The 230,686-nt window shown below is 54.3% G+C and carries 202 protein-coding genes, 1 tRNA gene, 4 pseudogenes and 1 riboswitch (1 of these 208 cut by a window edge); of the genes and pseudogenes, 99 read left to right on the top strand and 108 right to left on the bottom strand.

Going from position 1 to position 230,686, the window contains the following annotated elements; all coding sequences use genetic code 11:
• Positions 1 to 473, top strand: the 3' portion of a protein-coding gene (gene napH, locus ACIDEJ_RS03785) for a quinol dehydrogenase ferredoxin subunit NapH (RefSeq protein ID WP_411986764.1). The gene continues 406 nt to the left of window position 1, outside the view; 473 of the gene's 879 nt are visible here — the last part of the coding sequence; its start codon lies beyond the left edge, outside the window; it ends in the stop codon at positions 471 to 473.
• Positions 470 to 898 carry a nitrate reductase cytochrome c-type subunit gene (locus tag ACIDEJ_RS03780; RefSeq protein ID WP_411986763.1) on the top strand — a complete coding sequence of 143 codons (429 nt, stop codon included), beginning with the start codon at positions 470 to 472 and terminating at the stop codon, positions 896 to 898. The genes napH and ACIDEJ_RS03780 overlap by 4 nt, the downstream gene beginning before the upstream one ends.
• A 131-nt stretch (positions 899 to 1,029) precedes the next feature.
• Here the strand turns inward: ACIDEJ_RS03780 and ACIDEJ_RS03775 are convergent, their stop codons facing one another.
• Positions 1,030 to 1,671 (bottom strand): methyltransferase domain-containing protein, encoded by a 642-nt coding sequence (locus ACIDEJ_RS03775; RefSeq protein ID WP_411986762.1) that lies wholly within the window; start codon positions 1,669 to 1,671, stop codon positions 1,030 to 1,032.
• 503 nt (positions 1,672 to 2,174) lie between these two features.
• Here ACIDEJ_RS03775 and ACIDEJ_RS03770 point away from each other — a divergent pair.
• Positions 2,175 to 3,056, top strand: coding sequence for a LysR family transcriptional regulator (locus tag ACIDEJ_RS03770; RefSeq protein ID WP_411986761.1), 882 nt, complete (start codon positions 2,175 to 2,177; stop codon positions 3,054 to 3,056).
• 11 nt (positions 3,057 to 3,067) lie between these two features.
• Here the strand turns inward: ACIDEJ_RS03770 and ACIDEJ_RS03765 are convergent, their stop codons facing one another.
• Positions 3,068 to 3,913: a universal stress protein gene (locus tag ACIDEJ_RS03765; protein ID WP_411986760.1), complete on the bottom strand. Its 846-nt coding sequence runs from the start codon at positions 3,911 to 3,913 to the stop codon at positions 3,068 to 3,070.
• Positions 3,914 to 4,021: 108 nt separating this feature from the next.
• Here ACIDEJ_RS03765 and ACIDEJ_RS03760 point away from each other — a divergent pair, with 108 nt between their 5' ends.
• Positions 4,022 to 5,239, top strand: a complete 1,218-nt coding sequence (locus ACIDEJ_RS03760) for a cation:proton antiporter (protein ID WP_411986759.1) — start codon at positions 4,022 to 4,024, stop codon at positions 5,237 to 5,239.
• Positions 5,240 to 5,272: 33 nt separating this feature from the next.
• On the opposite strand, the gene ACIDEJ_RS03755 is transcribed toward ACIDEJ_RS03760, so the two are convergent.
• Positions 5,273 to 7,480, bottom strand: coding sequence for a S9 family peptidase (locus ACIDEJ_RS03755; RefSeq protein WP_411986758.1), 2,208 nt, complete (start codon positions 7,478 to 7,480; stop codon positions 5,273 to 5,275).
• 196 nt (positions 7,481 to 7,676) lie between these two features.
• On the opposite strand from ACIDEJ_RS03755, the gene ACIDEJ_RS03750 reads away from it, so the two are divergent.
• Together ACIDEJ_RS03750 and ppa are read left to right on the top strand one after the other, a co-directional pair.
• Positions 7,677 to 8,666, top strand: coding sequence for a class 1 fructose-bisphosphatase (locus ACIDEJ_RS03750; protein WP_411986757.1), 990 nt, complete (start codon positions 7,677 to 7,679; stop codon positions 8,664 to 8,666).
• 126 nt (positions 8,667 to 8,792) lie between these two features.
• On the top strand, positions 8,793 to 9,326 hold the full coding sequence (ppa, locus tag ACIDEJ_RS03745; protein ID WP_411986756.1) for an inorganic diphosphatase: 534 nt from the start codon (positions 8,793 to 8,795) through the stop codon (positions 9,324 to 9,326).
• Positions 9,327 to 11,485: 2,159 nt separating this feature from the next.
• Here the strand turns inward: ppa and ACIDEJ_RS03740 are convergent.
• Together ACIDEJ_RS03740 and ACIDEJ_RS03735 are read right to left on the bottom strand one after the other, a co-directional pair.
• Complete coding sequence (locus ACIDEJ_RS03740; RefSeq protein WP_411986755.1) at positions 11,486 to 12,178, bottom strand: LrgB family protein; 693 nt, start codon at positions 12,176 to 12,178, stop codon at positions 11,486 to 11,488.
• Complete coding sequence (locus ACIDEJ_RS03735; protein ID WP_411986754.1) at positions 12,175 to 12,648, bottom strand: CidA/LrgA family protein; 474 nt, start codon at positions 12,646 to 12,648, stop codon at positions 12,175 to 12,177. The genes ACIDEJ_RS03740 and ACIDEJ_RS03735 overlap by 4 nt, the downstream gene beginning before the upstream one ends.
• Before the next feature lie 100 nt (positions 12,649 to 12,748).
• Here ACIDEJ_RS03735 and ACIDEJ_RS03730 point away from each other — a divergent pair, with 100 nt between their 5' ends.
• The 3 genes from ACIDEJ_RS03730 to ACIDEJ_RS03720 all read left to right on the top strand — a co-directional run bounded on the left by ACIDEJ_RS03730 (position 12,749) and on the right by ACIDEJ_RS03720 (position 15,600).
• On the top strand, positions 12,749 to 13,645 hold the full coding sequence (locus ACIDEJ_RS03730) for a LysR family transcriptional regulator (protein WP_411986753.1): 897 nt from the start codon (positions 12,749 to 12,751) through the stop codon (positions 13,643 to 13,645).
• Positions 13,642 to 14,526 carry a DUF72 domain-containing protein gene (locus ACIDEJ_RS03725; RefSeq protein ID WP_411986752.1) on the top strand — a complete coding sequence of 295 codons (885 nt, stop codon included), beginning with the start codon at positions 13,642 to 13,644 and terminating at the stop codon, positions 14,524 to 14,526. The genes ACIDEJ_RS03730 and ACIDEJ_RS03725 overlap by 4 nt, the downstream gene beginning before the upstream one ends.
• Positions 14,527 to 14,697: 171 nt before the next feature.
• Positions 14,698 to 15,600, top strand: coding sequence for a sensor domain-containing diguanylate cyclase (locus tag ACIDEJ_RS03720; RefSeq protein WP_411986751.1), 903 nt, complete (start codon positions 14,698 to 14,700; stop codon positions 15,598 to 15,600).
• 54 nt (positions 15,601 to 15,654) lie between these two features.
• On the opposite strand, the gene lysS is transcribed toward ACIDEJ_RS03720, so the two are convergent.
• The 6 genes from lysS to ACIDEJ_RS03690 all read right to left on the bottom strand — a co-directional run bounded on the left by lysS (position 15,655) and on the right by ACIDEJ_RS03690 (position 23,800).
• Positions 15,655 to 17,154 (bottom strand): lysine--tRNA ligase, encoded by a 1,500-nt coding sequence (lysS, locus tag ACIDEJ_RS03715; protein WP_411986750.1) that lies wholly within the window; start codon positions 17,152 to 17,154, stop codon positions 15,655 to 15,657.
• 17 nt (positions 17,155 to 17,171) lie between these two features.
• A protein-coding gene (gene prfB / locus ACIDEJ_RS03710; protein ID WP_411986749.1) for a peptide chain release factor 2 occupies positions 17,172 to 18,270 on the bottom strand; the annotation gives its coding sequence in 2 pieces (ribosomal slippage) (positions 17,172 to 18,194 and positions 18,196 to 18,270; 1,098 coding nt in all).
• A 186-nt stretch (positions 18,271 to 18,456) separates the two neighbouring features.
• Positions 18,457 to 20,112 carry a methyl-accepting chemotaxis protein gene (locus ACIDEJ_RS03705; protein ID WP_411986748.1) on the bottom strand — a complete coding sequence of 552 codons (1,656 nt, stop codon included), beginning with the start codon at positions 20,110 to 20,112 and terminating at the stop codon, positions 18,457 to 18,459.
• A gap of 88 nt (positions 20,113 to 20,200) precedes the next feature.
• Positions 20,201 to 21,340 (bottom strand): chromate efflux transporter, encoded by a 1,140-nt coding sequence (chrA, locus tag ACIDEJ_RS03700; protein WP_411986747.1) that lies wholly within the window; start codon positions 21,338 to 21,340, stop codon positions 20,201 to 20,203.
• A gap of 79 nt (positions 21,341 to 21,419) precedes the next feature.
• Positions 21,420 to 22,568 (bottom strand): 23S rRNA (uracil(747)-C(5))-methyltransferase RlmC, encoded by a 1,149-nt coding sequence (rlmC, locus tag ACIDEJ_RS03695; protein WP_411986746.1) that lies wholly within the window; start codon positions 22,566 to 22,568, stop codon positions 21,420 to 21,422.
• Positions 22,569 to 22,630: 62 nt separating this feature from the next.
• On the bottom strand, positions 22,631 to 23,800 hold the full coding sequence (locus tag ACIDEJ_RS03690) for a glycerol-3-phosphate dehydrogenase/oxidase (RefSeq protein WP_411986745.1): 1,170 nt from the start codon (positions 23,798 to 23,800) through the stop codon (positions 22,631 to 22,633).
• Between the two features lie 325 nt (positions 23,801 to 24,125).
• Between ACIDEJ_RS03690 and ACIDEJ_RS03685 the strand changes: the two genes are divergently transcribed.
• Positions 24,126 to 24,554, top strand: a complete 429-nt coding sequence (locus ACIDEJ_RS03685) for an OmpA family protein (RefSeq protein ID WP_411986744.1) — start codon at positions 24,126 to 24,128, stop codon at positions 24,552 to 24,554.
• 240 nt (positions 24,555 to 24,794) lie between these two features.
• Entirely contained in the window at positions 24,795 to 26,198 is a 1,404-nt protein-coding gene (locus tag ACIDEJ_RS03680) for a cytochrome C biosynthesis protein (RefSeq protein WP_411986743.1), read from the top strand.
• 61 nt (positions 26,199 to 26,259) lie between these two features.
• Here ACIDEJ_RS03680 and ahpF read toward each other — a convergent pair whose 3' ends face one another.
• From ahpF to ACIDEJ_RS03655, 5 genes are all read right to left on the bottom strand, one after another.
• The gene (gene ahpF, locus ACIDEJ_RS03675; RefSeq protein ID WP_411986742.1) at positions 26,260 to 27,822 is read right to left on the bottom strand and encodes an alkyl hydroperoxide reductase subunit F; all 1,563 of its coding nucleotides are present in this window, start codon (positions 27,820 to 27,822) and stop codon (positions 26,260 to 26,262) included.
• A gap of 92 nt (positions 27,823 to 27,914) precedes the next feature.
• The gene (gene ahpC / locus ACIDEJ_RS03670) at positions 27,915 to 28,481 is read right to left on the bottom strand and encodes an alkyl hydroperoxide reductase subunit C (RefSeq protein WP_411986741.1); all 567 of its coding nucleotides are present in this window, start codon (positions 28,479 to 28,481) and stop codon (positions 27,915 to 27,917) included.
• Positions 28,482 to 28,613: 132 nt separating this feature from the next.
• Positions 28,614 to 29,363, bottom strand: coding sequence for a fused MFS/spermidine synthase (locus ACIDEJ_RS03665; protein ID WP_411986740.1), 750 nt, complete (start codon positions 29,361 to 29,363; stop codon positions 28,614 to 28,616).
• Positions 29,364 to 29,389: 26 nt separating this feature from the next.
• Entirely contained in the window at positions 29,390 to 30,385 is a 996-nt protein-coding gene (locus ACIDEJ_RS03660; protein WP_411986739.1) for a 2-hydroxyacid dehydrogenase, read from the bottom strand.
• Positions 30,386 to 30,548: 163 nt separating this feature from the next.
• Entirely contained in the window at positions 30,549 to 32,339 is a 1,791-nt protein-coding gene (locus ACIDEJ_RS03655) for a flavocytochrome c (RefSeq protein ID WP_411986738.1), read from the bottom strand.
• Between the two features lie 692 nt (positions 32,340 to 33,031).
• Here ACIDEJ_RS03655 and ACIDEJ_RS03650 point away from each other — a divergent pair.
• The 3 genes from ACIDEJ_RS03650 (at position 33,032) to asnC (ending at position 34,656) form a co-directional block, all read left to right on the top strand.
• Positions 33,032 to 33,325, top strand: coding sequence for a hypothetical protein (locus ACIDEJ_RS03650; RefSeq protein WP_411986737.1), 294 nt, complete (start codon positions 33,032 to 33,034; stop codon positions 33,323 to 33,325).
• A gap of 80 nt (positions 33,326 to 33,405) precedes the next feature.
• Positions 33,406 to 34,080 carry a bifunctional tRNA pseudouridine(32) synthase/23S rRNA pseudouridine(746) synthase RluA gene (rluA, locus tag ACIDEJ_RS03645; protein WP_411986736.1) on the top strand — a complete coding sequence of 225 codons (675 nt, stop codon included), beginning with the start codon at positions 33,406 to 33,408 and terminating at the stop codon, positions 34,078 to 34,080.
• A gap of 114 nt (positions 34,081 to 34,194) precedes the next feature.
• Positions 34,195 to 34,656 carry a transcriptional regulator AsnC gene (gene asnC, locus ACIDEJ_RS03640; RefSeq protein ID WP_411986735.1) on the top strand — a complete coding sequence of 154 codons (462 nt, stop codon included), beginning with the start codon at positions 34,195 to 34,197 and terminating at the stop codon, positions 34,654 to 34,656.
• A gap of 65 nt (positions 34,657 to 34,721) precedes the next feature.
• Here the strand turns inward: asnC and lysC are convergent, their stop codons facing one another.
• Positions 34,722 to 36,077: a lysine-sensitive aspartokinase 3 gene (gene lysC, locus ACIDEJ_RS03635; RefSeq protein WP_411986734.1), complete on the bottom strand. Its 1,356-nt coding sequence runs from the start codon at positions 36,075 to 36,077 to the stop codon at positions 34,722 to 34,724.
• A gap of 128 nt (positions 36,078 to 36,205) precedes the next feature.
• Positions 36,206 to 36,380, bottom strand: a riboswitch (Lysine riboswitch).
• Between the two features lie 112 nt (positions 36,381 to 36,492).
• The gene (locus ACIDEJ_RS03630) at positions 36,493 to 36,921 is read right to left on the bottom strand and encodes a DUF3293 domain-containing protein (RefSeq protein ID WP_411986733.1); all 429 of its coding nucleotides are present in this window, start codon (positions 36,919 to 36,921) and stop codon (positions 36,493 to 36,495) included.
• Positions 36,922 to 37,454: 533 nt separating this feature from the next.
• On the opposite strand from ACIDEJ_RS03630, the gene arcA reads away from it, so the two are divergent.
• Positions 37,455 to 38,171: a two-component system response regulator ArcA gene (gene arcA, locus ACIDEJ_RS03625; protein ID WP_411986732.1), complete on the top strand. Its 717-nt coding sequence runs from the start codon at positions 37,455 to 37,457 to the stop codon at positions 38,169 to 38,171.
• 71 nt (positions 38,172 to 38,242) lie between these two features.
• Here arcA and folA read toward each other — a convergent pair whose 3' ends face one another.
• The 6 genes from folA to rplU all read right to left on the bottom strand — a co-directional run bounded on the left by folA (position 38,243) and on the right by rplU (position 41,892).
• Positions 38,243 to 38,734, bottom strand: a complete 492-nt coding sequence (folA, locus tag ACIDEJ_RS03620) for a type 3 dihydrofolate reductase (RefSeq protein ID WP_411986731.1) — start codon at positions 38,732 to 38,734, stop codon at positions 38,243 to 38,245.
• A 30-nt stretch (positions 38,735 to 38,764) separates the two neighbouring features.
• Entirely contained in the window at positions 38,765 to 39,238 is a 474-nt protein-coding gene (locus ACIDEJ_RS03615; protein ID WP_411986730.1) for a threonine/serine exporter family protein, read from the bottom strand.
• On the bottom strand, positions 39,235 to 39,996 hold the full coding sequence (locus tag ACIDEJ_RS03610; protein ID WP_411986729.1) for a threonine/serine exporter family protein: 762 nt from the start codon (positions 39,994 to 39,996) through the stop codon (positions 39,235 to 39,237). The genes ACIDEJ_RS03615 and ACIDEJ_RS03610 overlap by 4 nt, the downstream gene beginning before the upstream one ends.
• A gap of 28 nt (positions 39,997 to 40,024) precedes the next feature.
• Entirely contained in the window at positions 40,025 to 41,191 is a 1,167-nt protein-coding gene (gene cgtA, locus ACIDEJ_RS03605) for an Obg family GTPase CgtA (RefSeq protein ID WP_411986728.1), read from the bottom strand.
• A 119-nt stretch (positions 41,192 to 41,310) separates the two neighbouring features.
• Entirely contained in the window at positions 41,311 to 41,565 is a 255-nt protein-coding gene (gene rpmA / locus ACIDEJ_RS03600; protein ID WP_212595592.1) for a 50S ribosomal protein L27, read from the bottom strand.
• Between the two features lie 15 nt (positions 41,566 to 41,580).
• Positions 41,581 to 41,892 (bottom strand): 50S ribosomal protein L21, encoded by a 312-nt coding sequence (gene rplU / locus ACIDEJ_RS03595; RefSeq protein WP_411986727.1) that lies wholly within the window; start codon positions 41,890 to 41,892, stop codon positions 41,581 to 41,583.
• Positions 41,893 to 42,152: 260 nt separating this feature from the next.
• Here rplU and ispB point away from each other — a divergent pair, with 260 nt between their 5' ends.
• Positions 42,153 to 43,124, top strand: coding sequence for an octaprenyl diphosphate synthase (gene ispB / locus ACIDEJ_RS03590; RefSeq protein WP_411986726.1), 972 nt, complete (start codon positions 42,153 to 42,155; stop codon positions 43,122 to 43,124).
• A gap of 81 nt (positions 43,125 to 43,205) precedes the next feature.
• Here the strand turns inward: ispB and mdh are convergent, their stop codons facing one another.
• Complete coding sequence (gene mdh, locus ACIDEJ_RS03585) at positions 43,206 to 44,141, bottom strand: malate dehydrogenase (RefSeq protein ID WP_411986725.1); 936 nt, start codon at positions 44,139 to 44,141, stop codon at positions 43,206 to 43,208.
• Between the two features lie 276 nt (positions 44,142 to 44,417).
• On the opposite strand from mdh, the gene argR reads away from it, so the two are divergent.
• On the top strand, positions 44,418 to 44,888 hold the full coding sequence (argR, locus tag ACIDEJ_RS03580) for a transcriptional regulator ArgR (protein ID WP_411986724.1): 471 nt from the start codon (positions 44,418 to 44,420) through the stop codon (positions 44,886 to 44,888).
• Between the two features lie 115 nt (positions 44,889 to 45,003).
• Here the strand turns inward: argR and ACIDEJ_RS03575 are convergent, their stop codons facing one another.
• Together ACIDEJ_RS03575 and ggt (ACIDEJ_RS03570) are read right to left on the bottom strand one after the other, a co-directional pair.
• Positions 45,004 to 45,939: a Dyp-type peroxidase gene (locus ACIDEJ_RS03575; protein WP_411986723.1), complete on the bottom strand. Its 936-nt coding sequence runs from the start codon at positions 45,937 to 45,939 to the stop codon at positions 45,004 to 45,006.
• A gap of 96 nt (positions 45,940 to 46,035) precedes the next feature.
• Positions 46,036 to 47,688: a gamma-glutamyltransferase gene (ggt, locus tag ACIDEJ_RS03570; protein WP_411986862.1), complete on the bottom strand. Its 1,653-nt coding sequence runs from the start codon at positions 47,686 to 47,688 to the stop codon at positions 46,036 to 46,038.
• A 314-nt stretch (positions 47,689 to 48,002) separates the two neighbouring features.
• Between ggt (ACIDEJ_RS03570) and ACIDEJ_RS03565 the strand changes: the two genes are divergently transcribed.
• Entirely contained in the window at positions 48,003 to 48,428 is a 426-nt protein-coding gene (locus tag ACIDEJ_RS03565; protein WP_411986722.1) for a hypothetical protein, read from the top strand.
• A gap of 19 nt (positions 48,429 to 48,447) precedes the next feature.
• Here ACIDEJ_RS03565 and ACIDEJ_RS03560 read toward each other — a convergent pair whose 3' ends face one another.
• Both ACIDEJ_RS03560 and ACIDEJ_RS03555 read right to left on the bottom strand, forming a co-directional pair.
• The gene (locus ACIDEJ_RS03560) at positions 48,448 to 49,197 is read right to left on the bottom strand and encodes a ferredoxin--NADP reductase (protein WP_411986721.1); all 750 of its coding nucleotides are present in this window, start codon (positions 49,195 to 49,197) and stop codon (positions 48,448 to 48,450) included.
• A 90-nt stretch (positions 49,198 to 49,287) separates the two neighbouring features.
• Positions 49,288 to 49,884 carry a DUF5610 domain-containing protein gene (locus tag ACIDEJ_RS03555; protein ID WP_411986720.1) on the bottom strand — a complete coding sequence of 199 codons (597 nt, stop codon included), beginning with the start codon at positions 49,882 to 49,884 and terminating at the stop codon, positions 49,288 to 49,290.
• A 232-nt stretch (positions 49,885 to 50,116) separates the two neighbouring features.
• On the opposite strand from ACIDEJ_RS03555, the gene ACIDEJ_RS03550 reads away from it, so the two are divergent.
• A complete protein-coding gene (locus ACIDEJ_RS03550; RefSeq protein ID WP_411986719.1) occupies positions 50,117 to 50,335 on the top strand; it encodes a hypothetical protein in 219 nt (72 codons plus the stop codon).
• Positions 50,336 to 50,366: 31 nt separating this feature from the next.
• Here ACIDEJ_RS03550 and ACIDEJ_RS03545 read toward each other — a convergent pair whose 3' ends face one another.
• On the bottom strand, positions 50,367 to 50,639 hold the full coding sequence (locus ACIDEJ_RS03545) for a hypothetical protein (RefSeq protein ID WP_411986718.1): 273 nt from the start codon (positions 50,637 to 50,639) through the stop codon (positions 50,367 to 50,369).
• A 308-nt stretch (positions 50,640 to 50,947) separates the two neighbouring features.
• Here ACIDEJ_RS03545 and ACIDEJ_RS03540 point away from each other — a divergent pair, with 308 nt between their 5' ends.
• A complete protein-coding gene (locus ACIDEJ_RS03540) occupies positions 50,948 to 51,118 on the top strand; it encodes a hypothetical protein (RefSeq protein ID WP_411986717.1) in 171 nt (56 codons plus the stop codon).
• A 59-nt stretch (positions 51,119 to 51,177) separates the two neighbouring features.
• Here the strand turns inward: ACIDEJ_RS03540 and aroG are convergent, their stop codons facing one another.
• The 3 genes from aroG to ACIDEJ_RS03525 all read right to left on the bottom strand — a co-directional run bounded on the left by aroG (position 51,178) and on the right by ACIDEJ_RS03525 (position 54,004).
• The gene (aroG, locus tag ACIDEJ_RS03535; protein WP_411986716.1) at positions 51,178 to 52,245 is read right to left on the bottom strand and encodes a 3-deoxy-7-phosphoheptulonate synthase AroG; all 1,068 of its coding nucleotides are present in this window, start codon (positions 52,243 to 52,245) and stop codon (positions 51,178 to 51,180) included.
• A 161-nt stretch (positions 52,246 to 52,406) separates the two neighbouring features.
• Entirely contained in the window at positions 52,407 to 53,654 is a 1,248-nt protein-coding gene (locus ACIDEJ_RS03530) for an ammonium transporter (protein WP_411986715.1), read from the bottom strand.
• Between the two features lie 11 nt (positions 53,655 to 53,665).
• On the bottom strand, positions 53,666 to 54,004 hold the full coding sequence (locus ACIDEJ_RS03525) for a P-II family nitrogen regulator (protein WP_411986714.1): 339 nt from the start codon (positions 54,002 to 54,004) through the stop codon (positions 53,666 to 53,668).
• A gap of 257 nt (positions 54,005 to 54,261) precedes the next feature.
• Here ACIDEJ_RS03525 and ACIDEJ_RS03520 point away from each other — a divergent pair, with 257 nt between their 5' ends.
• Entirely contained in the window at positions 54,262 to 54,804 is a 543-nt protein-coding gene (locus tag ACIDEJ_RS03520) for a hydrolase (protein ID WP_411986713.1), read from the top strand.
• 79 nt (positions 54,805 to 54,883) lie between these two features.
• On the opposite strand, the gene ACIDEJ_RS03515 is transcribed toward ACIDEJ_RS03520, so the two are convergent.
• Entirely contained in the window at positions 54,884 to 59,440 is a 4,557-nt protein-coding gene (locus tag ACIDEJ_RS03515; RefSeq protein WP_411986712.1) for an ATP-binding protein, read from the bottom strand.
• A 125-nt stretch (positions 59,441 to 59,565) separates the two neighbouring features.
• Here ACIDEJ_RS03515 and ACIDEJ_RS03510 point away from each other — a divergent pair, with 125 nt between their 5' ends.
• The 11 genes from ACIDEJ_RS03510 (at position 59,566) to ACIDEJ_RS03460 (ending at position 70,973) form a co-directional block, all read left to right on the top strand.
• The gene (locus tag ACIDEJ_RS03510; RefSeq protein ID WP_411986711.1) at positions 59,566 to 60,477 is read left to right on the top strand and encodes a LysR family transcriptional regulator; all 912 of its coding nucleotides are present in this window, start codon (positions 59,566 to 59,568) and stop codon (positions 60,475 to 60,477) included.
• A gap of 308 nt (positions 60,478 to 60,785) precedes the next feature.
• A complete protein-coding gene (locus tag ACIDEJ_RS03505; RefSeq protein WP_411986710.1) occupies positions 60,786 to 61,934 on the top strand; it encodes a pyroglutamyl-peptidase I in 1,149 nt (382 codons plus the stop codon).
• A gap of 114 nt (positions 61,935 to 62,048) precedes the next feature.
• Positions 62,049 to 62,600 carry a SprT family zinc-dependent metalloprotease gene (locus tag ACIDEJ_RS03500; RefSeq protein ID WP_411986709.1) on the top strand — a complete coding sequence of 184 codons (552 nt, stop codon included), beginning with the start codon at positions 62,049 to 62,051 and terminating at the stop codon, positions 62,598 to 62,600.
• Positions 62,601 to 62,725: 125 nt separating this feature from the next.
• Positions 62,726 to 63,445 (top strand): endonuclease, encoded by a 720-nt coding sequence (locus ACIDEJ_RS03495; RefSeq protein ID WP_411986861.1) that lies wholly within the window; start codon positions 62,726 to 62,728, stop codon positions 63,443 to 63,445.
• 18 nt (positions 63,446 to 63,463) lie between these two features.
• Positions 63,464 to 64,195 (top strand): 16S rRNA (uracil(1498)-N(3))-methyltransferase, encoded by a 732-nt coding sequence (gene rsmE, locus ACIDEJ_RS03490; protein ID WP_411986708.1) that lies wholly within the window; start codon positions 63,464 to 63,466, stop codon positions 64,193 to 64,195.
• Positions 64,196 to 64,217: 22 nt separating this feature from the next.
• Positions 64,218 to 65,168: a glutathione synthase gene (gene gshB, locus ACIDEJ_RS03485; RefSeq protein ID WP_411986707.1), complete on the top strand. Its 951-nt coding sequence runs from the start codon at positions 64,218 to 64,220 to the stop codon at positions 65,166 to 65,168.
• Between the two features lie 12 nt (positions 65,169 to 65,180).
• The gene (locus ACIDEJ_RS03480; protein WP_411986706.1) at positions 65,181 to 66,494 is read left to right on the top strand and encodes an alkaline phosphatase; all 1,314 of its coding nucleotides are present in this window, start codon (positions 65,181 to 65,183) and stop codon (positions 66,492 to 66,494) included.
• A gap of 169 nt (positions 66,495 to 66,663) precedes the next feature.
• Entirely contained in the window at positions 66,664 to 67,686 is a 1,023-nt protein-coding gene (locus ACIDEJ_RS03475; protein ID WP_411986705.1) for a methyltransferase, read from the top strand.
• A gap of 140 nt (positions 67,687 to 67,826) precedes the next feature.
• Entirely contained in the window at positions 67,827 to 69,497 is a 1,671-nt protein-coding gene (locus ACIDEJ_RS03470) for a DUF342 domain-containing protein (protein ID WP_411986704.1), read from the top strand.
• The gene (locus tag ACIDEJ_RS03465; protein ID WP_411986703.1) at positions 69,475 to 69,825 is read left to right on the top strand and encodes a DUF4144 family protein; all 351 of its coding nucleotides are present in this window, start codon (positions 69,475 to 69,477) and stop codon (positions 69,823 to 69,825) included. Before ACIDEJ_RS03470 ends, ACIDEJ_RS03465 begins: the two co-directional genes overlap by 23 nt.
• 50 nt (positions 69,826 to 69,875) lie before the next feature.
• Entirely contained in the window at positions 69,876 to 70,973 is a 1,098-nt protein-coding gene (locus ACIDEJ_RS03460) for a site-2 protease family protein (protein ID WP_411986702.1), read from the top strand.
• Between the two features lie 18 nt (positions 70,974 to 70,991).
• Here ACIDEJ_RS03460 and ACIDEJ_RS03455 read toward each other — a convergent pair whose 3' ends face one another.
• Complete coding sequence (locus ACIDEJ_RS03455; protein WP_411986701.1) at positions 70,992 to 71,342, bottom strand: hypothetical protein; 351 nt, start codon at positions 71,340 to 71,342, stop codon at positions 70,992 to 70,994.
• Between the two features lie 241 nt (positions 71,343 to 71,583).
• Between ACIDEJ_RS03455 and ACIDEJ_RS03450 the strand changes: the two genes are divergently transcribed.
• Positions 71,584 to 72,525, top strand: a complete 942-nt coding sequence (locus tag ACIDEJ_RS03450) for a GGDEF domain-containing protein (protein ID WP_411986700.1) — start codon at positions 71,584 to 71,586, stop codon at positions 72,523 to 72,525.
• Between the two features lie 158 nt (positions 72,526 to 72,683).
• The gene (locus ACIDEJ_RS03445; protein ID WP_411986699.1) at positions 72,684 to 73,094 is read left to right on the top strand and encodes an META domain-containing protein; all 411 of its coding nucleotides are present in this window, start codon (positions 72,684 to 72,686) and stop codon (positions 73,092 to 73,094) included.
• A 21-nt stretch (positions 73,095 to 73,115) separates the two neighbouring features.
• Here the strand turns inward: ACIDEJ_RS03445 and ACIDEJ_RS03440 are convergent, their stop codons facing one another.
• The gene (locus ACIDEJ_RS03440; protein ID WP_411986698.1) at positions 73,116 to 74,435 is read right to left on the bottom strand and encodes a dicarboxylate/amino acid:cation symporter; all 1,320 of its coding nucleotides are present in this window, start codon (positions 74,433 to 74,435) and stop codon (positions 73,116 to 73,118) included.
• 237 nt (positions 74,436 to 74,672) lie between these two features.
• Between ACIDEJ_RS03440 and ACIDEJ_RS03435 the strand changes: the two genes are divergently transcribed.
• The 7 genes and pseudogenes from ACIDEJ_RS03435 to ACIDEJ_RS03405 all read left to right on the top strand — a co-directional run bounded on the left by ACIDEJ_RS03435 (position 74,673) and on the right by ACIDEJ_RS03405 (position 79,263).
• The gene (locus ACIDEJ_RS03435) at positions 74,673 to 75,125 is read left to right on the top strand and encodes a GNAT family N-acetyltransferase (RefSeq protein ID WP_411986697.1); all 453 of its coding nucleotides are present in this window, start codon (positions 74,673 to 74,675) and stop codon (positions 75,123 to 75,125) included.
• Between the two features lie 3 nt (positions 75,126 to 75,128).
• Entirely contained in the window at positions 75,129 to 75,662 is a 534-nt protein-coding gene (gene yjjX, locus ACIDEJ_RS03430) for an inosine/xanthosine triphosphatase (protein ID WP_411986696.1), read from the top strand.
• A gap of 43 nt (positions 75,663 to 75,705) precedes the next feature.
• Positions 75,706 to 76,176 (top strand): annotated as a pseudogene (locus ACIDEJ_RS03425) (GNAT family N-acetyltransferase); the annotation flags it as partial.
• Positions 76,177 to 76,275: 99 nt separating this feature from the next.
• The gene (locus ACIDEJ_RS03420; RefSeq protein ID WP_411986695.1) at positions 76,276 to 77,322 is read left to right on the top strand and encodes an NADP(H)-dependent aldo-keto reductase; all 1,047 of its coding nucleotides are present in this window, start codon (positions 76,276 to 76,278) and stop codon (positions 77,320 to 77,322) included.
• Between the two features lie 71 nt (positions 77,323 to 77,393).
• Complete coding sequence (locus tag ACIDEJ_RS03415) at positions 77,394 to 78,611, top strand: aminotransferase class V-fold PLP-dependent enzyme (protein ID WP_411986694.1); 1,218 nt, start codon at positions 77,394 to 77,396, stop codon at positions 78,609 to 78,611.
• Positions 78,612 to 78,615: 4 nt separating this feature from the next.
• The gene (locus ACIDEJ_RS03410; protein WP_411986693.1) at positions 78,616 to 79,062 is read left to right on the top strand and encodes a SufE family protein; all 447 of its coding nucleotides are present in this window, start codon (positions 78,616 to 78,618) and stop codon (positions 79,060 to 79,062) included.
• Between the two features lie 124 nt (positions 79,063 to 79,186).
• Positions 79,187 to 79,263, top strand: a tRNA-Pro gene (locus ACIDEJ_RS03405).
• 59 nt (positions 79,264 to 79,322) lie between these two features.
• Here the strand turns inward: ACIDEJ_RS03405 and ACIDEJ_RS03400 are convergent.
• Both ACIDEJ_RS03400 and ACIDEJ_RS03395 read right to left on the bottom strand, forming a co-directional pair.
• A complete protein-coding gene (locus ACIDEJ_RS03400) occupies positions 79,323 to 79,934 on the bottom strand; it encodes a HupE/UreJ family protein (protein WP_411986692.1) in 612 nt (203 codons plus the stop codon).
• Between the two features lie 115 nt (positions 79,935 to 80,049).
• Positions 80,050 to 81,975 carry a peptidase U32 family protein gene (locus ACIDEJ_RS03395; RefSeq protein ID WP_411986691.1) on the bottom strand — a complete coding sequence of 642 codons (1,926 nt, stop codon included), beginning with the start codon at positions 81,973 to 81,975 and terminating at the stop codon, positions 80,050 to 80,052.
• 49 nt (positions 81,976 to 82,024) lie between these two features.
• On the opposite strand from ACIDEJ_RS03395, the gene ACIDEJ_RS03390 reads away from it, so the two are divergent.
• Positions 82,025 to 82,279, top strand: coding sequence for a hypothetical protein (locus ACIDEJ_RS03390; protein ID WP_411986690.1), 255 nt, complete (start codon positions 82,025 to 82,027; stop codon positions 82,277 to 82,279).
• 92 nt (positions 82,280 to 82,371) lie between these two features.
• Positions 82,372 to 83,931, top strand: coding sequence for an MFS transporter (locus ACIDEJ_RS03385; protein ID WP_411986689.1), 1,560 nt, complete (start codon positions 82,372 to 82,374; stop codon positions 83,929 to 83,931).
• Between the two features lie 74 nt (positions 83,932 to 84,005).
• Here ACIDEJ_RS03385 and folM read toward each other — a convergent pair whose 3' ends face one another.
• Complete coding sequence (folM, locus tag ACIDEJ_RS03380) at positions 84,006 to 84,719, bottom strand: dihydromonapterin reductase (protein WP_411986688.1); 714 nt, start codon at positions 84,717 to 84,719, stop codon at positions 84,006 to 84,008.
• Between the two features lie 49 nt (positions 84,720 to 84,768).
• Complete coding sequence (gene ung, locus ACIDEJ_RS03375; RefSeq protein ID WP_411986687.1) at positions 84,769 to 85,428, bottom strand: uracil-DNA glycosylase; 660 nt, start codon at positions 85,426 to 85,428, stop codon at positions 84,769 to 84,771.
• 222 nt (positions 85,429 to 85,650) lie between these two features.
• Here ung and ACIDEJ_RS03370 point away from each other — a divergent pair, with 222 nt between their 5' ends.
• Positions 85,651 to 85,986, top strand: coding sequence for a DUF3144 domain-containing protein (locus tag ACIDEJ_RS03370; protein ID WP_411986860.1), 336 nt, complete (start codon positions 85,651 to 85,653; stop codon positions 85,984 to 85,986).
• A gap of 89 nt (positions 85,987 to 86,075) precedes the next feature.
• Here the strand turns inward: ACIDEJ_RS03370 and ACIDEJ_RS03365 are convergent, their stop codons facing one another.
• From ACIDEJ_RS03365 to hemG, 3 genes are all read right to left on the bottom strand, one after another.
• Complete coding sequence (locus ACIDEJ_RS03365; RefSeq protein ID WP_411986686.1) at positions 86,076 to 86,690, bottom strand: LysE family translocator; 615 nt, start codon at positions 86,688 to 86,690, stop codon at positions 86,076 to 86,078.
• Positions 86,691 to 87,604: 914 nt separating this feature from the next.
• Complete coding sequence (locus ACIDEJ_RS03360) at positions 87,605 to 88,120, bottom strand: cytochrome b/b6 domain-containing protein (RefSeq protein WP_411986685.1); 516 nt, start codon at positions 88,118 to 88,120, stop codon at positions 87,605 to 87,607.
• Positions 88,121 to 88,129: 9 nt separating this feature from the next.
• Positions 88,130 to 88,651 (bottom strand): menaquinone-dependent protoporphyrinogen IX dehydrogenase, encoded by a 522-nt coding sequence (gene hemG, locus ACIDEJ_RS03355; protein WP_411986684.1) that lies wholly within the window; start codon positions 88,649 to 88,651, stop codon positions 88,130 to 88,132.
• 234 nt (positions 88,652 to 88,885) lie between these two features.
• On the opposite strand from hemG, the gene ACIDEJ_RS03350 reads away from it, so the two are divergent.
• The 5 genes from ACIDEJ_RS03350 (at position 88,886) to pntB (ending at position 95,899) form a co-directional block, all read left to right on the top strand.
• A complete protein-coding gene (locus tag ACIDEJ_RS03350; RefSeq protein WP_411986683.1) occupies positions 88,886 to 89,746 on the top strand; it encodes a TIGR03899 family protein in 861 nt (286 codons plus the stop codon).
• 134 nt (positions 89,747 to 89,880) lie between these two features.
• Positions 89,881 to 90,822: a phospholipase A gene (locus tag ACIDEJ_RS03345; protein WP_411986859.1), complete on the top strand. Its 942-nt coding sequence runs from the start codon at positions 89,881 to 89,883 to the stop codon at positions 90,820 to 90,822.
• A 36-nt stretch (positions 90,823 to 90,858) separates the two neighbouring features.
• A complete protein-coding gene (locus tag ACIDEJ_RS03340; protein WP_411986682.1) occupies positions 90,859 to 92,256 on the top strand; it encodes a S41 family peptidase in 1,398 nt (465 codons plus the stop codon).
• 616 nt (positions 92,257 to 92,872) lie between these two features.
• Positions 92,873 to 94,402: a Re/Si-specific NAD(P)(+) transhydrogenase subunit alpha gene (locus ACIDEJ_RS03335; RefSeq protein WP_411986681.1), complete on the top strand. Its 1,530-nt coding sequence runs from the start codon at positions 92,873 to 92,875 to the stop codon at positions 94,400 to 94,402.
• A 12-nt stretch (positions 94,403 to 94,414) separates the two neighbouring features.
• On the top strand, positions 94,415 to 95,899 hold the full coding sequence (gene pntB / locus ACIDEJ_RS03330) for a Re/Si-specific NAD(P)(+) transhydrogenase subunit beta (protein WP_411986680.1): 1,485 nt from the start codon (positions 94,415 to 94,417) through the stop codon (positions 95,897 to 95,899).
• Between the two features lie 68 nt (positions 95,900 to 95,967).
• Here pntB and ACIDEJ_RS03325 read toward each other — a convergent pair whose 3' ends face one another.
• The 5 genes from ACIDEJ_RS03325 to hldE all read right to left on the bottom strand — a co-directional run bounded on the left by ACIDEJ_RS03325 (position 95,968) and on the right by hldE (position 99,952).
• Positions 95,968 to 96,558 carry a CBS domain-containing protein gene (locus ACIDEJ_RS03325; RefSeq protein WP_411986679.1) on the bottom strand — a complete coding sequence of 197 codons (591 nt, stop codon included), beginning with the start codon at positions 96,556 to 96,558 and terminating at the stop codon, positions 95,968 to 95,970.
• A gap of 46 nt (positions 96,559 to 96,604) precedes the next feature.
• The gene (locus tag ACIDEJ_RS03320; RefSeq protein WP_411986678.1) at positions 96,605 to 96,937 is read right to left on the bottom strand and encodes a hypothetical protein; all 333 of its coding nucleotides are present in this window, start codon (positions 96,935 to 96,937) and stop codon (positions 96,605 to 96,607) included.
• Positions 96,938 to 97,074: 137 nt separating this feature from the next.
• Positions 97,075 to 97,554 (bottom strand): TetR family transcriptional regulator, encoded by a 480-nt coding sequence (locus tag ACIDEJ_RS03315; protein ID WP_411986677.1) that lies wholly within the window; start codon positions 97,552 to 97,554, stop codon positions 97,075 to 97,077.
• Between the two features lie 98 nt (positions 97,555 to 97,652).
• Positions 97,653 to 98,522: a hypothetical protein gene (locus ACIDEJ_RS03310; RefSeq protein ID WP_411986676.1), complete on the bottom strand. Its 870-nt coding sequence runs from the start codon at positions 98,520 to 98,522 to the stop codon at positions 97,653 to 97,655.
• Entirely contained in the window at positions 98,522 to 99,952 is a 1,431-nt protein-coding gene (gene hldE / locus ACIDEJ_RS03305) for a bifunctional D-glycero-beta-D-manno-heptose-7-phosphate kinase/D-glycero-beta-D-manno-heptose 1-phosphate adenylyltransferase HldE (RefSeq protein ID WP_411986675.1), read from the bottom strand. The genes ACIDEJ_RS03310 and hldE overlap by 1 nt, the downstream gene beginning before the upstream one ends.
• Before the next feature lie 104 nt (positions 99,953 to 100,056).
• On the opposite strand from hldE, the gene ACIDEJ_RS03300 reads away from it, so the two are divergent.
• Complete coding sequence (locus ACIDEJ_RS03300) at positions 100,057 to 100,983, top strand: LpxL/LpxP family Kdo(2)-lipid IV(A) lauroyl/palmitoleoyl acyltransferase (RefSeq protein WP_411986674.1); 927 nt, start codon at positions 100,057 to 100,059, stop codon at positions 100,981 to 100,983.
• A gap of 38 nt (positions 100,984 to 101,021) precedes the next feature.
• On the opposite strand, the gene ACIDEJ_RS03295 is transcribed toward ACIDEJ_RS03300, so the two are convergent.
• Complete coding sequence (locus tag ACIDEJ_RS03295) at positions 101,022 to 102,749, bottom strand: potassium/proton antiporter (protein WP_411986673.1); 1,728 nt, start codon at positions 102,747 to 102,749, stop codon at positions 101,022 to 101,024.
• 322 nt (positions 102,750 to 103,071) lie between these two features.
• Here ACIDEJ_RS03295 and ACIDEJ_RS03290 point away from each other — a divergent pair, with 322 nt between their 5' ends.
• Together ACIDEJ_RS03290 and ACIDEJ_RS03285 are read left to right on the top strand one after the other, a co-directional pair.
• Entirely contained in the window at positions 103,072 to 104,115 is a 1,044-nt protein-coding gene (locus tag ACIDEJ_RS03290) for a DUF2268 domain-containing putative Zn-dependent protease (RefSeq protein WP_411986672.1), read from the top strand.
• A gap of 242 nt (positions 104,116 to 104,357) precedes the next feature.
• Positions 104,358 to 105,272 (top strand): L,D-transpeptidase family protein, encoded by a 915-nt coding sequence (locus ACIDEJ_RS03285; protein ID WP_411986671.1) that lies wholly within the window; start codon positions 104,358 to 104,360, stop codon positions 105,270 to 105,272.
• Positions 105,273 to 105,365: 93 nt separating this feature from the next.
• On the opposite strand, the gene ACIDEJ_RS03280 is transcribed toward ACIDEJ_RS03285, so the two are convergent.
• Complete coding sequence (locus ACIDEJ_RS03280; RefSeq protein ID WP_411986670.1) at positions 105,366 to 106,184, bottom strand: N-acetyl-ornithine deacetylase; 819 nt, start codon at positions 106,182 to 106,184, stop codon at positions 105,366 to 105,368.
• A gap of 34 nt (positions 106,185 to 106,218) precedes the next feature.
• The gene (gene glnE, locus ACIDEJ_RS03275) at positions 106,219 to 109,092 is read right to left on the bottom strand and encodes a bifunctional [glutamate--ammonia ligase]-adenylyl-L-tyrosine phosphorylase/[glutamate--ammonia-ligase] adenylyltransferase (RefSeq protein ID WP_411986669.1); all 2,874 of its coding nucleotides are present in this window, start codon (positions 109,090 to 109,092) and stop codon (positions 106,219 to 106,221) included.
• Between the two features lie 222 nt (positions 109,093 to 109,314).
• Here glnE and ACIDEJ_RS03270 point away from each other — a divergent pair, with 222 nt between their 5' ends.
• The 8 genes from ACIDEJ_RS03270 to ACIDEJ_RS03235 all read left to right on the top strand — a co-directional run bounded on the left by ACIDEJ_RS03270 (position 109,315) and on the right by ACIDEJ_RS03235 (position 115,953).
• Positions 109,315 to 110,262 carry a hypothetical protein gene (locus tag ACIDEJ_RS03270; RefSeq protein ID WP_411986668.1) on the top strand — a complete coding sequence of 316 codons (948 nt, stop codon included), beginning with the start codon at positions 109,315 to 109,317 and terminating at the stop codon, positions 110,260 to 110,262.
• A gap of 23 nt (positions 110,263 to 110,285) precedes the next feature.
• Positions 110,286 to 111,185, top strand: a complete 900-nt coding sequence (locus ACIDEJ_RS03265; protein ID WP_411986667.1) for a DUF350 domain-containing protein — start codon at positions 110,286 to 110,288, stop codon at positions 111,183 to 111,185.
• Complete coding sequence (locus ACIDEJ_RS03260) at positions 111,182 to 112,903, top strand: polyamine aminopropyltransferase (RefSeq protein WP_411986858.1); 1,722 nt, start codon at positions 111,182 to 111,184, stop codon at positions 112,901 to 112,903. Before ACIDEJ_RS03265 ends, ACIDEJ_RS03260 begins: the two co-directional genes overlap by 4 nt.
• Positions 112,904 to 112,978: 75 nt before the next feature.
• Positions 112,979 to 113,392, top strand: coding sequence for a YjfI family protein (locus ACIDEJ_RS03255; protein ID WP_411986666.1), 414 nt, complete (start codon positions 112,979 to 112,981; stop codon positions 113,390 to 113,392).
• A gap of 11 nt (positions 113,393 to 113,403) precedes the next feature.
• Positions 113,404 to 114,096 (top strand): PspA/IM30 family protein, encoded by a 693-nt coding sequence (locus tag ACIDEJ_RS03250; protein WP_411986665.1) that lies wholly within the window; start codon positions 113,404 to 113,406, stop codon positions 114,094 to 114,096.
• 3 nt (positions 114,097 to 114,099) lie between these two features.
• Complete coding sequence (locus tag ACIDEJ_RS03245; RefSeq protein WP_411986664.1) at positions 114,100 to 114,750, top strand: hypothetical protein; 651 nt, start codon at positions 114,100 to 114,102, stop codon at positions 114,748 to 114,750.
• 6 nt (positions 114,751 to 114,756) lie between these two features.
• Positions 114,757 to 115,086: a hypothetical protein gene (locus ACIDEJ_RS03240; protein ID WP_411986663.1), complete on the top strand. Its 330-nt coding sequence runs from the start codon at positions 114,757 to 114,759 to the stop codon at positions 115,084 to 115,086.
• A 72-nt stretch (positions 115,087 to 115,158) separates the two neighbouring features.
• Positions 115,159 to 115,953, top strand: coding sequence for an ion transporter (locus ACIDEJ_RS03235; RefSeq protein WP_411986662.1), 795 nt, complete (start codon positions 115,159 to 115,161; stop codon positions 115,951 to 115,953).
• A gap of 39 nt (positions 115,954 to 115,992) precedes the next feature.
• Here the strand turns inward: ACIDEJ_RS03235 and ACIDEJ_RS03230 are convergent, their stop codons facing one another.
• A complete protein-coding gene (locus tag ACIDEJ_RS03230; RefSeq protein WP_411986661.1) occupies positions 115,993 to 117,507 on the bottom strand; it encodes a CYTH domain-containing protein in 1,515 nt (504 codons plus the stop codon).
• Positions 117,508 to 117,737: 230 nt separating this feature from the next.
• Here ACIDEJ_RS03230 and ACIDEJ_RS03225 point away from each other — a divergent pair, with 230 nt between their 5' ends.
• From ACIDEJ_RS03225 to putA, 4 genes are all read left to right on the top strand, one after another.
• Positions 117,738 to 118,418 carry a TIGR00153 family protein gene (locus ACIDEJ_RS03225; protein WP_411986660.1) on the top strand — a complete coding sequence of 227 codons (681 nt, stop codon included), beginning with the start codon at positions 117,738 to 117,740 and terminating at the stop codon, positions 118,416 to 118,418.
• A 27-nt stretch (positions 118,419 to 118,445) separates the two neighbouring features.
• Positions 118,446 to 119,714: an inorganic phosphate transporter gene (locus ACIDEJ_RS03220; RefSeq protein WP_411986659.1), complete on the top strand. Its 1,269-nt coding sequence runs from the start codon at positions 118,446 to 118,448 to the stop codon at positions 119,712 to 119,714.
• 149 nt (positions 119,715 to 119,863) lie between these two features.
• Positions 119,864 to 120,427 (top strand): TIGR04211 family SH3 domain-containing protein, encoded by a 564-nt coding sequence (locus ACIDEJ_RS03215; protein WP_411986658.1) that lies wholly within the window; start codon positions 119,864 to 119,866, stop codon positions 120,425 to 120,427.
• Between the two features lie 254 nt (positions 120,428 to 120,681).
• Complete coding sequence (gene putA, locus ACIDEJ_RS03210; protein WP_411986657.1) at positions 120,682 to 123,855, top strand: bifunctional proline dehydrogenase/L-glutamate gamma-semialdehyde dehydrogenase PutA; 3,174 nt, start codon at positions 120,682 to 120,684, stop codon at positions 123,853 to 123,855.
• Between the two features lie 47 nt (positions 123,856 to 123,902).
• Here the strand turns inward: putA and ACIDEJ_RS03205 are convergent, their stop codons facing one another.
• The 5 genes from ACIDEJ_RS03205 to ACIDEJ_RS03185 all read right to left on the bottom strand — a co-directional run bounded on the left by ACIDEJ_RS03205 (position 123,903) and on the right by ACIDEJ_RS03185 (position 130,933).
• Positions 123,903 to 125,153, bottom strand: coding sequence for a dicarboxylate/amino acid:cation symporter (locus tag ACIDEJ_RS03205; protein WP_411986656.1), 1,251 nt, complete (start codon positions 125,151 to 125,153; stop codon positions 123,903 to 123,905).
• A 211-nt stretch (positions 125,154 to 125,364) separates the two neighbouring features.
• Positions 125,365 to 125,859, bottom strand: a complete 495-nt coding sequence (locus ACIDEJ_RS03200) for a NifB/NifX family molybdenum-iron cluster-binding protein (RefSeq protein WP_411986655.1) — start codon at positions 125,857 to 125,859, stop codon at positions 125,365 to 125,367.
• Positions 125,860 to 126,120: 261 nt separating this feature from the next.
• Positions 126,121 to 127,845, bottom strand: a complete 1,725-nt coding sequence (gene cydC / locus ACIDEJ_RS03195) for a heme ABC transporter ATP-binding protein/permease CydC (protein WP_411986654.1) — start codon at positions 127,843 to 127,845, stop codon at positions 126,121 to 126,123.
• On the bottom strand, positions 127,842 to 129,641 hold the full coding sequence (gene cydD, locus ACIDEJ_RS03190) for a heme ABC transporter permease/ATP-binding protein CydD (protein WP_411986653.1): 1,800 nt from the start codon (positions 129,639 to 129,641) through the stop codon (positions 127,842 to 127,844). Before cydD ends, cydC begins: the two co-directional genes overlap by 4 nt.
• A 236-nt stretch (positions 129,642 to 129,877) precedes the next feature.
• Positions 129,878 to 130,933 carry a DUF3626 domain-containing protein gene (locus tag ACIDEJ_RS03185; protein WP_411986652.1) on the bottom strand — a complete coding sequence of 352 codons (1,056 nt, stop codon included), beginning with the start codon at positions 130,931 to 130,933 and terminating at the stop codon, positions 129,878 to 129,880.
• A 205-nt stretch (positions 130,934 to 131,138) separates the two neighbouring features.
• On the opposite strand from ACIDEJ_RS03185, the gene ACIDEJ_RS03180 reads away from it, so the two are divergent.
• On the top strand, positions 131,139 to 132,620 hold the full coding sequence (locus ACIDEJ_RS03180; RefSeq protein WP_411986651.1) for a DEAD/DEAH box helicase: 1,482 nt from the start codon (positions 131,139 to 131,141) through the stop codon (positions 132,618 to 132,620).
• 141 nt (positions 132,621 to 132,761) lie between these two features.
• On the opposite strand, the gene ACIDEJ_RS03175 is transcribed toward ACIDEJ_RS03180, so the two are convergent.
• The 4 genes from ACIDEJ_RS03175 to ACIDEJ_RS03160 form a co-directional block, all read right to left on the bottom strand.
• Entirely contained in the window at positions 132,762 to 133,643 is an 882-nt protein-coding gene (locus tag ACIDEJ_RS03175; RefSeq protein WP_411986650.1) for a VIT1/CCC1 transporter family protein, read from the bottom strand.
• Positions 133,644 to 133,803: 160 nt separating this feature from the next.
• A complete protein-coding gene (ggt, locus tag ACIDEJ_RS03170) occupies positions 133,804 to 135,588 on the bottom strand; it encodes a gamma-glutamyltransferase (RefSeq protein ID WP_411986649.1) in 1,785 nt (594 codons plus the stop codon).
• Between the two features lie 213 nt (positions 135,589 to 135,801).
• Entirely contained in the window at positions 135,802 to 136,518 is a 717-nt protein-coding gene (locus tag ACIDEJ_RS03165; RefSeq protein WP_411986648.1) for a DUF3581 domain-containing protein, read from the bottom strand.
• Between the two features lie 103 nt (positions 136,519 to 136,621).
• Positions 136,622 to 138,382: an ABC transporter transmembrane domain-containing protein gene (locus tag ACIDEJ_RS03160; protein ID WP_411986857.1), complete on the bottom strand. Its 1,761-nt coding sequence runs from the start codon at positions 138,380 to 138,382 to the stop codon at positions 136,622 to 136,624.
• Between the two features lie 191 nt (positions 138,383 to 138,573).
• Between ACIDEJ_RS03160 and ACIDEJ_RS03155 the strand changes: the two genes are divergently transcribed.
• A complete protein-coding gene (locus tag ACIDEJ_RS03155; protein WP_411986647.1) occupies positions 138,574 to 138,915 on the top strand; it encodes a DUF2956 family protein in 342 nt (113 codons plus the stop codon).
• A 30-nt stretch (positions 138,916 to 138,945) separates the two neighbouring features.
• On the opposite strand, the gene ACIDEJ_RS03150 is transcribed toward ACIDEJ_RS03155, so the two are convergent.
• Positions 138,946 to 140,988 (bottom strand): winged helix-turn-helix domain-containing protein, encoded by a 2,043-nt coding sequence (locus tag ACIDEJ_RS03150; RefSeq protein ID WP_411986646.1) that lies wholly within the window; start codon positions 140,986 to 140,988, stop codon positions 138,946 to 138,948.
• 389 nt (positions 140,989 to 141,377) lie between these two features.
• Between ACIDEJ_RS03150 and ACIDEJ_RS03145 the strand changes: the two genes are divergently transcribed.
• Together ACIDEJ_RS03145 and ACIDEJ_RS03140 are read left to right on the top strand one after the other, a co-directional pair.
• Entirely contained in the window at positions 141,378 to 144,398 is a 3,021-nt protein-coding gene (locus ACIDEJ_RS03145; protein ID WP_411986645.1) for a TonB-dependent receptor domain-containing protein, read from the top strand.
• A gap of 118 nt (positions 144,399 to 144,516) precedes the next feature.
• The gene (locus ACIDEJ_RS03140; RefSeq protein WP_411986644.1) at positions 144,517 to 145,614 is read left to right on the top strand and encodes a metallophosphoesterase; all 1,098 of its coding nucleotides are present in this window, start codon (positions 144,517 to 144,519) and stop codon (positions 145,612 to 145,614) included.
• Positions 145,615 to 145,805: 191 nt separating this feature from the next.
• On the opposite strand, the gene ACIDEJ_RS03135 is transcribed toward ACIDEJ_RS03140, so the two are convergent.
• The 3 genes from ACIDEJ_RS03135 to ACIDEJ_RS03125 form a co-directional block, all read right to left on the bottom strand.
• Complete coding sequence (locus ACIDEJ_RS03135; protein WP_411986643.1) at positions 145,806 to 146,126, bottom strand: winged helix-turn-helix domain-containing protein; 321 nt, start codon at positions 146,124 to 146,126, stop codon at positions 145,806 to 145,808.
• A gap of 254 nt (positions 146,127 to 146,380) precedes the next feature.
• Positions 146,381 to 146,812 (bottom strand): universal stress protein, encoded by a 432-nt coding sequence (locus ACIDEJ_RS03130; RefSeq protein WP_411986642.1) that lies wholly within the window; start codon positions 146,810 to 146,812, stop codon positions 146,381 to 146,383.
• Positions 146,813 to 146,902: 90 nt separating this feature from the next.
• Complete coding sequence (locus ACIDEJ_RS03125) at positions 146,903 to 147,286, bottom strand: SpoIIAA family protein (RefSeq protein WP_411986641.1); 384 nt, start codon at positions 147,284 to 147,286, stop codon at positions 146,903 to 146,905.
• Between the two features lie 160 nt (positions 147,287 to 147,446).
• On the opposite strand from ACIDEJ_RS03125, the gene ACIDEJ_RS03120 reads away from it, so the two are divergent.
• Both ACIDEJ_RS03120 and ACIDEJ_RS03115 read left to right on the top strand, forming a co-directional pair.
• Positions 147,447 to 148,889 (top strand): coniferyl aldehyde dehydrogenase, encoded by a 1,443-nt coding sequence (locus ACIDEJ_RS03120; RefSeq protein ID WP_411986640.1) that lies wholly within the window; start codon positions 147,447 to 147,449, stop codon positions 148,887 to 148,889.
• Positions 148,890 to 149,063: 174 nt separating this feature from the next.
• Positions 149,064 to 149,279, top strand: coding sequence for a hypothetical protein (locus tag ACIDEJ_RS03115; protein WP_411986639.1), 216 nt, complete (start codon positions 149,064 to 149,066; stop codon positions 149,277 to 149,279).
• A gap of 23 nt (positions 149,280 to 149,302) precedes the next feature.
• On the opposite strand, the gene ACIDEJ_RS03110 is transcribed toward ACIDEJ_RS03115, so the two are convergent.
• The 7 genes from ACIDEJ_RS03110 to ACIDEJ_RS03080 form a co-directional block, all read right to left on the bottom strand.
• A complete protein-coding gene (locus tag ACIDEJ_RS03110; RefSeq protein ID WP_411986856.1) occupies positions 149,303 to 150,145 on the bottom strand; it encodes a cobalamin-binding protein in 843 nt (280 codons plus the stop codon).
• Positions 150,146 to 150,319: 174 nt separating this feature from the next.
• Positions 150,320 to 152,242, bottom strand: a complete 1,923-nt coding sequence (locus tag ACIDEJ_RS03105) for a methyl-accepting chemotaxis protein (protein WP_411986638.1) — start codon at positions 152,240 to 152,242, stop codon at positions 150,320 to 150,322.
• Between the two features lie 305 nt (positions 152,243 to 152,547).
• The gene (gene cobO, locus ACIDEJ_RS03100; protein ID WP_411986637.1) at positions 152,548 to 153,153 is read right to left on the bottom strand and encodes a cob(I)yrinic acid a,c-diamide adenosyltransferase; all 606 of its coding nucleotides are present in this window, start codon (positions 153,151 to 153,153) and stop codon (positions 152,548 to 152,550) included.
• A gap of 345 nt (positions 153,154 to 153,498) precedes the next feature.
• Positions 153,499 to 154,554, bottom strand: coding sequence for a nicotinate-nucleotide--dimethylbenzimidazole phosphoribosyltransferase (cobT, locus tag ACIDEJ_RS03095; RefSeq protein WP_411986636.1), 1,056 nt, complete (start codon positions 154,552 to 154,554; stop codon positions 153,499 to 153,501).
• A 22-nt stretch (positions 154,555 to 154,576) separates the two neighbouring features.
• Positions 154,577 to 155,632, bottom strand: coding sequence for a FecCD family ABC transporter permease (locus tag ACIDEJ_RS03090; RefSeq protein ID WP_411986635.1), 1,056 nt, complete (start codon positions 155,630 to 155,632; stop codon positions 154,577 to 154,579).
• Entirely contained in the window at positions 155,616 to 156,434 is an 819-nt protein-coding gene (locus ACIDEJ_RS03085) for an ABC transporter ATP-binding protein (RefSeq protein ID WP_411986634.1), read from the bottom strand. Before ACIDEJ_RS03085 ends, ACIDEJ_RS03090 begins: the two co-directional genes overlap by 17 nt.
• Before the next feature lie 89 nt (positions 156,435 to 156,523).
• Positions 156,524 to 157,186 carry a histidine phosphatase family protein gene (locus ACIDEJ_RS03080; RefSeq protein ID WP_411986633.1) on the bottom strand — a complete coding sequence of 221 codons (663 nt, stop codon included), beginning with the start codon at positions 157,184 to 157,186 and terminating at the stop codon, positions 156,524 to 156,526.
• A 243-nt stretch (positions 157,187 to 157,429) separates the two neighbouring features.
• Here ACIDEJ_RS03080 and metH point away from each other — a divergent pair, with 243 nt between their 5' ends.
• On the top strand, positions 157,430 to 161,143 hold the full coding sequence (gene metH / locus ACIDEJ_RS03075; RefSeq protein ID WP_411986632.1) for a methionine synthase: 3,714 nt from the start codon (positions 157,430 to 157,432) through the stop codon (positions 161,141 to 161,143).
• Positions 161,144 to 161,245: 102 nt separating this feature from the next.
• Entirely contained in the window at positions 161,246 to 161,512 is a 267-nt protein-coding gene (locus tag ACIDEJ_RS03070) for a DUF2999 family protein (RefSeq protein ID WP_411986631.1), read from the top strand.
• Between the two features lie 132 nt (positions 161,513 to 161,644).
• Here the strand turns inward: ACIDEJ_RS03070 and ACIDEJ_RS03065 are convergent, their stop codons facing one another.
• Together ACIDEJ_RS03065 and ACIDEJ_RS03060 are read right to left on the bottom strand one after the other, a co-directional pair.
• Positions 161,645 to 161,998 (bottom strand): diacylglycerol kinase, encoded by a 354-nt coding sequence (locus tag ACIDEJ_RS03065; protein WP_411986630.1) that lies wholly within the window; start codon positions 161,996 to 161,998, stop codon positions 161,645 to 161,647.
• 29 nt (positions 161,999 to 162,027) lie between these two features.
• On the bottom strand, positions 162,028 to 162,573 hold the full coding sequence (locus ACIDEJ_RS03060) for a phosphatase PAP2 family protein (RefSeq protein ID WP_411986629.1): 546 nt from the start codon (positions 162,571 to 162,573) through the stop codon (positions 162,028 to 162,030).
• A gap of 192 nt (positions 162,574 to 162,765) precedes the next feature.
• Here ACIDEJ_RS03060 and ACIDEJ_RS03055 point away from each other — a divergent pair, with 192 nt between their 5' ends.
• Both ACIDEJ_RS03055 and ACIDEJ_RS03050 read left to right on the top strand, forming a co-directional pair.
• Positions 162,766 to 162,978 carry a hypothetical protein gene (locus tag ACIDEJ_RS03055; RefSeq protein WP_411986628.1) on the top strand — a complete coding sequence of 71 codons (213 nt, stop codon included), beginning with the start codon at positions 162,766 to 162,768 and terminating at the stop codon, positions 162,976 to 162,978.
• Positions 162,979 to 163,015: 37 nt separating this feature from the next.
• Positions 163,016 to 165,046 (top strand): S9 family peptidase, encoded by a 2,031-nt coding sequence (locus ACIDEJ_RS03050; protein ID WP_411986627.1) that lies wholly within the window; start codon positions 163,016 to 163,018, stop codon positions 165,044 to 165,046.
• A gap of 46 nt (positions 165,047 to 165,092) precedes the next feature.
• Here ACIDEJ_RS03050 and ACIDEJ_RS03045 read toward each other — a convergent pair whose 3' ends face one another.
• Positions 165,093 to 165,707, bottom strand: a complete 615-nt coding sequence (locus ACIDEJ_RS03045; RefSeq protein WP_411986626.1) for a TetR/AcrR family transcriptional regulator — start codon at positions 165,705 to 165,707, stop codon at positions 165,093 to 165,095.
• Positions 165,708 to 165,793: 86 nt separating this feature from the next.
• Here ACIDEJ_RS03045 and ACIDEJ_RS03040 point away from each other — a divergent pair, with 86 nt between their 5' ends.
• Together ACIDEJ_RS03040 and ACIDEJ_RS03035 are read left to right on the top strand one after the other, a co-directional pair.
• Positions 165,794 to 166,408, top strand: a complete 615-nt coding sequence (locus ACIDEJ_RS03040; protein WP_411986625.1) for a glutathione S-transferase family protein — start codon at positions 165,794 to 165,796, stop codon at positions 166,406 to 166,408.
• Positions 166,409 to 166,422: 14 nt separating this feature from the next.
• Complete coding sequence (locus tag ACIDEJ_RS03035) at positions 166,423 to 167,091, top strand: glutathione S-transferase family protein (protein ID WP_411986624.1); 669 nt, start codon at positions 166,423 to 166,425, stop codon at positions 167,089 to 167,091.
• 36 nt (positions 167,092 to 167,127) lie between these two features.
• Here the strand turns inward: ACIDEJ_RS03035 and ACIDEJ_RS03030 are convergent, their stop codons facing one another.
• The 5 genes from ACIDEJ_RS03030 to ACIDEJ_RS03010 form a co-directional block, all read right to left on the bottom strand.
• On the bottom strand, positions 167,128 to 167,562 hold the full coding sequence (locus ACIDEJ_RS03030) for a MarR family winged helix-turn-helix transcriptional regulator (RefSeq protein ID WP_411986623.1): 435 nt from the start codon (positions 167,560 to 167,562) through the stop codon (positions 167,128 to 167,130).
• A 267-nt stretch (positions 167,563 to 167,829) separates the two neighbouring features.
• The gene (locus tag ACIDEJ_RS03025) at positions 167,830 to 168,429 is read right to left on the bottom strand and encodes a disulfide bond formation protein B (RefSeq protein ID WP_411986622.1); all 600 of its coding nucleotides are present in this window, start codon (positions 168,427 to 168,429) and stop codon (positions 167,830 to 167,832) included.
• Positions 168,430 to 168,439: 10 nt separating this feature from the next.
• Entirely contained in the window at positions 168,440 to 169,048 is a 609-nt protein-coding gene (locus ACIDEJ_RS03020; RefSeq protein WP_411986621.1) for a thioredoxin domain-containing protein, read from the bottom strand.
• Positions 169,049 to 169,108: 60 nt separating this feature from the next.
• A complete protein-coding gene (locus tag ACIDEJ_RS03015) occupies positions 169,109 to 169,885 on the bottom strand; it encodes a hypothetical protein (protein ID WP_411986620.1) in 777 nt (258 codons plus the stop codon).
• 53 nt (positions 169,886 to 169,938) lie between these two features.
• The gene (locus ACIDEJ_RS03010; protein WP_411986619.1) at positions 169,939 to 171,663 is read right to left on the bottom strand and encodes an aryl-sulfate sulfotransferase; all 1,725 of its coding nucleotides are present in this window, start codon (positions 171,661 to 171,663) and stop codon (positions 169,939 to 169,941) included.
• Positions 171,664 to 172,176: 513 nt separating this feature from the next.
• Here ACIDEJ_RS03010 and ACIDEJ_RS03005 point away from each other — a divergent pair.
• Positions 172,177 to 172,836, top strand: a complete 660-nt coding sequence (locus ACIDEJ_RS03005; protein ID WP_411986618.1) for a hypothetical protein — start codon at positions 172,177 to 172,179, stop codon at positions 172,834 to 172,836.
• Positions 172,837 to 173,084: 248 nt separating this feature from the next.
• Here ACIDEJ_RS03005 and ssb read toward each other — a convergent pair whose 3' ends face one another.
• Positions 173,085 to 173,765: a single-stranded DNA-binding protein gene (gene ssb, locus ACIDEJ_RS03000; RefSeq protein ID WP_411986617.1), complete on the bottom strand. Its 681-nt coding sequence runs from the start codon at positions 173,763 to 173,765 to the stop codon at positions 173,085 to 173,087.
• A 37-nt stretch (positions 173,766 to 173,802) separates the two neighbouring features.
• A complete protein-coding gene (locus tag ACIDEJ_RS02995) occupies positions 173,803 to 175,170 on the bottom strand; it encodes an MFS transporter (protein ID WP_411986616.1) in 1,368 nt (455 codons plus the stop codon).
• Between the two features lie 378 nt (positions 175,171 to 175,548).
• On the opposite strand from ACIDEJ_RS02995, the gene uvrA reads away from it, so the two are divergent.
• Positions 175,549 to 178,371, top strand: coding sequence for an excinuclease ABC subunit UvrA (gene uvrA, locus ACIDEJ_RS02990; RefSeq protein WP_411986615.1), 2,823 nt, complete (start codon positions 175,549 to 175,551; stop codon positions 178,369 to 178,371).
• Positions 178,372 to 178,843: 472 nt separating this feature from the next.
• Here the strand turns inward: uvrA and ACIDEJ_RS02985 are convergent, their stop codons facing one another.
• Positions 178,844 to 179,881 (bottom strand): hypothetical protein, encoded by a 1,038-nt coding sequence (locus ACIDEJ_RS02985; RefSeq protein WP_411986614.1) that lies wholly within the window; start codon positions 179,879 to 179,881, stop codon positions 178,844 to 178,846.
• 355 nt (positions 179,882 to 180,236) lie between these two features.
• Between ACIDEJ_RS02985 and ACIDEJ_RS02980 the strand changes: the two are divergent.
• Positions 180,237 to 180,485, top strand: a pseudogene (locus ACIDEJ_RS02980) (IS481 family transposase); the annotation flags it as partial.
• Between the two features lie 9 nt (positions 180,486 to 180,494).
• On the opposite strand, the gene ACIDEJ_RS02975 reads toward ACIDEJ_RS02980, so the two are convergent.
• The 9 genes from ACIDEJ_RS02975 to ACIDEJ_RS02935 form a co-directional block, all read right to left on the bottom strand.
• Positions 180,495 to 181,775 (bottom strand): winged helix-turn-helix domain-containing protein, encoded by a 1,281-nt coding sequence (locus ACIDEJ_RS02975; RefSeq protein ID WP_411986613.1) that lies wholly within the window; start codon positions 181,773 to 181,775, stop codon positions 180,495 to 180,497.
• Positions 181,776 to 181,922: 147 nt separating this feature from the next.
• Positions 181,923 to 182,705, bottom strand: a complete 783-nt coding sequence (locus ACIDEJ_RS02970) for an ABC transporter permease (RefSeq protein ID WP_411986612.1) — start codon at positions 182,703 to 182,705, stop codon at positions 181,923 to 181,925.
• Positions 182,702 to 183,598, bottom strand: a complete 897-nt coding sequence (locus ACIDEJ_RS02965) for an ABC transporter ATP-binding protein (protein WP_411986611.1) — start codon at positions 183,596 to 183,598, stop codon at positions 182,702 to 182,704. Before ACIDEJ_RS02965 ends, ACIDEJ_RS02970 begins: the two co-directional genes overlap by 4 nt.
• The gene (gene nosD / locus ACIDEJ_RS02960) at positions 183,585 to 184,946 is read right to left on the bottom strand and encodes a nitrous oxide reductase family maturation protein NosD (protein ID WP_411986610.1); all 1,362 of its coding nucleotides are present in this window, start codon (positions 184,944 to 184,946) and stop codon (positions 183,585 to 183,587) included. The genes ACIDEJ_RS02965 and nosD overlap by 14 nt, the downstream gene beginning before the upstream one ends.
• A 13-nt stretch (positions 184,947 to 184,959) precedes the next feature.
• Complete coding sequence (locus ACIDEJ_RS02955; protein WP_411986609.1) at positions 184,960 to 185,439, bottom strand: nitrous oxide reductase accessory protein NosL; 480 nt, start codon at positions 185,437 to 185,439, stop codon at positions 184,960 to 184,962.
• Positions 185,440 to 185,445: 6 nt separating this feature from the next.
• Positions 185,446 to 186,120, bottom strand: a complete 675-nt coding sequence (locus ACIDEJ_RS02950) for a tetratricopeptide repeat protein (RefSeq protein WP_411986608.1) — start codon at positions 186,118 to 186,120, stop codon at positions 185,446 to 185,448.
• A 12-nt stretch (positions 186,121 to 186,132) separates the two neighbouring features.
• The gene (locus ACIDEJ_RS02945; RefSeq protein WP_411986607.1) at positions 186,133 to 186,867 is read right to left on the bottom strand and encodes an FKBP-type peptidyl-prolyl cis-trans isomerase; all 735 of its coding nucleotides are present in this window, start codon (positions 186,865 to 186,867) and stop codon (positions 186,133 to 186,135) included.
• Between the two features lie 65 nt (positions 186,868 to 186,932).
• A complete protein-coding gene (locus ACIDEJ_RS02940; RefSeq protein ID WP_411986606.1) occupies positions 186,933 to 187,355 on the bottom strand; it encodes a rhodanese-like domain-containing protein in 423 nt (140 codons plus the stop codon).
• A 56-nt stretch (positions 187,356 to 187,411) separates the two neighbouring features.
• Positions 187,412 to 189,439: a multiheme c-type cytochrome gene (locus ACIDEJ_RS02935; RefSeq protein ID WP_411986605.1), complete on the bottom strand. Its 2,028-nt coding sequence runs from the start codon at positions 189,437 to 189,439 to the stop codon at positions 187,412 to 187,414.
• 407 nt (positions 189,440 to 189,846) lie between these two features.
• Here ACIDEJ_RS02935 and ACIDEJ_RS02930 point away from each other — a divergent pair, with 407 nt between their 5' ends.
• From ACIDEJ_RS02930 to ACIDEJ_RS02910, 5 genes are all read left to right on the top strand, one after another.
• Complete coding sequence (locus tag ACIDEJ_RS02930; RefSeq protein WP_411986604.1) at positions 189,847 to 191,736, top strand: heme lyase CcmF/NrfE family subunit; 1,890 nt, start codon at positions 189,847 to 189,849, stop codon at positions 191,734 to 191,736.
• Positions 191,729 to 192,115 carry a cytochrome c-type biogenesis protein gene (locus ACIDEJ_RS02925; RefSeq protein WP_411986603.1) on the top strand — a complete coding sequence of 129 codons (387 nt, stop codon included), beginning with the start codon at positions 191,729 to 191,731 and terminating at the stop codon, positions 192,113 to 192,115. The genes ACIDEJ_RS02930 and ACIDEJ_RS02925 overlap by 8 nt, the downstream gene beginning before the upstream one ends.
• Positions 192,112 to 192,705: a TlpA family protein disulfide reductase gene (locus ACIDEJ_RS02920; protein WP_411986602.1), complete on the top strand. Its 594-nt coding sequence runs from the start codon at positions 192,112 to 192,114 to the stop codon at positions 192,703 to 192,705. Before ACIDEJ_RS02925 ends, ACIDEJ_RS02920 begins: the two co-directional genes overlap by 4 nt.
• A gap of 286 nt (positions 192,706 to 192,991) precedes the next feature.
• Positions 192,992 to 194,821 (top strand): DEAD/DEAH box helicase, encoded by a 1,830-nt coding sequence (locus ACIDEJ_RS02915; protein WP_411986601.1) that lies wholly within the window; start codon positions 192,992 to 192,994, stop codon positions 194,819 to 194,821.
• A 360-nt stretch (positions 194,822 to 195,181) separates the two neighbouring features.
• Entirely contained in the window at positions 195,182 to 197,074 is a 1,893-nt protein-coding gene (locus ACIDEJ_RS02910; RefSeq protein WP_459382709.1) for a methyl-accepting chemotaxis protein, read from the top strand.
• Between the two features lie 73 nt (positions 197,075 to 197,147).
• Here ACIDEJ_RS02910 and metF read toward each other — a convergent pair whose 3' ends face one another.
• From metF to metB, 4 genes are all read right to left on the bottom strand, one after another.
• Positions 197,148 to 198,044, bottom strand: coding sequence for a methylenetetrahydrofolate reductase (gene metF, locus ACIDEJ_RS02905; protein WP_411986600.1), 897 nt, complete (start codon positions 198,042 to 198,044; stop codon positions 197,148 to 197,150).
• 349 nt (positions 198,045 to 198,393) lie between these two features.
• A complete protein-coding gene (locus tag ACIDEJ_RS02900; RefSeq protein ID WP_411986599.1) occupies positions 198,394 to 200,334 on the bottom strand; it encodes a multiheme c-type cytochrome in 1,941 nt (646 codons plus the stop codon).
• A 490-nt stretch (positions 200,335 to 200,824) separates the two neighbouring features.
• On the bottom strand, positions 200,825 to 203,218 hold the full coding sequence (locus ACIDEJ_RS02895) for a bifunctional aspartate kinase/homoserine dehydrogenase II (RefSeq protein ID WP_411986598.1): 2,394 nt from the start codon (positions 203,216 to 203,218) through the stop codon (positions 200,825 to 200,827).
• 18 nt (positions 203,219 to 203,236) lie between these two features.
• Positions 203,237 to 204,397 carry a cystathionine gamma-synthase gene (gene metB, locus ACIDEJ_RS02890; RefSeq protein WP_411986597.1) on the bottom strand — a complete coding sequence of 387 codons (1,161 nt, stop codon included), beginning with the start codon at positions 204,395 to 204,397 and terminating at the stop codon, positions 203,237 to 203,239.
• Positions 204,398 to 204,614: 217 nt separating this feature from the next.
• Here metB and metJ point away from each other — a divergent pair, with 217 nt between their 5' ends.
• Together metJ and ACIDEJ_RS02880 are read left to right on the top strand one after the other, a co-directional pair.
• On the top strand, positions 204,615 to 204,929 hold the full coding sequence (gene metJ, locus ACIDEJ_RS02885; RefSeq protein ID WP_411986596.1) for a met regulon transcriptional regulator MetJ: 315 nt from the start codon (positions 204,615 to 204,617) through the stop codon (positions 204,927 to 204,929).
• 75 nt (positions 204,930 to 205,004) lie between these two features.
• Positions 205,005 to 205,742, top strand: a complete 738-nt coding sequence (locus tag ACIDEJ_RS02880) for a TSUP family transporter (protein ID WP_411986595.1) — start codon at positions 205,005 to 205,007, stop codon at positions 205,740 to 205,742.
• Positions 205,743 to 205,767: 25 nt separating this feature from the next.
• Here ACIDEJ_RS02880 and ACIDEJ_RS02875 read toward each other — a convergent pair whose 3' ends face one another.
• From ACIDEJ_RS02875 to phsA, 4 genes are all read right to left on the bottom strand, one after another.
• Positions 205,768 to 206,976, bottom strand: coding sequence for a conjugal transfer protein TraF (locus tag ACIDEJ_RS02875; RefSeq protein ID WP_411986594.1), 1,209 nt, complete (start codon positions 206,974 to 206,976; stop codon positions 205,768 to 205,770).
• Positions 206,977 to 207,108: 132 nt separating this feature from the next.
• Complete coding sequence (nrfD, locus tag ACIDEJ_RS02870; protein WP_411986593.1) at positions 207,109 to 208,047, bottom strand: NrfD/PsrC family molybdoenzyme membrane anchor subunit; 939 nt, start codon at positions 208,045 to 208,047, stop codon at positions 207,109 to 207,111.
• Positions 208,044 to 208,616 (bottom strand): 4Fe-4S dicluster domain-containing protein, encoded by a 573-nt coding sequence (locus ACIDEJ_RS02865; RefSeq protein WP_411986592.1) that lies wholly within the window; start codon positions 208,614 to 208,616, stop codon positions 208,044 to 208,046. The genes nrfD and ACIDEJ_RS02865 overlap by 4 nt, the downstream gene beginning before the upstream one ends.
• 13 nt (positions 208,617 to 208,629) lie before the next feature.
• A complete protein-coding gene (gene phsA, locus ACIDEJ_RS02860; RefSeq protein ID WP_411986591.1) occupies positions 208,630 to 210,909 on the bottom strand; it encodes a thiosulfate reductase PhsA in 2,280 nt (759 codons plus the stop codon).
• A gap of 575 nt (positions 210,910 to 211,484) precedes the next feature.
• Between phsA and ACIDEJ_RS02855 the strand changes: the two genes are divergently transcribed.
• From ACIDEJ_RS02855 to ACIDEJ_RS02840, 4 genes are all read left to right on the top strand, one after another.
• Entirely contained in the window at positions 211,485 to 211,811 is a 327-nt protein-coding gene (locus tag ACIDEJ_RS02855) for a c-type cytochrome (RefSeq protein ID WP_411986590.1), read from the top strand.
• A gap of 107 nt (positions 211,812 to 211,918) precedes the next feature.
• The gene (locus ACIDEJ_RS02850) at positions 211,919 to 213,646 is read left to right on the top strand and encodes a DUF3373 domain-containing protein (protein ID WP_411986589.1); all 1,728 of its coding nucleotides are present in this window, start codon (positions 211,919 to 211,921) and stop codon (positions 213,644 to 213,646) included.
• Positions 213,647 to 213,685: 39 nt separating this feature from the next.
• Positions 213,686 to 215,062, top strand: coding sequence for a tetrathionate reductase family octaheme c-type cytochrome (locus ACIDEJ_RS02845; protein WP_411986588.1), 1,377 nt, complete (start codon positions 213,686 to 213,688; stop codon positions 215,060 to 215,062).
• Between the two features lie 234 nt (positions 215,063 to 215,296).
• On the top strand, positions 215,297 to 216,454 hold the full coding sequence (locus ACIDEJ_RS02840; RefSeq protein ID WP_411986587.1) for a putative sulfate/molybdate transporter: 1,158 nt from the start codon (positions 215,297 to 215,299) through the stop codon (positions 216,452 to 216,454).
• 32 nt (positions 216,455 to 216,486) lie between these two features.
• Here ACIDEJ_RS02840 and ACIDEJ_RS02835 read toward each other — a convergent pair whose 3' ends face one another.
• On the bottom strand, positions 216,487 to 218,268 hold the full coding sequence (locus ACIDEJ_RS02835) for a sensor histidine kinase (RefSeq protein WP_411986854.1): 1,782 nt from the start codon (positions 218,266 to 218,268) through the stop codon (positions 216,487 to 216,489).
• A 227-nt stretch (positions 218,269 to 218,495) separates the two neighbouring features.
• Between ACIDEJ_RS02835 and ACIDEJ_RS02830 the strand changes: the two genes are divergently transcribed.
• A complete protein-coding gene (locus ACIDEJ_RS02830) occupies positions 218,496 to 219,083 on the top strand; it encodes a response regulator transcription factor (RefSeq protein ID WP_411986586.1) in 588 nt (195 codons plus the stop codon).
• A gap of 11 nt (positions 219,084 to 219,094) precedes the next feature.
• Here the strand turns inward: ACIDEJ_RS02830 and ACIDEJ_RS02825 are convergent, their stop codons facing one another.
• Positions 219,095 to 220,042: a pseudouridine synthase gene (locus ACIDEJ_RS02825; RefSeq protein WP_411986585.1), complete on the bottom strand. Its 948-nt coding sequence runs from the start codon at positions 220,040 to 220,042 to the stop codon at positions 219,095 to 219,097.
• A gap of 140 nt (positions 220,043 to 220,182) precedes the next feature.
• Between ACIDEJ_RS02825 and ACIDEJ_RS02820 the strand changes: the two genes are divergently transcribed.
• Positions 220,183 to 220,656, top strand: coding sequence for a YhcH/YjgK/YiaL family protein (locus tag ACIDEJ_RS02820; RefSeq protein ID WP_411986584.1), 474 nt, complete (start codon positions 220,183 to 220,185; stop codon positions 220,654 to 220,656).
• Between the two features lie 45 nt (positions 220,657 to 220,701).
• Here ACIDEJ_RS02820 and ACIDEJ_RS02815 read toward each other — a convergent pair whose 3' ends face one another.
• On the bottom strand, positions 220,702 to 221,328 hold the full coding sequence (locus ACIDEJ_RS02815) for an MliC family protein (RefSeq protein WP_411986583.1): 627 nt from the start codon (positions 221,326 to 221,328) through the stop codon (positions 220,702 to 220,704).
• 241 nt (positions 221,329 to 221,569) lie between these two features.
• Here ACIDEJ_RS02815 and ACIDEJ_RS02810 point away from each other — a divergent pair, with 241 nt between their 5' ends.
• Positions 221,570 to 223,987 (top strand): TonB-dependent receptor plug domain-containing protein, encoded by a 2,418-nt coding sequence (locus ACIDEJ_RS02810; protein WP_411986582.1) that lies wholly within the window; start codon positions 221,570 to 221,572, stop codon positions 223,985 to 223,987.
• Positions 223,988 to 224,049: 62 nt separating this feature from the next.
• On the opposite strand, the gene pnuC is transcribed toward ACIDEJ_RS02810, so the two are convergent.
• Positions 224,050 to 224,781 (bottom strand): nicotinamide riboside transporter PnuC, encoded by a 732-nt coding sequence (gene pnuC / locus ACIDEJ_RS02805; protein ID WP_411986581.1) that lies wholly within the window; start codon positions 224,779 to 224,781, stop codon positions 224,050 to 224,052.
• Between pnuC and ACIDEJ_RS02800 the strand changes: the two genes are divergently transcribed.
• Positions 224,781 to 225,035, top strand: a complete 255-nt coding sequence (locus ACIDEJ_RS02800) for a hypothetical protein (RefSeq protein WP_411986580.1) — start codon at positions 224,781 to 224,783, stop codon at positions 225,033 to 225,035. The two genes, pnuC and ACIDEJ_RS02800, sit on opposite strands and share 1 nt — an antisense overlap.
• Positions 225,036 to 225,049: 14 nt before the next feature.
• Here the strand turns inward: ACIDEJ_RS02800 and ACIDEJ_RS02795 are convergent, their stop codons facing one another.
• Positions 225,050 to 225,220 carry a DUF3012 domain-containing protein gene (locus ACIDEJ_RS02795; protein ID WP_411986579.1) on the bottom strand — a complete coding sequence of 57 codons (171 nt, stop codon included), beginning with the start codon at positions 225,218 to 225,220 and terminating at the stop codon, positions 225,050 to 225,052.
• 90 nt (positions 225,221 to 225,310) lie between these two features.
• Positions 225,311 to 225,679, bottom strand: coding sequence for a SpoIIAA family protein (locus ACIDEJ_RS02790; RefSeq protein WP_411986578.1), 369 nt, complete (start codon positions 225,677 to 225,679; stop codon positions 225,311 to 225,313).
• Between the two features lie 121 nt (positions 225,680 to 225,800).
• Between ACIDEJ_RS02790 and arfB the strand changes: the two genes are divergently transcribed.
• Both arfB and aroQ read left to right on the top strand, forming a co-directional pair.
• Positions 225,801 to 226,217 carry an alternative ribosome rescue aminoacyl-tRNA hydrolase ArfB gene (gene arfB / locus ACIDEJ_RS02785; RefSeq protein WP_411986577.1) on the top strand — a complete coding sequence of 139 codons (417 nt, stop codon included), beginning with the start codon at positions 225,801 to 225,803 and terminating at the stop codon, positions 226,215 to 226,217.
• 80 nt (positions 226,218 to 226,297) lie between these two features.
• On the top strand, positions 226,298 to 226,741 hold the full coding sequence (gene aroQ / locus ACIDEJ_RS02780; protein WP_411986576.1) for a type II 3-dehydroquinate dehydratase: 444 nt from the start codon (positions 226,298 to 226,300) through the stop codon (positions 226,739 to 226,741).
• A 19-nt stretch (positions 226,742 to 226,760) separates the two neighbouring features.
• Here aroQ and ACIDEJ_RS02775 read toward each other — a convergent pair whose 3' ends face one another.
• Positions 226,761 to 227,267 (bottom strand): hypothetical protein, encoded by a 507-nt coding sequence (locus tag ACIDEJ_RS02775; RefSeq protein WP_411986575.1) that lies wholly within the window; start codon positions 227,265 to 227,267, stop codon positions 226,761 to 226,763.
• A gap of 172 nt (positions 227,268 to 227,439) precedes the next feature.
• Here ACIDEJ_RS02775 and ubiD point away from each other — a divergent pair, with 172 nt between their 5' ends.
• Together ubiD and fre are read left to right on the top strand one after the other, a co-directional pair.
• A complete protein-coding gene (ubiD, locus tag ACIDEJ_RS02770) occupies positions 227,440 to 228,921 on the top strand; it encodes a 4-hydroxy-3-polyprenylbenzoate decarboxylase (RefSeq protein WP_411986574.1) in 1,482 nt (493 codons plus the stop codon).
• A gap of 42 nt (positions 228,922 to 228,963) precedes the next feature.
• Positions 228,964 to 229,662 (top strand): NAD(P)H-flavin reductase, encoded by a 699-nt coding sequence (fre, locus tag ACIDEJ_RS02765; RefSeq protein WP_411986573.1) that lies wholly within the window; start codon positions 228,964 to 228,966, stop codon positions 229,660 to 229,662.
• 202 nt (positions 229,663 to 229,864) lie between these two features.
• Here the strand turns inward: fre and ACIDEJ_RS02760 are convergent.
• Positions 229,865 to 230,020 (bottom strand): annotated as a pseudogene (locus ACIDEJ_RS02760) (type I restriction enzyme endonuclease domain-containing protein); the annotation flags it as partial.
• 302 nt (positions 230,021 to 230,322) lie between these two features.
• Between ACIDEJ_RS02760 and ACIDEJ_RS02755 the strand changes: the two are divergent.
• Positions 230,323 to 230,686: pseudogene (locus tag ACIDEJ_RS02755) on the top strand (transposase); the annotation flags it as partial.

The following is a 230,686-nucleotide window of genomic DNA, read 5'->3' as shown; positions in this document are numbered from 1 at the left end:
GCTACGTGATGCTGGTACTGGTACTACTGCTGCCAATATTGAGCGGCATGCTGGTGTGGGAGTGGCTGAATCCGGTACCGCTGCTTTACCGGGCATTGCTGTTTGGCAATCTGGGTGGACTTGGCATCCTGCTGGCAATTTTCATGGCGGATTTACTGCTGGCAGAGCGCCTGTGGTGCGCCCATGTATGCCCCACGGGCGCACTTTACGCACTGCTGGGCAAACTGGCACCCATCAAGGTGGTCGCCGTTAACGCCGAGGCCTGCAATAACTGCATGGACTGTTTCAGTGTTTGCCCTGAGCGCCAGTTGTTAAAGCCTGCCCTCAAGGGCAAACAACCGGTCATCAGCAGTGGTGATTGCACCCTCTGTGGCCGTTGTATCGACGTCTGCACCCCTGAAGTCTTTCAATATAAAAACCGATATTCAAAAGCGTTCCAACGCGTTGCCCACAAGGCGGAGAAAACACAATGAAAACAAAATTATCCTGGATACTCTTTATCATGCTCTGCGGTTGCAGCGGCCCACACACCGCCCATACGGCCCAACCGGTCAATGTCACCTCCCTTGGTGGCAACACGCCGGTGACACAGGCAGCACCGCTGGACAGTGAGGCCCAATACCCCAAGCGGGGCGCAGCCATTGCCCGCAATTATGCCGAGCAGCCACCGCTTATTCCCCACAAGGCGGACTATCCCATCAGCTTGCAGCGTAACAGCTGCATGAACTGTCACGGCTGGGACAAGGCCAAACGCATGAAGGCCACACCGGTTGCGGCCTCCCATGTACTGGATGACAAAGGCACCCTCAAGGGGCAAAACTACTTTTGCACCCAGTGCCATGTGCCCCAAGCACAAAACAAGCCACCACGGGTGGAAAACAGTTTTACATCGCAGTAAGCCACTGCCGGCCAAAACGACGAGAAAACGACAGGAAGCGCGCGGCCATGGCAGCTCCGCTCATGGGGGGCACGCCATGGCCTCGAGGGTATTGCATCCGTTGTTATCGGTTTCAACGACCAACTCAACAGCTAATTTTTTTGCAGGATAACCACCCGCCGCTCGTCATGATAACAAAGCGTCAGGCCGTAGTGCCGGCATATCCAGCGAAAGCTGTCGAGATGGAAAAAACTGCAATGGGTGGGATCCCGGGTGTAGTGCCAGTCATAAAACTGCGCCTCACTTTGCCAGCGGTCAGTCATCACCCCCAAAATGCCGCCGGGGGGCAACAGTGAGCACAAACGCCCCAACTCGGTTGCCGGCTGATGAAAATGCTCAAAACACTCGCTCGCCAAAATGAAGTCATAACTGGGCTGCAAGGCAATGGGGAAAAAGGCCGGATCGTAATCATCACAACGGATGCCATGCCGGGCCAACAGCGCCGACATGGTGGGGCCGGGGCCGCAACCAAAATCCAGCCCTGCCATGGCCGGTGTCAGCAGAGGGAGCACCGGCTTCAGTAACCGCGTTAAAAATGCCACATAACCCGCATCGTCAATGCTGTTCTCATGGGTGGCGTAATAGGCCCGCTCCTCTGCCAGTGAGAGGCGATCGCCGCCATGCAAAAAGATCAGCTGGCAGCCGCTGCAACGCAGGTAACGGCGCGCAACCCTGGCAGGCACCGCCATTTTTGGTTGCTGATCACCGCAAAGGGGGCAAGTGTGTGCTGACAATGCAGCCTCCTGTTGTATCCAAAGCCTGGGCTGATTGCCCGCATCCGGAGCTTCAGCGCTGAAAAACCGCCACACTTTACCATCAGCCACCGGGTATTATCCATGCAGCGCTGCACACTCAATCAGCACCAGACGCCATAAGGATTATGCACCATGAGGCGTTAAAACGCGGGAAGGTGACAGCGGCAACCCCTTGGCAACAGGCAAAAAAAATCGCCCGCAAATGCGGACGATTCTAGGCTTTTACAACTTAATGGATTAAGCTGTTTTAACTTTTCTGTGGAAATGGAATACGCCTTTCCACGAACCCTGCTGGTTCACTTTGGCAGGTTTTGCCTTAGGTGCAGGGACTGCGGCTGTAGCCGCTTCGTAAAGGGCGCTTACCCAACCACTCTGTGCGGATTTCATGGCAAATTCCTCTGTTCTTTATCTGTGTACAACTTTAGTATTAGTGTTGCTATAGGTAAAATGAATTAATTCCATAGGTAGGATTCCTTAAAAGAATGAATATTCCAATCAAGACCTTGCATTGCTTTTTACGGCTGGTTGAGATAGGCAACTTTACTCGGGCGGCCGAGCAGCTCTATCTGACCCAACCCACATTAAGCAAAATGATCCAGCGCCTGGAAGAAACGCTGGATCAGCAACTGTTAATCCGTAGCAATCAAAAGGTGGAACTCACCCAGGCCGGACAGATTTTTCATGCCAGCGCCAGCCAGATCATGGGGCAGTGGCACCGCATGGAACAGGAACTGGCCAATCTGTCCGGGTTGAAATCCGGTCATCTGCGCTTGGGGGTGTGTCCGATGATGAGCACCCTCACCATCGACCTGCTCACCAAATTCCGCCAGACCTATCCCGGGGTGGAAATCAACATGCAGGAATACGGCGGGTACGGTTGTGAACAGGCCTTGCTGGCAGACACCCTGGACATTGCCTTCACCGCGTTGCCGGTGACCAATTCAGAGCAGCTCTCAGCGCTGCCGCTGCAGGGCTACCCGCTGAAAGCCTGCTTGCCGGTCAGCCATCCGCTGGCAGCCAAGGCAAAAATCAGCTGGCAGGATCTGGCGCCCTATCCGTTCATTCTCTATAACGAGGATTTTTCCCTGGCCAAACAGTTTGCCCGGCTTACCAAAGAAGCCGGGGTGACACTGAATATCGCCTTTCGCAGCGGTCAATGGGATTTTCTGGGGGCGATGGTGGAAGAAGGCATGGGACTGGCCATTTTGCCAGAGCCCATCTGCAATAAACTCCACAGCAACCGCTTGGTGTTTTTGCCCATGGAAAACGAGCTGTTCTGGCAGTTGGGGCTTATCTGGCGCAATAACCTGCCGTTAACCCCCGCCGCCGAGGCATTGCTGACGCTCAGTCGCCAACGCACCTGACACGCGCTTGCCTATTTGGTGGTCGGGATCACCAGCACGTTGCTACGGCTGCGCTGCAGGATGTTTTCTGCAGTGTTGCCCAGCATCCAGCCCATCAGCCCTTGGCGCTGCCGCGCCCCCATCACCAGATAGTCACTCTTGAGCCGGCAAGCCAGCTGATACAGACACAGATCCGGATCGCCGCAAACAATGTGCACCTGCTCTTTGGGTAAGCCGATTTGCGCCAGTATCAGCTGATGGCGCTGGTAGGCGTCCTTCACCAGTTGCTGCAAGTTGAGCACTTCCAGATCGCGAATAATGCGCGGTACCCGCAAGATGTAGGCAAGGTGCAGTGTACCCTCGCTGGCATCAGCCAACATGCGGGCATGTTGCAGCACCTGCTGGTTAAGTTGCTGCTTGTGTTTGTCATCCGTGTCCAAATCCAGTGCCATCAACACGCTGGAGCCATGCTGCAACGGATTTTGCGTCAGCAGCATCACCGGCACTTTGGTAGTGCGCAGCAGTTGCCAGTCAGTGGGTAACATATGCTCACTGGAATGGATACCCTTGACTATCAGCTCAAATCCTTCATTGGCGGCGTACTGGCTGGCATGTTCTGCCAGATATTTGCTCCACACCACATGCAGTGGCACGTCACCGGCCTGCAACTGATTGAGTCTTGCGGTTAATTCCTGCTGCTTTTTCTGCTGCAGCTGCTGCTTGGCCTCTTCGTAAATGATGGGATCACCAGAAAAATATTCATAGCAGTAGGCAAAAATCTCCGGGTCTTTGCCCAGTTGCTTGGCCAATTGCAATCCCTTGGTAATGACATCGGTGTTCGCAGATTCATGCGGTTCAACAATAAACAGTTTTCCCATGTGATTTCTCCCGTTTTTCACTGGTTTTTAGGCAGAAACTGGACTCTACTCAATAGAGGGGCAAACGGTGGCGCCCTTTATTTAAGTGTATCAAAGCGGGGAAGAAACGTGCCGATAGATGACTTGCTAATTGCGCTGTTTTTGATCCTGTTACTGTCCCGGTTACTGGGGGAAGGTTGCCAGCGGCTCGGCTGGCCTGCGGTGGTGGGGGAAATCGCCGCAGGCGTCTTGCTGGGGCCGTCAATACTGGGGTGGCTTGCCCCCAATCAGCTGCTGGCCAATATTGCCGAGCTGGGGATCATTTTGCTGTTATTCAGCATCGGCACCGAAACCTCTATCAAACGGCTGTACCATGCAGGCAGCCAGGTGCTGCTGGTGGCCCTTATCGGGATTGCCCTGCCGCTGCTGCTGACAGGTTTTGCCGCTTATTACGGCCTGCAGTTGTCACCCTTTGCCGCCATTTTTTACGGCTGCGCCCTCACCGCCACCAGCATTGGCGTTTCCCTGAGCGTGCTCACCCATGCCGGGCAACAACAGCAACATACCAGCCAGATCATCCTCGGTGCCGCCGTGGTGGATGACATCGCCGGCGTGGTATTGCTCAGCGTGCTGTTCAACTTTGCCAGTAACGGCCATATTGCCCCGGGACAACTGCTGCAACTGATTGCCACCCTGCTGGCCTTTTTGCTGCTGGCGCCGCCCTTGGGGCGGATGATGGTTTACCTGCTGCGTTTTGCCAGCGGCCACGCCCGCAATACCGGGTATGAAGCGGTGGTGATGCTGGCGCTCATCTGCCTGTTCGCCTGGCAGGCCCACCATGCCGGCGCCCCGGCCTTGCTGGGCGGGTTTTCTGCCGGGCTGGCGTTATCCCGACAGTTTGTCTGGCCCTGGCAGCGTTATTTGCAAAATCCCTACCCCTTTACCAATAAACTGGAACACGCCATGAAACCGCTGACCGAAGTGTTCGCGCCGATTTTCTTCGTGTATGTGGGGATTAGCGTGGATTTAAGCCAGCTGCAACTTGATGGTGGCAACCTTTTGCTGATTGGCGCCATGATAGTGCTGGCACTGGCAGGAAAACTGCTGGCGGGGCTGCCGGTAAAAGGCCCATGGCGCGACAAATGGCGGGTAGGCTGCGCAATGATCCCCCGGGGCGAAGTGGGGCTGGTGTTTGCCCAAATCGGCCAGCAGTTGCACATCATTCCGCCGGAGGTGTTCACCGAGCTGGTACTGGTGATTATCATCACCACCCTGCTGGGGCCCATGCTGCTGAAATGGCTGCTGCCCAAGCCCCAGCCATCGTCCAAACCATCATCCAAGCCATAGCAGCGCTTGTTACCCGCACCGCTCAGTGCCCGCTTATTGCCGCTGGAAATGCCGCTGCAAAAAATCCGTCAGCGAGCGATACAAGTGGGTTTTTACCGCATTACCGCGCATGGAGTGCTTGGCACCGGGATAGTTGACCATCTCGAACAGCTTGCCCTCATCCTGCAACGCCTTGTACACCCGGGTGCTGTTTTCAAACAGCACATTGTCATCGGCCATGCCGTGATACATCAATAACCCTTGCTGATAACCGCCAAGATAAGGCAGCACACTGCTCTGTTGATACCCTTGGGGATTTTCGGCCGGATGTGCCAGATAACGCTCGGTGTAATGGGTGTCGTACAAGGCCCAGTCGGTGACCGGCGCGCCACTGATGGCCAAGGCAAAATCTTCCGGCGCCTTGAACTTGCACATCAAGGCCATGTAACCACCGTAGCTGTGGCCGTAAATGGCAATCTTGCTGCCATCCACCCAGGGCAGGCTACGCAAAAACGCCACGCCGCGCTGCTGATCGGCTACCTCCGCCACGCCCAGTTGCCGGTAAATGGCCTGCTCAAAACGGGTGCCCCGATGGCCGGAGCCGCGATTATCCAACTGAAATACTGCAAACCCCTGTTGCAACAGGTACTGGGTGAAATAATCCTGACTGCTCCAGCTGTTGACCACGAGTTGGGCATGGGGGCCGCCATACACCCGCACCAGCACCGGATAACGCTTGGCAGGATTGAAATTGGCCGGCTTGAACAGGCGGTAATGCAGGGTCTGGCCGTCATCGGCGCCAAGGGTGCCAAACTCGGGCAACTGCCACAAACCCGCATAAGGGTACAATGGATGCCCCGGTTTTACGGCGTTTTCCTCCACCCAGCGCAAACGTTTGCCACTGGCATCGTGCAAACTCACTTGGGGCGGCTGAGACAGGGAGTTGAAGTAATCCAGATACACCGGCGCATTATCGGCAAAGGTGGCATCATGCATCCCCGGCCGCTGGGACAAACGGCTAAGCCCGCTGCCATCGAGACGCACTTTATACAGGTGCTTTTCAATATCGCTGTCTTTGCGACCGGCAAAATACACCCAGCCTTGGGACTCATCCACATGGCGGATGCTGTCAACGGCCCAGTTGCCTTGGGTCAGCTGTGCCAGCTGTTTGCCATTGGCATCAAAGCGGTAGATATGGTTAAAGCCGCTGCGCTCAGAGCTCCATAAAAAACCGCCCTGTTTCAGGAAGTGCAAATCGTCATTGAGGTTAATCCAGGCGTTACTGCGCTCTGTGAGCAGCAATGCCGGCGCCCCCTTTGTATGGGTGTCAGCCATGCGCAGTGCCAGTTGCTGCTGGTTGCGGCTCTGCCACTGAAACGCCAAATGACGGCTATCGGGCAACCAGTTCACCCGTGGCAGGTAAAAATCACGGTCATCGCCAAGATCAATCCAGCGCAGCTGCTTGTTGTTGATGTTGATAACCCCCAGCTGAATGAGCACGTTATCACTGCCCGCCGCCGGATAACGCTGCTGAATGAGCTTGATGCCGTCGGCATAAATCTCGTTGCGGGTGACTTCAGTAACCGGCGATTCATCAATGCGGGTAAAGGCAATGGCCGACTCATCCGGCGCCCACCAGTAACCGGTCATGCGCCCCATCTCTTCCTGGGCCACAAATTCTGCCATGGCGTTTTTAATCACACCGCCACCGTCAGTGGTTAACTGGGTCAGTTGATTGTCCGCCAACCCCAGCAGCCATAAGTTCTGCCCGGCCACAAAGGTCACGTAATGGCCTTTGGGCGACAATTTGGCATCGGTGGCAAAGCCGTCACCTGTGGGCAACAACCGCGCCTTGCCGTCTGCCAGCGTGTAGTAATAGAGTTTTCCGGCAGAGGGGATAAGCAGCGCCTTGCCATCATCCGCCCAAACATACTCCATGATGCCCTGCCCAAAAATCCGCTGGCGTTCGCGACGGGCTTTTTCTTCATCAGACAACGCCCCTTGGGATAATTTTGAGGCGTCCAGCAACAGGCTCACCTCACCGCTGGCCACATCCATCTGCCAGAGATCGTAAAAATGCAGATCATCCTTGCGCCCCACCAAAAAGGTGGCCAGGCGGCCATCGGGCGACAGGGTTAACTGGCGCGGACTGCTGCCGGCCAAATCCGGCGAGGCATGCAGCCGTTCAACAATAAGTGGTTCGGTGCCACCGGTGAGGGTTTGGGCAGCAGCCGTGCTGCCAAATGCCATTGAAAGTGTCATAAATGCAGTGTAAATCCAGTATCGGGACATGTAAGTGGTTCCATAGCGGCCAAACGGCAACGGAAAATCCGGTGCTCCATTCTGCCCTATTTTGCCCCCCTTGAACAAACAGCCACCACAAGCGCTGAAAGCCGCACTTTTTTGCGTTATGATTAGCCCCCAGGAACGGCTCCCGAATTCACATTAAGGAAACAGCATGCAAACCCTGGCTCAAACTCTAGCCAACCAAGCTATTCCGGCATCGCTGGTGCAACTGCTCCAGACCCTCGCCACCACTTCAGTTGCCATCAGCAACGCAGTACGCCGAGGCGCACTGGCGGGTGTATTAGGCAGCACGGATCATGAAAACATACAGGGTGAAACCCAGAAGAAACTGGATATCATCACCAACGACATGCTCAAGGACGCCCTGCGCGCCGATGGCAATGTACGGGCGCTGGCCTCGGAAGAGGAAGATCTGCCGGTGATCCTGGGCGATAACGGCGATTATCTGGTCTGCTTTGATCCGCTGGACGGCTCATCCAATATCGACATCAACTCACTGGTAGGCACCATTTTTTCCGTATTGCCCGCCCCACAAGGTGATGTGAGCGAGCAAAGCTTCCTGCAAAGCGGCCGCCAGCAACTTGCGGCAGGTTACGTGCTCTATGGCCCCGCCACCATGCTGGCCCTGACCACCGGCCACGGCGTGCAGCTGTTCACCCTTGACCCGCAAAGCGGCGAATACCTGCTTACCAACCCGGCGGTCAGCATCCCCAAAGACACCGCTGAATTTGCCATTAACATGTCTAACCAGCAGTTCTGGGAAGCCCCAATGCAAACCTACATCAGCGATTTGCTGCTGGGCAAAATCGGTCCTCGGGAAAAAGCCTTCAACATGCGCTGGATTGCCGCCATGGTGGGCGACGTGCACCGGGTATTGTCCCGCGGCGGGATTTTCACCTATCCCACCGACAACAAGAATCCGCAAAAGCCCTATAAACTGCGCCTGATGTACGAAGCCAACCCCATGTCGTTTCTGGTGGAACAGGCCGGCGGCAAGTCCAGTACCGGTTACCAGGCCATTCTGGATATCGAACCGCAGGCCATTCACCAGCGGGTGGCGGTAATCCTCGGCTCCGCCAATGAAGTGGATGCCTGCCTGGAATACCACGCGCTGGATTACAGCAGCGAACCTGCGCTTTAATCCACCTGCATAGCGGCGGTTTGCCAGCGTTGGCAAGCCGCCAAATCGCGTTATAATAGCCGCCACTTAACGCTAATTCATGCCGGCTATGCCGCCAAGATTCCACTTACCGTGAAGGATAAACAAATGAGCTTACTTGCTGTGCCTGCGGGCATCTCTCTGCCAGACGATATCTACGTTGTGATTGAAATTCCACAAAACCACGACCCCATCAAATATGAAGTGGACAAAGACACCGGCGCCCTGTTTGTGGATCGCATGATGACCGCGCCCATGTTTTACCCTTGCAACTATGGCTACGTAAACCAAACCCTGAGCCTGGATGGCGACCCGGTAGACGTGCTGGTACCAACCCAGTACCCACTGCAGCCTGGTAGCGTGATCCGCTGCCGCCCTGTTGGCGTACTGAAAATGACCGACGAATCCGGCGAAGATGCCAAAATCGTGGCCGTACCACACGACAAGGTTTCCAAAGAATACAAACACATCAATGATGTGAACGATCTGCCAGCACTGCTGAAAGCACAGATCAAACAGTTCTTTGAACACTACAAGGATCTGGAAGAAGGCAAATGGGTAAAAGTGGACGGCTGGGAAGATGCCGCCTCTGCCCGCGCTGAAATCCTCTCCAGCGCAGAACGTTATAACGAAGGTAAGTAATTGCCTTTCGTTGCTCGTTCGATGGAAAAGCCCGCAAACGCGGGCTTTTTTGTTTTTGTAGCCTGACGGCAACGGGAGTTGCTGGTAAGCTCTCGCTTCATTTCACTAGCGCCGCTGATTAGCATGAGTTCTATCTGCTGCGCGCCGATGCTGCTGTTTTTACTACAGCTATAAATCGCCTGCAGCGGGCTTATGCACACGCATCCTTGTGGCACGATGCAAGTACATCCGTGTAATCTCGACGCCAGCATCCATGCTGGCGACGGCCACAAGTCCGCATGTGCTGGGAATTCTCGGAGTAATCCTGTAGATTAAGGTGCTGAGGCTGGATTAAACAACACAAATGTAATTCAGCATGTAAAGGCCAATCCTAAATTTATAAGGAATTGATTTAGAACTGCGTATGGCATTTGAAATTAAAGGGTTAAACGTGAGTCCTGAAGACCTAGAGCAATTAGGTACCAAAGAAAAATTTTGGTTTAACTTTAAAGGTGGCAACGTTCGATGGCTGTTTAAATACTCAAGGGAAAACACCGGGGAGCATTGGTCATAAAAAGTTGCGGAGGAACTATGCAAAGCTTTAGGTATTCCGCATGTTAAATACGAAATGGCTCACATGAACGGCAGATATGGAATTGTATCTCCTAATGTTATCCCAGATAAACACCGAATGATTATGGGAAATGAGGTACTACATACTGATAGCCCATCAACCTACCCAGAACCAGTTCGAGATACGCAGCAGTTTGTCAGAGTTAAAGAACACCAGAATTCAGATAATAAGTGCACCACTCAACAAATCAGCCAGTCCTGCGAGAGTGTGAAAAATTAACTCCTATTAAGCCAATATTCATACTTTTCAATTTCCAAAGGAATGCATTATGGTAGTTGCAATTAACATATTTCTTTTGTTCTTGACGTTACTGCTAATTGTTTCAAACCAGAGATTTAAGGAGCGAGAAGTTAAATTTATAATATTTGCATTTTCAGTCCCACTGACGGTTTCGATTGTTTATGATACCTTGGGAGAGAATGTAAGTTTGATTGTTATGACTTTGATTTTTATAACTCTGTTTTTTTATAGGTGTAAATCTAAGTGAAGGTGCGATTAAATTGCTAATCTAAGTTAATTATAGCGTGTTCTGCAGACTGGTTGAGTAAGCAGTCGATGTAAAACTGTATTTATAGGGTTGAGAAGAGTTTAAATGTCACTCATTGTTAACTACTCAATCTTTGATGTTTGCGCTAATACAAGAATATGCATTTACTGTTTAAATTCTTTACTAAATAAAACACACGATACAACATCTAATATTTTTAGCTTAAACCCACAGAATTGTCGGGCTTCACCAATTCCCCTTAGCGTAGCGCAGGTGCGTTGGGCAGGCATCAAGCAATCGAGTCAAGGACGACGAGAAGCGATGGTGAGGAATGGATTCCGAATCAGAGCGATTTTCGCAGATGACAAACCAGAAGCACCGTAGCGTTTTGCGCCGTGGGGCGTCGTCGGGGTTCCAAGGGGCGAGGGACGAGCATCGCCCCTTGGTCGCAGTGTGAGCGCGACAGCTCACGACTTTCGCAACCTCAGGTTGCAATCACGCAGTGATAAATCTTAGCTGCGCCAGCTACATAGATGCAGACCAATCTTATCAAGCACGAACTGTGCAACGTTCCAACACCAAACGAATTGGCGACACCCATTCCCCTTGGCGCTGCGCAGGTGCGTTGGGCAGCCATTGAGCAATCGAGGCATGAAGGCCGACGAAGCCGCACCGAGGAATGGATACCGAGTTGGCAGCGATTTGCGAAAATGGCTGCCCATAAGCCCGTAGCGTTTTGCGTCGTGGGACGGTAGGGGGATTGATAAGGGGGCGAAGCCGTCTAGCCCCCTTATCTCGTCGTATGAGCACGAAAGCTCACGACGTTGCCTAGATCGCCAACTTACCATCGCGCAGCGATAAAACGAGATCAATAGCTGAATTACGCCGAATTTCAGGCAAAAAAAAAGCCGGTGGGGGGAACCACCGGCATAAACGCAACATGAAGACCTGAGAGACTCAGGATAGGTTTGCCTGATTGGGGGATCAGGCGACGATTACCAAACCCAAAGGGCGGTAATCAAACTGTGGGTGATAGCCAACGGGCAATCACTGCAATACTTACGAAAAAATCCAGGCAAATACCGGGGCGCCCACCACCATGGTAATACCGGCAAATATCATGGTCAGACTGGCCACAACGCCTTCTTGCTGACCGATTTCAGTGGCTTTGGCGGTACCTGAACCGTGGGCAGAAGCCCCCAATGCCACCCCTTTACCCAACGCGGTATGAATATGGGCCAGACGAAACAGCGGCTCACCAATCACCATACCGATAATCCCTGTGAGCATGACCAGCATGGCGGTCAGCTCGGGCACGCCACCAAAAGCGTCAGTGGCCTGCAGTGCAAACGGTGTGGAAACGGAACGCACCAATACACTGTGGCTCAACTCGGCTGGCAGCGGTACAAACTGCACCAGCAGCCAGGTGGACGTCAGGCCGAACATCACCCCGGCCAGCACCCCAAAACTGATGGTAATGGGGTATTTGCGGATCAACTGCCGCTCACGATAAATGGGCAAGGCGAAAGCAATGGTGGCGGGTGCCAGCAATGTCACCAGCCAGTGTGTGTATTCAAAATAAGTGGGTAACGGGATGGACAGCAACACCACCATTACGATAACCACCACCGGCGCCATGATGCTGGGCAACAACCACCAGGTTTTATGACGACGATACAGAGCCTTGGCCGAGTAATAACTGGCAACGGTAATTGCCAGACTTAACAATGCCAATAATGTTGATTGGCTCATAACTTTATGTGACCTCTCGCTTTTTGCCGAGCCATCTGCCGTTTAAGGTTTAATTTGCGCTCGAAACGGAATACCCTATCCACCACAATACCGGTACTGAGCAGTACGCTGGCTGAACCCACCACGAGAGTGAACAGAATATTCAGGCCGTAGTGTTCCAACAAATTTTCGTACTTCAGCACTGAAATCATTGGCGGAATGAAGAACAACAACAGGTCACCAATGAACCATGCGGCGCCCAGTTGCAATGCTTTTTCCGGAATGATTTTTAAAGCCAGTGCCAGCAATACCACAAACAACCCGATAACACTGCCAGGAATGGGCGAGTGGATCATGGCCGCAATGGCATGCGCACCCCAGGCCAACAAGCAGATAAGACCTATCTGCAACAACGCTGCACTGTAGTGTTTACTCTGCGCCAGCAGTAAACGGCTGCGGTGACCGTGGGACGAACGAATAAAACTTTGCATTACACCACCAAAAAATCTCTTATTGGCAGTTATTGTAGGGTGACAATTTAGATAAAAAAAATGAATATTAATAATAGATAGGATTCCGAAAGGTTATCATATGGATCTGAAAGTCATTCGCTATTTCATTGAGATTGTGGATCACTGCGGTTTTGCCAAGGCCGCAGAAGCCATTCACATCACCCAGCCGGCACTCTCCAAGGCCATCAACCTGCTGGAAGAGGAACTGGAGCTCACCCTGCTGGAGCGGGGCAAACGCGGCTCCCAGTTAAAACCCACTGCCTCCGGCGAAGTGGTGTACCGCTACGGCATGCAGCTGTTAAAGGTCAAAATGGAGATGCACCGGGAGCTGGAAGCCCAGCGCAGCCTCAACGCCGGTGAGTTGCATCTGGGGCTGGCGCCGTTGGGAAGCGCCGAAATTTTCGCGCCGGTCATCGCCAAATATCGCAGTCTCTATCCCAAAATCAACATGCAGCTGTTTGTCCGGGGCGGCATTGAACAGGCCATTGCCCTGAAAAAACGCGATGTGGAGCTGGCCACCGGGATTATCTCGTTTGATGAGGAGTTTGAAGGTTTTTGCATTCGCCGCAATCATATGGAAGTGGTGTTACCCAAACAGCATCCGCTGGCAAGACACAAAGAGCTCTCATTAAAACAGCTGGAAAACGAACCCCAAATCCTGTTTGACGAAGAATACGCCTTGCATGAGCTGGTGTTTGGCGGATGTGTCAAAGCCGGTTTCATGCCCAAGGTTGCCACCAAAGTCAGCCACCCGGATTTTGGCATTACCCTGGTGGCCGCAGGCACCGGCGTGATGATCATCCCCGAGTTCATGGCCGAGCGCCATGCCGTGGCAGGCGTCAGCCGGGTCCCCCTAGCCACCTGCGATCTCATCTGGGAGCTATCACTGTTCTGGCGTAAAGGCCATCCCTTATCCTTTGCCGCCCAGGCCATGGTGGAGCTTATCCGGGAAAAACTGGCCGCCGAGCCACTATGAGTGCCACGCCACTGCGCCTTGGCATGGCCATGTGGTCTCACGCCCACTGGCAACAGGTTTACGGGGAACACTGTGCCCCCGCCCAGCGCCTGGCCCGGTACGCGCAGGTATTTGGCAGCGTTGAGGGCAACACCAGTTTTTACGCCACCCCGTCACCAGCCATCGCCACGGCTTGGGCCCAAGCCGTACCGGCCTCGTTTCGTTTCACCTTCAAGTTGCCACAAACCATTACCCACCAGCAACAGCTGCGCCACTGCCAGCAGGCGTTAACGGATTTCTTTAACGCCATGGCGCCGCTGACCGTAAATACCGGCCTTTGGCAAATTCAGTTGCCGGCGGCTTTCGGCCCGGATGCCCTGCCCCTGCTTGCGCGTTTTTTGCAACAACTGCCCAGCGGCCTTGCCTTTGGGGTGGAGGTGCGCCATCCACAGTTTTTTGCCAAGGGCGCCGCAGAGCAGCAACTCAACCGGTTACTGATGAGCCGGGGGATAAACCGCATCATCATGGACAGCCGGCCACTGTTTGCCGACCAAAGTGCAGATCCGCTCACCCTTGATGCGCAGCAAAAAAAGCCCAGGGTGCCGGTACATGCCATTGCCACCGGACCCCATCCCATGGTGCGTTTTATCGGCCAGCTGGATTTGGCTGCCAGTGAGCGGTTATTCACCCCCTGGCTTGCAAAGCTCAGCCAGTGGCTGGCCCAAGACCGCGAACCTTATCTTTTTGTACACACCCCGGACAACGCCCAGGCACCGCAACTGGCCGCCAGGCTTTGGCAGCGTTTATCTGCTTACCAACAATCGTTGCAGCAACCGCCCTTACCGCCCTTGAACTGGCCGGATACCGGCACCAACGCGCCACAGCTCACGCTGTTTGAGTGAAACCTCATAGCCCCCGCCAGGTTTTACCTCCCCCCAGTTTGATGCCGGATAAGGCCTGCCATGCCAATAAAATCCGCAAAACCTGCACTGGGTCATCCATTAACGTGTCGCACAAGGCAATCAACAGCTAAAGTAAACTAATACAGAGAGATAACATGGCAGGGAGACGCGATGTTTTCGTTGTTGCAGTTGCAAACCATTCTGGACACGTTGCCAGACCCGGCATTCATCATTACCCGCAGCGGTCAATACACCCATATTTTTGGGGGAACGGACAAGCGTTACTATAACCGGGGCTATAACCTTATCGGCTGCAACCTGAACGATGTACTGGCAGCCGAAAAAGCCAAATGGTTTGCCCAGCTGATAGCCACCGTACTCAGCACCGGGCAAATGACCATTGTGGAGTATCAGCTGCTTAAATCCGATGTCAAAGGGCTGGAAGACGGCCCGGAGGAGCCGCTGTGGTTTGAGGCCCGCATTCAGCCGCTGTCTTTTCCGGTAAACGGGGAAGATGCCGTACTGTGGGTTGCCAGCAACATCACCGTGCGCCACCAGCTGGAGCAACGGCTGCAACACCTGAGTGAAATTGACGAGCTATCCCACCTCTATAACCGCCGAAAATTGCGGGATCAACTAACCCGCCAATTCAACCTGTTCCATCGCCACCACACTCCCTGCAGCATTTTGGTGTTTGATTTGGACTACTTCAAACAGCTGAACGACAGCTGCGGCCACTTGATTGGCGACAAGGTGATAGAAGCCGTAGGGCGCGTATGCCTGCAAACCGTGCGCGATGAGGACGTGCCCGCCCGCTATGGCGGCGATGAGTTTGCCATTTTAATGCCCCAGACCAATCGCCAGCAGGCCTGGAGTGTGGCTGACAGGTTGCGGCGCAAAATACAGCGGGTGTTGCTGGAGATGGACTTGCCGCAAAACTGCAGCAGCATCAGCGGCGGGATCAGTGAATTTCTGCCCGAGGACGGCAAAATAGAAGCCTTGCTGGAAAGGGCTGACCGGGGGCTGTACATGGCCAAGAATCTCGGTCGCAACCGCATTTGCAGCAAGTATTGACCCTGTAGCTGCAAAAAAGCCGGCAAACGCCGGCTTTTTCATGCTGCGCTACAATCAGGCTTCCGGACGCATGGCCGGGAACAGGATCACGTCGCGAATGGTGTGGCTGTTGGTGAACAGCATCACCAGGCGGTCAATCCCAATGCCCTGACCGGCGGTTGGTGGCAAACCGTGTTCCAGTGCGCGAATGTAATCGCCGTCGTAGAACATGGCTTCATCATCGCCGGCATCTTTGGCGGCAACCTGAGCCTTGAAGCGGCTGTCCTGATCTTCAGCGTCATTCAATTCGCTAAAGCCGTTGGCCACTTCACGGCCGCCGATAAAGAACTCAAAACGGTCGGTGATAAACTCGTTATCATCGCTACGGCGCGCCAGCGGTGAAATGTCCGCAGGATAGCCGGTGATGAAGGTGGGCTGCATCAGTTGCGGCTCGGCGGTTTCACCAAAAATCTCTTCCAGCAGCTGACCACAGGTCCAGAAAGACTCGATTTCCACGCCAACGTCTTTGGCCAACTGACGCATGAAGTCCAAATCTTTCACGTTTTCGTAAGTCATCGCCTGGATGGTGGCGTTTTGCGGATTGTAGTGCTGGATGGCTTCAAGCATGCTCATGCGGGCATAAGGACCGCCAAAGTCGATGGTGTGTTCGCCATAGGCCACTTTGGTATCCCCCAGCAACTGGCGGGCGATGGAAGACAGCATCTCTTCGGTGAAGTCCATCAGGTCGCGGTAATCCGCATAGGCCATATAGAATTCCATCATGGTGAATTCCGGATTATGGCGAGGTGACAGCCCTTCGTTACGGAAGTTGCGGTTAACTTCAAACACCCGCTCAAAGCCGCCTACCACCAGACGTTTCAGGTACAGCTCTGGCGCAATGCGCAGGTACATGTCGATGTCCAGCGCATTGTGGTGGGTGATGAATGGACGGGCAGAGGCGCCGCCAGGAATGGCGTGCATCATGGGTGTTTCCACTTCCATGAACTCTTTGCTTTCCATGAAGCTGCGGATGGCACCCACCACTTTGGAGCGCATCTTGAAGGTGTTGCGGGATTCTTCGTTGACAATCAAATCCACGTAACGCTGGCGGTAACGGGTTTCCTGATCGGTCAGCCCGTGGAATTTTTCAGGCAGTGGCCGCAGGGCTTTGGTCAGCAGCTGGTACTCTTCCATATTGACGAACAAATCGCCTTTATTGGAACGGTGCAGCTGGCCCTTAACGCCGATGATGTCACCGATATCCAGCCCCTGATAACGGGTTTTCAAATCTGCCTGCACGGCTTTATCGGCATAGACCTGAACTCGACCGGACACATCCTGCAGCACCATGAACGGACCACGTTTAGCCATAACCCGGCCGGCAACAGCGGTGTGGAAATCCAGCGCTTCCAAATCTTCCTTGCTCTTGTCGCCAAACTGCGCTTCCAGCTCGGCCGCCTTGTGGCTGCGACGGAAGGTGTTAGGGTGACCATTGGCAGGCCCGGTTTCGCGATAGTGCTCCAGTTTGGCACGACGCTCTGCAATCAGCTTGTTTTCATCCAGTTGTTCAGTCATTTCAGTTTCTTCTCTACTTACAGCCCGGATTTAAGGCTGGCTTCAATAAATCTGTCCAAATCTCCGTCCAGCACCGCTTGGGTGTTGCGGGTTTCCACGCCGGTACGCAAATCCTTGATGCGGGAATCGTCCAATACGTAGGAGCGAATCTGGCTGCCCCAGCCAATATCGGATTTCAATTCTTCCGCTGCCTGCTTTTCGGCATTGTGTTTTTTCAGTTCCAGCTCGTACAACTTGGCCTTCAGCTGTTTCATGGCCGTTTCCTTGTTCTTGTGCTGGGAACGGTCATTCTGACACTGGGTCACGGTGTTGGTGGGAACGTGGGTAATACGTACGGCAGATTCGGTACGGTTTACGTGTTGACCACCGGCACCGGAGGCGCGGTACACGTCAATGCGCAAATCTGCCGGATTGATGTCAATCTCAATGGAGTCATCAATTTCCGGATAAACGAACACGGAGCAAAACGAGGTATGACGACGGCCACCGGAGTCGAACGGTGACTTGCGAACCAAACGGTGCACGCCGGTTTCGGTACGCAACCAGCCATAGGCATATTCGCCGCTGAATTTGATGGTGGCACTCTTGATGCCGGCCACTTCGCCATCTGACACTTCAATCAGTTCCGGACTGAAATTGTGCTCTTCGCCCCAGCGCAGGTACATGCGCAGTACCATGTTGGCCCAATCCTGCGCTTCGGTGCCACCGGAGCCAGACTGAATGTCCAGGTAACAATCGGATTCATCGCTGTTGCCGGAAAACATGCGGCGGAACTCCAGTTCCTCCAGCTCTTTTTCCAGTTTGTCCAGCTCCTGCTCGGTTTCGTTGAAGGTGTCTTCATCTTCCTCTTCAACGGCCAGTGCCAGCAGTTCGGATACGTCTTCAAGCCCTTGGTCCATGTCGTCGATGGTTTGCACCACCTTTTCCAGGGACACCCGTTCTTTGCCTAATGCCTGGGCCCGTTCCGGGTCATTCCAGACGTCTGAGCTTTCCAGCTCGCGGACCACTTCTTCCAGACGCTCTTTACGGGCGTCATAGTCAAAGATACCCCCTAAGGAGTTCGGTGCGTTCCGTCAGCTCCTTGATTTTGTTTTTTACCGGATTTACTTCAAACATGTGGACTCTACTTTGCTTAAATTGGAACATTAACATGCTATGCAGCCGCGCATTTTAACCTAAGCGACCGCTGAAACCTATCATGACGGGCCAGATTGTCGAAAAAAATCCCAACAGTAAAGCCGCTGAATTGACGCCCAATAGCAAAACAGCGCCCGCAGGCGCTGTTGTCATCCATCATCGGGCTCAGAGACGAAACTGCCCCACCAGCCCATCCAGATGCTGGCCACTGCCGGAGACGGTTTCGCTCATTTGTGCCGCCTCTTCGCTGGCTCTCGTAAGCTCAGCCACAATCTCCTGAATTTTATAAATATTGTGGTTGATTTCCTCCGTAACGGAACTTTGCTCCGTCGCGGCGGTGGCAATCTGGGTGCTCATGTCGTTAATGGCGGTAACCGAGGTAGTGACGCCGCCCAGGCTTTCAGAAATCAGCCGGGACGATTCCACGCTGCGCTTGCAGTTTTGCTGGCTTTGCTCCATGGCGCCCACGGCCTGTTCCACCAACGCATGCAACTCACTGAGCATGTCGTTGATTTCCAGGGTGCTGGCCTGGGTACGGCTGGCCAGGTTACGCACTTCATCCGCCACCACGGCAAATCCCCGTCCCTGCTCACCGGCCCGGGCCGCTTCAATGGCGGCATTCAATGCCAGCAGGTTGGTTTGCTCGGCAATGCCGCCAATCACGGTCAGTACGCTATTAATCTTTTGCGACTGTTCGTTCAATGCATCAATATGCGCAGCGGCGCTGTTTATCTCGTTCATCAGGGCGGAAACTTCGGTCAGGGAGGTGTCCACGCAATCCTGGGCCTTGGCTACCTCGGCGGTGGCTTCACGGGTGGCATCGGCCACCTGATTGGTGTTGTTGGCCACTTCCTGGGCGGTGGAAGACATCTCAGTAATGGCGGTTACCACCTGATCGGTTTCCTGATTATGATTAAACAGCTGATCGGCAATGGATTTACTCTGCTCATGAATGCATTGGGCCGCATCGTTAAGCTCCCGGGTGCAACCGGCAACGTTTTGCATGATGTGCTGCAGTTTGTCCACAAAGAGGTTGAAGGCGTTGCCTAACTGGGCAATTTCATCATGACCGCTTATCTGCAGCCGTTTGGTGAGATCCCCTTCCCCTTTGGCAATGTCATTGAGGTTATGCAGCATGTTCAGGATGGGGGTCATCATCCGGCCGGAGATCCAGAATACAATAATGGCACTCACCAGCATGATCACCACGATGGCACCGATAATCAGCCAGATTTTATTGAGGATCATCTCCTTGGCATTGCTGTGATATGCCGCCACCGCCTCTTCAATGTCATCCACATAGGCACCGGTCCCGATAATCCAGTCACTGCCTGGTACGGCAGCGGCATAACCGAGTTTTTCCACCAGCCCCTCACTGCCGGGTTTTTGGTAATAAAAGCTGAGGAAGCCATCCCCGTTGCGCACGGACTGCAATAACCCCTGCACGATTTTAATGCCTTTGGGATCAGTCATGCCGATTTGTTCAGTGCCTTCCAGTTCGGGTAACAAGCCATGGAAGATATTGCGTCCCTGACCGTCATAAATATAGAAATAGCCGGCATTGCCAAAGCGGACGTTACGCAATGCCTTGCCGACGTCGCCATGATGCTGGCGCTGGTAATTGACAATTTCGCTGGCCACCTGGGTGACATGCACCAGTTCCTGGCGGCGTTCATCAATCAGCTGCTGACGAACTTCCTGCACGTTTTCCTGCAACAGATCCGATTCGGTAATATAGGAAAAAATCCCAACAGCAGTGCCACAAAACAGTAAAGGTACCAGCGCCAACAGTAGTATCTTATTGCGTACACCCAACTTCATCTCAGCAGATCCCCAGTCATGGTTGAAGATTGCCAGTATAGCGCGTTGCCGCCCGGATAGTGCTAACTAAACGGCAAAAACGCCGATTTCATCCCACCAATAACACGGCTACCGGCACGGCAACAAACAGCAAAATCAACACCAGTAACGGCAGCTTCCAGATGCGCAGCAGCAATACCCCCAGCAGCACCATGGCCATCTGCCACGGCTGCTGCACGGCACTGACAAATACCGGCTGATACAGGGCACTGAGCAGCAGCCCCACCACGGCCCCGTTCACCCCGGCAACAGCGGCGCCGATGGCCGGGCGCTGCACCAGTGACTGCCAGTTGCCGTTAAACACCAGCACCAGTAAGAACCCCGGCATGAAAATGGCGAGCGTGGCCACCAATGCGCCCCAAAGTGGCGATGACTGCCATAACTCGGCACCGAGAAATGCCGCCAGACTGAACATGGGGCCAGGCACGGCCTGCGCCAGGGCATAGCCGCTCAGGAACACATCGTATTCCATGCCCTCTGCCACCCGGCTTTGCAATAGCGGCAGCACCACATGACCACCACCGAACACCAAGGCACCTGTCTGGTAAAAATCGGCGAAGATGCGCCACAAGCCACTGCCACCCAATGGCACCAGCAATAGCAGGCAAAACAGCAGCAACGGCCACCAGCGCAGGCTAACGGCAGCAGGCGCGGCATCATTGGCAGGCAGGCGGCAGTAATAACGCCCCGCCACCGCAGCCAAGGATAGCAGCAGCAACTGCATGAAAGGATAAGGGAACAGCAACAAAATGACGGCGGTAACCAACGCGATGGTCACCGTAAGGCGCTGCTGACAATACTGGCGCGCCATGCCCAGCACCGCATCTGCCACCACCACCACCGCCAGTAACTTCAGTCCGTCAATGACGGCAAGCATCAGGGGAGCGGAGCCATACGCCAGCCCGAACCGCGCCAGCACATACATCAGGATGAAGGACGGCAGGGTAAACCCGGCAAATGCGGCCACGGCACCCGCCAAACCGGCCCGATGATAGCCAAGGGAAAACCCCACCTGACTGGAACCCGGCCCCGGCAGAAACTGGCAAAGCGCCACAATGGCGGCATATTGGGATTCATCGAGCCATTTTTGCTCCTGCACAAACACCCGCCGGAAATAACCGATATGGGCCGCCGGGCCGCCAAAACTCACCAGTCCCAAGAGTAAAAAGCGGGTGAAAATCTGCCACATGTGATAATGCTCCTGCCGATAAATTCATCTATAGAGGATTATCACAACTGTTGTTGCACAAATATGACACCCGACGAGATTATGCCGTGCGCCGCAGCAGTGCCAACACCTCGAAATGATCGGTATGGGGGAACATGTCAAACAGCTGTACTTGCTGCAGCCGGTAACCATCAATACTGGCCAAATCCTCGGCCAGGGTCTTGGGATTGCAGCTGGAGTACAACAGATAATCCGGCGCGAATGCACTCAACTGCTGACATAACGCCTTGCCAAGGCCCCGCCGCGGCGGGTTGACAATGATCACATCCGGCACATCCTCTGCCGCCTTGCCGGCAGCAAAATCCGTTGAGTCCAGCGCCTGAAAGTTCACCTGCGTCAGCCCCAGCTCCTTGGCCGACAGCCGGGCACAGGCAATGGCCTCGGCTTCAATTTCAATGCCAGTCAAGCGGGTGCTTGCCGTGGCGCAATGCAAGCCAAAACCGCCAACGCCACAAAACAGATCCCAAACCGAGCCGGGGGCGATGGGTGCCAGCCACGCGCTGGCAGTCTGGTAAAGGGCGGCGGCCACTTGCGGATTGGTCTGGAAAAAACTCTTGGGGCGGATATAAAGCGGCACATCGTTAAACACTTCCCGCAGCCGCGGCGCGCCCGCCAGCCAGATTTCCTGCTCGCCTTCAAGCCTGGCCATATGCACCGGCTGCAAGTTGGCCGTCACGATTTTTATCTTGGGAAACTGTTGTAACAACTGCGGCAACTGCTTTTCAATCCGCGCAATGGCGGTGGTGGAGCGCAGCACGAAACGCAGCATGAATTCGCCGCTCACCTGGGCCCGGGTCAATAAAATGTACTTTAACTCGCCCTTGGCTTTGTCCACCCGATAAGGCGGCACCCCAGCCTGCTGCACAAAGTGGGTTAACTGTTGCAGCAATTGCTGCATGTCTGCCGGATATAATGGGCAATCACACAGGTTTACCGGCATGCCATCAGCCCCGGGAATGCCCAGTACCGGCTGATGGGCACTGCCCAAAACCACCATTTTTGCCTTGTTACGAAAAGCACTGGCAGCACCCTGCACCGGCGCCAGCCATTGCGCAGGGGAAAAAGGCGCCAGCAATTGCTGCAAATACGCCTGTTTGGCTGCCAGCTGCGTGGCCAAAGGTTGCTGGATATGGCGACAGGACAAACAGCGCCCTGCAGAAAAATGATGACAATTCACGGCAGTTCCCAAAACTGGTTAACGTTTTTCCACGACGGAAAGCGGCCACACTGTAGCGGCTTTAACGCTAAAAATCATCCCAATGGTAACGTATCCACATCCGCAATCACTTGCCGCGGCCCCAATAACGGCGCAATACGCTCGAGCACCTGTTTGGCGGTATGGCGAAAGGTGGTGAGTTTGCCGCCATAAAGCGACCACAACCTTGGGTGGGAAGGCTGGCACAGGAGCTGAACCTCCCGATTACGGGCAAACATGCTGTTGTTATCGGCCGGTAACACCCGCATGCCGCTGAAGCTGGCAAGGATTTTATCCTGCAAGGTTGCCATGTTTCCCGCCAGCGGGAAGTAATGCCGGTAAATGCCCAGCAGATACAGCACCTCGGCCAGCGTGATAAGCGGCTGGGGGGAGTCGCAATGGGTTTCGGTGGTGCCCAGCAAGGTTTTGCCCTGCCAAGGCATGACAAACACCACGCGCTCATCAAAACAGGACTCCAGATACAAAATCCCCGGCGGCGCTGGAATATCCAACAACAAGTGGCTGCCTTGTACCCACTCGATTGCCGGTTGCATCAGCGGCGGCTCAACCTTGGCCAGCAGTTGATTGACCCAGGCACCGGTGGCGTTGACCAGCACTTTGGCACTGACCTCGCAGCAACGGTGTTGTTGCTGATAATGCACCCGGCACCCCTTGGCATGATGGACCACTGCCGTGCACTGTGCCTGCAGCACGACTTCCGCACCCAGAGCCCGGGCACTGTCCACCACCGCTTCGGTCAAGCGTTTGTCATCGGCTTGGGCATCCCAGTATTGGAACATGTGAGTCATGCCCGCCAGCCGCAATCCGGGAAATTGTGCCCATTGGCTGCTGGGAATGGCATGAAAACGCCCCAGCGGATCGCCCCGGCTTAACAAGCCATAAAGGCTGAGCCCGGCGCGGATAACCAAGGCGCTGCGGCGGCTGTGCTGATAAAGGGGAATGTAAAACTTCACCGGCCGCACCAATGACGGCGCCAATGCCAGCAGCTCCCGCCTGGCCTGCAGCGCCTCGGACACCAGGCCAAGCTGGGAGGTTTCCAGATAACGCAAACCGCCATGAATTAATTTGCTGGACTGGGAAGAGGTGCCCGATGCCACCGCCCCTTGCTCCAGTAGCAACACCGAATACCCCATGGCCGCAGCCCGCTGGGCAATGCCGGCGCCGTTAATGCCCGCCCCTACAATCAGCACATCAACCATCTTCATGGTTTTTCCGTCCTCCTGCCAGCTGCCGCAACGGGCATGGTCGCCAACGTTACGGAAACTGGCACTAATGATTAACGCCGCCCGTACCTGCACAGAGCATAGCCCCTGATGCGCGGCTGCCAGGCGCGAAGGTCAATAAGTTGAGCGAATAGCTGCCACAACCTGCTGGAGGCTTGTAAGCAAGCTCCGCAAAAGTGATTTACAACACCATGTTTTTTAACATTATTTATCCACCAACATTACATGATAGATTGCTTTTAATACAAGGGAGGAGTAATTTTCACCTACAGGTGAACACCAGGAAGTATTCACAAGGGAGAACGTGATGCGTGGTTTGGCGCGTAGTGCAGTAGTAAGCTGCTTGCTGTCAGTTTTGTCAGCGCCGGCAATGGCCATATGTACGGATGAACAAAAATTGGGCGAGGTGCTTTATGCCAATAACAGCTCCTACTTTTCCAGCGAGGATGCCCGTCATCTGGATGAAATCAAGCAACTGGCCATGGATAAAAAGGATGGTTATTTGCTGTTGGAATTCAACGTGTTTGCCATTACAGACAATGAAAAGCTGCGCCACTACAACCTGTGGCTGGCCAAGCGCCGCATTGAAAGGGTCAAGCACTACCTGAACACCGAACCGCTCCCCGTGCCCATTATCACCCGCATTCGTACCGCCAGCAGCCAGGAGCGCCGGGACGTGGACATTCTGTGGTGTGAATCCTCAGCCATCAGCGGCAATTCTGCCAACCACTATTAGTGGCCGGCGCGACAACTTAACCGGTGTGGCCAATATCACCCTTGGCCACCCAACGAAAGTGCGCCAGCGCATACTTGCCCTGCAATCGTCTCAATTTAAAAACTTTTTCGATACCGGTAACAGATTTACCGCCGCAACATTAAGAATGCACATTAGCTGTTGTACATTGAATGTCGGCAAGTTTTACCCCTTCCCGGGGTAAAACCGATTCTTTCATTCCTTCACACGCGCAGGTTTACTATGTTCAGAACATTGATGCTCTGTCTGCTGCTGAGCTTCGGTCTGGTACTGAATCACGCAGCCGCCACGGAAACAGCGGTAAAATGGCATACGGTGGATAGCCAGGGACAGCTCAAAATCCCGCTGTATTTCATCTGGTCCAAAAGCTGCCCTCACTGCAAAGAGGCCCATCCGTTTATTGACTCCCTGCCCCAGAAATACCCCTGGATTGAGCTGCACGCTTATCGGCTGGGTGACGCCGAGACGCTGGCAGTCTGGCAAACACTGGCCGAGCAAACCAACACAGCCGCACGTTCCGTGCCCTATATGGCGGCCTGTGGCAAAGCGGTGATAGGCTATTCCAGCCGTGAAGTGACCGGTGAGTTCTTGCTTAACCAGCTCAAGCGCTGTTATCTGGCACAAGGCGGCAGCCTGGCACCGGAAGAGATGCCAAGGGAAGTAACAATGACCACCACGCCTGCTGCCAGCGACCAGGACTCCCCTTTTGCCACCTGCTCCAGCGACAGCGGCAACGGTGCCTGTGATGCATCCGAAGTGGTGATGTCTGACGTGCAACCGGTGGAATTGCCCCTTTTAGGCGTGGTCACGCCTGATACCATGTCCATGCCGCTCCTGACACTGGTGCTGGCGGGGGTGGATGCATTCAATCCCTGCGCCTTTTTCGTCTTGCTGTTTTTGCTGTCCATCATGGTCAATGCCAAAAGCCGTGGCCGCATGTTGCTGGTAGGGGGCATTTTCGTGTTCTTCTCCGGTTTTATCTATTTCTTGTTCATGAGCGCCTGGCTCAATGTGTTCCAGTTGCTGGGAGCCAGTGACGGCAGCATGATCATTCTGGTGGCCGGACTGCTGGCGTTGGTGGCCGGCGCCATCAACGTGAAGGAATACTTTTTTACCAAAGGGGAAGTCAGCCTGTCCATGTCGGCGGAAAACCGCACCAGCTTGCTAAAAAGGATGGGGAAACTGTCGGGCGCCTCCAGTTTGCCGGCCATGATTGTGGGTACCACGGTGCTGGCCATTCTTGCCAATGCTTATGAGCTTTTGTGCACCGCAGGCTTTCCGATGATTTATACCAGCGTGTTGTCCATGCACAACTTCCCGCCGGTAGAACGCTATATGTACCTGCTGTTTTATAACGTGGTGTATGTCATTCCGCTGCTGGCCATTGTGGTGGCGTTCAGCATGACCCTTGGCAAGCGAAAGCTGACGGAAAAAGAGGGCAAGACCCTGAAGCTGATGTCTGGCATCATGATGCTGGGGCTGGGCGGCACCTTGGCGGTTAACCCGACTGCGCTGCAAAACGTTACCGTGGCCATCGGCTTGATCCTGGGCGCCATTGTGGTGACCATCGTGATTACGCTGGTGCGAAAAATGCTGGCCCGCAGCCGCACCCAAAAATCTGCATAACACCAGATGCAGCCATAAAAAAACCGCCAAAATGGCGGTTTTTTTATGGGCATTGAGACCATCAGGCAGTTTGCGTCTCATTGGAGTGACGAATGAGATAATCAAAGGCACTCAAGGCTGCTGTGGCGCCGCTTCCCATGGAGATAATAATCTGCTTGTAAGGGGCGGTGGTGGCATCACCGGCAGCAAATACGCCAGGCATGGAGGTGGCGCCTTTGGCATCCACAATCACTTCGCCAAAACGGGTCAGCTCAATTTCACTCTCTTTGAGGAACGTGGTATTGGGCACCAGACCAATCTGCACAAACACCCCGGCCAACGCCAACTGATGCGCTTCGCCGCTGGCACGATCCTGATAATTAAGCGCCGTAACCTTAGTGCCATCACCCACTACTTCTGTCGTCTGGGCATTGGTGATGATGTCGATGTTTGGCAGTGACCGGGCCTTTTTCACCAAGACATCGTCAGCCCGCAACGTATCGGCAAATTCCAGTACGGTGACATGTTCCACAATGCCGGCCAAATCAATTGCCGCTTCAATCCCTGAGTTGCCACCGCCGATAACCGCCACTTTCTTGCCTTTGAAGAACGGGCCGTCACAATGAGGGCAATAAGCCACTCCCTTGGTGCGATATTCCGCTTCACCCGGTACGCCCAGCTCCCGCCAGCGGGCACCGGTGGCCAAGATAACGCTTTTACTGTGCAGGTTGGCACCACTCTCCAGCGCTACGGCAATCTCGTCATTACGGGTGACAGCCGCCACCCGCTGACCGCTAATGATGTCCACGCCATAAGCTTTGACATGTTGCTCCAGTGCCGCAGACAGTTTTGGCCCTTCGGTGTAAGGAACCGAAATAAAGTTTTCAATGCCTACGGTATCCATCACCTGGCCGCCAAAGCGCTCGGCAACCAGCCCGGTACGGATGCCCTTGCGGGCCGCATAAATGGCGGCTGCAGCGCCAGCGGGGCCACCGCCGACAATCAGCACATCATAGGTGGGCTTGTCATTGAGGGCCGCGGCGTTTTGCTCGGCTACGCTGCTGTCCACCTTGTTGACAATCTCTTCCAGCGTCATGCGTCCCTGGCCGAAAGCTTCGCCATTGAGGAATACCGCTGGTACTGCCATCACGCCACGTTCTGCCACTTCTTCCTGAAACAGGGCCCCATCAATCATCACATGGGTGATGTTGGGGTTAAGGCTGGCCATTAAATTCAGTGCCTGCACCACATCAGGGCAGTTATGGCATGACAGCGAAATATAGGTCTCAAAATGGTATTCGCCCGGCAGGTTACGAATTTGCTCCAGCAATTCGGGAGCGGCTTTAGAAGGATGTCCGCCTGCCTGTAACAGTGCCAATACCAGTGAGGTAAATTCATGCCCCATGGGCACACCGGCAAAGTTCACCCGGGGAGTTTCTCCCTTGGGGGCAACGGCCATGCTTGGCGTACGGGCATTATTGACTTGTTGATAAGTGATGTTGTCAGACATGGTGGCCAGTTCTTTGACCAATGCCTCGACTTCCTGGGATTTGTCACTATTGTCACTGGACACACTTAACTCAATCGGCTGCTTGATATACTGCAGATAGCTGTCCAGTTGTTTTTTCAGATTAGCGTCTAACATGTACGTGTCCTGTGAAAAAAGAAAACAAAGAGAGGAAAACGAAAAGTAATCGGCCCGCTGCCGCAGCAAACGGGCCGAAGGGGACGCTGATGTTAGATTTTACCAACCAGGTCTAAGGAAGGAGCCAGAGTGGCTTCGCCTTCACGCCATTTGGCTGGGCAAACTTCACCTGGGTGAGCGGCAACATACTGGGCGGCTTTCACCTTGCGCAGCAGGTCTTCCGCATCACGGCCAATGCCTTCAGCAGTGACTTCAATGGCCTGGATCACGCCTTCAGGGTCGATAAGGAAAGTGGCGCGGTCTGCCAGACCCTGGCCTTCACGCATCACACCAAAGTTGTTGCTGATGGTGCCGGTTTGATCGCCTACCATGAAGTAGTTGATTTTGCCGATGGTGTCGGAGCTGTCATGCCAGGCTTTGTGGGTAAAGTGAGTATCGGTAGATACTGAGTAGATTTCCACACCCAGTTTCTGGAACTGGTCGTAATGGTCAGCCAAATCACCCAGTTCGGTCGGGCATACAAAAGTGAAGTCAGCAGGATAGAAGAAAACAACAGACCATTTGCCCAGCAGGTTCTGTTCGCTAACTTCAACAAATTCGCCATTGTGGAATGCGTTAGCAGTAAAAGGCTTTACAGCGGTATTCAGTGCCTGAACCATAAAAAACTCCCATATTTTAGTTAGATACTAAGGACAACAACTGCTGTTGCCCTGTCGATGGGAGCTATAGTAGATAACTCGACGAGAATAATAAAACAGATAAAAGCTATCGTTATAATCGGTTTTTTAAAACTAGATGGATTCCCAGGGCGAAAAGCGTGTCAACGACAGTTGCAACTCAAACCCCAAGCGTTGGGACAAGGCCGCTGCCTGACGTTTCAGCTCCGCCTGCCCGGCCATCAATGGCTGAGCCGTGGCGAACACCACCCAGTTGCCACTGCCGGTAAGACAGGCATACACCGCCGGGAACAACTGCTGCAACCGGGCCAACAACTCGGGATCGCGGCTATGCTCCTTCCAGCAGTTGAGCACCAACACGCCATCCGCTTTAAGCTGTTGCCGGCATTGCTGTAAAAAGTCTGCCGACAGGGCGCCATCGGCAATCCCGTCGCAATCGAACAGATCGCAAAACAGCATGTCCACCCGTTTATGCTGGGCACTGCCAAGATATGCCAGGGCATCGGCTTCTATCACTGTCAGTTTTTTCGACAAGGGCAACCTGAAGTACTGCTTGCACAAGGCAATGACTGCCGGGCGCAACTCCACCACGGTGATGCGACTGGCCGCATCAAACTGGCGCAAGGCATGCACCAGCACGCCGCCCCCCAGCCCCAGCACCATGACACTGCGAGGACGGGTAAACAGCAGTGCCAGCAGCATTGCCCGAAGATAGGTATGTTTGGGAATGTGCGGTGTGGCCTTCAACAGCTTGCTCTGCTCATCATGGGCGCCAAAAGCCAAAATGCGCTGCTCGGCGTTTTCCAGCACGCTTATTTCGCCCCAAGCGTCGGCCACTGAGGTCAGGGTACGATAATCACTCATGGTTCATTACCTGTCAGCAGCAATCCTTAAAACAACTCATTGCCACAGGGGGTACCCGCCTGGCACAACCGGATATTGTTCAGGGTGGTTTCGGCAATGTTGTCCAAGGCCTCCCGGGTAAGAAACGCCTGATGACCGGTAAAAATCACGTTGTGGCAGGCAGATAAACGCCGGAACACGTCATCCAGAATGATTTCATTGGATTTGTCTTCAAAGAACAGCTCTTTTTCGTTTTCGTAAACATCCATTCCCAACGAGCCCAACTGTCCCCGTTTCAGGGCTTCCATGGCATCCAGCGCATTGATAAGGCCGCCGCGACTGGTATTGATGACCATCATGCCGGGCTTCATTTTGGCAAAGGTAGTGGCATTCAGCAGATGGTGGCTTTCCGGGGTAAGGGGGCAATGCAAACTGATAATGTCGCTCTGGCAAAAAATCGTGTCCAAATCCGTATAGTGTCCGCCAAGTTCGGCCACCTGCGGATTTTCATAAGGATCGTATGCCAGCACCTGACAGCCGAATCCCCGCAGGATGCGGATGGTGGCCACCCCGATTTTTCCGGTACCAATCACCCCGACGGTTTTGCCGTGCATATTGAATCCCACCAGTCCTTCGAGCGAGAAATTGGCATCACGGGTACGCTGGTAAGCTTTATGAATTTTTCGGTTCAGGGTCAGCATCAAGGCCACCGTGTGTTCGGCAACCGACTCCGGCGAATAGGCAGGCACGTTGACAACCGTCATGCCCAGCCGTTTGGCTGCCTCCAAATCCACGTTGTTAAATCCGGCGCAGCGCATGGCAATGATTTTGGTACCACTGGCGTGTAATGCACTCAGCGTATGCTCACACAGATCATCATTAACAAAAGCGCAGATCACCTCAAATCCCAAGGCGAGTTTCACGGTTTGCTGGCACAAACGATAATCGAAAAACTCAATGTGGGCATCCAACCCCAGCTGCTTTTGTTTGTCAGAAAAATGCTTGATGTCATAACGCTTGGCACTAAAAAAACCGATTTTCATCCGTTCGCTCCGCTAATGGCTGCAGACTGCAGTATAGGGAAAATCTCCCCGGCTGTCCGAGCCTCATCACCTTTGGTAACAAAAGAAAAAGCGGACGAATTATCGTCCGCTTTTATCAATGGCGGTAAGTACCGCCAATCATTGCTAATGCAAGTTGTTAAGCTTATTTGGCTTTAACAAACTCGGCAGCAGATTTACCTGCGATGCGACCGAAGGTCACGATATCAGAGATAGCGTTACCACCCAGACGGTTGGCACCGTGAACACCACCAGTGGCTTCACCGGCAGCAAACAGGCCTTTAATGGTAGAACCTTTCTTGTTCATCACTTCTGCTTTGGTATCAATCTTCAGACCGCCCATGCTGTGGTGAACAGCTGGCTTAACTTCGATTGCATAGTAAGGCGCGCTTACCAGGTCGCGAGGCAGGTTAGGACGGGCAAATTCAGTGTCTTTACCAGTCTTCACAAAGCCGTTGTAGCTAGCGATGGTTTTTTCCAAGGCAGGCACTGGCATGTTCATTTTTTCAGCCAGTTCTTTAACGGTTTTGCCTTCGGTCACAATACCCAAGTGGATGTAGTTTTCGATTTTCTTCAAGCTCTTACGTACTGAGTCATCGAATACCAGGAAGGCACTTGCGCCAGTCTGTTTCAAAATGGCGGCAGATGCTTTGTCACGAGTAGTGATTTCGTTAACGAAACGCTTACCTTCGCGGTTTACCAGGATGGCACCGTTACCACGTACGGCTTCAGTTACCATCACGCCACCCACTGGAGACCAAGTTGGGTGAGCCTGGATGTATTTCAGGTCGCGAGTGTCAGCGCCGGCAGCCAGGGCTACGTCCAGACCGTCACCGGTAGCACCAGGATGGTTGGTAGCAGCAAAGCCTTTCAGTGCAGGATCGTATTTGGCAACACGATCGTTGTTTTTACCGAAACCACCAGTCGCCATGATCACAGCTTTTGACTTGATCACGTAGTAGCCAGTGTATTTACCTTCAACCAGTACGCCAGTCACGTTACCGGCAGCGTCTTCCAGAATGCGTACTACGCGGCTGTTCAGGCGGATGTCAGCACCACTTTTCACAGCGGCGTTATACAGTACCTGTGCTACGTGAGCACCCACACCGGCACCACCAGTAGGACGGTGAGAACGGTTAACACTTGCGCCACCCATACGGCCGATGTCGCTCATGTCAGCGCCCATGGAGGTCAGCCAGTCGATGGAATCAGAAGAGTTCTGTGCCAGTTCTTTCACCAGGGCTGGGTCGTTGATGTTACGGCCGCCTTTCATGGTGTCATCAATCATGGTTGACACTTTGTCTTTGATGCCAAGCTTAGCCTGGAACTGAGTTTCAGCGGCGTTCATGCCACCGGCAGCCAGTTTGGTGTTACCACCAGCAACGGGTTCTTTTTCCAGCAGGATTACTTTGGCGCCATTGTTGTGTGCAGACACAGCGGCAGCCAAACCAGCACCACCTGAACCTACGATAACAACATCAGTTGTGTCACGAGGACCGGCAGCAATCGCTTTTTCCTGGGCATCTTTGTTTACGTCGATAGGAACAAATTTACGTTCCCATTTGCCAGCAAATGGCAGGTCAAAATCGAAGCTGTGGCAAGCGTCACAGTAAGCAACTGATTTTTCATGACCTTTGTGGCAAGAGGTACATGCAATTTCACCAATCAGATGCGATTTGTGTGGAGAAACTTTCAGTTTCTTTTCGGCATCCTGCGCAGCCATATCGTCCATGGTGCCATGACAGCTGGTGCACTGCTGGTTTTCATGGGTAAGGTTGTCATCTGTTGGGCCTTTTTTGGAGACGTGGCAAGTTGAGCAGTCTCCCATCTCCTGATGGAAATCTGCCAGAACCTCCGGTGCTGCATACGCCGAGCCGGCGATAAAACCAGATAACGCCAGCGCCAAGCTGGTTCGTTTCAGTGTTGCCGAGAACATAAAATGTTCCTCCCAAATAATCACTAACGCAGTAATAATAGTCACGCCAAATAGGATTTGTTATTTATTGAACGATATATCTCCATTTGGCATATCTCCCAAAAGAACGTGCAACAGGCAGTGCCCTCAATTCACAGACGTTATCGCCCCGATAAATTGAACAATGAGTAGACAGGTTTACTTTCCTACGCAATAACTTACCTGCACATTCCCTGAAAAAAGATAGCACTAAGTTAACAACTTAATATTTAACTCAATCACAAAAAGTTCAGCAGGATGGTTTTGTAAGTTTTATAACTAAGATTCGAAAAAATGGAACTGGTACAAAAGGAAGGGTAAAAAACGATAACTGAAGTGGCGCCGGGCTTTATGTTACTGCGACAAAATCCTCATAAGCAGCTTTGATTGACGCTTTCCAGCATTTTGCAAAAAAAATCGGAGTTGTCATTCGTTTTTTCCATTTTTTCCTATCGACTTATCAATTTTCGTTAATTTTTTTGCAAAAAATGAATTTCCCCTGAAACCGCGCCATTCGGGTGATTGATTTCGCTGCTGCTGATATTTGCCAAACGATGGCCATTGCATTACTTTGGATGCGGCTCGCCATGCTGATGGTCAGTGACGGTCAATGTCCAATGGAGGCCGTTTTACAGCAACCAGGATTAACGACCGGTTTCATAAAGGATGACATCATGCTTTTCCCCTATCCAGAGCAGTACCGCTTAGCCCTTCCGCCCATTACCACTGCCGTAATGGTGGGTTGGTCGCTGTTGGGCCGCGCTCTTTTTGGTGACGGCAATACGTTCATACTGGGAGTGTTGCTGGCACTGTTTCCGCTGGTCATTGGCCTGCATCTGTATCTTATCTGGGATGCCGGTGGTTTAAAGCGCCTGGATCAGGCCTTTTACGGGTTCATCCACAGCATATTGGCCTTTGTCGTGTGGACCTTCTGCATCATGCATCTGGCCGGTAACAGTTTTGCCTGAGGCCGCAGGTTTTTCTCCCTTACTTGCATCCCGTTATTGGCACGGGTACAGTTGCGCTCCGTTTGCCTGAGACCATTCCCATGAGCGATTTCATTTACCAACCACCACGCCTGCCCTGGCTGGATATCCTGTATCAGGATCGGGATATCATCGTCATCAACAAACCCTCCGGATTGCTCTCGGTGCCCGGCCGTGCCGCGGAACATCATGACAGCGCGTTCAGCCGGGTATTGCAACTGCACCCCCAGGCTCAAGTGGTGCACCGACTGGACATGGCCACCTCTGGCTTGCTGGTGCTGGCCTTGAGGCGTAACGCAGAGCGGGAGCTGAAACGCCAGTTTCAGGACAGGGAAACCCACAAGGTTTATTTGGCCCGGGTAGCGGGCCGCCTTGAGGGTGAAGGCACCGTGGATTTACCGCTTATTTGCGACTGGCCCAACCGCCCGCGGCAAAAAGTGGACTTTGACATCGGCAAACCCTCCGTCACCCACTATCAGGCAATTTCCTACGGACACCGGTCCACCTTGGTCAAGCTGACACCGGTCACCGGCCGATCCCATCAACTGCGGGTTCACATGATGTCACTGGGACATGCCATATTAGGCGACGGCTTTTATGCCGACCCCGAAGTCAAAGCCCTTGCCCCCCGCTTGCTGCTACACGCAGCCGAACTCAGTTTCACCCATCCCTACTCAGGTGAGCCCATGAGCTTTACCACCAAAGTCCCCTTTACAGAAGCGCAAGGCGACCAATAATGCCGGTATCATTTCCTTACAGTGCATTTGCCACAAAATTGTGCTGTTGACTGGTAAAGTGATAATAAAAAACGTAAATTTATGGCTGATAAAAAAAACTAAAGGCAAGTGATTGTGGATACATCATTTCAAAGAGATCAACTGGACAACCAGATACTCGAAGCGTTGATGGTGGACGCACGGACGCCATTCGCGGAACTGGCCAAACGCTTTAATGTAAGTGCCGGCACCATCCATGTCCGGGTGGAAAAGATGAAACAGGCCGGCATCATTACGGGTGCCCAAATTACCGTCAACCCAAAAGCGCTGGGCTATGACGTGTGCTGCTTTATCGGCATCAACCTGAAAAGTGCCGGCGATTATCCAGCAGCCATCTCCAAGCTCAACGAGCTGGAAGAAGTGGTGGAAGCCTACTACACCACAGGCAACTACAGCGTTTTTGTCAAAGTGATGTGTCAATCAATCGATGCACTGCAGCATGTGCTGATCAACCGCATTCAGTCCATTGACGAAATCCAGTCCACAGAAACCTTGATAAGCTTGCAAAACCCCATCGTTCGCGCCGTAAAACCCTAGGGCTGCGCATCTCAGCAACAGGCCCATTGCCGCCTGTTGCTGTCAGTTGCCCTTTGCGCAACCGGCTATGGCGCCTCGAACAATGCCCGGTGCAAGGTGGCCACCACATCGGCCGCTTCGGCTTCATGCACCAAGATGCAAAGATTGTGGGAACTGGCCCCTTGGCAAATCAAGCGCACATTATGGGGTGCCAACACACTGAACACCCGCTGGCAAATCCCCGGCGTGGAGGCAATCTGATTACCGATAACCGCCACCAGTGCCAGATTGTCTTCAACCCGAACTCGGCAATGCTGGGACAATTCCTGCAATAACGCCTCGGTTAACAGGCATTGACCACTGGATTGTGAACCGGTTTTATCTAGGGTTAACGCCACATTCACCTCCGAGGTGGTGATGAGATCCACCGATATTTTATGGCGTGCCAGGGTGGCAAAGGTTTCTGCCAAAAAACCCGGCGAATGCAGCATCTGCAAACTGTGCAGGTTCATCAAGGTCTGATCCCGCCGTAAGGCAACCGCCCGATACACCGGAGGGTTGTTCACTTGATGGCGGATCCAGGTGCCGCCTTTTTCCGACGCCTTGCTGGATCCCACAAACACTTGGATTTGCTGGCGCACGGCCGGCAAAATGGTGGCCGGATGCAATATCTTGGCACCAAAGGTCGCCATTTCGGCAGCTTCATTAAAACTGATTTCCGCAATGGGTCTGGCATTGGGGGCCAAACGGGGATCGGTGGTGTAAATACCCGCCACATCGGTCCAAATCTGCAGTGCCTCCGCTTCAAGGGCTTCTGCCAGCAAGGCGGCAGAATAATCGCTGCCACCACGTCCCAAGGTGGTGGTATGCCCATCGGCGTCAGCCCCGATGAAGCCTTGCGTCACCAATAATCGTGAAGCCAACCCGGGCAGCAACAGCTTTTGGCTAAACTCGCGGATCTGGCCGATTTGTGGCTCGGCTTTGCCAAAATGGCTATCCGTACGCAGCACCTGGCGCACGTCAAACGCTTCAGCAACCGCGCCTTTGGCCCGAAAAACCGCAGCAAACAAAATCGAGGCGCAGCGTTCTCCCAAAGACAGCAGTTCATCGGTCAGGGCCTTGTCGGCTTCATGCTGCAATTGCTGGCTCACCACATCAATGCGCGTTAACAGACTGTCAATGGCGGCTGCCACTTCATCGTTGTGGGGTAATCTGTCGACAATGGCATACTGAATGGCTGCAATCTGCTTGAGCAGGGCCAAACGCTGGGATTCAGGCAGCCCTGTTTGTGCCAGCGCCACGAGTAAATTGGTCACGCCACTGGACGCGCTGGTCACTACCAGTCGGGTAGAGGGATTGGCTAATACGATATCGGCGCAGCGCGCCATGGCCTCATAATCGGCAACGGATGTGCCACCAAATTTAGCAACAATTAAGGACATTACCTGACCTCCCGCATAACAGGAAACCACAGGTAAACTTGCATTGAATTCATGATCAGCTCCGAACAAATGTCGTTCGAAGAGCCTGGCGTTGATACAAAGGCACCCAAGGAAAGGGAACAATCATCCTCACCAGAAGCTCTCCACCAAAATACGGTGACAGTCATCAGGATTCAGCCTGAATAACCGATGACAGGATTGACCAAGCCTCCTCTCACCTCGGCGTTAATCTCCCTCATGAACCGTCACTGGAGATTGGCCTCCTCAAGTTCACTACCTAGTTAACGCTCCTCTTCTGTGCCGTCCGATGGATGACTCCACGGATGACGGTTGCCGACATTAGCAACAATATTGAGATTAAGTCAACGATATTTTAACCCGGGATGAAAAATCAGTCAGCACTACCACTGCCGGGCTACACGCCGTCAGGCAATTCAGGCACAATTCTCACCCGCTGACAAAACCGCCCCATTTCCCCCACATGCCGGCCTTTCAGACAGGGGATCAAATACACCACCCCACAATTGACATAATAAAAGGCGTTTTGCTGATATTTGGTTGCCAATTGCAATGCCTGGGGCCGGGAAGTAAATAACGCCCAGCTTTTTTCCATATGGCTGAGATCGGGCGCCGCCCCGACAATCATCCTGTAAGGCACCTGCAATTGAGCAATATCCTGTTGCAATGCCCGGTCCCGCAGCCGGTTCTGGCTTGGCGTTAACACTTCTCCCAGCGGGTTATGCGCCGTAATAATGGCAAAAGAAACCCCATCAGAAATGGGTTGGCTCAATAGAAAGCAGGTATCGAGGTAGTATTGCCACAACAAGTCAAATCCATCATCCATTAAACAGGAGCCTCTTGACGTGATTGATTAACACCTTGAACAAAGCCTAGCAAAACATACAATCTCTACCAAAACATGACGCTACCCCATTAACACTGCCGTAATTTCAGCCGTAACATGCCCCGATATAAAATCACCTGCGCTTTTTTAACATTTCATTTGTTAACAAATGCACAATAAGAGTACAATATTCAGGTATTTTCATTTCGGTCATAGTGTGCTGTTGATACTGCCTTATTATTCTCCAAAGTTGCAGCATCCAGATCCCAAGCACCCTAAGTGATCTTCTTGGATCTTGAAAAAATAAGCTGGATATCCATAGAAATCAGGAACTAAATCCATATTGGGATATCTCAGCTAATACAATTTGCACATGGGTAACCACCATTGCAAACTTAAACTAATCATGCAGTGCCGACGATGTAACGCGGTTTTACCCCGCACACAGGCATGACGCCTTCGGGAACCATAGAAAACAACCGGATATGAGCTCCGCTCATGGTTAGGACAATCTGATTTATTAGGTACATGATATGCAAAACCCGCACATTCTTATCGTTGAAGATGAAGCCGTTACCCGTAACACGCTGAGAAGTATTTTTGAAGCTGAAGGATATGTTGTTACAGAGGCCAATGATGGCGCCGAGATGCATCAAGCACTCCAGGAAAACAATATCAATCTGGTAGTTATGGATATCAACCTGCCAGGTAAAAACGGCCTGTTACTGGCTCGGGAATTGCGCGAAATCAACAATATCGGTCTTATCTTCTTGACCGGGCGCGATAATGAAGTGGATAAAATCCTCGGTTTGGAAATTGGCGCTGATGACTATATCACCAAGCCGTTCAATCCCCGGGAGCTGACCATTCGTGCCCGCAACCTGCTGACCCGGGTAACCACCAGTGGTAACGAGCCAGAAGACAAAGCCGCAGTGGAAAGCTATAAATTCAATGGCTGGAGCCTGGATATTAACAGCCGTTCGCTGGTAAGCCCGGAAAATGAATACTACAAACTGCCCCGCAGCGAGTTCCGTGCCATGCTGCATTTTGTGGAAAATCCCGGGAAAATTCTCACCCGTGCAGAGCTGTTAATGAAGATGACCGGCCGTGAGCTGAAACCTCATGATCGCACAGTGGATGTCACCATCCGCCGTATTCGCAAGCATTTTGAAAGTCACCAGAACACCCCTGAAATCATTGCCACCATTCATGGTGAGGGCTACCGTTTCTGCGGTCATCTGGAAGCTTAAGCACTATCATGCGCCTGTTTGGCCCAAGGCCACAGGCGCATGCATCTCAAGCAATATTGCCCAAGCGAGCGCTATTTTTCTGCAGTTCGCTTCTGATACGTCACAAAATGATACGCCAGCCCGTCAGCGCTGCGGTTGCTGTCTTCCGCGATTTTAAGCCAGCTGCCATCATCCCACTGGGGGAACCAGGTATCTCCCGCCACATCCAGCTCAATATGGGTTAAGTACAGCTTGTCTGCCAACGGCAATGCTTCTTGGTATAACTGCCCACCACCGATAATCATCAGTTCATCACATGTGTCGGCTTTGGCAACAGCATCGCTTAACGAGCTTGCCATGGTCACGCCGGCAAACTGCAACTGCGCTTCACGGGTGATCACGATATTTTGCCTGCCGGGTAACGGCCGCCCTATGGATTGGAATGTGCGCCGCCCCATCACTACCGGTTTGCCCATGGTCACTTGTTTGAAATGACGTAAATCCTCCGGCAAATGCCAGGGCATATTATTATCTTTGCCAATGACCCGATTATTTGCCATCGCGGCAATCAACGCGATTTGCATGACCTTCTCCGTAGCCGTCTGTAAGACAGATTAAATGATTGGGCGGGTACGATAATACACCAATGATGGCATTGCCAATCCCACGGACAGCGCCCCCAAAATAAAGACGGTTTTCACGCCGTTCAGCGCCACTTGGGCCAATACCTCAGGCTGAACTTCAGAATGGGCCGCCAACTCCACCAGTGCAATCACCGTATTGTAAGCATAGGAGCCCGGGATCATCGGAATGATGGCCGCAACCCCGTATAACAAAGGCGGTGCCAAATGGCGCTTGGCAAACACAATGGTCATCACCCCAATCAAGGCTGCCGCCATAAAGGTGGCCCACTCAATCGGTACTGACAGAAACTGCATCAGGATGGTACGAAAACAGTGACCTACCGCCCCGGCAAGTGCGCAATAGGGCAAAAAGCGCCGCGGCACATTAAACAGCATGGCAAAGCCAATTGCGGGGAAGGATGCAAAAAAGGCATCATCAATCAATTGCAACAATAGCGCCATCATTCCAGCAACCCCCCTATCTGCATGGCAATGGTAATGCCAATCACCGAGGCCACCGTCATCAACGTCGCCTGTCCCCAACGGGCAATGCCCACATTCATGTGGCCTTTGACCATATCGGAAATGGCATTAATCATGGGGAAGCCCGGCACCAGCATTAACACAGCAGCAGCTACTGCAAGCCTGGGGGTGGCGGTTAGCGGGTACATGAAGCCCACCTGCGCCAAAATGCTGGTGATAAATGCCGTCACTGCAAAATTCACCAACACGTTAAAATGTTTGGCCGCCATGGCCAGGCGCACGTACATGCCGATGGCAGAGGCAAAAAAGGTGATTAAACAGGCGGCTGCATCACCACCTGACAAGTGGCAAAAGCTGCCGCACGAGAGCGCAACAAAAGGAATGAGTACCCATTTGGGATAACTGCGGGGGCGGATATGCGCCAGGCGTTTGCGCACGTCATTAGGGCCATATAAGCCTTTTTCCGTTAACAAGCAGATGCGCTGCAACTCACAGACAACCGCCATATTAATGCCGTGCTGCCGAATGCGCCGAGTGGTGGTAACACAACGCCCATGTACCAGGCTGGTCAGTACCAGGGCGTTGGAGGAAATGGACAACTCCACACTGGCAAGCCCCAGTGCCTGTCCGAGGCGCTGACTCAACTCTTCCACCAAGTCGGATTCAGCGCCATAAGCCAACAATAGTTGAGCGGCCCGGACTACCTGCCGGGTGATATCGTTTTGGGTATCAGCGTACACAGGGATTCAGGCTCTCTCATATCAGCGATTAACGTTGGTATATAACCTCGACGTCGTAATCATCGTCATCAAAATCGTCGTCAAAGTCATCATCATAATCTTCATTGAGATCGTCAGCATCCTGTTGATGCTCACTCCCCCATTTGAAGTTTACCTCATCCTCTGAGTCCTCATCTGCCGCTTCCGGTGGCAACTGACTGATAAAGTCATACAGCTTCTCGGTCAGTTTGGCAGTGCCTTCGCGTGTATAGGCAGACATAGTATATACCTCACCTTCCCAGCCTATGTCTGCGACCACTTTGGCAACTTTTTCCTGAAGTTCCTCTTCCAGTAACAAATCCGCCTTGTTGAACACCAACCAACGGGGTTTGCCGGCCAGTTTGGGAGAGTATTTTTCCAGCTCTGCCACAATGGCCTTGGCAGACTCTGCAGGGTCAGAACCATCCACCGGCTCAATGTCCACAATATGCAGTAACACCCGGCAACGTTCCAGATGCTTCAGGAAGCGGATCCCCAACCCGGCACCATCTGCCGCGCCTTCAATCAGCCCGGGAATATCGGCAACCACAAAGCTTTGACCCGGCCGAGGGTTTACCACCCCAAGATTGGGGATCAATGTGGTAAACGGATAGTCGGCCACTTTTGGAGTCGCTCTGGAAACCGCACGAATGAAGGTGGATTTACCCGCATTGGGCAAGCCAAGCAAGCCCACGTCCGCCAGCAGTAACAGCTCCAGCCGTAAGCTGCGGACTTCCCCTTGGGTACCCATGGTACGCTGACGGGGCGCCCGGTTAACACTGCTTTTGAAGCGGGTATTCCCCAAGCCATGGAAACCGCCCTTGGCGACCAGCAGTTTCTGATCGTGCTGGGTCAAATCCCCCAGGACTTCATCGGTATCTTCATCTACGGCACGGGTACCCACGGGCACTCTCAGCACCAGATCCTTACCGCCATGCCCGGTACAATCCCGGCTCCGGCCATTTTCACCTCGCTCAGCGGCATGAAAACGTTCAAAACGGTAATCAATCAAGGTATTCAGGTTTTCATCAGCCAACAGATAAACGTTGCCGCCATCGCCGCCATCGCCACCGTCAGGGCCGCCATCAGGCAGATACTTCTCACGCCTGAAGCTGACGCAGCCATTTCCGCCATCGCCGGCCTCGACTCTAATCACTGCCTCATCAACAAACTTCATAAACTCTCCTGATACCGCCGAATGCTCGAATTATATCCGTTAACTTCAGCTGGCACCAAAAACAATATGCCAAAACAAAAGCCCCACCAATGGCGGGGCTTTGCAGTAAAGGTTGAAGATTACTCTTCGATGCTAACGAACTTGCGGTTGTTAGGACCTTTAACTTCAAATTTCACTTTGCCGTCAGCCAGTGCGAACAAAGTATGGTCACGACCGATACCTACGTTTACACCTGCGTGGAATTTGGTACCACGTTGACGAACAATGATGTTGCCTGCCAGTACAGACTCACCGCCGAAGCGCTTAACGCCAAGACGTTTACTTTCTGAATCGCGGCCGTTACGAGTAGAACCGCCAGCTTTTTTGTGTGCCATTAGTCAGACTCCTAATTAAGCGTTGATTGCTGTGATTTTAACTTCGGTGAACCACTGACGGTGGCCCATTTTCTTCTCGTGGTGTTTACGACGACGAAACTTCTGAATAGTGACCTTTTCGTCACGACCGTGGCTAACAACAGTGGCAACAACTTTACCACCAGCAACCAGCGGAGTACCCACTTTTACGTCTTCACCATTGGCAACCAGCAATACCTGGTCAAATTCAATGGTTTCGCCCGTAGCAACTTCAATTTTTTCCAAGCGTACAGTGTGACCTTCAGCAACTCGGTGTTGCTTACCACCACTTTGAAAAACAGCGTACATAGCTATTTTACTCCGAAATTCCTAACACGCCGACCGCAAATTGGTCCGGGTGCTACAAAAACTTTAATGACAATGGGCGCGGATTCTACGCGAAGAATGTGCTACTGGCAAGTGTAAAATAGCCAAGATCAAAAAAAGCTGGCGTTATCGCCCACAAACAATGCTTAACTACTGTCTTATACAATAATTTTAGGTAAACTCTTTAAAAATATAACACTTTGTCGGGGCGCATACGCGGTCCCGCTCAATCAGAGTCTACTATGGATTTAACCATTATCCGTCAGCTGGCTGATGCGGATATGCAAGCAGTCAATCAACTGATATACAAGCAGCTGGAATCCGATGTTGCGCTGATCAATCAACTGGGCTTTTACATCATCAATGGCGGCGGTAAAAGAATGCGCCCACTGTTATCAGTGCTGGCAGCCAGAGCCATTGGTTATGAAGGCGAAGCGCACCTGAAACTGGCCGCCATTGTGGAATTTATTCATACCGCATCATTGCTGCATGACGATGTGGTGGATGAATCCACCCTGCGCCGTGGGCGAGAAACCGCCAACTCACTGTTTGGCAACAGCGCCAGCGTGCTGGTGGGGGATTTCCTTTATACCCGCGCCTTCCAGATGATGACCGAGCTGGACTCCATGGTGGTGCTCAGGGTATTGGCCGACACCACCAATGTGCTGGCAGAAGGCGAAGTGTTGCAGTTGATGAACTGTAATGATCCCAGCACCACCGAAGATATTTACATGCGGGTCATCTACTGCAAAACCGCCAAACTCTTTGAGGCGGCCACCCGCCTGGCCGGTGTTTTGGCCCAAACATCAACGGAGATGGAGCAAGCCCTGGCAGATTACGGCCGCTATCTTGGCACCGCATTCCAGATTACGGACGATCTGCTGGACTATACCGCCGAAACGGAAGAATTGGGCAAAAATATCGGCGATGATCTGGCAGAGGGTAAACCCACCTTGCCGTTAATCTATGCCATGGCGCATGGCGATGAACATGCACGCCAAATCATCCGCAAGGCCATTGAAGAAGGTGATGGCTCTGAACATATCGAGATGATTGTGGAAACCCTGCACGCCTGCGGTGCGCTGGATTACACCCATCAACGGGCACTGGAAGAAGCGGACAAAGCGGTGAAAGCCATTGGCGTATTGCCTGACAGCGATTTCAAACAGGCATTAATCAGCCTTGCCAAAATTGCAGTTTCACGCAGTCATTAGTCAGCGGTTTTCACGTTTTGGATGTAAAAAAAGCGGCAATGGCCGCTTTTTTTACATCTCAATCTTCTGTTGCCGCGCAGGCTATTTTACAAAATCCACACCCAGCTGAATATCTGCCCGCAAGGTATCAAGCATGCTGTCGCGAGCCTGCACTTCAAAAGCGCTTAGCTCACCAACCGGCAATATCTGTTCAATGCCGTTTTTACCCAACACAATGGGCTGGGCAAACAGTGGGGCATCATCACTGCCGCCATCCACATAGGCGCACTCAATGACATTGGCTTCACCTTGCAGCCCTTTAATCAGCGACATGCAGAACCGGAAAGCCGCCTGACCCATGGACAAGGTAGCACTTCCTCCCCCGGCTTTGGCTTCAACCACTTCAGTACCGGCGTTTTGAATACGCTTGGTTAATTGGGCAATCTCTTCATCACTGAAGCTCACCCCTTTTACTTGCGATAGCAATGGCAAAATCGTTACGCCACTATGACCGCCGATAACATTAACATGCACATCCGCCACATTGAGCCCTTTAAGCTCGGCAATAAAGGTTTCAGAACGGATGACATCCAGCGTGGTGATACCAAACAGCCGTTTTTTATCGTACACCCCGGCGTTTTTCAGTACTTCGGCGGCAATGGCAACCGTGGTGTTTACCGGGTTGGTGATAATGCCGATTAAGGCGTTGGGGCATACCACAGCGACTTTTTCAATCAGGTTACGCACAATACCGGCGTTAATATTGAACAAATCCGCCCGATCCATGCCTGGTTTGCGGGCCACCCCCGCAGAAATCAGGACCACATCGGCCCCAACCAAAGCAGGAGACGGATCTTCCCCCGCAAAGCCTTTAACAGCCACGGCGGTGGGAATATGACTCAGATCTACAGCAACACCCGGGGTTACCGGGGCAATATCATACAGTGACAATTCAGAACCAGCGGGCAACTGAGTTTTCAACAACAGGGCGAGGGCCTGACCAATACCTCCGGCGGCGCCAAGTACAGCAACTTTCATAGTACTCTCCGTCATTCTCGGGATTTATGTGATATAGATCTTGTTTATTTTGACAAAAATCTAAGCTATTGCTCACCTCATAACAATTATCCATTAGTCACATAATGCCCGATTCCCATGTGTTGTTAACGACAAACATCACCCTCGCGATAGTGAAAATCAATGTTCCATTGATGCAGACTGCATTTTTATTCATCAAAAATGACTATTACTTGACACTCAGCGGCACTATATGCAGTATACGCCGATTAGGATGAATAGAGGCTCTGAACACATATGACCGTAACCAAGAACCAGGACGATCTGATAAGAACCTTCAAGGCGATTTTGAAAGAGGAACGCTTTGGCTCTCAGAGTGAAATCGTAAGTGCGCTGCAAAACGAAGGTTTTGCCAATATCAACCAGTCAAAAGTATCGCGGATGCTCAGCAAGTTCGGAGCGGTTCGCACCCGTAACGCCAAACAGGAAATGGTATATTGCCTGCCGGCTGAACTGGGAGTGCCAACCGCTGGCAGTCCGCTAAAAAATCTTGTGCTGGATGTGGATCACAACCAGGCCATGATTGTGGTGCGTACCAGCCCCGGTGCCGCCCAGTTGATAGCCCGTTTGCTGGACTCCATTGGCAAACCCGAAGGCATACTGGGCACTATTGCCGGCGATGACACGATTTTCATCTGCCCGTCTTGCATCAAGGCCATTGACGACACCGTGGAGACGGTCAAGTCCCTGTTTAATTATGCCGATTGAGATGGCCTGACACCGGCAACCTCACGCAGCCATTGACATCAAAACGCCCCACCAAGTCATTTCATAAAACTTGATGGGGCGTTTTCACATAAATAACCCGCAGGATAAAGCGGCGTTACTCGCTGAACTGTTCCAGAAAATCCAGCGAAGGCGCAAAGAAAGACGAGCCGGTGACCGCTTGGGTGAAGTGCATCAGATGATCATGATGCCCGTCGTTATCGCCGATAATCATGCTGCGCAGCATCTTTTCAAAATGGCTGGGGGTTTTACAGGTGGCGATAAACATCAGTCCCTGCTGTTTTACCGAGCCAAAAGGCAGGCTTTGCCGCAGGATTTCCATGGACTCGCCCTGCTCGTCTTTGAGGTTCACCCGCTTGATATGCGCGGTGAGAGGTTTGTCGGCAGATTCGTACTCAATATTGTCCTGCTTGGTACGGCCAAAAATGTCTTCCTGTTTTTTGGTAGGCAAGCGACGCCATTTACGCAGATTATGGATGTATTTCTGTACGTGGATATAACTGCCGCCACGAAAGAGTGGATCTTCATCGGCCACCAAAGCCACTTGCTGGCGATTGCGGCCCTTGGGATTTTCGGTGCCATCCACAAAGCCGGTCAGATCCCGGGCATCCATGAAGCGAAATCCGCGCTCTTCCTCTTCAAGCTCCGCCAGGCCTTCCAGCATGGTGTACACCTCGTTGGCCACCAGATGCAGAATATCCAGGCGATCGCAGCGCAAATGGAAAAACAGATCATATTCGATGGCGGGCGCGTCACGATCTTCACTTTCCATGGCCGGGAAAGGACGTAACTCACAAGGGCGGGCATCCGGATACAATGCATCCCAGTAGTTGGCGCCAATCGCCACGAAACCATTGAAGGCACTGTCTGCATATTGATCCGCCAGTTCGTAAATGTACTGGGCGATATTGGCCAGGCAAGGACGCATTTGAGCTTCCACGCCCTCGTTGGCGTTAAACATTAAATAAACAGCATGCAAGTTACTTTCAGCGCAGATACCCACTTGTTCCCGAGGCATATTCAATGTTTCCATCTATAGATCCTTTCTCAGCTTAAACCGTATTTGACACCATTATCCGTTACTTGGTCAGAAATTTACACTGAAACAAGGCACTTGGCACCCCAAGCGTTAATAACCTGCGACCTGTCCGTCTTTTCGGCTTTCTGACGCGCCACGATAAACACCGGTTTGCGGATTACGCCCGATGGCCTGATAACCGCCAAAGGCGCCCAAAGCATCCTGCAACACATGGCCTTTCTTGCTCAGCTCCCGACGGGTTTCCATGGGAAAGCCCGATTCCAGGCTCACGTATCCCCCGTCATGCATCTGCTCGCCGGTGGGCTGCGCTGAACCGCTATGCAAAATCCTCGGAGCATCTCCGGCTTCTTGCAGGTTCATGCCAAAATCAATGAGATTGATGAGGATTTGCGCATGCATTTGCGGCTGGGTCGCGCCGCCCATCACGCCAAAGCTCAGCCAGGGTTTGCCCGCTTTGGTGACAAAGGCCGGAATGATGGTATGAAACGGCCGCTTGCCCGGGGCATAGCTGTTGAAATGGCCGGGGGTAAGGTCAAATAACTGCCCACGGTCCTGCAGGACAAACCCCAAATCCGGCGGGGTCATCCCCGACCCCATACCCCGGTAGTTGCTCTGAATGAGCGATACCATGTTACCCTGGCTATCGGCGGTCGTCAGGTACACGGTATCGCCGTGTTGCAGATTGGGATTGCCCGGCGCCACACTTTTCGCCGCCTTGTTCGGGTCAATCAACTTGGCGCGCTGCTGGTTATAGGCTTCGCCAATCAGTTGCTGCACCGGGATTTGATTAAACGCCGGGTCGCCATAAAACTTGGCCCTGTCGGCAAACGCCAGCTTTTTGGCTTCAACAAACAGGTGCACATATTCGGCGCTGGTCTGGCCCATGGCCTGAAGGTTAAAAGGCTCCAGGGTTTTAAGAATTTGCAGTGCCGCAATCCCCTGCCCGTTAGGGGGCAATTCCCACACATCATAGCCCCGGTAGTTCACCGATACAGGCTCAACCCATTCACTGTGATGCGAGGCCAGGTCATCATAACCAAGGTAACCTCCCTGGGCTTTCATGTAATTGGCAATGCTGCGGGCAATGCTGCCTTTGTAAAATTCATCCCGTCCGCCCTTGGCAATTTTTTCATAGGTATTGGCAAGCGCCGGATTTTTGAAGATATCGCCGGTAGCGGGCATATGGCCTTGCGGCATGTAGGTTTCTTTAAACCCGGGATATTGGGCCAGGCGTTTACCGCTAAGCTGCATGTAATAGGCAATCAGTTCCGATACCGGGAACCCTTCACGGGCATAGCGAATGGCGGGGGCCAGGTTGGCTTTCATTGGCAGCGCCCCAAACTTGGCGTGCAACTGATACCAGCCATCCACCGCACCGGGTACCGAGACCGGTAAAGGGCCATAAGGCGGCAGGAATTTAAGCCCTTTGGCTTGCAATTGCGCCAGTGTCAACGATTTGGGGCTGCGGCCAGAGGCATTGAGTCCATACAGCTTTTGCTCTTTGGCACTCCAGACAATGGCAAACAAATCCCCCCCGATACCCGAGCCTGTTGGCTCCACCAATCCCAGCATGGCATTGGCTGCAATGGCGGCATCCACGGCGCTGCCACCCTGTTTAAGAATATCCAGCGCCACTTGCGTGGCTAGCGGTTGACTGGTGGCAGCCATGCCATGGGTGGCATAAACTTCGGAGCGGCTGGCAAATGCCTTCCCGGTAATGCGGTCAAAGGCCGCTACCGGCATTGATAACAATACCCCAAAGCCCCATAACGCCACTAACCGCAACCAAGCGCATTTTCGTGAATCTCTCCCGTTACCAAGCTGCATCTCATACTCCAACCCATCATTCCCAAGGGTGATTAACGTAACACAATGGTGATATTTTGTTCACAAGGTGCAATGTCTTGAAACAATTAATTCGACCAATCAAGGCGGCCGTTAGCGCCTGCCACGGGATGGCAAGAAGTCCCCTGCTGGGCAACGCAACAGCACCGGCTCACATTTCAGCTAGACTCAATCAACCTCACTTTTTTGCCTGACTGCTACAGGGTATTACCATGATGACTCCCCTTTTGCTGTTATTGCTTGGCTTGTTGCTTGTTTATGTTATGCGCCATCATCTAAAAGCCCGGCGGCACCAACCCCGTAACAAGTCTCCCGGCAAACAACCGGCATCCCCCAAAACGTCGTATCATGCGGTTAGCATCCAGTGCAGCGGCACACCCTGTGCCCAGGTCAGCGCCTTGGGCAATCAACGTTTTCTGTCCCATGAAGCCCCCCGACTGCCACTGGCCACTTGCGGGCGCAATGATTGCAGGTGCCATTACCAGCACCATGAAGACAGGCGCACCCATGGCAATGGACGGCGTCTGGAAATCGGCATCATGACAGAGCTTTATGGCAGCAATGGTGAGCGGGAGCGCCGCCAGCGCCATGGTGGCAGGCGGCATGGCGACTTGCATCCGCATGATTGGATAAAGTGACAGCAGGTTTTGGCGCTGATCAGGACCAATACTGCTCGGTGGTTATCTGCCCCGGTGCCCGCCGTAAATTTTTACGCAACCCGCGCTCACTGAGCAGTGCAATCGTGTGGCGGATCATCCCCGGATTACCGCAAAGCATCACTTGCGCATCGGCAGCGTTAATGGGAATACCGGCCCGCTGTTCAATCTCGCCAGACAAGAGACCGTCAGGGATGCGGCAATGCAACATTTCCTTATCCCAATCCTGGGTGGTGATGGGGATGAAGCAAAACTTGCTTTGCATCGCCGCCAGCGCCTGTAACTGAGGCAGATACGCCAAATCATCACGATGTTTAACGCTGTAAACCAGTACCACGTTTTCAAACCGCAGCCATGGCGCGTCGGTATGCAGCATTGCCAGAAAAGGGCCGACGGCCGTACCGGTAGCCAGCATCCATAAATGTCGGCCACGCACCTCACCACTGGGCAGTTCATCCAGGGTTAAAAATCCCGTGGCCGGAGCACTCACGTCAATACGGTCTCCAACCTGCAATTGGTGCAGTGCTGGTGACAAGTGCCCTTCCTGCACCTTAACCGCCAGGATTTCAAGGTAATCACCCCCCGGCGGGTTAATGATGGAATAAGCCCTCGCTATGCGTTTTTCCGCAAGCGGCATTGACAGCTTGACAAATTGCCCGGCCACATAAGGGCCGATATCCACGGCAATTTTCAGGCTGAACAGCCGTTCATTCCAGTCAATACGCTCAACAATATGCCCTTCACGCCACATGTGTCCTCCCTGCGTCAAAGCGCTCATGATGATTAAGCATACCCCTATGGATAACCAACAAAAACCCTTTGAAGATGGCGGGTATCATGGTTACTGCGCCGTTGGTGATGGCGCTTCATCCCCATTGCCCATGCTGCTGCGAAAGGCATCGAGTTGCTGCTGCACGTGCTGATAAGTCGCATCCACCCCGGCGGCGATGTCACCATTGAGCACCTGCAATTTATCAAGAATGTCCCGGGCCTCGGCAAAGCCCTTGTCAATGGCATCACCGATAATCGTCATGAAATGGGTTAACTGTTCCTGTGGGGTTTGCTGGGCATGTTGTTGCTGATAAGTGGCGTAAAAACGGGTGGCAAAATCAACAATGCGCTCGGCGGTAGCCTTTGGGGAATAATCCTCTTCCTGCTGCAATTTCAGGAAAGCCTCTTTCCCCATGGAGGACTCCAGCTCCTGGTTGATGGCATCAATGGCAGTACGAAACAACAATTGCATGGGCTTGTTGCCACTGCTGATGGATACCTGCTCCTGAGCGGACATAATGGCCTGATTCATCAATTGCCGACTGACATGGCGCACACTGTGGCCATTGTCAGTTGCTGCGGGCTGGTGCTGATGGGTGGCGCGGGAGGTAAGTGCATTATCCTGGGATGACGGGCTTATCTTGTGGCCGTTATTGTCAATGCTCATGAGATGCTCCTCGCTGATTAATAACGGTAATTATCGACCATTTTATCCACATTGCCCGCCAAGATGACACGTCCGGCATCATCGGCCATCTTCGCCATGCCAGTAATGCCACTAAATTAGCGATTGCGCAATCACAATTTATTGCCTAACTTAGATTGTGCGCTGGCTCACAAAAAATGTTACTATGTGCCGCGTTATCATACTGATGGTTTTACGCATGGGAGAGTTTAACGTGAAGACCACTTATGTCAGTCAAATTCCTGCTGCACCGGACTGCAGTAAAAATGCGGCATTAAGCTGTCGCAACTGTAGCCGACTGATAGAAATCGAAGGTGAAATGTTGTGCTATCGTGGTGGTAAAATCACGGAGCTTAAACCGGTTTCAGAACAAAACGGTTGCGTCAACATCTTGTGTGATGGCTGGCAGACCCGCAAGCCTGCCAACGAGTAACTCAATTCCCCACCCCTTCCCTTTATCTTTTTCAATACCCCGCAACTTGTGTTGACTCTGTATTTAAGCGTGTCTGCTTGAGCAGCGACCAATCAACATCCTGTTGCGGTTGGGGCTGGCGTTTTATGCACAAGGTCAACCCCCGGGTGGAGACAATCAGTCCGGCCCTTAATTCTGTATGCAGGTGCTGCAAGGCACAATCGCCAACGCCACGCTGTTGCAAGGTGGCGGCAAGGCTGCGCCAATCGGTTGTGACCTTGTTCTTGCTGCCTTCAAGGGTTACCAGCAGTGCAATATTTTCCATGGCATCAACTCCTGACAGATAATTAACGGCCATGGCAGTATGCCGTCCGCTGGCTGAATCGAAACTGAATTCACCACGGGTTCGTCCGCCTTATCTCAAGCGTGTCATATTGCGCTGTCATACTGGCCAGGGAAATAATGAAAAACGGTGCCATAACCGGCAGTTACATCGGTTAACAATGATTCCTCTTGAGGATGTTATCCCTGACACCATAATTTGTTACCCTGTACAACTTAGGATGCCAGATACCACCAGGATTGTGGGCCCTTTTATGATCAAACAGTTAAAGATTAAAGGACCTCAACGTTATGCAATCAAAGGTACAACACCCACCGCTGTCGTTAATTGAAACCTGGGTATGGATGATGGTGGAATCAGGCAATCCGCAGCTGCAGGAAAAAGGCCGGGAAAACCTGATTGCCGCATTTGGCAGCCTGGCACAGGCCAATGCCTATTTGCAGCAGGTGCTGCGCAAATAACGAAAAGACAAGGGGCAAGTCTGCCCCTTTGGATTTTGCACCGGCATCAATAACCGGCGTTACCGGTTATTGGCACTGCGCCGATCAAGCACGCCCTGATTGAGCATGGCGAGGAGTTTTTCAGTATCTTCCCAGCCAATGCAGGCATCGGTGATGCTTTGTCCATAACGCAATGGCTGACCGACTTTCAGCGCTTGCTGGCCTTCTACCAGATTACTTTCCACCATCAGGCCGAAAATGCTCTGCTCCCCTTGGCGCAGCTGCTCACAGACATCTTCTGCCACCGGCAATTGCCGCCGGTAATCCTTCTGGGAATTGGCATGGCTGATATCAATCATGATGTTTGCCGGCAAACCGGCTTTTTGCAGCTGTGCATTGGTGGCTGCCACTGCCTGCGCATTGTAATTGGGCGCCTTGCTGCCACCGCGCAAAATGATGTGGCAGTCTTCATTGCCCTTGGTGGAAACAATGGCAGAGTGCCCGAATTTGGTCACTGACATAAAATAGTGGGAAGCGCGCGCGGCACCAATGGCATCAATGGCAATCTTGATATTGCCGTCAGTGCCATTTTTAAAGCCTACCGGACAAGACAAACCGGAAGCCAATTCGCGATGCACCTGGGATTCTGTGGTTCTGGCGCCAATGGCGCCCCAGCACATCAAATCCGCCACGTACTGCGGGGTGATCATGTCAAGAAACTCGCCGGCGGTAGGCATGCCGCTGTCATTAAGCTCCAGCAGCAGTTTCCGAGCCTTGCGCAGGCCATCGTTGAGATTGAAGCTCTTATCCATGTAAGGATCGTTGATAAGCCCTTTCCAGCCCACCGTGGTGCGGGGTTTTTCAAAATAAACCCGCATCACCACTTCCAGTTGCTGCTGGTATTGCGTCCTTAACACCGACAAACGGCGGCCGTATTCCAGCGCAGCGTCGGGATCATGAATCGAACAGGGGCCAATAATCACCAGCAGCCGGTCATCCTTGTTCCGTAACATGTCATGAATGCTCTGACGGGCATTAAACACTGTGGTAGAAGCATTGTCCGTTGCCGGAAATCGTTCCAGAATCGCTATGGGAGGGAGTAACTGCTTAACTTCATTAATCCTGACATCATCATTCTGGTACGACATAATCTTTCTTTGGCTCCGGCACATGGCATTTTTGAGTGAGCTTCCAATCTAGCGTTTCTCCTGATGTGATGCAATTCACTTTCACCCCAAAGCCCATGGACAGACCTGCCCCATAAAAAAACAGGACCACAAGGGTCCTGTTTTTAAGCAATTGACAATTATCAGGCGTTTTTCACCGTGACAAACTCAGGGTAGGCATCCACCCCGCAATCCGCAGCGTCCACACCGTTGTACTCTTCCTCTTCGCTGACGCGAATACCCATGGTGGCTTTCAAAATGCTCCACACCACCAAAGAGGCAATAAAGACCCAACCGAAGATGCAAGCCGCACCCAGTGCCTGAGCGCCGAATGTGGCGTCCGGATTGGACAGCGGCACCATCATCACCCCGAACAGGCCACACACCCCATGCACGGACGTGGCACCTACCGGGTCATCAATCTTGATGCGGTCAAAGGCCACAATGGAGAACACCACCAGGGCACCGGCAATCAGACCGATAATGCCGGCCATGACCAAAGAGGGATTCAACGGATCAGCGGTAATCGCCACCAGGCCAGCCAATGCACCGTTAAGTACCATGGTCAAATCCGCCTTGCCCCAAACGATTTTACACACAATCAGGGCTGCCACTGCGCCAAATGCTGCCGCGGAGTTGGTATTCACGAACACTTTGGCAACCGCAGAGGCGTTTTCAGCATCAGATACCATCAACTGAGAGCCGCCGTTAAAGCCAAACCAGCCCATCCACAAAATGAACGTGCCCAAGGTGGCCAATGGCAGGTTACACCCAGGAATAGGCGTTACGGCACCATTGGCGCCATATTTGCCTTTACGGGCACCCAGCAGCAGCACCCCGGCCAGCGCGGCTGCCGCACCAGCCAAATGCACAATCCCGGAACCGGCAAAGTCAGAGAAACCGGCAGCCGACAGGAAACCGCCGCCCCAGGTCCAGTAACCTTCCATCGGATAGATAAAGGCGGTCATTACCACGCTGAAGAGCAAAAACGCCCACAATTTCATGCGTTCGGCTACTGCGCCAGACACAATGGACATGGCGGTTGCCACAAACACCACCTGGAAAAAGAAGTCGGATTCCAGTGAGTGGGTTGCATCGGCAGCCTGGGTGCCAATCAAGGCGCCAAAGCTTGGCAGGATGCCGCCTTCGGCATTATCCACATACATCATGTAATAACCCACCAGCAGGTAAGTCACACAGGAGATGGCATACAGCACCACGTTTTTGGTCAGGATTTCCGTGGTGTTTTTCGCCCGCACCAATCCGGCTTCGAGCATGGCAAACCCGGCGGCCATCCACATCACCAAGGCCCCGGACATTAAAAAGTAAAACGTATCCAGCGCGAAGCGAAGTTCTGACACTGAAGTTCCCAATTTGGTTAACTCTTCCATCATCATCCCCCTTAAAGCGCTTCGCTGTCGGTTTCACCGGTACGGATACGGATCACCTGTTCCAGCGCGGTAACAAAAATTTTGCCGTCGCCAATCTTGCCGGTACGGGCAGCATTGGTAATGGCTTCCAGCAGCAGATCCAAATTCTCCTCTTTGGTGGCAATCTCCAGTTTGACTTTCGGCAAAAAGTCCACCTGGTATTCCGCACCGCGGTAAAGTTCGGTATGCCCTTTCTGACGGCCAAACCCTTTCACCTCAGAAACCGTCATCCCTTCAATGCCAATGCCCGCAATCGCCTCACGGACATCATCAAGCTTAAACGGCTTGATGATTGCGCTGACTAATTTCATTCAGACCTCCCAAATTGCTTTTTTTGTATGTGATGTTGGCTTATACAATTCAAGCATCAGGCCAAAATGTTAATTTTTTGTTTTATAAAGACTTAGCAAAATTTCATGGCACCAAGGGGCAAGCAAATGCACCAAAATGGTTCAATTCACCGGTTAATGCACAACTTTGAAGCGGTAACAAAATCGACTTTCGCCTTATTGGTAAGCCTCGGATGACAAGGTAATTTGAGCAGTGATTGTTCACTAAGGAGGGAGTTATGCTGCAAAGCACAGAGGCTATTTTGGTGATTGTGGACGTGCAGGGAAAGCTGGCCCGCATCATGTCACAAACCACCCCGTTACATCACCGCCTGCAAATTCTGGCCAAGGCCATGCCGTTATTTGACATACCGGTTTTATGGCTGGAACAGCTGCCGGATAAATTGGGCCCCACCAGTGAAGAACTGGCAAGCGTGCTGCGGCCCATTACCCATCCCATTGCCAAACAGCATTTCAGTGGCTGGCAATGCGATGAGTTTCGTGAGCAGTTGCAACAAAGTGGCCGCACCCAAGTGCTGCTGGCGGGCATAGAAACCCATATCTGTGTGTACCAGACCTGTCGCGATCTGCTGGATCAGGGGCTGGATGTGCACGTGGTGGCAGATGCAGTGGACTCTCGCCAGGCAGAGGCCCGCAGTTTGGGCCTGCAAATGATGCAGCAACGCGGAGCCTGGTTAACCCACTCAGAAGCCTTGCTGTTTGAATTGCAGCACCAAGCCAGCGGCGAACGCTTCCGGCAATTGCTGTCGTTGATAAAATAACCGATAAGCCAGCCCAAAAATAAAGGAGCGTGCACACCAATCGCTGGCGGGCACGCTCCTTTAATCGGTCAATAACCTATCAGTCTTCCAGCGGTGACACCACAAACAGCAAATCGCCCTGGGAAATCTGCTGGCCGTTACCGTTGAGGATCCGCTCGATGCGATATTTCTTATCTTCCGGATACAGCTCGGCGCCTTTGCGGTTAAAGCCGGCCAGTGTCATCTGCGAGAACATCTTCATGGCTTCTGTCAGTGCCAAGGTTTGATCCACAGTGACAATATCGCCCTCTTTAACAAAGTCCGCTTCGCCCGGTGCCGGTGAGGTGTAGAAGATACCCGCCCCCTGCGCCAACACCTTGAGTTCGTTGGACTCACCCACCCGCAAGGATTCGGTATCCACGCCCTGGGTTTCGGCGGCCGCTTCCATCTCGGCAATCAGCGCCGGGATATCCAGCTCGGCCATCAGGCGCGGCAGGTAGTTGGTATCGTAAACGCCATCACGGAACGTGCGATCGTTCAAAATGCGTTTCAGCAGCGGAATGTTGGTTGCAATCCCCTTAATCACCACGCTGTCCAGGTAATCCAGCATCTTGTTGATGGTGTCTTCCCGGTCTTCGCCATGGACGATAATCTGCGCTATCAGGCTGTCGTAGTAAGGAGATACCTCCTTGTTTTCAGCAGCAATGGAGATGACTTCCACGTTATCGTGGGCCGGCATGACGCATTCGGTGATAAGCCCCGGATTTGGCACCAGCTGCAGTACACCGTTGTTGTCCAGTGCGGCTTTTTCCGCGGTCACCCGCACCTCAATGGCATAACCCAGCTCTTTTGGCTGCATCTGTTCGATAGAGCGGCCCGCCGCAATATCAAACTGGGTACTGACGATATCGATGCCGGAAGTCACTTCGGTGACCGGATGTTCCACCTGCAAACGGGTGTTCATCTCCATGAAGTACACTTCGTTGGCATCCAGGTTGTAGATGTACTCTACCGTACCCGCACCGGTGTAATCGGTGGCATTGCCGAGGGCTTCGGTGTATTTCATCACTTTCTGCTTCAGCTCGTCCGGCAACATGGTGGAGCCGGATTCTTCAATCACCTTCTGGTTATTGCGCTGTACGGAGCAGTCGCGAATGCCCAGCACCTTGGTGTTGCCAAAGCGGTCACGCAGCAACTGCACCTCAATATGGCGCAATGAAGTGACGTATTTTTCCAAGTACAGGTCGCCGTTACCAAAGGCCGCAGCGGCTTCGGTAGAGGTTTTCTGGAACAGGCCAATCATGTCTTCCGGACGGCGCACCACCTGAATGCCCTTGCCGCCACCACCTTGTACGGCTTTGAGCAATACGGGATAACCGATTTCATTGGCCACGTTCACCGCTTGTTCCGCATTGGTCAGAATGCCGTGGGAACCAGGCACTACCGGCACTTGCTGAGACTGTGAGGTCTTGATGGCATTGGACTTGTTACCCATGGTGGTCATGGAGTTAACGCTCGGGCCAACAAAGTTCACGCCGTTGTTCACGCACAGCGCCGCAAACTGCGGGCTTTCTGACAGGAAACCGATGCCGGGGTGCAGTGCGTCCACTTTTTCGTAGTCGGCCACCCGCAATACGGAGTAAGCGTTCAGGTAAGACTCATCGGAGGTATTGCCACCGAGGCACACCAGCTTGTCGTTGTCGTTAAGCATTTCCGCCGGTACGGCGGTCATGTCAGGATCCGATGCCACCAGCACCACGTTGATGTGGTTGTCATGGGCCTTGCGGATGAGTTTCACGGCCGTGCAGCCACGGGCATGGATCAATACCTTGTTGATGGGCTTCATCAACGCCCGAGGATCATCCTGCACGATTTCATCGGCGGTGGTTTCATGGGTAGTGGCCACCAGTGATGACAACGCGCCGGAAATCACATCTTCAATGCTTTCGGTAGGCATCGGCATCAAGGGGTCAATGCCTTGCAACTGTTCATCCAGGGTTTCGCTGAACGGATTCATCACCAAACCGTTCATGGCATTGGGCACCTTGGACAAATAGTTGGACAAGGTAGAGGTAGACGGCAGGTAAGCCGGCACCACCATCTGTCCGGCAAACGGCATGTTGGTGCCAGACATGTAATAGGTTTGCACCAGCGGATGGGTCACAAACGATGCCTGTGCGCCACCGGTACAGTCGCCGAAACCGAACATCAGCACCGGCAATTCGTTGTCGCGGATAAAGCGGGTCAGACGGTCATTCACTACCGCCATGGAGAACAGTGCCGCCGCCCCTTCTTTGGTTTGCATGCCACCGGAGCTGATAAAGCAGATGACCGGCATGCGGCGCTTGGCACACTTGATCAGCAGTGATGAGAATTTCTCGGCGCTGGCCATGTCAAAAGCCCCGGCCTGGAAGGTGATATTGGACACCGCCACCCCGACCCGGATTTTTTTACCGTTATGGTTAAAGTTGGCCATGCCGGTGATCAGCCCGCAAGGACGGATGCCCTTGTCCAGCGCATCTTCAATGGACAGGCGGAACCCTGGAAAATTCAGTGAATTGGCGGTCATCTTGTCCGCATCAAGCTCATCAAAGTTGCTGAAGAACTTGTTCACAATATTGTCCCAGGTCATCTTGCCGGCTTTTTTCTCTTCCCGCAGGACTCGCTGGATCAACAAATCCTGGTAGCCCATGGTCAGACGGTTCCAGAAGTCTTTGCGGCGGCCAATCCGTACCGGGTTAATGGCGCCGGTGTACTGGGTATTGTCGTCTTCGCTGTCGAAATACTCAGGCAACAGGCGTTCAAAAAAGTAGGTCAGGATAACGAACAGACTGTTGTTCAACTGCGGGAATCCCACACTCTTCCACTGTTCGGTTTTGGTCAGCAGTTCTGCACGGTTGGACTGAGACATGAAGTACTTCAGCCATTTGTAGAACTTGCTCTTGTCGTTGGCGGTATCCTGCGAGGAGATGGCCCGGTCAATGGACTTGTGCAGCAAGCCGTCCACTGAGCTACGAGACAGGCTCTTGTTCATCATGGCTTCTTTGGCAATCGAGGCCAGATTACCGACAACGTTGTCGTAAAGCTCGTTGAAGATCAGAATGTTGTAACACTGCCAGATAAAGTCTTCGCGCAGCTCTTCATTCACCACCACATCCAGCAACGTCAGTTGATCCAGCTCCGGCCAAGGAGTCTGGGTCACTTCTGCCGGCAGGGTTTCCAGATAGTGGATCAAGCCCTGGAAGTTATTGGCCGCGTTGCTCTTCCAACGGTGGAACAAACTCCAGCCGATGTTAAACAACAAAGCCTTGCGGGCTTTTTTGTAATTCTCTTTTGGCTCACCCAAAATCAGTCGGGTCAGCATGTTACGTTCTGTGGCCACATCATCGCGCTTGGCCATGAAGTTGTTCCACAGTTTTGCCAGCTCTTCGTCGTATACCAGTTTGTCGGGGTTGGACAGCCAGGTCTGGAACACTTTTTCCTGTTCTTTCTGGATACGGGCGCGCAAATCCCCTTCAGGTACGCTGACCTTGGACAGACGACCGTACTGTTCCATGGAGATGGAATGAATGCGGCTGCGGGCGGTCAGGTAACGCAGGTAACGGTAGGCACTGCCAAACAGGTTAAGGTGCATGGTCGGGCTGCTTGCCAGCGACATATGCACCGCATCTTCCAGCGCTTGCAGGTTTTGGGAAGGGTAAAGGAACCGGTTAAGGCTGCGCTTGTAATGCTCGCGCAAATCATCCGACTCTTTCACAAAGGCCACGGCTGCACGCTCTACCGCTTCTATGCCGCTGATAATGGCACGGCGCAGGTTGTGCTGGCGCTCATCCCGGTCATACGGGGTAAAGTCAATAATGCCGTCAATGCATCTGGCGCTGTACAGCTCTTCTGGCGACACCCCCACCGACTTGGCACATTCCTGCCAGGACAGATTGTATTTGCGGGCAATGCTCTGCAGCCCCTGGGGCTGAATGGTGTTAAAAATACCGTCACGGACGGACAGCAAAATGTTGGCCGCCGCCAGAGGAATCGCACCACCGGAATAACCGGCCCCAATCACAATCCCCACGGTGGGCACGTCCACGTTGGCACTTTCGGCAATCGCCCGGGAGATGGAGTGCGCCTGGTTGTGGCTGTTGGCCACCTCGCCCGCATCGGCCCCTGGGGTGTCGATGAAATACACAATGGGCATGGACAGCTCGGCAAAATGGCGAATGGCCTCGCAACACATCAGGTGGTGCTCAGGCAGCCAGGCACCGTTGGACGTGGTGCGCTCTTGGGCAATAAAGCCTACCCGGCGGCTGCGCCCGCCAAAATTCAGTTCAATTTCGGCGCTATAAAAAGGCCCATTGTGTTTTTCCACAATCATGCGGCCTTTCAAATCGGCAATAATGCGTTTGGCTCCCGGACGGTTTTTGTCCTGAGTCGGCTGAATGACTTTGGCCACATAGCCGTCCACATCCAGCTGGGCCAAAGATTTCAGGTTGCTCTGGATGTCGTCATCATCCAACAGTCCGTTGATTTCATTGGACAGACTGTGCTTGCTATGCTCGGGAAATAGAGAGAAGTCCTTGGCCAGATGTTCTGCATGCAGGAACAACGGATCTGGAGCCTGGGCTTGAGTCGAGTTTTCGGGCTGCTTATTGGTGGTCATCAAAAAGATCCTCTGCTAAGCCTCTAAATTATATGTACAGCCGACAAATATAACTTTGTTATCAACTGAATTACCATTAAACTGCCTTGGACGCTTTGTTCCATTTTTGAGACAGTCAGAAAAATATGCCAGATTTGAATGGGATGCTGCTATTTGCCGCAGTGGTCAGAGCAGAGGGCTTCTCTCAGGCGGCCCGTGATACCGGCCTGCCAAAATCCACCATCAGCCGTAAAATCGCCCAGCTGGAACAGCAACTTGGCGTGCGTTTGCTGCAACGAAATACCCGTTCAATCAGTCTGACGCAGGTTGGTGCGCTATTCTACCAGCATTGCCAGACAATCTGTAATGAAGTGGAAGCTGCGCAGGCAACCATTGAAAACACCCATAATGATGTCTCCGGTCTGTTACGGATTGCCGTTCCCGTATCGTTCAGCCAGGAAGTCATTGCCAACTTGTGCAGTGGCTTCATGCATTTATACCCGGCAGTGGAGCTGGACGTGCAGTTTACCGATGCCGAAGTGGGCCTGGTGGGTGAAGGCTATGACATCGCCATCAAATACGGCCCATTGCAGTCGTCAGATCTGGTGGCCAGATTGCTGTTTGAGCGCCAGCCCATACTGGTGGCCAGTCCCGGTTATCTCAAAGCCCACGGCACACCGGCAACCCCTAAGGAATTGGCGCAACACGACGGTATCCTGATGGGCACCCTACGCTCGGCCCCCATCTGGCCCCTTGGCAAGGGCAACCGAAAAACCATGGCCAGCTTCCGCCGAAAAGCCAGGGTCAACAGCGCCGCCATGGTCAAGCAACTGGCGCTGGATGATTTTGGCATTGCCATGGTGTCCCACGCGGTATGTAAAAATGAACTGGCCCGCGGCGCACTGGTGCCGTTACTGCAAGAATGGCCCATCGAGCCCTTTAAAGTGTACGGCGTGTATTCCAGCCGCCGGCAACTGGCCACCAACATCAGCGTGTTCCTGGACTTTTTCACCAAGCGCTTTAACAGCCAGGAATCACTGCAAGCGTTAATGGTATAGCCTACCAAGGCTACCCTTTATTGCCGCACTGACGGGCATTGCCCGCGCACTCACGGTGGGCCTTGACACGCCAATGCATTGGATGACCCACCAGCATGATTGCCCACACGAATGTTTTGATGTGCATTGGCATTCATAATAAGCTGATGCGGTATGTTAACGGGGGACGGTCACCGGCAAAAACCGTTGGCCATCGTGTGCCACGCCGCGCACTGGCCACAGGCAAGTGGCTCATTGTGGTTAAAGTCCGGTCGCTTTCTCCCGATGGAATGCTTATTATCCATACAATACTCTTCAAAGGAATTGCCATGTTAAAGCTCTGTTCCAGCACCGGCCTGCTGACCGCGTTATTGTTGTCGTTACCGGTGTTTGCCGGTGTTGAAGAGCAGCGCCTGCCCACCGCGCAGCAAGCCATGCCCCAAGTGGTCAATCGTTACAATGCCATCGTGACCGACCTGGCCAACAAATATGCACGGCAACGGGATGAACTGAACGTCACCCAGATGGTCGCCCATGAAGGACTGCGTTTATGGCAACAGGCGGTGCGGGATGTCAGCTCCGGCCACTATGATGATCGCTCCCTTTACTGGAGCCGTTTGCAGATGCAAACCGTGTTGCAGCAACAGCGCCCGGCGTTTGCCATCGCTCGCTGGCAACAGGACATCCTGCAAAAAGCCGTGGAAAAAACCTCCCGGGGTTTCAGCGATATCCATTACGGGGATGATGCCCAGATTAAAATCCTGCTCACCGGGTTTGACCCCTTCTTTTTGGACCGCCATATCGAACAGAGCAACCCTTCCGGTTTGGCAGCGCTGGCACTGGATGGTTATCGTTTTACCGCCAACGGCAAACAGGTGCAGATTGAAACCGTGATGATCCCGGTGCGTTTTGCCGATTTTGATGCCGGCATCATCGAGGCGCTGCTCACGCCGGTATACCGAGATCATCAGGTGGATATGGTGGTTACCGTCAGCATGGGACGCAGTGATTTTGATCTAGAACGCTTCCCGGGGCGTAACCGCTCGGCCAACGCCCCCGATAACCGCAACGTCATTACCGGTGCGGACAAACACCATCCACAAGCACCCAAGCTTGATGGCAAGCCCCTTAACGGCCCAGAATTTGTGGAATTTTCACTGCCGGTTCATGCCATTGCCCAAGTGGATGGGAAATGGAAAATTCATGACAACCGCAAGGTGACCACGCAGCAGCGCGGCAGCATCGCCCCGCAGCGCCTGGCCGAGTTGGCAAGCAGCACGTCAGTGGAGGGCTCAGGCGGAGGCTATCTTTCCAATGAGATTGCCTACCGTGCCATTTTGCTGCAACAGCAACTGGGTAGCCCCATTGCCACCGGGCACATTCATACGCCCCGGGTAAGCGGGTACGATGAAACCACAGAGCAGCAAATTCTCACCCAGCTTAAAGCCATGCTGGCCGCCGCTGCCAGCGGTTTATAATGGCGCAAGAGGGCTGAATGCAACTGTGCGGCAGCGGCTTTTGCCCTGCTGTCAGTTTGCCCGCAACCCGTCATAGCACCCAATCCATCATTTCCAACCAATAGCAGCAACCATATGCGGTTTTCATTGCACTCAACACCATTGACCCCGGCGCCTTCTCGCCAACGCCCGGCAAGCCCACTGACTCCGCTACAGCAACAATTGCTCGACACCGTGGAGCAGTGCTACCAACGGGCCGAGCAACAACTGCAACGCCGCTTTCCCCGGCCGACGGTAACCTTCAAACTCAGGGGGAAAGCCGCAGGCACGGCACACCTGCACCTTAATGCCTTGCGCTTTCAGCCGGTGCTCCTTGAGGAGAACCCTGACGCCTTCATGCAAGAAGTGGTGCCCCACGAAATCTGCCACCTGCTGTGTCATCAGCTTTATGGCAAAGTGCGCCCCCACGGACTGCAGTGGCAAGGACTGATGCAACAGATCTATCATTTGCCGGGGCATACCACCCACCGATTTGATGTTTCGTCAGTCACCCCCAAGGGCGTCCCTTACCATTGCGCCTGCGGTGAAGTGGAGCTCAGTATTCGCCGCCACAACAAGGTGCTACGGGGCCAAGCCCGTTACCGCTGTCGCCGCTGCGGCCAGTGGTTGCAATCCCCCGGAGAATAACCACAAGTTGCCAATGACAAACGCATCTTTTACTATCGGCGCACTATTACAAGCCAAGGCTCCCAAGCAGAGCCTGGCAGTCGTTTTTTTAAGGGATAAGATTGCATTTTTCACGCCTCGGGCAACTGCTGGCGGCCGCGGGAGTATTGCTGTTTTGCCAACAGGCACTGGCCGAGCGAGCCGATAATTTCCGTCAGGCAAAACGGCAGGCCATCAAGCTTTACGCCTCGTTAGCCACCAACAACACAACGTTTTACTGTGGCTGTGCCATAGATAGCAGCCACAAAAAATGGCAACCGGACTGGCATGCCTGCGGCTTCAAGCCCCGCAAACAGCCTGCGCGGGCCAGCCGTATCGAATGGGAACATATTGTACCGGCCTGGGAGTTCGGACATCAGCTGCAGTGCTGGCAACAGGGCGGCCGCAAGCAGTGCCAGCAAAGCAGCAGGCAATTTAACCTGATGGCCTCGGATCTGCACAATCTGGTGCCAGCTATCGGCGAGGTCAACGGCGATCGCTCCAATTACCGTTTCAGCCAGTGGAATGCCCCAAGCGGCCAGTATGGTGCCTGCGACATGGTGGTGGATTTCAAGGCCCGCAAGGTGCAACCGCCGGAACGTGCCAGAGGCGCCATCGCCCGCGCCTATCTGTACATGCACGATACCTATCACCTGCAACTGGCCCCGGCCCAGCAACGGCTGTTTGCCGCCTGGAACCGGCAGTATCCGGTGGATGAGAAGGAGTGTCGCCGTGATAACGCCATTGCCGGTGTACAGGGCAATCACAACATCTATGTACAATCGGTCTGTTTACGCCAGGATATTTCCGGCAAAATAGCGCAGTAACTTACCCAGGAACACAGCATGAGAGTCCCGAGAATTTACCACAATGGCCCAATTACACCGGCGCAGCCACTGGCGTTAACAGAAGATGCCGCCGCCCACATCGGCCGGGTACTGCGCATGGCCTGCGGCGAAGCCGTCAGCCTGTTCAATGGCGATGGCATGGATTATCCGGCCCGCATTCAGCAGACCGACAAAAAATCGGTCATCGTCGAAGTGCTGAGCTGCCAGGCCAATCCGGCAGAATCACCGCTGGACATCCACCTTGGACAGGTGATCTCCCGGGGCGATCGCATGGATTTCACCCTGCAAAAATCCGTGGAACTGGGCGTCAACACCATCACCCCATTGTTTTCAGAGCGTTGTGGCGTCAAACTGAGCGGCGAACGGCTGGAGAAGAAAATCCAGCAATGGCAAAAAATTGTCATTAGCGCCTGTGAGCAATGTGGCAGAAGCATCATTCCCCAGGTGCGCCCGGCCATGACGCTGGCTGACTGGTGTACAGAGCATGATGATGCCCTGAAACTGAATCTGCATCCCCGCGCCAGCCATGGTATTAACGGGCTGCAATTGTCCAATAATAAAATCCGGCTGCTGATTGGCCCCGAGGGCGGGTTGTCTGCCCAGGAAATAACCATGACGGAACAGCAGCATTTCACCGACGTATTACTGGGGCCACGGGTTCTGCGCACCGAAACCGCAGCAATGACCGCCATTACCGCCCTGCAATTGCGTTTTGGTGATTTGGGATAATTCCGGCGAAAAGGAAAGCAAAATGATCAAACTCGGTATTGTGATGGACCCCATTGAGGACATCAACATCAAAAAGGACACCAGTTTCGCCATGCTGCTGGCAGCACAGAAACGTGGTTATCAGCTGTATTACATGCAGATGCAAGATTTAGCACTGATTTGCGGCACGCCGGTGGCCAGCATGCGCACCATTGAAGTGCGCCAGGATGCCAACGACTGGTTTACCCTGGGCGAGCCCCAGGAGCTGCCCCTGAGTGAGCTGGATGTCATCCTCATGCGCAAGGACCCGCCGTTTGATACCGAGTACATATACGCCACCTATATGCTGGAGCGGGCGGAAGAAGCGGGCGTGTTGATTGTCAACAAGCCCCAGAGCCTGCGGGATGCCAACGAAAAACTGTTTACCGCCTGGTTCAGCGAGTTCACCCCCACCACGCTGGTAGCCCGGGATGCCGGGCGCATTCGCGAGTTTCACCGCCAGCATGGCGACATCATCCTCAAACCCCTGGATGGCATGGGCGGCACCTCCATATTCCGAGTAAAAAAAGATGATCCCAACCTTGGCGTCATCATTGAGACCCTGACCCATAACGGCCAGACCTTTGCCATGGCCCAGGCCTACATTCCGGAAATCACCCAAGGTGACAAACGGATTCTGGTGATTGATGGCGAGCCGGTGCCTTACTGTCTGGCGCGCATTCCGCGCAAAGGGGAAACCCGCGGCAACCTGGCCGCCGGTGGCTCGGGGCTGGCTCAGCCGTTATCCGACAGCGACTGGCAGATTGCCCGCGCCCTGGGGCCTGAGCTTAAAAAACGCGGACTGATTTTTGTGGGACTGGATGTCATCGGCAATAAACTGACCGAAATCAACGTCACCAGCCCTACCTGTGTACGTGAAATAGAAACGGCATTTGATGTGGATATCACCGGCATGTTAATGGATGCCATCGAACGTCGCATCAGTGATAAATAACAAGGATTTACAATGAAGTTCAAGCAATTGCCCGCATTGGCGTTAGCACTGTTATTACCCTTTGCGGCCATCGCCGAAGAGATGCTGGCACCGCCATCGCAAGCCCCTTCCCGGCCGAAAAACCTGGTCATCATGATTGGTGACGGCATGGGCCCGGCCTACACCACGGCTTATCGCTATTTCAAGGACAATCCGGATACCGAAGAGGTCGAGCAAACCGTGTTCGACCGCTTGCTGGTAGGCATGGCCAGCACCTATCCGGCCCGGGTCAGCGGTTATGTGACCGACTCTGCTGCCGCCGCCACTGCGCTGGCAACCGGCAACAAGAGCTATAACGGTGCCATTTCGGTGGATCTGCAGAAAAAACCGCTGGAAAGCATCATGCAAAAGGCGCAAAAACGCGGCCTTAGCACCGGTGTTGCGGTTACCTGTCAGGTGAACCACGCCACCCCCGCCGCGTTTCTGGCCCACAATGAAAGCCGCAAGAACTACGATCAGATTGCGGCCACTTACATCAACAGCAATGCAGACGTCATTCTTGGCGGTGGACAAAAATACTTCACCGCATCCATGCGAGCGGCCTTTTCTGACAAGGGGTATCAGGTACTGGATGATTTCAGCCTGTTAAAGGATGTGACCCAGCCCAAAGTGCTGGGGCTGTTTGCCGATGTGCAGCTGCCCTGGGCGGTGGATGAACCGGAAGCGCACCGGCTCAGCACCATGACCCGCAAGGCGCTGAAATTGCTGTCACAAAACACCCAGGGATTCGTGCTGATGGTGGAAGGCAGCCAGATAGACTGGGCCGGGCATGCCAATGACATTACCGCCGCCATGGGCGAGATGGACGAATTTGCCCATGCGCTGGAAGCGGTAGAGCAATTCGTGCGTAATCATCCGGACACCCTGATGGTGGTTACCGCTGATCACAATACCGGCGGCTTGTCTATCGGGCGCGACGGCAAGTACGCCTGGGAGCCTGCGGTCATCAAAGCCGTTAAGGCCAGCCCCGACACCCTGGCGAAAAACGCCCTTGCCAGCGACAACTGGCAGCAACCCTTGGGCGATGCCCTGGGCTTTGCCCTCAGTGACGAGCAGACAAGCCATTTTGAACAAGCCAGAATGCAGGGAAAAAAAGTGCTGGCCCAAGCCATCAAGCATGAAATCGACCTGCGTTCCAACACCGGCTGGACCACTGCCGGCCATACCGGCATGGACGTGCAGGTATTTGCCAGCGGCCCCGGGGCGGAACTGTTTATCGGCAATCAGGACAACACCGACATTGCCAACAAACTTATCAGCCTGTTGCCCAAAACCGCCAAAAAATAACGGCGCGTTACCGGCATAAGATGACTAAAAGAGCAGCCTGATGGCTGCTCTTTGCCTATGCTGCCAACGTGCATGTCGCAAATCCCCAGACACATAAAACGCCGCGCTCCCATCCGGCAAGCGCTTTGGCTATAATGACCGTCCTTTTACTGTCTTGGAATCTCTCCCGGTGCTGACCAATCCATCCCAGCTACTGCTGCGCAACAGCAATGCCATCAACGGCAAGGTGTTGTTGCTCAATCATGAAAACGATTTATGCGCCGTGCAGCTGCGGCCCCACTGTGATGGCGTAACCACCCTGGCACTGGACTTTAACCACTACCTGGCATTACAAGGCAGCCAATGCAGCAGCATTGAGGCCCACTTTGGCCACCAGTTGCCTCACCCGGCACAATTTGACACGGTCGTCATCTACTACCCCAAGGCCAAGGCGCTGATGGGATACCTGTTGATGCTGGCGGCCTGCTACCTGCGCCCCAATGGGCAACTGCTGGTGATTGGCGAAAACAAAGGCGGTATCCGCAGTTTTGACAAACAGGCAAGCGACTGGTTTGATGGCACCTGCAAACGGGACAACGCCCGCCACTGCCTGCTTTATACTGCCACCCGCAATCCGTCCGCCGCCCGCATCCAGCTGGATGCATTTATCAGCCGTTATCCGCTGGCCACCGCGTTGGGCACATTAACCATCTGCAGCATGGCGGGGGTATTCAGCGAAAAGCAGCTAGACCAAGGCACGGCACTGCTGCTGCAACATCTTCCCCAATTGCACGGGCGCGTACTGGATTTTGGCTGTGGTGCCGGGGTCATTGCCGCCGCGTTGTTGCAGCAACATCCCCAACTGCAACTGGAATGCGTGGATATCAATGCCATGGCGCTGCTGTCCTGCCAATACACACTGGCGGCCAACGGCTTTGATGCCAAGGTTTACCCATCCGACGGGCTGGCACAGGTGACTGGCCAATTTGATGCCATCATCTCCAATCCGCCCTTTCATGATGGTCTTGCCAGCACCACCGCCATTGCCACCCGGTTTGTGGCTGACAGCCGCCGGGCGCTGCAGGGCGACGGCTGCTGGCAAATTGTCGCCAACCGCCATTTGCCCTATGCCGACACCATAGTGCAGCATTTCGGCGAGCTGAACGTCATTGCCGAAAACGGCAAATACAAGGTGTACCGCAATCGAGGCTGAAACGGCAGCTTGCGACCTTGTTAACAATTTTTAATCATTATGCATTGTTTGTTACGGCTAAGGATTCGTGCGCAAGTCAAGTATTGGTATACTTGACTGGAATCACATAAAAATAAAATAACTTTATCCTGGGTAACACTATGCCAGCGCCAGAACTGCTCCATTTAAGCAGCGACAGCGAGTTCGCTGAACTAAGAATCATCCCCCAACACCACGGCCCCATCACAGAGGAAACCCTAAAACAACTTCTCAAATTGCCTGAATTCAGCATGATGATGCCGCTGGAAAAGGCCATTCACACCGCAGTAAAAGACGTTAACGACCTTTTGGGCAAAAGCGAAGGCGAGCATGAGCTGGTGTTTCGCGTGGCCGAGCGCCGTGACGGACAGGTGAGTGTTGAAGCCAGCAAAGACAAAATGCAAGCCAGCATGACCCTGAAAGCCCCTTGGGGCGGCAAAGCGGTAGCCCTGCAAGATGTACTGCAGCAACTCAAGCAAAAAAACATCTGCATGGGGCTTTCCAAACAAAAAATAGAGGCCCTGCTCCAGAGTGCGGGGAAACTCAATCCCGGTGAAGACATCAGCGGCTTGATTGCGGTGGGCAAACCCGCGGTTAACGGCACCCACGCCAAATTGGTGCGCAAGGTTCCCCTTGCCCGTGAGCGCCTGTTGCAGCCCCAGGAACGTGCCGACGGCACCGTGGACATGCGCAATCTGGGCTCAGTGGTCATGGTGCGCCCGCAGGAGTTGTTGATGGAGAAAATCCCCGCCACCAGCGGCTGCAAGGGCTACAATGTCAACGGCGACATCATTCCCGCCAAAGCCGGCAAGGATGTGGAGATGAAAGCCGGGGAAGGTACTGCAGTTGCCGCAGACAATCCCTTGCAACTCTTGGCAACCACACCGGGGCAACCGGTCGAGATCCGTAATGGCATGCAGGTGGATGACGTGCTGCACATCAAGGATGTGGATGTGGGCTACGGCAATGTGGACTTCAAGGGCAGCGTACTGATTAGCGGCGATGTATGTGAAGGCATGCAGGTACGCAGCTCCGGCGACATCACGGTGTTGGGTTTTGTGGAATCCGCCCAGCTTGAAGCCGACGGCGACATTACCGTCAGTAAAGGCGTGCTGGGCCGCCAGCTGGGGGGCAATGAGCTGTCAACCCGCCTTTGTGCCAAAGGGCAGATTTCAGCCCAGTTCGTACAGTATTCCCACCTGCAAAGCGTAGGCAATATCCTGATCACCAAACAGTTGCTGCACAGCCACAGCGTGACCGATGCCAAATTGATTGTCAGCGACAGCAGCGGCCGCCGCGGTGATCTGGTGGGCGGCTGGGTGAAAGCCGAGCAGGGAATACAGGCCGTGACCATCGGCGCCACCGCCGATACCAAAACCGAGTTGTACTGCGCCATGAAGCTTGATGAGCTCAAGCTCAAGCTCAAGGAGCTGGAAGCCAGCATGCGGCAACTGGTGGTGGCCAAGCTGGATATGGAAGCCCGCCTGCGCAGACTGCCACCCAAGGCAGAGTGGCAGCACGACAACGCCATGGTGGAGCAGGTGAAGTTCATGCTGGAGCAAAAGCACACCATCGAGGCAGAACTGGCGCAAGAAGAGATAGACACCGACCTGATGCGCCATAACACCGACAACTATTACCAGCACAATCACATGGAAATCAAACGCCGCATGTATGCCAATGTGGAAATTCACATTGGCGCTGCACAACACAAAACCCAACGGGAACACGGCCCGTGCATTGTGGCAAACCAGGGAGCTGAAGTGAGTTTTGACTACAGCAATCACGCTTAAGCCGTTGCCGCTTCCCTGCTGGCCCGCCCTGTTGCAACAACAGGGCGCAGATGAGCTATTGTATCTGGCCAGCCAGGAAGCGTGGCGGCAATTGCAGCAGGAATCCGGTCATCTGCTCAACCCCGGTGACCGGCTGCTGGACAGCGCGGCCTCGCAGTGGCGCATCACGCTTAAGCCGTTGCAATTAATTCCGGCTGGCCGTTATCAATTGGATGAATTGCAACCCCTTGTGCAACGCCATGCCTTGCTAGAGGGCAACTGCTGCCTGAGCAAATTGCAACTGCACAGCATCCACGACGCCATGGCATTGATGAAATCACTTGCCTGACCCTTCTGTTATTCCCGCGCAATAGGCATAATCCCCGTCAACAAGAACCAATGGAACGTCATGTGGAATTACTGAATATTGAATGTCTGGGCAAGCCTCTGAAACTCGAGGGTTCCCTGGCAGGCTGGCAACAGCTTTTCTGGGACGGACAACTGGTGTCACAAAAGGCTGCCAGCAGTGATGGTGAAGGATTGAAAGTCCATCAGTTCCAGCTGCAATCCGCCAATCAGCATTCCCCCATTGAAATACGCCTTGAAGTGGATGTGCGCTGGCAACCCTTTTTACTGGATTACTGCTTGCTGGCCGATGAGCAACTGCTGGCTCAGGGGCAGCGCACCGAAAACGACATGGCCCGGCAGGCGCCGCCGCCTCATGCCCAGGCATCCAAACCCGGGCCGCTGGGCTTGGTGTCACTGCTGTTCAAGTTGTTCAAAAGCGCCAAGGTCATCAAGGTGGTTCTTGCCGGCGCCAGCATTGCCGCATATTCCTGGCTGTTTTCCTTCCAGTTTGCCCTAGCATTGCTGGTATGCCTGATGTTTCACGAGTATGGCCACATTCGTGCCATGCAATATTTCGGCATGAAAACCAAGGGCATTTACCTGATCCCGTTTATGGGCGGGCTGGCCTTGTCGGATGATAAAATCAATACCCGCTGGCAGGATGTGGTGATCTCCCTGATGGGGCCGTTTTTCGGATTGCTGCTATCACTGCTGGCGCTGCTGATCTATCACCTGACGGACAATCCGTTTTTTGCGGCGCTATCCGGCTTCAACGCCCTGCTGAATTTGTTCAATCTGCTGCCGGTACTGCCCCTTGATGGCGGCCATGCTCTCAAAAGCATCAGTTTTTCCCAAAACCGCTTCATGGGGTTGGCCATCTGTGGCGCCGGGCTGGTTTTGGGGGTGGTTCTCAGCTACCAATTGGGACTGACATTATTGGGCTTCTTATTGGCCATTGGCGGGCTGGAAATTTTCATGGAGTGGAAACAGCGCCTTAACAGTCACCTGATCCCGCTGGATCGTTACGGTCAAATGGTGTCGGCGGGTTGGTACCTGTTGACGGTTGCCGCACTGGTCGGCGTCATCTGGCATCTGGCCGGCAGCGGTGATGCCATGTTGGGATTGCCCTTGCAAATTCTCAAAAGCTAGCGGAAGAGCAACGCCAATCTAATAGCAATGATCAAAATGGGCGCTTTCCATGCACATAAAGGCCAACTGTTGTGGCGGTAACGGGATCACCGCCACGGGTTGGCTGTCAGTCACCGGCGCATCCTGCGCCAGCAAGGCTAACTGGCTGTGGTAGTTGTTGGTACGGCCGCAATCAAATGTCACATCCAGCGCCTGCACCAAAAAGCGCCTCCCGGCCTTGCCTTCCACTTGCGCCTCCACCACTTGGTATTTCTGCTGCTGCAGCGCCAGCAATGACACCAGCCAGCGGGCCATGTCAAAGGCCGATAGGCGCAGGGTTTTGCTTGATGCCAGCAATGATGCTGGCGACGGTAATGGTTGACGGTTCATCCTCTTGACTCCCTTGCGTTAAACCTGTTGGCACAGGCATGGCTAATCCTGTCACAGCCCTCGGCCAACAGCGCGTTTTCACATAGTGACAACAGGGATTAACGCGAAAGATGGCTGACACGCACCCCATTGTTACCGACATGTTGACAATGTGCAAAACATCGCCTACTCAAATTTGCAAAATGTTAATAACAAACCCACACTTAATGCCAGTTGTTCTCCCACTGCAAAGGATAAGGTTATGTTGCCGGATTCGGTTAACCCTGGAATAAGCTTGCTGGAAAATGACAATCACGGCCTTAACCTTGTGCGCTGGATGCATCAGTGTGAACTGATGAAACACTACTACCAGGCAGATAAAGTCTTTGTGCTGCAAATCACCGATTGCGGTTATGAAGTCATTGTGAGTGCTGCCGATAACGATATGCAGTTTGCTCCCGGCAATACCTTTGCTGCAGAAACCAAGCTGTTGCAGCGCATGTCCTACAGCAGCCCTGAGGGCCTGAATCTCGACCTGACACTGGGCACCGCCGATGAATACCCCGATGAATTTCGCAGCGTGCTGTGCATTCTTTCCAGGCCGGTACACTGGCCGGACGGCTCGGTATTTGGCTGCCTATGCGTGCTCAATGCCCACGCCAACGAGCATCAGCATGTCAGCCCGCTGATGCTGGAGCCGTTTCAAATCCTGCTGCAACAGGATTTGACATTGATGTGCCAAAACCACCGCATTGAGGCACTCTCCATGCGGGATGCAAGAACCGGCATGCTGAACAACTATGGCTTTATCATGATGGCACCGCGCCAGCTCAATCTGGGGCGCCGTTTTGGTGCCCACTGCGGGGTGATTTTCTTTGAATTGACGCCAACAACCGATGTGGATGAAGAATCCCTGAACCGCTGCCATCAGGAATTTGCCAACCTGCTGCTCACCACGCTAAGAGCCGCTGATATTGCCGCCCATTATGATCCGCACAAATTTGTGTTGTTGGTATTTGTGGATTTGGAGCGGGATCTGGAGCATATCGTCAAACGGGTGCAGCGGCTATTCAGCCAGTCGCCCTTACCCATGTTGCTGGACTTCAGTTACCGGTTTTTCACCCCGGACTCCACCTCCAAACTGGTTGCCATGCTGGATGAAGCGCGCGGCGGACTGCGCTCAACGCAAGAGACGGATGCTTGACCCATGCAGCACTACGGGCCAACACCATGGACGAAAACCGCAGGCCTAGTCCTTGTTGCCCGGTGCTGGCGGATAGCCGCTGAAAAATCACGGCAGCGCTTTATTTAACGGATAAAAATTGCCAAACTGCTGCCTGTTTATCATCACGGGAGCATTCCATGCCCAAAAAATTATTGTTAATGCTGGCGTTTTGTTCGGTCAGTGCCTGCCAGTCCCTTACCACGCCCCCCATTACCGCCACCCAACTGCTGGGCGACTGGCACATACAGCAGATTAACGGACAGCCGGTGGTGGATTTCAGCCCGGCCCAACTCACCTTTGCCGAAAACGGCAAACTCAGCGGCAATAACAGCTGCAACAACTTTTTTGGCCGTTATCAGCTGCAAGCGCAGCAACTGCATCTCATGCCCGCAGGCAGCACCATGAAGGCCTGTGTGGATGTATTGATGGCCCAAGAGCAGCAAGTCATGCAACTGCTGCCACAGGTTGTTACCGCCGAACGCCAGGGCAACCAGCTGCGCTTGCAAGGCTCCCAAGGCGCCACCTTGTTACTGCTGCAGCGCCAATAAACCTGCCTCAAAGGCTGATGGTTACACGTCAGCCTTTTGCTCCGCTGCCGCATTTTGCTCGGCAATCAGCGCGCTTTGCTGCAAATCTGCATTGTAGTGCTCCAAATCCAGCTCGTTTTCCGATTTGGCAATGATGGTGGTGGCCACCAAATCCCCCGACACGTTCACCACGGTACGCGCCATGTCCAGAATACGGTCAATCCCGGCAATCAGTGCCACCCCTTCCAGCGGCAGCCCTACCGAGGTCAGCACCAGTGTCAGCATCACCAGCCCGGCGCCGGGCACCCCGGCGGTGCCGATGGAGGCCAGCGTGGCGGTAAGCACGATGGTAATGTAATCCACCCAGGTTAAGTCCACCCCGAAAGCCTGCGCCACAAACAGGGCGGTCACCCCTTGATACAGCGCCGTACCGTCCATGTTGATGGTGGTGCCAAGGGGCAACACAAAACTGGAGATTTTTTTGTTTACCCCCAGGTATTCGCTGGCGCATTTCATGCTGGCGGGCAAGGTGCCGGCAGAGCTTGACGTGGTAAACGCCACCGCCAGCGCGTTGCTGATCCCTTTGAAAAACTGTACGGGATTGAGCTTGGCAAACAGGCTGAGCACCACACTGTAAAAGCCCAGAATATGCAAGGCACACCCCAGATAAACGGCAATGATCACCTTAATGAGCGGCCACAACATCTGCATGCCGTATTTGCCGGATACCCAGGCCATCAGTCCGAACACCCCGTATGGTGCCAGTCTCATCACCATATCGGTCAGTTTGTACATGGCTTCCGCCAGGCTTTCAAACACCCGAATGGCCGGTTTGCCGTGCTCACCAATCAGTACCAGAGCCACCCCCAGCGCTACCGCAAACACAATCACCTGCAAAATCTGGCCATTGGCCAGCGCGGCAACCGGATTGGTGGGCACAATGTTGATAAGGGTTTCCATCACCGATGGAGCGGCTTTCGGCGCAGCGGCTTCCAGATTGGCTGCCAGCGGCAAACCTTCACCCGGAGCCATCAGGCTGCCCACCAACAAGCCCACTGAAATGGCAATGGAGGTGGTGGCCAGATAAAACGCGAAAGACTTGAAACCGATGCGGCCCATCTTGCTGGTGTCTTCCATGGAAGTCACCCCCACAATCAGGGAGCAGAACACCAGCGGCACAATCAGCATTTTAATGGTGTTCACAAACAGGGTGCCGATGGGCTTAAGGTACTCGGCCCGTTCGCCAAGACACAAGCCGGTGACAATACCCAGTGTCATCCCCACCAGGATTTGCAGCCACAAGGGCAAACGTTGCCACAGGCACCAGAGCCTGCGGAGCAATGAAGGCTTATCATGAGACATTTTTATGTTCTACCTTAGGGAAAGAGAAAATTTTCGGTGGCCAGACAGGGGCCAAGGAGCGCAGCCTAGCATAATGTGCCGGGATTTGGATGATCTGCATCAATCCGGACAACTTAAGCGGCGCCGCCTTCCTGCCATTGTTCGCATAACAAAACGCCCATTAAGCCAATTGCACCACTCCCGGCACACTGTTAGATTGTACAACCACTCCGTACCCAACTGTTAATGAGAGATGTTATGCATATTCGTAAAGGACGCAGCGAAGACATCAGTGCACTGGTCAGCTTCAATCAAGCCATGGCCGAGGAAACCGAAGGACTGCAACTGGATGGCACCACCCTCGAGCGCGGTGTCACCACCATGATCAACCAGCCCCAACGCGGGTTTTATCTGGTAGCAGAACAACAGGGGCAAATTGTGGCCTCGCTGATGGTTACCTTTGAGTGGAGCGACTGGCGTGCCGCCAACTACTACTGGATCCAGAGCGTGTATGTCACGCCGGCCTGCCGCCGTCAGGGCATTTACCGGAAGCTGTATCAAACCGTAAAAGAGATGGCCGCAGCTGAAGGTGGCGTGGCAAGTTTTCGTTTATACGTGGAACACGACAACTATCGCGCCCAAAAAACCTACCGTGCCCTGGGGATGGAACAAAGCCATTACCTGATGTTTGAAGAAGTGGTAACTGCCTGATTTATGAAATCATCCGTTCGCATTATCGTGGGTTCTTGCAACCCGGTCAAAATCAATGCCGCCACCGCAGCCGTTGCCACCTTGCATCCCCAGGCTGACATTCGCTGTGAAAAGTTCAATGCCCCATCCGGCGTGGCGGCCCAGCCCATGAGTGACGAGGCCACCCGCCAAGGCGCGCTTAACCGCATTGCCGCCTGTCGGCAACACGCCGATGCCGATTACTATCTGGCCATGGAGGGCGGCGTGGCCCTGCTGGCGGAACAGGCCTACACCTACGCCTGGGTGGCCATTGCCGACAATCAGCGCATTCATCTTAGCCGCAGCGCCCATCTGCCGTTGCCTCACAAGGTGTATCAGGCATTGCAACAAGGGCAGGAGCTTGGCGATGTGATGGATGCGCTGTTTCAAACCGTCAACATCAAGCAGGCCGGTGGCGCCATTGGGTTGTTGACCCAGGGCCATGCCAGCCGGGAAAGCACCTATACGGCCGCCTTGATAATGGCCGCCGCACCACTGCGTTTCCCCGAGCTTTACTGAATTGCCAGCAAAAGGATGCAAGCACATGCCAGCCCATATCAATATCCGGCCCCTGACCGCCAGGGACGATGCCACCATTGCCGCCATTATCCGCCAGGTTTCTGCCGAGTACGGACTCACCGCAGACAAAGGCTACAGCGTGGCAGATCCCACACTGGACAACTTGTCCGCCATCTACAGCCAACCGGGGCACGGTTACTGGTTGCTGGCGCTTGACGGCCACATCATTGGCGGTGCCGGTATTGGCAGCGTCAAGGGCAACCCCGGCATCTGCGAGCTGCAAAAAATGTATTTTCTGCCCAAGGGGCGCGGGCTTGGCCTTGGGCGGCAACTGCTGCAGCATTGTGTGTCCCGGGCAAAAGATCTCGGCTACCGGCAGATGTATCTGGAAACCACCCATCTGCTCCCCGAAGCCCTGCACCTTTACCACAAATTGGGTTTCTCGCCACTGGAGCGCCCGCTGGGTGACACCGGCCACGATGCCTGCGAAATTCCCATGCTGCGGGAAATCTGACCCCGACAGGAGACTAATTGGGGCACTTGCGCATAATTGACTGTCCTACATGCAAAAAAATTGCTAGCGTGCTAGTAAACAGGAACCAAGGAGCTGTCAATGGAATATCTGCGTATTCCCCATTCCAACCTGGAAGTGAGTAAACTGTGCCTGGGCAGCATGACCTGGGGCCAGCAAAACACCCAGGCCGAAGCCTTTGCCCAGATGGATCTGGCATTGGGCGAAGGGATTAATTTTATCGACACCGCCGAGATGTACCCGGTGCCTCCCAAAGCGGAAACCCAAGGCGAAAGTGAACGCATCATCGGCCAGTATCTCAAGGCCCGGGGCAACCGCGACAAGCTGGTGATTGCCACCAAAATCGCCGCCCCCGATGGATGCGGCCGCAGCAGCCACATCCGCCCAAACATGGCGCTGGACTGGGACAATATCCATGCAGCGGTGGATGCCTCCTTGCAACGCTTGGGCGTGGACACCATCGATTTGTACCAGATCCACTGGCCTCACCGTAACACCAACTTTTTTGGCGAGCTGTATTACCAGCAACAAAGCAAAGAATCACAAACCCCCATCCTCAAGACCCTGGAAGCGCTGGCAGAAGTGATCCGCCAAGGGAAGGTGCGCTACATCGGCGTGTCCAACGAAACCCCCTGGGGCTTGATGAAATATCTGCAGCTGGCAGAAAAACACAACATGCCCCGCATTGTTACCGTGCAAAATCCCTATAACCTGCTCAATCGCAGTTTTGATGTGGGCATGAGTGAAATCAGCCACAGGGAGCAACTGCCACTGCTGGCCTACTCCCCGCTGGCTTTTGGCACGCTTTGCGGCAAATACCTCAACAACCAGTGGCCAGAGGGTGCCCGACTCACCCTGTTCAAGCGTTTTGCCCGCTACAATCGCAGTGAGCTGGCCATCAAGGCCACCGAAGCCTATGTGTCCCTGGCGCGCAAACTGGGGCTGAGTCCGGCGCAGATGGCACTGGCATGGGTCAACTCCCGGCCATTTGTGGGCGCCAGCATCATCGGCGCCACCTCAACCCAACAGTTACAGGAAAATATCAACAGCCAGCAGCTGTGTTTGTCTGCTGAGGTACTGGCAGAGCTGGAGCAGCTCAGCGAACAATACCGTTTGCCCTGTCCTTAAACCGGTAACCGCTTGCAATGGGCGCATAAATCTTTGAAGATCTGTGCGCCTTTTGATTATGTGTAAAGACCATGAGCCGTTTTGCAATCCGCCAGCAGTTTCCGCTACTGCAACAGATGATGGGCGACTATCCTCTGTGTTATCTCGACAGCGCCGCCACCAGCCAAAAGCCTGAACGGGTGCTGCAGGCCATGGATGACTACTACCGCCGCTTCAATGCCAATGTCCATCGTGGCAGCTACCAGTTGTCCGCCGCGGCCACCGAGGCCTTTGAGGCCGTGCGCCAAAAACTGCAGCAGTTCATCCATGCCTCGTGCCCGCAGGAGATTATCTTCACCCGTGGCACCACCGAAGCGCTGAACCTGCTGGCCTATGGCCTGGAAGGCCAGATACAGCCGGGCGATCGCATTCTGGTGGACAGCAGTGCCCACCACGCCAATCTGTTGCCCTGGCAGCAGCTGGCCAAACGCCGCGGCGCCGAGCTGATTGCCATTCCGCTGACACCGGAACTGCGGCTGGATGAAACCGCACTGACAGCGCTGTTGCAACAGCCCACCAAACTGGTGGCATTAAGCCATGTTTCCAACGTGCTGGGCACGGTGAATGACATTGCCGCCCTGACGCCTGGCATCCGGGCAGCAGGTGCTATGTGTGTGGTGGATGGCGCTCAGGCCGCCGCGCACCTGCCACTGGACATGCAGCAACTGGGCTGCGACTTTTACGCCTTTTCCGGCCACAAGATGTACGGCCCCACGGGCGTGGGCGTATTGTGGGGCCGTTATGCGCTGCTTGATACCCTGGCACCCATGCTCACCGGCGGCGAAATGATCAAAAGCGTCAGCTTTGCCCACAGCGAATTTGGCGAGCTGCCCTATCGGCTGGAAGCCGGCACCCCGCCCATTGCCGAAGTGATAGGGCTGGGCGCCGCCGTGGATTTTCTCAACAGCCTTGAGCGTCATGATGTGTGCCGGCAGGAGCAACAACTGCTGCAACAACTGCAACAGCAACTGGCACAAATTCCCGGCATCACCCTGTATGGCGCCCATAAGGATAATCGGGGCGCCGTAGCCTTTAACCTGGCAGGGGAGCATCATCAGGATCTGGGCATTTTGCTGGACCAGCAAGGGGTGGCCATCCGCTGTGGCCATCATTGTGCCATGCCGTTGATGGCGCTGATGGGGATCAATGGTTGCTGTCGTGCCTCACTGGGCGTTTACAGTAACGAAATGGACATTCAGCGTTTCATCCAGGCACTGCAGGCAGCCATCGCCCTGATAAAAGGAGAGTGAAAACATGTCACACCCGGAAACCGCCCTGTTTCATAACCTGTTGCAACAGCAGCCCCGGTTACAACAAGCCGTGGAGGCCATTGCCGCCGCCCGCAGCTGGCAGGATAAATACCGCCTGCTGATGCAGGCCGGGAAACTGCTACCGCCATTGCCAGCAATGTGGCAGACCGAAGCGGCAAGAGTTCGTGGCTGCGAAAGTGCGGCATGGGTTTACCACCTGCAGTCACAACAGCAACACCTGTTTTTGGCCGATAGCGATGCCCGCATCGTCAAAGGGCTGATTGCCTTGCTGCTGTCCCAGATGAATAACGCCACTGCGGCCCGGATTGCCGAGTTCTCGGCCGAGGCATTTTTCCAGCAGTTAGGCCTTGCCGGACAGCTCAGTCCCTCCCGTACCAACGGCCTTTATGCCCTGGTGCAGGCCATGAAAACACTGAGTGATGAAAATTAATGCGGTTTTCCGTTCAAATTTACAGCAAACGATATCCGGGGCTATCACGCTTTGGTAAATTTTGTGGCATCATACGCAGCGTTGCAGAGCGGGAGACGCTGCTGCAGTACGAAAATGTTCGGAGCGGAGCGTAGCTCAGCCTGGTAGAGCACTGTCTTCGGGAGGCAGGGGTCGGAGGTTCGAATCCTCTCGCTCCGACCAGTTTCGCAATTTGTTGTCTTTCACGTCCCTTGTTTCACGTCTTTTTCAACCCGCGGTTTTCATCCCACAACCACCATTAACAGACCTGCCAGTAACATGCTGCCGCCAAGCCCGTAAGCAATGGGTTTATGGTGAGTTTTTACCAGTGTGGAACAGGTTGCTTCCCCCAGCAGGCTCATCAGCAATGCGGCCACTAGCCCGGGCAATAGCACCAGTACAACCTCATAAAAGGTGAACCCCTGCTGCCAGTCGGTGCTGCCGAGGTTGGCGTGACCATAAGCGTAGCCATGGGAAAGTGCCAGCATGCCCACCAGTGCGGCGGCCACATGAGCAGGCAAACGGATGTTGCCGGCAATCAGCATGCCTATCATGAATACCGACAACAAAATGCTGGCCTTGGCGATGATAAGCACCACCGATGAGGAGGTTATCAGCGCCCCCAATGCCAGCAGGAGTATATAGGTCAGCGGTAGCAGCCACAGCGCCCGCTGCCCCAGTTGTACCGACCAGATCCCCACCCCGGTTGTCACCAATAACCCCGCTGCCAGTGCCAGCGGCGGGAGTTTTAGCAACGGGGTGTAATATTCGCCGGAAAAGGCAATGGACAACAGAATAAACGCGACTATCCCTAGCAGTAATACAAAACTGCGCTCAAACATGACTTTTGACATGCTCTCCTCCCACAATCCGCTGTATCAGCACAAGCTTAAGCGGGAAAAGTAAACACATGTTTGACTTGCTTCAAAAAACCGCCGGAAATGTAACCGAACGGTAAACAGCCGCCAGCTACAGCTTGTTACTGCCCACCACCAGCATCTCGCATTTCGGGCAATCGAACACCAGCTTCAGGGTGTCATTACCCACTTCCAGCAACATGGGTTCGGCCTTGAGCTCCGGATGTTCTTTGGGACACATGTCAAAGCTGTAGCGCAAGCAATGCTTGGTGATCATCAGCGGAGTATCGTCCAGGCGCTGGTTCTGCTCGTATGACGGCTCAATCTTGATCACCCCGTGCTGCTCATAAAACGCCTTGGCGCTGGCATTGTTCACATTGCCAAGGTAGCTGAGGTATTTTTGCGGGAACACGGCATCAGGGTCGCGAGGCCAGGGCCGTGGCCGCTGATAGTTCTCCAAGCGCTGTTGCTCCAGCGCTGCAATGCCGTCGCGGCGCAAGCCGTTTAATGCTGCCGCGGGAATAAACCAGGGCTGCGCGGTGGCGATTTCCACCTGACGGGCCCGATAACGGGTTCCCCCCAGTTTTGCCAAACCGCTTTGCAGGTGCTGCAGCGCTTTTTGCGGATTATTGGCCACCTGCCGCGGTAAATCCGCGTTCACTTCCACCCGGTTGCCGTAATCGTCGCAGATGCTCAGGGCCACGCCGTCATCGCTGTCATGCAGCGTTAAGTCCACATCCAGTAACCGTGTGGCTGAATCCTTGCTGAGCAGGTTTTCAAACTCATGGTCAAGGTTGCGAAACAACTCCACCCCAACCCGCAGATCTCCGGGCACCGGCCCTGCCAGCCAAATCCGGGTGCCGTCGGTGCGATTGACCCGGATGCCGCTTAACTTGGCATCCGAGTGAATGGCCTTGGCAAAATCAACGGTGAAATAACACAGGCCATCACCGTTGTGCAATTCACCGGCCTCGCTGCCATCATGATTGATTTCCAGCCAGTCCTTGCCCATGCGGCTGACACGCCCGGCACTTTGCCCCAAGTATTTTGGAGTGCGAAAATCATTCAGCCCACCATGGCGCTGATTGACAAAATAATCGGTTTTTCCCCGGTTGAAACTTTTATCCGGATTGGGCGTAAAACTGTAATCACAACGGCCCTGGGAGGTGGGGTGCAGCGTCGGCTGCCGGGCCATGATGTTATCCAGTTGCTGACGGTAATGGGCGGTCACGTTTTTCACGTAGCTTAAGTCTTTCAGGCGCCCTTCTATCTTGAAAGAGCGCACCCCAGCGGCAATCAATGCCTGCAGGTTATCGGTCTGGTTATTGTCTTTGAGCGACAATAGGTGCTGATTTTCAGCCAGGGTTTCTCCGTCACGGGTTTTGAGATTGCAGGGCAAGCGGCACATTTGGGAACACTCGCCCCGGTTGGCGCTGCGTTTGCTGTAGGCGTGACTGAGATTGCACAGCCCGGAATAACTGACGCACAGCGCGCCATGGATGAAAAACTCCAGCCGAGTGTTGGTATGGGCGGCAATGGCCTCAATTTGCGCCAGGCTCAGCTCCCTTGCCAGCACCACCTGAGAAAATCCCACCTGTTCCAGAAACGCGACTTTTTCTGGCGTGCGGTTGTCCGTTTGGGTACTGGCATGCAGGGCAATGGGAGGCAAGTCCAGTTGCAAAATGCCCATGTCCTGCACAATCAGGGCGTCGGCACCCGCTTGGTACAATTCATTTATCAGCCTGTCGGCCTGTTGCAGTTCCTGATCGCTAAGAATGGTATTGAGCGCCACAAAGACCTGTGCACCATAGCCATGGGCGTAACGGCACAGACGTTCAATGTCCTGCACGCTGTTGCCGGCGGTGGCGCGTGCGCCAAATGCCGGGCCACCGATATAAACCGCATCTGCGCCGTGGCCAATGGCCGCAATGCCGTAATCGGCATTTTTGGCGGGGGCCAGCAATTCCAGCCCATTATCCCGCACTTCAGGCATGCATTTTGAGGACGCAGCATGTGACGGCGTGTATATCTGTACCATAATTTCGAACCAGCTAAACAATAGGTGACGGAGTATAACAAAGCCGCCAATGACTGCACAGGCGCAGTTCATCGCCAGCATCCTGCCGGATAACACCCTCGCCGATGCACCAAAACGCCGCACAGGCAGCCCAATCAGCCACAGCGGGTTCACACGGAAAAGCGCGGTATTCATGCCAGATAAACCCCAGCCGCACCACCTTGGCACATTTTTAAAAAGAGTTATTAAATATCCTTTAAAATCATCTTTTTATATTGTTTCATTTATATTTACATACAAAAAACACTGCGAGGATATCCCATAAACAGCAGAGATTTTTGCTATTTAGTTAAAAAAAGATAAGGTATCGTCGTTTATTGATCACCTAAATCCAACAAGCCGTCACAGAGGGAAATAATGCCGCCAAATAATACACATACAGGCAATGACCTACGCGAAATGAAGCAACTGAGCATGTGGGCTGCCATCTCCAGTTTAAGTTATGTTTTCTGGTTGGTGGGCGGCATGGAAATGGTGGAACGCATTGCCTATTACGGCGTTAAAGCCAGTGCCGGACTTTATGCCAAAGCGCCGGAGTCTGCCGGGGGATTGGGAATTAACCTCACCGACTACGGCATTATCATTTCCACTTGGGCACTGCTGCAAACCTTCGTGCCCGTATTCAGCGGCGGCATCTCGGACCGGGTGGGCTACAAAGAAACCATTTTCACCGCCACCATCATCAAAATCGGCGGCTATTTGTGCATGGCCTGGTTCCCCAATTTCTGGGGTTTTTTGCTGGGGGCCTCCCTACTGGCCATTGGTACCGGCATTTTCAAACCGGGGATCCAGGGAACATTGGCACTGGCCACCCGCCGAGACAACTCCTCCATGGCTTGGGGGATTTTCTACCAGATTGTGAATGTGGGCGGTTTTCTTGGACCACTGGTGGCGGTACACATGCGCCAGTTGTCCTGGGACAATGTGTTCTACGCCTGCGCCGCCATTATCTCCCTTAACTTTCTGTTTCTGCTCACCTACCGGGAGCCGGGCAAAGAGGCCCGCCTGGAGCGGCAGCGTAAAATCAAAAATGGCGAACTGACCCAGGAATTTCTCTGGAAAGATGCCTGGAATGAACTGAAAAAACCGGTGGTACTCTATTACATGCTGGTGTTTGCCGGCTTCTGGTTTTTGTTCAATGCATTATTTGACGTGCTGCCCATCCATATCGCCGAGTGGGTGGATACCAGCGTGATTGTGTCCACCCTGTTTGGCGATGAGGGCACCAGCAACGGGGTACTGCAGTTCTGGCTGGGACTGGACAACGCCGGGACCAAAGTGATGCCGGAAGGCATGCTGAACCTGAATGCCGGTCTTATCATGACCTGCTGTTTCCTCATTGCGGCCCTTACCGCCAAATACCGTATCACCACGGCCATGCTGGCTGGCTGCATTCTCAGCGTGGCGGCATTCGTACTCATTGGTGCCACCCATGCGGCCTGGTTCATTGTGCTGGCCATTGCCATGTTTTCGGTGGGCGAGATGATGATAAGCCCCAAGAAAAACGAGTTTATGGGCAATATCGCCCCGGAAGGTAAAACCGCCATGTACCTGGGGTTTGTGATGCTGCCCCAAGGCATAGGCTGGGGGCTTGAAGGCTATTTTGGCCCGAAACTGTACGAAAAATTCGCTTCAAAAGAGGTGTTTTCCAGACAGATGCTGGAGCAACAGGGCATGAGCCAAAGCGATGTGGCGGCCATTCCACAGGGCGAGGCCTTCCATCAGCTGGTCAGTTACACCGGACAAACGCCCGAGGCTTTGACCCAGCATCTGTACCAGCTGCATAACATCAGTTACGCCTGGTACATTATCGCGGCCATTGGCACCATTTCCGCCGTGGGCATTTACATTTACGGCAAATGGTTACTGCGCCTGCAACAACATCCAACAAGCGCACAATCGCCGGCGGCAGGCTAAAACCGCCAGCAATGGTCCTTAATGCAAAAGCCTCCATGTGACAGTGTCACATGGGGGCTTTTGGGTTTAAGGCGTTACTTTACATGCCTGCCGCCATCCAGATTCAGGCAACTGCCGGTCATGTAACGGCTATGGAGCAAATAACGCACCGCGGAAACAAACTCCATGTCACCGCCCGCTTTGGGCAACAAGGCCTTGGCCAGGGATTTTTGCCGGTAACCGGCATCATCCTGCTCATTGAACAGCATCATGGCCGGCGCAATGCTGTTGACCTTGATGGTAGGCGCCAGCTTGGCCGCAAAGGAGAGCGTGAGGTTTTCCAGCGCGGCTTTACTGGCGGCATAGGCAATGTGCTTGGCACTGCCCTTTTGTGCCACATAATCGGTCACATGGATAATATCCGCGCCACCGATTTCATCGCTATCCAGCAAATCTGCCAGCGCCAGGTTCAACTGATAAGGCACTTTTGCATGAATGCCCATCATCTGCCCGAAAATGACCTCAGGGGCCTGGCCGGCGCTTTCAGCCAGCCAATCAGACGCGTTATGGATAATGGCACGCAGCCCTTTGCATTCGCGCCGTAACCACTGGATGAAGGTTGCCAGCTCCGCAGCATCCAACAGGTCGATACGATAAAGCACGGCGCCATGCGCGCGCAGTTCATCCAGCTCAGGATAATGGGTACGGTAAGTGCCGATAATCGGCCAGCCATCGGCCAGCAGCGCCTTAGCGGTGGCCAGCCCCAAACGCCGCCCGACACCGGTAATCAAAATCGGTTTCATTGCCATTCACTCTTGCCCTGTGGGCCATTGATTGTTTCAGGATTTTGCGGCGGCTTCAAGGTTGCCAGTCAATGGGCGTCTCGCCCCGGGCTTGCAGTTGCTGGTTGATGGCCAGAAAATGCCCGCAACCGAAAAATCCCCGATAGGCCGATAAAGGTGAGGGATGAGGGCCGCTTAAAATCTGATGCTGGGGCGAGGTGATCAACTTGCCTTTTTTAATGGCGTGGCCGCCCCACAATACAAAAATGATGGGCTGGGACTGCTGGTTCAACCGCTGCAGCACATGGTCAGTGAAGGTCTCCCACCCCAATTTGGCATGGGAATTGGCGCGCCCCTGCTCGACGGTCATCACCGTATTGATCATCAAGACGCCCTGCCTGGCCCAGCGTTCCAGAAAACCGTTGGCAGGCATCTGAAAGCCCTCAATTTCATCGGCCAGTTCCTTGTAGATATTGCGCAAAGAGGGCGGCAACGCCACCCCGGGCTTTACGGAGAAACACAGCCCGTGCGCCTGTCCCGCGCCGTGATAAGGGTCCTGGCCCAGCAACACCACCCGCACCTTGGGCAAGGGAGTTAATTCAAATGCCCGAAACACGTCTTCTTCCGCCGGGAAAATCACTTTTCCCGCCTGCCTCTCTGAGGCCACAAACTCGGTAAGCTGTTGAAAATATGCCTGCTGTGCTTCTGCTGCGATAAACGCCTGCCAACTTTGCACGGTATTCCCCTCTTATGGACAAAAACCGCCCCAGCTTAAAAGCGGGGTTCCTGCCAGACAAGACAAATCCCCTGACATTGGGATTAACAGAACAAAAAGATGGCAACTGCAGACAAGGGGCAAAGTGGGTATACTGCCAAAACCCACTGCAAAAATGCTTGGCGCCGGTGCGGATTCGCGTACAATCTGTGCCGCCACAATATAAGTAAGAGCGAATATATCATGTCATCATCCAATCACAACGAAGCCACTATTTTTCAGCTTGCTGATCAATTTATCGCCCTCGCTAATGAGTTGACGCAACAACATGAAGATTTAGGAAAGGTGGGCACGGCCCTGCGCTTTGCCGCAGCACGCTTCAACGCCTTTGAAGCCGCGATAAAATCAGCGGATTTGCAAACAGAAAAAGCCAATGCACTGACGTGGTTTACTAACGAATACCGGGAAATGCTGGATGATAATCTGGAAGATCACATCAGCAATCCTCCGGCGGGTAAAATGGACGACAACGCCGAAGCAACAGGCGACAGCAGCGATGTGCAGCAATTTCGTCCCTGATGCGCAGCCCAGGTAACGAAGGGGCGCTGATGAGCGCCCTTGTCACATGTAACGCCCACCAATGGCTTACTCCCGCTTCAACATTTCCCCTACAGCGACCATACCACCCGCAGTGCCAGCAACAACAGCACCGTGCCGGTCAGCTTGTCTATCACCCCGGCATTATGACGTAATTTATCCAGCAATCGGGGCTGAGACAGCGTAAACGCAATCAGGGTGTACCACAGGCCGTCCACAACAATGGGCGTTACCACAATCAGCCAGGTGCCGCTTCCTTGATGAGTTTCCAGGACAAACTGACTAAAAAGCGCCATGAAGAACAACAGGATTTTAGGGTTCAGCAACGAGATGGCCAAGCCGTCCCGGGCTGCCAGTAAGGGAGTGGTTTGTTTTCCTGCCGCCAATTTTTGCTGCATGCCGCCTTTGGCAAACAAGGCGTTTAGCCCCAGCCATGCCAGATACAAGGCGCCGGCAAGGGCAATGGTGTTAAACAGCAATGGCGAATGCTTTAACAGTGCCGCCAACCCCAGCAAGGTAATGAGCGCATAAGCCCCAATGCCCAAGGAATGGGCCCACGCACAAGCAATGCCTTGTGCCCGGCCGCCACCTAGCGTATGACGCACCACCATTGCCAGACTGGGTCCTGGAGACATGGCGCCCAAGGCGCAAATTGCCAACAACCCAAGCCATGTGGTCCAACTCATACGCGCCACCTGTGATGTGTGTGATTACGCCGCACTTTTTACGGATGATTCAAGCAACAGCACTATACCAGTTAACCATGACCGGCGTTACACCTGACAAGCGCCCAATTGACATGCCAAAACATGGGACATGACGCACAGGCGACACATCCCAAGGGAATAAAAAAATGGCTACGGGGTCATGCACCGGCACAAACCCCGCGACAGCAGTTAAAAACGATCCTGTTAATCGTCCACGATAAAAGCTGTCATTAAAGCCATAGGGAGATTGAAAAATCACCATTCAGGGGACGTTTCAGGGAATGTAGGCAACACTGGCACCGCATGGGCACAGCCTGCATTGAACATCACATCGCCACAGCCTAAAACGACACAGGGCCGAGGCAGCAACAGCATGCAAGGAGGAAGTGAAATGATGAAAAGGGGCGATACTGGATGGCACCCAATGCCATGTCTGTCGCCGTTCATGTACATAACCTGCTGTCCCTGCGTGAAAGCTGTGCCTGGTGTGGCTGATGCCAGCGCTGTGGCATTGGCCACAAGACGTTTAGCCCGGCACGGGCATAAACTGATGCGAAACACATCCCTGATTTCGCCTACTTGCACGTACCGCCCGGTTATCCGCGAGCGCCGTGTCAGCGGCAACAACTCTACAACAAATTCTGAAGGGACGCACTCATTTTGAAAAAATAATTTAGATAAATATAATGTATGAGTGTTAAAAACTAGCTTTTAATAACCAAAAAGTAACAATAATGGGGATTATTGAATAAAAATTGGAATATACCGTAAAAACGTCATTACGGTGCTTCTTGCATAACTACCGGCATAACTACCGGCATAACTGAAAAGACCGGCAGCTGATGCTGACCGGCCTTCGGGATAATGCCTGCAATCACATCAATGGCAACGGCTCAATCGCGCATAAGATCCAGCAGGTGGCTCAAGGCACACACCACATGCAAAATAAGGAAAGCGACAAACACGTACACCAGGGACTGATGCCAATCCCGCCAGAACAGCGCCGCACGGCTGCCCTGCATCACAAACCACATGCAACCACTGAAGCAAAGCGCCAACAGCGATACCATGGTCAGCCCTTCAATCAGGCTGAACAGCCCCACGCCACCTGCGGCAGGAATGTTGCCTTTGAACAAGTTGCGGCAATCATGCCACAAAGGATGCCAATTGCCGGCCAGCACGGGAAAATGCTGGCGCCAGCCACCACCGGTGATATTGGTAATGAAAAATGTCAGGGCAACCACACTGCACAGCAAACCCAGCCAGACATGGCTCAGATTCCAGAATCCGGCATTAGCCGGAACGGTTCGCAGCATCATCAGCTGGCCGCTGCCTGCCAGCAAAAACACACACAGCACTATCAGCAACAGATGCTGTAGCCGCTGGTACAGTTCCAGTATTGCACCCATGACACGCTCCTATGCGGTTGCAAATTGATCGGTAAACGCCTCAACTTTTTTCCAGTCGGTGTATTCCACACAGGTATTCGGATCGGTGGGGCCTTTGGTGATCCACATAATGAAACGGATGATATTACGATCCATCGCACCATATCCCTGATAATTCAGATTGCCGCCGAACACTTGCAGCAGTTGGGGACGCCAGTCAGTTTTTGCCAAAAACGCCTGCATGTACGGATTGGTTTGCGGGGTGTTTTTGGCCGGTTTTCGGGCCACCAGACTCACGGAGAAAAAGCCGTTCACCTTGGCTTCCAGCTGCGCCTGATGCTGCCGAATAAAATCGTAAACCGCCGGATTATGCTTGCCATGGCGAATGCTGGCACCAATCAATACCCGCTCGAAACTGTCCAGCGCCGGTGCTTCCGTGATGGCCGCCAGGGTCACATCATGCCCCTGCTGGATTAATCGCTGGGCCATAAACTCACAGATTTTACGGGTTTGCCCATGCACACTTGAAAATAAAATAAGGGTCTTGTTCACATTAACACCTGTTTGTTCAAGCTGTTAGCTAAACGTATGTTAGGGAAATAATGCCATAGATTTCATGAATAAGATCACGACGCCCCCCAGTAAGTAATACCAAAAGTGATTAATTACGAACAGTTCACAAAAAGGGCAACGTAAACCTTTGTCCCCATCCGGCCATGGCGAATTTCTGCACGGCACAGCACACATGGTGAGCGTTTCAGCTTATAGTAGGGACATTGCCAGCTTATGTCAGATAACCCCATGAGCGCCAACCAGCCCCTTAACCAAACCACAACCCCAGCCAAGGAGGACTCCCAGCAGATGTCCGCCAGAAAAAAGGTACTGAAACTCGGGTATCTTCTGGGGCTGGCATCCACGCAGGATTACCACCCTGCCAATGCCAGCCTGGCGCAGCGGGCCGATTTCCGTCTACAACAGCAACGCCAGCAATACCAGCAGAACCTGGAAAACATTTACGCCATGGCGTTGAGTTACTCCTCATCCGAAGTGGCAGGCGCTGATTTGGATCCTGACTGGGTTCACCAATTCTTGCTGATGGCGGAACAGATCCACAACCGCAAGATGCAGGATCTGTGGGCCCGGATCCTCGCCAGCGAAACCGTGAATCCCGGCCATTTCAGCCTGCGTACCCTGGCGCTGTTAAAACAGCTGACGTTAAGGGAAGCCCAACTGATGGAAAAGGCCCTGGGCATGATGGTCACTATCAACCATGAATCCCGCAGCAAGCTGCTCACAGGTTACCGCCTTGCCGGCGGACTGGGGCAGTATTTTCGCAAACATACCATGGTGAATTTGGGGTTGTCCCAATTCGGCCTGCCCTATTCCAGCCTGCTGACGTTGATGGATGCGGGTTTGCTGCATAAAAGCGAATTTGAAAGCGGCATCTTGCACGGCAAGCAGTCCCTCACCCTGCAACTACAGCAGCAACAGTTAACCCTTACCCCCAAGACCAGCCATTTACTGTTCAGTTATTACCGGCTCACCCCCGTGGGCGATGAGCTGGCACAACTGGTCACCCCAAAACAGGAGCTGGCCTATATGGAAGCGTTAAAGGCGCTGTTGCAACAGGGTTTTCATCTGCAATAGGGCAACGGCATCCATCAGCCAACAGGAAGCACTTGGCAGCGGGGCAGCGCCCTGTTAAAAAGTGAAGGGCCAATGCTACACTTGCCATGCCATTAACCGTTGGCAATTTTCAGGAGGAAAGGGACAACATGCATGTGTCATCTCGCGCCGCGGGCTTTTTAGCGCTTGGGTTGCTGTTTAGCTGCCAGTACGCGAATGCAGCGCCGCTTTCTCACACGCCGCCCACACAGGAGGGCACATCCGACAATCGCCAGGGCTCGCTGGTGGAGCAGCGGGTAACACAGGAGCTGAGCGCTGCCAGCAACCCTTTTGTGATCACCCCGTATAAAGTGAACTATTTTCTGCCGGTCACTTACAGCGCCGCCCCCAACGAGCGTCCCCTCAGCCCGGAGCAGGCACCGGATGAATACCGGCTGGATCACACCGAAGCCAAATTTCAGCTCAGTTTTAAATTTCCGCTGGCTTATAACCTGTTTGGCGACAATGGCCATCTGTTTTTCGCCTATACCAACCAGTCCTGGTGGCAGGTGTACAACAAGCACAGCTCATCTCCGTTTCGGGAAACCAACCATGAACCGGAATTTCTGCTGATGTTCAATAACGACTGGACGCTGGGGGATTTTACCAACTCCTTTTTGGGGCTTGGGGTGGTGCATCAATCCAACGGCCGCTCCGGGATATTGTCCCGCAGCTGGAACCGCATTTATGGCAACATGATTTTTGACAAGGGCCCGTTGGCCTTTTCCCTGAAGGCCTGGTGGCGCATACCGGAAAAAGAAAAACGCTACGCCAACGACCCCAGCGGCGATGATAATCCGGATATCAACGCCTATCTTGGCAATATTGAACTGATGGCATTATACGGGCCAGGACGTCACCGCTTCAGCATGATGTTACGCAACAACCTGCGAAGCCATCACAATCGCGGCGCCGTGCAGCTCAGCTGGAGTTATCCCATTCTGGGCAACCTGCGCATTTACGCCCAATACTTTAACGGTTATGGTGAAAGCCTGATTGATTACAACGCCCATACAGAACGGATTGGCATTGGCGTGGCGCTCAATGACCTGTTGTAAGCAAGAGCGAAATCGGCGCATGGCGGGATTAACGGGATGAGAGCGGGCTTCAGGGTAATCTTCTATCTGTTTTTATTGGCGCTGCTGATCAGCAGCCTGCAACTGTTACGCCTGGCGCTGCAAAAACCGTTACCGCAGGATGTCATCTCCCATGCCCAACTTGCCCAGGATTTGCAGCACCTGCAACGCCAACTCAGGCGTTACTCCGCCTTTGGTGCCATCTACCCTGAACGCCTAGGTCGCATCGAACAGCACATCCAGCAACTGCAAGCCCGCTATCCACAGCATATCACCCTCAACCGCTTTAATACGGAAGTGCGCAAGCTTATCAGCCTGCTCCAAGACCCGGGCGGGTCGGTGTCAGCGCCGCCATTTACCACCCGACAACTGCCGCTCACCCTGCAAAAGATGCAACAACAATGGCTGGCACTTGATGGCCATCATCCCCTGGACTCACAGCGCCCCTTCATCAGCCATATTGATGGCTTGCCCATGGGCCAATGGCTTGCAGCGGCGCAGCGCATGCTGTGGCCGGGGCAGCCGTTGTCCCGCCAGTTGCAACAACTGCAGACCTTGCGCCAGGAACTGGGCTTGCCGCTCAAAGATCAGGTCATCATCACCCTTGAAGGGCCACGAATGGCGCCCAGGAACATCACCCTGCCGCTGGCTGACAACGCCGTTGCCAATGCCTTGTCACCGCCGGCCATGAGCCAATGGCAGTGGCTGGACAGCCATACCCAGCTGCTGCGCCTGACCCAACTTGACCGGCTGGAGATTGACCCCCAGCTGCGCCGGGATGTGAAAAAAGCCTTGGGGGCAAACACCCTGATCCTGGATCTGCGCCAGGCCAAAGGCAGCAGTCAGTTGCTGCTGCAATGGCTGGCACCCGGCCGCCAGCATCCCGCCACCCAGCCCATGGGATACGCCCGTTATCATCGCTCAGCCCGTCTGCGCAACGACTTTCTCAGCCCCTTGGGGTTTATGCCGGTGCGCCAGTTTCGCCTGTTCCCGCCGATTACCGCCGCGTTGGCAGCGCAGCCTCATCCGTTACTGAGCCCATGGTTTGCCAGACCCTCGCCCGTGTTGCCACCCGCCCCGGCTGCCCCCCAGCAGCGGCTGGTGCTGTTAATCGGTCATGACTGCCGGGAAGAGTGCGAATGGTTGGCCCACAGTGCCAAACAGTGGCGCCACACACTATTGATGGGAGAAGCCACCGCTGGCGACATGGGCCGCAAATACAACGTGCGCTTACCTGCCAGCGGCATTCAGCTGCGTTTTAGCGCCTCGTTGGCATACGATAAATACGGCAACCTGTTATCCGGCAAGGGCACAAGTCCGGATCTGCCCTTGGCACTGCCGCCCCAAGCCCCGTGGGACAGCTTGCTTGATGCACTGCAGCAGCATTTTCTGGCGGCAAGCCAATCCCGGCATTAGGGACGCCACCATTTGGCAGGAGGCTGATCAACAATCTTCAACCAACCGTGCTTTAAAATAAATTTTCAATAATTCTCGAGGGATAATTATATGAGAATTAACAAATAACTAACAATTTCCGTCAAACTGGCAATATGCTGTTATTTCCCTGAACCGTCTCTTTTTGGAACAGTGAAAATAATGCTAACATCATGAAATTCATCAAGGTAATGGCTTGCCATTCAGCCAAAAACACGCTTTACGGGCAGAAAACGCCATGAAACACGACTTTCATCATGCCAGCACAAAACAACAGCTGATACAGTACAAATAAATGTGATTTTTGTGCTGCAGCGCAAACTAATTGCTCCGACCAGCTAAGAAAAGTGCAGATGGAACGATGATAGACTTGTTTCCGGAGCGGGAGTTGCGACAATGCCCCTAGCATTAAATGTGCTGTAAAAGGAAGACTGTTGGTTCGCAAAAAATGGAGTAGTCTAGTAAGCTGGCCCCGCGGACAATTCTTTCACGTTATTGTAACAAGTTGTCTGTAAGTGCCCGGCACAACGCTTTTTTATCCGCCTGCTGCGGGAACCCTGCGGGCGGATGTTTATTTACCAATCATCAGGAATCAGTCATGCAAATTGGAATACCGAGAGAGATTCTCCCCGGTGAAACCCGGGTCGCTGCGACACCGGCCACCGTTGAGCAATTGAAAAAGCTCGGCTTCGAGGTTGTTGTAGAAGCAGGTGCGGGGATGCTGTCCAGCTTCGATGACGCGGCCTTTGAAGCTGCAGGCGCTGCCGTAACAGCAGAAGTTTGGCAAGCGGATTTCATCTTCAAGGTTAATGCGCCCACAGAAGAAGAGATTGCCAAAATCAAAGATGGTGCCACCCTGGTCAGCTTTATCTGGCCAGCCCAACACCCTGAATTGGTGGAAAAGCTGTCCCAGCGCAACATCAATGTGATGGCCATGGACATGGTGCCACGCATCTCCCGGGCCCAGTCAATGGACGCCCTGTCCTCCATGGCCAACATCGGTGGTTATCGTGCGGTAGTGGAAGCTGCCCACGAGTTTGGCCGTTTCTTTACCGGCCAGATCACCGCTGCCGGGAAAGTGCCACCCGCCAAAGTGCTGGTTATTGGTGCCGGGGTTGCCGGTCTTGCGGCCATTGGTGCTGCCGGCTCTTTGGGCGCCATTGTGCGGGCCTTTGATACCCGCCTTGAAGTGGCTGAACAGATTGAGTCCATGGGCGGCGAGTTTCTGAAACTGAACTTTGGCGGCGAAGACGGCGCGTCTTCCGACGGCTATGCCAAAGTGATGAGCGATGAGTTCATCAAGGCGGAAATGGAGCTGTTTGCCCAGCAAGCCAAAGAAGTGGACATTATTGTCACTACCGCGCTGATCCCCGGGAAACCGGCGCCACGCCTTATCACCAAAGAGATGGTGGACACCATGAAAGCGGGTTCGGTGATTGTGGATATGGCAGCCGCCGCTGGCGGGAACTGCGAATATACCAAGCCCGGAGAACTCTTCACCACCGCCAATGGGGTGAAAATCATCGGCTACACCGATCTGCCGGGACGTTTGCCTGCCCAGTCATCCCAGCTTTATGGCACCAACCTGGTGAACCTGATGAAGCTGATGTGCAAAGAGAAAGACGGCAATGCGGTTATCGACTTTGAAGATACCGTGATGCGCAACATGACCGTGGTCAAGGCCGGTGAAGTCACCTTCCCGCCACCAAAAATTTCCGTGTCGGCGGCGCCGCAAAAACAGCCGGCCAAAGCGGTTGCAAAAGAAGCGCCCGCGCCAAAAGCGCCATCCAAGATGAAATACCTGTGGGGTGCCATTGGCGCACTGGCCTTTGGTGCCGTGGCCTCGGTGGCGCCTGCAGAATTTTTGTCACACTTTACCGTGTTCCTGCTCTCCTGTGTGGTGGGTTACTACGTGGTATGGAACGTGACCCATGCGCTGCATACTCCGTTGATGTCAGTCACCAATGCCATTTCAGGCATTATCGTGGTGGGGGCGCTGTTACAGATAGGTCAAGGCTCGGCACTGGTCACAGGACTTGCCTTTTTCGCTGTGCTTATTGCCAGTATCAACATCTTTGGTGGCTTTACCGTCACCCAGCGCATGCTGAAGATGTTCCGTAAAGGTTAAGGGGGAAGTATCGTGTCTCAAGGATTAGTAACAGCGGCCTATATCGTTTCAGCCCTGTGTTTCATTTTGAGTCTGGCGGGGCTTTCCAAACAGGAAACCGCGAAACAGGGGAACATTCTGGGGATCACCGGCATGGCAATCGCGTTGATTGCCACCATTTTGAACCCGGAAACCACCGGTGTGCAGTGGATTATCCTGGCCATGGTGATTGGCGGTGCCATTGGCATACGCTTGGCACTGAAAGTGGAAATGACCCAAATGCCAGAACTGGTCGCCATCCTGCACTCGTTTGTAGGCCTGGCAGCGGTGCTGGTGGGCTTTAACAGCTTCATCGACCTGCATCCACAAGCCACCACCAGTGTGGTGGTCAGTGCAGGCTCCGATCTGCAAGCCACGCTGGAGGCTGCCACCGCCGCCTTTAACGAGGCAGCCAAAGCGGCACAACATGCCCAGCTCACAGGTGCCATGCTCAACATCCACCTGGTGGAAATCTTCCTGGGTGTGTTTATCGGGGCGGTTACCTTTACCGGCTCCATCGTGGCGTTTGGCAAATTGCGCGGGATGATTTCATCAAAACCGTTGATGCTGCCCCATCGCCACAAGCTGAACCTGCTGGCAGTGGTCGTATCCTTCCTGCTGATGCTGTATTTCGTCAATGCCGGGGGCAACACCTTTGCCATGCTGCTGATGACGCTGATTGCCCTGGCCTTTGGCTGGCATCTGGTGGCATCCATTGGTGGCGCTGACATGCCGGTAGTGGTGTCCATGCTGAACTCCTATTCTGGATGGGCGGCTGCCGCTGCAGGCTTCATGCTGTCAAACGACCTGCTGATCATTACCGGTGCGCTGGTAGGCTCTTCCGGTGCCATTCTGTCTTACATCATGTGCAAGGCCATGAACCGCTCCTTCATTTCGGTCATCGCCGGCGGCTTTGGTACTGATGGTGCAGTCAGCACAGGTGATGAAGAGATGGGTGAATACCGGGAAACTTCCGCTGAAGAAGTGGCCGAGCTGCTGAAAAACTCCAGCTCCGTCATCATCACCCCCGGGTATGGCATGGCGGTAGCTCAGGCACAGTATCCGGTAGCGGAAATCACCCAGAAACTTCGCTCTCTGGGCGTTAAGGTACGCTTTGGCATCCATCCGGTGGCCGGCCGCCTGCCGGGACACATGAACGTACTGCTGGCTGAAGCCAAAGTCCCTTACGATATCGTGCTGGAAATGGATGAAATTAACGATGACTTTGAAGACACCGATACCGTACTGGTCATTGGTGCCAACGACACCGTTAACCCTGCTGCCGCAGAAGACCCCACCAGCCCTATCGCCGGGATGCCAGTACTGGAAGTATGGAAAGCCCACAATGTGGTTGCCTTCAAGCGCTCCATGAATACCGGCTATGCCGGAGTGCAAAACCCGCTGTTTTTCAAGGATAACACCCAGATGTTGTTTGGTGATGCCAAAGACTCTGTAACAGCAATCCTCAACGCGCTGTAATCCTTATAAAGGCAAACAAAAAACCGGTGGCTTGAGCCACCGGTTTTTTTATCCACGATAACCAACGCCTATCGGGCATAAAGCTGTTGTTCACTGTCAAAGCCATGGCTTTCCCGTAACTGGCGCAGGATTTCCAACACCTCACCGCCCTGATCCCGCAATTGGGGAGCATGACGCAAACGCCCCAAGATGTCTTCAGCGCTCAGCAACCCCAAAATCTGCTGCTGGCGATTGAGCACCAGCAAAAAATCCCGCTGCAAACGGCGGAATGTATCCAGTACATCCAGCACGCTGCAATCCCTTAAGGATACCGCATCAACCACCGGCAGCTCGGCAATGGGCAACATCACATCGGCCACGCACCAAAAAGCAGGGCCATGGGTTTTATCCGTGTACCTCACCAAATTATCGCTAGATAACCAATGACGGGTGATGATGCCCAACAGCTTGTTCTGATCATTAATCACGTAGTTCACCATGGCATTTTCAGCCGTCATCACCTTATAGGCATCTGGTACGGACATATCGGCATGTAACGCCATCTGTTGGGGAGCATTTACATTAATCAACGCGCTGCTCGCCGCAGATTGTGCTGACAACCTACGGTAATGGGCATTAATTTCCAGGGTGTCCAGGGTATAAGTGTGCAATGTTTTCATGACGCACCTCCGCTTGAAAACTCAATTTGATTGACGAAATTGGTATTCAGGCAAAGGCGGGTGGCGCCCGGGTGAGCGCCTGGGGAAAAATGGCCAGGGCCAAACTACAAGAGGGAGAGATACCAGGATGTATCAACCCATTGGCGCTTTTTAATCCGGCAAGCTGAACGGATGCATGGCCCACAAAGGGTTCGGATTCTGGCAGTTCATCCGGCAACAATGCCGGAATGGAGCTATCCGAGAAGGTATTGGCCAACAACGGCTGACTGGCGCTTAACCCGGGAGATGTAACGGAAACGGCAGAAGAGAACGCCACGAGCGACAGGGTCAGCATAATGCCGACTAACCACAAGGTGATGACTCGCAACGCCTGACTCATGTGATCCATATCCCGTTTTTACCGATAACGGGACACTAGCACAGTTTTTAAACTGGATGCAATGATTAAAAAACCGTCATTTTCCAACAAGACAAAATGCCAAAGACAAAGCACAGCCTTGTCTGGAAGCGCTGAGCTTAAGCGGCCTTTTTCAGTAATGATGCCATGGAAAATTGCAAGGCACTGGTGCCAAGCAGTTCCCGAACCTGCTCCCGCCCTTCTGTTCCCAAAGCGGCCTCAGCTTGCTGCAAGGCCTGCTCCACGGCGCAAAACTCCGGCATGTCCTCTTCAGGGCGGCCGCAGATACTGAAAAACAAACGCAACACCGCTTGTTGCTCCGGCTGGGTCATGGCCTGCTGCCAGGAATGCTGCAATGCCTTGCAGCTGGAAAAATCCAGCGCCGAAATGAAGTGCTCGCCAATCCGCTCATTAAGCCGCAACAAAAAATCCAGTTTGCGGGGAAAGTGGTGGCTGACACCAGTGCGACTGATCCCCAAGGCATCGGCCAAGGTGGAGTAGGACATATTCTCAAAGCCAATCGTGAGGATCTGACGAAAAGCCTCATCCATAATCTGCTGAATTGTAAGTTCGGTCTGAGCCCTGGAACGCTTCGCCATTGTCATGTCCTCTGATGCAATCATCCTATTAGTTGCGCAAAAGCTTACCAAAGGAAATGGCTCATGGCTCCTAGCAAAACCGCTATCACGGGGGGTTTTTACGGTTTGTTCAGGGCAGATTCAGTTAGCTGAACCACAGGTGACAATGGCGGCATGTGTTGCTGCTGCAACCAGCTGTTTGCGGCCTGACGGCCCATCAAATGCACCAGTGTGGGCTGTAATATGCGCCCCAAGGCCGGGCGGCGCCAGAACATGTAATCCGGCAAGGGTTGCAGACTGGCAGCACTGAAGACCCGCTGCAGCAAGCTGGAAAATTCAGCAATGGCATCTGCATCATAGCGCTCAACCCGCGGGAAAAAATCCGCGGCAAAATCATCAAATCGGGTAAAGGCGGCAAGCTTGGCTACCGTGTAATGCCGCAATACGGGCAACAGGTATAACGCACTCCAGTGGGACAGGTTTTCGATGTGGGACATCACTGCCAGATTGCGCCGATGGTATTGCTGCCATGCCAGTGCCAGGCTGCCCGTTGCCCTGGCACTGCGCCACAGCAGGTAACAATCCGCCAGCCATTCCTGCTCCAAAGGGGTAAGCTTGGCAGGCAACACCGTGCCCTGCAGCCGTTTGGTTTCAAGATGCCCCAATTCATGCCAGAGGGTTAACTCGGGTTGCTGTTGCAAGGGCAGCTGATACACCTGATTATTCCACATGGCGCTTTCACTGTGGGCCAAGCGCTGCGGCGCCCACAGCACCATGCCGGCCACATCCTCGTGCACCACCGCCACCGCCATTGCAGCACGCAATGCCAGTGCCTCACGGTAACGGCCAGCATCCCGGGGCAGTTGTTGCTGCACATCCCAAGGCAGCGCCGCCAGACATGCGTCAATGGCCGCTGGCGGACACACCAACGCCTGTTTGGGGCCCACATCCACCCAAAACAGGGTGGCCGCCAACAGGCTGCCCAGCATTAAGGCTTATCCATGATGTGCTGAATAATGGCTGTGGTGGAAATGCCGTCTTCAAACCCCAGCACCTTGACACTGCCGCCAGCGGCCATCACTTCCTGTCCACCGGCAATCTCTTCAATCCGGTAATCCCCGCCCTTTACCAGTAAATCCGGCAACAAGCGGGCAATCAGCCGCTGCGGGGTATCCTCGCTAAAAGGCACCACCCAATCCACCGCTGCCAGCCCCGCCAGCACCGCCATGCGCCGGGCCACGTTATTCACCGGGCGCCCAGCACCTTTAAGGCGCCGCACGGAGTCATCATCATTGACCGCCACAATCAGCCGGTCGCCAAGGGCTCTGGCCTCTTTCAGGTAAGACACGTGCCCGGCATGCAAAATGTCAAAGCAGCCATTGGTCATCACCACTTTCTCGCCACGCAGTTTGGCTTGCTCCAGCGCATACACCAGTTGCTCTTCGCTCATCACCCCGAAACCGGACTCACCATGGCGCAGCGATAATGCGTCAATCAGCTCGATGCGGCTCACGGTAGAGGTGCCAAGCTTGCCCACCACCACGCCGGCGGCGGTATTGGCAAGTGCACAAGCCTGAGGCAGATTGCTCCCGGCCGCCAACGCGCTTGCCAAGGCGGAAATCACCGTATCGCCGGCACCGGTCACGTCATACACTTCCCGAGCCACGGTAGGAATGTGCAGTTCATCCCCAGCGGCAGTGATTAACGTCATGCCCTGCTCTGAGCGGGTAACCAGCAATGCATCCAGCTGATGAAGGCTAATCAGCTGCCGGGCCTTGCTGACCAAATCCGCTTCGGATGTCACTTTGCCCACCACGGCCTCAAATTCGCTCATGTTCGGCGTGATAAGGCTGGCGCCGCGATAACGGGCAAAATCGCTACCTTTGGGATCCACCAGCACCGGGATCCCTTGCTGGCGCGCCGCCTCTATCAGCAGTCGAGGATCATCAATGGCGCCTTTGGCGTAATCCGACAAAATCAGCAAATTGCAGTTTGCCAGTTGCGGGATGGCGGCGGCCAACAGCTGCTGGCTTTGCTGGGCGCTAAAGGGTTCTTCAAAATCCAGCCGGATTAACTGCTGGTTGCGACTGAGCACCCGCAATTTGGTAATGGTGGGCTTGTCTTCCACTTGTAGCCAATGAGGCACCACTCCCTGTACCTGCAAGCCACGGGTCAACGATGTTGCCGCATCATCATGTCCCACCAGGCCGCACAAGGTCACGTGCCCGCCCAAGGCGGCAATGTTCAGCGCCACGTTGGCAGCACCGCCCGGACGGTCTTCAAGCTGTTTGATGTTCACCACCGGCACCGGGGCTTCCGGCGAAATCCGTCCGGTAGGGCCGCTCCAGTATCGGTCCAGCATCACATCACCCACAACCAACACCCGGGCTTTTTCAAAAGGAGGCAGGGTCACTTTCATTTGCAGTGTATCCAGTCTTGGCAAAATAAAGCCGATTGTACCTAATTTCCCTGAAAATTTGCGTTAGAATAACCGTTAATTTTTTTGTGACATTCGGGGCCCTCGTGGTAGAAAAAGCACAATTTTCAACGCAGTTACTGCATCCTAGATACTGGTTGTTGTGGCTGGGGATTGGTCTTGCCAAACTGGCAACCTTCTTGCCCATGCGCTGGCAAATGAAGCTGGGCGCGGTTATCGGGCGCCTGGCCATGAAATTTGCCGGCAAGCGCCTGGCCACCGCCCGCCGTAATATCGAGTTGTGCTTTCCTGACAAAACACCGGCACAACAGCAACACTTGCTGCAACGTAATTTTGAAGAAACCGGCAAGGCGATTTTCGATACCGTCAATGCCTGGTGGTGGAGTGATGCCCGCATCAAACGCCATATGCAAATCAAGGGGCAAGAGCATGTACAACAAACGCTGGATGACGGCCAGGGGGTCATTCTGTTTGCCGTGCATTGTCTGCCACTGGAAATGGGCGCCCGCATTTTCGGCCAGTTTCATCCGGGGGTGGGGGTATACCGACCTCACAACAATCCCTTGATGGAATACCTGCAGGTTCAGGGGCGGCTGCGCTCCAACAAGGCGCTAATCCCCAAACGGGACTTGCGCCAGATGGTGCGTTGCCTGCGCAATGCCGATGTTATCTGGTATACCGCCGATCAGGATTTCGGGCGTTCCAGCGCCGTATTCATTCCGTTTTTTGCCGTGAAAGAGGCCGCCACCATTACCGGTGGCACCACCTTGGCCAAATTGGGCAAAGCCAAAGTGTTACCCTTTTTTGTGGAGCGTAATGCTGACGACAACGGCTATACCATTGACATACAACCGCCACTGGATGATTTCCCCGGGGAAAATGAACTGGAAGATGCCCTTCGCGGCAATGGCATTATTGAGCAGCTTATCAGCCGTAACCTACCCCAATACATGTGGCTGCATCGGCGTTTCAAAACCCGGCCGGATGCTGACACCCCGTCACTCTACCGGTAGTTTTTCCATGAAAAACGGCGCCGCTGCGCCGTTTTTTGTTACTCTTCAGGGGGCAGCCGTATCCCCACACGCGTCACCGCCCCCTCTTGCATATCCGCCACAATCCAGCCAATGCCTTGCCAAGTGAACTGATCGCCCACCACAGGTGTTCCGCCAAGATACTTCGTCACCAGCTCCGCCATGTGCATCTCCTGATGCTCCGCATCCAGCGTAATGCCGTAAATCGTGGCAATATCCCGCAAGGGAATATCCATGCCGATGAAAAAGTCCCCAAAAAAACGCGGGAGATCTTTTTTCTGGGGCGCCTCGCTGAACAATTGGCTTAATGCCCCGAGATCCTTCTCCTGCGCCAGCACGCAAACGATGTCATCGGCCTCCAAACGGGTGCTGCCTGACGGGTGCATCAACTCCTGATGGCGAAACAAGGCAACAATACGTGTGCCTTCCGGCATGGCAAGATGCCGCAGCGACTCGCCCACACACCATTTGGTGGCTTTTAACCGGTAAACGAAAATCTCCCATTCACTGGTGGGATACACCTCCAGCGCCGAACGTGACACGGGCTCAGGCTTCGGCGGCAAGGTTATTTTGGCCAATCGCGCCGCCGCAGTTAAGGTGCTCCCTTGCAACAACAAGGAGATGAGCACCACAAAAAAGGCCAGATTAAAGTACAGCTGGGCGTTGGGCAGCCCTGCCATCATGGGGAAAACCGCCAAAATGATGGGTACCGCCCCCCGCAAGCCCACCCAGGAGATGAAGTGCAGCTCCCGGGGCTGAAAGCTGCGAAAAGGCCACAGGCTCACCCACACGGCCAGGGGTCTGGCAATGAAAATCATGCCGAGCGCCAGTATCAATCCCGGCAACCAGATATCCTTGAGCTCCGACGGGGTCAGTAGCAGTCCCAATACCAGGAACATGCCAATCTGGGCTGACCAGGTCATGCCATCCAAAACGCTGAGAATGGCGTGCTTGCCGCGGGTGGCCATATTCCCCAGCAGCAGGCCCACCAGATAGATGGACAAAATGCCACTGCCCCCCAGGGCATTGGAGATGGCATAAACCATTAACCCGCCACTGAGTACTAAAATGGAATACAGGCCGTCTGCCAGCTGTGTATGGTTTACCACTCGCCAAATCACCCAGCCGCCGCCCAAGCCCAACAGGGCGCCAAAGCCGAATTGCTTCAAGATGCTGACAAGCAGAAAACCGGCACTCACCTCATCACCGCCACTGCTGGCCAAAATGGCTATCAGGGTTACCGTGAGAAACACCGCCATCGGATCGTTACTGCCGGACTCAATCTCCAGTGTGGCCCCCACCCGCTCATTGATGCTGCGGCCCTTGAGCAAGCTGAATACCGCTGCGGCATCAGTGGAGCCCACAATGGCCCCCACCAGCAAGCCCTGCAAAGGGCTAAGTTCAAACAGCCACGCGGCCAGCATGCCCGTGAGTCCGGCGGTAATCACCACCCCCACGGTGGCCAACGACAATGCCGGCCACAAGGCCACCCTGAAACTGGCCACTCGGGTACGCATGCCCCCATCCAGCAAAATTACGGCCAAGGCCAGATTACTCACCAGATAAGCCGTGGCGTAATTGTTGAAAACGATGCCCCCGGGGCCATCTTCCCCGGCCAGGATGCCAACGGTTAAAAACACCACCAGAATCGGGATCCCCAATCGGGAAGACAGGGGGCTTATCAACACGCTAACAGCCGTTAGCAAGGCGCCAATAAGAAAAATATTGTTGATTGTGTTTGCGTCCAACACGACCTCCCGACAACTCATCATCCCATGATCATGCCCGAAAGCATCCTGATCCAAGGGTAAAACAGGGCACCATTACCCATACCGAGCATATTATGAATATTTCAATTATATCGATGATAATTTAAGGTTTTCTTGCTATTTTTTACCAAGTTACTAAAAATGCATCGACAAAAACAGCAACTTTTAACAGTTCATCAACAGTTTAAAAGACTGGGGTCACCCCTGATAAATCTGGATACATTCCATAAATTTACAAAAGCGCATTTTCCACTTACGTTTAACCCTTCGGCTGACATTGTTGCAAAAGGAATGAAATCCCATGTATCACATCATCCTCACGTTTGGCATTCTGTTACTGGGGTTTCCCGCGCTGGCAGGCACCATCCCTCAAAATGCCCAACAAGCCATGACCCAGAATCATCTCACCATAAGCAACAGGGGCGCGGCATTTAAGGCTTACTGGGACAAATACCAGCAGGCAACGGATGAAGAAAAACTCAAGGGATTGAAGCAGGAATACATTGCGCAATTTGCCGCATTTTATAAAAAGCACCTGAACATGGATGACAAGGCGTTACTGGGTACCCTCAAGTTCATCGGCACCCATCAGCAAGCCTTTTTTGACAATTTCCAGTACATGGAGCGTCATATGGCGCCCATTGCGGCCACCACCTTGAATTATTACCGGCAGCAAAACCTGCATCTCACCATTTATATCGACCCCTTGCTGCAAAATGGCGGAGAGGGGATTTGGCTTGGCAAAAATCAAGGGGCCCTGCTGCTCTCCGTGCCGGTATTGTCCCGGCTGGAACTGGCACCGCGTATTTTTTCCAACAGTGACCACACACTGTTCAATTTGTTCATTGCCCATGAGCTGACCCATGTTATCCACCAAAACATGCTGGGGTATGACTTTGATGGCAAGCTGCAGGACATCAATGACATTTCCATTGCCGACATCACCCTGTTTACCGAAGGCCTGGCAAACTACGCCGCCAGTGAGATTGTGGGCACCCCCCTTAAACAGGCCATGATTTTTTACCCGGAATACATGCCGGGGGATGGGGTGCCCTCTTTTGATGAACTGTTACAAAAGTATCCGGCGGTGGAAAAGATAACCGTCAAGGAAGCCCGCGACGATAAGGAAAAATACCGGGAATACCGCGCCTGGTTCAGCCCCCGGGGCAACATTGATGATTTAATGCCGTTCAAACCATACCCCGCCATTGGCTATTATCTGGGCAGCATGTTGCTCCAGGACTATGCCCGGCAACATCAGCTTTCGGTGGCTGAGCTGATGCAGCTGGATGTGGTGGATGATGTACCCAGGATCATACAAGGTTACACCCGGCGCGCACCCTAGCCACTGCGGCGCAGTGCCATCCTCCGCTAACACGTAGCGTCAGGAAATGGGCGAGCGGGGGCTAAAAGCACATGAGTAACCCCCAAGGCATGGCCTTTAAGAGCAGTGCTGCGGCCTTGGGCCAAGAGGATTTTTCACTAAAATGCGCCTCTTGGTTGAAATTCCAGAATAAATAAGGAAGGATGCCAGCTTCCGGTTGTCAAAATAGCAGTCACATTCTGTAGGTGAAGGCCAAAAATCCTATGCGTAATTTGTTCCAAAAAGCCCTGTTATCAGGGCTGCTGATATTAACTAGCCATGCATTTGCCCTTGAATATCCCCTGCCACCCAAAGGCAGCCGTCTGGTGGGACACAATGAATATTATGTGGTGCCGGATCAAAAACTGACCCTTGAGAGCATTGCCGACGAGTTTCAGCTGGGGCTGACCAACATGCTGGAAGCCAATCCCGGGGTGGACCCTTTTTTGCCTCAACCCCACAGCACCTTGCTGATCCCCCATCAATTGATTTTGCCTGACGCCCCCATGGCCGGCATTGTGATCAATGTGGCCGAAATGCGCCTTTACTATTATCCGAAACATGGCAAAACCGTTGAAATCCTGCCCATCGGCATTGGCCAGTTGGGCAAAGACACGCCGGAGAATTGGGTGACCAAAATCCAGCGTAAAAAAGCCAATCCCACCTGGACGCCCACCGCCGCCATGCATAAAGAATATGCCGCCAAGGGCGAAACCCTGCCCGCCGTCTGGCCCGCAGGCCCGGATAATCCCATGGGGCAATTTGCGCTGTATCTGGGGCGTTTGTATGCCATTCATGGCACCAATGCGAATTTTGGCATTGGCTTGCGCGTCAGCCATGGTTGTGTGCGGCTGCGCAATGATGACATTGAGAACCTGTTTAACGCCGTACCACTGGGGACCCGGGTTCAGTTTGTGAACCAGCCCATCAAAACCTCGCTGGAACCTGATGGCAGCCGCTGGCTTGAAGTGCACAACCCGCTGTCACGCACGGAAGAAGAGTTCAATTCCACCGCGCCCACCGTGTTGCAACTCACCCCCAACATCAGCCGTTTCATTGCCCATGGCGACACACAGTCACATGTTTTGAAACGGGTACTGGATGACCGCAGCGGCGTGCCTACCCGCATTAATCCTTGACCTGTGGCACTGGGGAACCCTTGGTAAATCAGGAGTTCCCCAGGTTTCTGGGGTTACTGGCCCCCTTATGCGCCAGTGCCATTTTTGAAGATGTCAACGCGACACAAAGCTGCTGATGAACTGTGTCATCACCGCGCTGTTAGCCAGTATCCGCTGATCGAAATTGGCTTGTCCCGGAGTTTCGCTGCAGGCGCCGTTTCTGGCACCGTTACGCACCAGCCAGGCTTCAAAGGAGCTGTCAAAATGGTTGAAGATGATGCCATCCTGTACCGGGCAGTCATCAATGCGGGATGCCTCGGCCACGGGCAGGTAATGGGTCAGTGCCGACAACAAGCCCTCACTGAAGGCGCCGGGTTGCTGCCGTGGTTCAAAGGTGTAGACGTAGGTATGCTGCAGCAATACATCTTCATGGCAAGTCAGGATGCCATCGCGGCTGGCGCCCTGCAATATCTGGCCGTGAGCCAGCAGCAATTTGCCTTCCACTGACGGACCAATGCTGGGGTCTGCCACCGGCAAATACCCCCGGTTGGGATTTTCACCGTACATGTTAAAACGGTGTCCCTTGCTAAAGCCGGTAGCATTCACCAGGGGCAGCAATGTCAGGTTGAGCTGGCTGAATATCTCCTCGGTGAGCGATGACATAAAATGCAACACTCCCCAAGGGCCGGCGGCCTCCTCGCCGTGAAAACCGCTACTGATTAACACGGACGGCAACTGGGCATCCGCCGCCGGTGGCTGCAATAGCCGCAAGGGATGTCCGTCCACATGTCCAAGCACCCTAAGGCTCATGCCCAACCGTTCGACTTCCTGCAGCAGTAGTTCGTCAAACTGCTGCAAGTCGTTGCTGTCGCAGGCAAAAATCTCAGAGTGCCAACAAAAGCTCTCATAAGGGGCACGGCTATTTGTAATCATCTTGGCAATATCCCTCTGTCATCTGATGATGCAGTCACTGACCTGCTACCGCTTGGGGCTGCAGGACCTGTTCAAAAATCTTGCTCACTTGCCCGATGGGGGCACTCACGGCATCCAGCGGCAATTGCCCCGGTTTTTCCGCCAGCGTCAGCCGGTGATTTTTATCCCGCAGTTGGCAGTATACCTGTGTCAGCAACTGTGCCTGCATGGTGGGCAGCAATTCCAAATCGGCCAGTGTTTCGAAAATGCGCACATTGTCAGACCACATGCACAATTGAGGATACTCATGGGCATGGGCCAGCACCAGATACTGGGCAATGAATTCAATATCGGCAATGCCGCCAGAACCCTGTTTAAGATCAAACACATCCTCGGCCGCCTTTAACAGGTGATCGCGCATTTTCTGGCGCATATTGCGCACGTCCGAGGCCAGCTCGCCAAGGTTGCGGGGCTGTTGCAACACCTGATTGCGGATGGTGGCAAAGCGCTGTGCCAGCGGATTGTCCCCATAAATGAAACGCGCCCGCACCAGTGCCTGATGCTCCCAGGTCCAGGCTTCATTGAATTGATAATCGGCAAAAGCGTCAATGGTACTCACCAGCAAGCCGGAGGCACCGGACGGTCGCAGGCGCAAATCCACCTCATACAAGGTGCCGGACATGGTGCGGGTGGTAAACAGATGCTGAATGCGCTGAGCCAGCTTCACGTAGAAATAGCCGGTATCCAGTGGCCGCGCGCCATCTGTGACGCCGCTATTGCCGGTATGCAGAAACACCAAATCCAGATCAGAGCCATAACCCAGCTCAATGCCGCCCAGCTTGCCGTATCCCACCACTGCAAAGCCGGTTTGCCCTTGCGGTAATCCAGCCGGAACGCCGTGCCGCTCGGTCACCTGACGCCAGGCCTGTTGCACCACCTGTTCAATAATGGCTTCTGCCAGAAAGGTCAGGTGATCGCTCACTTCCATCACCGGTAACACCCCGGTGACATCAGCGGCGGCGATTTTAAGCTGTTGCGACAGTTTGAACTGCCGTAGCGCTTCCATCTGCTGCTCCATGTCATCTTCGGGAATGCGCAGCAGGTACTGGCGCAGCTCGCTGGCGTAATCATCCAGGGAGGTGGTGTTATACAAGTGCGCCGGGTCAATCAGTTCGTCAAGCAACACCGGGAAACGCGCCAGCTCGGTGGCAATCCAGGGGCTGGCAAGGCACAAGCTGATCAACTGCTGCCGGGCACCGGGATTTTCATACAGCAATTCCAGGTAAGTGGTACGGGTGAGGATTTGCTCCAGCACGCCCAGCACGGGTTTCAAGGCTCGGGAGGGTGCTTGTTGCAGCCCGACCTCCTCCAACAGCTTTGGCATGAGTTTATCAAGGGTTTCCCGGCCTCTGGGGCCAATGCTGCGATGGCTGATGGTGTCGCACCAATGGCGCAGCAACGGGGCAAATTCGGCATCTTCAATGCCGTGCTCGGCCAGCATGGACTGGGCCATTTCCGGTGTTTGGCAACTCCATAACTGCACGGTCCAGCTGTCATGGCTGGCATCGCAGCTTTCTTCCCCGCCAACCGTGGCGCAAAAATGCCGGTGCACGCCACGCATGGCCACCGTAATGGCTTCACGCAGCCGTGCCGGGGTTTCCATGCCAAGGGCAAAACACAAGCGTTGCCAGTCCAGCGGATTATCGGGCAGCGTCTGGGTTTGCCTGTCGGCAATGGCCTGCAACAGGTTTTCCACTCGTCGCAGCAAACAGTAATATTGGCGCAACTGCTCCACCGCAGTGTAATCCAGCTGGCCCAGCTCGTACAGGGTACTGATGGCAGTAAACAGGTTTTGTACCCGCAGATCTGGCTCCCGCCCGCCACGGATCAGCTGAAAGCTTTGCACCACGAATTCCACTTCGCGAATGCCACCGGCGCCCAGTTTGATATTGTCCACCAAGTGACGCCGCCGCACTTCCTGGGCAATCAGGGATTTCATCCGCCGCAAGGAGTCAATTGCCGAAAAATCGATATAACGGCGATACACAAAAGGCCGCAGCAAATCATGCAATTGATCGGAAAACTCCGTCCAGGGGCCCAGCGCCCGGGCTTTCACCATGGCATAGCGTTCCCATTCCCGCCCCTGTTCCTGATAGTAATCTTCCAGTGCGCTGTAACTGACCACCAGCGGCCCGCTGTCGCCGTAAGGCCGTAAACGCATGTCCACCCGGAAAACAAAGCCATCGGTTGTCACCTGCCCCAGCAGGTTGACCAATCGCTGTCCCATGCGGATGAAAAACTGCTGATTGTCCAATGTACGGCGCCCGCCATGGGTTTCACCGTGTTCGGGGAAAGTGAAAATAAGATCGATGTCCGAGGAGAAATTCAGCTCCCGCCCGCCGAGTTTGCCCATGCCCAGGATCATCAACGGCTGGGGATTTCCCGCCTTGTCGCAGGGGGTGCCCAAATCCTGGCACATGGCGGCATACAACCAGTCACGGGCCGCGATAATCAACGCCTCGGCCAGTACGGACAAATCCAGTAATGAAGCTTCCAGCGGCGCCCTGCCCGTGAAATCGCGCCAGGCCAGGCGGGTCATCTGTTTGTTACGATAACGGCGCAAGACGGCTTTGGCGGTTTCCTCATCGCTCACATCCTGCAAAAGATGGCGCAGTTGCTCACCAAAAAATTGCCGCTCCGGTTTGGCAAAATCCTCACGGAAAAACTCGTCAAGCCACTGAGGGTGGATAAGTAACTGCTCGGCGACAAAATCGCTCAGCCCCAACATCTGATGCAGCGCCTGTTGCTGCTCTGGGGTCAACCCTGTCTCAAGTTCTGGCCAGCGGCTGTATAGTCGTTCCCGGTGTTTTTCTGCCGCTTGTTCGAGAAGTGGATGATAAGGCGTTGCCCCGCCTGTGGTTGTCCCCATATTGCTCCCAACATATGATTTTTAGTTCGACATATTATGTCAAAGGTGTTATAGATAGCTCCATTATGGCTTGCCTTGGGCAGGCAGATCCTACGCCGGCAGGCAACGCCCGGTTAACAGACCCGATTGCCTGAGGAACAGATTACACCAACTTGACGGCCCGGCCTATGTTTGTGGCAATATCTGCCCGATGCCGACCCAACCGCTTATGATGGAGAAAACATGGCAGGAATACTCACCCGTATTGTCGCAGTGCTCATGTTGCTGTCACTCACCGCTTGTGGTGATGACCGCCCGGAAAAAATCACCCAATTACAGCAATTAGACAGTCAGCGCTTGCAAAAACTGGCCCGGCAACTGGATGACGGACAGATCCGCAATGCCATGCTGTTGGCACAATACAGTCAAATACTCAGTGCCGAACGCCCCCAGCTCAAACCCCTGTTAAATGAAATGGCCAAAGACAGCACGCCCCAAGGGCCCATGTTCAGCGCCTTGAAACAGCGGTTACAGGATGCGGCAAACGCCGGCAATTTCCCGGGGCTCGATGAGCAGCTGCAGGAGTTGCAAAATATCTACCAGGCCACCGATCCCAGCCAGTACAACGACATGCTGTCGGATCAGGTCAATGTGGTGGCAGATATGTCCGATGGCAAGCTGGCGAGGGTTAATGCCATCAGCCAGGAATCGTCAACCGTGGCCAACCAGGCGGAAGACTTTGGCCCCGGCAAACAGTTGGTGGGCAATCCGTCCTACGGGCAGTGGACAACCGGCAGCAATGGCGTGTCGTTTTGGGAGTGGTATGGCATGTACGCCATGTTCTCCAACATTTTCAACCGCCCCATCTATTACGATAACTGGTCACGCTCCCGGGATTACAGTTACTACAACGATGTGGGACGCTATCGCTACACCTCGCCCAAACAAGCCAGCAGCCAGGATCAGCTCTATCAGCGCACAAAAAAACGCTTTGACTCCCAGGGCAAGCGCTTTGACAGCCCCTATGCCAAATCCCGTACCGGTGCCAGCGCCTTGTCGCGCCAGAGCGTGAGCTCGCCCAAACAGAGCCCTAAAGCCGGAGGCAGTAAATTTCGCTCCAATTACGCGAAAGACAGCAGTTTTCGCAACTCGGGTTTCCGCACTAGTCGTGGCATCAGTCGCGGTAAGTAAATAGCAACAGTAAAGGAATCAAGATGACATTTTTTCAGGAATTCGGCATCACATCGCAATTGGCGGGCATACTTGCCATCGATCTTGGGATAGCGGTGATTCTACTGGCACTGATGCGCTATATGCAGGGCTGGAGCGTAAAGGTCAACAGCAATGAAGAGCTGGCCGTGCGGGATAATTTCGCTTTCGGTATCAGCACCGCCGGCGCGGTGGCCGCGTTGGGGATTGTACTCACCGGCGCCATTACCGGTGCAGCCGCTCATACTTACCTGCAAGAAGCCATCGGCATGAGTGCCTATGGCATTTGCGGCCTGATCCTGATTAAGTTCGGCCGTTTCTTGCACGATAAAATCGCCCTGAATCAGTTTGACAAGGACGCCCAGGTGCTCAAAGGCAACACTTCGGTGGCCATTGTGGATGCGGCAGCGGCCATTGCCACGGCCCTGGTTATCCGCGCCGTGCTGCTGTGGGCGGAAGATTTGACCTTGAATACCCTCATTGCGGTTATCAGCGCCTTTGCCGTATCCCAACTGATGCTGGTGCTACTGACCCGGGGGCTGGAAGTGGCCTTCTCCCGCCGCAATCAGGGGGCATCCTTGCAACAGGCGCTCATGGAAGGCAACACGGCGCTGGCCTTGCGCCATGCCGGCAGCATGATTGCCATGGGGCTGAGTTTTAATGCCGCCAGCCATTTCATGGATTATGAACCCACCGCCTATGTAAGCAATCTGTTGGGCTGGCTGCTGTTTTCCATCATCATGCTGCTGGTGCTCACCTTGCTTATCAAAATTGTCAAATGGCTGGTGCTGGCCAAAATCAATCTCTGTGATGAAGTGGAGCGCCAGCTCAATATCGGGCTGGCATCGGTGGAAATGGCCATCAGCATCGCTGTTGCGCTCATCCTCACAGGACTGATGGCATAACCGTGAATACCGCCACATCCACTGTCACCCGCAACGGCCTTAGCCGCCTGGATGACCTGCTGCTGCTGGGCATCATGGGCATTCTGGCTGCCTGCGGACTGATTTACGAATACCTGTTGTCCCATTATGCCGGGCGCATTCTGGGCGCGCTGGAAGCCGCCATCTACACCATGATTGGCCTGATGATTGTTTCCATGGGTTTTGGCGCCTTTGCCGCCCGCAAAATCCGCTCCGCCTTTGATGGTTTTGCCCGGCTGGAGCTGAGTGTGGCATTACTCGGCTCGCTGGCCATTTTAATCACCGCCGCTGTTATCGGGTTTGGACACGAGCTGCCCAAACTGATTGCCCAAACCCTGGAGCTGGCGCCGGATCAGCTGCCCAATCACGGTTTTATCGGCACGTTTCAGGCCATCTCCGTCTACCTGCCTTACCTGTGGGGCATACTGCTGGGGCTGATGATTGGCATGGAAATCCCGCTCATTGCCCGGGTGCGCCAGGAGCTGAGCGATGAACACCTGCTGCATAATGCGGGCACCATTTATGGCGCGGATTACATTGGTGCCGGCATTGGCGCCGCCATTTGGGTGGCCTTCATGCTGGCACTGGACACTCAGTTGGCCGCAGCGCTCACCGCCGGATTCAACCTGCTGGCAGGCTTGCTGTTCATTTTGCGTTTCCGTAGGCGCATCCGTCATGCCCACTGGCTACTGGCAGGCCATGTACTGGCCACGGGCTTGCTGCTGTTGCTGGCCGTTAAAGGGCCGCTGTGGGAGCAGTCTTTCAATAACCTGCTGTACAAAGACAACGTCATCTACAGCAAAGCCACCCGTTTTCAGCAGCTTACCTTTACCGAACGCCTGATGGGCAATCAACTGCCGCCCGTGTATTCCATGTACATCAACGGCCGTTTGCAGTTTTCCTCCAGTGACGAGCATATCTACCATGGTTTTTTGGTGCATCCGGTGCTGGCCGCCAGTGCCCGCCACCAGAAAATCCTGGTGATTGGCGGTGGCGACGGGCTGGCACTGCGCCAGATATACAAATGGCGGCCAGAGCAGGTCACCCTGCTGGATTTGGACAAGGAGCTTATCGGCCTTTTCAAACAGCCGCCCAAGGATATGCCGGAACGGCTCGCCCGTGCACTGCTGGCCATGAACGGCAACGCCTTTAACGATCCCCGGGTACAGGTGCTGTTTAATGATGCCTTTAACGGGGTGGATACCCTTATCCAGCAGCAACGGAAATACGATGCCATCATTGTGGATTTGCCCGACCCGTCCCATCCGGATCTCAACAAACTGTATTCCAGCCTGTTTTACCGCAAACTGGCCCAGCTGCTCAGCGCAGATGGCGCCATAGGCATCCAGTCCACTTCGCCATACCATGCCACAAAGGCTTTCATCTCCATTGGCAAGACCCTGGCACTGGCAGGTTTTAACATTGATCAGTACCATCACAATGTACCCAGTTTTGGCGAGTGGGGCTGGACCATCGGCACCCTCAGCGGCAAAACGCCGCGCCAGCGCCTGAGTACACTGCAGCAGTTGCCCGTAGCGGATGATTGGCTGACCCCCGGGCTTATCCGGGCCGCGTTTGAGTTCCCGAACCATTTTTATGCAAAAAGTGCACAAATCAACCCCAACACCATTGGGTCTCTGCAGCTGTATCACTACCATCTGCAGGCATGGAGCGACAGTCAGGGCGTCGCGACATTTTAAGGCAAGATAACCCTTGACATAATATGTCTTGGTGTTATCTTTAATCACGGACATAATATGTCAGCGAGGACAAGAATGAATATTCACACCATTGCCAACCATCTCAATGAACTTGGTGATAACAGCTCAACGGGGCAACGCTTTGATTGTTATCCCATTGATGGAGATGTGGAAGTATTGCAAGTCAACGTGGTTGGCCGTGAAGAGATACCGATTTTTGTATCGGTCACTGAAAACCAGATCCTGTGCATCAGCTACCTCTGGGGCGAAAATGAAGTACAGCAGGAAAGCCGCACCGAGATGTTTGAAACCATGCTGGGACTGAACATCCCCATGCCGCTATCCTCATTCGCCAAGATTGATGACAAATATGTATTGTTCGGCGCGCTGTCCCTGGACGCCAGCGTGCTGGAAATCGAGCAAGAACTGTCGGTACTGTCAGACAACTGTCTGGAAGTGATCGACGAAATGGCCGACTATTTGAAATAAGGAGCCTACTCATGGGTATTTTGAACAAGATTCTGACCGCCTTTCGCGGTGGTGCTACCGAAATCGGCCAAGGCATTGTGGATGCCAATGCCACCCGGATTTTCGAGCAAGAGATCCGCGATGCCGAAAAACACCTGACCAAAGCCAAACGTGAACTCACGGATGTCATGGCCAAAGAGATGCAGGCCGCCCGCGAAGTGGAACGCCTCAAACGCGCCATTGCCGAACATGAAGGCTATGCCACCCAGGCCCTGGCCAAGGGCAATGAAGCACTGGCACTGGAAGTGGCCCAGAAAATTGCCGAACTGGAACAGCAGCTGGAAGAACAGCAGACCGCCAACGCTAATTTCAGCGCCCATGCCGTGCGCCTGAAAGATCTGGTGAAAAAAACCGAACGCCAACTGGCCGACTACCAGCGCCAGCTGTCCATGGTCAAAACCACGGAAAGCGTCCAGAAAGCCACGGCCACCATTACCGACTCCTTTGCATCCAGCAATTCCAAGCTGCTCAATGCCAAGGACTCGCTGGAGCGCATCAAGGCCCGTCAGCAACAATTTGACGACCGCCTGAAAGCCGCTGAAGAACTGGAAGGCGAAAACAGTGACAAATCACTGAAAGCCAAACTGGCCGAAGCAGGCATTGGTGAGCAGAAAAGCTCCGCCAATGACATTCTGGAACGCCTCAAAGCGAAGAAAGGTTCATAATCTATGAGCTTTTTCGGTAAACTGTTCGGTAAAGACGAGCAAGCAGTACGCCAGCTCAAGCATCCGATGGATCTGCGCGTGGGTGACATGATCACGCTGGATGACAGTTTTGCCCTGCCCCCCCAATTGCGGGGGCAGCAATTACGGGTTGAAGCCATCAACACCTATGAGTACGAGCACAGTCACACCCCTGAGTTCGTCCTTAAAGGGCACTCTGCGGAGCCCATCTACATGGGGCTGGAGCAGGATGATGACACCTGGCTGACATTCTCAATCAAACTCACCCGGGCCCAAGTGGAAACACTGTTTGATCTGGACGCTTTTGCTGAAATTTTTGACGCACCGGGCAACGCCAGCCTGAGTCCGCAACCGCTGACGGATGCCAATGCATCCCATGAGCAATGGCTGGCACAAACGTACCATCAGGTCACGTTTGCCCAGTTTGGTTATTTTCACCGGCAGGATTATCGTCAAGGCAAACCGCCGCAGTTTACCGACAGTAATCCTGGCGAAGCGTTCGAAGCCTATAGCCTGATGAATGGTGAAGAAGACAAGGCCGTTGATATTGAAGTCTATCAGGACGGCGATACGGATGTGCTGTTAACGCTTTATCGTCCACTCTCTGATATTCGAGATTATTGGCCAGGAGAATAGCATTCCATGAGTAAAGACCACCCGTTTCCAGAAAAATGGTTACAAAACCAAAAAGCGGCCAAAGCCACCCAGGTGGCTTTTGACTTGGATGAGCGCTTTCAGTACTCCATCCGCAAAGCCGCACTGGATCGGGGGGTCAGCCCTTCAGATCAAATCCGCATGATCCTTGGCCTGAACGTGGCCAAACGCCCCAAACGACCACGGCTGACCGTGTCCCTGAACAATGAGGATTACGTGCAACTGGCCGCCAAATACGATTTGCCGGCTGATGCACAACTGGAAATCAAAAAGCGGGTGCTGGAAGATTTAATCGGTTTTGTGGAGAACAAGTCTTAATTACCGCATTTACAGGGGACGGGATTTTTATTTACCCTGTGGTTATCACAAGGACTTTCCCCGGACGTTACCATGAAACTGAAAGAGCACTGGGCGCATAACATTCAGCTGTCCCCCTTTGAGGTGGTGATGATGTTATTGTCGCTTATCTCAGTGATCATCATCCTGAGCATGGTGCTCATCCCGATGGACAAGGAAACCCATAAGCTGTTGTTTTTCATTGACACCGGCATCTGTTGCATCTTCCTGGGCAATTTTTTCATCGGCTTGCTAAGAGCCCCCGACAAACGCCTTTTCCTCAAAGAGCACTGGATTGATTTTGTGGCCAGCATTCCGGCCATCGAACCGCTGCGCTTTGCCCGGCTGTTTCAAATACTGCGGGTAGTGCGCCTGCTGCGCATGAGCCGTTCCGTGCTGGGGGTTTTGCTCAAACAGCGCCGGCAAACCACCATGGCCAGCCTGCTGTTGGCCATTATCACCATCGTGGCCTTTTCATCCGTGCTGGTATTGCTGGTGGAAAATGGTGAACCGGGCGCCAACATCACCACTGCGGAGGATGCCATCTGGTGGTCGCTGGTCACCATCTCCACCGTAGGCTATGGGGATTTCTATCCGGTGTCCACCGTAGGCCATATCATCGGCGGGCTGGTGATCCTCTGTGGCGTGAGCTTCTTCGGGGTGATATCCGGTTACATGGCGTCGCTGTTTGTGGCGCCGGATGAACAGGAGCACCTGGAGCAGCAACGCCAGGAATTTAAACATCAGCTGGATGATGTGTTGCAGCGCATGGAGCACAATCAGCAAACCATGCTGCAAGAGATAAGCCAGTTAAAGCAGGAACTCCAGCAGCAACATAAAAACCGTTAACGGCATCAGCCCCTGCCGCCTGCTGCATCACAAACGCCCTCAGTGCCAGTAAGGCGGCAATGTCGCGGCACGCTCGCATAGTTGCCGCAGTGCTAACAGCAAATGCTGTCGGTTTTGCGCCAGTACGGGCGCCTGTGCCGGCAGTAACTTCTCCGCATCGGTCCAGGCCTGCAACCGGGCAAACCCGTTACCAAGCGCCTGCCACTGCCGGCAAAAAAGCGCTTGTGTTTTCTCCGGATAAATACCGCTGAACACATCGCTGATGAACAACGCCTGCATCAGCGGCGCTGCCAGCGCCAGACACGCCGGAGCATCCAAGGGGCTGGTGATGGCTCGGGCAAGCGGCTGCCATGAAGCCGCCAATATGGCACCGCTGACGGCCTTGCCATCGGCATATGATGCCAACAATGGCTCTCCTTGCTGCAACGCCATTAACAGCTGCACCAGTTGCAGTTGCAATGTTCCGTAACGCGGGTTCTGCCACAGCTGCTGTAAGTGCTGTATTGATGGTTCATGCTCCGCCAGGCCCAATGCCGCTTGCACGGCAGCCTGCATGTCGGCTGCGGGCAATTCATCTGGCAGCCCTTGGGGCGACAGCAGCTGCCCCAAACCTGCCAGCCCCGGCACACATGCCAAGTGTTGTCCCAACCAGTTGAACCCTTCGCGAAGCTCCCCACCCGCCAGTCCGCTGTGTGTCAACACGTCGGATAAGGCCTGCACACAGCCGTGCATTTGCTGCCACAGGGCAAGATGCACTGCCGTTTGCGCCCGTGATTGAGACGGGGGTATGTCTGCTACCAGTTGCTGCGCCAGCACATCTTCCACAACCTGCCAGCGCTCCAGCAGGGCTTCCAGCACCGTGGCTAGGGTGCCGTTGGGGCTGGCGGTCGCTGACAGCGCAATCGCCAATGGTGCCACGGCCGGTACAGGCTTGCCCGCCGCCAAGCGGTAACCCCGCTGCGCCTTGCTGGCTTTGCCAAGCCTGACGGGGATCTGCTTGGCGAGCTGTTGCGCCAGCGGCAGTAAATCCCCCGCCACGCCGGATAACAGCTCAAATTCCAGTTCACACAAAGGCTCGCTGCAATCCCCGGCAATAATAGTGCCCTGATCCAGCGCCACTTCAATCAGGCTCTGTCCTTGATGCACCCACCAGCGCTGACGCTGAAAATCCGTATGGAAAAAACACTTAAGCTGCGCCTGCACATCGCTCAATCGGGTATCATCCGGCCAGATTTCTGCCGGAAACAGGCTCAGTTCCGGACTGGTTGCCTCAATGGCCACATTGTATTCCGGCCGGCTATGCAATCCGCCCACCACCCGGCCCGCCGTCTTGATGGTCTGTTCATATTGTGCGTTGCAGCCACGTACCCTAAGCCCCATGTCCCACTGGCGCAATGTCAGTGCGGGGGTGTCAAAATAGCGGTTGCTGAGCTGATGGCTGCCTTGGTATTCACTGGCGGAAAGCTGGTCAAAAAAGTGACAAATTGCGGTTTGATATTGTGGCAGGATAAAAAGCTTAAGTTCTATTTCTGTATGATTATTGTCATGTTTCATTCATCAAATGACCTGTTTTGTCATTAAAAATTCATTTATGCCGTGCTGCTTGGCCAATATGTCACATTATTGTCAAAAAACTGTCTTACTATTTTTGCGCGGGTGACATATAACCCATTTGTATAAAAGCTGTCATATTTTCAATGAAAACACAGTTTCAATACGCGGACGCATAAGGTACCATTCCGCCCGCGTTTCCAATAGTGGAATGACCTCATAGGTAAACGGCTATGCCAGTAAACTCTATTTTAGGCGTGTTTGCAAAATCGCCGATCAAACCTCTGCAGGAGCACATCGACAAGGTTTTTGATTGTGCTACGCTGCTTGTCCCCTTTTTTGAAGCGACCTTTGCCAAGGATTGGGACAGTGCGGTTGCGATCAGAAAGAAAATTAGTCAGGAAGAGAAAGACGCTGACAATTTGAAACGTGAAATACGTCTTACCCTCCCCGGCGGATTATTCATGCCGGTTGAACGAACCGACTTGCTGGAACTTCTTACCCAGCAGGACAAAATAGCTAACAAAGCCAAGGATATTTCTGGGCGCATCATCGGCCGTGAGCTGTTGGTACCCGAAGCTATCCAGACACCGTTTCTTGCTTACCTGCAACGTTGTCTCGATGCAGTGGCGCTGGCCAAAGAAGCCATCAATGAACTGGATGATCTGCTTGAAGCGGGTTTTCGCGGTCGTGAGGTGGATTTGGTCGCCAAAATGATCAGTGAACTCGACGTGTTAGAAGAGGATACTGATGATTTGCAGATCCAAGTGCGTCGACAGTTGTACTCCATCGAAATGGAGTTAAACCTCATTGACGTCATGTTCCTCTACAAAATTATTGAATGGGTGGGCGACTTGGCAGATCTTGCCGAACGTGTGGGTTCCCGCCTCGAGCTGATGCTGGCTCGCGTCTAATAATAAAGGTATACAAGGTTATACAGCATGGTTGATGTATTAATCACTAGCGGCCCCTGGCTTATTGGGACGGCGGCCGTTTTCGGCTTTTTGATGGCTTGGGGCATCGGAGCCAACGATGTGGCAAATGCAATGGGGACGTCGGTAGGTGCCAACGCCATTACCATTAAACAGGCCATTATCATTGCAATGATTTTTGAGTTTTCCGGGGCATATCTGGCCGGGGGCGAAGTTACCAGCACCATTCGTAACGGTATCATTGACCCCGCCTATTTTGTGGATGTGCCTGAACTGCTGGTATACGGCATGATAGCCTCGCTGCTGGCAGCGGGCATCTGGCTGGTGGCGGCGTCGGCCCTCGGGTGGCCGGTATCGACCACCCATTCCATTGTGGGTGCCATTATCGGCTTTGCCGCGGTGGGCGTCGGCCCAGAGTCGGTAGCCTGGAGCAAAGTGACAGGCATTGTCGGCTCCTGGATTATCACCCCCGCCATTTCAGGCTTTATCGCCTTCTGCATTTTCCAAAGCGTTCAAAAACTTATCTTCAATACCGATGACCCCCTTGCCAATGCCAAGCGCTACGTGCCTTTTTACATGGCATTTGCAGGGTTTGTCATGTCGCTGGTGACCATCACCAAAGGGCTGAAACACGTGGGTTTGAAGGTGTCTACTGATGAAGCCTACATGCTGGCAATCGTGATTGCCCTGCTGGTGGGGATCACCGGTAAGATTGCCATTTCCCGGCTTAAATTATCCACAAGCCAGACCAAGCAGACCAACTTCAACAATGTGGAAAAAGTGTTTGCCGTGCTGATGCTGGTCACCGCTTGCTGCATGGCCTTTGCCCATGGCTCCAACGATGTGGCCAATGCCATTGGTCCCTTGGCGGCCGTGGTATCCGTGGTGCACAGCGGCGGGGTGATTACCGCCAAATCACCGCTAATCTGGTGGATTTTGCCCCTGGGTGGCGTGGGTATCGTGCTGGGGCTGGCCATTTTCGGCAAACGGGTCATGCAGACCATTGGCAAAAACATCACCCATTTGACCCCCAGCCGCGGATTTGCCGCTGAGCTGGCGGCAGCCAGTACCGTGGTGATTGCTTCAGGTACCGGCTTGCCCATCTCCACCACCCAAACCCTGGTGGGGGCGGTGCTGGGTGTGGGCGTAGCCCGCGGGATTGCCGCCATCAATATTGGCGTGGTGCGCAACATTGTGGTGTCCTGGGTGGTCACCCTGCCTGCAGGTGCCGGCCTGTCCATTTTGTTCTTCTTCACCATCAAAGGTGTATTTAACTGATTTATTCCGTGCAACCTACGGTAAATCAGCAAGATAAGAGGGAAGTCTACGGACTTCCCTCTTGCATTGGCCCACACAAATCCATAGCATGTGAGCAATAATTTGCGACAGAGACCATTCCAGTGCTAACACCTACGCTAAGAGTGCTGATGCTTACCGCAGCCCTGCTTCTTTCCCCTTCGCTGCTGGCGGCAGGCCAGACCCGTTATATCTCTGACGATATCTACATTTTCATCCACGGTGGGCCGGGCAGCCAATACCGCATTCTGGGCAGTATTGAAGCCGGTGAGAAAGTCACCCTGTTGCCGGAAACCGAAGGCGAGTTTTCCAAGATTATCGATCATAAAGGCCGTGAAGGCTGGGTCAGAACCGACAAACTGCAGCAGCAGGAATCCATGCGCTATCAGATGGCGGAAATGGCGGCCAAACTTAGCGATGCCCAATCGAGGTTGCGCACCATTTCCCAGCAAAACAACAATGCCGGGGAGCAGTTGTCCCAATTGCAAAGTGAACTGAGCCAAACCCAAAGCGCCTTGCAGCAAACCACCCAGGAGCGTGATGACGCCCTTGAAAAAGTGGCCAACATGCAAGACAACGCCCGCTTTCACATGTGGCAACAAGGCGGGCTGATTGCCGCCGGCGGGCTGATTTTGGGGGTGATTCTGGTGTACCTGCCCCGGCCGCAACGCCGTCGCCGGGACCGCTGGATGTAACCCGTAAAAATTTACTGACAGGCCGCTGCTTTCAAACAGCGGCCTTTTTATTTGTGCACTGACACCAATATGTTCAACATAAATTAAAACAATTGTCACATTTCATTTTCATCTAGTGCCACCGCTCACACTTTGCTTGTATAATCGGCGCGCACCAGCGTTTTCATACGGCGAACAACAACGATAAGCGCCCCTTGCGCCTGAGATTTTTGGCAGCCCTTAACGGCCTAGCTGGCCTGGATGGAAGTGATACTATGTTTAAAGCGAGTGAAGTACTGACTGGCTATTACGACAATGCCACCCTCGATGAGCTGTTCACGGCAATCAGCGATAACCATAGCGTTGACGAGTCCCGCTATTTATCAGAATTGATGACCCTTGTTCCCGCAGATGATGCCACGCTGGAGCGGGTGACCCGCCGCGCCCATGAGCTGGTGACCCAAGTGCGCCAATACGACAAAAAAGGCATGATGGTGGGCATTGATGCCTTTTTGCAGCAATACAGCCTGGAAACCCAGGAAGGCATCATCCTGATGTGCCTTGCCGAAGCGCTGCTGCGCATTCCCGACAGCGAAACCGCCGATGCCCTGATTGAAGACAAGCTCTCCGGCGCCAAGTGGGATCAGCATCTGTCCCAGAGTGATTCGGTGCTGGTCAACGCCTCCACCTGGGGGCTGATGCTCACCGGTAAAATCATCAAGCTGGACCGCAAGCTGGACGGCACGCCCAGCCATCTGCTGAAACGTCTGGTCAATCGGCTGGGTGAGCCGGTGATCCGCCAGGCCATGTACGCCGCCATGAAAATCATGGGCAAACAGTTTGTGCTGGGACGCAACGTCAAAGAAGCCCTGAAAAACAGCGAAGCGCGCCGCAAGCAAGGGTATACCCACTCTTACGACATGCTGGGGGAAGCGGCCCTCACCATGAAGGATGCCCAGAAATACTACACCGATTATGCCCAGGCCATCGGCGAGCTGGGCGCACAACAGTATGATGAAACCGAGGCGCCACGCCCTACCATCTCCATCAAGCTGTCGGCCCTGCATCCCCGGTATGAGGTGGCCAACAAGGCGCGGGTGATGACCGAGCTGCATGCCACCGTCATCAAGCTGATTGAACAAGCCCGGGCCCTGAATGTGGGCATCACCATTGACGCCGAAGAGGCCGACCGGCTGGAGTTGTCACTCGCACTGTTCCAGCAGCTGTACCAGTCTGATGCGGCCAAAGGCTGGGGCCTTTTGGGATTAGTGGTACAGGCCTATTCCAAACGCACCCTGCCGGTATTGGTGTGGTTGACCCAGTTGGCCAAAGCGCAGGGCGATGTCATTCCGCTGCGGCTGGTAAAAGGTGCCTACTGGGACAGTGAGCTCAAATGGGCCCAGCAGGGCGGCGAGTGCGGTTACCCGTTATACACCCGCAAAGCCAATACCGACATTTCCTATCTGGCCTGTGCCCGTTATCTGCTGTCTGAACGCACCCAAGGGGCCCTCTACCCGCAATTTGCCACCCACAATGCCCAGACCGTGGCCGCCATCTGCGACATGGCCCAGGAGCGGCCTTTTGAGTTTCAGCGCCTGCACGGCATGGGGCAAGAGTTATATGACACCCTGCTGGCAGAAAACCGCCAGCGCCCAGTGCGAATTTACGCCCCCATCGGCGCCCATAAGGATTTATTGCCCTATCTGGTACGGCGCCTGCTGGAAAACGGTGCCAACTCCTCGTTTGTGCACAAGCTGGTGGACCCCAACACGCCGATTGCCTCATTGACCATCCACCCACTGATCACGGCTCGTGGCTGTGAATCCCTGGCCAATCCGCATATTCCGCTGCCTGCTGACATCCATGGCCATGAACGCAAGAATTCCCAAGGGACAAACCTTAACATCATGGCGCAGGCCCAACCCTTTTTCGACGCCATTGCCGGGTTTCAACAGCAGCAATGGCAGGCAGGGCCGCTGGTGGCAGGTAACACCTTAAGCGGTGAATTAATCCGGGTTGTCAGCCCTTATGACACCCGCCAGCAGGTGGGCACCGTGGTATGGGCCGACGAGCAAGCTGTCAATCAGGCACTGGAGCACGCCGCCGCCGCATTTCCCCAGTGGTGTCACACCCCGGTAGCCGCCAGGGCCGCCGCCTTGCAAAAACTGGCAGAACTGCTGGAAGACAACCGGGCGGAACTGATTACCCTGTGTACCCGGGAAGCGGGCAAAAGCTTGCAAGACGGGATTGATGAAGTGCGAGAAGCGGTGGATTTTTGCCGCTACTACGCCCAGCAGGCACAACAACTGATGGCCAAGCCCCAGCTGTTGCAGGGCCCTACCGGCGAGCGTAACGAACTGTTGCTGCAAGGGCGCGGCGTGTTTGTCTGCATCAGCCCCTGGAATTTCCCTCTGGCCATTTTTCTTGGGCAGATTGCCGCGGCACTGGCCACCGGCAATACGGTCATCGCCAAACCGGCGGAGCAAACCCCCATTATCGCCTACCGGGCGGTGCAGCTGGCCCATCAGGCCGGCATTCCGCTGGAGGTATTGCAGCTGCTGCCGGGCAATGGCCAGGTGGGCGCCGCGCTCACGGCTGACAGCCGCATTGGCGGGGTATGCTTTACCGGCTCCACCGCCACCGCCAAAGCCATTAACTGCACACTGGCCCAGCGCGATGGCGCCATCATTCCGCTGATTGCCGAAACCGGCGGCCAGAATGCCATGATAGTGGACTCTACCTCACAGCCGGAGCAGGTGGTCAATGACGTACTGGCCTCGGCCTTTACCAGTGCCGGACAGCGCTGCTCCGCCCTGCGGGTATTGTATCTGCAGCAGGATATTGCCGAGCGGGTGCTGGAAATTCTGCAAGGCGCCATGGATGAACTGACCATAGGCGATCCCGGCCAGCTGAATACCGATATGGGGCCGGTGATTGATGCCCGTGCCAAAGCCAATCTCAACGCCCATATTGAGCACATCAAGCAGGTGGGCAAGCTCATCAAGCAGGTGCCATTGGCCGAATCCTGTGCCCATGGCCATTTTGTGGCGCCCGTTGCGGTGGAGATAAGCTCCATCAAGGTGCTGGAGCAAGAGCACTTCGGCCCCATTTTGCATGTCATCCGCTATCAGGCCAGTGACTTGCCGCAAGTGATTGATGATATCAACAGTACCGGATTCGGGCTGACGCTGGGGATCCACAGCCGTAATGAAGGCCATGCGCTGATGATTGCCGACAGGGTCAATGCGGGCAATGTGTATATCAACCGCAACCAGATTGGTGCGGTGGTAGGTGTGCAGCCTTTCGGTGGCCAGGGGTTGTCAGGCACCGGCCCCAAAGCCGGCGGACCCCACTACCTGCTGCGGTTCATTACCGAGAAAACCCGCACCAACAACATTACCGCCATTGGCGGCAATGCCACACTGTTGTCACTGGGCGATGCCCGCTAAACGCGGTTAATGACCCGGCCGGCATTGCACCGGCCGGCAGTTTTGACTCAACACTCCGCCTCATCCGGCATGTCACTCTTGAGTTCTGCTGGCGCGTATTTGTCCAGGATCACCGCACAGGCCGCATCACCGGTAATGTTCAGTGCCGTGCGGGTCATGTCAAACACCCGGTCCAGCGCAAACAGCAAGGGCAAACCGTCAATGGGGATCCCCGCCGCCAGCAGCACTGCCACCACCAGGAACGTGGGGCCAGGCACCCCGGCCTGCCCTACCGCCCCCAGCGTGGAGGTGAGCACAATGGCCGCATAAGCGGTGGCATCCAGCGGGATCTGGTACATCTGGGCAAAAAACACCGCCACCAGTCCGTAATAGATGGCGTTGCCGCTCATGTTGATGGTGGCGCCTAAGGGCAACACAAAGGAGGTGGTGGCGTTACTCACCTTCAATTCCTGCTCACAGGTTTGCATATTCACCGGCAAGGTGGCCATGGACGATGCCGTGGATAGTGCCATTACCTGTGGTTTTTTCATCAGCATGACGAATTTCAGGGCCGATACCGGTGACATCACCTGCACCAGTGCCGGGAAGAACAGGAACATGTAAATCACGATGCCCAGCATGTAAACCCAGAACAGGTTCCAAACCACTTCCATGGCAGCAAACCCGAAACTGCCAATGGCATCAGCCATCAGACCGAACACCCCCAAGGGCGCCAACAGCATCACTTTGCCAATCATCCACACCAAGGCATCAAGGATGACGTTCAGTGCCGATTGCACCTGTTTTACCCCTTCACGCTTCACTTTGGTTAACGCGATGCCAAAGAACATGCTGAAGACGAGAATTTGCAGAATGTTGCCGCCGGTAAGGGATTCGAAAATATTGGTGGGGATCATGCCGATAATGGTGTCCACGGCGCCTGGCAGCTCACCCTGGGCGGCAGTGACCGCCTGTAACCCTTTGACATGGGACGTAATGTCAGTCCCCACCCCCGGCTGGAACAGATATCCCAATCCCAGCGCCAGCGCTACTGCCAGTGCAGAAGTGCCGAGGAAAAACACAAAGGTGCCCATGCCGATTTTCCCCGCAGAGGGCGTGTCGCCCAGGCTGGCGGAACCGGCGATAATCGCCACCAATACCAGCGGGATCACCAGCATTTTAATCAGGTGAATGAACAAGGTGCCCAATGGTGCGAATATTGAGGCTCCATCGCCCATGGCCCAGCCCGCCAGGGCACCCAAAAACATGGCAACAACCACCTGCACACCGATACTGCCAAGCCAGTGTTTGCTTTTCATTATTATTATCTTCCTCTTCAGACATCCGAGCATTCTCTGGATGGCAATTGGTAAAAACAGGTTAACTTACCACATAAAAAACGGCAGATAAAAAAAGGCCGGTGACGAGAAAAGAAAAACGAATTTTCCGTCACCGGCCAACAAGGAACATTGACAGGAATAACTTACAGATAAACAACAACTTTTCTTGCAGAATCAAACAAATTCCGGGTTACTTCTGAAGACGAAACCCGGAAAAATGCACATCACTATCGTTACAGGCATCGTTACTGGCATGTTGCAACAGCACGCTTTGCGGGGCGCCGTGTTTATGATGACAACCACCGCCATGGCAACCGCATTCGCCTTTGGTGGCATGTTTCAAGGAAGGATTGGCCGTGCTGGTGTCCAGCAAACGCAAGCTGGTGTCTTTGGCCGCATCCAGTAACTCTTCAAGGGTGCCCCAGGATTCCTTGGGACGGCACACGCTGATGCCGGCATCCAGCAGTTTGCCCAGCATGCGCTCACCTATGTGATGCACCAGCACCACTTGCGCCCCCTGCTGCTTGATCAGGTTAAGCATGGCGCTTTTGTCCGAACAGTTACCGCCCAAGGCAGGGTTTTCCACCATGCGCTGCAACTGGCCATCGGTGCTGAAAAAAGCGATTTCCTTGGCTTTGGTAAAATGTTTGGCCAACCGGCCACGACTCATAGGAATAACGATCATCGACTTCTTCTCCGCTTCCATTGTTGCCAGGCATGGCAACTTGGTCTATGTAAATAGCATATGCTAATAACTTGGCGGTGAACAATCCCTAATGCCGCTTTTGTGATCCGGCACGGATTTATCTTGTGTGTGAATCGAAGACGTGGGATGACAACGAATGTCTCCAAGGGAGCCGGGCGGCGGGGGCGGCCAAAACATGCGCCGCACAAAAGCGCCATGGGCGGATGCCGGTACGCTATGGCAACCGGCATCGCGCCTTATTCAGTCTCGCAGCTGCTGGTACAGTGCCCGGTAGGCCGGGGTGGATGCCAGCAGTTGCTCATGGCTGCCACTGGCGACAATGGCACCATTATCCAGCAGGTGAATGGTGTCCATCTGGGCCATGCCGGTGAGCCGGTGGCTGATCATCAGTAAGGTTTTATCCTGTGCATGGGCCAGCAACAAACGCAGGATCTCCTGCTCGGTGCGCCGATCCAGCCCTTCGGTGGGTTCATCAAGCAGCAACAACGGCGCATTGCGCAGTAACGCCCGCGCCACCCCAATCCGCCGCTGCTCACCGCCGGATAACTGGCGACCGCCCTCGCCAATCCAGGCATTAAGCCCTTTATCCAGCAGCAGGTTACTCAATCCCACCTCTGCCAGCACCTGCGCCAGTCGCTCATCGCTGACTTTTTCCGGCAGTGCCAGCTGCAGGTTGTCCCGCAAGCTGGCGCTCAGCAAGGCCACCCGCTGGCTGACCACGGTCATGGAGGCTCTGAGGCTCTGCTCGTCATAGTCTTCCAGTGGCCGCCCGCCAAGGGTGATGCCGCCACGCTGCGCTTGCCACTGGCGGGTGATTAACGACAGCAAACTGGATTTGCCGCAACCGGTTTTCCCAAGCAGCGCCACCTTGCTGCCGGCCGGGATCTGCAATGACAAATCCTGCAATACCGGCAATCCCTGAGGATAGGCAAAATGCAGATGCTCCAGAGACAAGGCGCCGTTGGCTGCCACCGGCTGCGCCTTGGCGGGAAAGCGGATGTCCGGCACCTGCTCGGTAATGTCACTGACCCGCTGCGCTGCCAACATGGTGGCCGACAGATGCTGAAAAGCCCCGGCCAGCGGCATCATCATCTCGAAACAGGACAGCACACAAAACACCACCAAGGCCAGCAAGGGGCCCGGCGGCACGTTTTCACCCACGCCACTGGCGGCATACCACAACATCAGCAGCACCAAGGCGCCGTGAAACAGGATAAGCGCCCCCTGACTCAGGCCGTTAATGGTCGCCATGCGTTGCTGGCTGTTAAGCCAGTCAAGCTCCACCCGATCAAGGGTGGCCCGGTAGCCTGCCCCCGCGCCAAACAGCGTCAGTTCCGCCCGGCCGGACAACCATTCCAGCAAGCGCACCCGATACTGGCGCCGCGCCTCAATAATCGCCCGCCCCGGCGCCTTCCCCATCCGGTAAAACAGCGACGGCAACAGCAGGGCGGCCAGCAGCAAACCGCCACACAGCAGCAATGCCAGATGCAAGTCAAACCAGCTGACAAAGGCAAACAGCAACAGCAGCATCACCCCATAGCTGGTCAGCGGGGTTAACAGCCGCAGATACAGGTGATCCAGCGTTTCAATATCCGCCACCAGACGGTTGAGCAAATCGCCGCGGCGCATGCCACTCAAATTACGCTCACTGAGCGGCAACAGGCGTTTCCAGGCCCAACAGCGCAAATCTGTAAGAATGCGGAACGTGGCCTCATGGGTCAGCAAGCGCTCGCCATAACGGCTGGCGGTACGCATGATTGAAAACATGCGCACGCCCCCTGCCGGCGTGAAATAGTTCATGCCCACCCCGGCCAACCCGGCCACGGCGGTAGCCGACAGGAACCACCCCGACAGGGACAACAGGCCGATGCCGGCAATAATGGTCAGCAGGCTCAAGGTGAGCCCTAACAACATCATCAGCCACTGACGGCGGAATAATCGTAAAAACGGCCACAACAGCTTCATGCCTGCACTCCTTCTGCTGTGTGAATATCATCCAGTGACAAGGCCAGCGGAAACTGGGCCAGCATGTCTGCCAGCAACCCGGTCTGCTGCGACAACTCGCTGAACGTCCCCTGCTGCACCAGCTGACCCTTGTCCAGCACCAGCACCCGATCCATGCGATCGAGCTGATCCAGCCGGTGGGTCACCATCAGGCAACTGCGCTTGGCCAGTGCCTGCCACAGTGCATCCAGCACCCACTGCTCGTTTTGGCTGTCAAGGCTGGCGCTGGGTTCATCCAGCAGGTAAAGCCCGGCGTTGCGCGCCAGCGCCCGGGCCAGGGCAATCCGCTGGGCCTGTCCTACTGACAAGCCGCCGCTGAACTCCTCCAGCACATGATCCAGGCCATCAGGCTGGGCCCGCACAAAATCCGCCACCTTGGCCTGTTCCAGAAACTGCCAAACATCGCCGTCGCTCAGTTGGGGTTGCCCAAGACGCACATTCTCGGCAATGGTGCCGTGAAACAGCTGGGGGTTCTGCCCGAGCCAGGTGATGTGCTGCCGCCACTGTTCAGGCGCCAGGGTATTGAGCTCCGCACCGTTGATTTTAAGGCTGCCCTCATAGGGCAAAAATCCCAGCAGGGCATTGAGCACACTGGTTTTGCCCGCACCGCTGGGGCCTACCAGCGCCAGTTTTTCGCCGGGATGCAGGGTGAAACTCAGCGGCCCGGCCAGTATCTGCCCGTCCATGCTGAGCACCTTGAGATGCTGCGCTTCAATGGTCAGCGCCCCCTCAGGCAGCGGCTGGTTACCCTGACTCAGCGGTTCTGGCAGCTCCAGCAACGCCATTAACGACTCGGCGGCCCCAATGGCCTGCGCCTTGGCATGATAATGGGCGCCCAAATCCCGTAACGGCTGGTAAAACTCCGGCGCCATAATCAGCACGAACATGCCGGTAAACAAACTGATGGGCGCGCCGTAATGACCAAAATTCAGCTCGCCCAGATAGGAGAACCCGAAATATACCGCCACCACGGCAATGGAAACCGCCGCAAAAAACTCCAGCACGGCGGAGCTTAAAAACGCCAATCGCAGCACCGCCATGGTGCGTTCACGAAAATCTTCCGACGCCTTGCCAATGGCCTTTTCTTCCGCTGCCGCCCGATAAAACAGCTTCAAAGTGGGCAACGCTTTCAACCGGTCCATGAAATGGCCGCTCAGCTGCTGCAAGGCGGTAAAGTTTTTGCGGTTGGCATCCGCAGCGCCCATGCCCACCAGAATCATGAACAGCGGGATAAGCGGCGCGGTGGTCAGTAAAATCAACCCGGCGGCCCAGTTGAGAGGAAAGGTACAGCACAAAATGATCAGCGGAATAAAGCCGGCCAATGCCATTTGTGGCAGATAGCGCCCGTAAAAGTCCTGCAAATCTTCCACCTGCTCCAGCACGATGCTGGCCCAGGCGCCCGCAGGTTTGCCCTTGACCCAGGCAGGGCCCAAGCGGCTGAGTTTGTCCAGTACCGCGGCCCGGATGGTACGGCGCAATCGCCGACCAGCGGCAAACCCGGCTTTTTCCCGTCCCCAGGCCAGTGCCGCTCGCAATAACAGCAACACGGCAAAGGCCACAAAGTGCCAGGTAAACTGCTGCCGGGCGAGGTTATCAATGATCAGCCCCTGCAAAATGGTCGCCATCAACCATGCCTGCACTACCAATGCCACACCATTAGCGACCCCAAAGGCCATGGAAAGTTTCAGATAGGGGCCACAAGCTCCCTTTTGCAGCCGTAGCCAGCGAGCCAGTTGTTTTTCGAGGGATTTGTCCATGAATATCCAAACCAATGACAGCAAATGACAGGGATACAGCAACAGTAGTGCGCCTGAAAACCCGCCACTTGACCGATGCTGTTAAATTCGATAGGCAGTATCGCAGGCATTGCCGCCGGAATAAACCTTCTGCCGGGGATTTTTACCAAGGGCATTGTACCACGCCGCTGCCGAACCGGCGCCCCTGGCAACAACCAAATGGCACCAGCGGCTGGAAGGTGCGCGCGGCTGTAGGATCAGGGGGGATTGCCCACGGCGCCAAAGCGCACCAGCACATGCCATAGCAGTTTGAGCTGCTGCAAAAGCTCGGCCTCGCTGCCAAGGCGACGCCAGCGTTCGGGCTCCCGGCGCAAGGAAACCTCCGCCTCGCCTAGCAGTGCAGGAGTCAAGATGCCCTCTCTTGCCACCTGAGCCGCCAGTGGTGGCATAGCGCTGCCTCGAAAATCCGCCGGTACGTTGGCAGCGGGCATTTGAAATCCCTGATGCCAGCACAGGCGGATCTGATAACGCTCGCACAAACGCTGCATTATCGTTTCCGTGGCCGTATGCCGGTAAGAGGGGTCAGCCACCAGCACTTCCATGTTCTCCATCAGCAACAATCCACCGTGATACTGGGCCTCTATGTAATGGTCAAGATCCCGGCTCATGGGCCGCAGAAAACGGGCATCCACGCCGCGGGGCAGTTCTTCGCACAGGTATTGCACCAGTGCCGGCGGGCGAAAATCCCTGACACCCAAAGCGCTGTCACGCTCAAACGCTTCATTGAACAGGGCGGCAAACACATCTTCAAAACAGGCCAGCGTGCCTTTTTCACGGGGATTGCGACAGGAGTCCAGATAACAAAAAGTGCACTGGCCCAGCAGCGCTGGCGCGGACAACAGATAACAGCTGCCAAAACGTGCCGCAGGCCCGCTCTGATGCAGCCCAATATCCAGCGCACCGTATTTGGGGCGCGATTTGGCCCCCACGTAACAGTGGCCAAACAGTGCATTTTCCCAATGATCGCGAACGCCGCCCAGTTGGGGCTGCAACTTGCCGTTGGAGGTGCGGGTTTCAAACTGGCTGCGGTACTCGCCGTCAGACAACAGGCCGGCAATCACCGGCCAGCCCCGGTAATCCAGGCGATCAGGATGGAAATGAAAAGCGATGCGCGCATGCTGGGCCAGATTCAACAAGCCGTGGTTCAGCCTGGGGGTGGCAATGGCCGACATCTGCTGCACGTTACGGATCAGCCCCAAGGCGGTATCGCGCCGCAATTGTGCCTGTTTGCCAATAAATGTTATTGCTGTCATTGCCCGCATCCCTTTATTGCAACCTTACCAAGATACTGCATATTCCCTGAGGTTGTCAGCCATAACCGAGCGACGATTCAGCTCACCGACAGCCAGCGGTGAATTGGGGGTAACACATGGTACTGGCAGTACTTTTGCTGTACACTTGCGCCCGCCGACACGGCTTCATCTTCCGGCCTGCGCGCCATCTATTTGAGAATATTGCATGAGTTTTGCCTCTCTTGGCCTATCCACCCCGATTTTAAACGCGGTAATTGAACAAGGTTATCACCAGCCCACGCCCATTCAGCAACAAGCCATTCCTGCCGTACTGCAACAACAGGATGTGATGGCGGCGGCCCAAACCGGTACCGGTAAAACCGCGGCATTCACCCTGCCCATCTTGCACTTGCTCAGTGGCGGGCCGCGCCCCAAAGCCAATCAGGTACGCACGCTAATCCTTACCCCAACCCGGGAGCTGGCGGCACAGATTGCCGAAAACGTCCATGACTATGGCAAGCATCTCAACTTGCGCAGCGCCGTGGTATTTGGTGGTGTATCCATCAACCCGCAAATGCTGGCATTGCGGCGCGGGGTAGACATTCTGGTGGCGACCCCCGGCCGCCTGCTGGACCTGTATCAGCACAACGCGGTGAACTTCGACCGATTGGAAATTCTGGTGCTGGATGAAGCCGACCGCATGCTGGACATGGGCTTTATTCACGACATCAAGAAAATTCTGGCGCTGCTGCCCGCCAAGCGGCAGAACCTGCTGTTCAGCGCCACATTCTCGCAAGAGATCCGGGCACTGGCCAAAGGGCTGGTCAACTCACCGGTGGAAATCTCGGTAACGCCTCCCAACAGCACGGCCGATCAGGTAACGCAAACCCTGTATCCGGTGGATAAATCCAAAAAAACCGCCTTGCTCATCCAGTTGATTAAGCAGCAGCAATGGTCCCAGGTGCTGGTATTTTCCCGCACCAAGCACGGTGCCAACCGGCTGGCAAAACAGTTGGAAGCGGCGGACATCAGTGCAGCTGCCATCCATGGCAACAAGAGCCAGGGCGCCCGTACCCGGGCACTGGCGGATTTCAAAAGCGGTGCGGTAAAAGTACTGGTAGCCACCGATATTGCCGCCCGTGGGCTGGATATCGACCTGTTACCCCAGGTGGTGAACTTTGACTTGCCCAATGTGGCCGAAGATTATGTGCACCGCATTGGCCGTACCGGCCGGGCCGGTGCCTCCGGGCACGCGGTATCCCTGGTCAGTGAAGATGAACAAAAACAGCTGGCGGATATTGAAAACCTGATTGGACGGCTGATCCCCCGTGCCATGGTGGCAGGGTTTGAACCCAATAAACCGCTGGCGGAAACCCGCTTGCGGGCCAACGGGCCGAAAAAGCCCAAAAAACCCAAGCAGCCAAAAACGGCCACATCACAGCCAGATGCTCACAACGCGCCATCCCAAGCCCAAAAACCGCGACGCAAACCGGCGAGCAACCGCCGCCCGCCACAGGAAGGGCAACAGCGCACCAATGCCCAGCCCGCCAGCAAGCGGCAAGGACAAGGACAAGGACAAGGACAAGGACAAGGACAAGGACAGCATCAGGCTGCCAAACGTCAGGGGCAGGGGCAACAGCAGCGTCGCGGCAATCACGGCGCCGGCGCTCATGGCACCCGCAACACCCGCGGCAAGGCGCAAGACTAACCCCGCTTGCTGTCCGACAACGCCATATCGCCCGGCCTCTCACGCCGGGCTTTTTCTGGTACAAGGCCAAGGTTGCCAACAGCCTCATGACAGGCGGCCAACCACATTCCCCATAGCAGAGCCTTGCCAGCCAGAGCGCCGTTACACCTCTACGCCCAGAAAATATTTCACGGCATACCCGATGAAAAACGAGATGAGCGCCACGCCAAAGGTGATGGAAGCCATTTGCAGCACCCGTTGGGTAAAGCTCAGCCCTTTGGCAACGGAGATGTAAAAGGTGTAAAGCACAATGGCCACCAGTGCCAGCGCAAACATCAATGCCAGCGCCGCTGCCATGGCATCCAGCACAAAAAACGGCATGACCAGCACGGCGGTGGTGACAAGGTAAGACACGCCGGTATAACCACTATAAGAGAGTGCGCTTATCTCCTGCAGCGGGTTTTCCTTGGACTCCAGATAAGCCGAACCGGCCATGGACAGCGAGGCGGCAATACCCATGATAAGTCCGGTGGCGCCCACCACCAGGGTGTTATCAAAGGCCAGTGCAATGCCGCTCAGGGTACCGGTAAGCTCCACCAGCGCATCGTTCATGCCCAGCACAATGGCACCGGTATACAACAGCTTTTTGTCCTGAAGCATGTCAATCAGCTCCAGTTCATGATGCACTTCCTGATGGTAAATGGCCTTTGCCTGGGGGTAGAGCTCAAACAGCTCCTTGTAAAACGCTTCGGCGCCGCACTCTTTTTTCTCCAGGCTTTTCAGGGCAAACGAGGTGCCCAGCAGTTTCACCAGCAATACGTACCACATCACCAGCCAGTTTTGTGGCGCCAACTCCCGCTGGGTGATCCCTCGCCAGAATTTATAATGCTGTTGCTCTTCCCTGGCGATTTTCTCGAAAATCTTTTTGTTTTTATCCTGTTGTTGCAGTGTGGCCAGCACGCTGTAAATGGCAAAATCGTTAATCTCGTTTTGCTGTTGCCGTAAGGCTTTTTGCAAATCTGCGGCACTGAATTCCTGTGTCATTGATATCGTCCTGTTGGTTGTTACCGCCAAATTGCCAAGGGCTGGCGACCTCCCCATGCGGTGCTTTCATTTTATCGGCCCCGGCCCGCCATAAATGTGAACCACCAACATTAGGCAGCAAAAAGCCCGGCGACAAACCGGGCTGTTGCTGGTGCGGGCATCAATAGCCCATGGCGGCGCCTTGGGGGCGGCGGGCGTCGTTGGCGCCATAGATGAATCCCGGCCGCACCTTGCCGGATACCGAGCCATCGCTCACCCGGGCACCTGACGCTGGCATCACCACGCTGGGCAAGCCCACCATAATCGCTTCGGTGGCACCCCAGGGCTTTTTCTCCACCATCCGATAACCCCGTTGTTGCAGCAGCTTCAGGGTATCGGGAGAAATGCCCCGGGTTTCATACCACACTTCATCCGGCAACCACTGCTGATGAAAGCGCGGGGCGTTAACCGCCTCTTGCAGCTCCATGCCGTAATCAATCACGTTCAGCACGGTATTGAGGGTGATGGTGATAATCAGCGAGCCGCCGGGAGAGCCCAGCACCATGAAGGTTTTGCCATCCTTGGTAATGATGGTGGGCGACATGGACGACAACGGCCGTTTGCCGGGGGCAATGGCATTGGCCTTGCCCTGCACCAGCCCGAACATGTTGGTAGCGCCCACCTTGGAGGTGAAATCGTCCATTTCATCGTTAAGCCAGAATCCGGCGCCCGGTGCCATCACGCCGGCACCGAAACGGCCGTTGATGGTGTAAGTGGTGGATACCGCATTACCGGCGCTGTCCAGCACCGAGTAATGGGTGGTCTGGGGTTTTTCATGGGGTGGTACCCCGGCGCCCAGCAACCGTGAAGGGGTGGCCTTTTGCGGATGGATTTGCTCACGGATTTTGGCGGCATAGTCCTTGCTCAGCAGCGTTGCCATGGGTATCTGCACAAAATCCGGATCGCCCAGCAAGCTGTTGCGATCCACAAAGGCATGGCGCATGGCCTCCACAGTGTAATGGATGGCGTCGGCAGAGCCATACCCCATGGATTGGAGATCGTACCCTTCAAGAATGTTGAGGATTTGGCACATGGTGGTGCCACCGGAGCTTGGCGGCGGCGCTGAAATGAACTCATACCCCCGGTATGAACACTTCACCGGCGTCCGCTCTTTGGCCGCATAACGGGCAAAATCATCGGCGGTAATGTAACCTCCATGGGCCTTGGCTGCCTTGGCGATGGCTTGCGGAATGGCCCCTTGGTAAAACGCCTCTGCCCCTTCGGTGGCAATCCGGCTCAGGGTGTTTGCCAGTGCCACTTGCTGCAACCTGTCACCGGGCTGCAGCGGTGAGCCGTCACTTCTGAGAAAGATTTTTGCCGCTTGCGGATCGCTGCGGATTTTGTCCAAGCTGGTGTCAATCACATCGGTGTCGCCCCGGGTGAGAATGAACCCCTCCCGCGCCAAACGGATGGCTGGCGCCATAATCTGCGCCCGGCTGAGTTTGCCAGAGCCGTATTTATCCAGCGCCAGTTCCATGCCCCGCACCGTGCCGGGCACGCCCACCGCGCCCCAGCCCAGGGTGCTGGCATGGGGCAGCAGATTACCGGCTTCATCCTGATACATGGTGGCCGTGGCCGCCGCCGGCGCCATTTCACGAAAATCGATAAAATGATCGCTGCCATCAGCCAGATGCAGCGTCATGAAGCCGCCACCACCGATATTGCCGCAGCAGGAGTTCACCACCGCTTGGGCATAGCCTACCGCCACGGCGGCATCCACCGCATTGCCGCCCAGCTTGAGAATTTCCACCCCCGCTTCGGAGGCAAACCGCTGGGACGACACCACCATGCCGTTTTGGGCTTCCACCGCCGGCAATGAAGCGCCATGGGCGGATAACGCCATCCCTGTGGCCACCATGAGCCACATAAAACTTCCCGCCTGTAACAGGCGTTTTCTTGCAAACATCCCTTATTCCCGACTTGTCACCCAGACCGCCAACCCTATGGCAGCCGGCCATAAATAGCAACCGCCAGCGCGGAGCTGCTCATAACCGATGGGCATATCAAACAACCACGAGTGATAAGGCGTGAGGGAAATGATCCCGGGATCATGCAAGAGGACTATCAGGCGCCATGGCACAGAAGATGGCGCCTGTTGCAACGGTTGGGAGGTTGGCCGTTACCGGCGGGCTTCGCTGCGCTGTTGGTATTGGGTCACCATCTGGTCAATGCCCGCTTGCTCATAAGGTCGCAGACCGCTGAGCACCATGGTTTTGCGGCCGGTGCCCACTTGGTGATCGCCACTTCGCAAGGCAAACTCCAAGGTTACATCGCCCCGCTTGCCATCCACCTGCAGCTGTTTGCTCACCAGTTCCAGAGTCATGGTGTCAAATGCCAGGGTATCCAGCTCGAAGCTCATGGTTTCGTAAATCACCAATGGCCGGGCAGGGTTTATCATCACTTGGTATTGCTGCATCAGCGGCACCAGCACATGGATGAAATTGAGCCCGGAAAACGCCACATAGCTGCGAATGAACGCGCTCAGTTGCTGCTCGCAATAGCGCTGCTCGCCCGAGCGGGCAACCCTGAGATAGGTTTTGCCCTTTTCATCCTCGATGCAGACCTGCCCGTCATCGGCACTGTCGGCGTTTTCAGGAAAATGCAGCGCCACCCCATCACCCACCATGCCTTCAAAGCGAAACTGCATCTTGCGGCTAAGGCCATACTGGTTGAGCACCAGCGCAAACAGCAGATCACCAGGCACGCAAAAGCGCTTGGCGGTTTCATCGTGCAACGGGTTAAAATCGCCGGCAACATCTTTGGCAAAGTTGCTTGCCTGTTGGCGACTGATCACAATGTTATTATTTTCTTTTTTAAAATAACTAGTTAAGAACATCTATCGTCAATACTCTACTGCTGGACGGCGAATTACCGTAAAAACTGCCGCCCAGTCTATACGCAAACCGCCAAATAACTCACCCGATGACTTGCAAAGGCTGCTACGGTGCCCCATCCGGGGCGGTCGTCTCCTGGGCCAGCAGCTGCAAGCTGGCAAACTTGTGATACAACGGGCTGTCTTGCAGTAACTGCTGATGGCTGCCGCTGGCCACCAGCTGCCCCTTGTCCAGCAGCAGGATCCGGTCGGCATTGAGTACCGTGGCCAGCCGGTGGGCAATCACCAGTGTGGTGCGCCCGTGCATCAATCTGTCCAGCGCCTTTTTCACCATCACTTCACTCACTGCATCCAGCGCACTGGTGGCTTCATCCAGCAACAGAAACGGCCGGTCGGCCAAAATGGCCCGGGCAATGGAAATGCGCTGCTTTTGCCCGCCGGATAAACGCACGCCGCGCTCGCCAAGATAGGTCTGGTACCCCTCAGGGAAATGCCGGATGAACTCATCGGCATGGGCCGCTTCGCAAGCGGCAATCACGTCAGCCATGGTGGCCTCCGGGCGGCCGTAACGGACGTTTTCCAGCACGCTGTCGGCAAAAATCACCGACTCTTGCGGCACCAGCGCAAACTGGGCCCGCAATTGGGCCAATGACAGCCGTGAAATGTCCACCCCATCCAGCGTGATGCTGCCGGCATCTGGCAGATAAAACCGCTGCAATAACTGGAACAAGGTGCTTTTGCCGGCGCCACTGGGGCCCACCAGCGCCACCCGCTCGCCGGGCTTGATGCTGAAACTGAGCTGCTGCAACACCGTATCGCCGCCGGGGTAGGCAAACTGTACATCCTGCAGCGCCAGTGCCCCTTGCAGCGGTTGCGGCAAAGATAGCGGATGCTCCGGCTCGGCGATTGTCACCGGCGCACCGGCCAGCTCTTGCAGACGCTCACTGGCTCCCACTGCCCGCTGGATATCGCCAATCACTTCACTGATGGTGGCCACCCCACCGGCCACCATCACCGCATAAAACAGGAAGGCCGACAGTTGCCCGGCGCTGATGTTTCCGGCAATCACGTCATGAGCCCCCACCCAGGTGACCAGCACAATGGCGGCAATGCTCAGCAGCATCACTCCGGCAATCAGTAACGAGCGGTAAAAAATGCGGCCACTGGCAGCCTGCAACACCGCGGCCAAATGCTGGTCAAAGCGCTGGCGATCGTGGGCTTGATGACCATAGGACTGCACGGTATGGATCTCGTGCAGGGTTTCATCCACAAAGGCGCCCAAATCGGCCACTTTATCCTGGCTGCTGCGTGCCAGTTGCCGCACCTTGCGCCCCAAAATACCCACGGGCACCAACACCAGCGGCACCGCCAGCAATACCAGCGCGGTCAGTTTCCAGCTGGTAAAACCCATCAGCAGCAAGCCGCCAATCACGGTTACCGATGAACGTAACGCCATGGACAGGCTGGAGCCCACCACGGTTTGCAGCAAGGTGGTATCGGCGGTGAAACGGGAAATCACCTCGCCGGTGCGCAGCCTGGCAAAAAAGTCCCGGCTTTGCCCAAGCAAATGGCGGTATACCTGCTGGCGGATGTCATTGCTGACTTTCTCCCCCAGCCAGGTCATCAGGTAAAAACGGCAGAAGACGGCGCTGGCACTCACGGCAGTAATGCCCAGCATCAGCACAATGACGTGATTCAGCTGCCGGGTATCCTCCGAGGAGAACCCCGTGTCCACCATCAGCCGCACCCCCTGCCCCAGCGACAACCAGGCCAGCGAGCCAATGAGCAAACAAACCAGTGCCAGCGCCACCCGCCAGCGGTACGGCCGCAAAAACCCCAACAGCCATGGCAATACCCCTTGGTTCATGCGGGCATTAAGGGGGTGTGTGGTGTTATCGGCAACACCGGCGCGGCGGTGTTGGGTTGGACGATGGGCAGACAAAGGATTAATCCTGAGAAAACAACATGAAGAGATTGTCGCGGTAATTGGTGATGACGTCCAGCAGCGCGGTCCGATATGGGTATAATGGGCGATACCTGATGATTGGCGGAGCCTTTATGTCCACTAAAACCCCCGACACCCCGATTTCCGAGCAAACCAAGGAGCAAGCGTTGCAGATGGCGCGCGCCACCCAGCGGCCGGGCCAGACCAAAGAGCAAACCAAACTGATTGCCCAAGGCATAGAAAAAGGCATTGCCGAGTACAAAAAGCAGCAAAAGGCCAAAGCCAGAACCCGGGACAAGCTGGCCAAAAAACGCCGCACCGCCGCCAATGCTGATGCCAAAGCCCCAGAAGCCACATCGGCCCCACAAACACCCGCAAGCCCCCGCCCCAATGCCCTTCCCTGGGGGCTATTGCTGTTGAGCTGGCTACTGTTTGCTGCCAGCTGGTACTTTTAGCCGCCATTATCCATTGTCTGCGGGCGCGGTTCAGTTCAAGGCAATGTGCTGCAGGCGCTTGATATCCGACTGATACTTGCTGCTGTTGCTAAAAATGAGCCGTTGCCGTTTGTCATCAATGCTAAAAGAGGTTTCGGTTAACGACGATGGCACCGGTAACCGCACCAGGTTTTCAATGCGGCCGGTGGCGGGAGAAAAGTGCTTGATGTCTTTGTAAGATGAAGTGGTGTCGCTGAAATACACCTCACCGCTAGCCGTCATTACCCAGGAATAACGGGCCTTGAAGCGGGAACCTGCCAGCAGCACGTCCGATTTTTTGGCACCGGCAGCCAAGCGGTACAAGCCAAATTTCCCCCGGGAATAAACCAGCGAGCCATCTGCCAGCATCACCCCGTAACGGCCGCCATCATGAGTGAGCTGTTGCGGTTCACCCGTCAGTGGGAACAGGTACAGCTCCCGCCGTCCGTCTTTTTCCTGTGCCGCCACCAGTCCTCGGTCATCCGCCGTCCAGGTGGGACGGCTATGAATTTGCGCCGCAGAATACACCAGCGATATCTGACGGGTTGCCACATCCAGCACCATCAGTGATTGCCCTTGCCCGTCGGCACTGGCGCATAAAAAGGCGATGCGGTTACCGTCATGGGACCATTTGGGAAACAGCAGCGGCCGCTCCAGCTTGGTGAGTTGCTGGCGCTGATTGCCGGCCAGATCGGACACCCAGATTTCATAATAACCCGACTCATTGGACAAATAAGCCAGTTGCTCATGCTGGTTGGAATAATCCGGATACTTGTGGTTGTAATCCGACTGCAGCAGCGGAAACGGGCTGGACGGCAACGCACTGGCAAGGGGCAAATAGGCAAGTTGGTAGGATTCGCTGCGGGTCTGAAAATACAGCCAGGGCACTTTTCGGGCAAAGGCCGGGTAACTCAGGCCGTCGATTTCCAGCTGTTTGCGCTTCAAGCTGTGGATATTGAGTAAAAAGCCCAAACGCCTATCGGCCCGCTGCACGCCATAAATGATATGTTTGCCGTCCGGATGCCAGGCAATGCCCACAATGTCGGACTCGCCATGGGTGAGTTGGCGCTCACGCCCCGTTGCCAGCTCCCGCAGGTAGATATTTTCCGCAAAGCGCCCCAAACGGCGGCTCACGACCAGATAGTGGCCATCGGCAGAAAACGCGATGTAGCGCTCTTTTGTATCGCAATCAATCAGGCATTTGGGCTTGGCATGTTCACCGCCAAGGATGCTGCGCTGGTAGGTGGCCGGTGCCTGCTGGCCGTTTTCCACGCCCCGGTAAGCCAATGTGTCGTTATCCGGCATGATGTCCAGATATTCCTGCCCCACAAAATAAGCGCAGCGCCACAGGGTTTTCTCCTCCAGGGTATTCACGTTCATCTGCACCAGGCGGCAGGATTTGTCCTGCTTGTCGTTTTTCTGGTAATAGAGGAAACGCCCGGTCATATCCCATATGGCTCGCCCTTCCTTGGCGGCATCAAAGGTCAATTGCTTGGCCGCCAAATTGGGCTGTTGGGTGTCTTTCATGTAAAGATCCGGATGGCTCTCCTGCCGCTGCCAGCGATACACCACATAGCGGCCGTCAGGAGAGGGCGACGGATAGCGCTCAAGCCCGGGATGGGTGGTAATCACTTCATAGGCGGGCGGCCCGGCAGTGGGCACCTCATAACGCCACCACAGCAACAGCAGTAACAACGGCAATAACGGTAATATCCAGCGCCAGCCAATGACCCTGGATTCTCGGGCCGTTGTTGCAGGCGTTGGGGCAGCACTTACCGCAGGGGTGTCGGCATCGGCTAAAAATTCCGGCTGCAACAGCAACTGGTAACCGCTTTTGCGTATGGTTTGAATCGCCTCATTGCCGTCTGTCCCTTTCAGGGCCTGGCGTAAATGCCAGATGGCATTGGTCAGGGCTTTTTCTCCCACATAACCATTCCCCTGCCAGACATGTTCAATCAGCTCCTGCCGGGGCACCACTCTGGGATAACTGTGCGCCAGATAGCACAACACCCCGATAAACTTGGGTTGCAGGCTGATTTTTTGCTCGTCCGGCAAGTAAATAGCACACTCCAGAGGCTCAACTCTGTAGGCGGCTAATCTGAAGGGGGCTTGCTGGTTCATGAGCGAATAGGCGTTTCAGGCAGCGTTAGTCGAGCCTTAAATCTACCCAATTGCACGGGTGCGTTCAATAACATTAACATTACAAAAACATTGTGCGTCTGTTTGAAATTCCTCAAGACTAATTATAACTTACTGTATTAAATGAATAATTTAACCATAGAGATTAAATAGATGTATAAGCGGCAAAGAATCGAGCCGTTTGTGCTTGTAGCTTCATTTAACCGTTAACAAAGTGACCTAAAACTAAAAACGCTTCGGCACATATCAATAACAACGAAGCCATAACAAAAGTTATTCATTTTTAAATCACTTAGGAACTTGAGATGAGAAAAACAATCCTCACCCTATCCGTACAACTCGCATTATTCAGCAGTGGTGCGGCCATGGCGGTCACGCTGGAGTCGGAAACCGAGCGCCCGGCACCGCAAAACAGCATTCAGCAGGAAAAACCCCAGCCAAAACCCAAGGCTGACGTGGAAAAAATCACCGTTACCGGCTCACGCATCAAACGGGACAGCTTTTCACTGGCCACCCCCATGATGACCATCGGCCAAGAGGAAATCGTGGACAGCGGTTTGGGAGAACTGGCCGACATTCTGGTGGATGAAATCCCCTCCATCAGCGCCGGGGAAAGCACCACCAACTCGCAAAGCAGCGTGCAAAACAGCGGGTTGTCCACCATTGACCTGCGGGACCTTGGCACCGACAGAACCCTGACGCTGGTTGACGGCCGGCGAGTGGTATCCAACAGTTACAGCGGTAACTATGTGAGCCTGTCGACCATTCCGGCGGCCATGGTGGACAAGGTGGAAATCATCACCGGCGGCGCCTCGGCCATTTATGGCTCCGATGCCATTGCCGGGGTGGTGAACATCATCACCGAAAGCCATAAAACCGGGCTGGAACTGGATGCCCGCATGGGCCGCTCCACCGCTGGCGGCAATCGGGAGTTCACCCTGGATGGCGGCTACGGCAGCAGCTTTGATGATCACCGCGGTTACATTTATACCGCCGTCAGCTGGGACCGGCAGTTCGGTTTGACCGCCGCAGACAGGGAACGCGCCAAATACGAAGCCAGCTATGATTACGATGCAGACAACATGTGCAACGCCAACAACACCATTGATGGCGACCAGTGCCTGCGCGACATCACCATGGATGACTGGCGCGAGCGCACCAACAACATTCCCGGCGGGCGCTTTGGCAGTTGGTGGTATGACGCCGACAACAACCTGCAAAACGGTTTTAAAGAGGAACGGGACGGCTATAACAGTTATGCCGCTGACGTTTTGCGCCTGCCGGTGGATAAACTGGCCAGCGCCGTGAAAATCAATTACGACCTGAGCGATGATCTCACCGCCCTGTTCCAGGTGCATTTCAGCCAAAACGACAGCGTGCGGGTAAGCACGCCGGAAGGGCAGGATTACAACGATGATGAATTTCGCCTGAATCCGCAAACCGGCGAGTCCGAACAGTTTGCCGCGGGGAAAATCAGCAGCAGCAATCCTTATGTGCCGACAGAAATTGCCGAGGACGCCGGCAGCAGCATCAAATGGGATCGCAGCTTTGATGAAGTGGGTAACGTGATTAACAAAAACACCCGCACCACCATCAGGGCATCCGCCGGTCTGCAAGGGGTCATGCTGGATGGCAACTGGGATTGGGAAGCCTTTGTCGGTTATGGTCAATTCAAGCAAAAACAGCGGCGCTACAACGAAATCAACATCAACAACCTGGCTTATGCCCTGGATGCGGAATATGCCGCCGATGGCGTGACCGTGCAATGTGCCGACCCCGAAGCCCGCGCCAACGGCTGCGTGCCCATTAACCTGTTTGGCCACAACAGCATCACCCCAGAAGCGGCTGACTACATTCGGGTGAACCCTTACATCAATACCGATATCAGCATGCTGAACGCCCAGGCGTTCATGACCGGCGATCTGTTTGCCATGCCGGCCGGCATGGTCACCTCGGCCTTTGGTGTGGAATACCGCCATGACACCCAAAAAGTGGCCACCGATGAAGCCCAACGCTATCAAGCCATTACCTTTAACGATGTGCCCTCATTTGATGGGTCGGTATCGGTTTGGGAAGCCTTTGCCGAAACCTCCCTGCCGCTGCTGAGCAACCAGCCGGGCGCCAAACTGCTCAATCTGGACTTGTCGCTGCGACTGGCCAACTACAGCCATAAAAACATCGGTCTGATGTCCTCCTATCGAGCAGGCTTTTTGTGGATCCCCATCGAGGGCTACAGCGTGCGCGCCAACTATTCCCGCTCACAACGCGCCCCCAGCATCACCGAGCTGATGTCACCGCCCCGCGGCGATCACGACAGTTTTGATGACATTTGCGACGGCGTCACGGCCACATCCACCGAACCCGGCCACAGCGGTTGTCGTCTGGATCCCGCCATTGCCAGCGCCATTGCCGCCAACGGTGAGTATGAAGACAACAACAACGGTTATTCCCCCAACGCCGGCAATGAAAACCTGAAAGAGGAAACCGCCGACACCTACACCCTGGGCTTTACCGCAGCGCCCCGGTTCATTGACGGCTTGCAGCTGGCCATCGATTACTATGACATTGCCATTAAAGATGCCATTGCCTCCATTGATAACGAGCAAATCCTCAGACAGTGCTACGATTCGTCCATCCCTTACGGCGATGACAATCCGTTTTGTCAGGAGATTACCCGCGACTCGGAGGGCAATATCACCCAGCTTATCCAGCGTCAGTTCAACCTGAACCAGGAAAACGCCAAAGGCTATGATATTTCAGCCAGTTACGACTACGAACTGGCGCGTTACGGCAAATTGTCGCTGGATGTTAACTACTCCCACGTGATTGAGCGCAGTGCCACTTACCAAGGCAACGACGGGCTGGAAACCATCAATTACAGCGGCGAGCTCAGTAGCGGCATCTTTACCGACAGGGCCACTGCATCACTGAGCTGGCGCTATGACAATTTGCGCATCCGCTGGAAAACCAAATATAAAGGCGCCATGGTGGACTCCCATCAACGTGTCAGCGACTGGGAAGCGCTGAAAGCCCAAAATCAGGCGCAGCTGGATGCCGGCACCGGTGGCGTGGCCGACCCGGAAACGCCGCTGTACCTCTATTTTGATCCCTACATCACCCATGACATTTCAGCCTCTTACAAGATTGCGCTGAGCGATGATATGGACATGAAACTCTATGGCGGCATTCGCAACCTGTTCAACCACGAAAGCCCGTTTGTCCCCAATACCGGCGATACGGACACCTCGGCCAATGGCAACTATGCCAGCGCCTACGATGCCGGTGTGGGCCGCTTTGCTTACATGGGCGTGTCACTGAAATTCTAACCCTTAACCCCACAGAGGCAGGGACGCCTCGTTCCACACACCAACAGGCACATTCAGCAAGCTCCCCTTGCCATTGACGACACACCGCTTGCCCATCGCCTTTATGAACGGAGAGACCATGTACCGGATGTTACTATTACTGCCATGGCTATATGCCTGCTTACTGTTTGCCGGTAGCGCCACTGCCCATAACGATGCCCCCGAACAGGTGTATGACGGTCCGTATGTTTTCAATCAGGGCAGCATCTGGCAGGCATTGTGGGTGTGTGGCGGCCAGGCCAAACAGCTGCGTTTCAAGGCACCCACCCGCCCCCAATGGCTCAGTAACTGCGGTATGGGCGCCCAATTACGGGCCGAACCTGCCAACCGCCCGCCGATTAACTACCCGCTGCCCGCAAAACTGGCTGCCATCAGTGACATTCATGGGCAATTCCCGGTATTTACCCAACTGTTGATGGCTCACGGCATTATTGATGTGTCCGGCAACTGGCAATTTGGCCACGGACAACTGGTGATCAGCGGCGACGTGTTCGATCGCGGCCCCACACAAACCGAAGCCTTGTGGTTCATCTATCGCCTGCAACAACAGGCCCAAACCGCCGGTGGCAAGCTGCACCTGTTACTGGGCAACCATGAGGTGATGGTATTGAATGGCGACTACCGCTATCTTCACGACAAATACCGCCACACCGCCGACATCCTTGGCTATCCACTGGCAAGGCTGTATGCCGAAGATACCGTGCTGGGGCAATGGCTGCGCAGCAGTAACGTACTGGTAAAAATCGGCAACTTGCTGTTTGTCCACGGTGGATTACACCCGGATTTGGCAAAAGAGCAACACAGCCTGGAAGAAATCAACCAGGTATTCACCCAAAACCTGATGAAAGACAAGCGCAACAAACGACGGGGATTTGCCCGCTACCTGCATAAAAAACACGGACCCATCTGGTACCGGGGATATTTTAAAAGCCCGTTGGCCAGCGAAGCGGAGATTGACCTGTTACGCCAGCATTTTGGCATTGACACCCTGATAGTGGGCCACACCACCCAGCCGCACATTCTCAGCCGTTATCATGGCAAAGTCATTGCCATTGACAGCGGCATCAAAGGGGGAGAAACCGGCGAAATCCTCTTGTATGAAAATCAGCGCTTCTACCGGGGCTTGCTTGACGGCAGCACCGTGCCGCTGTCAAGTGAAGTGGCATTGTCAGATTAACCATCATAAGGGGAAAATGCCGCACCACCGCCATGCGCCATGCGCCATGCAAAGCGTGCTGACAGCGCCAAAAATGCAGAGAGTGCTGACAGCGCCAAAAATGCAGAGAGTGCAGATAATGACGCCTGGCGGCCATTCCATCTAGCAACCCTGGCCGGATGACAGCCCCGGCTACCCGCAAGCGGCAGGCCTTAAGCTGAAGGGATAACCGCTTGTGGGTGCAACAGCCGCTCAATTTGCGACAGATGGGTACCCACCCAGGCACTGTTTACCGGCCCCCAGGTGTTAATCCGGTAATGCCCGGCATTATTGCGGACACCGTCTTGCACAAACTCCACCTCAATCCCGATATCGCTGAATGCCGCAATGGCATCTTGCAAGGTGCGCCGGGGCATACCGGTGACTTTGTGCAGCGATAACAGGTTATGTTGTTGATCATCAATCAGATGCGCCAGATACAGTTTGCGCAAAAAAGCCAATTGCGGTTTAGTGACATGTTCAGACTGCAACATAGACAAAATTCCGTTGCCGGCACAAAAACACCGACAAACTGTTGTTATCAATTGACTTATCAAAATAATGGATAACACCGCCAAGAGACAAGAAAAATCTTATATTGATGCTGGCTGACGCAACCCCCAAAAAATTGACCGCTGGGGGCAACAACCAAAACGTGAAGCCTTCAGCCAAAAAAAACGACAGGCGCAGCAAGCTGCGTGCCTGTCGTTTTCATGGGGACAAGACTTAACTTAACCCAAGCTGGCCGTTATTTGACAACCAGTACCGGGCAGGTGGCCTGATTGGCAATTTCCTCAGAAACGTTGGTGTTAAGGAAATGGCTCAGGCCGCTGCGGCCATGGCTTGCCAGCACAATCATGCCCACTTCGGCATCCTTGGCTTCGGTCAGAATTTCTTCTACCGGATCGCCACGGCGAATAATGGTTTCCACATGCAGCGACGTGTCCAGCTGTGCCAGCAATTTGTGCATGCTCTCGGCAGCCGCTTTTTCCATGCTTTGCGCCAGTTCTTCAGGGGTGACCACCAGCAATTGGTAGCTGGCATCCGCCACGGGTTGATCCACGACGTGCAAAATCCGCAGACCCACTTTGTAATGGTTTGCCATATCAATGGCATAACGTAATGCATGAGATGCCGTTGCAGAAAAATCTGTTGGCCAAAGAATATCTTTACCGCGCATCATGACCTCCTTGTGGGAAGGACTCCCAAATTATGAAATCGCAGGTTGGCATTACGGTATCCTCCGCGCTGCCTGCCGGTTTGGCCACGATCATTGCCGCAGCCAGTTCACGGCTTCCTGCCGATCTTCGAAAAACTTCACGGCAGAAGGGGTAAACCAGTCTGCCACCCGTGCCATCCATTCATGCCAGCCGCGGCTGCCCAGGATGGCGATTTTCTTGAATTCGCGGCCGTGTTCAATCCCCAGTTTCAGGTCATCCCACATGGCGCGCATTTCCCAGCCATCAAAGTCAGTGAGATCCGCCAATACAAACAACTGTGGCTGTTTCACCTCATCAACGGCGGCTTCCAGCATGGGAACCATGTACTCATAATCTTCGTGAGTCAAGGTTCCGGTTGCTTTAATGAACAACACAAAGTCAGAATCGCCATGGTTTTCAATACCAATGGAAATTCCGTGCACTTTCATATCCATGGTTAACCTCCTGTAAGCTGTCTGGCAACTTCTTATCCATAAGTTTAGTAAGGGTATGTGGTTTTTTCCGTGATCCTGGGCAATATCGGCCGGCGCTTGTCAGGCCGTGCGCCGTGGCTTAGCATTGGATACTCTCTGACCATTATCCAAGGTGCCGCCCATGATGGAATCCTCTCAGCCTGTCAGCCCGTCATCATCAGCCACGGTGCCATTGCAACAATTACTACACCACCAACAACAGGCATTTGCAACAACGCCCTACCCGTCACTGGCCGAGCGCCGACACCAGCTGCAGGCGTTGAAGAAGGCGTTGCTGGCAGGCTATCCCCAGTTGCTCGGTGCCATGAGCCGGGATTTTGGCCATCGCAGTCATTACGACAGCCTGTTGGGGGATGTGTTGCCCGTGATCACGTACCTGAATTACTGCCTGCGCCGGTTGCCTCGCTGGATGAAATCCCAAAAACGCCACAGCGGCATGTTGCTGGCACCGGCCAAAATCCGGGTGGATTACCACCCCAAAGGGGTGTGCGGCATTCTGGTGCCGTGGAATTACCCGGTGATGCTGGCGCTCAGCCCATTAATCAATGCCCTGGCGGCAGGCAACCGGGTGATGCTGAAATTGTCGGAGATCACCCCGAAAACCAATGAGGCATTACGGCAGCTGCTGGCCCAGGTATTTGATGAAACCCAGGTTGCGGTAGTGGAAGGCGATGCCCAAGTGGCCGCAGCATTTGCCGCATTGCCTTTTGATCATCTGCTGTTTACCGGCTCCGGTGCTGTGGGCAAATCCGTAATGCACGCTGCGGCGGATAACCTCACGCCGGTCACGCTGGAACTCGGGGGCAAGTCACCGGCAATCATTGCCGATGACATGCCGCTCGAGCTGGCGGTGGAGCGGTTGCTTTATGGCAAGACCCTGAATGCGGGGCAAACCTGCGTGGCGCCGGATTATGTCTGCTGCCCTCAGCAAAAAGTGGCGGCATTCATTCACGGCTGGCAAACGGCTTTCCAGCGCATGTATCCCAAGTTTTCCCATAATCGGGATTACAGCTTTATCGTCAATGCCCATCATCGCCAGCGCCTGCTTGCGCTGCTTGAGGATGCCATCAGCAAAGGCGCCCGCTGCACTCCGGCTTACGGCAACATGGAAACCCTGTCCCAGCAACAAAAATGGCCCACCTTGCTGTTAAGTGGCGTGACTGACGACATGCTGGTCATGCAACAGGAGATTTTTGGCCCCATATTACCCGTACTGGGCTATGAATCCGTATCTGAAGCCCTACGGTACGTACAACGCCACCCCAAACCGTTGGCTTTGTATTTACTGACCTTTGATGCCAGCCTGCAGCAGCAAGTGCTGCAACAAACCCACTCTGGCGGCGTGTGCATTAACGATGCGCTTTATCATGTGGCCGCCGATGACGCCCCCTTTGGTGGCATTGGCCCTTCGGGAATGGGGCATTACCACGGCGAAGAGGGGTTTCGGGAGTTCAGCCATAGCCGCACCGTGTTAATCAAAGGCCGGCTGAATCCCGCCAGATTGATGCAGCCGCCGTACCAGCGCTGGTGGCAAAAGCTGCTGCTGCGCTATTTTCTGCGCTGACGCCCGCCTGGCAATGGCGCACCCGAAAATAGTTGTGGTCAAATTCACAAATACATGGTGAAAAGTGCCAAAACCTTACAACGAAAAAAAACAACGTATTGATATTGTTTTACTTTTTTATTGGTATGATTTTTGCTGATTTTATTAAATACAACTTTCTCACAGGAGTGATTGATGGGACCTTTTGAAGTGGCGGTGATTGCCATCATCGGCGGCATTATCTACCAAATCGTCAATGCCTATTTGGAACGTAAAGGCAGCGTGGTGGCAGAGCAGGAACTTTCCCAGATGCGCCAGGAGATGAGCGAAATGAAACAACGGCTCATCACACTGGAAAGCATTGTGACGGATGATGGCTATCAACTGAAACAACACATTGACAAGCTTTAAACCCAAGCTTGGAATGACGCCTTTCAGGGCTTGGCGGATGCATCCCTCGCCTTGGCCATCACCTGGCATAATTGTGTCAGCCCCTGCAATACCCGCAAGGTGGGACGCTGCAGCAACTGGGCGTCGATGGCATAGATTTGCCGGTTTTTAACCGCCGGGATTTCTGGCCATTGCTGCCAGTCAAGGGATTGGCCGTCATGCTGCTGGGCCTCGGTGATAATCACCTGAGGCTGGCGCAACAACACGTTTTCCAGACTGACCTGAGGATAGGCGCTGGCCGCATCGGCAAACACGTTTTTGCCGCCGCACACCTGAATGGCCTGCTCAATCCAGCTGCCTTTGGCCACGGTCATGAGCGGATTGGGCCACAGCTGATAAAACACACTCACGGGCGTTTGGCCGGCGTACCTGTGTTGTAATGCCTGCAGTTGCCGCAAATAGTCATCGGCCAACTGCTGCGCCTGCTGCTGCCGACCGGTGAGTTGCCCAAGCTGGCGCAAATCATGAGCCACATCCTGCAAGGTTTGCGGCTGGCTAACATAAAGGGGAATGCCCAATTGGCGCAGTCTGGCAATATCCTGGGGCTGATTGCCGCTGCCCCAGGCCACCACTAAATCCGGCGACAGAGCCAACAATTTATCCAGCTTGATGCCGTAACTGCCACCAATGCGGGGAATTTTTTGAGCCTCTGCAGGGTAGTCGGCAAAATCTGTGGCACCTACAATCCGGCCACCGGCACCGATGGCAAACAGCAACTCCACCGTATGGGGCGACAGTGCCACAATGCGCTGGGCAGGCGCTGCCATAACCGGCATCCAGCAGCCACACACGGCAATCAGCAGTAATAGCCGCCAAAACCCTCTCATCATCACTCCCCCATGCATGTGCCCAGCTGCGCCAGATGTCGATACGCACCCGAAAGCGAAACAGTATAGCGACAGGGATTAAAAATCAATGGCTTGCCAACGGGCAAAAGGCAATGCAGAGGCGACGGATGACAAGCGGCCATCTGCCGCCTGCCATCATCAATGGAAAGTGGATTACAACTTGAAGTGGCTCAGCAGGCCTTTAAGCTGCACGCCCAGCGCTGCCACGCCTTCTGTGGCCTGGGAGGTTTCTTCTGAGGCTTGTGCAGTCTGCTCGGCAATGTCCCGCACCCGCACCACGCTTTTGTTAATGTCTTCCGCCACCGCGCTTTGCTCTTCCGCTGCCGCGGCAATCTGATGATTCATGTCCTGAATTTTGGCAACGGCCCGGGCAATATCATCCAGGTTGCTACCGGCTTTACGGGAAAATTCCACCGCTTCTTCACTCAGGGCCCGGCTACGATCCATTTTCTGCACCGACTCCTGGGTACCGTGCTGCAAACTGGAGATGAGTTTTTCAATCTCTTCGGTAGAGGCCTGAGTGCGGCTGGCCAGGCTGCGCACTTCATCGGCAACCACGGCAAAGCCCCGTCCGGCTTCTCCGGCGCGGGCGGCTTCAATGGCGGCATTAAGCGCCAGCAAGTTGGTTTGTTCTGCCACGGCTTTAATCACATCCAGCACCGAGCCGATGCTGTCGCTTTCTTCCTTGAGGGTGGCCATGGCTTCGGCGGTGCTGGTAATCTCTGCAGACAGGTGTTCAATATGCTGTACCGACTGGGCCACCACCGTATTGCCGGTTGTGGTGACATTGTCCGCATCAATTGCCGCCTGCGCTGCCTGCTCGGCGTTGCTGGCCACTTCCTGCACGGAGGCGGTCATTTCATTAATGGCGGTTGCCACCTGATCGGTTTCACTGCGCTGACTCTGCATTCCGGCACTGTTTTGCTCAGAAACCGCCGACAACTGCTCGGCGGCGCTGGCGAGCTGTACCACGCTGCCGTCAATCTGGCTCAGGACGTCTTTGAGGGTGTCGTTCATTTCCCCCATGGCCCGCAACAAGGTGCCCAGCTCATCTTTACGGTTGCTGCTGAGTTTCTGGGTCAAATCGCCGCCGGCAATGCGTCGGGCGGCGGTAACGGTCAGCGCCAATGGTGCGGTGATCTGCTGGGTGATCAACAAAGAGCAGCCGATCCCCAGTAACAGCACCAATACGGACACCGCCAATACCAGCTGTTTGGCCCGGTTGCCATCGGCCTGGCGCTTGCCGGTTTGTGAGTCTACCAGGCTGTCAATATTACCGACCAACAGCTGCGCATGTTGCTCCAGCTGCGCTTTGGTGTTGGCAATGCGCTGATCTACATCCACCAGTCCGCCCAGCTTGGTTTCATACTGGGAAAGGGCCGCCACCGCGCCATCAAGCAGGGACTGCTCCGAGGCAGGCACCTGCAGGTTTTTACCCAACTGGTTGATATCGGCTATTTTCTGTTTGGCGCCTGCAAGATTTTTGTCGGACGGTTCAAAAATATAGCCACGCACGTAATACCGCATCATGGCTATCTGCTCATTGATGCGGGCAGCGGAAAGTGCGGTCAGCCAACTTTCTGCCCCTTGCTCGGCTTGCAAACTGAGATGCTGCTCCAGGGTGGAAAAACTGCTGATCACATCATTGCCGATGGCAATCCAGTTTTTACGCAGGTCCAGTTTTTCCAGGCGCAACTGCCGCACCTGCTCAAACCCCTTCACATACTGCTGCAATGCGGATTGTGCTGTCTGAATGTACTGCTGATCCTTGGCATCGGTGTAATGATCCGCATCGCGCACCAGGGTGTCGCGCACCTTGGTAACCAGCGTATTGAAACGCTGTAACTCCTGCTGGTTTCCGGTAAGCAGGTAGTCCTGACGGATAAACTTCAACTGGTGCAGGGTGTCTTTGAGCTCTGCGGTCACCGCCAGTTTCTCACTGCGGTTAATCATCATCTCCACGCCACTGTAACCCATCCAGGCCACAAAAAACGTCAATACCAATACCAGGCTGAACCCCAGCTGTAGTTTGCGGGCAACAGTAATGTTATCCAAGAAACGGTGTAATAATGCCATGGCAATATCCCTTTTGCAGGTCGTTGTGATCAGACAGCTAGCAACTGTTTGTTTAGTGAAAAACTCTTGGAGTATGAACCTGTTAGTAAATTTTACTGTGGAAGTTATCACACTATGGAGGATAGGTGAGCGATACGTTTCCGTTAAGGCCGACAATATGGGGTGCAAGCTTGGTTTGCCCCGAAGTCTAACCCGGTGACGACTGAGTGATACCCCGGCTAGGCGCTACCTCAGTGCAGCGCCCCATTTTTCACTCGGTTTGCATGATGCCCGGCTTGCCAGGCTCGCAAAGGTTTCTTGCCGGCTTAATAATCAAACCCGGGCTGGGCTTTAATGCCACTGTCAAAGGCATGTTTCACGTTATTGATTTCACTTACCGTATCGGCCAATTCCAACAGTTGACGATGGCAATTGCGACCGGTCACAATCACGTGCTGCATGGGAGGGCGTTGTTGCAGGGCTGTCACTACCCGCTGTACATCCAGATAGTGAAAACTCAGCATGTATGTCAGCTCATCGAGCAGGAGTACCTCAATGCCAGGGTCTTGCAGCCATTTTTCAGCCACGGCCCAGGCTTTTTCCGCGGCGGCCGTGTCACTGGCACGATCCTGGGTATCCCAGGTAAAGCCGGTGGCCATCACTTCAAACGGCACGCCGGCAGATTCCAGCAAGCGGCGCTCACCGCATACCCAGTTGCCTTTAATGAACTGCACCACCGCCGCCTGCTTGCCATGGCCCACGGCGCGGGCGATGGTGCCAAAGCCTGCGGTGGACTTTCCCTTGCCGTTACCGGTCAGCACCAGCAACACCCCTTTTTCTGCGGTGGCGCGCTCTACCCTGGCATCCACCGCCTGTTTGAGTTTTTGTTGTCTGGCCTGATGGCGGTCATTGTTTTTGTACTGTTCCGTCAAGGGAGCATCTCCATGTGCATAGGGCAAACGGCCTGATAAAGGCCTGAGGACACTCACTGTAACACTGTGTTGTAACCGTCGTCATCCCTTGCCAGGCAAAGGCTTATCCGTCTGCACGGCAACAAGAAACAAGAAAGAATGGTGCCATGTAAAATGGCGCAATGGGGTGGGGGAGGAACCGGAAACGCGGCTTTTTTGCCACATAAACGGCAAGCACCACACCAGAACTGGCAACCCGCATGGCCACAATGTTGCCACCAAGGCTAGCGCCAGAACTGGTGCGTGATGCACGCTAAAACCGCCAAGGGTCGTCGGAACCGCAATGGCGGTTCCCACAAGTACCGGTTATTTGTCGCTGCAGTTGCAGCCATATCCGGCATCAGAGCCGTCCACTGCCGCCATTTCATTGTAAAAATTCACCGCAGAGTGTAGCAAAGGCATGGCCAATGCGGCGCCGGAGCCTTCACCCAAACGCAGATTCAGGTGCAGCATGGGATGGGCATCCAAACGTCCCAGCAACTGCTTGTGACCATACACGGCAGACTGATGGGCAAAGATAAGATACTCACGCACACCGGGTGCCAATTTCACTGCGGCCAATGCGGCCACAGAGGAGGTAAAGCCATCAACCACCACCGGCACGCCAAACTCTGCCGCCGCCAGCATGGCGCCGGTCATCTGCACGATTTCAAAACCGCCAAGGCACGCCAGGGTGCGCACCGGATCGGTCAGGTTGGCGTAATGCAGCTGCAGGGCGCGCTCCACAATCATCCGCTTTTCTTTGAGGGAGTCTTCATCAATGCCTGAGCCACGGCCGGTACATTCCGCCACGGTAATGCCGGTCAGGGCCGCCATCACGGCAGAGGCAGAGGTGGTGTTACCGATACCGATTTCACCTACCGCCAGCATGTTGCTGCCGTTATAGATGTGGTGCTTCACCAGTTCTTTTGCCTTTTTGAACCCTTCAAACACGGTTTCAATGGACATGGCCTCTTCCAGATGGATGGGCTTGGTGGCATCCCCCAAACGCTGGTTAATCACCTGGGGCAGGGATAACGGGTGGCGGGTACCGCAGTCAATCACTTCCAGCGCCAGACCATTCTGACGGCAAAAGACATTGATGGCCGCACCACCTTTGACGAAATTTTCAATCATTTCGGCAGTCAGTGCGCTGTTGCCCACGGACACGCCGAAGTCTGCCACGCCGTGATCTGCGGCAAATACCAGCATTACCGGCTTTTTAATCGCCAGTTTGTCATCGGGGGATTTAAACTGGATACGGGCCAGTTTGAGCGCCACTTCTTCCAGTTTTCCGAGGGAACCACGCAACTTGGTTTTATGGTGTATCCGCGATTTGATGGCTTCATCAAATGAGTGATTAACGGGAGTTACCGAATACATAATGTTTAACCTTTCATCCTGATTAATACTGTCTGCGTCTATGCAGTACAGCCAAGAAAAATACACTGCCAATCGCCGACGTAATAATACCGACCGGCAGTTCCTGGGCGGGTAACAAACTGCGCGCCAGCACATCTACCCACACCATAAATAATCCGCCTACCAATGCCGTCAGCACCATCTGATGCCGTCCGGGCAGCAGTAAACGCAGCATATGGGGCACCATCAGCCCCACAAATCCTATGCCGCCGCACTGTGCCACCAGTGTGGCGGTGATGAGGGAGCACAATAACAACATTCCCAGCCGCATCTGCATCACCCTAACCCCCAAGGTGTGCGCGGTCTCATCGCCGCTAAGCATGGCCAGGATCTGCCGCCGATAACCTAGTATCAGCACCAGTGCCACCAACACCACCACCGCAGGCATCCACACACTGTTCCAGTCGGCCCGGGCGAAGCTGCCCAGCGTCCAGAACAGCAACGACGCGGTTGCCTGTGGCGTGGAGAAATACAGCACCAAACTGGTGAATGCGCCAAACATGAAGGACACCGCCACCCCGGACAGCAACAGCCGTTCGACTTGACGGTCAGCCTGGGAGCCCGCCATCACCAGCACCAACAGCACTGACAAACAAGCCCCGGCAAATGCCCCTAATGGCAGCGACACCCAAGCCAGCCAGGTGCCTCCCAACAGCGTCAGTGCCAGTACGCCGCCAAAAGACGCGCCGGCGCTGATGCCGAAGAGGTATGGATCAGCCAATGGATTGCGGGTGACCGTTTGCAGCACATAGCCGCACAAGGCCAACCCGCTGCCCGCAATAAATGCCAGCAGCACCCGTGGCAGCCGCAGCTCCCACACAATCCGTTGACGCATATCAGGCACTTGCCCCATGCCCAATATCTTGTTGCCCAGTGTTCGGGCCACATCCAGTACGCCGATGTTATCCGCCGCACCAAATGCCGTTGCTGCCAGTGGTGTAACCAGCAGCAATAACAATACGATGAACCAGCAGCCCTGTAGCCGCCGGTCGCCCCCACCGCAAAGGTGAAGTTGGCGCCCGCTAGTCCGCAACGGCATGAATGTCTGTTTTATCATCTGTTACCGGAGGATAACCGTAAAAATAGTGAATCAACGGTTTTCCCGTTTGTGGATGCGAGCCAATGTTGCAGCAGACGCCAAACACCTCACTGACCCTTTGTTCAGTGAGTACCTGCGCCGCAGCGCCGCTGGCCACCACCCGCCCCTGATGCAGCAGTAACAGCTCATCACACAGGGCCGCGGCCAGATTGAGATCATGAATCGATGCGATAACGCTAATCCCGAGACTTTTGACCAATTCAAGCACCTGAATTTGATAGCGGATATCCAGATGGTTGGTTGGCTCATCCAGCAACAACAGCGACGGTTTTTGCACCATGGCCCGGGCGATTAATGCCCGCTGTTTTTCACCGCCGGAAAGGTGCTGAAACAACTCGTCACGCTTATGGCCCAGCCCTACTTGCCGTAGTGCTGCGGTGATGGCGTCATTATCCTCCGCAGAGTCCTGCTCGAAAAGCCTTTTATAAGGGGTCAGACCGGTTGCCACCAGCTGGTGCACGCTCATGTCCGATTGAGGGGGGGTATCCTGCAACACCACGGCCACCTGACGGGCAAAAGCCTTAAACGACAACTGGTTGATATTGTTGTCGTTAAGCCAGATGTTACCGCTGTCAGGCTGAATATACCGATACAGGCATCGCAATAAGCTGGACTTGCCCGCGCCATTGGGTCCAATCAGGCCCAGCATTTTTCCCGGCGACAAAGAAAAATTAATCCCGGTCAATATGGGGTTGCCCGCCACTGACCAGGAAATATCTGCCGCCCGCAACGCCGCCGTCATTCCCTATCTCCACCTGCACCATACTAATGGCTATAGGCTAACAGCTTATGACAGTGCCCAGCCAGCCTTTGTACGCCCCAAGAGGAAAACTACAGTTGCCAGTGCAGTTTGGGCTGGCATTGCCAGTTGCCGTCTTGCTGGCTGGCGTCGATTTCGATTTTCAGCAGCGAACCATGAGGCAACTCAAGAGCATTGAAGACCCCATCCAGCAGCGGCTGCTGCGGGTTAAGCAGGTGGCTTATCAGCGTGCGCAGCACCCCTGCATGGGTGATCAGCAAGGCGCTGTGCTGCTGGCTGTCCAGTAATCCCTGCACCAGGGTTTGCCAGCCGTGGTCAACCCGAGCCTTAAGAGCCTCTGGGGTTTCACCCTGCGGCGGCGTGTACAGCAAGGGGTTTTGAAAAAAGGCCGCGCTTTGCGCCGGATACGCTTGCGCCAGCGAGGCAGCGGATTTACCGTTCCACTCGCCCAAATCCCGCTCCTGCAGCCAGTCAGCACTTTGTAAGGGCTTGGCAAAAAACTCCGGCATTTCACTGACCAGATTATCCGCAAACCCGCTGCAACACTGGGCAGGTGAACTCAACAGCAGCAGCTGACCTTCAGGCAGATGGTTACACAGCTCGCGCCAGGCATCCCACATCTGCTCCTGTCCCAGCTCGCTCAAGGGCGAGTCAGTACGGCCTCGTAAAATGTCACCCTCGGTGCCACTGCCGTGGCGCATCAGGTAAATCGTCAGTTTTCTGTTGCAAGACATGATGGTTCCTTCGTTTTTATCACCCGCGAAATGGGTAACAATTTCACCTTGCCGCAGAACGATGGAATCCTTATTATGGACGTCTATACGTATAAACATCCAAACAAGCCGTAGTTATTCCGCAGCCGTACTATGACACAAGTTTACAGTCATAATCACAATAATGTGATCTGGATCATAACTCAATTTTAAAACTTTGTATTTGTTAATTTTTACTTTAGTAACAGGTAATTAAGGCTTCCAATGATTAGTCATTCCCACCGTGCAATCAGTTGCAGCATTCAACAATCTCTGGCCCAGCGGATTCTGATCATTGACGGCGCCATGGGCACCATGATCCAGGGTTTTCAGCTGGAGGAAGCCGACTACCGTGGCGAACGCTTTGCCCACTGGCACCGTGACGTGAAAGGCAACAATGACCTGCTGGTGCTGACCCAACCCCAGATCATCAAGTCCATCCACCGCCAGTACCTTGAAGCCGGTGCCGACATTGTGGAAACCAACAGTTTCAACGCCACTACCATAGCCATGGCGGATTACGACATGCAGGCGCTGGTGAGTGAAATCAACCTGCAGGCGGCCAGGCTCGCCAGGGAAGCTGCCGACGAAGTGGCCGCCGCTACCGGCATTCCCCGTTATGTGGCCGGGGTGCTAGGCCCCACCAACCGCACCTGCTCCATCAGCCCGGATGTCAACGACCCGGGATTTCGCAATATCCACTTTGATGAGCTGGTCAGCGCCTACATGCAGGCCGCCGATGCCCTGATAAGCGGCGGCGCCGATTTGCTGATGGTGGAAACCATCTTCGACACCCTCAACGCCAAGGCCGCACTGTTTGCCATTGACGAGGTGTTTGAGCAACGTGGCATCCGTTTGCCGGTGATGATTTCCGGCACCATTACCGATGCCTCCGGGCGCACCCTCACCGGCCAGACCACCGAAGCCTTTTACAACTCCCTGCGCCATATCCGGCCGTTGTCCTTTGGCCTTAACTGCGCCCTTGGCCCCAAAGAGCTGCGGCCCTATGTGGAAGAGCTAGCGCGCATCTGCGAAACCTTTGTGTCGGTACACCCCAATGCGGGGCTGCCCAACGAATTTGGCGGCTATGATGAAACCCCGCAGCAGATGGCGGACGTTATCGGCCAGTGGGCCAAAGAGGGGCTGGTGAACCTGGTGGGCGGCTGCTGCGGTACCACGCCGGCCCATATCAAGGCCATACGGGAAGCCGTCAGCCAACATGCACCGCGGCCATTGCCCCAACTGCCGGTAGCCTGTCGCCTGGCAGGGCTGGAACCCCTGACCATTGATGCCAGCAGCCTGTTTGTCAACGTAGGGGAGCGCACCAACGTCACCGGCTCCGCCCGTTTTTTGCGCCTGATTAAGGAAGGGCAGTTTGAAACCGCGCTGGATGTGGCCAGAGAGCAGGTGGAAAGCGGCGCGCAAATCATCGACATCAACATGGATGAAGGCATGCTGGACGGGGTTGAGATTATGCAGAAGTTTCTCAACCTCATCGCCTCGGAGCCGGATATCAGCAAAGTGCCGGTGATGATTGACTCCTCCAAATGGGAAGTGATTGAAGCGGGCCTGAAATGCATTCAGGGCAAGGGCATCGTCAACTCCATCTCCCTCAAAGAGGGGGAAGCCACCTTCATTGAACACGCCAAACTGGTGAAACGCTATGGCGCCGCGGCCATCATCATGGCCTTTGATGAACAGGGACAGGCCGATACCCGTGAGCGTAAAACCGCCATCTGTACCCGCGCCTACCGCATTCTGGTGGATCAAGTGGGCTTTGCCCCGGAAGACATCATTTTCGACCCCAACATTTTTGCCATTGCCACCGGCATTGATGAACACGACAACTACGCCGTGGACTTTATCAACGCCATCAAGGACATCAAGGACACCCTGCCCCACGCCATGATTTCCGGTGGGGTGTCCAACGTGTCGTTTTCCTTCCGTGGCAACAACCCGGTGCGCGAGGCCATCCATGCGGTCTTCCTCTACCACGCCATCAAGGCGGGAATGGACATGGGCATTGTGAATGCCGGGCAGCTGGCGATTTATGATGACATTCCGCCGGAGCTGAAACAGCGGGTGGAAGCCGTGGTGCTGAACCTGCCCTGCCCGGTGGCAGATTCTTCCAACACCGAGCAGCTGCTGGACATTGCCGAGAAATACCGCACCGGTGGCAGCAACGGCGCCAAGAAAGAGGATTTGCAATGGCGCAGCCTGCCGGTAAACAAACGTCTGCAACATGCTCTGGTCAAAGGCATTACCGAATTTATTGATGCCGACACCGAAGAGGCCCGGCTCGCCGCCGCCCAGCCGCTGGACGTGATTGAAGGGCCGTTGATGGATGGCATGAACGTGGTGGGGGATCTGTTCGGGGCCGGCAAAATGTTCCTGCCCCAAGTGGTGAAATCGGCGCGGGTAATGAAAAAAGCCGTGGCGTATCTCAACCCCTTCATCGAAGCCGAAAAAATACAGGGCAGCAGTAACGGCAAGGTGCTGATGGCCACCGTAAAAGGCGATGTGCACGACATCGGCAAGAACATTGTGGGCGTGGTGCTGGCCTGTAACGGCTACGAGGTGATAGATCTGGGCGTCATGGTGCCGGTGGAGCAGATTATTGAAACCGCCCGCCGGGAAAAGGTGGACGTGATTGGCATGTCCGGGCTTATCACCCCCAGCCTGGATGAAATGGTACACAACGTGAAAACCTTCGCCCGGGAAGGGCTCACCATTCCGGCCATTATCGGCGGTGCCACCACCTCGAAAATCCACACGGCGGTAAAAATCGCCCCCCATTACCCCCATGGCGCCATCTACATTCCCGATGCCTCCCGTGCCGTGCCCATGGTCAGCAAGCTGATCAATGACGCCACCCGTCAGCAAACCATTCAGGACACCTATGCCGAATACGCGCTGATGCGGGAAAAACGCCTGGCACAGACCAAGCGCAAGCCCTTGGTGTCACTGCAAAAGGCCCGTGAAAACAAAGTGGTGCACGACTGGCAGGCCACACCGCCCGTCACCCCCAAACAGTTGGGCATCGAGGTGTTTGACGATTATCCGCTGACGGATTTGCAAAGCCGCATCGACTGGACACCGTTTTTCCGCGCCTGGGAGCTGCACGGCCATTTTCCGGAAATCCTGCAAGATGATGTGGTAGGCGAAGAGGCCCGCAAGGTGTATGCCGACGGCCAAGCCATGCTGCAGCGCATTATCGAGGAGAAATGGCTGATCGCCAAAGCGGTATTCGGCCTGTTTCCGGCCAATGGCGTCAACCATGATGACGTGGCGCTGTATACCGATGAAACCCGTGAGCAGGTACTGCTGACCACCCATCATCTGCGGATGCAGGTGGAGCGGGTGGGCAACCACAACTTCTGCCTGGCGGATTTTGTGGCCCCCAAAGACAGTGGCGTTGCCGACTACATGGGCGCCTTTGCCGTTACCACCGGCCACGGCATCGAGCCCCATCTGGCCCGTTTTGAAGCTGCCCATGACGATTACAACGCCATCATGCTCAAATGCCTGGCAGACCGGCTGGCAGAAGCCTTTGCCGAACGCCTCCATGAGCGGGTGCGCAAGGAGTTCTGGGGCTATGCCGCCGATGAAAATCTGGACAATAACGCGCTTATCCGGGAAAAATACAAGGGCATCCGCCCGGCACCCGGCTATCCTGCCTGCCCGGATCACACCGAAAAAGGGCTGCTGTGGCAACTGCTGCAACCGGATAGCCGCATTGATTTGCAGCTCACCGAAAGCTATGCCATGTACCCTACCGCGGCGGTTTCCGGCTGGTATTTTGCCAACCCCCAGTCGCGCTATTTCGGGGTGAGCAATATCGGCCGCGATCAGGTGGAAGACTATGCCAAGCGCAAGGGCATGAGCATCAAGGAAACCGAGAAATGGCTGGCGCCGGTGCTGGATTACGATCCCCAATAACCCCCGGGCATGGCGGCAGTGGCGAACATCACGGATGCATTCGGCGCTGCCTCAATGCTAAAATCCGCCTTATTCAAGCCAATCGACATTCCGGGAACACACGTGAATCCAATTATTGCCCTGTTAAAAGAACACCATGTCAGTGATGAACAAATCCAGCAGTTATTCCAACGCCTGACGGAAAACCCGCTGATGGCCATGGGCACGCTGGGCCAGCTTGGCCTGCCGCCAGAAAAACTGCAGGCACTGATGATGCAGGTCATGCAAAATCCCGCATTAATCAAAGAGGCGGTTGCCGAGCTGGGGCTGGATTTTGCCAAAGTGGAAGCGGCCAAAGCGCAACTGCAACAGGCACAAAAAAACCAGTAAGCTACTGGCAGTTATCATGAAAAACGGGCGTGCGGCCAATGCCGTGCGCCCGTTTTTTTGCCCAACCTTAATGCCGCTTCACCGGCTTTGTCACCCTGACTCGGCACATGCCGCCAGCATCATAACGTGGCGTTATCCCCAACAGGAATACAGCGCCAGCAAACCGATAATCACTGCCGCAATGCTCAATACCAGCACCATGGCGGCCAGCATGTCCTTGACGTGTTTTATCTGCTCGTGAATTTGCGGGTGCAGATGATCAATCAGTCCTTCCAGCGCCGAGTTCAGCAATTCAGCTGCCCACACCAATGCAATGCACAAAATGATTAACGCCCACCACAGCGCGGCTGGCTGGGCCCAGCTGAACACCACGATAGCCAGCAACGCTGCCGCCAGGTGCCGGCGCATGTTGTGCTCTTGCCTGACCGCATAGCCAAAGCCACTGGCGGCATAGCCCAGTTTTTTAATGAATGACTGATTTTTCACGCAATTTGCCCAGTTACATTACAAGGGCACTAGAATGCCATATTCAGGTTGAGGCCAACACTGTCACCGGCCGCATAAGCGGAAATCTGTACCCCGTGATAAGGCTCGGTAAAATAGCGGGCATTCAGGTAGCCAATCAAGGCGCCGGCCAGCACGTCTTTGGTGTAATGGCGGTCGGAATGCACCCGGCTCCAGCCCACATAGCTGGCGGCCGCATAAAAAGGCAGTGCGGTTTTCCAGCCGTAACGCTGCTGGATGTAAGTGGCGGCAGAAAATGTCAGTGAGGTATGCGCCGATGGAAAGCTGTCGTTGCCGTCACCATCCGGGCGCCGCTCATGAATGGTGTATTTAAGGAGACCCGTGGTGAGCAAGGTGCTGCCCATGGACCAGTAAAACTGCTGCTGGCCTTCGCTGTCATCCTTCCATTGGCTAAGCCCCCAGGCCATGGCCGGTACCAGTACCATGCCCACATCCCCCGAGGTTTCGATGGTACTGTTGGCCGCATGGGCATTAACGCTGAGCAGCATGGCACCGCCGCAGATGCCGGCAGTCATAAATGATGAAAGAGATTTCATTGCTTTCCTTGTGATGTCATCTTGTTACGGGATGCAGCCACATACTTCCATTGCTGCATCCGAATGTCAGGGTTGCCACGCTAGGGCTGAAAGATTAAGGGGTCATTAACACCCGTCATAAATCCCCCCCCTAGGCCATCATCCAGCGCTGGCCTAGGCAAAATGCAGGCCAAAAACCAGGCGGGGCGCCCCATGAAGCGCTGGCGTTGCGGCAGCGAACATATCAGAAAAGCGCCATGGCTGCCAGATACGCCGTTTGTCATGCTGTCGTTTCCCGCCTTGGGAATGCCCGTTTTCCCTGAGCAAAGCGCTTGTCTTTTAAGCGCAAATATTCTTACACTCGTAGGGGTTTGTGGCAGATGGCATTCACCCTTTGCCGCAATGGTTAGCCCTGAAAAATTATAATACAGCCCCTGTCACCTACTATTGCAAGGAGTCCGCAGTGAAAAAAGCAGCGTTACTACTGCTTTGCCTGCTGATGCCCACGGCATCGGCACTAGCAGAAACCAGCAAGCCTCTGTCTGCAGAGGTGTTATGGCAACTCAAGCGTATCGGTACGCCGGTGGTTGCTCCCCAAGGCAATCACATCATTGCGCCCGTGACCACCTATGATGTTGAAACCGATAAAGGTTCAACCCAGCTGTGGTGGTTTGCCGCCGATGGCAAACAGCAGCGGCCCCTTACCGTTGCCGGAATGCAGGTAAGCTCGCCAGTATTCTCCCCTGACGGCAAGACCCTGGCGTTCATCAGCAAACGCAACGATGACGAGGCCGGCCAGATATACCTGCTGCCCATGGACAGCCCCGGGGAGGCCCAACGCCTCACCGAAGTGCCAAGCGGAGTGTCGGCCCTCAAGTGGGTGGGCAAACACCTGTATTTCATCAGCAGCGTTTTTCCCGGTAAAAACTGGGAAGAAATCAAAAAGCAGTTAACGGCTGATAAAGACAATAAAGTCTCCGCCCACCAGTGGAATGCCCTGCCCTACGCATCGTTTGATCACTGGCTGGATGAACGGCGCCAAGCCCATGTGTTCCGCATTGCCACCAATGGCGGCGAGGTAGAGGCCATTACCCAGCCGTTGGGGCATGAACTGTTTCGCTCCTATCAGAACAGCGGCAGTTACGACATTTCACCGGATGAGAAATGGATAGCCTTTGCCAGTTATGGCTCTGATGATCGGGTAAACCCCAATGTGGATCTGTTTTTGGCCAACATCGGAGGGGACAGCGCAGACAACATCACCCCGGACAACCCGGCTGCCGATGACACCCCAAGTTTCAGCCCGGACGGCAAAACCCTGGCCTTTACCCGGCAGCACATCCCGGGCTTTTACGCCGACACGTCACGGCTGATGCTGTGGGATGTAAACGATCGCAAACTGCGCACCCTTACCGGCAAGTGGGATCGCTCTGTCAGCAACTACCGCTGGACAGCCGACAGCGACGGCTTTTATGCCGCCATTGATGATGCAGCCACCAGCCGCGTGTATTACATTGATGCAGACAACGGCAAAACCAGGGCCATTACCGAGCACACCAATTTTGGCCAGCCGGCACTGAGTGATAACGGCTTGGTCATTGCCACTAACGAAAGTTTTCTGCATCCGCCCCAGTTAGTGCGCATTAACCCCAAAAACGGCAAGGTGTCGCGCCTTGACACCTTTAATGATGACGTACTCAAGGATGTGCAGCTGGGCAGCTATGAGTCAGTCACCTACAAGGGGTATAACGGTGATGACATCCAGATGTGGGTGCATTATCCGCCAGGGTTTGATCGCAGCAAGAAATACCCGCTGTTCATGCTGATCCACGGCGGCCCCCATAATGCCATCAGCGACGGGTTTCACTTCCGCTGGAATGCCCAGACATTCGCCTCCTGGGGTTATGTGACCGCATGGCCCAACTTCCATGGCTCCAGCGGTTTTGGGCAGGCTTATGCCGACTCTATCAATCCGGACTGGAAAAACAAGTCACTGGAAGACGTGCTCAAGGCTGCCGACTGGTTCAAACAGCAGCCCTGGATTGACGGCGAACGCATGGTGGCTGGGGGTGGCAGTTATGGCGGCTACCTGAGTTCCATCATTCTGGGTACGCCCAAACAGCCGTTCAAGGCGCTGTTAATCCATGCGGCGGTATACGACATGTACTCCCAGATGTCCTCCGACTTTGCCGTACACAGTACCCGTTTTGGCAATTACTGGGACATTCCGGAGCTGTACCGCGCCATCTCCCCCCATTATTTTGCGGCCAATTTCAATACGCCGACGCTGGTGAGCCACGGCCAGCTGGATTTGCGGGTACCGGTGGGGCAGGGATTTGAATTGTTCCGCACCCTGCAAACCCGCGGGGTCGAGTCCCGCATGCTGTATTTCCCGGACGAGAACCACTGGATCCTGAAACCCAACAACTCCCTTTATTGGTATCATCAGGTGCAGGAATGGATGGCAAAATTTGCCACGCCGGGTGCCCAATAAGTTAAACCTTGCAGGTTTTCAAAAGGCGGCATTGCCGCCTTTTTCCTTATGGGGCGCTTGCATCGGCGCAAGCCAAAGGTTCGCCCTTTACCCGCAACAGCTGTAACAGGCAGGCCACGGCGCGGCCAATATCCTCGTAACGCCTGGCCTTGCCCAGTACCCGCATCCCCTGAATTTGCACCAGCAGCAAATCGGCCAGCGCCGCAGCAGAAAACGCTCGGGTAACTTCCCCTGCCTGCTGGCCATTGGCGATGGCGGCCGTTAATGCCGCTTGCAGCTCGCTGAATAATCGCTCCCCCTGAGCCTGCACCTTGGCATCCCGCCCGGCGTGTTCCACCACCGCATTCTGAATGAAACAACCAAAAGGGTTTTCTTGCTGGCGCTGCTCAAAATGCCGCAAAAACTGCTCCAGCTGCGCCAATCCGGCACCTGGCTGGCGCAGCGGCTGCAAATGGCGCTGCGTGACATGGGTGAAGTAATGCGCCAGCGCTTCTTCATACAGCTTTTGCTTATCCCCAAAACTGTTATACAAACTAAACCGGTTAATGCCCAAATGGGCCACCAAATCGGCCACCGAGGTGTTGGCAAAGCCTTTTTGCCAGAACAGCTCCATGGCCTGCTCCAGTTTTTGTTCCCGCTCAAATCCGCAACTACGTGCCATGACCTGCCTCAAATTATTCTTGACTGTTCGTTCTGAAATTGCCTAAAGTATAAACTAAACGATCGTTCTGAAAAAGGATGCACCCCATGAAACTGTACGAAATGGCCACTACGCCCAGCTGTCGCCGGGTGAATATTTTTCTGAAACTGCTCGGCGTGGAGCCAGAGCGGGTTACGGTGGATGTTCGCAGCGGTGAAAACCTCAGCAGCCATTACCGCAACATTAGCGCCAATTTGAAAGTGCCACTGCTGGAAATTGATGACGATACCCACCTGTGCGAAAGCGTGGCGATTTGCCGCTATGTTGACGCCATCACCCCGAACCAACTGTACCTGTTCGGCCGCAGCCCACTGGAGATGGCCCAGGTGGAAATGTGGCAACGCATGGTGGAACTGCAAGGGCTGATGCCGGCATTTCAGGCATTTCGGAATCTTTCTGGCGTGTATCGCGACCGGGAAACCTGCATTGAACTTTGGGGGGAGGAGAGCAAAAAACGGGTGGCCGCATTTTTACCCGTTCTGGAGCAACAACTTGCCAAACACCGCTACGTGGCAGGCAGCGACCTAACCATTGCCGACATCAGCGCATTCGTGTTTATCAAGGTGTGTGAAAATGCCCTGCAACTGCCGGTTATCGGCCACTACCCCAATATCAGCGCCTGGTTACAGGAACTGCAGCAACATGACGGATTTTCCGCATAAACACAGGAGCAGATATGATTGAGTTGTATACAGCCGCCACGCCAAACGGCCATAAAATCTCCATTGCACTGGAGGAGCTGGAGCTCCCCTACCGGGTACATGCGCTGGATTTGGCCGCCAAGGAACAAAAACAGCCCGCGTTTTTGCACATCAACCCCAATGGTCGCATTCCTGCCATTGTGGACGGCAACAACGACGACTTTGCCGTGTTTGAGTCCGGTGCCATTTTGTTGTATCTGGCAGAGCAAACCGGCAAATTGCTACCCGCTGAGCCAAAAGCCCGCTCGCGGGCAATCCAGTGGCTGATGTTTCAAATGGGGGGATTGGGGCCCATGATGGGGCAGGCCAACGTGTTTTATCGTTATTTCCCCAGCAAAATTCCCGAGGCAATCGAGCGCTATCAAAACGAGGGGCGGCGCCTGCTGGAGGTGCTCAACCAGCAGTTATCCCATCACGCCTATCTGGCTGGCGACAGTTACACCATTGCCGATATTGCCTGCTGGCCCTGGGTCAATGGTCATGAGTGGAGCGGCATCAGCATTGAGGGCTTGCCCCATCTGCAGCGCTGGCTGGCACAAATTGCCCAGCGCCCGGCCGTGCAGCGTGGCATGCAGGTTCCGCCAAAGGATGATGATACACCGCAAGCAAGGGCGGCACGCATCAGCCAGATGGTGACCCGTTAATCACCAGAGGAGATTATCTCAAACACGGTTGCGGCATCAGCCGTTGTCTTGCGGCAGATTGGCACACAATAGCTGCAAGACAGCGGCCAATTTTTGCTGCTGGGCATTGCTGAAACCTTGAGTCAGTTGCTGCGCCATCTGTTGCCTCACCCGCTGCAACACCGCTTCAGCCTGCTGCAATACTGCGCCGCCCTTGGGGCCAAGCTGCAGCAATACCCGCTGACGCTGCTGGGGATGGGGCAATGTTTGCAGCCACTGCACCCGCTGCATGTCCGCCACAAGTGCCTTGAGGCTTTCTGCCGGGCAAGGCAGTTGCCGGGCGAGGGAATCCGCCGTCATTCCGTAACCACTGCCCACCAGCGCCAATACCTGAAACTCCATGAGCGACAGGTTCAATGCTTGTTGCAATGCCTGTTGCTCTGCGTTTTGGTAGGCGCCACACAGCTGTAATAACGCGTGTTCAATGGTCATAGGATAGGATTGTCTTAGTCAGGGAAATTACCAACACCACCCGGCATAACCATGCCCCGTCAAGGGCTGATGGTATCGGGTTGTCACCAGCAATAGTGACCGAACCTTGACAGGGTTGCAACCGGGCCCTGACGGTAACGGCTGGCCATACTGGATGACGCAGACAAAAAACTGTCACCCCCCGCTTGCGGGAGATGACAGGATTGAGAAAGTATGTGGGAGATACTTTAACCTACTACTATGAAACGATTATCGGCACATGCACTCTTACTGCTTGGTGACCAGCTTTTTAATGAACGCGTATGTCAGCGGCAGCAAGCAGATGCCAAATGCGGCAAAGATGATGATGCAGTAATCCGCCATGCCCAACCCGAACAGCTCCCATTGGAACTCACCGCAAATGCCACCCGGCTTGAATTCGGTTGGCCACCACACATCCAGCGGCAAACCGGTCAGGAAGTGAGGTTCCAACGAGCAGGCATTGGCACCGGCACCGCTGGAGAACAAGTCCTGATCATTATCTGACTGCAACAGGTGCATGGCTTTTTCAATGCCGGAGAGTTTTACCGAACACACCAGACCATAAAACACCCCGGTCCAGGCGCTGGCCAAACCCACCACTTTCAAGCCAATCACTTTGGGATTGATTAAAATGGCAATGCCGCCAAGCAGGATGAAGAACTGGGCTTCACGGATATACACGCATTGCTCGCAGGGCTCTGCCGCCAACCACATCTGGAAATACAAACCGGCAGTGATAAGGGCTGACAATGCCACCCCTGCCATCACGTACCAAGGGGCCCTTTGCTCATGGACCTTCGAAGGATTTGTAAATAAATCCTTGATAAACTGAATAATGCTGGACATTGATGACTCCTTACTTATTCAGGGTTTTGGCAATGGTTTCATCAAGGTCTTTCAGTGATTTCACGGTTGAGGTGTCCACCAGTTTGTTACCGTTAATCACAATGGCCGGAATGCCTTTTACCAGCGCAATGGTTTTGGCAATGGTGCGGTCATAGGCCAGCTTGTCCTGGGCAGCCGGCGTGCTCAGTGCGGTTTTGAACGCGTCCAGCGAAACCCCGGCGGCGCTCAGGCCAATGTCACGCAAAGCGCCCTGTTTGGCACCGGGGCCTTTCACGGAAGGCAGTTTTTTATCATGCACGGCGCTGTACATGGCCAGCTTGGCACTCTTGTACTGTTTTTCACCGATTTGGCTCAATGCCGCCAGTACCTGGCAGGCTTCAATACCCAGTTCCCCTTTGCTTTCCAGACAGATTGCCTGGAATTTGGCTCCCGCAGGCAAATGTTTGACCAGGTTCGGCGTCACGGCTTTTTCATATTTGTAGCAAAACGGGCAGTAAACACTGTAAACCTTTTGTACGGTGTCTTTCAGTGCTGGTGTGTCGATATTAATTGTCTCAGCTGCGCTGGCGCCAAAAGATAACATTGCAGAAACAAGTGCTGCAGAAAATAATTTTTTCATCATAGTCACCCTATATTAATAATAATTAGTCGATATTTAAAAACCGAGAACTCAAATAAATCAGAAGGAATAACTTGCGCTCAATTCAAAAATGTTGGCTTCGTCTTTATATCCATACCAAGCACTGTTATGTAATAAAGAAGCACCGCCTTTTAATTTTTTGGTAAAGGCATAAGAAAGCGTTAATTTGGCAGAATAACCATTTTTATCGCCATTCATTTCACCAACGCCGCCATACATAATGTCGGCATGTTCTTGTGAACGATCCAACATGCCGGTATAAATTGCTGATACCGCTATCTTATCCGTAACGGGTTTATTAAATTGAATCCGGGTGTAATAACCGCCCCATTTCCCCTGAAAATCCGTACCCCATGCATTTGAACCGCTTGAATACATATATCCGGCAGCAAAGTGCCATTTGGCATTCCAGGCGTTAAGATCATATGACAAACCAAATGCCATATTATTCTCGTAGCCATTAACATTGTAATAGGCAGAATCCACCACCATGTAGTTAAGATTATCAATGCCTGTTTTAATATCACCTTTGAATAACAGTTTATAAGTTTGCCAGTCTTCGCCATGATTGGCAGGGCCACTATAACCTGAAGACTTTTCTATATTGTCAACCACACCCACAGTAACAATGCGCCCCCAATCACCGGCATTAACATGTGCCAGAGACACGGTACTGCGGTCAAACTGATTGAGGTTATTATCCAAAGATTCCTGGTCATGGATTAAATAACCTAACGACACCGTGGTTTGCGCCATCGCTGTACTGCTGCATAAACCAATAACGGAAACTGATAGTAATTTGGCTAAGGTATTCATTATCTGCTCCTTGAACGGGAGTAACATACATTACTCCCATTCAGCATTTACAATTATTGGCCGAACTGGCTGGTTGGATTAATAATCACTGAGCGATAGTGAGGGGTATTGGGTTTGTCAGTAAATACATCAATTTCCACTTTGACTTCTTTGGTATCGTAGTCAACTTCACTCACCTTGCCGATGGTTGGTTGATTGGGCGTAGTCAGATGAATCGCACCGTTAAAACCAAACATGGTGTTATGATCTTTCATGTATTCCACGTTGGAAGTGATGGATGAATACCAGTCATACCCAAGCTCTTTACCGTATTCCCAGGTTTGCTGCACAGTCATGTTTTTCTCATCAATCTTGTATTCCACAAAACGGGAGTACTTCATGTCTTGCAGGGCTGGCTGGTCATATCCGCGGCCATCACCGTTATCAAACACGGTCAGGCGGTTTTTGTCATGGTTCAACCAGGCAGTGTGCTGGGTATAGGTGAAGTCAAAGTCGCCATCACATACGCCGCCGTCGGTACATTTGATTTTATTACCTTTTTTATCAACAGGTTGCAGTAGCTTTTTGGCAAAGTCGCCTTTCCAGCCCGCCCGTGGGGTCAAAATCCATTTCACGCTCTTGTCGCGGTTAATCTTAAACACCCCCTGATGGCGCAGCGATACCACAATGGCGTCGTCTTTGGCGTCGTAATCAATGGAGTTGACATGAGCCCAGTTACGGCCGGCACCAATGCCCGGCACGTCGCCATAAGGCGCGTTGATTTCCATTTCACCGGCTTTCTGGCCCACGTGGTCCATGTCCACGTTCAGGCATACGGCACCCATGTCCAGCGCTTTGAGCAACGCATCTCTGTAGGGATCCAGAATTTCTGCCAGGTTCCAGACATCCACCAGATTGCCGTCTTTGTCCAGTTCCAGAATTTGGTCGCGCACGGTGCGCACCATATCGCCCTGACGGTTTTTGAAATTGCTCTTGGCAGCACGCACCAGGTAATGGCCATTGGGCATCACGTTGTTTTCATGAGATGCATCCTGGTAGCCACGGGGCAGACGCTTGGCGTCAATCTGACCCAACAGGTTGAACGTACCGTAACGCTGGCCGGACACAAAGGTGTAATCGCCGTTGCCGGTATCATGGATCCCCATGAAATAACCACGCATGTTAGGGTTGATGTCAAAGCCGTTATATACGGTATCCTGATCCAACCACCAACGGACTTCCCCTTGCGTATCAATAATGTAGTTCATAGGTGCCATTTCAAACGGCATGGCGCCCATGGCTGGGGTGGACTCGAAAATCCCCGCGCCCTTGGGTTTCTGACCAGACCAATGCAAATCAGACCCCTGATGGTTGTAAGTGCCGGAGTTAATCAGGTACAGGCGATCTTCAAACCCCTTGGCAACTTTCACTACCTTGGCTTCCTGCATCACGGTCAGGCTACGGTTGTCCACGTATTTGTTGGTGATGCTACCGGTTTTAATCTTGTAATCTTCCTTGATTTTTTTACCATCAAGGGAATATTCCAGCGTCACATTGTTATCGTAATCGGCATACAGGCCAAATACCGGAATACCATCATGGGTATTCATGGTTTTTTGCCCAACGGTATAATTAATATCAACCCCGTGCTTGCCTTTACCATGTACAATAACTTTCACGTTTTTGGGATGTTTGCTATTTAAATCAATCAATGCGGTGAGCGGAGAAGCGCCATAGGGGTTAACCAGTGCAGCGCCCAAATTTCCCACGGCAGGCGCAGGCGGGAAACCTGCTGCCATCGCTGAACAAGACCCTAAATAAATTGCTGTCATTAATGCAATTTTGGAAGTTGTCTTTGTAATCATACATCCATCTCCTTAGTTGGCTGTTTATTACAGCCATTATCAAAACGATGTTGTTATAACTCGTTAGTTAGTATTCGATTTAGTCAGCTGCTGAGTTAACGAAAAGATATACTGTGGCGAAATGAAAAACTGGTATTAGAAGATTGTTAATTTTGAAACCTGTCCGGCTTACATTGATCTGCTTCTCAAAAATCCTGAAGTTTTTGCCTTGCCTCACTAAATATTACTCATAAATTATTAATAATTTTTATTTTTTGTGATTTGCTTCTTGTTTTTTTATCAATAATGAACATTGTCAAAGTTTCATCCCATGCGGTTTGAAGCCTTTATCCCTTTAGCGCAACATGGTCTCTAGCAACTGAAGTTTATATATAAAAATTAGCCAACATTAAAAACGATTAATGGCAATTATTTAGAAAAATATAAAATTAAAAAATCGGGGAAATTATGAAAGAAGATTTTATTAAGCAAGCCAAGGTTGAAATTTCCAAGCATGGCCCAGGCGGCATTAGCATATTATCACTTTCTAAAGCAATTGGCGTTCCCAAACAACAACTCTACGCAGAATTTAATAATCGCGAAGGCGTAATGGCTGCGGTACTTACCGACCTTTTTGTCGGGCTTTACAATATTAGCGTTTCCATTAATGATGTTGAAAATTTCAATGTACTTGAAAAAATCACGGCTTATTATGCACTTTGCGTAATGAAACCATTACGCCGTAAAAAAGAGATAGGCGTACATTTTTTATTGCACAATGCCCCTTTTTGGGAAAATCTCGACGGTGAAAAACGGATTGAATTAGAAGACGCCTATTTTTTGCATTTTAATTTTATTGAACGGGTGCTGGAACGCCACCAAATAACCATCAACAAAGACGAATTGATGGGGGCAAAATTAAAAATGCACTCGCTGGAAAGAGGCATGCTGCTGATAAAACTCAATATCTTCACGCCTTGCAAGTGTTGCCAGGAAAAAGACATCATCCATTTCATGGCAAGGGAAGTCGCCATGCTGTTTAAAGAAATCGCTCAGGACATCAACGAGGATAACGTGGCCCACTGGATTGGGGATTTTCTCAGTTCAATCCCCAACTGGGCGGAATGACCTGGCCCCAAACGGCCATAACGCTGTGTTGCATACCCCGTTACCATCATCAGGGCATGTTCGGGTCTTTTATACCCGCTGTTATCACTACCTCCCGGAGTTGCCAAAGGAATGGCTAACACTCCCCTACCAATCACGGATTGATAACATCTTCAGGACTAGGGCGATAACAATAAAAAACCCAGCATGTTTGCTGGGTTTTTTACCTTTAAAAGCGTTCAAGTGAACACGTTTAAAAAATACAGGTGTTAGAACGGAATATCGTCATCCCAGCCATCATCCAGATCCGGGGTGTAATTCTGCTGTTGTGGCTGTTGCTGTGATTGCTGGTTTTTTTGCTGCTGAGGCTGTGACGGCGCCTTGGGAGCATAACCACCGCTTGATTGCTGGGGTTGCTGCTGATAAGCCGGAGCCTGTTGCTGTGGGGCGCTGTATTGGGCTTGCTGCGGTTGCTGCTGAGCCTGTTGTTGCGGTGCATATTGCGGTTGCGACTGCTGCGCACCGTACTTGTTGCCACCTTGCGGCGCACCATAACCACCACCCATGTTACCGCCCTGCTGCTGTGCCCCACCCTGATTTTGCGAGCGGCCACCCAGCATCTGCATGCTGCCTTGCATATCAATCACCACTTCTGTGGTGTAACGGTCCATCCCGCTCTGATCTTTCCATTTGCGGGTTTGCAAACGGCCTTCCAGATAAACTTGTGAGCCTTTGCGCAGATATTCACCAGCAATTTCGGCCAGCTTGCCGAAGATGACGACCCGGTGCCATTCGGTACGTTCCTGTTGCTGCCCCTGTTGATCCTTCCAGGTGTCACTGGTGGCCACAGTGATATTGGCAACCGCATTGCCATTCGGCATATAGCGCACTTCTGGGTCCTGCCCCAGATTGCCCACCAGAATTACCTTGTTAACACCACGACTGGCCATGAAACTCTCCTGCGATTCTAAATATTTTGTGTTCAGCTTAATTGGCAGAGCCTAGCACAGCTCGCGCTGCCGTTAAATCGAATTGATCATTGACTTTGAGATAAGCGACCTTTTCTTCCAGCACCACAATGGCTTCTGCCACCCCTTCCAACTGGGATAATCTCGCGGCCATTTGCTGCGCCTGCTCCCGGCCTGCCACGGTGGCTTCCAGGGTATAACTCTTGAGTAATTTGGGGTTTTTCATGCCCAGTGTCAGTGCCAGCCACAGTAGCATCAGCCCCACCGCCACCGTGAATACCCCGGCAGAACCCAGCAACTGATAGGCACCACCGCCCAATAAGCCACCGCAAAATGCCCCCAAGAACTGGCTGGTGGAGTAAACCCCCATGGCAGAGCCCTTGGCGCCCATGGGACAGAATTTGGAAATAAGGCTCGGCAATGAGGCTTCCAGATAGTTGAATCCGGTGAAGAAACCGATGATGGCGATGCTCAGGGCCGCCAAGCTGTGGGGCAGTAATGCCATCAATGCCAGCGCCAATGTCATGATAACCAGCGCTATCTGGAACATCTGTTTGGTATTCTGCCGTTTTACCCCAATGATGATCATCGGCACCATCAGGATGAATGAACCGACAAATGCCGGGAAATACAGCAACCAGTGCTGCTCTTTTGCCAAACCGGCATCCACCAAATCCAGCGGCAGCGCCACAAAAACCGCCGTCAGCACCAGATGCAGCAAAAAAATTCCCGCATCCAGCCGGAACAGTTGCGGGTCTTTCAGCATTTGCCACAACTTGCCGGTTTGCGCCAACGTATCGCCCGCTGGGGCATGATGGATGGGATTTGGCACCAGCAACTGCATGATCACCATGCCCACCACTGCCAGCACCGCAGTAAGGGCAAACAGGCCACTTAACCCCAAATGCTGCGCCACCACCGGCCCCAGTAACAGGGCTGCGGCAAATGATGCGCCAATGCACATGCCGATAATGGCCATCACCTTGGTGCGTTGTTCGTCACGGGTTAAATCCGCTGCCAGTGCCAACACCGCCGCCGCAATGGCGCCCATGCCCTGCAGTGCCCGCCCGGCCACAACGCCATAAATGGTATCCGCCATGGCCGCCACCACACTGCCGATGGCAAACAGCACCAAACCGCCAATAATCACCGGTTTGCGGCCGATTTTGTCAGACAAAATTCCCATGGGGATTTGCAGCAAGGCTTGGGTCAAGCCGTAGGCACCAATGGCAATGCCCACCCACAATGGTGAAAACCCCTGCAGATGCTGCCCGTAAAGCGCAAACACCGGCATGATCATGAATAAGCCCAGCATGCGCAATCCAAACACGCCGGCTAAGGAGAAGGCGACTCTTTTCTCAGTTCCGGAAAGTCCAGCATTGGCCATGTTGTTTTTGCCCTGAGTTCAGTTTTATTTAAGTGGATGAAGTTTAACACGAAGCTTTTTTTTCACCCAAAGGGAAATCCCCGCTAGCGGGAACACAATTGCTAAAAAAACATAACTACATGTAATGAATTAAAATTATTTTAATTAAATTGCGTTCATGTGTGTCAAAACCCGGGCAGTAGCCACCTTGATGGCCCCGTTTGCCACACCTGAAGGAAAAGGGAAAAACCCCCATGGCATCATGGTTATCAACCCTTAGGGCATCGTCATGACCCCTGCCCATTTTCTCTTCGCGCTGATTTTGTACCTAGGAGCTGATGTGGATTTGTGCAATACTAGATGTCTTTTTCCTCAGCCAGCAGTCAGTTGTTTTCAGCGATGGATAAGATCGAAATCCGCGGTGCCCGCACTCATAACCTGAAAAATATCAATCTCACACTCCCACGTGATAAATTGATTGTTATCACGGGGTTATCCGGTTCAGGCAAATCGTCTTTAGCGTTTGACACCCTGTATGCCGAGGGGCAACGCCGTTATGTGGAGTCATTATCCGCCTATGCCCGGCAGTTTCTGAGCCTGATGGAAAAGCCCGATGTGGATCACATTGAGGGCTTGAGCCCGGCCATTTCCATCGAACAAAAATCCACCTCCCACAATCCCCGTTCTACGGTGGGCACCATCACCGAGATTTACGATTATCTGCGGCTGCTGTTTGCCCGGGTGGGGGAACCTCGCTGTCCGCTGCACGGGGAGCCGTTGGCGGCCCAAACCGTGAGCCAGATGGTGGATCAGGTGCTGGCGCTGCCAGAAGGCGAGCGCATGATGCTGCTGGCACCGGTGGTGCAAGGGCGCAAGGGTGAACATGTAAAACTGCTGCAAAACCTGGCAGCCCAAGGGTATATCCGTGCCCGGATTGACGGCGAAGTATGCGATCTGTCCGATCCGCCAGCGCTGGAGCTGCAAGTCAAGCACACCATCGAGGTGGTGGTGGACCGCTTCAAGGTGCGCGACGATTTGCAACAACGGCTGGCGGAATCCTTTGAAACCGCGCTGGAACTGTCTGGCGGCATTGCCACCGTGGTCAGCATGGACAACACCGACGCCAGCCCACTGCTTTTTTCGGCCAACTTTGCCTGTAGCCAGTGCGGTTACTCCATGAGCGAGCTGGAGCCCCGACTGTTTTCCTTCAACAACCCGGCCGGTGCCTGCCCCACTTGTGACGGCTTGGGCGTACAGCAGTATTTTGATCCGGAGCGGGTGATAAGCAACGATGAACTGTCACTGGCAGGCGGAGCCATCCGCGGCTGGGATCGGCGCAATTTTTACTATTTCCAGATGCTCACCTCTTTGGCGGAGCACTACGGTTTTCAGGTCGAAACCCCCTTTGCACACTTGCCGGAAAACATCCGCCAAATCGTGCTGTACGGCTCCGGTGAAGAAAACATCGCCTTTCGCTATATCAACGATCGGGGCGATGTGGTGATCCGCAACCATCCGTTTGAGGGCATCCTCAACAATATGGATCGGCGCTACCGGGAAACCGAATCCAATGCCGTGCGGGAAGAGCTGGCAAAATACATCAACACCTGCCCCTGTAAAAGCTGCGGCGGCTCGCGGCTACGGGAAGAAGCCCGTCACGTGTTCATTGGTGACGTGACCCTGCCCCAGCTCACCAACTGGTCCATCGGCCATGCCAGCCGCTATTTTGCCGAACTGCAATTTGACGGACAAAAAGCCCAGATTGCGGAAAAAGTGCTGAAAGAGATCCAGGACAGGCTGGGCTTTCTGGTGAATGTGGGACTGAATTACCTGACCCTGTCACGCTCCGCCGACACCCTGTCTGGCGGTGAAGCCCAGCGTATCCGTCTGGCCAGCCAGATTGGCGCCGGCCTTGTGGGGGTGATGTACGTGCTTGATGAACCCTCCATCGGGCTGCACCAGCGCGACAACGAGCGCCTGCTGAGCACCCTTACCCACCTGCGGGATTTGGGCAACACCGTGATTGTGGTGGAACACGATGAAGATGCCATTCGCAGCGCCGATTACATTGTGGATATCGGCCCTGGCGCCGGAGTGCATGGCGGGGAGGTCATCTGTGCCGGCGAGCTTGATGACATCACAAAATGTGAGCAGTCACTTACCGGACAGTACTTGTCAGGCAAGCAGCAGATTACCGTTCCCGGCCCGCGCACCCCGTGCAATCCTGACAAAATGATCCGATTGTTCGGCGCCAGCGGCAACAACCTCAAACAGGTGGACTTGGCCATTCCCGTGGGGTTGCTTACCTGCATTACCGGGGTTTCCGGCTCCGGTAAATCCACCCTCATTAACGACACCTTTTTCCGTATCGCCCACAAAATGCTAAATGGTGCCACGGTTAACGAACCGGCCCCCTACGAACGGGTGGAAGGCATGGAACTGTGCGATAAAGTGGTGGCCATTGACCAAAGCCCCATCGGCCGAACCCCTCGCTCCAATCCGGCCACCTATACCGGAATTTTCACCCCCATCCGCGAGCTGTTTGCCGCTACCCAGGAAGCCCGCACCCGGGGTTACAAACCCGGACGTTTCTCGTTTAACGTCAAGGGTGGGCGCTGCGAAGCCTGTCAGGGCGATGGCCTGATAAAAGTGGAGATGCACTTTCTGCCGGATGTGTATGTGCCCTGCGATGCCTGCAATGGCAAGCGCTACAACCGGGAAACCCTGGAGGTCAGATACAAGGGAAAAAACATTCACGAAGTGCTGAACATGACCGTGGAAGAAGCCTGCGGTTTCTTTGATGCAGTGCCCGCCATTGCCCGAAAACTGCAAACCCTGATGGATGTGGGCTTGTCTTACGTGCAGCTGGGGCAAAGCGCCACCACGCTTTCCGGCGGCGAGGCCCAGCGGGTAAAACTGGCCAAGGAACTGTCAAAACGGGATACGGGCCAAACCCTGTACATTCTGGATGAACCCACCACCGGGCTGCATTTTGCCGACATCCAGATGCTGCTCAACGTACTGCACCGGCTCAAGGCCCAAGGCAATACCATTGTGGTGATTGAGCATAATCTGGATGTGATTAAAACCGCAGACTGGATTGTGGATCTGGGGCCAGAAGGCGGCTCCGGCGGCGGTACCATTCTGGTGGCCGGCACACCGGAACAAGTGGCGCAGCACGCCACCTCCCATACCGCACGTTTTCTTAAACCCTTGCTATAAACGGCCAAGGCCCTTCGGTGACCGCAACCAAGGGCCTTGATACAACGTTTCAGCCATGCTGAACACTGTGGATTTTCCTGGATGCCATAGTCTGGCACAGAATGGTATCGCCAGTACATGCGTGCGGCTATGGGGGACATGGCAAAACCCCAAATCCTTAGGCGAATGGTGCAATGTTTCTGGGAGGATTACCGAGCAAATCTATATGAGATAGAAGCTAGTAGGGGAGTATTAGGGCGTGAAGCCTAATATGCTGTTACCTCAAACTCCAACTGACTCGTATAGCCTGCGGCCGTACACCGATGGCAACATTAATTGATGGAAAACAGATTTGGGCAGAAAAGCATTTAGCCCAGCTCTAATCTGACAACAGCACCCAAAAATCGGATAACGTTCAGATCAGGTCTGAGCTAGTACAAATTATTTGATCAACAACGTCAGGTGACTTTTTGACACTATATAATGCTGTTTTCTAACAAGGAACAATGAACGATGCATTTGTGCAGTGAGTGTCACCGTTAACTGTTGAACAAGTTGTGACATTATATTTGTTTAAGCACATGCCACCACCATTATTAGAGCCAGAGTCATTACCACCCATACCACCACCACTTGAGCTACCGCTTTCTATGGTTCCTTTTTTCTTAATATAGTCTAAAACACAGTTTGAAAGCAAAGTCTTGGTTGTATCAATTTGGCTACCGGTTCCAAAAAGCATATCTACTTCAATACCATCAATAAATGATGCACCTCTCTGTAGTGAGTAATTAAAGTTAATCTGCCTCTTTCCATCGAAATTTATTTCACCAGCATAGTTAACTTCAAAAACAAGAATATTATCTAGACTATTACCGTAAATTTTGCTTATGTAATTTTTCATTTCATTATGTTGAAATGAAAATTTGGCACCAATTCCACCTTTTTCAATTGTTAAACCGCCGCCAGTAAATTCTGTATCAGTGATAAAGTCATGCCAAGAACTTGATCTCATCTTCGCTGTTAACTTATTACTAAAATCTTTATGGACTGTTCTGGGATCTTGAAAATATGAAATTGGAGAGTTTTTACAGATATCACTAGATGCAGATACCCAAAGTACAGATGATTGATTATATTCTGTATTAGATATTGATTTTAAAGCACTTTTAATATCTTTATCTATAGAATAAAAACTATCTAACAGCGATTGTTCTTTAGATGATAGAGAAAGCTCTTTGACTGTTGTTGTGAAATCAAATTCTGCGCTAGTTGTTACTTGGAATTTATAAGCGATCTTAGTATCAGGGTTGGCAACAATTAATTCCTTCTTTGCACTTTTACAAACATAACCACCACCACCAAATTCTTCCTGATAACCTGGCTTCTCCCAATGGCAAGATGGTGCTTGGAAATGTTGTTCTGCAACTTTTACGGCTTGCTGATAATTACATGTATTACAAGAATAAACATCAATATTAGATGCTAATGAAAAGAAAGGAATAAAAAGAAATGATATAGCAATTTTCTTCATAATGACTAAAATTCCATTTTTATAAATTGATTTGTCAAATCAAAATTAATCTTATCAAGATACGTTTTACTTTAATAGAAAAACATGTCAACAAATATCGACATAATTTACAATTTATGTAAATACATCAAAATGATTGTTAATTTTATATCCGAAAACTGATTAAATAATAACCACTTTATAAATGTGTGAGTGATAATTCGGCAGGTTTACATTTAAATATTGTTTGATGAGTTACAACACAAAGACGATTTGTTAGTCGCGACTAGATCTGACACATCTACTTGAAAAGGTGAGCGTTACCCGGTTTGATAAAGGTGTTGAAGCTTCAATCAAAACAAAAGAGGTAACTCTCATGCTGCATATTAACAATCCCATCATTAAACACAAAGCAGGTTTGCTGAATTTGGCTGAGAAGCTCGGCAACGTATCCAGGGCCTGCAAGATCATGGGCGCGTCCCCAATATGAAAAACCCCGTCGACGACCCAATTGAACCAGCGGTGATTGAATACGCGCACCATTGAGTTCCCTGCACACGGTCAGGCCAGAACCCGCAATGAACTGCGCACACAAGGTGTATTTGTTTCCGGCAGCGGGGTGCGCCCAACAATCTCAGAGACTGACCTGGCTGTAATTGGTCCAAGCGACGATGTTGCCCATCAGCGGCACCAGCCACACGGCGGTTTTGCGATCCTGATGAATGCGATAGAAAAACAGCTCCTCGTCACGAATGTCGTGTTTGCGGATTTCCCGGTAAAAATCCATGGCGGAATGGCTGACGTTTTCAGGTTTTATCAGCTCTTTTTGGGTGATGTGAACCTGGAAAACATCGGCATGGTGCCCGGAAATGTCCCGGTGATAGCGGCGAAAATGCCCGCGCAAGCGGTATTTAATGGGCGTGGTAATGCAGTCCTGATCCGTCAGGCAGGCCGAAAAATAAAACTGGCCGCGATCTTCGCTTTCATACACCAGCGACATGTTCAAATCGGTGCGCACCAGCAGCTCGCCGGCCACCGGGAAGTAGATGTCGGCATGATAGTTGTGCTCGGTCACTTCGCCATCGCTACCGGCGGGCGGCAGGATGATGCGGTTATAACGGATGCGCTGCTCCATCTGCTTGCTCAGCGGAATGAACTGCTGCATGTTCAAGCCGGCAGGTTCCGGCTTCATGGCGGTGATGTTGATAATGCCTTCACCGGCACAGTCGCCAGTGTCTGCCCCCGGGCAGATGGCAAACGAATAGTTATGGCCATCGGTGGAGGCAAAGGCGCCGAAATGCTCCATGCCCTCAATGCGGTTGCCTTCCGGAGCCAGATGTTTTTGCCACATGGATGGGTGCAGCGAGTCCACGCCATCGAGATAATACAAAGGCGCCACGGCATGGGCACCGCCAACATTGAGCAAAATCTGTTTGTCGGCTTGCCAGTGATGCACCTGCTTTAACATGGTGTGGGCATCACTGAAATACCACCATAAGCTCAGCGCCAGTACCAACAGGGTGATGCCGAAGATTTTCACCGGCAGGGAGACCCCCACCAAGGCTTTGCGAATGGCCCGGCCATCGTTGATGGCCAACAGGTGCACGCTGGAGTTTTCAGAGATGGTCAGCTCGTAACCCCGGCGAGCCACGGTTTTGAGCTGGATTTCCGGGTAGGGTTCCAGTTTTTTGCGCAGGGTGCTGATGCATTGGGTCAGCGAGGTCAGGGCCACCACCCGATCAGGCCAGCCCACGGCCAGCAAATCTTCTTTACTGAAGATGGATTCGGGTTTTTCCAACAGGCAATTGAGGATCTGCGCTTCTGAATAGGAGAGCGAAGTCACCGAGCCATCTCGTTGATCTACTAACTGCTGAGCCTTGCTGTCGAGCGCCAAATAGGGAGTAAGCTGCGCCATCATAACTCCTTGATGATTTGACTGGATCCGGTTCCCCGAAGCCAAAATCCAACTGCTGATACTAGCGGTCGCCAGGCCCGGATAATGTGATGCTTTGCGCAAATAACCCTTTGGATAACATGGATAAACATCGTAGCGTTAAACCGATCACAGTTGCCGTAGCCGGAACTGGCGCTGCACGATGAACCACAGCAAGGCCAGCCATAGCCAGGGTTGCAGGTACAGTAAAAATGCCGGCACCTGACTACTGTGCTGATTGAGCAGGCGAAAGGCGCTGGCGGGATTAAGCAGCTGCAGCCATTGCAACACCTCCGGCGCCATGTGGCTGTCGGTGGCCACGGCCAAAATCAGCAATACCAGATCATACAGCAGCACCAACAGCAACCACAGCAGCAACACCCAGGCCAGTGCCTGGTTACGGCTGCGTACTTTAAGGCTGATGCCATAGCCCACCAGCAGGCAAATAAGTGCCAGCAACCAGCCACTGCCCAGCAACAGCAACCACGGCTGCCACAAAGCCTGCCAGCTGATGGCCGATGACCACAAGGGCAACAGCCACAACACCCCGTAACCGGCAAGGCAGGCCAGCAGCAGCGCCGTGCCCTGCCCCAGCAACTTGCCCAGCAACCACTGGGATTTGCTGATGGGATAGGTCAGCATCAGCAGCATGGTGCCTGACTCAGCCTCACTGACAAAAGCATCGGCGGCCAGCAGCAGGGCAATCAGCGGTAACAAGAAGCAACTGAGGCTCACCAGCGAGTTGAGCAGTTGCGCCAACGGCGGCAGTTGCAATTGCCCGGCCACGGCGCTGCTGCCAAAGGTTACCGCCAAGGTGAGCAGGGCAAACAGCAAGGATGATAGCCACAACCAGCGGCTGCGACGGGACTCCAGCAGCTCCCGCCGGGCTATGGTGTAAATAATGGGGTTCATACTGCCTCTTTCAATGCTGCGGGGCCGGAGCGGCCGGCCAGAAAGTAACGAAACAGTTGCGCCAAATCCGGCGGCTGCAATTGATAGTCCACACAATGCCAATGCTGCATCAGGCGCTGGCTTAACTGGGGCAGCAATGATGGCGGAAACTGCAGGGTTTGCTGTTGCAGCCAGGGTTGCAACACCGAATCCTGCCACCACTGGGCGCCGTTGGCGGGCAGTTTGATGCGCCAGGGCAAATCGGCCTGTTGCTGCAGTTGTGCCAGGGTGCCACTGGCGGCAATGCGGCCTTGAGACAACAACAGCACCTGATCAAGCACCGGCTCCACCAGCGCCAGCTCGTGAGTGCACACCACAATGCTGCACCCCTGGGAGCGCAACGCCTCCAATGCCTCATACATGAAGGCGGAGGCCAGAGGGTCCAGCCCCACGGTGGGTTCATCCAGCAATAACAGTTGAGGACGGCTCAGCAAAGCTTGGGCCAGCCCCAAACGCTGGCGCTCGCCTTTGGAGCACACTTGCAGTGGCTGGCGGGCGCAATGGGCCAGACCAAACTCGCTGAGCAATTGTTTGACCCGACCAGCGCTGACACCTTTAAGGCTGGCAAAATACTGTAGCAACTCAGCCACCTGCATTTGCGGATAAAAGCTGACGTTTTCAGGCAGGTAACCCACGCTTAACGGCTGTCGCCCGGGCTTGTCCCCCAGCACTTCCAGGGTGCCTTTGTCAGGCTGGTACAACCCAAGCAGCAGTTTTATCAGGGTGGATTTACCGGCACCGTTGTGGCCCAGCAACGCCAGCAACTCACCTTCATGCAGCTGAAAACTCACCTGTTGCAAACGGGGGTGTCCCCCCAGACTGATGCCAAGTTGCCCGGCATTAATGGTCAGCATCGGTTACCTCCTGTAGCTGTGTGGCGATGTGGGCCTGCACGGCGTTGTTCCGCTGAGCGTCAGCCGGGGCATTTTGCGTGTCATCCCCGATGGGCACTGCACCGAGCAGCGGATGGGAATCGGTAATGCCCACATCTTTTTGCAGTGCCAGAGTGGCGCTCAGCCAGCGCAACAACTGCACCACCGGGCTGTCGAGCAGTTGCTGGGCAGACGGGTACAGCCAAAGCAGGCGATCCAGTGCATCGTTGGGCTGATAGGGATGGTCACCCACCCCGTCGCCGTTCAAGTCCCAGCCCTGATAGCTGCTCCAGTAATTGCCCCGTCCCTGATGGCTCCACTCCAGCGCACGGGTGCCGATATAACGCACCTGGGTGTGGTTGTGGATCATGCTGTTACCGTAAAAATGGTTGCCTTCGGCGCCCATGGCCACGCTGATGCCGATATCACTCACGGCAAAGCGGTTGGCCCGTATGTGGTTGTCCCGCGCGTCGTAAATGAACAGGGCCTTGCCCTCGGTGCCATCTTGCGGCCGGGCGCGGGGATTATGCACTTGTGTGGCCAGATTGCGCTGCACCACGCTGTTGGTGGTGACGTTCAGCAATATGCCGAAATCCACCGCATCGCGTACCTGGTTGTCGGTCAGGGTGATGTCTTTTGAACTCATCAGGGCGTAACCGCCCGTTACCGACTGCGCATGGTTGTGCCACGCCACGTCATCGTGGGTATACATGTAATGGATGCCGTATTGCAGCTGTTGAAATTCGTTATGGCTAAGGCGACTGCCGTTCACGTCTTCCAGATAAATCCCGTCCCGCACATTTTGCATGTGGTTGCGGTGCACCTGGGGGTCGGTCACATAACGCATGGCAATGCCGTCGCCCCGATCCAGCACATACAACTGGGGGTCGCCGCTGATGGTGCAATCTTCAATGACCGGTGCCTGCAGCTGCTCGGCATAAATGCCATAACCCGGCCCTTGCAGGGTGAGATGGCGCAGTTGCGCCCGATGGGCGCCGGGCAGCAGTTGCACGCCGGCATCCAGGCTGAACACGTCATCGCCCCAGTTGCGGATGGTCAGGCCGGCCACCCGAGTATCCGCCGCGCTGATGAACAAGGCACTGCCACTGCCGTTTCCCACCAGCGTGGCGCCGGCTTGCCCCTGCAACTGCAGCGGTTTGGATACCGTCAGCGGCCCCGGATAATCACCGGCGGGCAACACGATGGTGTCGCCGCTGGCGGCATTATCCAGCAAGGGCTGCAATGCCTGCCCGGGCTGAGCCTGCCAGTTGGCGGCCCAGAGCAAGGGAGCAAGGCACCACAGCAATAAGCCAAGGGTGAGCCTTTTCATCAGCAAGCACACCTTAATGTGCCCCCTCCAGCAAACTCAACGTGACATCTTCATAGGCCAATACCCGGCCACCCCAAGATGCGGCAAAAGCCTCGGCAGCTTCGCGGCTGGAAAACGGTGCCAGTGACGGGCCCATGGCGCCCTTGCGGCGCGAGCCGTACACATACCAGGCCTTGGTGGCATCCATGAACGCGCTGTCTTCTGGATGTTCCCAGTCGGTGCGGCCGGCATCATGCACATACATGGCCTTGATGCGCCGCTGGTTTTCCGGCTGCAGGGCAAAGCTGAACATGTCACGGGTGGCGCAGAATTTTGGCACCATGCCGTCGCTCATCAGCAGTTCGCCTTTGGGGCCGGGATGCTTGTGGATCACCATGCCGCACAAATGGCAGCGGTCATGCACTTGTACGGCTTCAGGCATGTTGTTGTTTTGTGATTCGGCCGGGCTGCAACCCAGCAGCAGTGCGGACGCTAAAAGTAACCATTTCATCATGAGTGTTTATCCTTCCATTAAGGTGTCTGTTTGTGACCCCAGTGGCGATGTTGCCGATGGGGCCAGTAAGGCGTTGGCATTGCGGATGGCATTTTGCAGCGGTTGCTGGTAGCCCTCCGCCTGGGGTTGGGCCAACAGCCACTGCCACTGTGCAATGGCGGCGGCATATTGCTGGCGTTGGAACAATACGTTGGCCAGCAGCAACCGCGCCTGAAGCTGTGCCGGTTCCTGCCTGAAAACCTGATGTAACAGCTGACGGGTGCTGTCGCTGAGATGGCGTTGATCCCGGTAATACTGCAGCTCGGCCAGTTGGGCCAACTGCCAGGGCTGGGCACCGGTAAGGTCAATGAGTTGCTGCTGCAACGCCACTGCCTCCGGATACAAACCGCCCTTGGCATACAGCGCCACCAACTCGGCCATCAGCGTTTGGTCGTCGGGTGCCTGTTTCAGCTGGCGCCGGGCTTCGGTAATGCGCCCAGCCAATTGCAAATCAATCTGCTGATCCACATAGGCATGTTGCCATTGGCCAAAAGCCCCCAACTGGCTGTATGCCAATGCGGTGGTGCCGCTTATCAGCACCACCAGCCATAAGCCGCGCCGCTCCCCGCCTTTGCAGGATGCGGCGCGCCACCACAGCAGCAGCGGCAACAACAGCAATAATCCCAGCAACACGCTTTCCATCACCGCCCCCTGTTACATGCCGGGCATCATGCCGCCATGGCCTTTTGCCGGTTTTTCCACTTTGACCAGCTCCACCTCAAAAATCAGTGCCGACTGGGGCGGAATGGCGCCAGCGCCATCAGCGCCGTAAGCCAGTGCCGCCGGAATGAAAAAGCGGGCCTTGCCCCCCGTGTGCATCTGGCGAATGCCCTCTTCCAGCCCCGGGATCATGGTCATCAGGGCAAAGCGCACCGGCTCATCGCCGCTGTTTTCAAATTCGGTGCCATCCAGCAAGGTGCCGCGATATTTGGCGGTCACCACATCTTCCGGCTTGGGCGCGGGGCCGTTGCCTTTACTCAGCTGCTGATATTGCAGGCCGCTTTTCAGGGTGGTGACACCGCTGGCCTTGGCATTTTTCTCGAAAAAGTCGCCAGCGGCCTTGCGGTTGTTTTCCGCCAGCAGCTTGCGCTGGGCCGCACGGGCCTGATTCAGGGTTTCTGCCCGTTGGTTCAACAAGGTAACGGTTTGTTCGTCGGTAAGTTTTGCCTGATTTTTCAGGGCGTCCACAAAGCCTTCAATCACCAGTGACACATCAGCATTCGCGCCAAGCTTTTGCTGCTGGTAAAGCTCGTTGGACAGATAATTTCCCAGTGATAACCCCATGCTGTAAGACTCTTTGTCCTGCTGGGTTTTCAGTTCGCCTGCCTGGCTGCCCACGCTGACACATAGGGCAACACCACACAGCCATAGTTTTCTGTTAGGCCACATCTTTTTTCTCCCTGCTTCTCGCAATGTTATTGGTTGTCTTCGGCATGTCCGTTGGCTTGCCCGCCTCATGGCTTGGCAATCGGCCGCCCGGAAATTCGCCAGCCATAAATGCCGTCAGGCATCTGGCGTACATCGGTATATCCCAGTTTCATCACTGCGCGGGCTGCCAGTACGCTGGAGGTACACAAGCGGTTCACGCAGTAAAACACCAAGGTGGCATCCTTGTTTTCAGGTAACAGTTTTTTCCAGTCGCGCACGTTGAAAAACACCGCGCCGGGAATGAAACCGTCGCCCCAGATTTCCAGGGTGTTGACATCGTAAAAATGCACGCCGGGTTGCCCCATGAGGGATTCGGCTTCGCGCATGGAGATCTGGTTCAACTGCTGGTCATAACGCTCTGCCGGACGCAGCTCGCCGCCACCGCCGCCAGCCCAGGCATTGAGCGTCATCAGCCCCAGCAACAGTATCCAGCCACAGCATTTGTTCATGATTCACTCCTTCCAAGGCTTCCGGCACACGCCGGAAGCCTGTTCGATGGCAAGGACTATTTACTGCCCTTCATGATGGCCTGCGCCTGGGTGACGTAGGTCAGTGCGGTTTCCAGACGTTGACGGGTGTAACGCGGTGCGTGAACCCCCCAAGAACCGTCTTTTCTGACCAGTTCCAGCGCGTCGTTGGCTTTTTCAGTCAGCAACAGCACCTGGGTCTTGTCAGCAACCGACAGGTTGGATTTGTGCACTTTGCGGTTAACCTGTTTCACGGCGGCTTCCACCTTGGCGTAGGTTTCTTTCACCGGTGTCTGCCAACCCATCACTTTGCCGTAGATCTGTTTTTGATCCTTGAACTGCAAAGCCGAGCCCATCTTGGACTGGAACTGGCTGTGACAACCCTTGTTATCCACCACGTCGTGGTCAGAAACCGAGGTACGGGCACAGCTCCACATCAAGTCCACATAACCGTGACCGTCTTCATCCTTGGCAATGGTCCAGCCTTTGGTAGAGCTCTTGCGTGGCTGGCCTTCCGGTGGATTAAGGGTCTTGCGATCCGGACTGATGTCGATTTTCCACAGGTGGGATTTACGTACCGCATCAAACCCGGCATGGTCGGGATACTGAATGGCGGTGAAGTTTTCACAACTGCCCATGTTGGGCATGTGGCAGGAGGTACAGCTGGATTTGCTGTGGGTTTTGGTGTTGCGTGCCATTTCAGCCTGGGCTTCGTGACAATCCACACACTGTTTTTTCAGCCCCGGTTTGGTGAAACCGGATTTCCAGTCGTTGGCGGTCACTTCATGAGGGTCATGACAGGTAGAGCAGCGCATGCCTTTGTCGTAGTGACTGGACATGAACATCTGAGAACCTTCAGTACCGCAAGAAGGACAGGCAGACTTGAATTTGGCGTTAAAGGCGTATTCCAGTTTTTCCTGACCCTGTGGCGTTTCAGCCTGAGAGTCAATGTAGTTGAAACGCTGGTGACAACGTTCACAGTTGGAAGGCATGCCGCCGCCAATGCCGCCGTCCAGGTGGCCACCGGCGCCATGACACTCTTCACAGGCAATACCGCGGCTGATGGTGTGTTCCTGCAGTTTTTTGGCATCGCCCAGGGCGTCGAAAAACTCATCCTTGGTTTTGAAGTCAAACTTGAAGGTATGACACACTTCGCAATAGGAGCTGGCAGGCTGGAACAGGAAGTTCTTGCCATAGCTGGCGCCGTAGGAGGTCATCCCCCACTGGTGTGAACCGCTGCCGCCGAATTCTTTCATTTCGGTGGGGAAATCAGGGATCACCTGCTTGATTTTCTTGGCCACTTCCGGGGTCAGCCATTCAGCCCAGCCACGGGAGAACTGGTTGCCGCCGGCCACCAGGGTACCGGTACCGTCTTTGAGCAAGCCGCCCTCAATATGGTATGAGCCGCGCACCAGCCAGTTATCAATGTAACCGTATTTGGTTCTGGGAGTACCGATGGTGGCGTAGATGGTGTCCGGGGTGATCCCGTCGGCCAGAATGGACGCCTGGGTGCCGTACAGTTTTTTCTTCAGGTCGTTGTCCACTTCCGGATGTTCTCCGGGGAAGCGGATGGTCTGGGCATGGCGAGAACGTTTCCATTTCTCATACTGCACCTGGTGGCACTCGCCACATTTTTCCGGGCCCACAAACTTGTTGGGATAATCCAGAATGGATTTGGCCCCCAAACGATACTGCACAGCGGCCGGGTGGCCGGCACGCTTGGCAAATTTGGCACTGCCGCCGGCTTCAAGATATTCCTCGCCCCGGTCAGAAACCTTGTATTCCCCCTTGATGCGCCCGTCGGCCGCATATTTAAAAATCGGGTGGTGCTCAAACAGGAAATCAAACAGCTCTTTTTCCTGCACCACATAGTCGTCCAGCGTTTTCACGCCGCGGGTGGGTTCTGTCAGATCCGGGTGAGCTATCACTTCCAGAGCGGCTTCGCTCATGCTCTTGTTGTTATGTCCCGGTTTGCCGTCAGAGGTCGCCATCGCCGGGCTGACTGCTACCGCAGTGCCCAGGCAAAACAGTGCGCTAGCAACTGTTCTGGTTTTCCATGGTTTCATCACTCTCTCCTCGCATATTTTTAGTGGTTTGGCCTGCACGATACGGCAACTCCCCTGCGGCAATCTCTGTCTCAAGGGCGCCATCCGGCATGGGCGCCGGACAATAATGAGCAGCCGGCCGGGGCAAAAATCTGCGCTGGCGCACATGGCAAAAAGTGTTACATCTGAGAAATTATAAAAGCAAAAAACATGTTTGTTTTTAATCAGTTAAACAACTAACACCGCTAACAATTCAGTTGTAAAAACCCGCTTTTCAACTCTAAAAAGTTCTCAAAACCGCGCTGATTTATGAAAAATTCACAATGGCGCAACTAACCAAAAAGGGATCACAGTTTGTGAGCTGCCATCTGCCTACAGTCGGCAAAACGGCGTAAGTGCCCATGGGGGCATGACTAAAGGAGATGGCGATGACGGCAGAAGCAGGACACCTGTTGCTGATCCTGGCCACGGCAATGATGTGGGGCACGGGCATCAACCTACTGTTGCCCGCACACCAGCGCAACAACCGGCTGGGCCAATGGCTGGCAGACGGTGCCACCGGCGCCCTTGTGGCCAGTTACCTGCTGCTGAGCTGGTGCTTTGTCAGTGATGATTTTTCAGTGCGCTATGTGGCGGATAACAGCAACAGCCAATTGCCCCTGCTATATAAGGTGGCGGCGCTGTGGGGCAGCCATGAAGGTTCACTGCTGTTATGGCTGCTGATGCTGGGCGGGTTATTGCAGTATTTTCGCCGCAGTCCGCTGGCATTATTGCGCCACCAAGGGCTGGCCATTCTGGCCATGCTGGGCGCCGCTTTTGGCAGCATCATTCTCAGCAGCGCCAATCCGTTTGTGCGTTTGCTGCCAGCCGTACCGCCAGAAGGGCGGGATCTTAACCCCATCTTGCAGGATATCGGCCTGGTGCTGCATCCGCCGCTGCTTTTTGCCGGTTATGCCATGCTGGGCGCGTTGTTTGCCGCCTGCGTGGCCATTTTGCTGGATGGCCGTTTTCAGCTGGCACAGCGCCCACTGCAGCGACTGGCCATACTGAGCTGGTTATGTCTCAGCGCCGGTAACGTGTTGGGGGCCTGGTGGGCCTACAGTGAACTGGGCTGGGGCGGCTGGTGGTTTTGGGACCCGGTGGAAAATGCCTCGTTCATTCCCTGGCTGCTTACCACCGCGCTGCTGCATTGCCTGCTCAAAAAACAATTATCCTCACAACTGGCACGGCTGAGCCTGCTGCTGGGCATTGTGGCCTTTGGCAGTTGTTTGCTGGGCACCTTTTTGGTGCGCTCCGGCATTGTGCAATCGGTACACGCCTTTACCAGCAATGCAGGCCGGGGCACCTTGCTGCTGTTACTGATGGCGCTGTTTTTGCTGCCAGCCCTGTGGCTGTATGCCGCCCGCAGTCCCCGGCTCAAATGCCGCGGTCAATGGGCGTCGGTATCCTTGCTGCTGGGGATTGCCCTGTTGCTGGCGGCAGCATTTTCCGTGCTGCTGGGCACCCTCTACCCTTTGCTGTGCGAATTGGCCGGGCTCGGCAGCCTGTCGGTGGGTGCCCCTTATTTCAACATGATGTTTGTACCATTATTAATGCTGATGGCATTGCTGATGGGCTGGAGCTTCATTCGGCCCAATCACCGCTACTGGTTACTTGGGCCCTGGCTGCTGACCAGCGCTCTCTGGCTGTGGCTATTTCCCGGCCACAACCCGCTGTATACCCTGATGGGCATGGCTGCTGCCAACTGGCTGCTGTTGGCGGAAATCCAGCTGTGGCTGCCCGGCAGCGTGCGCCCGGGCAAGGCCGCCCGCCTGGCGCATTTTGCCATTGCCATTGCGCTGCTGGGCGGCACCTGTAGCAGCCAGTATGAAACCGAAGCGTTACTGCGCATGGGGCCGGATCAAGGGCGAACATTGCAAGGCAGCTTTGGCCAATACAGTTTTGTTTACCGCCAAACCCGTCCGCTGGAGCAGCGCGCGTATCATGCCATGGTGGCGGATATGGAGCTGTATCGGGGCACTGACCAGTTCATCACCACGTTATTGCCCCAGCGCCAGACGTTTCGCAGTAACGGCATGGAGGTGACAGAAGCCGCGGTATACCACCACTGGCTGCAGGATTTTTATGTGTCCCTAGGGCAGCAATTGCAGCCCGGGGAATATCTGGTGCGCATCAGCATCAAACCGCTGATCAGCTTTTTGTGGCTGGGCGGCTGCCTGCTGCTGCCGGCAGCGCTGCTGGCATTGGCACCGCGACGCCAACGGGCCAGGCAAGCGGGCACCGCGCCCCATTGTGTTACAGGAGTTGTGTATGAGTAATGCCCACTGGCGCCAAATCATATGGCTGATGACACTGTTGCTGGGACTGCCGGCACTGGCAGATGAGCCCCAGGCACTGCTGCCGCTGAGCAACCAGATTGCAAGAGAGCTGCGCTGCCCGGCGGCTGTCAACCAAAGCCTGTATGAATCGGAAGCGCCCATCGCCTCAGAGCTCAAGGCACAGATTTACCAAATGCTGCAGCAGGGGAAAACCCGGGAGCAGATCATCGATTTCATGGTGCAACGCTATGGCGAAAGAATTCGTTACCAGCCGTCGCTGAACCCTGCCACCTGGCTATTGTGGGCCGCGCCGTTGCTACTGGTCATCGGTTGTGGCGCGCTGTTGCTTGGCGGCCGAAAACAGGAGATGCAGCCATGAGCATGCAAAAATGGTTAACACGCGGAATGCTGGGGCTGCTGTTAACCCTTGGCAGTTATGCCGCCCATGCAGGTGACAGCCCCTCCGACGGGATGCTGGCCCATAAACCCATGGTATTGCGCCAGTTGGTTATCATGCAGCATCCCCAAGCACTGGCAGACATTACCCTGACCGATGATAAAGGGCTGCCCCGCAAACTGACCGACCACCCCGGGCGCATCACCATTCTCAGTCTGTGGGCCACCTGGTGCACCCTGTGCGTGCGGGATCTGCGTCACCTGCAGCAACTGGAGGCCAAACTGGATCCGCAGCAGATTGTGATTGTGCCCCTCTCCATTGATACCGAGCTGGCACTAATCGCGCCGTTTTTGCAGCAACACCAGTTGCATTTCAAGCGCATGTGGCGCGATCCCCAACAACAGCTGGGGCAAATTCTGCCCACTGACGTGGTGCCCGCCACCTTCTTGCTCGACGCCCAAGGACAACTCATGGGCTTCGTGCGCGGTTACGTGGACTGGGCCGATGACGCCGTGGCGCCCTATCTGCGCCAACTGGCGGCACATTCGCTCAAGGAGGCATCACATCCTTAAACCGATTCACTGGTCTGTTGGCCATTTGGGCGTAGTAAGGCACGCAATGATTTTTGCCAGCCATTTTTGTCGCCGCCTTCCCTTCCCTGTGCGCCAAGGGCGGGGAAGGGTTTCTTTTTTTATGACTTGGCCAAATATATGCATTATGTTTGCCATAACACTGGATATTTGTTGCGCATAGCGTTATAATTCGCCTCTTTTTAAACGGAAAGTCAACGCGGGGTTGATTTTCCTGCTGTAAAATCTTTTTTGCGTCTTCTACACGCACCCACAAGGCTACAATTCAATGTCATCCAGTGAACTGACTTTCCGTGAACTCGGGCTTTCCGAGGAGTTGCTGCGCGCCCTAAACGAGCTGGGCTACGAGCATCCAACCCCCATCCAAGCCGCAAGTATTGCCCCTCTGATGGAGGGAAAAGATATTCTGGGCCAGGCTCAGACCGGTACCGGTAAAACCGGCGCCTTTGCTCTACCGCTACTCAACGCCATTGACCAAAAATGCAATGCCCCGCAAATTCTGGTTCTGGCCCCCACACGGGAACTTGCAGTTCAGGTGGCAGAAGCATTTACCAGCTACGCCAAATATCTCAAAGGTTTCCACGTGCTGCCCATTTACGGCGGCCAAAGCATGCACCAGCAGCTGCAGGCGCTGCGCCGCGGCCCTCAAGTGGTGGTTGGTACCCCGGGACGGGTCATGGACCACATGCGTCGCGGCACCCTGAAACTGGATACCATCAAGGCACTGGTGCTCGATGAAGCCGATGAAATGCTCAAAATGGGCTTTATTGACGACATTGAATGGATTTTGGATCAAACCCCTGATGACCGGCAGCTGGCACTGTTTTCCGCCACCATGCCAGAACAGATCAAACGGGTGGCCAACAAGCATCTTGAAAGCCCCATCAACATCAGCATCGCCGCCAGCCACACCACGGTTGACTCCATCGAACAGCGCTTCATCCAGGTATCACAGCACAACAAGCTGGAAGCCCTGGTGCGGGTGCTGGAAGTGGAAAACACCGAAGGCATCATCATCTTCGTGCGTACCCGCAACTCTTGCATGGAACTGGCTGAAAAACTCGATGCCCGGGGTTATGCCTGTTCACCCTTGCATGGTGACATGAACCAGCAGGCCCGTGAACGCGCCATTGATCAGCTGAAAAACGGCAAGCTGGATATCCTGATTGCCACCGACGTTGCCGCCCGTGGTCTGGATGTGGAACGCATTGGCCATGTGATTAACTACGATATTCCTTACGATGCCGAAGCCTATGTGCACCGCATTGGCCGTACCGGCCGTGCCGGCCGCAGCGGCATGGCCATCCTGTTTGTGACCAATCGTGAAATGCGCATGCTGCGCATGATTGAAAAAGCCACCAACAGCCGCATTTCTCCCATGAAAGTGCCAAGCCCTGAAACCGTGGCTGAGCGCCGCCTGTCCCGTTTGGGCGATCAGGTAGCGGAAATCCTCCACAACGAGCAGCTGGACTTCATGAAAGGCGCTGTTGCCCAATTGTGCCAGCAACTGGAAGTGGATACCGACATTCTGGCCACTGCCCTGTTGTATCAGGTGCAGCAGGAACGTCCGCTGCAATTGCCGCCCATGCAGGAGCGGCAACGGGATGTTCAGGATCGGAAATTCCAGAATGGTGAAGAGCGGGGCCGGCGCCGTAGCAGCAACCGCGCCACCCCGACAGATTTGGGCAATGCCGAAAACCTGAAGGATAACCCGGACATCAAGATGTGCCGCTACACGCTGGAAGTGGGCCGTGATCACGGCGTGGGCGTAGGCAACATTGTGGGTGCCATTGCCAACGAAGCCAATATCGACAGCCGTTATATCGGTCAAATCCAGCTGTTTGATCAGCTCAGTACCGTTGACCTGCCTGCCGGCATGCCCAAAGACATTCTGATGCACCTGAAAAAAGTGCGCGTATGTGGCCGCCCCATCAACATCAAGGAAGTGGGCGCCCAGATGGACGGCAAAGACAGCAAGCCCCGTCGCAGCCGCAAAGCCCAGGATGACCAGGGCCATGAACGCAGTCCGCGTACCGACCGCAGCAAACCCCATGTGGAAGGTGAACGCCGTCCCAAACGCAGGGAACGCCGCGACTAAGCCTGCACACGCCAGTGCACGCTAATCCAAAGAGGAGCCTTAAAGGCTCCTTTTTGCTATCTCAAGCCATATTGGGCCGCCAATGATGGAAAATCACTCTTATGTGGGCTTCCCGCCTTTTTTACCCGCTAACGGCATTGTTAATTGACGCGAAATCTCCCCGGTGTTGACCCAAAATGTCATGCAAGCTCACACCGCCAGCCACCATAAAAGCGCGCATCATCACAGAGTGATGCAGGTTCTTGACCTACCTTGTTAAAAAGTCGTTATTTCACACATTTGTGCCATTTTTGTGTGACTATAATTGATTCTTGATCTGAATTGATTTTCCTGGGGGTTACTTTGTTTGCCAGATTAAAAGTGGGAACCCGAATTATTCTGGGGATTTGCCTGATGCTGGTGGTGGTCATGACGATCATCATGCCAATGATTTTGGCCCAGTTCACCACACAAATAACAAAATCGGAGCAACGCGAATTAGAAAAACTCTATCAGACTGCTGTCGCAGAGATACACAGCTCGGGAAAACTGGCAGAAGCCATGGCAACGGTCGTGGCCAATACGCCGGAAATGCAGGCCGAGATAGCCAATGGAGAGCGGCAACTGCTCAATGCCCGCAGCCAGTTGCTGTTCAAACCGCTGAAAAAAGATTTTGCCGTCACCCAGTTCCAGTTCCACCTGCCGCCGGCCACCTCGTTTTTGCGGGTGCACAAGCCTGAAAAATTTGGCGATGACCTGTCGTCATTTCGCGAAACCGTGGTGCAAACCAATAACACGCGCCAACCGATAATGGGGCTGGAAAAAGGGGTTGCCGGGCTTGGCATTCGCGGCGTGGTGCCCATCAGCTATCAGGGCAAGCACATAGGCTCGGTGGAGTTTGGCATGTCATTCGGGCAACCGTTTTTTGACGAATTCAAACAAAACTACCAAGCAGAAATCAGCCTGCTGATCCCAAGCGATAACCGCTTCAAGCGTTTTGGCGGCACCTTCGAGCTGCCACAATTTCAGGATGCAGCCTTGTTGAACCGGGTCATGCAGGGGGAAAACTCCCATTTCCGTGATGCGGTCAATGACAATAGCCACGCGGTATACCTGCACAAAATCGAGGATTTTTCAGGGAAACCCATCGGGGTGCTGGCCATTGCCATGGATCGCAGCCATGCCGAAAAAGCCCAGTGGTACATCAACCTTAAATTGCTGGGGATTGGCCTCATGGTTCTGGTGGTGGGCGCCGCCATTGCGGTATTTATCGCCCGCAGCATTACCGCCCCCATTGGGGAAGCCACCCGCGCCATGAATGACATTGCCGAAGGTGAAGGTGATCTGACCCAGCGCATTGAGGTTCACAGCAAGGATGAAATTGCCGAGCTGGTGCGTGCCTTTAACCGCTTTGTCAGTAAAATCCATGCCACCATGCAAAGTGTGTCCCAGGTAACCGAATCACTGGCCACCTCGGCAGAGGAGATGTCCGGCATCACCGGCGACAGCCGCCAAAGCGCCGACAAGCAGCAACGGGAAACCGAGCAGGTGGCCACCGCCATGAACGAAATGGCCGCCACCGTACAGGAAGTGGCCCATAACGCCACCGATGCGGCCAGTGCCGCCGAGCAGGCAGACAATGCCAGCGATGCCGGCAAACAGGTGGTTCAGCAGGTGGTACAGCAAATTGACGGGCTGGCACAGGAGATAAATCACGCTGCCAGCACCATCGACAAGCTGGCACAGGACAGCCAGGCCATTGACACCGTGCTGGAAGTCATCCGCAACATTGCCGAGCAAACCAACCTGCTGGCGTTGAATGCGGCCATTGAGGCCGCCCGTGCCGGAGAGCAAGGACGTGGCTTTGCGGTGGTGGCGGATGAAGTGCGCTCCCTTGCCAGCCGTACTCAGGCTTCCACTGCCGAAATCCAGCAAATCATTGAAAACCTGCAGCAAGGTGCCCGCTCCGCTGTCACCGTGATGCAGCGCAGCAGTGATACCACCGAGCAGTGCGTGCAGCAGGCCGGTAAAGCGGACGACTCCCTGGAGCAAATACGCGCGGCGGTATCCACCATTACCCAGATGAACATCCAGATTGCCAGCGCCGCCAACCAGCAAGTGGCCGTGTCGGCGGAAATCAATCGCAACGTGAGCAACATCAATGATGCCGTGGCTCACAGCAGTGACAGCGCCGCCCAGATTGCCGAAGCCAGTAATGAGCTGGCAAGCCTGTCGGGCCGCCTGCAGCAACTGCTGGGGCAGTTCCGCCTGTAAACTGCGGCACACTTGCCAACCCAATAAAAAACGCCTGCTATGTTGCAGGCGTTTTCATTGATGGCCAGCGCGGTTAACCCACCGCTTTGGGCCGCACCCCCAGAATATGGCAGATGGCATAGGTGAGCTCTGCCCGATTAAGGGTGTAAAAATGGAAATCCTTCACCCCTTCCCTGGACAACACTTTCACCATGTCAATGGCCACATTGGCGCCCACCAGCGAGCGGGTGGAGGCATCATCATCCAGGCCGTCAAACTGCTGCTGCAACCAGCGGGGCAGGTTCACATTGGTCATGCCGGCAAACCGCTTCAGCTGTTTATAGTTGGTGACCGGCAAAATCCCCGGCACGATTTCCACGTCAATACCCGCGGCCACGCAGCGATCGCGAAAGCGCAGGTAAGCTTCAATATCAAAAAAGAACTGGGTGATGGCGCGGCTGGCACCCGCATCAATTTTACGTTTCAGGTTCACCAAATCCGCCTGGGCATTGGCCGCTTCGGGATGCACCTCGGGATATGCCGCCACCGAGATGTCAAAATCCGCCACGCTGCGCAGCAAACGCACCAGATCCGCCGCAAAACGGGTGGGCTTCGGGCTGCCCTCGGGCAAATCCCCCCGCAGGGCCACGATATTGCGAATGCCGCTGTTCCAGTAGTTTTTAGCCAATTGCAGCAACTCTTCCTCACTGGCATCCACCAGCGTTAAATGGGGCGCCGCCACCAGATTGGTTTCTGACTGGATGCGTTCAATCACCCCATGGGTGCGGTCGCGCACCCCGGAATTGGCGCCATAAGTCACCGACACGAATTTGGGCTGCAATGGCTGTAAACGCTGAATGGAGTTCCACAACAGGGTTTCCATTTCTGCCGTGGCCGGCGGAAAAAATTCAAAGGAAACATTAATGTCGCCATTAAGCTCGGCGAGGCTCTGGTTCAGTGAGCTGGCATACTGGGCGTGGTGAAAAGCCATTGACATCTTCCTCAATTTATCTATCTGGACGTTTGGACGTCTATATGTCCACATACTAGAGAAACGATGATTGAAGTCAAGGCAAAAAATCACCCTTCGCCACGGAAATTGCCAAAAACCTGCTGGAAACGGATATTTTTGCCGGATATGGCAAAGATTCGCTAATCACGGGACGGCCCACAACGGATGCCTGTTGCTGGCGCCCAATAGCCAAGGAGAGGCAAAACGCCCTGAACCCAAAAAATCAGCCCGGGCCTGGCTGGTGCAAAGCGCCAGCAAGAACCCGGGCCAATATTGCGGGATGCATCGCACACATCACATCCCGCGCATTACAACACAACTACAGCGCTCAATAACGGTGCGCTTCAGCCATTTTCGCCGGGGTATGACACACGGCGCAGGCTTCTACAATCGGCGCTGGGTCAAACACATCAAACGAGCCAGACTCGCCTGCGTTTGTTCCACTGGCGCTGACTGGCACATCAAAGTCGCCGCCTTGGGTCGCCATATGGGCTTTTGCCGCCGCGCCGGTATGGCACGAGGCACAGTTGGCCGCGATGGGCGTAACACCGTATACCGAGGCTTCATCTTCACCGGTCAATACCACGGCTGGCGCCACGTTTTCCAGGTTGATGTCGCCGGTGTGGCAATCACTGCAGTGCACCGGGTTGTTGCGGTCGGTGGTCGGCATCTTATTCACCCCGAGCTCTTCACCATACGCGCCAAAGTGCACGCTGTGGATAAAGGGCCCCATGGCCTGAATGTGGTCGTTACCCGCTTTGGAGGGTGCCCAGTTGTAAGCACTGTGGCACTGCACGCAAGAGGCACCGCCCAAATCCACACCGCCGCGCTGGCCGCCATGTCCCTGCAGGCCTTCTGTATGGCAGTTAAGGCACTTCATTTCGTCAAAGCTCAGGCGACGTACATCAACCACGTTGGAGACAACCACAGGCGCACTGGTAGCGGCACCGGTGGTGGCATTGGTGTAACTGACACGACCGTCAATACCCCCCAGCAACACTTCGCCATCGCTGTAAGGCAGGGCATGCTGCACCACGTAAGTGTATGAACCATCGGCATTGGCAGCCCCGCTCATGGAGCGCGCCACATGGCCTTCATCCCTTCCGGGCAACATGGCTTCGCCATTTTTCATCACGGTTGCCCAGCCACGCGGGCTAGCATCACTGATGGATGCCACATCCACGGGCTGTCCGTCCGCGTCGGTGGCTTTCACGGTCACCAGGATCTCGGTTTTATCGGCAGAACGTGCCACCGACAGCACCTCAAACTTGTAACGGTTAAGCGCTTCATCACGGGCAGCACCGGAATCATGTTGGTGAACAGCCGCTTCATGACAGTTTTTACAGGAGGTTTCACCAAAGCCCGTGTGGCTCACAATGGCACCATCACGATTGGCATCAAACAGATCCGTATGGCAAGTGACACAGCCGTTTATGGACGCGGTAAACTGGGTGTTTTCCACGTGACACGTGGTGCAGCGCCCCAGATCCATCGAATAGTTGTCTTTGATGTTGGCATGGCCTTTGGCAATTTTGCCACCGGCACCGTCTGACATCATGCCATGGCCAATCATCGCCATGGTATTCAGCGCCCAGCCGCCGTCTTTTTTCTCGGTTTGTGTATGGCAAGTCAAACAGGCATCCACAATCACCACATCCTGGTCATTATCCAGGGCATAATGATGCTGGTGCCAACCCCAAGTGGCATTACCGGTAGAGTTGGTAAATTCCCCATGACATGCAATACACTTGTCGCCTTCGGTAGAACTCACCGCGGCATATTGATCTGTTTTGGTAAACATTACCCGAGGCGTTCTTGGCATGCCGTTAGGGCCGTTACCCGGGCGAATATAACCAATGCCCACGGTTTGGGCCGTGGTATTTTCTTCCGGCATAACCAGCTCGTAAATACCATTACCAGTATGGGTCAAGGTACCAACCGAATTGTCATCACCTTCGATATAAGTTAAATCAACCGTATGTTGCAGCTGACCATTTTCACCTTTTGTTGTGGAATAAAGTTGTACTTTATCCAGATTTTCAACCGGAATGCCATCCTGGTTTTCAAGTGAGAAGGTCACATTAATTGTGCCCTCGCCATAATGCCAGTCAATCACCTTGGCAACCGGCTTGGTCACAATCACTTCGGGTACATAATCCTCTCCGGGAGCACCTGGTGCACCTGGTGCTCCCGGTGCCCCGGGAGCACCATCTTTGCCGTCACTGCCACAGGCAGATATGCCCAAGGTGGCGGCAATAACAATTGCCATTTGATATTTGTTTATTTTTCTCATTATTTTCCCCTATAGCGGTTTTTAACGATACTGCTCACAAGTATCTTATTTAAAATATTAGAAATTGATTTGTTACTCTGTATATAAGATCACAACAAACAAAATATAATAAATATTGTTTTCCACCTATCAGGCAAATATTAATTAAGCATTTAACCAACATTAATTTAAAATTTATTCGGTATTAAATTTAAATTAAAACCATGGTTATTATTAACACCTTAATTATTGCTTAAACAATAATTTATTTATGCTTAATTATTTATTAACGCCTGAAAATGCTAATAATGGAATAATAAAACAGAAAGATTATTTATGACTGATTTCAGCTTGCCTGTTATTTAATTTTCATATTATGTGATCATTTCCCATTATTCCGGTATGACCCGCCACATAAAGAAAAAGGCTCCTGCAATAACAGGAGCCTTGGCAATAAAACATTTTCACGCGAACCCTGAGTTGTGGCTTAGTCCTCCAGAAGATCGCGACAGATTTGCACCAAATCCGACTGCACGGCAGCAGCGGTCACTTCACGTCCGGCGCCGGGGCCGCGGATAATCAGCGGATTGCCCTGATAAAAGGCACTGCGGATGACAAACACATTGTCACCGGGCGTCAGGTTGGCAAACGGATGGCTGCGCTCGGTCCATTGCAGCGCCACTTCAGCCCTTGCACCTTGGGCATGACGCTCCAGGGTGGCCACATAACGCAATACCTTGTCCTGTTCACTTGCCGCCTGATATTGCTGGGAAAAATACTCATCAAGCTCAGGCAAACGCGCCAGAAATTCGCTTAATGGCACTTTGGCCAGATGGGACGGCACCAAAGAGCTGAGCTTGATATCTTCAAGCTCCAGCGCCAACCCTATCTCCCGCGCCAGGATCAACAACTTGCGCTGCATGTCCCGCCCGGAGAGATCATCCCGGGGATCCGGCTCGGTAATCCCCAGGGCTTTTGCTTCCAGTACCAGTTCCGAAAAAGGCCGGATGCCATCATAGTTTTCAAACAGCCAGCACAAGGTGCCTGAAAAAATGCCGCCAATGGCCTCGACCTCATCGCCACTGTTATGCAGATCATTCAGGGCATGCTGCACCGGCAGCCCTGCCCCACAACTGGCGTTGTAACGCCAGAATAAACGCCGGTTTCCCAGCATTTGCTTCAATTGCCGATAAAAAGCCAGCGGCCCGGAACCCGCCAGTTTGTTGGCACTGACCATATGAATGCCCCGGGCAAAAAATTCCGGGTACTGTAATGTGAGCTGGGCACTGGCGCTGATGTCCAGCGCCACCAGTTCGTCGCAATCTAGGGTGTCGGTCTGCTCAAACAGATGCTCGTATTGCCAAGGGGTGGCTTCGGCCTCAAACCGGGCCTGCCATGCCGATGGGGCAATGCCCTCATTACAAAACAAGGCCTTGCTGGAGCTGGCCAAGCCTACCAGTGCAACTTCCGCCTCCAGTTGCCGGTTCAGTTGCCGGGAAGACTTGCCGAACAAATCAATCCAGGCTTCGCCGATATTGCCCACGCCCAGCAGTATCACCCCAATGCGTTTACGGGGGCCGGCGCAGCGCCGATGCACTTTTTGTGTCAGCAACGATACCTGTTGCTGAGGCACCAGGGTGACCAGACTTAACGGGTCCTGATACAGCGGCCGGGCTTCACGGCTAAGCAAGCGGGCAAAACTGCGACGATACTGCGTGGCAGCGGCGCTCACCAGTGCCACCAATCCAAGCCCGGTGTGCAGCGCCACGTCACTGATGCCCAGCGCCGCGGTTTTGCGCTGTAATAACGCCAGTACCTGCTGCTGAACCTCCGGGGTATAGGCCAGTTCATACTGCTGCTTGGCCAATGTCCAATGCGCCAAGGGATGAAGGCCGGCACTGTCCAGCGCTTCCAGCAGCGCCTCCCAGGCGGATTGCAACTGCAAGGTGACGGTGACCACATCTTCAAGGCTGGTGACCACAGGCGCACTGGCGATGTCGCTTTTGGGCGCCACCAGGGTAAAGTCGGTTTGCGGCGCATAGCTTGAGCGCACCGCCAAGCTCACCTGAGTGTTATAAAGTGGCTGCAGGGTACGGGCATGCAATACCGGCGAACCCAGCCGCGCCAGCCGGTCAGCTTCGGTTAACGACATGCTCTGCAATAAGCGGGCATCCTGGATTTTATTGGGATCGGCATTGAACACCCCTTCCACATCGGTCCAGATGGTCACCCGTTCAATGCCCGCCAGACTGGCAATCAGGGTGGCACTGAAGTCGGAACCGTTACGCCCCAGCAGAAGCATGTCGCCATGGGGGTTGGCACAGATGAAACCGGTGATCACCAGCCGTTCATCGGGATGCTTTTGTAACAACTGCTGGATTTTTTCCCGGGATTCCTGCAGGCGGATCTTGGGCACGGCAGCTTCATCGGCCACCAGCAAACCGCGGGCATCGATGTTGGATGCGGCCACGCCGGATTCACGTAGCAGTGCCGCCATCAGCCTGGCAGACCAGCGTTCGCCAAACCCGACCACCTGATTGCATTGGTATTCACTGCGGTTTTCCAGCGCCAGCAGGCTCATGAGCGATGCCCGGTCGGTGGCCAGGCGCTCCCGCAACTGCCGCGCCTGACCGTTACTCAGCAGCTGTTCTATCAGGTCCTGCTGGTAACTCATCAGTACCTGCAGCTCTTCTTGCCACAGTTTGCCCTGCTCGCGCAGTGCCAGCAGTTTGTACAGGAAGTTGGTGGTTTTGCCTGCGGCAGACACCACAATCAGATCATCGGGCCGCCCGTGGGTCAGCAGAATGTGCGCCACACGCCGGTAACAGTCCGGATCCGCCAGGCTGCTGCCCCCAAATTTATGTAAGTGACTACGCGCCATTAATCAATGCTCTCCAATTTAACCAGCTGCCACGGCTGCCAAGGCAGCGGTAATGTCATCCACCAGGTCTTGCGGGTCTTCAATGCCCACTGACAGGCGGATGAGTGTGTCTTTTATGCCTGCGTTTGCCCGGGCTTTTGCATCCATGGCCCGATGGGTCATGCTGGCGGGCACCGCCACCAGGCTTTCTACCCCGCCCAGGCTTTCCGCCAGGGAAAAATAGCGTAATGCCCCGAGAAAAGCGCCGACTTGTGTTGCGCCGCCTTTGAGCTCAAAGCTTACCATGGCGCCAAAGCCTCGCTGTTGCTTCAGCGCAATCTGGTGATCCGGGTGCTGTGCCAGCCCCGGATAATACACTTTTTCCACCTGTTCGCTGCCCTGCAGCAAATCCACTATTTTGGCGGCATTACGCTGGTGCTGTTCAATGCGTAGTGCCAGTGTGCGCAATCCACGCAGTGCCAGATAGCTGTCAAAGGCGCCAGCGGTGAGCCCCAGCGTGTTCGACCACCAGTGCAGTTGCTCGGCAATTTGCGGGTCTTTGGCTATCACCGCGCCGCCCACCACATCGCTGTGGCCGTTAATGTATTTGGTGGTGGAGTGCACCACAATATCGGCCCCCAGTAACAGCGGCTGTTGTAATGCCGGCGACAAGAAGGTGTTATCCACCGCCAGCAAAGTGCCCTGAGCCTGACACTCATTGGCCAATCGGGCAATATCCACCAGCCGCAGCAGCGGATTGGAGGGGGTTTCCACCCAAACCAGCTTGGGTTTGGCCGCCAGGGCCTGTTGCAGGGCCTGGCTGTCGGTTTGATCCACCACCGCCAGCTGGAATTGCCCTTTTTGCGCCAGATGGGTGAACAGGCGATAACTGCCGCCATAACAGTCATGAGGGATGACCAGCAAGTCCTCCGCCCCCAGCAAGCTGCTGACCAAGGTGACCGCCGCCATGCCGCTGGCGGTAATCACCGCCGGGCATCCCTGCTCCAGCTCACCAATGGCATTGGCCAAAATGCTGCGAGTAGGATTGCCGGAGCGGCTGTAATCAAACTCCCGCGGCGTTTGGTAGTCTGCAAAGCTGTAATTCGTCGACAGGTAAATAGGCGGAAGCACCGCACCATATTGGCTATCGGACTCGATTCCTTGACGCACAACCGTGGTGGCCATTTTCCGCGCAGTCATGTTCGGCTCCTTACATTATTAACAGGGGCGACAGATTAAAGATGTCTAGATGGCTAAATTCTATCAAGTCGCTCTTCAACGTCAATAGGCATAAAGACGTTTAGACGTCCAAATGTATAGAATTCCATTTTTGTGATACAGTAGCATGGACTCCCATTTGACTGTGGGATGTAAGAGTTTAAAATCGGCAGCGAATTAGCGACATAGCAGGTGCAACATGACTGAATGGAACGGCGAGTACATCAGCCCTTACGCTGAGCACGGGAAGAAAAACGAACAAGTAAAAAAAATTACTGTGTCTATTCCGTTGAAAGTATTGAAAGTGCTAACCGACGAACGCACTCGGCGCCAGGTCAATAACCTGCGTCATGCCACCAATAGCGAACTGCTGTGTGAAGCATTCTTGCATGCTTACACCGGCCAGCCATTGCCCAACGATGAAGATCTCTCCAAGGATCGCCCTGACAGCATTCCGGCAGATGCCAAAAAAATCATGGAAGAGATGGGCATCGAATGGGAAGAAATGGAGTAAATGGCTGACCTTTCGGCCATGAGGCGCAACATATCATCAGCTTGCCGGGCATGTCCCGGCATTCTGCTTTTTTAAATGTGGACATTAATCGACCCCATCACCCTGCTACTGGCCTCGCTGGTGATTGTCGCGGGCGCCATTACCCAAAGTTTGCTGGGGTTTGGCTTGGCAGTGGTTGCCGCACCGCTGTTGTACATCATTGACCCGGAATTAATCCCGGGTTCGTTGATTATCCTGAGCTTTTCCATTGCCCTGCTCACCTTGCTGCGCGAGCGGGGACAGTTGGAGCTGGCAGGATTGCAGTATGCCGTGGCCGGACGCATTCCCGGCAGTTTGCTGGGGGCCGCCTTGCTGCTGGCGCCCCAAGCCATTCTCGGGCTGGTGATTGCCGCCATTGTGGCCACGGCCGTGGCCTTGAGCCTGAAAAAACTCACGCTGCCAGTCAACCGTTGCAATTTGTTTGTGGCGGGGATGTTTTCCGGCATTTTCGGCACGGTTGCCGGCATTGGCGGGCCACCCATGGCCCTGCTGCTCACCGGGCGGGAAGCCGGGAAGTTTCGTGCAGCCCTCTCGGCCTTTTTTGTGGTCAGTACCTGTATCAGCCTCTTGGTGCTGCTGCTCTCCGGCATGCTGTCGTTCAGGGATCTGCTGCTGGCGCTGCTGTTATTGCCGGCGCTGCTGCTGGGATTCGTGATCTCGGGGGCGCTGTTGCATCGGGTGGACAAACGGCGCAGTAAAATGCTGACCTTGATGTTATGCAGTGCCAGCGCACTGCTGCTGGCACTTAAATCACTCTGGGGGCTTTTGGCCTAGCCCCCGTTGTCACGCATCACCGCAATTAAAAGTGGAAAGAGGTTTGCAGGGCGCCGCCTACGGCATTATCGCTGCCCATCATGCCGGTGAGATCCAGCCGGAAGAAGTTACCCACCACAATGCCGGTACCCACGGAATAGATGTCAGTGGTCACGTCATTCACATCATGGCGATAGCCTAAGCGCAATGCCAGCCAGTCGGTGGCCTGCAATTCGCCGCCCATGCGCCAGTATTTGGGGCCGTCCAGTTCCACGAATTTGTTGTTTTCGGTGAGATCAACATCCGTGGTCAGCGTCAGTCCCTGCCATTGATAGGCGAGCCCGGCAGTGACCATGGGCTTGACCTGATAGGTCAGCTGCTGGCACGGGCAATCTGCCAGCACCACGGATGCCAGCTCCTGCTTGACCAGGTTGCGACCACTAAGCCCCAGCGTCAGGCCTTCGGTGGGCTGCAACGCCACCCCCACATCCAGGTTGACGCCGGTATCGTTGTTACGATAGTCATCGCTGTTGAAATCATTCACGTCAAAGTTGTTGGCAGACACCGCATAGTTGAAGGTATCAAGGCGTTGCAGTTTCGGCGTCACCCCGATGGTCAGCGGCATGTCACCCACACTCATGCGGGTACTCAGCGCCACCCCGAAATCCGATACGGCACCGGCAAATACCCGGCCGGTGGATGACAGGTCATCCAGTGATGGCGGATTCAAGGGATCCAGATTATTCAGCAGCTGTAAATCCGCCGCACTGACATCCGCCAGCACAAAGGCGTCCAGATAGGTTTTGGCAATCACCGCCGCTGAAATCCGGCTGTTTGAGGGTAACACAACCGCCACGCCCAACCCCACACTGGCATAGGCACTGTCGCCTTGCAGGGCTTGCAGGTTATTCAGTAACAAGTCGCGGTAGCGGATGATGTTGTCCGGATTCTGCTGGGCAATGGCCCCATCCAGCATGTCGTAGTTATCCTGCAGGGTGTCAAACTCGTCCACCATGTCGTTTTTATCGGCCCCATCAGCACCTAGGGCAGGCAATAACAGGCTTACGTCATCCTGCTGGCGATCTGCCAATGCCAGCAATGCCGGATTCACGAAACCTGCAGCCAGGCGATCACCGGCAGCAACGCCTGCCCCGCCCATGGCATCAGTTCTCGCTTCAAATACATCCTGCCCGGCCCACAGGGAACCGCTGCAAAAAGTGGTGGCGGTGAGCAACGCCAGCGTGGTTAGTTTCATCTCCATCTCCTTGAAAAACGCCTCGGATCAATAGGGTTCAGTTAAAGATAGCTTAACTCTTGATATCTTCAGCAAACCCCATAAAAAAAGCCTCCGCATTCGCGAAGGCTTGTGGCGCTAGCATAACAATGATTAGCCGAGATAACTTTGACCGGCGTACAGAATAAAGTGACGCAGAGCCAGTACCCCGGTGAGGCTGCACAGGGCACCGAGCAACATCACCCCTTTGCCATGACGCTGTTGTGCCGGCAGCAACTGGGATAACAGCGGAATGCCGAAACCGACAGCCACCACCAGTGTCCAGAATACCGCAGCCCAAGTGCCATCAGTAAGTGATGCCAGTGCTGCAGCGGCAGCGCCGCCTTTGAAGTACAGGGCACAGAACAGCATGAACAGGAACAGGATTTCAATGGCCACTACCGGCAATTCAATACTGTGCATCCGTCCAAGCTCTTTGTCGTGTGACGGGGTGTTGAACAGCAACAGGGCCACGACAGCGTTGGCGGCTGCACCCGCTGAAATGCCGGATACCAGGAACAAGGCTGGCAAAATGGCAGTGTTCAGCATGGGGTAGATGTTCATGGCTGAAATCAGGAAGCCGGTATAAGCACCCACGGCAACAGCCAATACAAACAACAGCTTTTCAATCAGCTTTCTGGCGCCAGCCAGGGCATCGGCAATCCCCTTGAGGAAGCCCAGGCCAAAGGCCGGCAGTTGCTCACGGAATACCACCAGTGCATACAGGAAGGTGAGCGGAATGAAGAACAACAGCGCCACCACCCCGATGGACATCACGGAGGTCAGGTTATAGTTGATGAGAATCAACCAGAAATGGAACGGCCGGGTCAGGTCAAACACCAGACACAACATCCCCAGGCAGATGGCCACCGGTGCGATGAGCGCAGCAGCCTTGAGGATGGGACTTTCCTCACGGTCGCCTTTCGCCCAACGCATGGCGATGGCAATCAATAAACTGCCTGCAGCCAGCCCGGCCAGAAACAGGTATACGGCAATCACCCAATGCCAGGTCACAGGGTTGTACTGTGACATATCACCCCAGATATTGTTCATGCTTCAATCCCTCCTTTGCGGGCAGGAATACGGAAAACCCTTGGTTTGGTGCCAAGATGGACTTTTTCGCGGTAAGTTGCGGTGCTGTTCAACAGCTTGGCCACTTCACTGCCTGGGGCGTTGACATCGCCAAACACCAGCGCATTGGTAGGACAAACCGTTACACAAGCCGGCTGTTCGCCACGTGCCAGGCGGGTATCCGCGCAGAAATTGCATTTTTCCGCCACATGGTTTTCCGGATTGATGAAACGCACTTTGTAAGGACAGGCGGCAATACAGTACTGACAACCGACGCATTTATCCTTCTTGATGGACACAATGCCGTCTTCAGTAACGTAAGCGGCACCGGTAGGACACACTTTCACGCAAGGCGCGTCTTCACACTGCTGGCAAGACACACGGTTGTATTTGAAGTGCAGTAATGGCATTTCGCCATAAGGCCCTTCTACCCGCACCTGCAGACGACTGACGCCTTCAGGGACTTTGTTTTCGCTGCGGCAAGCTATATTGCACGCCTGACAGCCGATGCACTTGTTTTCATCGTACACCATGACGTATTTTTTGCTCATTGTTAGCCTCCCGTTATGCCTTTTCCAGTTTCACACCAGTGGTGTGTACACACATACCGCATACCGGTGCGGTGGCATGGGGCAACAAGTTGCCACAATGAACACCCTTACCGCTGGCGCGGGTCAGTTCTTTGTTTTTGGAACCAAAACCCATGTAGGCAAAGACTGTATCCGGACGAATACCTTTGGTTACCAGTGCATGGCCGGTTTCGCTACCCACGCTGGAGGTCAAACGAATGGCATCACCGTTCTCGATACCCCGTTTGGCGGCGGTTTCCGGATGGATCCATACGGCGTTGTCTGACATCAGGTTGGCCAGCATTGGCACGTTGTGGGTAGCACCGTTGGTGTGCACTGCCACTTTGCCCTGAATGAAGTACAGCTCGTCAGGATTTTTCAGTTTGGCTTCGTGATAAGCAATCATGCCGCGGCCGGGTGCCAGTTCTTCCACTTCACTGGAGAACAGCTCAATCTTGCCGCTTGGGGTCTTGAACTTCACGGCCGAACCATAAGTGCCATCCTCATCCACTGCGTGGGCGGTAGGATAAGCGGCAGCAAAGGCAGCAACCATTGACGGTTCACGCAACATCAGCGGCTTGCCGTAGCTCACATAACCCTTGTCTTTAATCTTCTTCAGCAGCGCACCATCTTTTTTCACCTGTGCCAACTGCAGTGTCTGGATGTTTTCCCATGGGTAGTATTCACCCAGGCCGAGTTTAATCCCCAGCTCGCGGAAAATTTGCCAGGCAGGCTTGGTGTCGCCAATCACGTCCACCACTTGCTGGCGCACGTAGTAACCCGGATTCTTGCCAGACTTGTCGGCAATCTCTTCATCCCGTTCCAGATAGGTACATTCCGGCAGAATGTAGTCAGCAAACGCAGCGGTTTCGCTCACGTACAAATCACAGCACACCACCAAATCCATTTTCTTCAGTGCGTCTTCCACCCGGTTACGGTCGGTCACTGTTTGCATGGGATTGGTACGGGTCATGACCCAACCGTGAATGGGATAAGGCTTGCCATTTTCAACGGTATCGATAATGGACTGGTAAATGCCGCCCATTTTGGCAGGCAGTGCCAGTTGCGGATCGACCTGATCAATGCGCTTGGCAGTGGGTTTCGGAATTTTCACACCGGGTTTGCCCAGTGAAGGCGCCGCATCGGTACCGGCAAATTTGTTGTATGTGCTGGCTTTTTTGCCACCATACAGGCCGCCTTTGCGCTCGAAGTTGCCAATCAATACGTTGGCGGCATAAATGGCGCGACGCATTTCAAACTCTTCGGTGGTAAAGGTGCTGCGGTGACCGAAGTCAACCATGGCATGAGGCGCGGCTTTTGCCAGTTCATGGGTAATGCGGCGAATGTCCTTGGCGGGTACGTCCGCAACCTTCTGCGCCCATTCCGGCGTGTATTGCGCTACCTGCGCGGCAAACTGTTCAAAGCCATTCACATAACGCTCAACAAAGGCTTTGTCATATAAATCATCGGCAATCAGCACATTACAAATGGCCAATGCCACGGCCACATCACTGCCGGGCCGGATTGGATGCCATTCATCGGCTTTGGAGGCCACCACGGAGAAGCGGGGATCGAACACCACCAGCTTGGCATGCTTGTCCATCTGCGCTTTCATCAGCGCACGGGTTTCGGACATGTTGATGCCTTCATACAGGTTATGACCGAAGTTGATGATGAACTTGCTATTGCTCAGGTCCCGTTTCATTTTGGAACCGTACACCGCATGGGCAGCTACCCCGTAACCGCCTGGACAGGTGGTCAGGTGGGTAAAGGTGTTAGGGCTGCCAAACGCCTTTGCCATATTGAAGATATGGGTGTGTTCAGAACCTGACTTGGATGAAAAGACCACGCTTTCCGGACCATATTTGCTTTTCAGCTCATTCATTTTGGCCGCGATTTCGCTGTAGGCCTGGTCCCAGCTGATGGTTTGCCATTCACCCTCGCCACGGGCACCCACGCGTTTCATGGGTTTTACCAGACGCTGTGGATCGTACAGCAGGCTATGGCCGGCGCCGCCACGGGCACACACTTTACCGCCAAAGGATTTGGCTTCTGCATTCCCTTCAATGAATACTGTTTTGCCATCTACCACCCGGGCAGAAATGGGGCAACGGGTAGAGCACATTTCACAGATACTGGGTACGGCTTCCCCGCTGCCGCGCAGTTCTGTTGCGCCCACGGCTGCCAGCGAGCCGGGGACAACACTGGCCAAGGCACAGGATGCACCAGTAGCGCCGGCACCTTTCAGGAAAGCCCGTCGATCAAGCTTTATCATGGTTAACCTCCATCGTCTTCAAGCCGGAGACGAATAGTTCACTCGGAATCGTTTTTATTCAGACGCATGAGTGTTGCCAAGCAACAGCGTCTGCGCTGATTTCGCGTTAATTGTTATCCCATGAATTTTTTACGGGTATTGTGGTAAACCACAATACCCCTGCTGATGTGATCCAAGGCATAAGAACTGGGCCATCCAGTCCCTAATATGTGAACGGGTTTACATTTTTGTCACTGCGCAAAAATCAAGCAAAATAAACAGTTAAATGCTGCGTCAATGGTTAAAATTTGACTTTTGTTAACTGTATCACCCTAAAAAAAGTGTGAGATTATCCACAGTATTAGCCAACTTTAAATTAAATAACTTTTATAAGTTTATGTTTTATAGCGACTTTAAAACATGCCGCTACATTTCATTAGATTAATTTCAATGATATTTTTATCAATTAGAAAAATATCATGAAAGTGATCGCCGTCAACGCCTCATGTTTTCTACTTTGCTAAATTCTTAACCGAAATAAAACAACAACAACATCCGCAAGTGATGCTGAATAAAAATAGCAATATGAGGAAATGATGATGAAAACAACACTCCAGCTTGGCGTATTACTGCTGGCAACCGCACTGGCCGCAGGCAGTTACGCAGCCGATGGCGGCAATCCCAAAAAAGGCAAACATCTGTACAAAAAAGAGTGCAAGGTCTGCCACAGTCAAAGCAATGCCGCTGGCGAACTCACCCCCATGAGCAAAACCATGGCCCAATGGGATCGGTTCTTTGACAAAGACAAGCACAAAGCCAATCCGGCAGTTTTTGAAAAACTGAGCGAAAAGGATCTGAAAGACGTACAGCAGTTCTTGTATGACCATGCGGCAGATTCCGCCCAACCGCAAACCTGTGGTTAATCCCGGCACTTAAGCCACCGTCCGACAATACACAGCAATGGCATGGAGCAAGCTCCAGGGGCTGTTGCTGCCTGAAAAAGCCGGAGATTCCGGCCAGGAGAAAAAATATGCGCACATTAGTTGCCATTGTGGTTGCTCAAGCATTGGGACTTTCGCTGATGGCAAGCCCGGTTGCCCATGCCACGGAAAAAACCGATAACGCAAAAATTGCAGAACTTAAACAACAACTTGCCGATATTACCGAGGAGCTAGACAGCCTCAATTCCCGGCTGAACAAAACCGAACGCCACGCCGCGCTGGATAGGATCACCTTTACCGGCGACTTCCGGGTCAAGGCGCACTCCCTGCACTATCAGGATGTGACCTGGAATCCGGCCATCCTGATGAATTTCAGTGATTTTGGCGCCCGTGCCATGGCCGGAGAATATGGCAATCCGGCGGATGCCAACTCTCCCCTGGGGAAAATGATGGCGGCCAACCCCGCGCTGGCAAACGCTTTTCAAAGCGGCCAGTTAAACGGCGTGATGCCTTATGCCCTGGCACCCCAGAGCCGGCAGGACATCGACAACGACATTTTCTACACCACCCGCTTGCGGCTCAACATGAAGGCCAAGGTCTGGGATAACGTGGATTTTGCCGGCCGCCTGAGCATGTATAAAAACTGGGGCGACTCCACCGGCGTGCAGGTATTTGATTCCTGGCGCGCCTTTACCATGGACGGCACCAGCTCCGGCAACACTTCCGGTGACTGGCTGCGGGTGGAGCGGGCTTACTTTGACTGGCGCAACATCGGAGGCTCCGAGCTGTACCTGTCCATTGGCCGGCGCCCATCCACCTATGGCCCGCCCAGCCACTACAGGGAAAACGAGCTGCGCGGCGGTACCCCCTCTGGCCATCTGGTGAACTTCAACTTTGACGGCATGACCATTGGCTACAAGCTGGAAGACATCACCGGCATTGAAGGCCAGGTGGTGCGTTTTTGCTATGGCCAGGGTTTTGAGTCCCAATGGGGCAATGGCGAGTTGTTTGGCGATACCGTCACCAAAGACACCCATCTGGGGGGCTTTAACATTGACGCCCTTAATGACGGCAACCACTTCCTGCAATTCACCCTGTTTGCCGCCAAGGACATTAACGACGGCTTCAAGGGCACCATGGCGTTCCCCAACCAGTTTGCCTCCATCTTTGCCCCTACCATGTACCAGGATTTGCAAAAGTTTGACAACTTCAACTTTGTCACAAGGGTGCAACCCAGCGGCGTTATTGGCGACATGTATCTGGGCGGCGTGGGTTATGCCTACGAGTCTGACGAAGACATGAAGTTTTTTGCATCACTGGGCTGGACCCGAGCCGTAGGCAATGGCGAAGCCGGCATGTTTGGCGGCATGTTGTCGGATGCGGTGTTTACCGCTGAACTCAACAGTGACGGCAGCGAAATCATCATGACGCCCGCCAGCGCTGACAGTAACGACACCCATGACGGCTACGGCATATATGTGGGCATGCAAATGCCGGCGCCTTACGGCAAATTCGGTCTGGAATACAACTACGGCTCCAAATACTGGACACCTTTCACCCAAGCCCAGGATGACCCCATTGGCAGCAAGCTGGCTACCCGCGGCCATGTGGTTGAAAGCTATTACATCTTTGATATCAATCCGAAAATGTTCATCAAACTGGCAGGCCTGTATTACGACTATGAATATACCGGCAGTGGCACCCCGGTGGGTGCGCCACAAAAAGTCAGCGATGTGCTTAACGGCAGTGCTTACTCGCTGTTGCCGGTGGTGGACACCGCCTTTGATGTCAATGCCTCACTGACCGTGAGCTTCTAACCCAACCAACCGCCCCGGGCAACCGGGGCAGGAGATACAATGATGAGATCACTTGCGTTACTCCTGCTGTTGGCGGCTGGCACGGCCAGCGCGGCAGCGCCCCATAAAGACGTACTGAAAGGCCCCTATAACAGCGGCCCTGAAGTGACACAGGACTGTTTGCAATGTCATGAAAAAGAAGCCCATGACGTGATGAAAACCTCCCACTGGACCTGGGAACTCAAACAGCAACTCCCCGGCCGCACGGTAGCGCGCGGCAAGAAAAACGCCATTAACAACTTCTGTGTGTCCATTGCCGGTAACCAGCCCCGCTGCACCGTGTGCCATGCAGGTTATGGCTGGAAAGACAACCACTTTGATTTTACCGATGCCACCAAGGTGGATTGTCTGGTTTGTCATGACACCACCGGCACCTACGCCAAAACCGTTGCCGGCGAAGCCTTTACCAACGTGGATTTGGTCAAGGTGGCGCAAAACGTGGGCACCCCGGTGCGGGATAACTGCGGCTCCTGCCACTTCTACGGTGGCGGCGGTGATGCGGTCAAGCACGGCGATTTGGACTCATCCATGGCCTATCCTGACAAAAACCTGGATGTGCACATGAATGCGGACGGCAATGACTTCCAGTGCCAGGACTGTCACCAGACCAAAGATCACAACATCAGCGGTAATGCCATGGGGGTATCTCCCGGCGGTGAGGATCACATTGGTTGCATCAACTGCCATGATGCCGCGCCCCATGCCAACAAGCGTTTGAATGCCCATACGGATACCGTGGCCTGCCAGACCTGTCATATCCCTTACTTTGCCCGTGAAGAAGCCACCAAACTCACTTGGGACTGGTCAACCGCCGGCGAAGACAGGGAAGACAGCGTGGATGAATACGGCCGCCATACCTACCTGAAGAAAAAGGGCTCCTTCACCTGGGGGAAAATGGTCAAGCCCAGCTATGCCTGGTACAACGGCAAGGCTGATGCGTACATGGCAGGTGACAAGATGGACCCCAGCAAAGTTACCAAGCTGGCTTATCCACTGGGCGACATCCAGGATCCCAAAGCCAAGATTTACCCGTTCAAGGTATTTTCCGGCAAGCAGATTTACGACAAGAAAAACCACATCTTCCTCAACCCGAAAACTTACGGTAAAGGCGGATACTGGAGCGAATTTGACTGGGATAAAGCGGTACGTCTGGGAATGGAAGCCAGTGAAGCCATGAAGGCAGTAGGCGCCACCTACAGTGGTGAATACGATTTCGCACCTACCGAAATGTGGTGGCGTATCAACCATATGGTATCGCCCAAGGAACAAGCCCTGAAATGTGCCGACTGCCACAGCGCCAAAGGGCGCCTTGACTGGAAAGCACTGGGTTATGAAGGTGATCCGATGAAAGCCAAAGGCATCTTGCACACCAAATAAGCGTTAAGCGCGTCCCTTATCGCGCCATGATTTAGCCGGAATGCCGAGACTCCGGCTAGGACCAGCCCGCCTGCTCAGGGCTGGTCCACTCTTTTTCAGACAATAAGACCCAAGCCCTAGCCAAACTGTCTCATTCATGGCCTGAATAAAGGTAAATTTGAGAAAATTACAGAATCCTGGGCACAAACCCCATAAAAAAACTGGCATTGTTATTGCCATTATCCGGCATCCATCATGACGGCAAATTTTATGACTCCATCCCGTACCCTCTCAATCAACATGAATCGTACCCTTGGGGAATTCAGTGGTGCCTTTGCCGATCTGGGCACATTCTTGCCGTTAGTGCTGGGGCTTATCGCCCTCAATCAATTCTCGCCCCAAGGGATTTTTTTTGGCTTCGGATTATTCGCCCTGGCCATTGCGGTGTTTTATCGCCGCCCGATCCCAGTGCAACCCATGAAGGTGATTTCAGCCCTGGTGATTGCCCAGGGGCTGACACCGGGGATCATGCAGGCCAGTGCCATGCTGATGGGGGCCATTTTGCTATTGCTGGCGGTGAGTGGTGCCATTACATGGCTGTCAAAGCAGATATCCCAGGCCATCAGTGTGGGCATTCAGTTTGCCATCGGCATTCAGCTGCTGATGATGGGCGGCCACATGATGACCATCACCCCGCTGGTGGGGTTTGGCGCTTTTGCGCTGATTTTCATGTGCCGCTTCACGCCGCTGCGTTATGTTTCCATGCCGCTGGTGTTGGTGGCCGGCATGTGCTGGCAGTATTACCTGCAAGGCAGCGACGCCCATTTCAGCTTTAACCAGACCCCATGGCAGCTGCACTGGCCACTGCTGGATGACTGGGCCCAGGCGCTGACGCTACTGGTGCTGCCCCAATTGGCCATGACGCTCACCAACGCGGTGATTGCCACCTCGGTCGTGGCCAAAGAGAAATTTCCCACCGAAGCGGAACGTTTTACCCCCAAGGCTTTTGCCACCAGCTCGGGGCTGGCCAATCTGCTGCTGGCACCTTTTGGTGCCATAGCCATGTGCCACGGTGCCGGCGGGCTGGCAGTGCAATACCACTTCGGGGCAAGGCGGTTATGGGCCCCGATGATTTTTGGCCTGAGCTGCATCGCCATTGCCTTGAGCTGGGGAGAATCCGTTGCCTGGCTGCTGAGCCTCATTCCCATGGCCGTATTGGGAGCGCTGTTGTCCATCGCCGGATTACAACTGGCGTGGTCCAGACGCCTGCTCGACGGCAGGCCCTTTTGCATGACGGTTATCGGCACCACCGCCGTGGTGAGCCTGGCGGTTAACCCGGCAGCGGGGTTGCTGGCCGGGCTGATACTGGAATTTTGCCGCTCCCGCTGGGAGCTCATCCAGACCATCCGCTAAGCCGGTTGCGCTGGCATGGCAAGATGCGGCCACTAATTACGCTGATACGGCAACCACAATTGTGCCCGGCACCCTTGACCATCAGGGCGGTCTTCCAGTTGCAACACCCCCTGGTGCTCTGTCATCACATCGCGGCAAATCGCCAGCCCCAGTCCCAAGCCGTTTTCCTTGGTGGTGGCAAACGACTGCATCAGCTCGGTTACCGGTGCCGCCAAACCGCTACCGCTGTCAATAACCTCTATCAGCATCCAGGGCTGGCGCAAATCACGCTCCCTATCACTTGGAAACGCCTGATAATCCAGCCGGATAAGCAGCTGTTTACCCCCGTTTCCTTCCATCGCATCCAGGGCATTTTTCAGCAGGTTCACCAATACCTGGCTCAGCCCCACGCTGTCTCCCAAAATGGCTTGTTCATGGCCGGTTTGCTGTAAGTGTACGGTGATTTGCCGGGTATCAATGGTGCGCTGAAACAGCGCCAGGGCTTCCTGGATCAACGGCAACACCAGCAACGGCACATTGCCGTTACGCCGGCGGCGCAATAACCCACGGATACGGTGCACCACTTCTCCGGCCCGCATCGACTGGCTGTAAATCTTTTTCAGCACCTCATGCAGTTGCGGCGGCATCTGGGCAGCATCGCTGCGCTCCAGCGCCATTAACGCCCCTTCGCTGTATTGGGTAATGGCCGCAATGGGCTGGTTCAGCTCATGGGCCAACCCGGCACCAATCTCCCCTAAAATGGCCGCACTTTGCATCCGCTCCAGCTGTAGCTCCTTATCTTTCAGCTGGCGCTCAGTGGCCATCAAAAACTCGTTTTTCTGGCGGATTTTGTATTCCAGCCACAAGTGGTAAAAGGGAGCCAAAAAGAAAATGCCCAGCAATACCATGGCCAGTTCCCGGTGTTGCCGAAACCATTTATAGGAAGCCGCATAAAGTGAGGGCGGACCGCCGGAAATCTGCAGCTCATCGTACAGTTTAATCACCGCCAACTGGCTCACCGGCGCGGTCCAGCCCATCAGATCCGCACTCACGGCGGCTTCCGAGTTGGCGGGCAGGTCAAACAGTGCCTGGGTAATGGCCTGGGTGATGGGGCTTGGCACCAAATCCGAAGCGGCAAATGACCAGTTGGGATATAACGGGGTGCTAACATCGCAGTCGTAACCTTCCGGTTGCTGGCGGTTGATCACCCGGAAATCCTCCCGCTTGACCAGCCCTTCATCCACCATTTCCTCCAGGGTGCAATAAGGGGTAATGGCCGAGTCCACCGCGCCATCACGCACCTGATACACCAAAGGCTCCAGGGGGAATCCCAAAAAATGGATGTCGCTGAAAAAAGCGCTGGCCTCTATGCCATGGCGATGGAGCAACCCCACGGCGGCCTGATACCCCCCCAGCGCCTGGGGATCGCTGGCCGCAACCGACACGCCCCGTAAATCTTCCAATGAATGGATGGGGCTGTCGGCCCGCACGATAATGGTGGAGCCGATGGCGTAAGTCGCGCCGCCGTGTTGACGGCTGCGCATGGTGGCCAGCCAAGACAGAGGCTGTTCGTTACTCAAGCTCAAATACTGGCCGGGGTTGGTTACAATGAACTGTACCCTGTGGTCCAGCAGTTGCTCTTTCATTTCGGTAAAGTCCAGAGGAACCACCTCAAAGCGGTTGCCCGGCAACTGCTGGCTCAGGTAATCCATCATGGGCTGCCAGCGCAAAATGGCCTGCATCTGGCCATGATTGGCCAACACCGCAATGCGAAATACCGCCTCGATGGGATAATCACCGGTTTCACAGTCGGTATTAACCGAAGACGTTGCCATATTTGGCAAAAAACACAGCCATAACAGCAGCAGCCACCCATGCCGTTTCATGCTTACCTCAAATTTTTTAATTGCGCTTAGCCTAATACACGACATAAGGTAATACCTTGAATCATCGCAAAAGCCTGACAAAAACCAGGTGATCCATGTCCAAAAGCCAGCGTTAGCGGTTTGTCGCCCGTTTGACAGCGTTCTACTCTTGGTATCTCAATATAACGAGGCGCTTGATGCAACAACATAATGTTTATCTGGTGGATGATGATGCCGCCATTCGTGACTCCCTCAGTTTCATGCTGACCCAGTTCGGTTTCCAATTACAGGCATTTGCCGATGGCATGAGCTTTTTGGAGCAATGCCAACTGCAAGCACCGGGGTGCGTCATTCTTGATGCCAGAATGCCGGAAATTACCGGCCAGGAGCTGCAACAGCGGCTATTGCAGCAAGACAGCCCGCTGGCGATTATTTTCCTCACCGGCCATGGCGACCTGCCCATGGCGGTAGAGGCATTTCGCCGCGGTGCCTGCGATTTCTTTCAAAAACCGGTGAACGGCAAAGCCCTTGCCGGTGCCATTGAAAAAGCGCTGGAAAACAGCCAGAAGGTATGGGAAGAGCAGCAACTGCAGGGATGTTTTAACCGCTTGAGTCCCCGGGAAAAACAGGTACTGCAACTGTTGATCCAGGGCCAGACCAACAAGCAGATGTCTGAAGCACTGCACTTATCGCTGCGGACGGTGGAAGTGCACCGGGCCAATACCATGAAAAAGCTTGGCGTACACTCCCTCGGGGAACTGATGAAATACACGCCGCTGTGCTAGTCCGGCCGCGGTTATCCTGCAGGCGCCTCAGGCAACCCCAACTCACCACTTAATCCCGCACACCGCACCAAACGTGCCTCCCCGTTGAGGGGATCTTGATAGCGCAGCTCGCAGGCCACCAGTTTCAGTGGCCGTGTAAAATCATCTGCCTGTAACGGTTGCAGGCGGGGATAAAAACGATCGTTGAGAAGCGGCATCCCCAATGACCACATATGCAAGCGCAACTGGTGGGTTTTCCCGGTAACCGGCTCCAGCTCAAACAATCCCACATCACCCACGCTTGCCAGCAGGCGAATATTGGAATGGCTGTTGGCCTCGCCGGGCACCATCTGCATGGTAAACCCGGGATTACCCCGCTCAATGCGGTTTTTCACCACCCAGGCAAGGGGGGTGGGCAACCATCCTTGCGGTATGGTGTCGGCCAATTCAGGGGTCAGTTTGGCCAGTGCCTGATAGCGCTTGTGGATAGCGCCCTCCCGGAACAGGCGATGATAGGCATCCCGGCTTTGGGGGTTCACCGACATCAGCATCACGCCAGCGGTGTCCCTGTCCAACCGATGCACCGGAATGATGGTGTCGATGCCAGTACGGGCCCTCAGCCGGTTGACCAGGCATTCATTAACAAAATTGCCCCCGGGGGTGACCGGTAAAAAATGGGGTTTGTACACCAGCAGCGATGCGTCATCCTGGTACAGGATCTGCTCCTGGAACGGGATTCGAGGCTCGCTGGCCACTTCACGGTAGTAATACACCCGCTGGGCCGGCCGGTAAGGCGTGTGTTCATCAATCAGCGAGCCATCTTGCCAATGCACCTTGCCCTGCTGCATCCGCATGCGCCAGCACGCTTCGCCAATGGCCGGGAAACGGGCCGCTAAAAAAGCCAGCACCGTGGCTTTATCCGTTTGCTGCTGGGGTAACGCCACCCAGGAGGGATGGGCGGCCTTGACACTGTGATTCATGGAAATCCTGCATGGTGGTGACGGGCGGAATTGTAACGCAAACCCTGGCACAACCCACACTGTCGCGGCTTTTTAACGTGAGCAATATACTTTTATCGTCTGAGGGATATACTGGGCGCGCATTATTTCTGGAGAATTTTATGATCATCGACACCCTTGCCAACCGCGCCTTGTACGGTGCCATCCATCCCCGGATTACCAGTGCGCTGGAGTATCTGGCCGCCACTGACTTCAACCTGCTGGAAACCGGTGTGTACGAGCTCGATGGCAAGTCGCTGTTTGCCGTGGTGGATGACTACACCACGGTAGCGCCGGGAACCTCCCCGTTTGAAGTGCACCGCAAGTATATTGACGTGCAGTACATCGCCCGAGGCGAAGAAGCTTTTGGTTATCTGCCCATGCCGCAACAACAGGCCCCCTGCCAGCCTTACAACACCGAACGGGATTTTGAAAACTTCAGCTACGAGCAAAATCGCGCCAAGGCCAGTTACATTGCCTTGCGCCGTGGCATGTTTGCCGTGTTTTTCCCGGAAGATGCCCATATGCCCTGCTGCACCCTTGAGCAGGAATCACAGGTGCGTAAAGTGGTGGTCAAAGTACGGATTGACGACTAACCCCGCCGCGAATGCCGCAACACACGGCATTCGCACATTTTGCGCTTACTGCAACGGGTCAAAGCGCTGGTAACAACGGATTCTCGACGCCTGTTTCCCCCAGCGCAGCAATAGCTTGTCGCCCTGCCACCACAACTGGTGTTCATCATCCCGGTATTGCTTGCCACTGGCGCCTTCCACCTGAAACATCAGGGCTTCTTCATCGCCCCGCTTGGCCCGCACCACTTTTGGGTCGCTGTTAAAATAGTGGGCCACCACCCAGCTGGTGGGCACGTCATCGCACACGTAGGTAAACGGGCCCTGTGACGGCACCAGCTGGTAACGGGCCTGCAAGGTGGCAATGCGCTGCCGGTAATGGCGACGGGCACATCTTTCCGGCTGTTTATCCACCAGGCAGGCATCCCGTTGTTCCGCCCAGGCATACTGGTTGCGATGCAGCAAGGGCAAATCTTCCAGTGCGGTTTTGCGCTGTGCCCGTTCATAGGTAGAGGCCAGGCGATGATCAAGCCTTGCCAGTGCGGCGTTATCACAAATCCAGTTTTTCACGGCACCATCCTGCGCCTGGCGCAGCTTGCAGTTAAATGACGGCTGAATGGCATCTGCAGCCAGCGCTGGCGCTGACAGAAAACACAACAGCCAGATGCTTACCAGACCAATCCTCTGTTTTTTCATTTCTTCTCCCGCCCGCAGACACAACTTGTTACTTTTCTGATTTATGTTGATAACACTAAATCAACACATTGTTTATTAAAAAATTTATTTGCTTGAGCGACTCTCATATATTTTTTCATAAGGTTTTTTCTAGCTTTTATAACCTAATGCACTGATATATCACGATTGCTTATACGCCAAACCATCAGTGATGATGTTAACCTTGTGAGCAAATTATAACCAACCTGAATAACTCAATAATATGAATAAATACAATGTTATCGCACTGGCCGTTGCCAGCCAATTGGTCATTCCTGGGGTGCTCGCCGCCGATGCCACTGCCCAAGCGCAGATTGAAAAAATCGCGGTGGTGGGCTCCCGCATCGCCCTGCGCTCGGCCACCGACAGCGTGGCACCGGTGGACATCATCACATCCGCACAGTTACAGGCCACGGGCCTGACGGAAACCGCCAAGGCCCTGCAGTTTGCGGCGCCCAGTTACAGTTTTCCGTTTTCATCGGTAACCGATGGTTCTGATGCGGTCAGACCCGCCAATTTACGCGGTTTGTCACCGGATCACACACTGGTGCTGGTTAATGGCAAACGCTATCACAGCTCGGCGCTGGTGCACCTTTCCGGCACCGTGGGCAAAGGCGCTTCCAATGTGGATTTGAACACCATTCCCATCACCGCCATCAAGCGCATTGAAATCCTTCGCGATGGCGCCTCGGCCCAATACGGCTCGGATGCCATTGCCGGGGTGATCAACGTGGTGCTCAAGGATGCCAATGACCAGGGCAGCATCAGTGCCCAGTTGGGGCAAACCTATCAGGGGGATGGGGAGCAATGGCGCGTGGGCGTTAACAACAGTGTCGGTTTTGCCAATGACAGCTTTGTCAGCCTGTCGCTGGAAGCCCAGCACAAAAACAGCACCAACCGGGCCGGGCTGGACCCCCGCCAGCAATATCCGTTACTGGCCGATGGCAGCGCCGATCCCCGTGAAGCCACCTTTAACCGGAAAAACCATCAGGTAGGCGATGCCGAGTACGACAACCTGGCGTTGTTTGCCAACGGCGCCCACTATCTTGACAGCCACGGTTTGGGCGACAACGGCAAGCTTTATGGCTATGCCGGTTACAGCGAGCGGCAAACCACATCCGGCGCGTTCTACCGCCGGGCACTGGATAACCGCAACATTCTTGCCATTTACCCAGACGGTTTCCTGCCCCAGCTCTCCCCCAAAATCCGTGATTATTCCGCCCAGTTGGGTTACGAGTTCGACCTTGGCAAATGGCATCTGGACAGCGCTGCGGGCTATGGTAAAAACAGTTTCAATTACCGGCTGGAGAACTCCCTGAATGCCTCCCTTGGCACGGGCAGCCCCACTGAATTTGATGCTGGGACGCTATCCACCCATGAGTACAACCTGACCCTGGATGGCTCCCGTTATCTGGCATTTTTCAATGATTCGGAAATCCTGCTGGCATTGGGCGCCGCATGGCGCCAAAACGGCTATGAAATTCAAGCCGGCGAGAGCGCCTCTTACATTAACGGCGGGTATGATAACCGTCCGGCGGGTAGCCAGGGGTTCAGTGGTTTCACCCCAGAATCGGCGGTCAACCAGCAGCGGCACAATCTGGCGCTGTATACCGAGCTTGAAAACCAGCTCAGCGAGCAATTTTTCTGGTCGGCAGCGCTGCGCTATGAGGATTATTCGGATTTTGGTGACAAAATCAGCTGGAAACTGGCCGGCCGCTACGACATCACCGATCAGTTGGCCGTGCGTGCCACGGCCAATACGGGATTTCGCGCCCCCAGCGTGCAGCAACTCTATTTCACCAACATCTCCACCCTGTTCAATCCTGATCCGGTAAGCGGCGATCTGGTGCCCACAGAGTCCGGCACCTTCAATAACCTGTCACCGGTGACCCAGGCATTGCAGGTGGGGAAATTGCGCCCGGAAGAATCGCTGTCTTACAGTTTGGGACTGGTGTACACCAATGACAGTGGCCTGACAGTCACCCTTGACAGTTACCAGATTGATATTGATGACAGAATCGTGCTCTCCAGCTCGCTACGCCGCAGTGATTCAACGGTGGTGGCACAAGCGCTGGCCGGCACCAATGCCGAATCGGCCCGCTTTTTCATCAATGCCGTAGACAGCCGCACCCGAGGGGTGGATTTGGTGGTCAGCCAACGCGTTGAGCTGGGCAGCTTTGGCGATTTGCAGGCCAGTCTGGCCTACGCCTATAACGATACCAGTATTGAAGACATCCATTTGCCAGCCATCCTTGATAGCCTGCAGGACAAGCTGTTTGATCACATCGAGCAGGTGCGGATGACCGAAGCCACCTCGCATCACACCGGCAATTTGGGATTCACCCACCACCTGGGGAAATTCACCACCAGCTTGCGCTTCAGCTACTTTGGCCCCTATACCATCGGCTACAGCAAGGAAGACGTGCGCTACAGCGGGAAAACCACCACGGATCTGTCTTTGGCATATCAGGCTACCGACAACTTTGCCGTCACCGTGGGGGCCCAGAACCTGTTTGACACCTATCCGCAAAAACGACCGGACGATAACAACTTCAACGGCATTTTCGTCTATCCCCTCACCAATACGCCGTTTGGCTTTAATGGCGGTTATTACTTTGTGGAGGGGCGTTATACCTTCTGATAATTCCTCAAGTGCCACCGGTTGACCGTTTTGGCATCACGGCCAAGGCGGTCAGCCGCCCTTTATGGGCGGTTGGCAAACCCTGGCCTGCTGCCGTGACGGTGGGCGCTGATAGTCCACTCCCGGGCGCCGTTTGCCGCAATGAACAGCAAAATGGCATATTCAATGGCCATGGCATACACCCCTTGGGTGGCATAAATGCCAATGCTGATGAGGTTGACCAGCACCCATAGCAACCAGTTTTCCACGTATTTGCGGGTCATCAGTATTTGCGCCGTTACCGACAGCACGGTCACGGCAGCATCCCAGAAAGGATAAGGGTCAGGCTGCAACGAAGGTTGGGGCAAATTGGCACCCAGCAGGTTCAGCAGTGCCACGCAGGTGCGGGCCAGGGCCAAAAACACCGGGTCGATGTAGCAGCCAAGCAGCACAATTGCCACCAGCATCACGGTTAATGTAAGCAGCAGTTTTTGCCGGGACAGCCAGCGAATTCGCAATGGCTGCCCTTGCTGCCCGGCAGGATGGGTCCAGGCGTACCAGCCGTACACATTGGCGCAAAAGAAAAACAGTTGCAGCAGCAACAGCCCGTATAGCTGGATTTGGAAAAAAATCACCGCAAACAGGCTGACGTTAATCAGCCCGAACAGGAAATTCAACGGTTTTTCACGGCTGGCCAGATAGATGCACAGCAAGCCAAACAGCGTGCCCAGTGCCTCAATCCACGACATGGCATAACCGCTGCCTACAGGAATGGTGACCAGGGTATGATTGATATCGAACCAGCTTGCGAGCATTGAAAAAGTTCCTTGCTTATCCGTTTCCGGTAACCACAGCACAGGAAAAACATTTCACCATGGATAACCGCGGTTTTCCAACCATCAATCCGCAGGGTTACTCAGGCAAGGGCAAAAACATGGCGGGAAAGCGCGCCCTGACGGCACAAGCGGCCAATACCGCAAAGATGGCGGCCAAACGCGCAGAAACGGGAACGCCTGAACACGGGCGCTATGACATGGGCGGGGTTCAGCCCATGTCAGCGCAGCCGTAACACGGCCATCAGGCTTATTTGAATACGCAGTGTTTGGCGTAGTCTTTGGCTTCGTTGGCACTCCAGTCACCGGAGGGCTTTTCTTTCATCTGCTTGCACCAGGCTTCGCTGCCCACTTCCGGCGCACAGGCGCCCAGCATGCTGGCCAGTAATAAAGACAGGGTCACGGCGGTAAACTTTGACATAAAAGGATCCTTGAAAATTAACGGGAAAGCTGGGGCTAGCTTAGCAGAGCCGGTAAAATTTCCACAACCGTTATCCGCAGCATGAGCCTGCTACGCCACCGTGGAGCGTTTGCAAATCCACTGCACCGCCGCTTGTTTCTGGCTGAGCGGAAACCAGGCTATCTCGCCAGCCACAAACGGCCCCAGCAGCTTTACGGCATTGCCTACCCAGTCAGGCCCGCCCACAAACACCAGCGCATCAAACGCCGGCAGTTGCACCTCACCGTCACCGGACAACGAGCGGGCTTCCCAGCCTTCCAGCAACACATCCGCTTCAATGTACAGGCATACCTGTCCCCAGTTTTCCCGGGAACTTTTAATGGCCGGTTGCAGCTTGGTACGATAATCCACTGCCGTGAGGCGGCCACTGGCAAACACGCTGATAACGCCTTTGGCTATTTCCGGGATCTGGCACAACATACATCCTCCTGCATTTGCATTTCATCCCCCTGAGCCTTTACAGCATGGCCTGCGCCATGGGGGCGTTAGTGGTACACTGCCTCTTCGATTATTCACGACTTTTGTGTTGCTGACTGTGCCCATGATAAAAATTTCCAGCCGCGTACAACTCCCGGAGCAGGAGCTCACCTGGCAATTCATCCGTGCCAGCGGCGCCGGTGGCCAGCATGTGAATAAGGTATCCACCGCGGCCCAGCTGATTTTTGACATCCGCGCCTCGTCACTGCCTGAGCATTACCAGGAAAAACTGCTGGCACTTAGCGATCATCGTATCAGTGCCAGCGGCAAAATCATCATCAAATGCCAGCAAAGCCGCAGTCAGGAAGACAACCGCCAGCAGGCACTGAGCCAATTTTGCGAACTCATCCTCAGCGTGACCCGGGTTCAGAAAAAACGCATTGCCACCAAGGCTACCCGCGCCAGCCAGCGCCGGCGGGTTGATGCCAAAAAGAAACGGGGAGCCGTCAAATCCATGCGCCAGCAGAAGATCCCGTTATAACCCATGCTGCAGTGTCGACAAACGCGGGCAGATTTGCTCAAATCACCCACAGACACAACGGCACAGCCAAGGACAGTCACATGAGAGACAAAGCCAAAATACTGTTGTTAAATGGTCCTAACCTCAATCTGTTGGGGCAACGCGAGCCTGAAATATACGGGCACCAGACCCTGAATGATATCGTCACGGAGCTGATGCAGCAGGCATCCGATGCGGGTTTTACGCTAGAACACCTGCAATCCAATGCGGAGTTTCAGCTGATTGATGCCATCCACGCCACCGATGCCGCGTTTGTGGTGATCAATCCAGGGGGCTTCACCCATACCAGTGTGGCCCTGCGTGATGCACTGCTGGGGGTGGATTTGCCTTTCATTGAGATTCACCTGTCCAACATTCACGCTAGGGAGCCGTTTCGCCATCACTCTTACCTGTCAGACAAAGCCAAAGGGGTGATTGTGGGCTTGGGAGCCCAGGGGTACGGTTTTGCCCTAGCCGCGGCCATCAGGCAACTGCAACAGGCATGATGCATCTGCCCGTACCCGGTCACTTGGCGTGTACGGGCGCTGCCTGGCTTTCAGGGGTTTCAGTCAACGGCACGTACTGCTGAATGGCCCAGTCAAAACGGTAGCGCTGCCCCTGCCATTCATACAACAATCGGCCATTATCCTGGATCACCCGGGCATTGGCGGGCAGTTCACTGCGCCCCTGCACGCCCACATCCACCATCCGAAAACCGCTGGTTATCTGCTGCACAGGTGCACGCACAGCTAGTGGCGCTGACGGCATGAGCGGCACTGGCGGAGCGGGAGGCAGCGCATAACGGGGCTGCTGCCAGCGATAACTGTCCCACACCCAAGGGCTTAACCACAGCGCTGAAAGCCCCAACTGCCAACGCCAATGATCATGATGATGGTAATAAGGACGCTGCAGATGATGACGGGGATGATGGCGCTCATGGGCAACGCCATTGATGCCCAGCGTCAGGGCCAGAATGCCAATGAGCAACACCGAGCCTTTTGCCCCATATGTCGCCAAATCACTTGTGGCCATGTTAACCTCCCCGCGCAATGCAACTGCTTAAATAATATGCGATAGCCGTGCCACCTACCAGCGCCACCGGCCACGATCACTCGCTCAGCTTTTCACCATGGCAGTTACCCCCTTAACAGAAAAATGCTATAGTGCGCGCCATCACATTTTTCAGCGCCGAGCCTAATTCCATATGAGTTTTAAGGATTTACGCAGTTTTCTCGATCACCTTGAAAGCCAGGGTGAACTGAAACGCATCAGCCATCCGGTTGACCCCCATCTTGAAATGACCGAAATCGGCGATCGGGTACTGCGCCGGGGCGGCCCGGCCCTGCTGTTTGAAAACCCCGTTGGCAAATCCATGCCGGTGCTGCTCAACCTGTTTGGCACCCCCAAACGGGTAGCCATGGCCTTGGGCAAAGATGACCCCATGGCGCTGCGGCAAGTGGGCGAATTGTTGAGCTTTTTGAAGGAGCCGGAGCCACCACGGGGATTTCGCGACGCACTGGATAAACTGCCGTTATTCAAGCAGGCGCTGAACATGCCGGCCAAAAGCGTGCGCAAGGCTCCCTGCCAGGAAGTGGTGCTCAGCGGCGATGACGTGGACCTGACCCAATTGCCCATCCAGCATTGCTGGCCAGGGGATGCGGCGCCACTGGTGACCTGGGGGTTGACCATCACCAAAGGCCCGCGCCAGAAACGGCAGAATATCGGCATTTACCGCCAGCAGTTGCTGGGAAAAAACAAGCTGATCATGCGCTGGTTGTCCCACCGGGGCGGCGCGCTGGATTTCAAGGATTTTCAGGAACAGTTCCCCGGAGAGAAATATCCGGTAGTGGTAGCGCTGGGAGCCGATCCGGTCACCATTCTCGGGGCGGTAACCCCGGTGCCAGACAGCATGAGTGAATACGCCTTTGCCGGACTGTTGCGGGGAGAGCGCACGGAAGTGGCCAAAGCCATCAGTTGCGATCTGGAAGTGCCCGCCACCAGCGAAATCATCCTTGAGGGCTACATCGACCCGCAAGAAACCGCACTGGAAGGCCCCTACGGGGATCACACCGGCTATTACAACGAAACCGACACCTTCCCGGTGTTTACCGTCACCCATGTCACCCATCGGCGCGACCCCATTTACCACAGCACCTACACCGGCCGTCCCCCGGATGAACCGGCCATGCTGGGGCTGGCGCTGAACGAGGTATTCGTGCCCATTTTGCGCAAACAGTACCCGGAAATCGTCGACTTTTACCTGCCACCGGAAGGCTGCTCCTACCGCATGGCGGTGATCTCCATCCGCAAACAGTACCCCGGCCACGCCAAACGGGTGATGATGGGCGCCTGGTCGTTTCTGCGGCAATTCATGTACACCAAGTTCATCGTGGTGGTGGACGAGGATGTGAACTGCCGTAACTGGCAAGACGTCATCTGGGCCATTACCACCCGCATGGACCCCATCCGTGACACGGTACTGATTGACAACACGCCGATTGATTACCTGGATTTTGCCTCGCCGGTTTCCGGTCTCGGCTCCAAAATGGGGCTGGATGCCACCAACAAGTGGCCCGGTGAAACCCAGCGGGAATGGGGCACCCCCATCCAGATGGATGACGAGGTAAAACAGAAAATCGACCGCATTTGGGAACAGTTGGGAATTGACGACACGCCCACGCTGTAACTGTGACACCCGGCACATCAGCCGGCAGATAAAGGTAAGCTAATGAACAGCATTTGCTGCAAAATCGAAAAAGTGACCCCCTTTAATGACGCCGTGTATCAGGTACTGTTGCGTCCGCAAACCCCGCTGGCTTTTGCCGCCGGGCAATACCTGAGCATTGTCATGGACGACAACGACAAACGCCCGTTTTCCATCGCCTCCGCCCCCGGCAGTGAGCTGCTGGAGCTGCATATCGGGGCGGCCGTGAGTGAAAGCTATCCCATGCAGGTGATAGAACGCCTGCAACACAGCGACACCATCACCATCGAGGCGCCAGCCGGTAACGCGTTTTTACGCCACCAAAGCCCGCGCCCCAGACTGCTGATTGCCGGCGGCACCGGGTTTTCCTACATCAAGAGCATCATCGAGCAGCAGATGGCACTTGGTCTGCAAGTGGAAACCCTCTTCTACTGGGGATGCCGCACCGCCGAGGCCATGTATGGGGCCGATATGGTGCACCAGTGGCAACAGCGCCACCCATGGCTGCATTTTGTGCCGGTGGTAGAGCAGGCGCCTGCCAACTGGCAAGGCAAAACCAACCTGCTGCTAGCGCAGATAAAACAGGATTTTGTCAGCGTGGCCGATTACGACATCTACATTGCCGGGCGTTTCCCCATGGTGGGCGCCGCGCGGGAGATGTTCCGGGAGATGGGCGTGGATGAAGCCCACCTGTATGGCGATGCCTTCGCCTTTATCAAATAATGGCCCATGTCGCCTGCAATGCGTTGGCGTAGAACGCACCTACGGCATGAAGTAATCCGCATTCATAACACATTAAAATAAAAGGCCTTTCTTTAACAAGAAAGACCTTTTTGCTTTTCATGTACCTGACATACAATGAAACCGGCCATCTTGGCATGTCATTGCGGCATGCCATTACGCCCAACATCTGATGCAAGTACGGCTATACAGTCCAGCCATCGGCCAACACTTCTGCTTGCTCCAATACCAACTGAATGGCAGCATCCGCTTGATCTGGCGGATACTTCCAGCGGCGCAGTAAACGGCGTACCAAATTGCGCATTCTGGCGCGTACACTCTCGCGTTTTTGCCAATCGACGTACGAAAGGCCACACAAAGCCAAGCATGGGCGACCACCTTTAATGATCGTTTAACTTCTATTTTTAACAGCGGTTAAAAATGGGAGGATTACCGCACCTGATAGTATCGACAATCGGCAACGATATCGAGTGCTAAGGTAAAATTTCAATTTACTCTCTATGCCGCATCACTGAAATCAACACTATTGTCACATCCTTCCTTGGCTAAAAACGCTATCAGCGCTATGGTGTAGTGGCATAGTGAATTTGGCCACCTAATTAGAGCTGCTATGATGGCAGCATAACAACGTTAGGTGACAAAATGACAAAGAAAAAAGGCCCGAATTTCAGCCCTGAATTCAGACTGGAAACAGCACAACTGGTTGTTGACCAAGGTTATACGAATAGAGAAGCGGCCGAAGCCATGGGAGTGGGTTATTCAACTCTGGGCAAATGGGTTAAACAATTGCGAGAAGAACGTGCGGGGAAAACACCGCAGGCAGCGCCTATGACACCTGAGCAACGTGAAATTCGTGAATTGAAGAAGCAAATTAAACACCTTGAATTAGAGAAGGAAATCTTAAAAAAAGCTTCTGCTCTGTTGATGTCGGACTCCATGAAACACTCTCGTTAATCGAGAAGCTGAATCAGAGCAATAAGCGCCGTTATTCGGTAAATCATCTGTG

This window comes from Shewanella mytili (assembly GCF_046765975.1).
Taxonomy (GTDB): domain Bacteria; phylum Pseudomonadota; class Gammaproteobacteria; order Enterobacterales; family Shewanellaceae; genus Shewanella; species Shewanella mytili.
The sequence above is the reverse complement of the archived record's forward strand: the minus strand, read 5'-3'. Positions and strand labels throughout refer to the sequence as shown.

Bases quoted from the DNA above. Each gene is read 5' to 3' on its own strand.
- ACIDEJ_RS03780 (WP_411986763.1), top strand. From the start codon at position 470: ATGAAAACAAAATTATCCTGGATACTCTTTATCATGCTCTGCGGTTGC.
- ACIDEJ_RS03770 (WP_411986761.1), top strand. From the start codon at position 2,175: ATGAATATTCCAATCAAGACCTTGCATTGCTTTTTACGGCTGGTTGAG.
- ACIDEJ_RS03765 (WP_411986760.1), bottom strand. From the start codon at position 3,913: ATGGGAAAACTGTTTATTGTTGAACCGCATGAATCTGCGAACACCGAT.
- ACIDEJ_RS03755 (WP_411986758.1), bottom strand. From the start codon at position 7,480: ATGACACTTTCAATGGCATTTGGCAGCACGGCTGCTGCCCAAACCCTC.
- ACIDEJ_RS03750 (WP_411986757.1), top strand. From the start codon at position 7,677: ATGCAAACCCTGGCTCAAACTCTAGCCAACCAAGCTATTCCGGCATCG.
- ppa (WP_411986756.1), top strand. From the start codon at position 8,793: ATGAGCTTACTTGCTGTGCCTGCGGGCATCTCTCTGCCAGACGATATC.
- ACIDEJ_RS03740 (WP_411986755.1), bottom strand. From the start codon at position 12,178: ATGAGCCAATCAACATTATTGGCATTGTTAAGTCTGGCAATTACCGTT.
- ACIDEJ_RS03735 (WP_411986754.1), bottom strand. From the start codon at position 12,648: ATGCAAAGTTTTATTCGTTCGTCCCACGGTCACCGCAGCCGTTTACTG.
- ACIDEJ_RS03730 (WP_411986753.1), top strand. From the start codon at position 12,749: ATGGATCTGAAAGTCATTCGCTATTTCATTGAGATTGTGGATCACTGC.
- ACIDEJ_RS03725 (WP_411986752.1), top strand. From the start codon at position 13,642: ATGAGTGCCACGCCACTGCGCCTTGGCATGGCCATGTGGTCTCACGCC.
- ACIDEJ_RS03720 (WP_411986751.1), top strand. From the start codon at position 14,698: ATGTTTTCGTTGTTGCAGTTGCAAACCATTCTGGACACGTTGCCAGAC.
- lysS (WP_411986750.1), bottom strand. From the start codon at position 17,154: ATGACTGAACAACTGGATGAAAACAAGCTGATTGCAGAGCGTCGTGCC.
- ACIDEJ_RS03705 (WP_411986748.1), bottom strand. From the start codon at position 20,112: ATGAAGTTGGGTGTACGCAATAAGATACTACTGTTGGCGCTGGTACCT.
- chrA (WP_411986747.1), bottom strand. From the start codon at position 21,340: ATGTGGCAGATTTTCACCCGCTTTTTACTCTTGGGACTGGTGAGTTTT.
- ACIDEJ_RS03690 (WP_411986745.1), bottom strand. From the start codon at position 23,800: ATGAAGATGGTTGATGTGCTGATTGTAGGGGCGGGCATTAACGGCGCC.
- ACIDEJ_RS03685 (WP_411986744.1), top strand. From the start codon at position 24,126: ATGCGTGGTTTGGCGCGTAGTGCAGTAGTAAGCTGCTTGCTGTCAGTT.
- ACIDEJ_RS03680 (WP_411986743.1), top strand. From the start codon at position 24,795: ATGTTCAGAACATTGATGCTCTGTCTGCTGCTGAGCTTCGGTCTGGTA.
- ahpF (WP_411986742.1), bottom strand. From the start codon at position 27,822: ATGTTAGACGCTAATCTGAAAAAACAACTGGACAGCTATCTGCAGTAT.
- ahpC (WP_411986741.1), bottom strand. From the start codon at position 28,481: ATGGTTCAGGCACTGAATACCGCTGTAAAGCCTTTTACTGCTAACGCA.
- ACIDEJ_RS03665 (WP_411986740.1), bottom strand. From the start codon at position 29,363: ATGAGTGATTATCGTACCCTGACCTCAGTGGCCGACGCTTGGGGCGAA.
- ACIDEJ_RS03660 (WP_411986739.1), bottom strand. From the start codon at position 30,385: ATGAAAATCGGTTTTTTTAGTGCCAAGCGTTATGACATCAAGCATTTT.
- ACIDEJ_RS03655 (WP_411986738.1), bottom strand. From the start codon at position 32,339: ATGTTCTCGGCAACACTGAAACGAACCAGCTTGGCGCTGGCGTTATCT.
- ACIDEJ_RS03650 (WP_411986737.1), top strand. From the start codon at position 33,032: ATGCTTTTCCCCTATCCAGAGCAGTACCGCTTAGCCCTTCCGCCCATT.
- rluA (WP_411986736.1), top strand. From the start codon at position 33,406: ATGAGCGATTTCATTTACCAACCACCACGCCTGCCCTGGCTGGATATC.
- lysC (WP_411986734.1), bottom strand. From the start codon at position 36,077: ATGTCCTTAATTGTTGCTAAATTTGGTGGCACATCCGTTGCCGATTAT.
- ACIDEJ_RS03630 (WP_411986733.1), bottom strand. From the start codon at position 36,921: ATGGATGATGGATTTGACTTGTTGTGGCAATACTACCTCGATACCTGC.
- arcA (WP_411986732.1), top strand. From the start codon at position 37,455: ATGCAAAACCCGCACATTCTTATCGTTGAAGATGAAGCCGTTACCCGT.
- folA (WP_411986731.1), bottom strand. From the start codon at position 38,734: ATGCAAATCGCGTTGATTGCCGCGATGGCAAATAATCGGGTCATTGGC.
- ACIDEJ_RS03615 (WP_411986730.1), bottom strand. From the start codon at position 39,238: ATGATGGCGCTATTGTTGCAATTGATTGATGATGCCTTTTTTGCATCC.
- cgtA (WP_411986728.1), bottom strand. From the start codon at position 41,191: ATGAAGTTTGTTGATGAGGCAGTGATTAGAGTCGAGGCCGGCGATGGC.
- rpmA (WP_212595592.1), bottom strand. From the start codon at position 41,565: ATGGCACACAAAAAAGCTGGCGGTTCTACTCGTAACGGCCGCGATTCA.
- rplU (WP_411986727.1), bottom strand. From the start codon at position 41,892: ATGTACGCTGTTTTTCAAAGTGGTGGTAAGCAACACCGAGTTGCTGAA.
- ispB (WP_411986726.1), top strand. From the start codon at position 42,153: ATGGATTTAACCATTATCCGTCAGCTGGCTGATGCGGATATGCAAGCA.
- mdh (WP_411986725.1), bottom strand. From the start codon at position 44,141: ATGAAAGTTGCTGTACTTGGCGCCGCCGGAGGTATTGGTCAGGCCCTC.
- argR (WP_411986724.1), top strand. From the start codon at position 44,418: ATGACCGTAACCAAGAACCAGGACGATCTGATAAGAACCTTCAAGGCG.
- ACIDEJ_RS03575 (WP_411986723.1), bottom strand. From the start codon at position 45,939: ATGGAAACATTGAATATGCCTCGGGAACAAGTGGGTATCTGCGCTGAA.
- ggt (WP_411986862.1), bottom strand. From the start codon at position 47,688: ATGCCGGTAGCGGCCTTTGACCGCATTACCGGGAAGGCATTTGCCAGC.
- ACIDEJ_RS03565 (WP_411986722.1), top strand. From the start codon at position 48,003: ATGATGACTCCCCTTTTGCTGTTATTGCTTGGCTTGTTGCTTGTTTAT.
- ACIDEJ_RS03560 (WP_411986721.1), bottom strand. From the start codon at position 49,197: ATGTGGCGTGAAGGGCATATTGTTGAGCGTATTGACTGGAATGAACGG.
- ACIDEJ_RS03555 (WP_411986720.1), bottom strand. From the start codon at position 49,884: ATGAGCATTGACAATAACGGCCACAAGATAAGCCCGTCATCCCAGGAT.
- ACIDEJ_RS03545 (WP_411986718.1), bottom strand. From the start codon at position 50,639: ATGGAAAATATTGCACTGCTGGTAACCCTTGAAGGCAGCAAGAACAAG.
- ACIDEJ_RS03540 (WP_411986717.1), top strand. From the start codon at position 50,948: ATGCAATCAAAGGTACAACACCCACCGCTGTCGTTAATTGAAACCTGG.
- aroG (WP_411986716.1), bottom strand. From the start codon at position 52,245: ATGTCGTACCAGAATGATGATGTCAGGATTAATGAAGTTAAGCAGTTA.
- ACIDEJ_RS03530 (WP_411986715.1), bottom strand. From the start codon at position 53,654: ATGGAAGAGTTAACCAAATTGGGAACTTCAGTGTCAGAACTTCGCTTC.
- ACIDEJ_RS03525 (WP_411986714.1), bottom strand. From the start codon at position 54,004: ATGAAATTAGTCAGCGCAATCATCAAGCCGTTTAAGCTTGATGATGTC.
- ACIDEJ_RS03520 (WP_411986713.1), top strand. From the start codon at position 54,262: ATGCTGCAAAGCACAGAGGCTATTTTGGTGATTGTGGACGTGCAGGGA.
- ACIDEJ_RS03515 (WP_411986712.1), bottom strand. From the start codon at position 59,440: ATGACCACCAATAAGCAGCCCGAAAACTCGACTCAAGCCCAGGCTCCA.
- ACIDEJ_RS03510 (WP_411986711.1), top strand. From the start codon at position 59,566: ATGCCAGATTTGAATGGGATGCTGCTATTTGCCGCAGTGGTCAGAGCA.
- ACIDEJ_RS03505 (WP_411986710.1), top strand. From the start codon at position 60,786: ATGTTAAAGCTCTGTTCCAGCACCGGCCTGCTGACCGCGTTATTGTTG.
- ACIDEJ_RS03500 (WP_411986709.1), top strand. From the start codon at position 62,049: ATGCGGTTTTCATTGCACTCAACACCATTGACCCCGGCGCCTTCTCGC.
- rsmE (WP_411986708.1), top strand. From the start codon at position 63,464: ATGAGAGTCCCGAGAATTTACCACAATGGCCCAATTACACCGGCGCAG.
- gshB (WP_411986707.1), top strand. From the start codon at position 64,218: ATGATCAAACTCGGTATTGTGATGGACCCCATTGAGGACATCAACATC.
- ACIDEJ_RS03480 (WP_411986706.1), top strand. From the start codon at position 65,181: ATGAAGTTCAAGCAATTGCCCGCATTGGCGTTAGCACTGTTATTACCC.
- ACIDEJ_RS03470 (WP_411986704.1), top strand. From the start codon at position 67,827: ATGCCAGCGCCAGAACTGCTCCATTTAAGCAGCGACAGCGAGTTCGCT.
- ACIDEJ_RS03460 (WP_411986702.1), top strand. From the start codon at position 69,876: ATGGAACGTCATGTGGAATTACTGAATATTGAATGTCTGGGCAAGCCT.
- ACIDEJ_RS03455 (WP_411986701.1), bottom strand. From the start codon at position 71,342: ATGAACCGTCAACCATTACCGTCGCCAGCATCATTGCTGGCATCAAGC.
- ACIDEJ_RS03450 (WP_411986700.1), top strand. From the start codon at position 71,584: ATGTTGCCGGATTCGGTTAACCCTGGAATAAGCTTGCTGGAAAATGAC.
- ACIDEJ_RS03445 (WP_411986699.1), top strand. From the start codon at position 72,684: ATGCCCAAAAAATTATTGTTAATGCTGGCGTTTTGTTCGGTCAGTGCC.
- ACIDEJ_RS03440 (WP_411986698.1), bottom strand. From the start codon at position 74,435: ATGTCTCATGATAAGCCTTCATTGCTCCGCAGGCTCTGGTGCCTGTGG.
- ACIDEJ_RS03435 (WP_411986697.1), top strand. From the start codon at position 74,673: ATGCATATTCGTAAAGGACGCAGCGAAGACATCAGTGCACTGGTCAGC.
- yjjX (WP_411986696.1), top strand. From the start codon at position 75,129: ATGAAATCATCCGTTCGCATTATCGTGGGTTCTTGCAACCCGGTCAAA.
- ACIDEJ_RS03420 (WP_411986695.1), top strand. From the start codon at position 76,276: ATGGAATATCTGCGTATTCCCCATTCCAACCTGGAAGTGAGTAAACTG.
- ACIDEJ_RS03415 (WP_411986694.1), top strand. From the start codon at position 77,394: ATGAGCCGTTTTGCAATCCGCCAGCAGTTTCCGCTACTGCAACAGATG.
- ACIDEJ_RS03410 (WP_411986693.1), top strand. From the start codon at position 78,616: ATGTCACACCCGGAAACCGCCCTGTTTCATAACCTGTTGCAACAGCAG.
- ACIDEJ_RS03400 (WP_411986692.1), bottom strand. From the start codon at position 79,934: ATGTCAAAAGTCATGTTTGAGCGCAGTTTTGTATTACTGCTAGGGATA.
- ACIDEJ_RS03395 (WP_411986691.1), bottom strand. From the start codon at position 81,975: ATGGTACAGATATACACGCCGTCACATGCTGCGTCCTCAAAATGCATG.
- ACIDEJ_RS03390 (WP_411986690.1), top strand. From the start codon at position 82,025: ATGACTGCACAGGCGCAGTTCATCGCCAGCATCCTGCCGGATAACACC.
- ACIDEJ_RS03385 (WP_411986689.1), top strand. From the start codon at position 82,372: ATGCCGCCAAATAATACACATACAGGCAATGACCTACGCGAAATGAAG.
- folM (WP_411986688.1), bottom strand. From the start codon at position 84,719: ATGGCAATGAAACCGATTTTGATTACCGGTGTCGGGCGGCGTTTGGGG.
- ACIDEJ_RS03370 (WP_411986860.1), top strand. From the start codon at position 85,651: ATGTCATCATCCAATCACAACGAAGCCACTATTTTTCAGCTTGCTGAT.
- ACIDEJ_RS03365 (WP_411986686.1), bottom strand. From the start codon at position 86,690: ATGAGTTGGACCACATGGCTTGGGTTGTTGGCAATTTGCGCCTTGGGC.
- ACIDEJ_RS03360 (WP_411986685.1), bottom strand. From the start codon at position 88,120: ATGGGTGCAATACTGGAACTGTACCAGCGGCTACAGCATCTGTTGCTG.
- ACIDEJ_RS03350 (WP_411986683.1), top strand. From the start codon at position 88,886: ATGTCAGATAACCCCATGAGCGCCAACCAGCCCCTTAACCAAACCACA.
- ACIDEJ_RS03340 (WP_411986682.1), top strand. From the start codon at position 90,859: ATGAGAGCGGGCTTCAGGGTAATCTTCTATCTGTTTTTATTGGCGCTG.
- ACIDEJ_RS03335 (WP_411986681.1), top strand. From the start codon at position 92,873: ATGCAAATTGGAATACCGAGAGAGATTCTCCCCGGTGAAACCCGGGTC.
- ACIDEJ_RS03325 (WP_411986679.1), bottom strand. From the start codon at position 96,558: ATGAAAACATTGCACACTTATACCCTGGACACCCTGGAAATTAATGCC.
- ACIDEJ_RS03320 (WP_411986678.1), bottom strand. From the start codon at position 96,937: ATGAGTCAGGCGTTGCGAGTCATCACCTTGTGGTTAGTCGGCATTATG.
- ACIDEJ_RS03315 (WP_411986677.1), bottom strand. From the start codon at position 97,554: ATGGCGAAGCGTTCCAGGGCTCAGACCGAACTTACAATTCAGCAGATT.
- ACIDEJ_RS03310 (WP_411986676.1), bottom strand. From the start codon at position 98,522: ATGCTGGGCAGCCTGTTGGCGGCCACCCTGTTTTGGGTGGATGTGGGC.
- hldE (WP_411986675.1), bottom strand. From the start codon at position 99,952: ATGAAAGTGACCCTGCCTCCTTTTGAAAAAGCCCGGGTGTTGGTTGTG.
- ACIDEJ_RS03290 (WP_411986672.1), top strand. From the start codon at position 103,072: ATGTATCACATCATCCTCACGTTTGGCATTCTGTTACTGGGGTTTCCC.
- ACIDEJ_RS03285 (WP_411986671.1), top strand. From the start codon at position 104,358: ATGCGTAATTTGTTCCAAAAAGCCCTGTTATCAGGGCTGCTGATATTA.
- ACIDEJ_RS03280 (WP_411986670.1), bottom strand. From the start codon at position 106,184: ATGATTACAAATAGCCGTGCCCCTTATGAGAGCTTTTGTTGGCACTCT.
- glnE (WP_411986669.1), bottom strand. From the start codon at position 109,092: ATGGGGACAACCACAGGCGGGGCAACGCCTTATCATCCACTTCTCGAA.
- ACIDEJ_RS03270 (WP_411986668.1), top strand. From the start codon at position 109,315: ATGGCAGGAATACTCACCCGTATTGTCGCAGTGCTCATGTTGCTGTCA.
- ACIDEJ_RS03265 (WP_411986667.1), top strand. From the start codon at position 110,286: ATGACATTTTTTCAGGAATTCGGCATCACATCGCAATTGGCGGGCATA.
- ACIDEJ_RS03255 (WP_411986666.1), top strand. From the start codon at position 112,979: ATGAATATTCACACCATTGCCAACCATCTCAATGAACTTGGTGATAAC.
- ACIDEJ_RS03250 (WP_411986665.1), top strand. From the start codon at position 113,404: ATGGGTATTTTGAACAAGATTCTGACCGCCTTTCGCGGTGGTGCTACC.
- ACIDEJ_RS03245 (WP_411986664.1), top strand. From the start codon at position 114,100: ATGAGCTTTTTCGGTAAACTGTTCGGTAAAGACGAGCAAGCAGTACGC.
- ACIDEJ_RS03240 (WP_411986663.1), top strand. From the start codon at position 114,757: ATGAGTAAAGACCACCCGTTTCCAGAAAAATGGTTACAAAACCAAAAA.
- ACIDEJ_RS03235 (WP_411986662.1), top strand. From the start codon at position 115,159: ATGAAACTGAAAGAGCACTGGGCGCATAACATTCAGCTGTCCCCCTTT.
- ACIDEJ_RS03230 (WP_411986661.1), bottom strand. From the start codon at position 117,507: ATGAAACATGACAATAATCATACAGAAATAGAACTTAAGCTTTTTATC.
- ACIDEJ_RS03225 (WP_411986660.1), top strand. From the start codon at position 117,738: ATGCCAGTAAACTCTATTTTAGGCGTGTTTGCAAAATCGCCGATCAAA.
- ACIDEJ_RS03220 (WP_411986659.1), top strand. From the start codon at position 118,446: ATGGTTGATGTATTAATCACTAGCGGCCCCTGGCTTATTGGGACGGCG.
- ACIDEJ_RS03215 (WP_411986658.1), top strand. From the start codon at position 119,864: ATGCTTACCGCAGCCCTGCTTCTTTCCCCTTCGCTGCTGGCGGCAGGC.
- putA (WP_411986657.1), top strand. From the start codon at position 120,682: ATGTTTAAAGCGAGTGAAGTACTGACTGGCTATTACGACAATGCCACC.
- ACIDEJ_RS03205 (WP_411986656.1), bottom strand. From the start codon at position 125,153: ATGAAAAGCAAACACTGGCTTGGCAGTATCGGTGTGCAGGTGGTTGTT.
- ACIDEJ_RS03200 (WP_411986655.1), bottom strand. From the start codon at position 125,859: ATGATCGTTATTCCTATGAGTCGTGGCCGGTTGGCCAAACATTTTACC.
- cydC (WP_411986654.1), bottom strand. From the start codon at position 127,845: ATGAAGCTGTTGTGGCCGTTTTTACGATTATTCCGCCGTCAGTGGCTG.
- cydD (WP_411986653.1), bottom strand. From the start codon at position 129,641: ATGGACAAATCCCTCGAAAAACAACTGGCTCGCTGGCTACGGCTGCAA.
- ACIDEJ_RS03185 (WP_411986652.1), bottom strand. From the start codon at position 130,933: ATGACAGCAATAACATTTATTGGCAAACAGGCACAATTGCGGCGCGAT.
- ACIDEJ_RS03180 (WP_411986651.1), top strand. From the start codon at position 131,139: ATGAGTTTTGCCTCTCTTGGCCTATCCACCCCGATTTTAAACGCGGTA.
- ACIDEJ_RS03175 (WP_411986650.1), bottom strand. From the start codon at position 133,643: ATGACACAGGAATTCAGTGCCGCAGATTTGCAAAAAGCCTTACGGCAA.
- ggt (WP_411986649.1), bottom strand. From the start codon at position 135,588: ATGTTTGCAAGAAAACGCCTGTTACAGGCGGGAAGTTTTATGTGGCTC.
- ACIDEJ_RS03165 (WP_411986648.1), bottom strand. From the start codon at position 136,518: ATGTTCTTAACTAGTTATTTTAAAAAAGAAAATAATAACATTGTGATC.
- ACIDEJ_RS03160 (WP_411986857.1), bottom strand. From the start codon at position 138,382: ATGAACCAAGGGGTATTGCCATGGCTGTTGGGGTTTTTGCGGCCGTAC.
- ACIDEJ_RS03155 (WP_411986647.1), top strand. From the start codon at position 138,574: ATGTCCACTAAAACCCCCGACACCCCGATTTCCGAGCAAACCAAGGAG.
- ACIDEJ_RS03145 (WP_411986645.1), top strand. From the start codon at position 141,378: ATGAGAAAAACAATCCTCACCCTATCCGTACAACTCGCATTATTCAGC.
- ACIDEJ_RS03140 (WP_411986644.1), top strand. From the start codon at position 144,517: ATGTACCGGATGTTACTATTACTGCCATGGCTATATGCCTGCTTACTG.
- ACIDEJ_RS03135 (WP_411986643.1), bottom strand. From the start codon at position 146,126: ATGTTGCAGTCTGAACATGTCACTAAACCGCAATTGGCTTTTTTGCGC.
- ACIDEJ_RS03130 (WP_411986642.1), bottom strand. From the start codon at position 146,812: ATGCGCGGTAAAGATATTCTTTGGCCAACAGATTTTTCTGCAACGGCA.
- ACIDEJ_RS03125 (WP_411986641.1), bottom strand. From the start codon at position 147,286: ATGGATATGAAAGTGCACGGAATTTCCATTGGTATTGAAAACCATGGC.
- ACIDEJ_RS03120 (WP_411986640.1), top strand. From the start codon at position 147,447: ATGATGGAATCCTCTCAGCCTGTCAGCCCGTCATCATCAGCCACGGTG.
- ACIDEJ_RS03115 (WP_411986639.1), top strand. From the start codon at position 149,064: ATGGGACCTTTTGAAGTGGCGGTGATTGCCATCATCGGCGGCATTATC.
- ACIDEJ_RS03110 (WP_411986856.1), bottom strand. From the start codon at position 150,145: ATGAGAGGGTTTTGGCGGCTATTACTGCTGATTGCCGTGTGTGGCTGC.
- ACIDEJ_RS03105 (WP_411986638.1), bottom strand. From the start codon at position 152,242: ATGGCATTATTACACCGTTTCTTGGATAACATTACTGTTGCCCGCAAA.
- cobT (WP_411986636.1), bottom strand. From the start codon at position 154,554: ATGTATTCGGTAACTCCCGTTAATCACTCATTTGATGAAGCCATCAAA.
- ACIDEJ_RS03090 (WP_411986635.1), bottom strand. From the start codon at position 155,632: ATGCCGTTGCGGACTAGCGGGCGCCAACTTCACCTTTGCGGTGGGGGC.
- ACIDEJ_RS03085 (WP_411986634.1), bottom strand. From the start codon at position 156,434: ATGACGGCGGCGTTGCGGGCGGCAGATATTTCCTGGTCAGTGGCGGGC.
- ACIDEJ_RS03080 (WP_411986633.1), bottom strand. From the start codon at position 157,186: ATGTCTTGCAACAGAAAACTGACGATTTACCTGATGCGCCACGGCAGT.
- metH (WP_411986632.1), top strand. From the start codon at position 157,430: ATGATTAGTCATTCCCACCGTGCAATCAGTTGCAGCATTCAACAATCT.
- ACIDEJ_RS03060 (WP_411986629.1), bottom strand. From the start codon at position 162,573: ATGAAATCTCTTTCATCATTTATGACTGCCGGCATCTGCGGCGGTGCC.
- ACIDEJ_RS03055 (WP_411986628.1), top strand. From the start codon at position 162,766: ATGAAGCGCTGGCGTTGCGGCAGCGAACATATCAGAAAAGCGCCATGG.
- ACIDEJ_RS03045 (WP_411986626.1), bottom strand. From the start codon at position 165,707: ATGGCACGTAGTTGCGGATTTGAGCGGGAACAAAAACTGGAGCAGGCC.
- ACIDEJ_RS03040 (WP_411986625.1), top strand. From the start codon at position 165,794: ATGAAACTGTACGAAATGGCCACTACGCCCAGCTGTCGCCGGGTGAAT.
- ACIDEJ_RS03035 (WP_411986624.1), top strand. From the start codon at position 166,423: ATGATTGAGTTGTATACAGCCGCCACGCCAAACGGCCATAAAATCTCC.
- ACIDEJ_RS03030 (WP_411986623.1), bottom strand. From the start codon at position 167,562: ATGACCATTGAACACGCGTTATTACAGCTGTGTGGCGCCTACCAAAAC.
- ACIDEJ_RS03025 (WP_411986622.1), bottom strand. From the start codon at position 168,429: ATGTCCAGCATTATTCAGTTTATCAAGGATTTATTTACAAATCCTTCG.
- ACIDEJ_RS03020 (WP_411986621.1), bottom strand. From the start codon at position 169,048: ATGAAAAAATTATTTTCTGCAGCACTTGTTTCTGCAATGTTATCTTTT.
- ACIDEJ_RS03015 (WP_411986620.1), bottom strand. From the start codon at position 169,885: ATGAATACCTTAGCCAAATTACTATCAGTTTCCGTTATTGGTTTATGC.
- ACIDEJ_RS03010 (WP_411986619.1), bottom strand. From the start codon at position 171,663: ATGGCAGCAGGTTTCCCGCCTGCGCCTGCCGTGGGAAATTTGGGCGCT.
- ACIDEJ_RS03005 (WP_411986618.1), top strand. From the start codon at position 172,177: ATGAAAGAAGATTTTATTAAGCAAGCCAAGGTTGAAATTTCCAAGCAT.
- ssb (WP_411986617.1), bottom strand. From the start codon at position 173,765: ATGGCCAGTCGTGGTGTTAACAAGGTAATTCTGGTGGGCAATCTGGGG.
- ACIDEJ_RS02995 (WP_411986616.1), bottom strand. From the start codon at position 175,170: ATGGCCAATGCTGGACTTTCCGGAACTGAGAAAAGAGTCGCCTTCTCC.
- uvrA (WP_411986615.1), top strand. From the start codon at position 175,549: ATGGATAAGATCGAAATCCGCGGTGCCCGCACTCATAACCTGAAAAAT.
- ACIDEJ_RS02985 (WP_411986614.1), bottom strand. From the start codon at position 179,881: ATGAAGAAAATTGCTATATCATTTCTTTTTATTCCTTTCTTTTCATTA.
- ACIDEJ_RS02975 (WP_411986613.1), bottom strand. From the start codon at position 181,775: ATGGCGCAGCTTACTCCCTATTTGGCGCTCGACAGCAAGGCTCAGCAG.
- ACIDEJ_RS02970 (WP_411986612.1), bottom strand. From the start codon at position 182,705: ATGAACCCCATTATTTACACCATAGCCCGGCGGGAGCTGCTGGAGTCC.
- ACIDEJ_RS02965 (WP_411986611.1), bottom strand. From the start codon at position 183,598: ATGCTGACCATTAATGCCGGGCAACTTGGCATCAGTCTGGGGGGACAC.
- nosD (WP_411986610.1), bottom strand. From the start codon at position 184,946: ATGAAAAGGCTCACCCTTGGCTTATTGCTGTGGTGCCTTGCTCCCTTG.
- ACIDEJ_RS02955 (WP_411986609.1), bottom strand. From the start codon at position 185,439: ATGATGAAATGGTTACTTTTAGCGTCCGCACTGCTGCTGGGTTGCAGC.
- ACIDEJ_RS02950 (WP_411986608.1), bottom strand. From the start codon at position 186,120: ATGGAAAGCGTGTTGCTGGGATTATTGCTGTTGTTGCCGCTGCTGCTG.
- ACIDEJ_RS02945 (WP_411986607.1), bottom strand. From the start codon at position 186,867: ATGTGGCCTAACAGAAAACTATGGCTGTGTGGTGTTGCCCTATGTGTC.
- ACIDEJ_RS02940 (WP_411986606.1), bottom strand. From the start codon at position 187,355: ATGAACAAATGCTGTGGCTGGATACTGTTGCTGGGGCTGATGACGCTC.
- ACIDEJ_RS02935 (WP_411986605.1), bottom strand. From the start codon at position 189,439: ATGAAACCATGGAAAACCAGAACAGTTGCTAGCGCACTGTTTTGCCTG.
- ACIDEJ_RS02930 (WP_411986604.1), top strand. From the start codon at position 189,847: ATGACGGCAGAAGCAGGACACCTGTTGCTGATCCTGGCCACGGCAATG.
- ACIDEJ_RS02925 (WP_411986603.1), top strand. From the start codon at position 191,729: ATGAGTAATGCCCACTGGCGCCAAATCATATGGCTGATGACACTGTTG.
- ACIDEJ_RS02920 (WP_411986602.1), top strand. From the start codon at position 192,112: ATGAGCATGCAAAAATGGTTAACACGCGGAATGCTGGGGCTGCTGTTA.
- ACIDEJ_RS02915 (WP_411986601.1), top strand. From the start codon at position 192,992: ATGTCATCCAGTGAACTGACTTTCCGTGAACTCGGGCTTTCCGAGGAG.
- metF (WP_411986600.1), bottom strand. From the start codon at position 198,044: ATGGCTTTTCACCACGCCCAGTATGCCAGCTCACTGAACCAGAGCCTC.
- ACIDEJ_RS02900 (WP_411986599.1), bottom strand. From the start codon at position 200,334: ATGGCAATTGTTATTGCCGCCACCTTGGGCATATCTGCCTGTGGCAGT.
- ACIDEJ_RS02895 (WP_411986598.1), bottom strand. From the start codon at position 203,218: ATGGCGCGTAGTCACTTACATAAATTTGGGGGCAGCAGCCTGGCGGAT.
- metB (WP_411986597.1), bottom strand. From the start codon at position 204,397: ATGACTGCGCGGAAAATGGCCACCACGGTTGTGCGTCAAGGAATCGAG.
- metJ (WP_411986596.1), top strand. From the start codon at position 204,615: ATGACTGAATGGAACGGCGAGTACATCAGCCCTTACGCTGAGCACGGG.
- ACIDEJ_RS02880 (WP_411986595.1), top strand. From the start codon at position 205,005: ATGTGGACATTAATCGACCCCATCACCCTGCTACTGGCCTCGCTGGTG.
- ACIDEJ_RS02875 (WP_411986594.1), bottom strand. From the start codon at position 206,976: ATGAAACTAACCACGCTGGCGTTGCTCACCGCCACCACTTTTTGCAGC.
- nrfD (WP_411986593.1), bottom strand. From the start codon at position 208,047: ATGAACAATATCTGGGGTGATATGTCACAGTACAACCCTGTGACCTGG.
- ACIDEJ_RS02865 (WP_411986592.1), bottom strand. From the start codon at position 208,616: ATGAGCAAAAAATACGTCATGGTGTACGATGAAAACAAGTGCATCGGC.
- phsA (WP_411986591.1), bottom strand. From the start codon at position 210,909: ATGATAAAGCTTGATCGACGGGCTTTCCTGAAAGGTGCCGGCGCTACT.
- ACIDEJ_RS02855 (WP_411986590.1), top strand. From the start codon at position 211,485: ATGATGAAAACAACACTCCAGCTTGGCGTATTACTGCTGGCAACCGCA.
- ACIDEJ_RS02850 (WP_411986589.1), top strand. From the start codon at position 211,919: ATGCGCACATTAGTTGCCATTGTGGTTGCTCAAGCATTGGGACTTTCG.
- ACIDEJ_RS02845 (WP_411986588.1), top strand. From the start codon at position 213,686: ATGATGAGATCACTTGCGTTACTCCTGCTGTTGGCGGCTGGCACGGCC.
- ACIDEJ_RS02840 (WP_411986587.1), top strand. From the start codon at position 215,297: ATGACGGCAAATTTTATGACTCCATCCCGTACCCTCTCAATCAACATG.
- ACIDEJ_RS02835 (WP_411986854.1), bottom strand. From the start codon at position 218,268: ATGGCAACGTCTTCGGTTAATACCGACTGTGAAACCGGTGATTATCCC.
- ACIDEJ_RS02830 (WP_411986586.1), top strand. From the start codon at position 218,496: ATGCAACAACATAATGTTTATCTGGTGGATGATGATGCCGCCATTCGT.
- ACIDEJ_RS02825 (WP_411986585.1), bottom strand. From the start codon at position 220,042: ATGAATCACAGTGTCAAGGCCGCCCATCCCTCCTGGGTGGCGTTACCC.
- ACIDEJ_RS02820 (WP_411986584.1), top strand. From the start codon at position 220,183: ATGATCATCGACACCCTTGCCAACCGCGCCTTGTACGGTGCCATCCAT.
- ACIDEJ_RS02815 (WP_411986583.1), bottom strand. From the start codon at position 221,328: ATGAAAAAACAGAGGATTGGTCTGGTAAGCATCTGGCTGTTGTGTTTT.
- ACIDEJ_RS02810 (WP_411986582.1), top strand. From the start codon at position 221,570: ATGAATAAATACAATGTTATCGCACTGGCCGTTGCCAGCCAATTGGTC.
- pnuC (WP_411986581.1), bottom strand. From the start codon at position 224,781: ATGCTCGCAAGCTGGTTCGATATCAATCATACCCTGGTCACCATTCCT.
- ACIDEJ_RS02795 (WP_411986579.1), bottom strand. From the start codon at position 225,220: ATGTCAAAGTTTACCGCCGTGACCCTGTCTTTATTACTGGCCAGCATG.
- ACIDEJ_RS02790 (WP_411986578.1), bottom strand. From the start codon at position 225,679: ATGTTGTGCCAGATCCCGGAAATAGCCAAAGGCGTTATCAGCGTGTTT.
- arfB (WP_411986577.1), top strand. From the start codon at position 225,801: ATGATAAAAATTTCCAGCCGCGTACAACTCCCGGAGCAGGAGCTCACC.
- aroQ (WP_411986576.1), top strand. From the start codon at position 226,298: ATGAGAGACAAAGCCAAAATACTGTTGTTAAATGGTCCTAACCTCAAT.
- ACIDEJ_RS02775 (WP_411986575.1), bottom strand. From the start codon at position 227,267: ATGGCCACAAGTGATTTGGCGACATATGGGGCAAAAGGCTCGGTGTTG.
- ubiD (WP_411986574.1), top strand. From the start codon at position 227,440: ATGAGTTTTAAGGATTTACGCAGTTTTCTCGATCACCTTGAAAGCCAG.
- fre (WP_411986573.1), top strand. From the start codon at position 228,964: ATGAACAGCATTTGCTGCAAAATCGAAAAAGTGACCCCCTTTAATGAC.